This is a genomic window from Ralstonia sp. GX3-BWBA, assembly GCF_003290055.1.
Classification (GTDB): Bacteria; Pseudomonadota; Gammaproteobacteria; order Burkholderiales; family Burkholderiaceae; genus Ralstonia; species Ralstonia holmesii.
Genome location: NZ_QMKS01000004.1, coordinates 279852 through 510537 on the forward strand (window position 1 = coordinate 279852; position 230686 = coordinate 510537).

General features: G+C 63.9%; 198 protein-coding genes, 2 tRNA genes and 2 pseudogenes (1 of these 202 running past the window's edge). 113 read left to right on the forward strand and 89 right to left on the reverse strand.

Going from position 1 to position 230686, the window contains the following annotated elements:
- The 5 genes in view from DOD19_RS03100 to cobC are tightly spaced (at most 11 nt apart) and all read left to right on the forward strand, a layout consistent with a single transcriptional unit that may run on beyond the window.
- Positions 1-414, forward strand: the 3' portion of a protein-coding gene (locus DOD19_RS03100; RefSeq protein WP_112183935.1) for an ABC transporter ATP-binding protein. 426 nt of this gene lie to the left of the window's left edge; only the last 414 of its 840 coding nucleotides appear in the window; the start codon falls outside the window, past its left edge; the stop codon is at positions 412-414.
- The gene (gene cobO / locus DOD19_RS03105) at positions 404-1024 is read left to right on the forward strand and encodes a cob(I)yrinic acid a,c-diamide adenosyltransferase (RefSeq protein ID WP_112183937.1); all 621 of its coding nucleotides are present in this window, start codon (positions 404-406) and stop codon (positions 1022-1024) included. Before DOD19_RS03100 ends, cobO begins: the two co-directional genes overlap by 11 nt.
- Before the next feature lie 11 nt (positions 1025-1035).
- Complete coding sequence (gene cobT, locus DOD19_RS03110; protein WP_239497951.1) at positions 1036-2082, forward strand: nicotinate-nucleotide--dimethylbenzimidazole phosphoribosyltransferase; 1047 nt, start codon at positions 1036-1038, stop codon at positions 2080-2082.
- Between the two features lie 2 nt (positions 2083-2084).
- Positions 2085-2855, forward strand: coding sequence for an adenosylcobinamide-GDP ribazoletransferase (locus DOD19_RS03115; RefSeq protein WP_112183941.1), 771 nt, complete (start codon positions 2085-2087; stop codon positions 2853-2855).
- Positions 2840-3418, forward strand: a complete 579-nt coding sequence (gene cobC, locus DOD19_RS03120; RefSeq protein WP_024975028.1) for an alpha-ribazole phosphatase — start codon at positions 2840-2842, stop codon at positions 3416-3418. The genes DOD19_RS03115 and cobC overlap by 16 nt, the downstream gene beginning before the upstream one ends.
- Before the next feature lie 13 nt (positions 3419-3431).
- On the opposite strand, the gene DOD19_RS03125 is transcribed toward cobC, so the two are convergent.
- Genes DOD19_RS03125 through cobU form a run of 4 tightly spaced genes read right to left on the reverse strand, consistent with a single transcriptional unit; the run spans position 3432 to position 6956 of the window.
- On the reverse strand, positions 3432-4388 hold the full coding sequence (locus tag DOD19_RS03125; protein WP_112183943.1) for a cobalamin-binding protein: 957 nt from the start codon (positions 4386-4388) through the stop codon (positions 3432-3434).
- An 11-nt stretch (positions 4389-4399) separates the two neighbouring features.
- Positions 4400-5407, reverse strand: coding sequence for a threonine-phosphate decarboxylase CobD (cobD, locus tag DOD19_RS03130; RefSeq protein ID WP_112184315.1), 1008 nt, complete (start codon positions 5405-5407; stop codon positions 4400-4402).
- Positions 5404-6384: an adenosylcobinamide-phosphate synthase CbiB gene (gene cbiB, locus DOD19_RS03135; RefSeq protein ID WP_112183945.1), complete on the reverse strand. Its 981-nt coding sequence runs from the start codon at positions 6382-6384 to the stop codon at positions 5404-5406. Before cbiB ends, cobD begins: the two co-directional genes overlap by 4 nt.
- Complete coding sequence (gene cobU / locus DOD19_RS03140) at positions 6381-6956, reverse strand: bifunctional adenosylcobinamide kinase/adenosylcobinamide-phosphate guanylyltransferase (protein WP_112183947.1); 576 nt, start codon at positions 6954-6956, stop codon at positions 6381-6383. Before cobU ends, cbiB begins: the two co-directional genes overlap by 4 nt.
- A 61-nt stretch (positions 6957-7017) precedes the next feature.
- On the opposite strand from cobU, the gene DOD19_RS03145 reads away from it, so the two are divergent.
- Both DOD19_RS03145 and DOD19_RS03150 read left to right on the forward strand, forming a co-directional pair.
- Entirely contained in the window at positions 7018-8514 is a 1497-nt protein-coding gene (locus tag DOD19_RS03145) for a cobyric acid synthase (protein WP_112183949.1), read from the forward strand.
- Between the two features lie 86 nt (positions 8515-8600).
- Positions 8601-9266: a ParA family protein gene (locus DOD19_RS03150; RefSeq protein ID WP_112183951.1), complete on the forward strand. Its 666-nt coding sequence runs from the start codon at positions 8601-8603 to the stop codon at positions 9264-9266.
- Positions 9267-9314: 48 nt separating this feature from the next.
- Here the strand turns inward: DOD19_RS03150 and panC are convergent, their stop codons facing one another.
- Genes panC through DOD19_RS03165 form a run of 3 tightly spaced genes read right to left on the reverse strand, consistent with a single transcriptional unit; the run spans position 9315 to position 11314 of the window.
- Entirely contained in the window at positions 9315-10166 is an 852-nt protein-coding gene (gene panC / locus DOD19_RS03155; RefSeq protein WP_024975035.1) for a pantoate--beta-alanine ligase, read from the reverse strand.
- 38 nt (positions 10167-10204) lie between these two features.
- Positions 10205-11086, reverse strand: coding sequence for a ScpA family protein (locus tag DOD19_RS03160; protein WP_024975036.1), 882 nt, complete (start codon positions 11084-11086; stop codon positions 10205-10207).
- Between the two features lie 39 nt (positions 11087-11125).
- The gene (locus DOD19_RS03165) at positions 11126-11314 is read right to left on the reverse strand and encodes a DUF3460 family protein (RefSeq protein WP_024975037.1); all 189 of its coding nucleotides are present in this window, start codon (positions 11312-11314) and stop codon (positions 11126-11128) included.
- A 237-nt stretch (positions 11315-11551) separates the two neighbouring features.
- Here DOD19_RS03165 and DOD19_RS03170 point away from each other — a divergent pair, with 237 nt between their 5' ends.
- The 3 genes from DOD19_RS03170 (at position 11552) to DOD19_RS03180 (ending at position 17894) form a co-directional block, all read left to right on the forward strand.
- Positions 11552-13339 (forward strand): autotransporter assembly complex family protein, encoded by a 1788-nt coding sequence (locus tag DOD19_RS03170; RefSeq protein ID WP_024975038.1) that lies wholly within the window; start codon positions 11552-11554, stop codon positions 13337-13339.
- A 2-nt stretch (positions 13340-13341) separates the two neighbouring features.
- Positions 13342-17256 carry a translocation/assembly module TamB domain-containing protein gene (locus tag DOD19_RS03175; RefSeq protein WP_112183954.1) on the forward strand — a complete coding sequence of 1305 codons (3915 nt, stop codon included), beginning with the start codon at positions 13342-13344 and terminating at the stop codon, positions 17254-17256.
- 95 nt (positions 17257-17351) lie between these two features.
- Positions 17352-17894: a hypothetical protein gene (locus DOD19_RS03180; RefSeq protein ID WP_024975040.1), complete on the forward strand. Its 543-nt coding sequence runs from the start codon at positions 17352-17354 to the stop codon at positions 17892-17894.
- Positions 17895-18069: 175 nt separating this feature from the next.
- Here the strand turns inward: DOD19_RS03180 and metG are convergent, their stop codons facing one another.
- Positions 18070-20139: a methionine--tRNA ligase gene (gene metG, locus DOD19_RS03185; protein ID WP_112184317.1), complete on the reverse strand. Its 2070-nt coding sequence runs from the start codon at positions 20137-20139 to the stop codon at positions 18070-18072.
- A 304-nt stretch (positions 20140-20443) separates the two neighbouring features.
- On the reverse strand, positions 20444-21073 hold the full coding sequence (locus DOD19_RS03190) for an OmpA family protein (RefSeq protein WP_024975042.1): 630 nt from the start codon (positions 21071-21073) through the stop codon (positions 20444-20446).
- 206 nt (positions 21074-21279) lie between these two features.
- On the opposite strand from DOD19_RS03190, the gene apbC reads away from it, so the two are divergent.
- The 15 genes from apbC (at position 21280) to DOD19_RS03265 (ending at position 37187) form a co-directional block, all read left to right on the forward strand.
- Entirely contained in the window at positions 21280-22368 is a 1089-nt protein-coding gene (gene apbC, locus DOD19_RS03195) for an iron-sulfur cluster carrier protein ApbC (protein ID WP_024975043.1), read from the forward strand.
- 9 nt (positions 22369-22377) lie between these two features.
- A complete protein-coding gene (locus tag DOD19_RS03200) occupies positions 22378-22917 on the forward strand; it encodes a DUF3305 domain-containing protein (RefSeq protein ID WP_112183956.1) in 540 nt (179 codons plus the stop codon).
- An 11-nt stretch (positions 22918-22928) separates the two neighbouring features.
- Positions 22929-23489, forward strand: coding sequence for a DUF3306 domain-containing protein (locus DOD19_RS03205; RefSeq protein WP_112183958.1), 561 nt, complete (start codon positions 22929-22931; stop codon positions 23487-23489).
- An 82-nt stretch (positions 23490-23571) separates the two neighbouring features.
- Positions 23572-25731 carry a 4Fe-4S binding protein gene (locus DOD19_RS03210; RefSeq protein WP_112183960.1) on the forward strand — a complete coding sequence of 720 codons (2160 nt, stop codon included), beginning with the start codon at positions 23572-23574 and terminating at the stop codon, positions 25729-25731.
- Between the two features lie 45 nt (positions 25732-25776).
- The gene (locus DOD19_RS03215; protein WP_112184319.1) at positions 25777-26448 is read left to right on the forward strand and encodes a molecular chaperone; all 672 of its coding nucleotides are present in this window, start codon (positions 25777-25779) and stop codon (positions 26446-26448) included.
- A gap of 234 nt (positions 26449-26682) precedes the next feature.
- On the forward strand, positions 26683-26934 hold the full coding sequence (locus DOD19_RS03220) for a ubiquinol-cytochrome c reductase iron-sulfur subunit N-terminal domain-containing protein (protein ID WP_112183962.1): 252 nt from the start codon (positions 26683-26685) through the stop codon (positions 26932-26934).
- A gap of 67 nt (positions 26935-27001) precedes the next feature.
- Positions 27002-30007 (forward strand): molybdopterin-dependent oxidoreductase, encoded by a 3006-nt coding sequence (locus tag DOD19_RS03225; protein ID WP_024975049.1) that lies wholly within the window; start codon positions 27002-27004, stop codon positions 30005-30007.
- 16 nt (positions 30008-30023) lie between these two features.
- Positions 30024-30683, forward strand: coding sequence for a formate dehydrogenase FDH3 subunit beta (fdh3B, locus tag DOD19_RS03230; RefSeq protein ID WP_024975050.1), 660 nt, complete (start codon positions 30024-30026; stop codon positions 30681-30683).
- Complete coding sequence (locus DOD19_RS03235; RefSeq protein WP_024975051.1) at positions 30680-30925, forward strand: hypothetical protein; 246 nt, start codon at positions 30680-30682, stop codon at positions 30923-30925. The genes fdh3B and DOD19_RS03235 overlap by 4 nt, the downstream gene beginning before the upstream one ends.
- Positions 30926-30956: 31 nt before the next feature.
- Positions 30957-32120 carry a formate dehydrogenase subunit gamma gene (locus DOD19_RS03240; RefSeq protein WP_024975052.1) on the forward strand — a complete coding sequence of 388 codons (1164 nt, stop codon included), beginning with the start codon at positions 30957-30959 and terminating at the stop codon, positions 32118-32120.
- A 35-nt stretch (positions 32121-32155) separates the two neighbouring features.
- A complete protein-coding gene (locus DOD19_RS03245; protein WP_024975053.1) occupies positions 32156-32473 on the forward strand; it encodes a hypothetical protein in 318 nt (105 codons plus the stop codon).
- A gap of 82 nt (positions 32474-32555) precedes the next feature.
- Complete coding sequence (locus tag DOD19_RS03250) at positions 32556-33107, forward strand: superoxide dismutase family protein (RefSeq protein ID WP_024975054.1); 552 nt, start codon at positions 32556-32558, stop codon at positions 33105-33107.
- A gap of 88 nt (positions 33108-33195) precedes the next feature.
- Positions 33196-34071, forward strand: a complete 876-nt coding sequence (locus DOD19_RS03255) for a formate dehydrogenase accessory sulfurtransferase FdhD (protein WP_112183964.1) — start codon at positions 33196-33198, stop codon at positions 34069-34071.
- 196 nt (positions 34072-34267) lie between these two features.
- The gene (gene dcd, locus DOD19_RS03260) at positions 34268-34834 is read left to right on the forward strand and encodes a dCTP deaminase (RefSeq protein ID WP_012762552.1); all 567 of its coding nucleotides are present in this window, start codon (positions 34268-34270) and stop codon (positions 34832-34834) included.
- A 73-nt stretch (positions 34835-34907) separates the two neighbouring features.
- On the forward strand, positions 34908-37187 hold the full coding sequence (locus tag DOD19_RS03265) for an arginine/lysine/ornithine decarboxylase (protein ID WP_112183965.1): 2280 nt from the start codon (positions 34908-34910) through the stop codon (positions 37185-37187).
- A gap of 70 nt (positions 37188-37257) precedes the next feature.
- On the opposite strand, the gene argH is transcribed toward DOD19_RS03265, so the two are convergent.
- From argH to DOD19_RS03280, 3 genes are all read right to left on the reverse strand, one after another.
- Positions 37258-38673, reverse strand: coding sequence for an argininosuccinate lyase (argH, locus tag DOD19_RS03270; RefSeq protein WP_024975057.1), 1416 nt, complete (start codon positions 38671-38673; stop codon positions 37258-37260).
- Between the two features lie 105 nt (positions 38674-38778).
- The gene (locus DOD19_RS03275; protein ID WP_112183967.1) at positions 38779-39498 is read right to left on the reverse strand and encodes an anti-sigma factor; all 720 of its coding nucleotides are present in this window, start codon (positions 39496-39498) and stop codon (positions 38779-38781) included.
- Positions 39498-40145, reverse strand: coding sequence for a sigma-70 family RNA polymerase sigma factor (locus DOD19_RS03280; RefSeq protein ID WP_024975059.1), 648 nt, complete (start codon positions 40143-40145; stop codon positions 39498-39500). The genes DOD19_RS03275 and DOD19_RS03280 overlap by 1 nt, the downstream gene beginning before the upstream one ends.
- 204 nt (positions 40146-40349) lie before the next feature.
- Between DOD19_RS03280 and DOD19_RS03285 the strand changes: the two genes are divergently transcribed.
- Positions 40350-40955 (forward strand): ferritin-like domain-containing protein, encoded by a 606-nt coding sequence (locus DOD19_RS03285; protein ID WP_024975060.1) that lies wholly within the window; start codon positions 40350-40352, stop codon positions 40953-40955.
- A gap of 32 nt (positions 40956-40987) precedes the next feature.
- On the opposite strand, the gene DOD19_RS03290 is transcribed toward DOD19_RS03285, so the two are convergent.
- The gene (locus DOD19_RS03290; RefSeq protein ID WP_024975061.1) at positions 40988-41872 is read right to left on the reverse strand and encodes a LysR family transcriptional regulator; all 885 of its coding nucleotides are present in this window, start codon (positions 41870-41872) and stop codon (positions 40988-40990) included.
- Positions 41873-42021: 149 nt separating this feature from the next.
- Here DOD19_RS03290 and DOD19_RS03295 point away from each other — a divergent pair, with 149 nt between their 5' ends.
- The gene (locus DOD19_RS03295) at positions 42022-43425 is read left to right on the forward strand and encodes an MFS transporter (RefSeq protein WP_239497963.1); all 1404 of its coding nucleotides are present in this window, start codon (positions 42022-42024) and stop codon (positions 43423-43425) included.
- Here DOD19_RS03295 and ppc read toward each other — a convergent pair whose 3' ends face one another.
- Positions 43426-46434 (reverse strand): phosphoenolpyruvate carboxylase, encoded by a 3009-nt coding sequence (gene ppc, locus DOD19_RS03300; protein ID WP_112183971.1) that lies wholly within the window; start codon positions 46432-46434, stop codon positions 43426-43428.
- A gap of 108 nt (positions 46435-46542) precedes the next feature.
- Between ppc and hemC the strand changes: the two genes are divergently transcribed.
- From hemC to DOD19_RS03315, 3 genes are read left to right on the forward strand one after another with little or no spacing between them, the layout of a single operon-like run.
- The gene (gene hemC / locus DOD19_RS03305; protein ID WP_112183973.1) at positions 46543-47559 is read left to right on the forward strand and encodes a hydroxymethylbilane synthase; all 1017 of its coding nucleotides are present in this window, start codon (positions 46543-46545) and stop codon (positions 47557-47559) included.
- Between the two features lie 15 nt (positions 47560-47574).
- On the forward strand, positions 47575-49713 hold the full coding sequence (gene hemDX, locus DOD19_RS03310) for a fused uroporphyrinogen-III synthase HemD/membrane protein HemX (RefSeq protein ID WP_112183975.1): 2139 nt from the start codon (positions 47575-47577) through the stop codon (positions 49711-49713).
- A 2-nt stretch (positions 49714-49715) separates the two neighbouring features.
- Positions 49716-50909: a heme biosynthesis protein HemY gene (locus tag DOD19_RS03315; protein ID WP_112183977.1), complete on the forward strand. Its 1194-nt coding sequence runs from the start codon at positions 49716-49718 to the stop codon at positions 50907-50909.
- 46 nt (positions 50910-50955) lie between these two features.
- Here the strand turns inward: DOD19_RS03315 and DOD19_RS03320 are convergent, their stop codons facing one another.
- The 3 genes from DOD19_RS03320 to DOD19_RS03330 all read right to left on the reverse strand — a co-directional run bounded on the left by DOD19_RS03320 (position 50956) and on the right by DOD19_RS03330 (position 54647).
- Complete coding sequence (locus DOD19_RS03320; RefSeq protein ID WP_112183979.1) at positions 50956-52290, reverse strand: MFS transporter; 1335 nt, start codon at positions 52288-52290, stop codon at positions 50956-50958.
- A gap of 122 nt (positions 52291-52412) precedes the next feature.
- Positions 52413-53171, reverse strand: a complete 759-nt coding sequence (locus DOD19_RS03325; protein WP_024975068.1) for an SDR family oxidoreductase — start codon at positions 53169-53171, stop codon at positions 52413-52415.
- A gap of 39 nt (positions 53172-53210) precedes the next feature.
- Complete coding sequence (locus DOD19_RS03330) at positions 53211-54647, reverse strand: aldehyde dehydrogenase family protein (RefSeq protein ID WP_024975069.1); 1437 nt, start codon at positions 54645-54647, stop codon at positions 53211-53213.
- Positions 54648-54816: 169 nt separating this feature from the next.
- Here DOD19_RS03330 and ppa point away from each other — a divergent pair, with 169 nt between their 5' ends.
- Both ppa and DOD19_RS03340 read left to right on the forward strand, forming a co-directional pair.
- Complete coding sequence (gene ppa / locus DOD19_RS03335; protein WP_024975070.1) at positions 54817-55344, forward strand: inorganic diphosphatase; 528 nt, start codon at positions 54817-54819, stop codon at positions 55342-55344.
- A gap of 302 nt (positions 55345-55646) precedes the next feature.
- On the forward strand, positions 55647-55838 hold the full coding sequence (locus DOD19_RS03340; protein WP_024975071.1) for a hypothetical protein: 192 nt from the start codon (positions 55647-55649) through the stop codon (positions 55836-55838).
- 65 nt (positions 55839-55903) lie between these two features.
- Here the strand turns inward: DOD19_RS03340 and DOD19_RS03345 are convergent, their stop codons facing one another.
- The gene (locus DOD19_RS03345; RefSeq protein WP_024975072.1) at positions 55904-57136 is read right to left on the reverse strand and encodes a GNAT family N-acetyltransferase; all 1233 of its coding nucleotides are present in this window, start codon (positions 57134-57136) and stop codon (positions 55904-55906) included.
- A 55-nt stretch (positions 57137-57191) separates the two neighbouring features.
- Here DOD19_RS03345 and DOD19_RS03350 point away from each other — a divergent pair, with 55 nt between their 5' ends.
- The 3 genes from DOD19_RS03350 to DOD19_RS03360 are packed head-to-tail and all read left to right on the forward strand — an operon-like array spanning position 57192 to position 59817.
- Positions 57192-58829 carry an NAD+ synthase gene (locus tag DOD19_RS03350; protein WP_112184321.1) on the forward strand — a complete coding sequence of 546 codons (1638 nt, stop codon included), beginning with the start codon at positions 57192-57194 and terminating at the stop codon, positions 58827-58829.
- 9 nt (positions 58830-58838) lie between these two features.
- Positions 58839-59465, forward strand: a complete 627-nt coding sequence (locus DOD19_RS03355; RefSeq protein ID WP_024975074.1) for a class I SAM-dependent methyltransferase — start codon at positions 58839-58841, stop codon at positions 59463-59465.
- Between the two features lie 13 nt (positions 59466-59478).
- Positions 59479-59817 carry a P-II family nitrogen regulator gene (locus tag DOD19_RS03360; RefSeq protein WP_004631293.1) on the forward strand — a complete coding sequence of 113 codons (339 nt, stop codon included), beginning with the start codon at positions 59479-59481 and terminating at the stop codon, positions 59815-59817.
- 33 nt (positions 59818-59850) lie between these two features.
- Here the strand turns inward: DOD19_RS03360 and DOD19_RS03365 are convergent, their stop codons facing one another.
- The 3 genes from DOD19_RS03365 to trxB all read right to left on the reverse strand — a co-directional run bounded on the left by DOD19_RS03365 (position 59851) and on the right by trxB (position 62275).
- Positions 59851-60474 (reverse strand): trimeric intracellular cation channel family protein, encoded by a 624-nt coding sequence (locus DOD19_RS03365; RefSeq protein WP_024975075.1) that lies wholly within the window; start codon positions 60472-60474, stop codon positions 59851-59853.
- 47 nt (positions 60475-60521) lie between these two features.
- Positions 60522-61187, reverse strand: coding sequence for a Smr/MutS family protein (locus DOD19_RS03370; protein ID WP_112183981.1), 666 nt, complete (start codon positions 61185-61187; stop codon positions 60522-60524).
- Positions 61188-61318: 131 nt separating this feature from the next.
- A complete protein-coding gene (gene trxB, locus DOD19_RS03375) occupies positions 61319-62275 on the reverse strand; it encodes a thioredoxin-disulfide reductase (protein WP_112183983.1) in 957 nt (318 codons plus the stop codon).
- A gap of 223 nt (positions 62276-62498) precedes the next feature.
- Between trxB and DOD19_RS03380 the strand changes: the two genes are divergently transcribed.
- The 6 genes from DOD19_RS03380 (at position 62499) to DOD19_RS03405 (ending at position 69035) form a co-directional block, all read left to right on the forward strand.
- Positions 62499-64844 (forward strand): DNA translocase FtsK, encoded by a 2346-nt coding sequence (locus tag DOD19_RS03380; protein ID WP_024975078.1) that lies wholly within the window; start codon positions 62499-62501, stop codon positions 64842-64844.
- Between the two features lie 109 nt (positions 64845-64953).
- Complete coding sequence (gene lolA, locus DOD19_RS03385; protein WP_112183985.1) at positions 64954-65601, forward strand: outer membrane lipoprotein chaperone LolA; 648 nt, start codon at positions 64954-64956, stop codon at positions 65599-65601.
- 35 nt (positions 65602-65636) lie between these two features.
- Entirely contained in the window at positions 65637-66062 is a 426-nt protein-coding gene (locus tag DOD19_RS03390) for a hypothetical protein (RefSeq protein ID WP_024975080.1), read from the forward strand.
- 99 nt (positions 66063-66161) lie between these two features.
- Positions 66162-67469, forward strand: a complete 1308-nt coding sequence (locus DOD19_RS03395; protein WP_112184323.1) for a replication-associated recombination protein A — start codon at positions 66162-66164, stop codon at positions 67467-67469.
- A gap of 79 nt (positions 67470-67548) precedes the next feature.
- Positions 67549-68865 carry a serine--tRNA ligase gene (serS, locus tag DOD19_RS03400; protein WP_112183986.1) on the forward strand — a complete coding sequence of 439 codons (1317 nt, stop codon included), beginning with the start codon at positions 67549-67551 and terminating at the stop codon, positions 68863-68865.
- An 80-nt stretch (positions 68866-68945) separates the two neighbouring features.
- Positions 68946-69035: transfer RNA gene (locus DOD19_RS03405), tRNA-Ser, on the forward strand.
- Positions 69036-69126: 91 nt separating this feature from the next.
- Here DOD19_RS03405 and DOD19_RS03410 read toward each other — a convergent pair.
- The 5 genes from DOD19_RS03410 to DOD19_RS03430 form a co-directional block, all read right to left on the reverse strand.
- On the reverse strand, positions 69127-70038 hold the full coding sequence (locus tag DOD19_RS03410; RefSeq protein ID WP_112183988.1) for an acyltransferase: 912 nt from the start codon (positions 70036-70038) through the stop codon (positions 69127-69129).
- Positions 70039-70221: 183 nt separating this feature from the next.
- Positions 70222-71352 (reverse strand): porin, encoded by a 1131-nt coding sequence (locus tag DOD19_RS03415; protein ID WP_112183990.1) that lies wholly within the window; start codon positions 71350-71352, stop codon positions 70222-70224.
- A 262-nt stretch (positions 71353-71614) separates the two neighbouring features.
- A complete protein-coding gene (locus DOD19_RS03420) occupies positions 71615-72544 on the reverse strand; it encodes an MBL fold metallo-hydrolase (RefSeq protein WP_024975085.1) in 930 nt (309 codons plus the stop codon).
- Between the two features lie 40 nt (positions 72545-72584).
- Positions 72585-73535: a quinoprotein relay system zinc metallohydrolase 1 gene (locus DOD19_RS03425; RefSeq protein ID WP_024975086.1), complete on the reverse strand. Its 951-nt coding sequence runs from the start codon at positions 73533-73535 to the stop codon at positions 72585-72587.
- Positions 73532-74308, reverse strand: a complete 777-nt coding sequence (locus DOD19_RS03430) for a quinoprotein dehydrogenase-associated SoxYZ-like carrier (RefSeq protein WP_112183992.1) — start codon at positions 74306-74308, stop codon at positions 73532-73534. Before DOD19_RS03430 ends, DOD19_RS03425 begins: the two co-directional genes overlap by 4 nt.
- Positions 74309-74594: 286 nt before the next feature.
- On the opposite strand from DOD19_RS03430, the gene DOD19_RS03435 reads away from it, so the two are divergent.
- From DOD19_RS03435 to DOD19_RS03460, 6 genes are all read left to right on the forward strand, one after another.
- A complete protein-coding gene (locus DOD19_RS03435) occupies positions 74595-76115 on the forward strand; it encodes an aldehyde dehydrogenase family protein (protein ID WP_024975088.1) in 1521 nt (506 codons plus the stop codon).
- Positions 76116-76373: 258 nt separating this feature from the next.
- Positions 76374-78995 (forward strand): TonB-dependent receptor, encoded by a 2622-nt coding sequence (locus tag DOD19_RS03440; RefSeq protein WP_112183994.1) that lies wholly within the window; start codon positions 76374-76376, stop codon positions 78993-78995.
- Between the two features lie 20 nt (positions 78996-79015).
- The gene (locus DOD19_RS03445; RefSeq protein ID WP_112183996.1) at positions 79016-80089 is read left to right on the forward strand and encodes a beta-propeller fold lactonase family protein; all 1074 of its coding nucleotides are present in this window, start codon (positions 79016-79018) and stop codon (positions 80087-80089) included.
- The gene (locus tag DOD19_RS03450; protein WP_112183998.1) at positions 80076-80651 is read left to right on the forward strand and encodes a cytochrome b; all 576 of its coding nucleotides are present in this window, start codon (positions 80076-80078) and stop codon (positions 80649-80651) included. The genes DOD19_RS03445 and DOD19_RS03450 overlap by 14 nt, the downstream gene beginning before the upstream one ends.
- 212 nt (positions 80652-80863) lie before the next feature.
- Positions 80864-82618: a PQQ-dependent methanol/ethanol family dehydrogenase gene (locus DOD19_RS03455; RefSeq protein ID WP_112183999.1), complete on the forward strand. Its 1755-nt coding sequence runs from the start codon at positions 80864-80866 to the stop codon at positions 82616-82618.
- Between the two features lie 71 nt (positions 82619-82689).
- Complete coding sequence (locus DOD19_RS03460; RefSeq protein WP_024975093.1) at positions 82690-83022, forward strand: c-type cytochrome; 333 nt, start codon at positions 82690-82692, stop codon at positions 83020-83022.
- Positions 83023-83092: 70 nt separating this feature from the next.
- On the opposite strand, the gene pqqE is transcribed toward DOD19_RS03460, so the two are convergent.
- The 5 genes from pqqE to pqqA form a co-directional block, all read right to left on the reverse strand.
- Positions 83093-84295, reverse strand: a complete 1203-nt coding sequence (pqqE, locus tag DOD19_RS03465) for a pyrroloquinoline quinone biosynthesis protein PqqE (protein WP_112184001.1) — start codon at positions 84293-84295, stop codon at positions 83093-83095.
- A complete protein-coding gene (gene pqqD, locus DOD19_RS03470; protein WP_024975095.1) occupies positions 84267-84539 on the reverse strand; it encodes a pyrroloquinoline quinone biosynthesis peptide chaperone PqqD in 273 nt (90 codons plus the stop codon). Before pqqD ends, pqqE begins: the two co-directional genes overlap by 29 nt.
- Positions 84520-85230: a pyrroloquinoline-quinone synthase PqqC gene (gene pqqC / locus DOD19_RS03475; RefSeq protein ID WP_024975096.1), complete on the reverse strand. Its 711-nt coding sequence runs from the start codon at positions 85228-85230 to the stop codon at positions 84520-84522. Before pqqC ends, pqqD begins: the two co-directional genes overlap by 20 nt.
- A complete protein-coding gene (pqqB, locus tag DOD19_RS03480) occupies positions 85227-86144 on the reverse strand; it encodes a pyrroloquinoline quinone biosynthesis protein PqqB (protein WP_024975097.1) in 918 nt (305 codons plus the stop codon). Before pqqB ends, pqqC begins: the two co-directional genes overlap by 4 nt.
- 144 nt (positions 86145-86288) lie before the next feature.
- Entirely contained in the window at positions 86289-86363 is a 75-nt protein-coding gene (gene pqqA / locus DOD19_RS03485) for a pyrroloquinoline quinone precursor peptide PqqA (protein WP_009277446.1), read from the reverse strand.
- 104 nt (positions 86364-86467) lie between these two features.
- Between pqqA and DOD19_RS03490 the strand changes: the two genes are divergently transcribed.
- Positions 86468-87412 carry an alpha/beta fold hydrolase gene (locus DOD19_RS03490; RefSeq protein ID WP_112184325.1) on the forward strand — a complete coding sequence of 315 codons (945 nt, stop codon included), beginning with the start codon at positions 86468-86470 and terminating at the stop codon, positions 87410-87412.
- On the opposite strand, the gene DOD19_RS03495 is transcribed toward DOD19_RS03490, so the two are convergent.
- Positions 87398-89419, reverse strand: a complete 2022-nt coding sequence (locus tag DOD19_RS03495) for a sigma-54-dependent Fis family transcriptional regulator (RefSeq protein WP_112184003.1) — start codon at positions 89417-89419, stop codon at positions 87398-87400. The two genes, DOD19_RS03490 and DOD19_RS03495, sit on opposite strands and share 15 nt — an antisense overlap.
- Positions 89420-89684: 265 nt before the next feature.
- On the opposite strand from DOD19_RS03495, the gene pedF reads away from it, so the two are divergent.
- Positions 89685-90170 (forward strand): cytochrome c-550 PedF, encoded by a 486-nt coding sequence (gene pedF / locus DOD19_RS03500; protein ID WP_024975100.1) that lies wholly within the window; start codon positions 89685-89687, stop codon positions 90168-90170.
- A gap of 96 nt (positions 90171-90266) precedes the next feature.
- Positions 90267-91148 carry a transporter substrate-binding domain-containing protein gene (locus tag DOD19_RS03505; protein ID WP_112184005.1) on the forward strand — a complete coding sequence of 294 codons (882 nt, stop codon included), beginning with the start codon at positions 90267-90269 and terminating at the stop codon, positions 91146-91148.
- An 86-nt stretch (positions 91149-91234) separates the two neighbouring features.
- Here the strand turns inward: DOD19_RS03505 and DOD19_RS03510 are convergent, their stop codons facing one another.
- From DOD19_RS03510 to DOD19_RS03525, 4 genes are all read right to left on the reverse strand, one after another.
- Positions 91235-91675: a hypothetical protein gene (locus tag DOD19_RS03510; RefSeq protein WP_239497953.1), complete on the reverse strand. Its 441-nt coding sequence runs from the start codon at positions 91673-91675 to the stop codon at positions 91235-91237.
- 338 nt (positions 91676-92013) lie between these two features.
- A complete protein-coding gene (locus DOD19_RS03515) occupies positions 92014-92841 on the reverse strand; it encodes a MipA/OmpV family protein (protein WP_112184009.1) in 828 nt (275 codons plus the stop codon).
- Positions 92842-93058: 217 nt separating this feature from the next.
- Positions 93059-93514, reverse strand: coding sequence for a VirK family protein (locus DOD19_RS03520; protein ID WP_024975104.1), 456 nt, complete (start codon positions 93512-93514; stop codon positions 93059-93061).
- 197 nt (positions 93515-93711) lie between these two features.
- Complete coding sequence (locus tag DOD19_RS03525; RefSeq protein ID WP_112184011.1) at positions 93712-93984, reverse strand: hypothetical protein; 273 nt, start codon at positions 93982-93984, stop codon at positions 93712-93714.
- A 402-nt stretch (positions 93985-94386) separates the two neighbouring features.
- Between DOD19_RS03525 and DOD19_RS03530 the strand changes: the two genes are divergently transcribed.
- From DOD19_RS03530 to DOD19_RS03540, 3 genes are all read left to right on the forward strand, one after another.
- Positions 94387-94611 carry a hypothetical protein gene (locus DOD19_RS03530; protein ID WP_024975106.1) on the forward strand — a complete coding sequence of 75 codons (225 nt, stop codon included), beginning with the start codon at positions 94387-94389 and terminating at the stop codon, positions 94609-94611.
- 139 nt (positions 94612-94750) lie between these two features.
- Positions 94751-95308: a MerR family transcriptional regulator gene (locus tag DOD19_RS03535; RefSeq protein WP_112184013.1), complete on the forward strand. Its 558-nt coding sequence runs from the start codon at positions 94751-94753 to the stop codon at positions 95306-95308.
- Positions 95211-95681: a carboxymuconolactone decarboxylase family protein gene (locus DOD19_RS03540; protein WP_112184015.1), complete on the forward strand. Its 471-nt coding sequence runs from the start codon at positions 95211-95213 to the stop codon at positions 95679-95681. Before DOD19_RS03535 ends, DOD19_RS03540 begins: the two co-directional genes overlap by 98 nt.
- Here DOD19_RS03540 and DOD19_RS03545 read toward each other — a convergent pair.
- A complete protein-coding gene (locus DOD19_RS03545) occupies positions 95621-96937 on the reverse strand; it encodes a hemolysin family protein (RefSeq protein WP_024975109.1) in 1317 nt (438 codons plus the stop codon). The genes DOD19_RS03540 and DOD19_RS03545 overlap by 61 nt on opposite strands.
- Before the next feature lie 484 nt (positions 96938-97421).
- Here DOD19_RS03545 and DOD19_RS03550 point away from each other — a divergent pair, with 484 nt between their 5' ends.
- The 7 genes from DOD19_RS03550 to pelG all read left to right on the forward strand — a co-directional run bounded on the left by DOD19_RS03550 (position 97422) and on the right by pelG (position 110378).
- Entirely contained in the window at positions 97422-100259 is a 2838-nt protein-coding gene (locus DOD19_RS03550; protein WP_112184016.1) for a bifunctional glycoside hydrolase 114/ polysaccharide deacetylase family protein, read from the forward strand.
- Complete coding sequence (locus DOD19_RS03555; protein ID WP_112184017.1) at positions 100246-104277, forward strand: tetratricopeptide repeat protein; 4032 nt, start codon at positions 100246-100248, stop codon at positions 104275-104277. The genes DOD19_RS03550 and DOD19_RS03555 overlap by 14 nt, the downstream gene beginning before the upstream one ends.
- A gap of 69 nt (positions 104278-104346) precedes the next feature.
- On the forward strand, positions 104347-104907 hold the full coding sequence (locus DOD19_RS03560) for a penicillin-binding protein activator LpoB (protein ID WP_112184018.1): 561 nt from the start codon (positions 104347-104349) through the stop codon (positions 104905-104907).
- Positions 104907-106382 (forward strand): PelD GGDEF domain-containing protein, encoded by a 1476-nt coding sequence (locus DOD19_RS03565; protein WP_112184019.1) that lies wholly within the window; start codon positions 104907-104909, stop codon positions 106380-106382. The genes DOD19_RS03560 and DOD19_RS03565 overlap by 1 nt, the downstream gene beginning before the upstream one ends.
- Positions 106383-106411: 29 nt before the next feature.
- Entirely contained in the window at positions 106412-107398 is a 987-nt protein-coding gene (locus tag DOD19_RS03570) for a lipopolysaccharide N-acetylglucosaminyl transferase (protein ID WP_112184021.1), read from the forward strand.
- Positions 107395-109008: a GT4 family glycosyltransferase PelF gene (pelF, locus tag DOD19_RS03575; RefSeq protein WP_112184023.1), complete on the forward strand. Its 1614-nt coding sequence runs from the start codon at positions 107395-107397 to the stop codon at positions 109006-109008. Before DOD19_RS03570 ends, pelF begins: the two co-directional genes overlap by 4 nt.
- A complete protein-coding gene (gene pelG, locus DOD19_RS03580; protein ID WP_024975115.1) occupies positions 109008-110378 on the forward strand; it encodes an exopolysaccharide Pel transporter PelG in 1371 nt (456 codons plus the stop codon). Before pelF ends, pelG begins: the two co-directional genes overlap by 1 nt.
- A gap of 278 nt (positions 110379-110656) precedes the next feature.
- On the opposite strand, the gene DOD19_RS03585 is transcribed toward pelG, so the two are convergent.
- A complete protein-coding gene (locus DOD19_RS03585; protein WP_112184327.1) occupies positions 110657-111400 on the reverse strand; it encodes an SDR family oxidoreductase in 744 nt (247 codons plus the stop codon).
- A gap of 182 nt (positions 111401-111582) precedes the next feature.
- The gene (locus DOD19_RS03590) at positions 111583-112482 is read right to left on the reverse strand and encodes a LysR family transcriptional regulator (RefSeq protein WP_112184025.1); all 900 of its coding nucleotides are present in this window, start codon (positions 112480-112482) and stop codon (positions 111583-111585) included.
- 184 nt (positions 112483-112666) lie between these two features.
- On the opposite strand from DOD19_RS03590, the gene DOD19_RS03595 reads away from it, so the two are divergent.
- From DOD19_RS03595 to DOD19_RS03615, 4 genes and pseudogenes are all read left to right on the forward strand, one after another.
- Complete coding sequence (locus DOD19_RS03595; protein ID WP_112184027.1) at positions 112667-113128, forward strand: cupin domain-containing protein; 462 nt, start codon at positions 112667-112669, stop codon at positions 113126-113128.
- A 37-nt stretch (positions 113129-113165) separates the two neighbouring features.
- Positions 113166-113519: a cyclophilin-like fold protein gene (locus DOD19_RS03600; RefSeq protein WP_112184329.1), complete on the forward strand. Its 354-nt coding sequence runs from the start codon at positions 113166-113168 to the stop codon at positions 113517-113519.
- Positions 113520-114144: 625 nt separating this feature from the next.
- Positions 114145-115413 carry a D-amino acid dehydrogenase gene (locus tag DOD19_RS03610; RefSeq protein ID WP_112184029.1) on the forward strand — a complete coding sequence of 423 codons (1269 nt, stop codon included), beginning with the start codon at positions 114145-114147 and terminating at the stop codon, positions 115411-115413.
- 112 nt (positions 115414-115525) lie between these two features.
- Positions 115526-116448 (forward strand): annotated as a pseudogene (locus DOD19_RS03615) (glutamate/aspartate ABC transporter substrate-binding protein).
- Between the two features lie 71 nt (positions 116449-116519).
- On the opposite strand, the gene DOD19_RS03620 reads toward DOD19_RS03615, so the two are convergent.
- The 6 genes from DOD19_RS03620 to DOD19_RS03645 form a co-directional block, all read right to left on the reverse strand.
- Positions 116520-117269 (reverse strand): amino acid ABC transporter ATP-binding protein, encoded by a 750-nt coding sequence (locus DOD19_RS03620; protein ID WP_024975122.1) that lies wholly within the window; start codon positions 117267-117269, stop codon positions 116520-116522.
- Between the two features lie 21 nt (positions 117270-117290).
- Positions 117291-117974 carry an amino acid ABC transporter permease gene (locus tag DOD19_RS03625; RefSeq protein ID WP_037031491.1) on the reverse strand — a complete coding sequence of 228 codons (684 nt, stop codon included), beginning with the start codon at positions 117972-117974 and terminating at the stop codon, positions 117291-117293.
- 2 nt (positions 117975-117976) lie between these two features.
- Positions 117977-118672: an amino acid ABC transporter permease gene (locus DOD19_RS03630; RefSeq protein ID WP_024975123.1), complete on the reverse strand. Its 696-nt coding sequence runs from the start codon at positions 118670-118672 to the stop codon at positions 117977-117979.
- 48 nt (positions 118673-118720) lie between these two features.
- Entirely contained in the window at positions 118721-119566 is an 846-nt protein-coding gene (locus DOD19_RS03635; RefSeq protein WP_024975124.1) for an ABC transporter substrate-binding protein, read from the reverse strand.
- Positions 119567-119952: 386 nt separating this feature from the next.
- Positions 119953-120531 carry a hypothetical protein gene (locus DOD19_RS03640; RefSeq protein WP_024975125.1) on the reverse strand — a complete coding sequence of 193 codons (579 nt, stop codon included), beginning with the start codon at positions 120529-120531 and terminating at the stop codon, positions 119953-119955.
- A 90-nt stretch (positions 120532-120621) separates the two neighbouring features.
- Positions 120622-121413, reverse strand: a complete 792-nt coding sequence (locus tag DOD19_RS03645; protein ID WP_024975126.1) for an IclR family transcriptional regulator — start codon at positions 121411-121413, stop codon at positions 120622-120624.
- Between the two features lie 325 nt (positions 121414-121738).
- Between DOD19_RS03645 and DOD19_RS03650 the strand changes: the two genes are divergently transcribed.
- From DOD19_RS03650 to pcaC, 6 genes are read left to right on the forward strand one after another with little or no spacing between them, the layout of a single operon-like run.
- Positions 121739-122428, forward strand: a complete 690-nt coding sequence (locus DOD19_RS03650; protein WP_024975127.1) for a 3-oxoacid CoA-transferase subunit A — start codon at positions 121739-121741, stop codon at positions 122426-122428.
- Positions 122425-123087 (forward strand): CoA transferase subunit B, encoded by a 663-nt coding sequence (locus DOD19_RS03655; RefSeq protein ID WP_024975128.1) that lies wholly within the window; start codon positions 122425-122427, stop codon positions 123085-123087. Before DOD19_RS03650 ends, DOD19_RS03655 begins: the two co-directional genes overlap by 4 nt.
- 22 nt (positions 123088-123109) lie before the next feature.
- Complete coding sequence (gene pcaF, locus DOD19_RS03660; protein ID WP_112184031.1) at positions 123110-124312, forward strand: 3-oxoadipyl-CoA thiolase; 1203 nt, start codon at positions 123110-123112, stop codon at positions 124310-124312.
- 7 nt (positions 124313-124319) lie between these two features.
- Entirely contained in the window at positions 124320-125681 is a 1362-nt protein-coding gene (locus DOD19_RS03665; protein ID WP_112184033.1) for a 3-carboxy-cis,cis-muconate cycloisomerase, read from the forward strand.
- 22 nt (positions 125682-125703) lie between these two features.
- The gene (gene pcaD, locus DOD19_RS03670; RefSeq protein ID WP_112184035.1) at positions 125704-126516 is read left to right on the forward strand and encodes a 3-oxoadipate enol-lactonase; all 813 of its coding nucleotides are present in this window, start codon (positions 125704-125706) and stop codon (positions 126514-126516) included.
- Positions 126509-126907, forward strand: a complete 399-nt coding sequence (pcaC, locus tag DOD19_RS03675) for a 4-carboxymuconolactone decarboxylase (RefSeq protein ID WP_024975132.1) — start codon at positions 126509-126511, stop codon at positions 126905-126907. The genes pcaD and pcaC overlap by 8 nt, the downstream gene beginning before the upstream one ends.
- Before the next feature lie 114 nt (positions 126908-127021).
- Here pcaC and DOD19_RS03680 read toward each other — a convergent pair whose 3' ends face one another.
- From DOD19_RS03680 to DOD19_RS03705, 7 genes and pseudogenes are all read right to left on the reverse strand, one after another.
- Positions 127022-127690, reverse strand: coding sequence for a response regulator transcription factor (locus tag DOD19_RS03680; protein ID WP_112184038.1), 669 nt, complete (start codon positions 127688-127690; stop codon positions 127022-127024).
- A gap of 324 nt (positions 127691-128014) precedes the next feature.
- Complete coding sequence (locus DOD19_RS03685) at positions 128015-129127, reverse strand: fimbrial protein (RefSeq protein WP_112184040.1); 1113 nt, start codon at positions 129125-129127, stop codon at positions 128015-128017.
- Between the two features lie 72 nt (positions 129128-129199).
- On the reverse strand, positions 129200-131917 hold the full coding sequence (locus tag DOD19_RS03690) for a fimbria/pilus outer membrane usher protein (RefSeq protein WP_112184042.1): 2718 nt from the start codon (positions 131915-131917) through the stop codon (positions 129200-129202).
- A gap of 471 nt (positions 131918-132388) precedes the next feature.
- Complete coding sequence (locus tag DOD19_RS03695) at positions 132389-132940, reverse strand: fimbria/pilus periplasmic chaperone (RefSeq protein WP_239497954.1); 552 nt, start codon at positions 132938-132940, stop codon at positions 132389-132391.
- A gap of 7 nt (positions 132941-132947) precedes the next feature.
- Positions 132948-133133: pseudogene (locus DOD19_RS27825) on the reverse strand (fimbria/pilus periplasmic chaperone); the annotation flags it as partial.
- 51 nt (positions 133134-133184) lie between these two features.
- Positions 133185-133721, reverse strand: coding sequence for a fimbrial protein (locus DOD19_RS03700; protein ID WP_112184044.1), 537 nt, complete (start codon positions 133719-133721; stop codon positions 133185-133187).
- An 823-nt stretch (positions 133722-134544) separates the two neighbouring features.
- Positions 134545-135522 (reverse strand): LysR family transcriptional regulator, encoded by a 978-nt coding sequence (locus DOD19_RS03705; protein ID WP_112184047.1) that lies wholly within the window; start codon positions 135520-135522, stop codon positions 134545-134547.
- A gap of 117 nt (positions 135523-135639) precedes the next feature.
- On the opposite strand from DOD19_RS03705, the gene pobA reads away from it, so the two are divergent.
- A complete protein-coding gene (pobA, locus tag DOD19_RS03710; RefSeq protein ID WP_112184049.1) occupies positions 135640-136866 on the forward strand; it encodes a 4-hydroxybenzoate 3-monooxygenase in 1227 nt (408 codons plus the stop codon).
- Here the strand turns inward: pobA and DOD19_RS03715 are convergent.
- Positions 136844-137947, reverse strand: coding sequence for an endo alpha-1,4 polygalactosaminidase (locus DOD19_RS03715; protein ID WP_112184051.1), 1104 nt, complete (start codon positions 137945-137947; stop codon positions 136844-136846). The genes pobA and DOD19_RS03715 overlap by 23 nt on opposite strands.
- Positions 137948-138260: 313 nt before the next feature.
- Here DOD19_RS03715 and DOD19_RS03720 point away from each other — a divergent pair, with 313 nt between their 5' ends.
- The 3 genes from DOD19_RS03720 to DOD19_RS03730 all read left to right on the forward strand — a co-directional run bounded on the left by DOD19_RS03720 (position 138261) and on the right by DOD19_RS03730 (position 140589).
- The gene (locus DOD19_RS03720; protein ID WP_112184053.1) at positions 138261-138554 is read left to right on the forward strand and encodes a hypothetical protein; all 294 of its coding nucleotides are present in this window, start codon (positions 138261-138263) and stop codon (positions 138552-138554) included.
- A 347-nt stretch (positions 138555-138901) separates the two neighbouring features.
- On the forward strand, positions 138902-139120 hold the full coding sequence (infA, locus tag DOD19_RS03725; RefSeq protein ID WP_004631109.1) for a translation initiation factor IF-1: 219 nt from the start codon (positions 138902-138904) through the stop codon (positions 139118-139120).
- 473 nt (positions 139121-139593) lie between these two features.
- Positions 139594-140589, forward strand: coding sequence for a hypothetical protein (locus DOD19_RS03730; RefSeq protein WP_112184054.1), 996 nt, complete (start codon positions 139594-139596; stop codon positions 140587-140589).
- A gap of 130 nt (positions 140590-140719) precedes the next feature.
- On the opposite strand, the gene galU is transcribed toward DOD19_RS03730, so the two are convergent.
- Both galU and DOD19_RS03740 read right to left on the reverse strand, forming a co-directional pair.
- Entirely contained in the window at positions 140720-141592 is an 873-nt protein-coding gene (gene galU, locus DOD19_RS03735) for a UTP--glucose-1-phosphate uridylyltransferase GalU (RefSeq protein WP_037031495.1), read from the reverse strand.
- A 33-nt stretch (positions 141593-141625) separates the two neighbouring features.
- Positions 141626-144502: a valine--tRNA ligase gene (locus DOD19_RS03740; protein WP_112184056.1), complete on the reverse strand. Its 2877-nt coding sequence runs from the start codon at positions 144500-144502 to the stop codon at positions 141626-141628.
- 150 nt (positions 144503-144652) lie between these two features.
- Here DOD19_RS03740 and DOD19_RS03745 point away from each other — a divergent pair, with 150 nt between their 5' ends.
- The gene (locus DOD19_RS03745) at positions 144653-147013 is read left to right on the forward strand and encodes a UvrD-helicase domain-containing protein (protein WP_024975142.1); all 2361 of its coding nucleotides are present in this window, start codon (positions 144653-144655) and stop codon (positions 147011-147013) included.
- Positions 147014-147036: 23 nt separating this feature from the next.
- Here the strand turns inward: DOD19_RS03745 and DOD19_RS03750 are convergent, their stop codons facing one another.
- From DOD19_RS03750 to DOD19_RS03765, 4 genes are all read right to left on the reverse strand, one after another.
- Complete coding sequence (locus DOD19_RS03750; RefSeq protein ID WP_112184058.1) at positions 147037-147834, reverse strand: BPSS1780 family membrane protein; 798 nt, start codon at positions 147832-147834, stop codon at positions 147037-147039.
- Positions 147825-148829, reverse strand: a complete 1005-nt coding sequence (locus DOD19_RS03755) for a homoserine kinase (protein ID WP_112184060.1) — start codon at positions 148827-148829, stop codon at positions 147825-147827. Before DOD19_RS03755 ends, DOD19_RS03750 begins: the two co-directional genes overlap by 10 nt.
- Positions 148830-148914: 85 nt before the next feature.
- On the reverse strand, positions 148915-149343 hold the full coding sequence (locus tag DOD19_RS03760; protein WP_024975145.1) for a hypothetical protein: 429 nt from the start codon (positions 149341-149343) through the stop codon (positions 148915-148917).
- Positions 149344-149437: 94 nt separating this feature from the next.
- Positions 149438-150391 (reverse strand): TIGR00730 family Rossman fold protein, encoded by a 954-nt coding sequence (locus DOD19_RS03765; protein WP_024975146.1) that lies wholly within the window; start codon positions 150389-150391, stop codon positions 149438-149440.
- Between the two features lie 4 nt (positions 150392-150395).
- On the opposite strand from DOD19_RS03765, the gene polA reads away from it, so the two are divergent.
- From polA to DOD19_RS03785, 4 genes are all read left to right on the forward strand, one after another.
- On the forward strand, positions 150396-153209 hold the full coding sequence (polA, locus tag DOD19_RS03770; protein WP_024975147.1) for a DNA polymerase I: 2814 nt from the start codon (positions 150396-150398) through the stop codon (positions 153207-153209).
- A 207-nt stretch (positions 153210-153416) separates the two neighbouring features.
- Complete coding sequence (locus DOD19_RS03775; protein ID WP_112184062.1) at positions 153417-154751, forward strand: NAD(P)/FAD-dependent oxidoreductase; 1335 nt, start codon at positions 153417-153419, stop codon at positions 154749-154751.
- Positions 154752-154859: 108 nt separating this feature from the next.
- The gene (locus DOD19_RS03780; protein WP_112184064.1) at positions 154860-155738 is read left to right on the forward strand and encodes a dienelactone hydrolase family protein; all 879 of its coding nucleotides are present in this window, start codon (positions 154860-154862) and stop codon (positions 155736-155738) included.
- 148 nt (positions 155739-155886) lie between these two features.
- Positions 155887-156693, forward strand: coding sequence for a ZIP family metal transporter (locus tag DOD19_RS03785; RefSeq protein WP_112184066.1), 807 nt, complete (start codon positions 155887-155889; stop codon positions 156691-156693).
- Between the two features lie 70 nt (positions 156694-156763).
- Here the strand turns inward: DOD19_RS03785 and DOD19_RS03790 are convergent, their stop codons facing one another.
- From DOD19_RS03790 to DOD19_RS03800, 3 genes are all read right to left on the reverse strand, one after another.
- The gene (locus DOD19_RS03790) at positions 156764-157651 is read right to left on the reverse strand and encodes a sulfurtransferase (RefSeq protein ID WP_112184068.1); all 888 of its coding nucleotides are present in this window, start codon (positions 157649-157651) and stop codon (positions 156764-156766) included.
- Between the two features lie 21 nt (positions 157652-157672).
- Complete coding sequence (locus DOD19_RS03795) at positions 157673-158662, reverse strand: DMT family transporter (RefSeq protein WP_112184070.1); 990 nt, start codon at positions 158660-158662, stop codon at positions 157673-157675.
- 100 nt (positions 158663-158762) lie between these two features.
- Positions 158763-159860 (reverse strand): aromatic ring-hydroxylating dioxygenase subunit alpha, encoded by a 1098-nt coding sequence (locus DOD19_RS03800; RefSeq protein ID WP_024975153.1) that lies wholly within the window; start codon positions 159858-159860, stop codon positions 158763-158765.
- A 414-nt stretch (positions 159861-160274) separates the two neighbouring features.
- On the opposite strand from DOD19_RS03800, the gene DOD19_RS03805 reads away from it, so the two are divergent.
- From DOD19_RS03805 to folE2, 4 genes are all read left to right on the forward strand, one after another.
- The gene (locus tag DOD19_RS03805; protein WP_024975154.1) at positions 160275-160562 is read left to right on the forward strand and encodes an exodeoxyribonuclease VII small subunit; all 288 of its coding nucleotides are present in this window, start codon (positions 160275-160277) and stop codon (positions 160560-160562) included.
- Positions 160559-161458: a polyprenyl synthetase family protein gene (locus DOD19_RS03810; RefSeq protein WP_024975155.1), complete on the forward strand. Its 900-nt coding sequence runs from the start codon at positions 160559-160561 to the stop codon at positions 161456-161458. Before DOD19_RS03805 ends, DOD19_RS03810 begins: the two co-directional genes overlap by 4 nt.
- 56 nt (positions 161459-161514) lie before the next feature.
- Positions 161515-163425, forward strand: a complete 1911-nt coding sequence (gene dxs, locus DOD19_RS03815) for a 1-deoxy-D-xylulose-5-phosphate synthase (RefSeq protein WP_112184072.1) — start codon at positions 161515-161517, stop codon at positions 163423-163425.
- 250 nt (positions 163426-163675) lie between these two features.
- Positions 163676-164482 (forward strand): GTP cyclohydrolase FolE2, encoded by an 807-nt coding sequence (gene folE2 / locus DOD19_RS03820; protein WP_024975157.1) that lies wholly within the window; start codon positions 163676-163678, stop codon positions 164480-164482.
- 46 nt (positions 164483-164528) lie between these two features.
- Here folE2 and tsaD read toward each other — a convergent pair whose 3' ends face one another.
- Positions 164529-165572 carry a tRNA (adenosine(37)-N6)-threonylcarbamoyltransferase complex transferase subunit TsaD gene (gene tsaD, locus DOD19_RS03825; RefSeq protein ID WP_112184073.1) on the reverse strand — a complete coding sequence of 348 codons (1044 nt, stop codon included), beginning with the start codon at positions 165570-165572 and terminating at the stop codon, positions 164529-164531.
- Positions 165573-165667: 95 nt separating this feature from the next.
- Between tsaD and DOD19_RS03830 the strand changes: the two genes are divergently transcribed.
- From DOD19_RS03830 to dnaG, 3 genes are all read left to right on the forward strand, one after another.
- The gene (locus DOD19_RS03830; protein WP_112184075.1) at positions 165668-166891 is read left to right on the forward strand and encodes an NAD(P)/FAD-dependent oxidoreductase; all 1224 of its coding nucleotides are present in this window, start codon (positions 165668-165670) and stop codon (positions 166889-166891) included.
- Between the two features lie 132 nt (positions 166892-167023).
- Positions 167024-167473, forward strand: a complete 450-nt coding sequence (locus tag DOD19_RS03835) for a GatB/YqeY domain-containing protein (protein ID WP_024975160.1) — start codon at positions 167024-167026, stop codon at positions 167471-167473.
- 40 nt (positions 167474-167513) lie between these two features.
- A complete protein-coding gene (dnaG, locus tag DOD19_RS03840) occupies positions 167514-169325 on the forward strand; it encodes a DNA primase (RefSeq protein ID WP_112184077.1) in 1812 nt (603 codons plus the stop codon).
- Between the two features lie 108 nt (positions 169326-169433).
- On the opposite strand, the gene DOD19_RS27830 is transcribed toward dnaG, so the two are convergent.
- Positions 169434-169814, reverse strand: a complete 381-nt coding sequence (locus tag DOD19_RS27830; RefSeq protein ID WP_235193144.1) for a hypothetical protein — start codon at positions 169812-169814, stop codon at positions 169434-169436.
- On the opposite strand from DOD19_RS27830, the gene rpoD reads away from it, so the two are divergent.
- The 7 genes from rpoD (at position 169807) to DOD19_RS03875 (ending at position 178741) form a co-directional block, all read left to right on the forward strand.
- Positions 169807-172131, forward strand: a complete 2325-nt coding sequence (gene rpoD / locus DOD19_RS03845; RefSeq protein ID WP_239497955.1) for an RNA polymerase sigma factor RpoD — start codon at positions 169807-169809, stop codon at positions 172129-172131. The genes DOD19_RS27830 and rpoD overlap by 8 nt on opposite strands.
- Positions 172132-172239: 108 nt before the next feature.
- Positions 172240-172327, forward strand: a tRNA-Ile gene (locus DOD19_RS03850).
- A gap of 740 nt (positions 172328-173067) precedes the next feature.
- Positions 173068-174663: a DUF2957 domain-containing protein gene (locus DOD19_RS03855; protein ID WP_112184081.1), complete on the forward strand. Its 1596-nt coding sequence runs from the start codon at positions 173068-173070 to the stop codon at positions 174661-174663.
- 90 nt (positions 174664-174753) lie between these two features.
- On the forward strand, positions 174754-176013 hold the full coding sequence (locus tag DOD19_RS03860; protein ID WP_024975164.1) for a DUF2957 domain-containing protein: 1260 nt from the start codon (positions 174754-174756) through the stop codon (positions 176011-176013).
- Between the two features lie 74 nt (positions 176014-176087).
- Complete coding sequence (locus tag DOD19_RS03865; protein ID WP_024975165.1) at positions 176088-176912, forward strand: OmpW family outer membrane protein; 825 nt, start codon at positions 176088-176090, stop codon at positions 176910-176912.
- A gap of 112 nt (positions 176913-177024) precedes the next feature.
- Positions 177025-177516 carry a hypothetical protein gene (locus tag DOD19_RS03870; RefSeq protein ID WP_024975166.1) on the forward strand — a complete coding sequence of 164 codons (492 nt, stop codon included), beginning with the start codon at positions 177025-177027 and terminating at the stop codon, positions 177514-177516.
- A gap of 211 nt (positions 177517-177727) precedes the next feature.
- Positions 177728-178741: an MBL fold metallo-hydrolase gene (locus DOD19_RS03875; protein WP_112184083.1), complete on the forward strand. Its 1014-nt coding sequence runs from the start codon at positions 177728-177730 to the stop codon at positions 178739-178741.
- 15 nt (positions 178742-178756) lie between these two features.
- Here DOD19_RS03875 and DOD19_RS03880 read toward each other — a convergent pair whose 3' ends face one another.
- From DOD19_RS03880 to DOD19_RS03890, 3 genes are read right to left on the reverse strand one after another with little or no spacing between them, the layout of a single operon-like run.
- Positions 178757-180034, reverse strand: a complete 1278-nt coding sequence (locus DOD19_RS03880) for a branched-chain amino acid ABC transporter substrate-binding protein (protein ID WP_112184085.1) — start codon at positions 180032-180034, stop codon at positions 178757-178759.
- Between the two features lie 25 nt (positions 180035-180059).
- Positions 180060-183383: a carboxyl transferase domain-containing protein gene (locus DOD19_RS03885; protein ID WP_112184087.1), complete on the reverse strand. Its 3324-nt coding sequence runs from the start codon at positions 183381-183383 to the stop codon at positions 180060-180062.
- A gap of 14 nt (positions 183384-183397) precedes the next feature.
- Entirely contained in the window at positions 183398-185101 is a 1704-nt protein-coding gene (locus DOD19_RS03890; RefSeq protein WP_112184089.1) for an AMP-binding protein, read from the reverse strand.
- Positions 185102-185302: 201 nt separating this feature from the next.
- Between DOD19_RS03890 and DOD19_RS03895 the strand changes: the two genes are divergently transcribed.
- Positions 185303-186013, forward strand: a complete 711-nt coding sequence (locus DOD19_RS03895; protein ID WP_112184091.1) for a TetR/AcrR family transcriptional regulator — start codon at positions 185303-185305, stop codon at positions 186011-186013.
- Here the strand turns inward: DOD19_RS03895 and DOD19_RS03900 are convergent.
- Positions 185997-186812, reverse strand: a complete 816-nt coding sequence (locus DOD19_RS03900; protein ID WP_024975172.1) for an MBL fold metallo-hydrolase — start codon at positions 186810-186812, stop codon at positions 185997-185999. The genes DOD19_RS03895 and DOD19_RS03900 overlap by 17 nt on opposite strands.
- 236 nt (positions 186813-187048) lie before the next feature.
- Here DOD19_RS03900 and DOD19_RS03905 point away from each other — a divergent pair, with 236 nt between their 5' ends.
- The gene (locus DOD19_RS03905) at positions 187049-188545 is read left to right on the forward strand and encodes a DEAD/DEAH box helicase (RefSeq protein ID WP_112184093.1); all 1497 of its coding nucleotides are present in this window, start codon (positions 187049-187051) and stop codon (positions 188543-188545) included.
- Positions 188546-188593: 48 nt separating this feature from the next.
- On the opposite strand, the gene gluQRS is transcribed toward DOD19_RS03905, so the two are convergent.
- Complete coding sequence (gene gluQRS, locus DOD19_RS03910; protein WP_112184095.1) at positions 188594-189529, reverse strand: tRNA glutamyl-Q(34) synthetase GluQRS; 936 nt, start codon at positions 189527-189529, stop codon at positions 188594-188596.
- A gap of 62 nt (positions 189530-189591) precedes the next feature.
- Positions 189592-190494, reverse strand: a complete 903-nt coding sequence (locus DOD19_RS03915; RefSeq protein ID WP_024975175.1) for a LysR family transcriptional regulator — start codon at positions 190492-190494, stop codon at positions 189592-189594.
- A gap of 106 nt (positions 190495-190600) precedes the next feature.
- On the opposite strand from DOD19_RS03915, the gene DOD19_RS03920 reads away from it, so the two are divergent.
- Entirely contained in the window at positions 190601-191299 is a 699-nt protein-coding gene (locus DOD19_RS03920) for a pirin family protein (RefSeq protein ID WP_112184097.1), read from the forward strand.
- A 76-nt stretch (positions 191300-191375) separates the two neighbouring features.
- Positions 191376-191948, forward strand: a complete 573-nt coding sequence (locus tag DOD19_RS03925) for a flavodoxin family protein (protein ID WP_004631035.1) — start codon at positions 191376-191378, stop codon at positions 191946-191948.
- Between the two features lie 61 nt (positions 191949-192009).
- On the opposite strand, the gene DOD19_RS28135 is transcribed toward DOD19_RS03925, so the two are convergent.
- Both DOD19_RS28135 and DOD19_RS03930 read right to left on the reverse strand, forming a co-directional pair.
- Positions 192010-192135 (reverse strand): hypothetical protein, encoded by a 126-nt coding sequence (locus DOD19_RS28135; RefSeq protein ID WP_268747321.1) that lies wholly within the window; start codon positions 192133-192135, stop codon positions 192010-192012.
- Entirely contained in the window at positions 192132-192980 is an 849-nt protein-coding gene (locus DOD19_RS03930; protein WP_024975177.1) for a sulfurtransferase, read from the reverse strand. The genes DOD19_RS28135 and DOD19_RS03930 overlap by 4 nt, the downstream gene beginning before the upstream one ends.
- A 150-nt stretch (positions 192981-193130) precedes the next feature.
- On the opposite strand from DOD19_RS03930, the gene dnaE reads away from it, so the two are divergent.
- The 5 genes from dnaE (at position 193131) to DOD19_RS03955 (ending at position 200692) form a co-directional block, all read left to right on the forward strand.
- A complete protein-coding gene (gene dnaE, locus DOD19_RS03935; RefSeq protein ID WP_112184099.1) occupies positions 193131-196649 on the forward strand; it encodes a DNA polymerase III subunit alpha in 3519 nt (1172 codons plus the stop codon).
- Positions 196650-196732: 83 nt separating this feature from the next.
- Positions 196733-197800 carry a glycosyltransferase family 4 protein gene (locus DOD19_RS03940; RefSeq protein WP_024975179.1) on the forward strand — a complete coding sequence of 356 codons (1068 nt, stop codon included), beginning with the start codon at positions 196733-196735 and terminating at the stop codon, positions 197798-197800.
- 134 nt (positions 197801-197934) lie between these two features.
- Positions 197935-199077, forward strand: coding sequence for an O-antigen ligase family protein (locus DOD19_RS03945; protein WP_239497956.1), 1143 nt, complete (start codon positions 197935-197937; stop codon positions 199075-199077).
- Positions 199078-199089: 12 nt separating this feature from the next.
- Positions 199090-199863 (forward strand): glycosyltransferase family 2 protein, encoded by a 774-nt coding sequence (locus DOD19_RS03950; protein WP_112184103.1) that lies wholly within the window; start codon positions 199090-199092, stop codon positions 199861-199863.
- On the forward strand, positions 199850-200692 hold the full coding sequence (locus tag DOD19_RS03955) for a glycosyltransferase family 2 protein (protein ID WP_024975182.1): 843 nt from the start codon (positions 199850-199852) through the stop codon (positions 200690-200692). The genes DOD19_RS03950 and DOD19_RS03955 overlap by 14 nt, the downstream gene beginning before the upstream one ends.
- A gap of 15 nt (positions 200693-200707) precedes the next feature.
- Here the strand turns inward: DOD19_RS03955 and DOD19_RS03960 are convergent, their stop codons facing one another.
- Positions 200708-201490, reverse strand: coding sequence for a glycosyltransferase family 25 protein (locus tag DOD19_RS03960; protein ID WP_024975183.1), 783 nt, complete (start codon positions 201488-201490; stop codon positions 200708-200710).
- A gap of 233 nt (positions 201491-201723) precedes the next feature.
- Between DOD19_RS03960 and msbA the strand changes: the two genes are divergently transcribed.
- Entirely contained in the window at positions 201724-203448 is a 1725-nt protein-coding gene (gene msbA / locus DOD19_RS03965) for a lipid A export permease/ATP-binding protein MsbA (protein WP_024975184.1), read from the forward strand.
- A 51-nt stretch (positions 203449-203499) separates the two neighbouring features.
- Positions 203500-204096, forward strand: a complete 597-nt coding sequence (locus tag DOD19_RS03970; RefSeq protein WP_112184106.1) for a peroxidase-related enzyme — start codon at positions 203500-203502, stop codon at positions 204094-204096.
- Between the two features lie 13 nt (positions 204097-204109).
- Here the strand turns inward: DOD19_RS03970 and DOD19_RS03975 are convergent, their stop codons facing one another.
- Positions 204110-205009, reverse strand: coding sequence for a LysR family transcriptional regulator (locus tag DOD19_RS03975; RefSeq protein WP_024975186.1), 900 nt, complete (start codon positions 205007-205009; stop codon positions 204110-204112).
- Positions 205010-205102: 93 nt separating this feature from the next.
- Between DOD19_RS03975 and mdlC the strand changes: the two genes are divergently transcribed.
- The 4 genes from mdlC to DOD19_RS03995 all read left to right on the forward strand — a co-directional run bounded on the left by mdlC (position 205103) and on the right by DOD19_RS03995 (position 210630).
- Complete coding sequence (gene mdlC, locus DOD19_RS03980; protein ID WP_112184108.1) at positions 205103-206692, forward strand: benzoylformate decarboxylase; 1590 nt, start codon at positions 205103-205105, stop codon at positions 206690-206692.
- 32 nt (positions 206693-206724) lie between these two features.
- A complete protein-coding gene (locus DOD19_RS03985; RefSeq protein WP_112184331.1) occupies positions 206725-208176 on the forward strand; it encodes an aldehyde dehydrogenase in 1452 nt (483 codons plus the stop codon).
- Between the two features lie 6 nt (positions 208177-208182).
- Positions 208183-209124: a 2-dehydropantoate 2-reductase gene (locus tag DOD19_RS03990; RefSeq protein WP_112184110.1), complete on the forward strand. Its 942-nt coding sequence runs from the start codon at positions 208183-208185 to the stop codon at positions 209122-209124.
- Positions 209125-209238: 114 nt separating this feature from the next.
- Positions 209239-210630 carry an MFS transporter gene (locus DOD19_RS03995; protein ID WP_112184333.1) on the forward strand — a complete coding sequence of 464 codons (1392 nt, stop codon included), beginning with the start codon at positions 209239-209241 and terminating at the stop codon, positions 210628-210630.
- A gap of 20 nt (positions 210631-210650) precedes the next feature.
- Here DOD19_RS03995 and rng read toward each other — a convergent pair whose 3' ends face one another.
- The 8 genes from rng to DOD19_RS04035 all read right to left on the reverse strand — a co-directional run bounded on the left by rng (position 210651) and on the right by DOD19_RS04035 (position 217910).
- Positions 210651-212120, reverse strand: a complete 1470-nt coding sequence (gene rng, locus DOD19_RS04000; RefSeq protein WP_024975191.1) for a ribonuclease G — start codon at positions 212118-212120, stop codon at positions 210651-210653.
- A gap of 125 nt (positions 212121-212245) precedes the next feature.
- On the reverse strand, positions 212246-212869 hold the full coding sequence (locus DOD19_RS04005; protein WP_024975192.1) for a Maf family protein: 624 nt from the start codon (positions 212867-212869) through the stop codon (positions 212246-212248).
- The gene (gene rlmH / locus DOD19_RS04010; RefSeq protein WP_024975193.1) at positions 212866-213336 is read right to left on the reverse strand and encodes a 23S rRNA (pseudouridine(1915)-N(3))-methyltransferase RlmH; all 471 of its coding nucleotides are present in this window, start codon (positions 213334-213336) and stop codon (positions 212866-212868) included. Before rlmH ends, DOD19_RS04005 begins: the two co-directional genes overlap by 4 nt.
- A gap of 21 nt (positions 213337-213357) precedes the next feature.
- A complete protein-coding gene (gene rsfS, locus DOD19_RS04015) occupies positions 213358-213987 on the reverse strand; it encodes a ribosome silencing factor (protein WP_112184112.1) in 630 nt (209 codons plus the stop codon).
- A 74-nt stretch (positions 213988-214061) separates the two neighbouring features.
- Complete coding sequence (locus DOD19_RS04020) at positions 214062-214772, reverse strand: nicotinate-nucleotide adenylyltransferase (RefSeq protein ID WP_024975195.1); 711 nt, start codon at positions 214770-214772, stop codon at positions 214062-214064.
- Positions 214769-215677 (reverse strand): oxygen-dependent coproporphyrinogen oxidase, encoded by a 909-nt coding sequence (hemF, locus tag DOD19_RS04025; RefSeq protein WP_112184114.1) that lies wholly within the window; start codon positions 215675-215677, stop codon positions 214769-214771. Before hemF ends, DOD19_RS04020 begins: the two co-directional genes overlap by 4 nt.
- A gap of 155 nt (positions 215678-215832) precedes the next feature.
- Positions 215833-217101: a phosphoribosylamine--glycine ligase gene (purD, locus tag DOD19_RS04030; protein WP_024975197.1), complete on the reverse strand. Its 1269-nt coding sequence runs from the start codon at positions 217099-217101 to the stop codon at positions 215833-215835.
- An 83-nt stretch (positions 217102-217184) separates the two neighbouring features.
- Positions 217185-217910 (reverse strand): YebC/PmpR family DNA-binding transcriptional regulator, encoded by a 726-nt coding sequence (locus DOD19_RS04035; RefSeq protein ID WP_024975198.1) that lies wholly within the window; start codon positions 217908-217910, stop codon positions 217185-217187.
- A 173-nt stretch (positions 217911-218083) separates the two neighbouring features.
- Between DOD19_RS04035 and DOD19_RS04040 the strand changes: the two genes are divergently transcribed.
- The gene (locus DOD19_RS04040) at positions 218084-219643 is read left to right on the forward strand and encodes a helicase HerA-like C-terminal domain-containing protein (protein WP_112184116.1); all 1560 of its coding nucleotides are present in this window, start codon (positions 218084-218086) and stop codon (positions 219641-219643) included.
- A gap of 68 nt (positions 219644-219711) precedes the next feature.
- Here DOD19_RS04040 and upp read toward each other — a convergent pair whose 3' ends face one another.
- Both upp and DOD19_RS04050 read right to left on the reverse strand, forming a co-directional pair.
- Positions 219712-220362 carry a uracil phosphoribosyltransferase gene (gene upp / locus DOD19_RS04045; RefSeq protein WP_024975200.1) on the reverse strand — a complete coding sequence of 217 codons (651 nt, stop codon included), beginning with the start codon at positions 220360-220362 and terminating at the stop codon, positions 219712-219714.
- A 65-nt stretch (positions 220363-220427) separates the two neighbouring features.
- Complete coding sequence (locus tag DOD19_RS04050; RefSeq protein ID WP_112184335.1) at positions 220428-221906, reverse strand: NCS1 family nucleobase:cation symporter-1; 1479 nt, start codon at positions 221904-221906, stop codon at positions 220428-220430.
- Between the two features lie 183 nt (positions 221907-222089).
- On the opposite strand from DOD19_RS04050, the gene DOD19_RS04055 reads away from it, so the two are divergent.
- From DOD19_RS04055 to DOD19_RS04070, 4 genes are read left to right on the forward strand one after another with little or no spacing between them, the layout of a single operon-like run.
- A complete protein-coding gene (locus DOD19_RS04055) occupies positions 222090-223007 on the forward strand; it encodes a DMT family transporter (RefSeq protein ID WP_112184118.1) in 918 nt (305 codons plus the stop codon).
- Positions 223008-223049: 42 nt separating this feature from the next.
- The gene (locus DOD19_RS04060) at positions 223050-223841 is read left to right on the forward strand and encodes an SDR family oxidoreductase (protein ID WP_112184120.1); all 792 of its coding nucleotides are present in this window, start codon (positions 223050-223052) and stop codon (positions 223839-223841) included.
- A gap of 10 nt (positions 223842-223851) precedes the next feature.
- Positions 223852-224283, forward strand: coding sequence for a methylglyoxal synthase (locus tag DOD19_RS04065; protein ID WP_024975204.1), 432 nt, complete (start codon positions 223852-223854; stop codon positions 224281-224283).
- The gene (locus DOD19_RS04070; protein ID WP_112184122.1) at positions 224280-225260 is read left to right on the forward strand and encodes a quinone oxidoreductase; all 981 of its coding nucleotides are present in this window, start codon (positions 224280-224282) and stop codon (positions 225258-225260) included. The genes DOD19_RS04065 and DOD19_RS04070 overlap by 4 nt, the downstream gene beginning before the upstream one ends.
- Before the next feature lie 9 nt (positions 225261-225269).
- Here DOD19_RS04070 and DOD19_RS04075 read toward each other — a convergent pair whose 3' ends face one another.
- From DOD19_RS04075 to DOD19_RS04095, 5 genes are all read right to left on the reverse strand, one after another.
- Entirely contained in the window at positions 225270-225566 is a 297-nt protein-coding gene (locus tag DOD19_RS04075; protein WP_024975206.1) for a YkvA family protein, read from the reverse strand.
- Between the two features lie 273 nt (positions 225567-225839).
- A complete protein-coding gene (locus DOD19_RS04080) occupies positions 225840-227000 on the reverse strand; it encodes a BMP family ABC transporter substrate-binding protein (protein WP_024975207.1) in 1161 nt (386 codons plus the stop codon).
- Between the two features lie 81 nt (positions 227001-227081).
- Positions 227082-228002, reverse strand: coding sequence for an ABC transporter permease (locus DOD19_RS04085; protein ID WP_024975208.1), 921 nt, complete (start codon positions 228000-228002; stop codon positions 227082-227084).
- 13 nt (positions 228003-228015) lie between these two features.
- Positions 228016-229125: an ABC transporter permease gene (locus DOD19_RS04090; RefSeq protein WP_112184124.1), complete on the reverse strand. Its 1110-nt coding sequence runs from the start codon at positions 229123-229125 to the stop codon at positions 228016-228018.
- Positions 229118-230632, reverse strand: a complete 1515-nt coding sequence (locus DOD19_RS04095) for an ABC transporter ATP-binding protein (protein WP_112184337.1) — start codon at positions 230630-230632, stop codon at positions 229118-229120. Before DOD19_RS04095 ends, DOD19_RS04090 begins: the two co-directional genes overlap by 8 nt.
- Between the last annotated feature and the right edge of the window lie 54 nt (positions 230633-230686).

Consider the following 230686-nt stretch of genomic DNA (forward strand, 5'->3'; position numbering starts at 1 on the left):
GTGTCTGCGCTGCAGTTGCAGTCGCTGGCACAACGCGATGTGCGCACGCTTTCCGGCGGTGAACGTCAGCGCGTGGCGATGGCTGCCGTGGTGGCACAGGAGGCGCGCGTGCTGCTGCTCGATGAGCCCGTCGCGCACCTTGACCTGCATCAGCAGGTTGCCGTGCTTCGCCTGCTGCGCGAAGGCTGCCGCAAACACGGCTGGCTGGTCGTTCTGACCGTGCATGACTTGAACCTCGCACGCCGCTTTGCTACGCACGCGCTGCTGATGGACGGCGCGGGGCACACTACCTCGGGCATCGCGGCCGATGTGCTCACCGCCGAGCACTGCGCGCGCGTGCTGCGCACTCCTATTGCCGAGGTGGCCGACGGCTGCCATACGGCCTTGATTCCCGGTGATTCCGATGACGACTGAAGACAACGATGACGCGCTGAACGAACGCCACCGCTCGCGCATGCAGCGCAAGAAGGCCGTAGTGGATACCAAGATCGCCGCCGCCACCGACGTGCGCGGAGTGCTGCTCGTCAACACCGGTAACGGCAAAGGCAAATCCAGCTCCGGCTTTGGCATGGTGATCCGTGCCATGGGCCACGACATGCAGGTCGGTGTGGTGCAGTTCATCAAGGGAGCGATCCCGACGGGCGAGGAGCGTTTCCTACGCCGTTTTCCCGAGCAATGCAGCTTCCACGTGATGGGCGAGGGCTACACGTGGGAGACGCAGGACCGCACGCGCGACATTGAAAAGGCGCAAGCCGCATGGGCCTGCGCGCGCGAACTCTTGAACGATCCGACCATCGGCCTGGTGCTGCTGGATGAACTGAACATCGCGCTCAAACACAACTACCTTGACGTGCAGACCGTGCTGGCCGATTTGCGCGCGCGGCCGCCGGTGCAGCACGTGGTGATTACCGGGCGCGGCGCGCCGCCCGAATTGATCGGCGCCGCAGATACCGTCACCGACATGACGCTCGTCAAGCATGCGTTTTCCCAAGGCATCCAGGCGCAGCCGGGAGTCGAACTGTAATGAACCAAGCCATGCACATTCCACCATTTGATGATGCGTTGCGCGCGCGCCTGCAGGCCGCCGTCGACAGCAAGACCAAGCCGCTCGGCGCACTGGGCCGGCTTGAATCGCTGGCCGTGCAGATCGGCCTGGTCCAGAACACCGATACACCGCAGCTGACGCGCCCCGCAATTGTGGTGTTTGCCGCAGACCACGGCATCGCCCACGCTGGCGTGAGCGCATACCCTCAAGCGGTGACCGCGCAGATGGTGCTCAACTTCATCGCGGGTGGTGCGGCTGTCAATGTGTTCTGCCGTCAGCATGGGTTTGCATTGGAGGTGGTGAACGCCGGTGTTGCCACACCGTTGTGGACGGCGGATACGCCGGGCCTGGTCGATGCTCCTGTCGGCCCCGGCACGCGCAACTTCGCTGACGAGGGTGCTGCGCAAGCCGCCATGACCGCCGACGAGCGCGACCGCGCCATGGCCCTCGGCGCGCAGCGCGTGGCACACCATGCGGCGCTCGGCACCAACGTGATCGCACTGGGCGAAATGGGCATCGCCAACACGGCGTCTGCCGCATGCCTGATGGCGCGGTTATGCGATTTGCCGGTCGCGCAATGCGTTGGCCGCGGCACCGGGCTCGACGATGACGGCCTAGCCCACAAGCGTGCCGTGCTGGAGGCGGCGATGGCCAAGCATGCTGACGTCCGTGAGCCGCTGGACGTGCTTGCGTGCTTCGGCGGTTTTGAGGTCGCGGCGATGGTGGGTGCGGTGCTTGAAGCGGCGCAGCGGCGCATGGTCGTCCTCGTCGACGGGTTCATCGCCACGGCCGCAGTTCTGGTGGCGGCACAGGTAGCGCCCGACGTACTGGGCTATTGCGTGTTCGGGCATGTGTCGGACGAGCGCGGGCATCGTGCGCTGCTGGAGGTGCTCGATGCGCGGCCGCTGCTGTCGCTGTCATTGCGGTTGGGGGAGGGCAGTGGCGCGGTGCTGGCGTATCCGGTGGTCGTGTCAGCGGTGGCGTTCCTGCGCGAGATGGCGACCTTCGCCAGCGCAGGCGTGAGCGAGCGCGCATAGCCATGAACGCCTTGCGTGAACATTGGCAAGCGCTGTGGACAGCGGTCGGGTATTTCACCCGCATCCCTGTGCCGGTGTCGGTTGGGTTCTCGCAAGCAGGGTTGAATCGCGCGGCGCGCTACTTTCCGCTGATCGGCTGGCTGGTGGGCGCCGTAGCAGCATCGGTGTATTGGCTTGCGTCGCGCACGGTGCCCGCGTCAGGTGTGGCGGTGGCTGTGTCGATGGTGGCTACGTTGTTGCTGACCGGAGCGTTTCATGAAGACGGTCTCGCCGATTGCGCAGACGGCTTTGGCGGTGGCTACACGCCGGAAGATCGGCTGCGCATCATGCACGATTCGCGCATCGGTGCGTTCGGGGCGATTGCCGTGTGCATGGCGTTGCTGCTGAAGTGGCAATTGCTGAGCGCGATGGCGCCGCATGGCCTCGCCATCCTCGTTGCAATGGTGAGCGCGCATGCTGCAAGCCGCGCGGCGGCCGTCAGCTACCTGCTCACCCACGACTACGTGCGCGCTGAAGGCAAGGCCAAGCCAGTTGCGCAACGCATGCGATGGAGCGATGCCTTGTGGGCCGGCGTGTTCGGCATCGCGCCTCTGCTGTGGTTCGGGCCGATGTGCACGGCGCTCGTTGTCGTCGGGTTGATCGTTGCGCGCTGGCTGCTGGGTCGATATTTCGTGCGCCGCATCGGCGGCATCACGGGGGATTGTCTGGGGATGGCGCAGCAGATGTTCGAGGTGCTGATTCTGTGGGGGCTGCTGGCATGGATGTCATCCTGATCCGCCACGCGCGGCCAGCCATGACGGCGGGTCTCTGCTATGGCCGTACCGATCTGGAGCTGGCTTCGCCGATGGACCCCGAGCCTTCGGCCATCGTCGAGAAACTCGGCGCGCACACTCCACATCGCCTGTTGGCGAGTCCGTTGCAACGCAGCCGCCTGACGGCCGAAGCCCTAGCGCAAGCGGCTCAACTTCCCACGATCGAAATCGATGCGCAATTGATGGAACTCGATTTTGGCGCCTGGGAAGGCTGCCAGTGGGATGACATCCCGCGCGCGGAAATTGACCAGTGGGCGCGCGATCTCGTGCACGGCAATCCGCATGGCGGGGAATCGGCGGCAGATTTGCTGGCGCGCGTGACGACCTGGGCCGAGGCAACAAGCGAAACGCCCGCGCCTTGCGTGTGGGCGGTGACGCATGCCGGCTGCATGCGTGCGCTGGCGGCGCATTGGTTGCAACGGCCGTTGGCCGAGACGCTGCAATGGCCGCTGCAATGGGGGGCGGTCTGCGGCTTTCGCGTGCAGCCCGGCGCGTTACCGGTGCTGCTGTTCTGGAACCGTTGACCGGCGACGCGGTTCAGCGACTTAACCCGTTGGTGGTTTGTGAACCGAGGCGCCGCATGCGGGCTTGTTCCAAGTCTTCGCACAACAGCGTTGCCGCTTCCACCAGGCGTGGTCCGAACCGGTTGATCAGGTCGCCGTTGATGGTGAAGAGGTTGCCGCGCTGCACGGCCAGCAATTGCGGCCAGCGCTTCCACGCGTCGAGCGTATCGATGGGGCGGCTGCCTTGTGTGGCGCCCATGCTCGCGGTCAGCAACACTTCGGGGTTCGCTGCGATGACGGCTTCCGGCGAAACGGTCGGCACCAGCAAGGGCTCGCTGGCAAACACATTGCGGCCGCCGCACAACGTCAGCATGTCAGAGAAGATGTGCTGGCCGTTGAGCGTCATCAGCGGCTGTTCCCATACCTGGTAGAACACCGAAACCGGCGGTCGGCTAGCGTAGCGCTGGCGCAGCGTATCGGCGCGTAGGCGAAACTGCTGGGCCGCGTCGTGCGCGCTGGCACGGGTGTCGAGCAGCGTACCGAGTGCCTCGATCGAGCGCGGAATATCGCTCATGCGATGCGGCTCGGAGAAGAACAACGGAATGCCCAGCGCACGCAGCCGGTCGATCTGCTTCTGCGCGTTGCCGTGACGCCAGACCACCACCAGATCGGGCTTGAGGGCGGCGATGCGCTCCAGATCGAGCGAGCGGTTATCGCCGACGTGAGGAATGTCGCGCGCGGGTGGCGGGTAGTCGCTGTAAGCCACGGTGCCGACGATGCGTGCGCCGCCGCCGGCCGCGAACAGCAGCTCGGTCGCATGCGGCGCGAGACTGACGATGCGTTGCGCGGGGCGCTGCAGCGTAACGGTGGCACCGCTATCGTCTGTGACGGAAATGGCGGCAAGTGCCGGTGTGGCAGCGATCGTGAGCGCAATGGCGGAGAGGCCGCACGCATACAGGCGACGGGCGAGACGAGATAGACGAACGGGCATCGGGGGGCAGGTCAAGCGGAGCGCGACAGCGATGCTAGCGCATCGGCAAAGCGTTGCCATCCGGTTTCATCCGGGGGCAGGCCGAAGCGCAAGCCGCTGATGGGCGCATCGAACAGGCGGGTCCAGATGCCGAGGCGCGCTAGGCCTGCATGGAGCGCTCGCGCATGTGGGGCGTGTGCCCAGGCAAACAGCGGTGTGGCGGCATTCGGCAGGCCGTGGCGATCCAGCAACGCCGAGAGCCGCGCCCCCGCATCCCGCAGTTGCGCGCGCGTTGAAACTTGCCAGGCGGTATCGGCCAGCGCTGCACGCACCACGGCACGGGCCGGGCCGTTGACCGTCCAGTGCCCCAGCGCCTCGCGCAGCGGGCACAGCAGCTCAGGCGCCGCCAGCGCGAAGCCGATGCGGGCGCCCGCCAGCCCGTAGAACTTTCCGATCGAGCGCAGCACCACGAGCCCCGGCATTCCAGCCAGGGGCGCCAATGTGGGGCCATCGTCGAACGCTTCGATAAAGGCCTCATCCACGATCAACGTACCGCCGCGCGCATGCAGGCGCGTATGCCAATCGCGCAGGGTTTCTGCCGGCAGCACGCGCGCCGTCGGGTTGTTCGGGTTGACGACAACCAGGTGCTGCACGTCGTTTGGCAGGTCGCCGAGGAAGGCGGCTTCGGGTAGGGGCACGACGTCGTGGCCGGCGCGCGCAAAGGCGGGCGCGTATTCGCTGTAGCCGATCTGCGCGATGCCGGCACGCCCACGTGGCAGCAGGGTCGGCAGCGTGCGGATTGCTGCCTGGGAGCCCGCAACCGCCAGCACGGCGCGCGCGTCGATCACGCCGTAGTGCGCGGCGGCCTGCGCTTCGAGGCCATCGTCTTCGGGCAGGCGCAACCAAGCATCGGGTGGGATCGGCGGGATGGGGTAGCCGTGCGGGTTGATGCCTGTGGACAGGTCAAGCCAGCCGCCGGCAGGCTCTCCGTACAGCGTGCGTGCGGCCGCGAGATTGCCGCCGTGGACGATTGCGGTCACGACAGGCCCCACGCCAACGCTGCACTCAAGCCGAGTGCGCCGAGCCACAACCACAACGTACGCGACACGAGCGTCAATGCCCGCGCGATATCGGTTGCGGTCGCCGGCTGGCCGGTGCCGAGCGAAGGGCGCGCTTCTTCCACGCCTTCGTAGCGTGCGGCGCCACCGAGCTGAACGCGCAGGCTGCCCGCGCCTGCGGCCATCACGGGGCCGGCGTTCGGGCTCGACCATTGCGGGGCTTGCGTGCGCCAGCAGCGCAGCGCATCGGCCGTGTGGCCAAGCAGCGCGTAGCTGATTGCCGTGACTCGCGCGGGAATCCAGTTGAGCACGTCGTCGATGCGTGCGGCCGCCCAGCCAAAGCCGGTAAAGCGCGCATTGCGGTAGCCCCACATTGCATCAAGCGTATTGGCCAACCGATACAGCACCACGCCCGGCGCGCCCGCCACCACAAGCCAGAACAGCGGCGCGAAGACGGCATCGCTGCCGTTTTCCAACGCTGATTCCACCGCGGCGCGGGCGATGGGCTCATCCGCGGCTTGTGTGAGGTCACGCGAGACGATGCGCGAGGCGAGGGCTCGTGCGCGGGGCAGATCCGCATCGCGCAGCGCAAGCGCTATCGGCGCGATGTGGTCATGCAGACTGCGCGCGCCGATGGCGAAATAGAGTGCGATGGCATCAAGCGCCGCCACCCGCCATGGCGACACATCACGCATCATGACGACGAGCCATCCCGCCAGCAGCACGAACGGCAGCACGGCGAGCGCCCATGCAAGGAGACCGACGATGCGCGACCACGCCAACGCAGCCGGTGCGCGGTTCATGCAGCGCTCAATCGCAGTGGCGACGTGTCCAAAGCCGACCAGCGGATGCCAACGCGGCACCTCGCCGAACAGCCGGTCGAGCAGCACGCCCGCGAGCGCGGCCAGCGTCACGAGCGGCCACCCAAGATCGAATACACCGCCCGACAACACGCTCACGTTGCTGCGCCGAGTGACGGCCCTTTCACCACCATCGGGATGCCGGCCACCAGCAGATGCACGTTGTCGGCCAGCGCGGCCAGACGTTGGTTCAGCCGGCCCAGCTCATCCACGTAGAAACGTGTGACGGCGCCCATCGGCACCACACCCAGGCCGATCTCGTTGCTCACGAGGATGACCTCGCCAGGCAGCAGCGGCAGCGCGGTGAGTAGCGCATCGATCTCGGCTGTCCAGGCTTCGGGTGGCGTGACGAGGCCCGTCTCGGGGTATTCGTGGTGCTCTGAGAAGAGCAGATTGTTGAGCCACAGCGTCATGCAATCGACCAGCACGCAGCCACCGTGCTGCGCGTGCGTGTAGAGCGCTTCGGCCAGGCGCACGGGCTCTTCGACCAGCCCCCAATCGGCCGGGCGTCGCGCGCGGTGGAGGGCCACGCGCAATTGCATCTCTTCGTCGCCCTCGCCGGCGGTGGCGACGTACGTGACCGGCCCCGCGCATTGCAGCGCGAGCTGTTCGGCGTGGTGGCTCTTGCCCGAGCGGGCACCACCGAGGACGAGGGTGAGGCGGCGTGACATTCCAGCATTTTAGCGGGGGCGCGGCGGTCAAGCGCAACAAGGTGGGTGCGATAATCCGCGCATGTCGAAAGCTCCCTTTCCTGTGCCGGCGGACACGCTTCGGGGCACGCTGATGATCCAGGGCACCACGTCCGACGCTGGCAAGAGCACGCTGGTCGCCGGCCTGTGCCGCGTTGCGCGTCGCGCCGGTGTGCGCGTGGTGCCGTTCAAGCCGCAGAACATGGCGCTCAATAGCGCCGTCACCGCAGACGGTGGCGAGATCGGCCGCGCCCAGGCGTTGCAGGCGCAGGCGGCGGGCGTCGCCCCCACGGTCGACATGAACCCCGTGCTGCTCAAGCCCAACAGCGACACCGGCGCGCAGGTCATCATCCACGGTCAGCCGCGCTGTGACCTCGACGCACGCGCGTATCACGACTACAAACCCACCGCCATGGCTGCCGTGCTTGAATCGCACACGCGTCTGCGCGCGCACTACGACCTCGTGCTCGTGGAGGGCGCCGGCAGCCCGGCGGAAGTCAACCTGCGCGATCGCGATATCGCCAACATGGGTTTTGCCGAAGCCGTCGATTGCCCCGTTGTGCTCGTCGCCGACATCGATCGCGGGGGCGTGTTCGCGCACCTTGTCGGCACGCTCGCGTGCTTGTCTGACAGCGAACGCGCGCGCGTGGGCGGCTTCATCATCAACCGGTTTCGCGGCGATGTTTCTCTGCTAAGGCCCGGGCTCGACTGGCTGACCGCGCAGACGGGCAAGCCGGTGCTTGGTGTGCTGCCGTATCTGCATGGTCTGCACCTCGACGCAGAAGACGCGGTGCAGACCGTGCAGCGCGCAGCCTCGGCCGATGCACTGCGCGTCGTCATTCCGGTGTTGCCGCGTGTGTCCAACCACACCGATTTCGACGCGCTGCGCGCGCACCCGCAGGTGGATGTCCGTCTGGTCGGCCCCGGCCAGCCAATTCCGCCGGCCGACCTCATCATCCTGCCCGGCAGCAAGAGCGTGCAGGCCGATCTTGCCTGGCTGCGTGCCAATGGCTGGGAAGCGGCCATCGCGCGGCATCTGCGCTATGGCGGCAAGCTGATCGGCATCTGCGGCGGCATGCAGATGCTCGGGCGGCGCTTGCGTGATCCGCACGGGCTGGAAGGCGCAGCAGGCAGCGTCGAGGGTTTCGGCTATCTCGATTTCGAGACGACGCTGGAGGCTGCCAAGCAGTTGCGTCAGGTGCGCGGCATCCTGACGGAAAGCGGTGCGGCCATCGCCGGCTACGAAATCCACATGGGCGTGACCGAAGGCGCGGCGCTCGCGCGCCCCGCCGTGCAACTCGACGATGGTCGCGCAGATGGCGCGATCTCCGCCGACGGGCAAATCCTCGCGACTTACCTGCACGGCTTGTTTGACGCGCCCGAGGCGTGCCGAGCGTTGCTTGCCTGGGCCGGCGTGCGGGATGCGCAGGCGCAGGATTACGCCGCATTGCGTGAGGCATCGCTCGAACGTCTTGCCGACACGTGCGAAGCGCATCTGGATCTCGCCGCGCTCTTCCGAACGCTGCCACGTGCAGGCTGAGCCATAATTACCGGATGGGCAGATCCGCTGGGTGACTAACTCGGCACATGATTCGACGAGCGCACGATGTGTACAAGGAGGCAGGCATGCCGGTGGCCGTTGTAGCGAATCCGAAGGGCGGAGTGGGCAAAAGTACGCTGGCCACCAATCTGGCGGGCTACTTTGCGGCGCGGGATCACGCCGTGATGTTGGGCGACACCGATCGCCAGCAGTCCTCACGCGAGTGGCTTGCCTTGCGCCCGGAAACCGCCAAGCCCATTCGCACGTGGGAAATCAACGCTGACCACATCGCCAAGCCGCCCAAGGGTACGACCCACGTGGTGCTCGATACGCCGGCGGGCCTCCATGGCTGGCGGTTGGGGGATCTCGTCAAGATGTCTGGCTACGTGATCGTGCCGCTGCAGCCTTCCATGTTCGACATCCTTGCCACGCAGACCTTCCTGCGCAAGTTGGCCGATGAAAAACCGGTGCGCCATGGCGAGGTCAAGCTGGGCGTCGTCGGCATGCGCGTCGATATGCGCACGCGTGCTGCTGAACAGCTCCAGCGTTTCGTGCAGGGGCTGGAGGTGCCGATCCTGGGTTACCTGCGCGATACCCAGAATTACGTGCAATTGGCGGCGCACGGCTTGACACTGTGGGACGTGGCGCCCTCGCGGGTGGCCAAGGACGTGGAGCAGTGGAGCGGCATTCTCGACTGGCTGGGGGAGCCGCCTACGCAGGCGAGCGTTGCCGACACGTCGGCGGCGGCATGAAAAAAGCCCGGCATTGCCGGGCTTTTTTGTGCGATGAGGCTGCGTCGCTCAGATTTCGAGGTTGTCGATCAGGCGCGTCTTGCCGAGCTTGGCAGCGGTCAGCACGACCAGCGGCTCGCCTGCCGCGATGTTCTCGGGCGTCGGTTTCTGCAGGTCCGAACGGCGGCGCACGGCCACGTAGTCGGGTTGCCAGCCGCGGCCACGCAGATATTCCATCGCCTTGGTGGTCACCTCTTCGTGCGAGGCCTGGCCTTGCAGCACGGTTTCCAGCACGTCCTGACGCACTTGGTGCAGCGTGCGGTACAACTCGGGCGCTTCGGCGCGCTCTTCGTTGGTCAGGTAGACGTTGCGTGACGACAGCGCCAGACCGTCATCCGCGCGCACCGTTTCGGCAGGGATGATGTCCACCGGCAGCGCAAACTGATTCGCCATGCGGCGTACGATCATCAACTGCTGGTAGTCCTTCTTGCCGAACACGGCCACGCGCGGTTGCACGCAGCAGAACAGCTTCATCACCACCGTGCAGACACCCTTGAAGAAGCCGGGGCGGAATTCGCCTTCCAGCGTGTCGCCCAGGTCGTGCGGCGGGTCGACACGGTATTCCTGCGGCTCGGGATACATGTCGCGCTCGGTGGGCGCAAACAGCACGTACACGCCTTCCTTCTGCAGTTTCTCGATGTCGTCCTGCAGCGTGCGCGGGTATTTGTCGAAATCTTCGTTCGGACCGAATTGCAGCCGGTTCACAAAAATGGACGCCACCACCGGGTCGCCGTGCTGGCGCGCCAGGCGCATCAGGCTCAGGTGGCCCTCATGCAGGTTGCCCATGGTCGGCACGAAGGCGACGCGGTTCTGGCCGCGCAACTGGTCGCGCAGTTCCTGGATCGACGAGATGACTTTCATAATTGTTGTGTGATGCGGCCCGGGTCAGGTCGGACGAATTACGTCGGAGAATAGGCGAGGCGCACGTAAATGGGTGCGTATGGTTCGGCCTGCGTGATTTCGAGCAGCGATTCGCGCGAAAGCTCGAGCATGGCGACAAAGTTGACGACCACGATGGGTGCGCCCTTGCCGGACTGGATCGCTTCTTCAAACAGCTCGGTGAACTCCATGAACCGCGCGTGCTGCAGGCGGCGCAGGATCTGGCTCATGTGCTCGCGCACGGACAGCTCTTCGCGCGAGATCTTGTGGTGCTGGGTGAGCTTGGCCCGGCGCAGCACGTCGGCCCAGGCGACACGCAGGTCGTCGGAATTGACGTCGGGATAGCGCGGCGCGAGGCTCTGCTCGATATAGACCTGCGCGCGCAGGAAATCGCGGCCAAGTTGCGGCACGGTGTCGAGCTTCTGCGCGGCGAGCTTCATCTGCTCGTACTCGAGCAGGCGGCGCACCAGTTCGGCGCGCGGGTCTTCGGGCTCAGCGCCTTCGTCGCTCTTCTTGACCGGCAGCAGCATGCGCGACTTGATCTCGATGAGCATGGCCGCCATCAGCAGATATTCAGCAGCCAGCTCAAGATTGGTCGTGCGGATCTGCTCGATATACGCCAGATACTGCCGCGTGACTTGCGCCAGCGGAATGTCCAGCACATTGAAGTTCTGGCGGCGGATCAGGTACAGCAGCAAGTCCAGCGGCCCCTCAAACGCTTCGAGAAAGACCTCGAGCGCATCGGGCGGGATGTAGAGATCCTGCGGGAGCTTGAACAGGGGCTCGCCGTAGAGCCGCGCAAAGGCGAGGCCGTCGACTTGCGCGGGCGTGGAATCCTGATCGGGCGCCACGCTGGGCAGCTCGACGGGCAGTGGCAGCTTGTCCTGCGCGGAAGTGGTCATGCGGCGGTGAGCCAGGCGGGCCGAGGGCCGGTTGGCCGATCAGTCCAGCGAGTAGACGTACGGCTTTTGCGGCACGCGGGCGGACTTGGCACGGGCGCGCTCTTCCAGGTCGATCGGGTCCTTGTCCCACAGCAGGGACCGGCCTTGGCGCTGCTGCGCTTCCAGGTCGGGCTTCTGGGTCTTGAGTTCTTCCAGGAACTGGGTGATCTCGGACTTGTACAGGGCCATGGCGGTATGTGATGTTGGGTGATCTTGCCCGCACGGAAAGGTCCCGGGCGGAAAACCGGCGCATTTTACCGTATTGGCCGTCGTAACGGCCTTGGGCACGGCACGTGCGAAACCCTGTCGGCCGATCCGGGAGGCCGCATTCGTTGCATTTGCCAGGGCACCCGCCGGGCCCGGTATGGTCAAATACGCCTTTCCTTCGATTCAGCCTGCCCGTGGGGCGGCACTACGCTTGCCACGATGACCGGCTCCAATCGACCATCGCGACCGTCACGACCACCACGCTTCCGTTTCCTGGGTTTGCCCGCCGCCGCGCTGGCGGCCGGCTTTGTGCTGTCCCTCGCCTGCGCCCCGGCGCACGCTGAATACGACGTCAAGATCGATGCGCCGAAGTCCATTCGCGACTTGCTTGAGCGTCATTTGGACCTGTCGCGTTACAAAGACCGCAAGGACATCACCGACGACCAGCTCCAGTACATGGTCGAGACCATTGGCGACCAGGTCACCAAGCTGACGGCGACCGAAGGCTATTTCGTGCCGAAGGCAACCGCGAAGCTGGACGGCCCGCCAGACCACCGCGTAGTCAGCGTGAAGGTCGAGCCCGGCCCGCGTACCACCATCGACACCGTGGGGCTCGACTTTACCGGGGCCATCACGCAAGACGCCAAGCGCATCGACGAATTGAGAAAGTCGTGGAGCCTGCAGCACGGCATGGCCTTCCGCCAGTCGGGCTGGGACAAGGCCAAGGACGACAGTCTGGCGGCGCTACAGAGCAAACGTTATTACGCGGCCAAGCAGACGTCGTCGCAGGCGCGTGTCGATCCGGACGAAAGCAAGGCAGACCTGTCGGTGGGCTATGACAGCGGTCCGGCTTACACGCTGGGGCCGCTGGAGGTGCAGGGCTTGTCGCGTTATCCGCTCAGCATCATCAACCACGTCAACCCGCTGCGCGTGGGTGAGGATTACTCCGCCGATCGGCTGCAATCGCTGCAGGCTGCCATCCAGGGGCAGCCGTATTTCTCCAATGCCATCGTTGACTTGGGCGACGATCCGAAGAACCCGGTCAACGCGCCGGTGCGCGTGCGCGTGCGGGAGTACCCGCCCAACCGCATCACCAGCGGTGTGGGTTACGGCACGGATACGGGCGCCTCGGTGGAAGGGCGCTACCAATATCTGAACCTGTTCAGCAAGGCATGGGTGCTCGACACGCAAGCCCGCATCGAACAGCGCCGCCAGTATCTGTTTGCCGGCGTGACGGTGCCGCCCGACGACAAGCAATACGTCAATAGCTTCTACACCAGCATGGACCGCACCGATACTTCGGGCACCGATACCCGCAGCTACCGTTCCGGCTTCAAGCAGACGCGTGTACGCGGCATCTATGAGACGTCGTTCACCGTTGATTTCTACTACGACGATCTGCGGCCCGATGGCGCCGAGCGGCAGTTGAGCAAGGCGCTCGTCCCGGGTTTCGCGTGGACGCGCCGCGACGTGGACGACCCGCTGTTCCCGCGCCGGGGCAACATCATCACCACGCAGATTGGCGCGGCAGTGAAAGGCGTGCTGACGGACCAATCGTTCGTGCGGTCGTACAGCCGTATCCGCCAGTTCGTGCCGGTGGGGCAGCGCGACATCTTCGTTGCGCGCGGTGAGTTGGGTGCGGTCATCACGTCCGGTTCGGGCGATGGCGTGCCGGCCACGCTGCGCTTCCGCACGGGCGGCACGCAGTCGGTGCGCGGTTACGACTTCCAAAGCATCGGTAACGACGTCAACGGCAGCACGCTGCCGGCCAAGTTCCTCGTTACCGGCGGGCTGGAGTATCAACGCTGGTTTCTGCCGCAATGGGGCGCCGCTGTGTTCTGGGATACCGGTACGGCAACCGACAACTGGTCGGAGCGTCGCTGGTTCAACGGTGTGGGTGTCGGCGTGCGCTGGAAGAGCCCGGTGGGGCCGATCCAGCTCGACATGGCCTACGGCATCCAGCAGAAGCAGTTCCGGCCGAGCGTGTCGCTGGGCATCGCGTTCTGAATATGACGATGACCGATCCGCAAACGCCTGAACCCAAGCAACCCGAAGCATCACGCCCCGAGCGTCCAAAGCGCGGCTGGGGCCGCCGCATGCTGCGCTGGCTCGGCGCCTTCATCGCCCTTCTGCTGGTGATCGTGCTGGTGCTCGCCGGGTGGCTGGTTTGGGCCATCCATTCGCAATCGGGCACGGCGCAGTTGTGGTCGCTCGCTACGCGCTTTGGCAGCGCGTATGTGTCGGGCAAGCTGGAGGGCGGCACGGTGCGCGAGGGCGTGTCACTGCGCGATCTGCACGTCCGCGCGGGCAGCACGGAAGTGCGCATCGACCATGTGGAAGGCCGCTGGGCCATCACACGTGGCCCGTGGCATGCGCACTTCGCGTATCTGCGTGCCGGCAATGTCGAGGTGATCCTGCATCCGACGCCGCCCACACCGCCGAGTGGTCCGCCCAATTCGCTGGTGCTGCCGCTGGCGCTGGATGTGGATCGCCTCGCAGTCGATCGCCTCGCCATCCGGCAGGGCACGTCGACCACCGAACTGAAGTCGATTGCCGGCAGCCTGCATACCGACGGCACGCATCACAACGTGCTCCTCGACGGTATGGAGACGCCCGCCGGCAAGCTCGCGGCCACGCTGCGCATGACCGGTACGCGCCCGTATCCACTCACCGGGGCTGCCACGCTGGCCACGCAGTTCGAGGTGAACGGGCAGAAGCAGGACGCGTCGGTGTCGGCGCAACTGTCGGGCTCGCTGGAGGCGCTGCATATCGAGGCGACCGGCACCGGCGCCAAGCTGACCGCGCAGGCGCTGATTGACGCCACGCCGTTCGGCGCGTTGCCTCTGTCGCGCGCAGTCGTGTCGGCGGAGCACGTGAATCCGCGTGCGTTTGCGCCGGGCGCGCCGGAAGCATCACTGTCGATTCACGCCGATCTGCGCCCCGACGAGAAGGCCAAGACGCTGACGGTGGCCGGCCCCATCCAGATCGACAACGCGCAGCCCGGCACGCTCGACAAACAGAAGCTGCCGCTGCAATCGCTGCGTGCACAGGTGCGTCTGAACGAAAGCGATCAGCAACTCACCGGGCTGGATGTGCGTCTGCTGGGCGGCGCGGTGCTCACGGGCGGCGCAGATGTGCGGAAGGGGCATGGCGCACTGCGCGTGGATGTGCGCCAGCTCGATCTGCAGGCGCTGCACGCATCGCTGGAGAGGACGAAACTCGCTGGCCCCATCACCGTGGATTTTTCGGGAGGCACGCAGCGTGTGGCGCTCGATCTGACGGGCGGCGACATGCGCGCGCAAGCGAAAGCCGTGCTGGATGCGGCGCAGGTCGCGGTGGAGAGCGCCCAGGTGTCGCTGGGGCGCTCGCGGCTGACGCTGGCGGGTACGCTCAAGCACGACGATGCGCAGTCGTTCGCCTTCAAGGGCAATCTGGCGGAGTTCGATCCGTCGCGGCTGGCCAAGGTGGCCAAGGGCCGCATCAATGCCGAGTTCGACGCGCGCGGCACGCTGGGCGAGCCAATTGACGCCGCCGTCAAGTTTGCCGTGCGCGATAGCGATTACGCCGGCTTGCCGATGACCGGCGACGGCAACGTCCACGTGCGCGGCGAACGCCTGCTGCCCAGCGAGGCCAGGCTCGACGTGGCCGGTAACAAGGCCAGCCTGCGGGGCAGCTTTGGCGGGGCGGGTGACCGCATGCATGTCGAAGTCGATGCGCCGCAGCTCGCACGCCTGCAGCTTGGGGTGAGTGGGGCGCTCACCTTGTCCGGCGATGTCTCTGGCACGATCAAGCGCCCGCAGGTGGACGCCACGTTCCGCGCCAATCAGCTTGCCTATCAAGGAAACAAGATCGACACCGCCAACGGTCGTGCGCAGATCCGCGACGGGATCGACGGGCCATTGCTGTTCGAGCTGACCGCGCAGCGCGTGACGGGCCCGAGCCTGTCATTGCGGGAAGTGCATGCCACGCTGGACGGCACGCGACGCGCCCACCGCTTCCGCGCCGATGCCGACGGCAACGTGCGCAACCAGCCGTTCAAGTTCGCGCTGGCAGGCGACGGTGCGCTGACACCCGGCAAGGACGGCGATGGTTGGGACGGCACGATCTCCACGCTGTCGGCGCAGGGCGCGCCCAACCTGCAGCTCACGGCGCCGGTGAAGCTGTCGGTGGCACCGGGCCGCCTGATGATGGGTCGTGCAGACCTGACACTGGACCAGACCCCCATCCACATCGAGCGTGTCGAATCGACCCAGGGTCACGTGCGCAGCGCCGGCCGCGTCGATGGTTTACAGATTGCGCGGGTGCTGGAGCTTGTGCGCACCTGGACGGGCCAGGCACCGCCGGTGCGCACGGATCTCGTCGTCGATGGCCAATGGGATCTGGACCTCGGCAGCACGGCCACCGGCACGGCGCGCATCGCCCGGCGCAGCGGCGATCTGTCGATCAACGCCGGCCGTGGTTTCACGCCACTGGGCCTGACCGAAGCGACCGTGGAAGCGCGCGGCGAAGGCATGCGCCTCGGGCTGCGCGGGAATGTGCAGTCAACGCGCGTCGGCAATGTTTACCTCGATGCGGGTGTCGGGCTTGTGCGTGATCCCGGACCGGGCACCTTGGCGCTCATGGCGCCCACGTCCCCACTTTCCGGCGGTTTGACGATCAGCCTGCCGCATCTCAAGAGCATCGGTGACTTGCTTGGGCCGGATGTCGCAACGGACGGGCAGCTTGCAGCCAGCCTGACATTTGCCGGTACGGTGGGCGCGCCCAAGGTGAGCGGCTTCCTGACGGGCCAGGACGTTGACGTGGCGCTGTACGACCAGGGCATCCGCCTGACCAAGGGCGTGGTGCGCGTGGCGCTCGATCAGAACGTGGTCGACCTGCAGGAGGTGGTGTTCCATGGCGGAGACGGCACCGTGCGGGCGCAGGGCCGCGTGCAGCTTGGCGAGGCGAATCCGAACCTGGCAGGGTCCATCGTTGCCGACAAGCTGCAACTCTTTGCCGATCCGGACCGGACGCTGGTGCTGTCGGGCCAGGCGCGCATCGCCAACGACAACGACCGCGTGGCCATCACCGGCAAGTTCAAGGTCGACCGCGGCCTGTTCGATTTGCCCAAGGACGGCGCGCCGTCGCTCGGCGACGACGTGGTCATCGTCCGTCGTGCCGATGCCGCACGCAACCAGGCCGAACGCGGCGTCAAGCGGGAAGAGAAGCCGGCTGGCCGCTTCAGCCCGGTGGTGGATGTCGATGTCGATTTTGGCGACAACTTCCGCTTCAAGGGTGCGGGTGCAGACCTGTCACTTGGCGGCCAGATGCACGTGCACAGCGAACCGCTCGTGCCCCTGCGCGGCACCGGCACGATCTACGTGCGCGAGGGCAGCACGTACGAAGCGTTCGGCCGTAAGCTGGCCATCGAGCGGGGCGTGCTGAACTTCGTGGGGCCGGTCAACAACCCATCGTTCAACATCACCGCAATGCGGCGTAACCAGGAAGTCGAAGCCGGTGTGCAGGTGACCGGCACGGTGCGCCAGCCGCGCGTCAAGCTCGTCTCCGAGCCCAACGTGCCAGACGAAGACAAGCTCTCCTGGCTGATGTTCGGCTACAGCGCATCAAACGCTGGCCTGGGCCAGCAGCAGGCGATGTCCGGCGCGGCACTCGGCCTGCTGGGCAACGTGGCCGGCAAGAACGTGGCGCGGCGCTTCGGGCTCGACGAGTTTTCGATCGGGCCATCCACCGCTGGCCTGACCGATCCTCAGGTGGTGAGCCTGGGCAAGGCAATCTCTGAGCGCATCACCGTTGGCTACGAGCAGAGTCTGTCGACCGCCGATTCCATCGTCAAACTGACGTGGCAGTTTTCGCGGCGGTGGTCGGTGGTGGCGCGCGGCGGCACGATCAACGGCGCGTCGGTCCTGTTCAACAAGCGTTGGTAATCAATTGGCCCGGCTGCCAGAATGGCAGCAGGTACATGCTTCGCACGAGGAGTTCCATGCCGCATCTTCGTCAACTCGCACAAGTGGGAGTCACCATGGGCGTTCTGGCTTCATTGCTGGGGCTGTTCGGCTGTGATCAGCAGAAGGTCGATCAGGCTGTGGATCGCGTGGGCGATGCCGCCAAGCGAGCATGGCAATCAGCCAAGCCGGATAACCTGCTGTTCAAGGGCATCGTGGCGGGGCAATCGACCGAAGACGACGTCAGGGCCACCGCCGGCCAGCCCGAGATGATCTGGGAGAGCGAAGGCGGCACGCGGCAGCTTGAGTATCCGCGCGGGCCAGAAGGGACTTCAACCTGGATGGTGACGATCGGGCCTGACGGACACGTGCAGAAGATCGAGCAGGTGCTGACTGCCGAAAATTTTGGGCGCGTGCGGGTGGGACAGACCAAAGACGACATCCGCCGGATGCTGGGCAAGCCGGGGAAGGTTGAGGTGTTTAAGCTGAAACAGGAAGAGGTTTGGGGGTATCGGTGGATGGAAAGTGCTACCGAGCGGGCTTTCTTCAATGTGCACTTCGGGCCGGATGGGCGGGTTACGACGACTTCGCGGAGTGACGATCGGTTGAATGGGGCGTAGCTGATTGGTGTTTGGGCCTTCGGCCGTCGCACTGAGGATGTTCTTGTGGTGCATCCCTGGTTTCATCCCTTGCCGGGGCTGACTCACTTTCTTTGGCAAGACAAATAAAAGTGAGTCAGCCCCGGCAGGGAACGAAAGGGAAGTGGACCACCAAGGCCCATCCCCAAGCATCCAATTACCGCACCCGCATCCCCGGCACAGCCCCAGAATGCGGCTCAAGAATATAAAGCCCCGGCTGAGCCTTCTCATCAGCCGCCGAAGCCGCCAACACCATCCCTTCCGACATTCCGAACTTCATCTTGCGCGGTGCGAGGTTGGCAACCATCACGGTCAGCTTGCCCACGAGATCTTCCGGCGCATACGCCGACTGAATGCCAGAAAACACATTCCGCGTCTGCCCTTCACCGACATCCAGCGTGAGCTGCAGCAGTTTGTTCGATCCTTCCACGCGCTGGCAGGCGACGATCTTGGCCACACGCAAGTCGATCTTGGCGAAGTCGTCGATGGTGATGGTCTCGGCCATCGGCTCGATGGCGGCGGCACCGTTGGCGGCTGCCGCCGGTGCTTCTGCGGTGGCCTGCAGTGACTGACGATTCGCTTCCACCAGCGCATCCACCTGCTTCTTGTCCACGCGCGTCATCAGATGCGAGTACGGCTGGATCGGCTTGGCCGACGACAGTTGCGAATCGATCGAGCGCCACGTCAGCGGCTCAACGTTGAGGAACGCTTCGATGCGCTCAACCGTTGTCGGCAGAATCGGCTTGAGGTACACGGCCAGCAGGCGGAACGCTTCCAGCGCGACCGAGCACGCGGCATGCAGCTTTTCGCGGTTGGCTTCGTCCTTGGCGAGGTCCCACGGCTTTTCGGTGTCGACGAACGCATTGACGGCGTCGGCCAGCTCCATCACGGCACGCAGCGCCTTGCTGTACTCGCGCTTTTCATACAGATCGGCGATTTGCGGGGCGGCTTCGCGCAGTTGCACCATCAGCGGGTGGCCCAGCGCGGCGTCGCTCACGCGGCCTTCGAAGCGCTTGACCAGGAACCCCGCAGAGCGGCTGGCGATGTTGACGAACTTGCCCACCAGATCGCTGTTCACACGGGCGATGAAATCGTCCAGGTTCAGGTCCAGGTCTTCCATCGTCGCGTTCAGCTTGGCGGCGAAGTAGTAGCGCAGCCATTCCGGATTCAGGCCGGTGTCGATGTAGCTCTGAGCGGTGATGAACGTGCCGCGGGACTTGCTCATCTTGGCGCCGTCCACGGTCAGGAAGCCGTGGGCGAACACGTTGGTCGGCGTGCGGTGGCCCGAGAACTTGAGCATCGCCGGCCAGAACAGCGTGTGGAAATACAGGATGTCCTTGCCGATGAAGTGGTACTGCTCGGTCGTCGAGTGCTCGGCGATCCAGGATTCGAAATCGAGCCCGCGCTTGGCGCACAGGTTCTTGAAGCTGGCGTAGTAGCCAACCGGCGCATCCAGCCACACATAGAAGTACTTGCCCGGCGCGCCCGGAATCTCGAAGCCGAAGTACGGCGCATCACGCGAGATGTCCCAGTCCGACAGTTTGGCTTCGCCTTCGTCGCCGAGCCATTCGCGCATCTTGTTGGTGGCTTCGGGCTGGGCTAGGTCGGCCACCCATTCACGCAGGAAGTTTTCGCAGCGCGGGTCAGACAGCTTGAAAAAGTAGTGCTCCGACGACTTGCGCACCGGCGTCGCGCCCGATACCACGGAATACGGATTCTTCAGATCGGTCGGCTGGTACGTCGCACCGCACACTTCGCATGAATCGCCGTACTGATCTTTCGCGCCGCACTTGGGGCATTCGCCCTTGATGAAGCGGTCCGGAAGGAACATCTCCTTGACCGGGTCATAGAACTGCTCGACCTCGCGCACGTCGATCAGGCCGGCTTCCTTGAGCTTGAGGTAGACACTCTGGCACAGCTCCTTGTTTTCGTCGGAGTCGGTGCTGTAGTAGTTGTCGAACGAGACGAGGAAGTTGTCGAAGTCGCGTTTATGTTCCGTCCAGACGCGTTCGATGAGCTGGCGCGGGGTCAGGCCTTCCTTCTCGGCGCGCAACATGACGGGCGTGCCGTGTGTGTCGTCGGCACCCACGTAGTAGGTCTCATGCCCGCGCATGCGTTGGAAACGCACCCAGATATCGGTCTGGATGTACTCGACCAAGTGGCCGATGTGAATCGGTCCGTTTGCGTAGGGCAGGGCGGAAGTGACGAGGATGCGACGTTCGGACATGAGCGAGCCAGAAAAGTGCGGGCAGGCCGCGAACAGGGCGCGGCGCGCGGAGAAACGCATATTTTAGCGCGCCCGACGGCGTCGAGCCCGTCAGAGAGGAATCTGCGGAATCGCGGGTGTGATCGTGGGGTTGGCCCATGCGTCACGATGCCGCGCACGGTGTGACCCAAAAAAAAGCGCCGGTCAGAGCCGGCGCAGCTTTCCACAACGGAAAAGGAGGAGAAATCAGGTACCGCCCGGGAGGTCAGCCACGCATCGCGAGCCAGCAACGTGTGGCAAGCGGCACCTGTTTTCTATGACCGGGTTAGCCCTGAATTGGTTTCAAATAAATTTCCACGCGGCGATTTTGCGCGCGGCCGGCCTCGGTGGCGTTGTCGGCAACGGGCTGGTTCTGGCCGCGGCCTTCAGCCGAGAGACGGTTGCGGGCCACGCCGCGGTCAGTCAGGTAGCTCGCCACGCTCTGCGCACGCTTTTGCGACAGCGTCATGTTGTAGTTCGGGTTGCCGGTGCTGTCCGTGTGGCCGACCACATTGGCGGCCAGTTCCGGATGTTGTGTGAGCGTTTGTGCCACGCTATCCAACGGGCCGCGGAACGACGGCTTGATCACCGCGCTGTCGGTGTCGAATGAAACCTGGCTCGGAATGTTCAGCTTGAGCGAGCCGTCGGGCTGCTCTGAAATTTGCGTGCCGGTGCCGGCCGTATCGCCAGCCAGCTTGGACTTGATGGCGCCCCAGTTGTAGCCGACGGCTGCACCGGTTGCCGCGCCCAGCGCACCGCCAATGGCGGCGCCCTTGCCGTTGCCGACCAGCGCGCCGATGCCAGCGCCCACGGCCGCGCCAACGCCGGTGCCCATGGCGGTCTGGTTCTGCTGTTCGGTCGCGCAGCCGGCGGCCAGCAGGGCGACGAGCGAGACGGAAATAAGCTTGGCTTTCATGGTTTCTCCTACGGGTAACGGGATCGGTTCTTGTGAGTTTGCCGATATCCGGCGCATCAGAGGGATATTGAGGGAGGAATCGGACGAACGACGCGCCGGCAAAATACAATAGCAAAACAGTAGATAGAGTGGCCAGGGCGCCGCAAAGTTCATGCCGCGTCACCGTTGGCCCGTCCCCCATTCGCATTAGATTTGTGGAGCAAATGTTGAGCGTAACCATCGAACAGATCACCGAAGCCCTGCGCGGCGTGGTGGATCCCAATACCGAGCGCGACCTCGTGTCGTCCAAATCGGCGCGCAACATCCGGGTCGATGGCGGCGAGGTGTCGCTCGACGTGGAACTCGGCTACCCCGCCAAAAGCCAGTTCGAGCCGATCCGCAAGCTGGTGATCGGGGCGCTGCGCCAGGTGCAAGGTGTCGAAAATGTGAGCGTGCAGGTGTCGATGAAGATCGTCGCGCACGCGGTGCAGCGTGGTGTGCACCTCATGCCGAATGTGAAAAACATCATCGCCGTGGCGTCGGGCAAGGGCGGGGTGGGCAAGTCGACCACCGCCGTGAACCTGGCGCTGGCGCTGGCCGCGGAAGGCGCCAACGTCGGTATTCTCGACGCCGATATCTACGGCCCGAGCCAGCCGATGATGCTGGGCATCCAGGGCCAGCCGGAGTCGGCGGACGGCAAGACGATGGAGCCGATGGAGGGCCACGGCCTGCAGGCCAACTCCATCGGTTTCCTGATCGAGCAGGACAACCCGATGGTCTGGCGCGGCCCGATGGTGACCTCGGCGCTGGAACAATTGCTCAAGCAGACCAACTGGCGCGACCTGGATTACCTCATCGTCGACATGCCGCCGGGTACGGGCGATATCCAGCTCACGCTGTCGCAGAAGGTGCCGGTGACGGGCGCGGTGATCGTCACCACGCCGCAGGACATCGCGCTGCTCGACGCCAAGAAGGGCCTGAAGATGTTCGAGAAGGTGGGGATTCCCATCATCGGCGTGGTCGAGAACATGGCGGTCTACTGCTGCCCGAACTGCGGCCATACCGAGCACATTTTCGGCGCCGGCGGCGGCGAGAAGATGTGCGAACAGTACAACGTGCCGTTCCTTGGCAGCCTGCCGCTGAATCTGTCCATTCGCGAGCAGGCCGATTCGGGCCGTCCGACCGTGGTGGCCGATCCTGACGGCGCCATTGCCGGCGTCTACAAGCAGATCGCACGCCGCGTCGCCATTGCCGTGGCCGAGAAGGCGAAAGACATGACAAGCAAGTTCCCCTCGATCGTCGTGCAGAACACCTGAGCGCAAATCATGGATGCCAGCGAGCCGTTGTCCAACGATCGCCAGACGGGGCGCCCGTCCGTACGGGTGGCGGTGGTGCTGTGCCGCCGCCCGACGGCCAACCGCTGGCAGCCGTTCCAGTGGCGGCTGGAGGCTGTTGTGCCCGATCTGGGTGAATACGGCACCGCACCGCGCTGCCTGGATCGCGCCGACGATGAGAAGGGCGACGAGCGCTGGCTCACGCCCGGCTTCTCCGTCACGCTGTTTCGCGACGAGGCCGAAGGCTACTACCTGAACGTGACTTCCGCCGCGCCCTGCTGGTTTGTGCTGTGGCGCCTGGGTGAATCGGGCACGGCTGACGAAGGCCGGGCGATTCCGCATACGGTTTCGCTCAGCTACAACGAGGCCGGCCGCTGGCTCGACGGTGGCGAGACGGTCGAAAACGTGCCGTTGGACGCCGCGGCGCTGGAGTGGCTGCAGGCGTACGTGGCTGAAAACTACCGGCCTGAGCCGAAGAAGCGGCGCCGGCCGGAGTCGTTCCTGCCGCCGGAAGACCGCGCGAAGTTCTGAGCGAAGCTGCCGTGAGCGACGAAACTTTCCTCTCGCGCTGGTCGCGCCGCAAGGCCGCCGAGCGGCGGGGCGAACCCGAACCCGAAGCGGCCCCGCCCGCGGAGCCGGCGCCCGTCGTCGTGCCCGAAGTGTCGCCGCCCGAGCCCTCGCCCGAGGCGCCGCCCCCGCTCACGCTGGAAGACGCCGCCAAGCTGACGCCATCCGATGATTTCGCGCCCTTCGTCGCGCGCGGGGTGGACGAAGCCGTCAAGCGCGCCGCGCTCAAGAAGCTCTTCGCCGATCCGCACTTCAATGTGATGGACGGGCTCGACACCTACATCGACGATTATTCGCAGCCCGACCCGATCCCGCCTGAGATGTTGCGCGAGTTGCGCCATACGGCGGGATTGCGATTGTTCGAGCCGCTGGAAGAGGAGGCGGCTGCGCCGACAGGAGTCGAACCGATATCGGATGTTTCGCCCGCTGTGACCGGCGAGATGCCGCGTGAACCTGGCGATGCCGAATCGGCCTTCCCGGACGACCCCGCCCAGGCAACCCCGCATGGCGGTGCTAAGCCGCCGTCCGTAGAATAAAAAAAGAAGACCGCGCGGCAAGGACCGTGCGGCCATGTCCCCACAGCCCGCGCCATGCACGTGGGCGCTCACGCACAAATCCATGCCGACGCTGCTCTGCAGTTGCAATCACACCATGCCGATCGATGCCGATGCGGTGGGCGACGCCCTGCGCGAGTCCGCCGCCGCCATCGACGCGCCGGGCAAGACGCACCACCTGCTGTGCCGCCGCGAGATCGGCGCGTTCACGCAGGCGCTGAATGGCTCGGAAGACGTCATCGTCGCCTGCACGCAGGAAAAGGCGCTGTTTGCAGAAGTGGCCGCGCAGCACGAGGGCGTGACCGCGCCGATCCATTTCGTCAACGTGCGCGAAACGGGCGGGTGGTCGGCGGGGGCCAGGCGCGATGCGCGCGGTTTCCGTGCCAAGACAGCGGCGCTGCTGGCCGTGGCAGGGTTGCCGGCGCCGGACCCGGTGCCCGTGGTCGACTACCGGTCCGACGGCCACGTACTGATCGTCGGTCCTGCCGAGCGAGCGATGCCGTGGGCGGAACGGCTGGCCGACCAACTGAGCGTGACGGTGCTCGTCACCGGACGCGACCGCGCAAAGGGTCCGCTTGTCCCGTCGATGGAGCGCCGCTGGCCCGTCCACGCGGGCGAACTGCAGGAGGTGAAGGGCTGGCTTGGCACGTTCGAAGTGAAGTGGCGCAACCGCAATCCGATCGACCTGGACCGCTGCACCCGCTGCAACGCCTGCATCGATGTCTGCCCCGAAGGCGCCATCGACGCGCTTTACCAGATCGATCTGGACGCATGCCGCGACCATCGCGCGTGTGTAAAAGCGTGCGGCGATGCGATGGCCATCGATTTCAGCCGTGTGGATGCACCGCAGGCGCTATCCGGCCAATTCGACCTGATCTTCGATTTGAACGATGCGCCGGCGTTTGCGCAGCACCAGCCGCCGCAGGGGTACTTCCACGCGGGCGCAGACGCGGGCCGCCAACTGACGGCATCGCTGGCACTGCTGCAAATGGTGGGCGAGTTCGAGAAGCCCAAGTTCTTCCAATACAAGGAATCCATCTGCGCGCACGGGCGTAACGGCCAAGTGGGCTGCGACGCTTGCGTTCAGGTGTGTTCTGCGTCGGCCATTGCGTCGCAGTGGAAGGACGGCCGTGGCAGCGTGCACGTCACGCCCAATCTGTGCGTGGGCTGCGGCGCGTGTACGACCGCGTGCCCGACCGGCGCCATTACCTATGCTTATCCCAGCGCGCCTTACCAGGGGCGCAAGCTGAAGACGCTGCTGAGCACGTATGCATCGGCAGGTGGACGTGATGCCGTGGTTCTGCTGCATAACGGTGGGCGCGGCCGCACGCTGATCGAGCAACTGGGCCGGGCCGCGCGTATCGACAAGGCCCAGGGCGTGCCGGTGAATGTGCTGCCGGTCGAGGTCTTCCATGCGGCATCGACGGGATTGGACCTGTGGTTCGCAGCGTTGGCTTACGGCGCCGCGCGCATCGCCATCCTGCTGACGGAAGACGACGCACCGCAGTACCGCGCGATGCTCGCTGAGCAGGTTGCCGTGGCGCAGGCCGTGCTGCAGGGGCTGGGCGAACCGGCGGATGAGGCGGGCGTGGTGCTGATCGACGTGGCGGATGCGGCTGCGCTCGACACGCGCTTGGGCTGTGCTGACGTGTCGGGCCCGCTGCGCGGCTTGCGCCGTGACATGCCGGCCGCCACCTTTGCGGTGGCCGCTGCCAAGCGCGAGACGCTGGATTTTGCGCTCGACCATCTTGCGCGCCACGCCCAGGCCACCGATGCCGTCATCCCGCTGCCGGCCGGGGCACCGTTTGGCGCCATCACCGTGAACCGCGAAAGCTGCACGCTGTGCATGGCTTGCGTGGGCGCGTGCCCTTCGCAGGCGCTGCGCGACCAGGCCGAGCGCCCGGTGCTGGCCATGATCGAGCGCAACTGCGTCCAATGCGGCCTGTGTGAAACCACGTGCCCTGAAAGCGCCATCGCTCTTGTGCCGCGTCTGAACCTGTCGGCCGAAGCGCGCCAATCGGTCACACTCAACGAGGCCCAGCCATTCCACTGCATCCGCTGCAACAAGCCGTTCGGCACCGCGCAGATGGTCACGACGATGCTGGCCAAGCTGGGCGCGCACCCGGCGTTTTCGGGTGCCGCCGCCGAGCGCCTCAAGATGTGCAGCGACTGCCGCGTGATCGACATGATGCAGCACGGCGAACGTCCCGGCGCCCCGCACTGAAGACCGCGCACCGAACACCGTGCATTGAAGCCGATTCCTGATCCCATGACCGACGCCCAGCCCCTGCAATTCCAGCCCGCCGCCACCCCTGCCGACAGCGCCGAGGATCTCGCCCGTGCGGACCTGTACGGCCTGCTGGCCACGCTGTTCTTCCATGCGGCAGACGCCGATTTGCTGCAGCGCATTGCCGCCGCGCCGCTGGACCCGGTAGGCGACGACGATATCGCGCCGGCCGATGCGGAAGCCGCCGCCAGCAGCGCACTTACCCAGGCGTGGCGAAAGCTTGTCGCCCGCGCCGGCCAGACCACCGCAGGGCAGGCCGACGACGAATACACCGAACTGTTTATCGGCGTCGGCAAGCCCGAAGTGTTCTTGTACGGCTCGTATTACCAAGCCGGTTTCATGAACGAAAAGCCGCTCGTGGTGCTGCGCGACGACCTGCGCCGCTACGGCCTGGAGCGTGCCGAGGGCGTCACGGAAACCGAAGATCACCTTGCTACGCTGTGCGAGGTCATGCGTTACCTCATCGCCGGGGACGATGTTGCCGTAGCCCGCATCGAAGAGCAGCGCGTTTTTTTCCAGCGCCATCTGGCCCCGTGGGTCGATACGGCTTGTGATGCTGTATTGCAGCATCCGCGCGCCGCGTTTTATGCCGACGTGGCGGGATTGGCAAAAGCGTTTTTCGACGTCGAGCGGCTCGCGCTGGAATTGGCGTGACGGCGATGGTCCACGTGCCGAAAAATTAGGCGGAAGACCAAGAGCCACGCCCCGCCAGCGTCACGGCGGACCGATTCAAACTGCACTCATTGAAAAAATTCATCGGTAAATCGTCAGGAAAATCCCGGGGTGAGGGGTTTTAGGCATGGTTTTCCCATGCCGTTACTCCTAAAATGTGTTCAAAAATTCCTATTACATTCGGTCATCGGTTTGAACGAGCCGGGGAGCATCGAAATGCCAGGTCCGAACACCGTCCCTTACGCCCGCCCAGAGGCGGATTCCGCTGAATCCGCCCCCACGCGCCGCCGCTTCCTGATGGGCGCCGCCGTGGCCGCTGCCGCCGCAGGCACGGCCGCCACGGCCAGCCATCTGGTGCAAGCGCCTGCCGCCCCTGCCTCGCCACCGGCTGACGCCGCTGATGACGGTGCCACCGGCTACCGGCTGAGCGAACACATCCGCAAGTACTACAAGACGACGTGGATCTGATGCGGCTGCACGCGCCCCGCTGTCACTCCATCGTTATTGCACGCATCCCACATCCTCAGGTGACCTCATGCTTCTGACCCGCAAACCGGCGGTACAGGACACCAAAGCCGCACCGGCCCGACGTTCAAACGGCCAGAGTGCCGCATCGCTTGCCGGCAGTCTGGCCCGCAGCCTGGCCGGCGCACTGCCCACCATGGACCGCCGCACCTTCCTCAAGCGCTCCGGCATCGGAGTTGGCGCAGGGCTGGCCGCGACGCAGCTTTCGCTGGTGAAGAAATCGGTGGTGGGTGAGGCCCAGGCCGCCGAAGGCAAGGGCGACATCGTTGTGCGCCGCACGGTGTGCTCGCACTGCTCGGTCGGCTGCTCGGTGGATGCCGTGGTGCAAAACGGCGTGTGGGTGCGCCAGGAACCGGTATTCGACTCGCCGATCAACCTGGGTGCGCACTGTGCCAAAGGTGCTGCCCTGCGCGAGCATGGTCACGGTGAATACCGCCTGAAGACGCCAATGAAGCTCGTGGACGGCCGCTACCAGCGCATCAGCTGGGAACAGGCGCTCAACGAGATCGTCGCCAAGATGAACACGATCCGCCAGGAAACCGGACCGGATTCGTTCTTCTTCGTGGGTTCGTCCAAGCACAGCAATGAGCAGTCGTACCTCATGCGCAAGTGGGTGTCGTTCTTCGGCACCAACAACTGTGACCACCAGGCGCGTATCTGCCATAGCACCACCGTGGCCGGCGTAGCCAACACCTGGGGCTACGGCGCGATGACGAATTCGTACAACGACATGCAGAACGCCAAGTGCGCGTTGTACATCGGCTCGAACGCCGCCGAGGCGCATCCTGTGTCGATGCTGCATCTGCTGCATGCCAAGGAAACAGGCTGCAAGGTCATCGTGGTCGACCCGCGCTACACGCGCACGGCGGCCAAGTCCGATGAATACGTGCGGATCCGGTCGGGCACCGATATCGCCTTCCTGTTTGGCGTGCTGTATCACATCTTCAAGAACGGCTGGGAAGACAAGCAGTACATCCATGACCGTGTCTACGGCATGGACAAGGTGCGCGAAGAAGTGCTCGCCAAGTGGACGCCGGACAAGGTCGAGGAAGTGTGCGGCGTGCCTGAGGCACAGGTGCACAAGGTCGCCGAGATGATGGCGATGAATCGCCCCAGCACGCTGGTGTGGTGCATGGGCCAGACGCAGCACACCATCGGCAACGCCATCGTGCGCGCATCGTGCATCGTGCAATTGGCCCTGGGCAACATCGGCAAGTCGGGCGGTGGCGCCAATATCTTCCGCGGCCACGACAACGTGCAGGGCGCCACCGACGTCGGCCCCAATCCCGATTCGCTACCGGGCTATTACGGGCTTGCTACTGGTGCGTGGAAGCATTTCGCCTCCGTGTGGGGGCTCGATTACGACTGGATCAAAGGCCGCTTCGCCTCGCAGGCGATGATGGAAAAGTCGGGCACCACGGTTTCGCGGTGGGCCGATGCGGTGCTCGAGAAGAATGATCTGATCGATCAGGACAACAACGTGCGCGCCGTCTTTTACTGGGGCCACGCGCCGAACTCGCAAACGCGCGGGATGGATATCAAGCGTGCGCTCGACAAGATCGACCTGCTCGTGGTGATCGACCCATACCCGTCGGCCACGGCGGCCATGGCCAACATGCCCGCCGCCGACGGCACGCCGCCCAATCCAAACCGTGCCGTCTACCTGCTGCCGGCCGCCACGCAGTTCGAAACGTCGGGCTCATGCACCGCATCTAATCGCTCGCTGCAATGGCGCGAGAAGGTGATCGAGCCGCTGTTCGAATCGCAGCCGGACCACGTGATCATGCAGGCGTTTGCCGATCGGCTCGGCTTCGGCAAGGAGCTGTCAAAGAACTACAAGATCACCGAATACAAACGCGCCGGCATGACGTGGCGCGAGCCGGAGATCGAATCGATCCTGCGTGAAATCAATCGCGGCAACTGGACGATCGGCTACACCGGGCAATCGCCGGAACGCCTGAAGGCTCACATGCGCAACATGCATCTGTTTGATGTGCGCACGCTGCGCTGCAAGGGCGGCAAGGACGCCGAAACCGGCTACGACCTCACCGGCGATTACTTCGGCCTGCCTTGGCCGTGCTACGGCACGCCGGAACTCAAGCATCCCGGCTCACCCAACCTGTACGACACAAGCAAGCATGTGATGGAGGGCGGCGGCAACTTCCGCGCCAACTTTGGCGTGGAGCGCGACGGGGTCAACCTGCTGGCCGAAGATGGCTCGTTCTCGCTGGGCTCGGAGTTGACGACAGGCTACCCCGAGTTCGATCACGTCTTCCTCAAGAAACTGGGCTGGTGGGACGACCTGACCGACGCCGAGAAGAAGGCCGCTGAAGGCAAGAACTGGAAGACCGATTTGTCCGGCGGCATCCAGCGCGTGACGATGAAGCACGGTTGCCACCCGTTCGGCAACGCCAAGGCCCGAGCGATCGTGTGGAACTTCCCCGATGGCATTCCGCAGCACCGCGAGCCGCTGTATTCGACGCGGCCCGACATGGTCGCCAAGTACCCGACGCACGACGACAAGAAGGCTTTCTGGCGCTTGCCCACCCTGTACAAGACAGTGCAGCAGCGCAATATCGAGAACAAGGTCCACGAGAAATTCCCGATCATCCTCACCTCCGGCCGTCTGGTGGAGTACGAGGGCGGCGGCGAAGAGACGCGCTCCAACCCGTGGCTTGCCGAGCTGCAGCAGGAGAACTTTGTCGAGATCAACCCGAAGGCCGCGGCCGACCGCGGTATTCGTCACAACGATTTTGTCTGGGTCAAGACGCCGACCGGCGCCCAGATCAAGGTGCGCGCGCTGGTGACGGAGCGCGTGGGTGTGGACCACGCCTTCATCCCGTTCCACTTCTCGGGCTGGTGGCAGGGCAAGGACTTGCTCGATTACTACCCGGAAGGCGCCCACCCGATCGTGCGTGGCGAGGCCGTCAACACGGCCACGACCTACGGCTACGACTCGGTGACGATGATGCAGGAAACGAAAACGACGGTCTGCCAGATCGAGCGGTTCGCATAAGGACGGGGAGATCAACATGGCACGCATGAAATTCATCTGTGACAGCGAGCGCTGCATCGAATGCAACGCCTGCGCCACGGCCTGCAAGAACGAACACGAGGTGCCCTGGGGCGTGAACCGGCGCCGCGTGGTCACGATCAACGACGGCATGATCGGCGCGGAGAAGTCCATCTCCGTGGCGTGCATGCATTGCTCCGATGCCCCGTGCATGGCGGTCTGCCCGGTCGACTGCTTCTACCGCACCGAGGACGGCGTGGTGCTGCACGACAAAGACGTCTGCATCGGCTGCGGCTACTGCTCGTATGCGTGCCCGTTCGGCGCGCCGCAGTTCCCCAGCCAAGGTACGTTTGGCGTGCGCGGCAAGATGGACAAGTGCACGTTCTGCGCGGGCGGCCCCGAGAAGAACGGCAGCGAGGAAGAATTCGAGAAGTACGGTCGCAACCGCCTCGCTGAAGGCAAGCTGCCGCTGTGCGCCGAAATGTGCTCGACGAAGGCGCTGCTGGGCGGCGATGGCGATGTGATTTCCGACATCCTGCGTAACCGGGTCATGAAGCGCGGAAAGGGCGCTGAGTTGTTCGGATGGGGCACGGCTTACGGCGGTGGGCACGGCAAAGGCAGCCAGGCAGCGCCGGCTACTCCGGCCGCGCCTGCTTCAACGCCGGGAGCAAAATCATGACCCCCAGAGCACGATCGACCAGCCTGCTGATCGCCCTGGGCGCTGCGCTGTTGCTCGGTGCCTGCGGCGAACGCCCGCAAGTCGCCTTTGCCTCGCACCGCAAGGACGACGCGCCAGCCTACAAGGGCGCGGAAGACGATCCGTTCATGGCCAAGAACTGGACGCCCGGTGACCGCACGAGCTGGGAGAACCAGATCCGCGCGCGCGGCCAATACCAGAACGAGTACAACAAGACGCCATGACGCCATGACACGTACGAGCGGAGGTTCGTCCATGCGCACTTCCTGGAAACACCTTGCGATGGCCGTGTTGCTCGGCGCAGCGGCGGCGTTGGCGAGCGCTCAGCAGCCGGCCAGCGCGCCGGCCGCCAACAATGCCCCCGTCAACCCGGCTGTGCAACCGGCGCAACCGTTCTCCAATGTCGTCTCGGAGAACGTATTTGATCTACAGAAGCGCGATCTCGCCAAAGAGGCGCGAGACCAGGCCGCACGCCGTGTCACGCGACCCGGCAACAACGCACCTGTCTGGCGCGAGGTCAACTCCGATCAGGCCCATTACGCCAGCATTCCCGGGCTGGAAGCCGGCGTGCTGATCCAGCGCACCGGGCAGAAATGGCGGCTGTTCCGCAACGGCGTGATCACCGTGTGGGGTGGTTGGCTCGTGGTGCTGGTGCCACTGCTCATCCTGGGCTTTTTCCTGTGGCGCGGCACGATTCCCCTGAAGGAAGCGCCCACCGGCCGCAAGATCGAGCGCTTCACGCCCACCGAGCGCTATGTGCACTGGACGATGGCGATTTCCTTCGTCACGCTGGGCGTGTCGGGCATCGTCATGCTGTGGGGTAAGCATTTTCTGCTGCCGATCCTTGGGCACCAGTTGTTCGGCTGGCTGACGTACATATTGAAAAATCTCCACAACCTGGTGGGGCCGCTCTTCACGGTCAGCATCATCTTGGCCTTCGTGATGTGGGTGGGGGACAACCTGCCGCGCCGCGGCGACATGAAATGGCTGCTGAGCTTGGGCGGCATGTTTGCCGGCGAGCACGGCGCCGAAGTGCCGTCGCACCGCTTCAATGCCGGCGAGAAGCTCTGGTTCTGGGGCGGGCTCGTCGTGTTCGGGCTGATCCTGTCGGCCTCGGGCTGGACGCTCGATCGCATCGTCCCGGGCGTGGATTACTACCGCAGCACGATGCAACTGGCCGAGGTCATTCACGCCATTGCGGCGGTGGGCATGATCTGCATGTCGCTGGGCCACATCTACATGGGCACGGTCGGGATGGAAGGGGCTTACCGCGCAATGCGTGATGGCTATGTCGACGAGGCCTGGGCGAAGGAGCATCACGAGCTTTGGTACGACGACGTCAAGGCCGGCAAGATCCCCGCGCAGCGGACTCAACCGCCTGCGCCGCCGGCGCCGAGCGAGCAGCCCGCCAAGTCATGACGCCATCGACCGCCACCGAATCAAGGAACCTCACCATGCATGCATCCGCTCTGAGCCGCGCCGCAGGTATGGCACTTGCTGCCGCCATGCTGAGCCTGACAAGCGGACTGGCCGGCGCCAAGCTGCCGGCACCGACGGAAGAACAGAAGGCACAGGCCGTTCTGGCGAAGGCCAAGGCAGCCTGGGGTGACAAGGTGGCCGCGTTCCAGACGTGCAAGGCCCAGGACAAGGTGGCGGCGTCCTACCAGGCCGGCGGCAAGGCTGCGCATACGCAACCGGGCGCGCCGTGCGTTGACCCCGGGCCGTTTGTCGCACCCATGCCTCCAGCATCTGCACCAGCGGCCAAAGGGTGAACCGCTGTTGCCAATGTTGCGTGTTCATCATCCGGCAGTACAATCGTCCGCTCCCCGAGTGAACCCTGACTGGAGGTGACACATGAAGCAACTCGTGATTGCACTCGCCGCGATCGGCCTGATGGCTGGCTGCGCATCGAACTCAGCGTCGACGGCCAAGGCGGCTAATGCTGGTGACGGCGCCATGGCGGCCTCGGCCGTGCTGGCACCCAAGAGCGGCAGTACCGTGCAAGGCAGCGTGAAGCTCGCGCAGCAAGGCGACAATCGGGTTGCCATCGCCGTGGATATTTCTGGTTTGCCGGCCAACGGCATGTTCGGTTTCCACGTGCATGAGAAGGGCGATTGCTCGTCGGCGGATGGCAATAGCGCCGGCGGCCACTTCAACCCGACCGGCCAGCAGCACGGTGATCCGCGCCACGGCGCACACCACGCCGGCGACATTCCGATGCTGCAATCCGATGCCAACGGCAAGGCCGTCGGCTCGATCGTTCTTTCCGGCGTGACGCTGTCGCCTGGGCCCACGAGCCTGGTCGGCCATGCGCTGATCGTCCACGCAGGCAAGGACGACTACATGACCCAGCCCACCGGCAATTCCGGCGGGCGCATCGCTTGCGGCGTGATCGTGGCGAACTGATCGCCCGCACGCGGTACCTGCTCGCGCAGGTACCAGCCGCACCATGCGCACGCTTGCCGTGCGCATTTTTATTTGAACGAAGACATTGATGCCGCTGCGCCCTGAACTGACCAACGCTTCCGTTCCGCTGCTCGACGAGGTTGAAGTGCTCGACGAGCTGGGCCGCGCCCGCAATGTCTACATCCCCGGTGAACGCCCGCTCACCGTCTACCTCGACAAGCGCGAACTGGTCACGCTGATGACGCTGGGCGGCGCGCCCGAAGCGCTCGTACTCGGCTATCTGCGTAACCAGCGCCTGGTCAGCAGCATCGACGACATCGCCTCCATCCAGGTCGACTGGGAAACCGAATCCGCTGCCGTCACCACGCGCGGCGGCATTGCAGACCTGGATGAGAAGACCGCCCGCCGCACCGTGACCACCGGTTGCGGGCAGGGCACCGTGTTCGGCTCGCTGATGGACGAGATCGACGCCATCCATCTGCCGTCCGACGCGCGCATGACGCAGACCACGCTGTATCGCGTGGTCGACACCATCCGCCTGCAGCAGTCGATCTACAAGCAAGCGGGGTCGGTGCATGGCTGCGCGCTGTTCGATGTGCACGGCGGACTGCTGCACTTCATCGAAGACGTGGGCCGCCACAATGCCGTGGACGCCATCGCCGGCCTCATGTGGCTTGAGGGAATGGGCGGCGGCGACAAGATCTTCTACACCACCGGCCGCCTGACCTCCGAGATGGTCATCAAGGGCGCGCAGATGGGCATTCCGTTCCTGCTGTCGCGCTCGGGGGTCACGCAGATGGGCCACCAGATGGCGCAGCGGGTCAATCTGGCGCTGTTTGCGCGGTGCACTGGGCGGCACTTTCTGCTCTACACGGGGCGGGACCGTTTTGTGGCCGAGCCGGAGGTGGCCGGCACGGTCGGGCCGCGCGGGGAGCTGCCCCAGGCGGCGGAATCCGGCCGCTGATCTGCCCGCGTTTGTTCGGATAAGGCCCGCGCAAGCCATCAGCCGCCACGGGGTTTTCCGTCACAGGTTTGGGAGTACAATCCGCGTTCCAAACCGGCCCCAGCCGCGGGCCGGCCTGCTGGCGTGACCAAATGGGGACAGTTTTCGCACCGCGAAGCCTGCCCCCATTTGTTCATCCAAGGTATCTGGACGCTCCATGAGCATCAAATCCGACAAGTGGATCCGCCGCATGGCCGAGCAGCACGGCATGATCGAGCCGTTCGAGCCCGGTCAGGTGCGCGAATCCGAAGGGCGCCGCATTGTTTCCTACGGCACGTCGAGCTACGGCTACGACATCCGTTGCGCCGACGAATTCAAGATCTTCACCAACATCAACAGCACCATCGTCGATCCGAAGAACTTCGACGAGAAGTCGTTTGTCGACTTCAAGGGCGATGTGTGCATCATCCCGCCGAACTCGTTCGCGCTGGCCCGCACGATGGAGTATTTCCGCATCCCGCGCACGGTGCTGACCGTGTGTCTGGGCAAGAGCACGTACGCGCGCTGCGGGATCATCGTGAACGTCACGCCGTTCGAGCCCGAATGGGAAGGCTACGTGACGCTGGAGTTCTCCAACACCACGCCGCTGCCCGCCAAGATCTACGCCGGCGAAGGCTGCGCGCAGGTGCTGTTCTTCGAGAGCGACGAGGAATGCGAAACCTCGTACAAGGATCGTGGTGGCAAGTATCAAGGCCAGCACGGTGTGACGCTGCCCAAGACCTAGTTTTTGTAGTCCGTTTCCGCGCGTTCAGGCGTATCCGGAGCGGTGCCTTTAGCTTCATCCATAAGGAACCACGATGAAATTCCGCTTTCCCGTCATCATCATTGACGAGGACTTCCGCTCCGAGAACATCTCCGGGTCGGGCATTCGCGCGCTGGCCCAGGCCATCGAGCAGGAGGGGATGGAGGTTACTGGCCTCACCAGCTATGGTGACCTGACCTCGTTCGCCCAACAGTCGAGCCGTGCCTCTACCTTCATCGTCTCGATCGACGACGATGAATTCATCAACCCGGACAACGACAAGCCCGAACCGGAAGCGGTAGAAAACCTGCGCTCCTTCGTGGCCGAGGTGCGTCGCCGCAACGCCGACATTCCCATCTTCCTGTACGGCGAAACGCGCACCTCGCGCCATCTGCCGAACGACGTGCTGCGCGAGCTGCACGGCTTCATTCACATGTTCGAGGACACGCCCGAGTTCGTGGCCCGACACATCATTCGTGAAGCGCGCAACTACCTGGATTCACTGCCGCCGCCGTTCTTCAAGGCGCTGATCGACTACGCGCAGGACAGCTCGTATTCGTGGCATTGCCCGGGGCACTCGGGCGGCGTGGCGTTCCTGAAGAGCCCGGTGGGGCAAGTGTTCCACCAGTTCTTCGGCGAGAACATGCTGCGCGCCGACGTCTGCAACGCCGTGGAAGAACTCGGCCAGTTGCTTGACCACACGGGCCCGGTGGCCGCGTCTGAACGCAACGCTGCGCGCATCTTCGGTTCGGATCACATGTTCTTCGTGACCAACGGCACGTCGACGTCGAACAAGATGGTGTGGCACGCCAACGTGGCGCCCGGCGACATCGTGGTGGTGGACCGCAACTGCCACAAGTCGATCCTGCACGCGATCATGATGACGGGGGCGATCCCCGTGTTCCTGATGCCGACGCGCAACCATTTCGGCATCATCGGCCCGATCCCGAAGAGCGAGTTCGAGCCCGAAACGATTGCCAAGAAGATCGCCGATCACCCGTTCGCCAGCCAGGCCAAGAACAAGAAGCCGCGCATCCTCACCATCACGCAGGGCACGTACGACGGCGTGCTGTACAACGCCGAGATGATCAAGAACATGCTGTCGACCGAAATCGACACGCTGCACTTTGATGAAGCGTGGCTGCCGCATGCGTCGTTCCACCCGTTCTACGAGGACATGCACGCCATTGGTCACGGCCGCCCGCGCAGCAAGGACGCGCTGGTGTTTGCCACGCAGAGCACGCACAAGCTGCTGGCCGGCTTGTCGCAGGCCTCGCAGATCCTCGTGCAGGATTCCGAAACGCGCAAGCTCGATACGTACCGCTTCAATGAGGCGTATCTGATGCACACGTCGACGAGCCCGCAATATTCGATCATCGCTTCATGCGACGTGGCCGCGGCGATGATGGAGGCGCCGGGCGGTACTGCGCTGGTGGAGGAGAGCATCGCCGAAGCGCTGGACTTCCGCCGCGCCATGCGCAAGGTGGAACAGGAATACGTCGGCACGAATGGCGGCAGTGGACGTGGCGACGACTGGTGGTTCAAGGTCTGGGGCCCGAACGACCTGTCCGACGAAGGCATCGAAGACCGCGAAGCGTGGATGCTGAAGGCCAACGAGCGTTGGCACGGCTTTGGCAACCTGGCCGAAGACTTCAACCTGCTTGATCCGATCAAGGCCACCATCATCACCCCGGGCCTGGACGTGGACGGCAAGTTCAGCGACTCGGGAATCCCGGCCGCCATCGTGACGCGTTACCTGGCTGAGCACGGCATCATCGTCGAGAAGACCGGTCTCTACTCGTTCTTCATCATGTTCACCATCGGCATCACGAAGGGCCGCTGGAACTCGATGGTGACCGAGCTGCAGCAATTCAAGGACGATTACGACAACAACCAGCCGCTGTGGCGCGTGTTGCCGGAGTTCGTGCGCCAGTTCCCGCAGTACGAGCGCATCGGCCTGCGTGAGCTGTGCGACAGCATCCACAGCGTCTACCAGGCCAACGACGTGGCTCGCGTGACGACGGAGATGTACCTGTCGAACATGGAACCGGCGATGAAGCCGTCGGACGCCTGGGCCAAGATGGCTCACCGTGAAACCGAGCGCGTGGCAATCGACGACCTGGAAGGCCGCATCACCGCCATCCTGCTGACGCCGTATCCCCCGGGTATTCCGCTGCTGATTCCGGGCGAACGCTTCAACAAGACGATCGTGCAGTACCTGCAATTCGCTCGCGAGTTCAACAAGCTGTTCCCGGGCTTCGAGACCGACATTCACGGCTTGGTCGAGGAAGAGGTCGACGGCAAGATGGGGTATTTCGTCGACTGCGTGCGCTGAGTTTCAGCTGCACAAAAACAAAACGCCGCGCTGAATCAGCGCGGCGTTTTTGTTTGCAGCGTGCGGCAGATTATTCCGCCAGCGCCGCCCGAGCAAACGCAATGGCTTGCTTCACCTGCTCCGGCGCCGTTCCGCCGATGTGGTTGCGCGAGGCGACCGAGCCTTCCAGCGTCAGCACGGCGTGCACATCGTCGCTGATCAGATCGGACTTGTCGCCCAGGCCGCAGATGTCGCGCAGTTGTGCCACGGACAGGTCTGCCAAATCACAGCGCAGGTCGTCGCACGCGCGCACCGCGTGCGCCACGGCTTCGTGTGCATCGCGGAAGGGCAGGCCACGCTTGACGAGGTAGTCGGCCAGATCGGTGGCGGTGGCGTAGCCCTGCAGAGCTGCGGCGCGCATCGCGTCGGCCTTGACGGTGATGCCTGGCACCATGTCGGCAAAGATGCGCAGCGTGTCGACCACGGTATCCACGGTGTCGAACAGCGGTTCCTTGTCTTCCTGGTTGTCCTTGTTGTAGGCCAGCGGTTGGCCCTTCATCAGCGTGAGCAGGCCGATCAGGTGGCCATTGACGCGGCCGGTCTTGCCGCGCGCCAGTTCGGGCACGTCGGGGTTTTTCTTCTGCGGCATGATCGAGCTGCCGGTGCAGAAGCGGTCCGCAATGTCGATAAAGCCCACACGCGGGCTCATCCACAGCACCAGCTCTTCAGAGAAGCGCGAGACGTGGGTCATGACGAGCGCGGCGGCGGCGCAGAATTCGATGGCGAAGTCGCGGTCGGACACGGCGTCCAGCGAGTTGCGGCACACGCCGTCAAAGCCGAGTTGCTGGGCGACGAATTCACGGTTGATCGGGTAGCTCGTACCAGCCAGCGCCGCGGCGCCCAGCGGCAGGCGGTTGACGCGCTTGCGGGCGTCCAGCATGCGCTCGGTGTCGCGGGTGAACATCTCGACGTAGGCCAGCAGGTGATGGCCGAACACCACCGGTTGCGCGACCTGCAAGTGCGTGAAGCCCGGGACGATGGTGTTGGTGTGCTGTTCGGCCAAGTCCAGCAGCGCGCTGCGCAGGGCCTTGAGCAGCCCGACGATGTTGTCGATCTCGCTGCGCAGCCACAGGCGGATGTCGGTGGCAACCTGGTCGTTGCGCGAGCGGCCCGTGTGCAGGCGCTTGCCGGCGTCGCCCGCCATGGCGGTCAGACGCGCTTCGATGTTCAGGTGCACGTCTTCCAGGTCCAGCTTCCACTCGAACGTGCCGGCTTCGATCTCCTGGCGGATCTGCGCCATGCCCTTTTCGATGGCGGCGCGGTCGGCTTCAGCGATGATGCCTTGCTTGGCGAGCATGGCGGCGTGCGCGAGCGAGCCCTGGATGTCGAACAGTGCGAGGCGCTTGTCGAAGAACACCGACGCGGTATAGCGCTTGACGAGATCGGACACCGGCTCGTTAAAGCGGGCGGACCACGCTTCGGCCTTCTTGGCGAGTTGGGAGGTCATGGGCGGACTGCTGGAGGAGGCGGCTAGCAGGAGGGGCCAGCCGCAAATTCAGGAAACCGCGATTATATCGCCCGCCGGGACTTTCAGCCCCCGCGCCAGAGCCGGCTACAGCGTGCTGTCGATCAGTGCACCCTTGAATACCACGGGGCCGGTCGGTCCCTCCGGATTGGGCGAGCCGCCACGCGGTTCCACGCTGATGGCCAGTGCGGGGACCTGCCGCAACGGCTGCGCCACCGTCAGCCGCACGGCGCGCTGGTGCCCGATCACCCCAAGTGACTGAGGATGCCCGCCGGGCGGCAGCGCCCAGAGCTGCAAGGCCTGTTCAGTGTTGAGCGGCGTTGCGTCCAGCCGTTTGAGCGATAGCGTGCCGGTGCGCGCATCCCAGGTGACGAGGACGGCCGCCTGGGCCTTCGCGTCCTGCAGCACGGCCACGGCGTTGGCGACAGGCGCCTCGCGCAATTGCTGCGCCAGCCTCAGGTTCAGCCCGATCGCCACCGCCGCAACCACCGCCGCGACTGCGGTGGCGCCGCGCCAGAAGCCGGTACCTTGCCAGAGCCGCTGCCAGACCGCTTTCCGCGGCGGCGCCGGCTCGCGCCAGCCGAGTTGCACTTCAACCCGGCAGAGAATTTCCGGCAGCGGCACCGTGGCTGGCTGGAGCGCCGGCAGGTCGGCCAGATAGCGCTGCCAGCGTTCGACCGTGGCGCGCACGGCGTCGTCGTGGCGAATGATCTGCTCGAATCGGCGGCGTGCGCCGTCACGCAATGTTCCGACCGCGTATTCGGCGGCCAGCTTGTCGACGAGATCGGGGTGTCGGCGCGGGTCCATCACGGTGCTCCGAGGCATTCGCGCAGGCGGTCCAACCCGCGCCGCATCCAGGATTTGACGGTGCCCAGCGGCAGTGACAGCGCTTGTGCCAGCTCGCTGTGCGACAGGTCACGCAGATAGGCGAGCGACACGACTTCGCGCTGCTTTGGGTCCAGGCGCTTGAGGCATTCGGCCAGCGCGCGGGCTTGCTGGCCGGCGAGCGCGAGGTCCGCCGGGCCAGGGGCGTGGTCGGCCAGGACATCGGCGTAGGTGTCATCCAGCGGCACGGATTCCTGCACGCGCTCGGCACGCTGCCGGCGCAGGCAATCGAGTGCACGGTTGCGCACGATCGTGGTCATCCACGTCATGGGGGCGGCCAGATGCGGGCGGTAATCGCCGGCATGGCGCCAGATGTTGACGAAGCTTTCTTGCAAGACGTCCTCGGCCCAGTCCTTCCTGACCAAGATACGCAGCGCGAGCCCAAACAGTTTCGGTGCGCAGCGCGTATATAGCGTGCGCAGGGCGTCGCGGTCACCCAGGCCGATGCGCTGCAGCAACGCCGCCAGCTCTTCCGCGTCGGCGCTTTGGGAGCGAGCTGCCGCGGCCGCCGTCGGCGGATCGGCGTCTTGCGCGGCGTGGTCGTCGGCGGTGCGCTGGAAGGTGAGCACGGGGCAGCTTTTTGTGGACGGTCCTGCCCAGAGTGTAAGTAGAAACCGTGGTTGCCGGGGGAATTCACGTGAAAGGTGCTGAGGTATTTGCATCCAGTTGGGCGCGCGCTTCGTACAAGAGATCAGGCGCTGGACAAACGCCCGCGATTCCCATCACGCACCGCACGGATCGCGCTTTTCCCCACATATGCAAGGAGACCGACGATGGACACAACCAAAGAGATGGATCAGTTGGAGAGTGACAGCCCGCGCATCGACGCGCGCCGCCGCGTGCTGCTGCGCGCGCCGGGGCTGATGGCGCTGGGTTCGCTGGCGGCGGTGTCGCTGGGCCAGTCGATGCCTGCCTGGGCGCAGACCCAATCAGGCAGCGTGAAAGACGACATCAACATCCTGAACGTGGCGCTTGGGCTGGAGTACCAAGCCATCGCCGCATATCAGGTGGGCGCAGAAAGCGGCTTGTTGCAAAAGCCCGTGCTGGCGACGGCTGTGAAGTTCCAGGGCCACCACAAGGCACACGCGGCGGTGCTGGCGGGAACGGTGTCCAAACTGGGTGGTACGCCGGTCATGGAGAAGAAGGTGGCGGAATACAACTTCCCGGTCAGCCAGCTCAAGACGCAGGCCGACGTGCTGCGTTTTGCCGCCGGGCTGGAAAAGGGCGCCACTTCGGCCTACCTGGGCGTGATGCCGAATTTCTACACGCGCGACCTGACCAAGGCCGCCGCCAGCATCCTGGGCGACGAGGCAATGCATTGGGCGGTGCTGCTCTCGGTGCTGGGTGAAGACCCGGTGCCGGTGGCGTTCATCAGCTAAAGGGTTTGTTGGGCCGCCACACCGGCTGCTCGTTACGGTGTGGCGGTTTTTTTGTGCGCGTCGAATGCTTCGACGATGCAATCGAGCAAGGCCCGCACGCGCGCGGTCTTGTGCAGATCGGCGTGCGTGACGAGCCAGACGTCCTGCATGCTCCGACGGTTTGGCAGTACGCGCACCAGTTGTGGATACGCTTGCGCGCGGCGGCAAACCAGCTCGGTGATCCCAATGCCTGCGGCCACCGCCTCGAACAGCGCCAGCGCCGAGTTGCTCTGCAAGACGACGCGCCCGCGCGTGATCGGCTCGCCGCAGAGGTCCTCCCACATCCACGGCACTTCGTTGCGCGGGTAAAGCACCAGGTCGTGCCCCGCAAAGGCCGTCCCTTCCTCAGGCTCGCCGCGCGCGGCGACGTAGCTGCGGCTCGCATAGATACCGGTTTCCATTTGGCCGATGCGCCGCGCGATGAGGTCTGGTGAATCCGGGCGCAGCGTGCGCACGGCCACGTCGGCTTCGCGCTTGGTCAGGTTGGCAATGCTCTTGGACGCCATGCAGACGACGTCGATGCCCGGATGCTGCTGCCGCAGCTGCGCGATGGCCGGCAACACAAAGGTGGCTGCCATCGTGTCGGTCGTGGCCACTCGGATCGTGCCGGCGAGTTGGTCGTCGATGCCGGCAACGCGGCGCTCGATGGTGTGTGCCGCCTGCTCCATTGCTTCGGCCGGCCCGATCAGCGCTTCGCCGGCCGGTGTGAGCACCAGCGCGGTCGACGTCCGCAGGAAGAGCTTGGCCGATAGCTCGTCTTCCAGCGCTGCGATGCGGCGGCCCACCGTGGCCTGATCCACGCCCAGGCGCTGGGCCGCACCGCGCAGCGTACAGGTGCGCGCTACCGCCAGGAAAAAGCGTCCGTTGTCCCAGTTCACGTCGGGCTCCGAATATGCGTAGATGAGTGATGCAAATTTGCAGCGTTGCGATGCAAAAACGCTGCTTTTTTGCATGCGCTCTCCAGCCTACACTTGGCTGCATGAAATTTCCAAACGGTTCCGCCATGTCTTCATGCCACGCCAACACCATGTGCGTCACTCCCTCGGCTGACTTGCAACCCGATCTCAGCCGCTGGCGCCGCAACGCAACGCTGGGCATTCTCACGTCGGGTGTGTTCATGGCGGTGCTCGATACGACCGTGGTCAACGTGGCGCTCATCGCCATGCGCGACAGCTTGCACAGCAGCGTCGCAGAACTTGCCTGGATTGTTGACGCCTACACGCTCGCCTTTGCCGCCTTCATCCTCACGGGCGGTTTGCTGAGCGACCGCATTGGCGCGCGCACGGTGTTCATGGCGGGGATGGCGGTGTTCATCGTGGCCTCGGCCGGCTGCGGGCTGGCACCTTCAGTGGCCACGTTGATTGCCGCCCGCATCCTGCAGGGCGTCGGGGCGGCGATGTTTCTGCCGAGTTCGCTATCGCTCATTCGCAGCACGTTTGAAGACCCGCGCGAGCGCGCCTGGGCCATTGGCCTGTGGGGCGCCATCGTCGCGACCGCCGCGGCCGTGGGCCCGGCGCTGGGCGGCGTGCTGGTCGACACATATGGCTGGCGCAGTGCCTTCCTGATCAACGTGCCACTGGGCGTGGTCGGCATGCTGGGCACATGGGTCATCGTGCGTCACGTGCAGCCTGCGCGCGCCAAGCCGTTCGACTGGGCGGGGCAGGTGACGAGCGCGGTGATGCTCGCAGCGCTGTGTTTTGCCGCGATTGAATGGCCGGTGCGCGGCGCGCAATCGCCGTGGGTGTGGGGTACCGCGCTGTTGACGGTGGTGGCCGGGGTGCTGTTCGTCTTGGTCGAACGCCGGGCGCGTGCGCCACTGGTGCCGCTGGCCTGGCTGGGGCATCGCACGCTGGGCGCGGTCAACGGCGTGGGGTTTCTGCTGAACTTCGGCTATTACGGCGCGTTGTTCGTGCTGAGCCTGCATTTGCAGAATGTCGAACACCTGAGCGCACGCCAGACCGGCCTGGTCATGCTGCCAATGGCGGTGAGCCTGTCGGCGGGCAACATCTTCGCGGGCAAGCTGATGGCGCGTTTTTCTACGCCGACGATGATGCTGAGTGGCCTCGTGATCGGCGCAGCGGGTTTGCTGGCAACGTCGGCTGCACTGACCGGCCAAGTGCACATCTGGGTGGTGAGTGCAACGATGATGGCTTACGGCGGCGGCACCGCGCTGGCGATTGCGCCCATGACGTCGACCATCCTGTCTGCGGCGCCGGGCGAGTTGGCCGGCACGGCGTCGGGGTTGCTCAACGCCGCGCGGCAGACCGGGAGTTTGCTGGGCGTGGCAGCGGCGGGCGCGGTCGTCACGGTGGTGCCCGGTCTGGCGCATGCCTCGCCGCTGGTGTTCGGCCTGATGACGCTGTCGTACGCCGGCGCGATGGCGATGGCGTGGATCAGCCGTCGCCCGGCCGCCACCGCGCTGGCTGCCTGATCAGCCGCTATTGCGAAGCCCCGCGGCAATCCCGTTGATCGACAGATGGATGCCGCGCCGCACACGCGCATCGTCGCTGCCGGCCTTGCCCGAGCGGAAGCGCTTGAGCAGTTCGACCTGCAGGTGATTCAGCGGGTCGAGGTACGGGAAGCGGTTCTTGATGGAACGCGCCAGCAGCGGGTTGTCGGCCAAGCGCTCCGACTGCCCCGTGATGGCTGCCAGCATCTGCTCGGTCAACGTGAACTCCGCCGAGATGCGCGAGAACACCGCGTTACGCAGCTTGCGGTCATCACACAACTGCGCGTAGCGTGACGCCACGTTCAGATCGGCCTTGGACAGCACCATGTCCATGTTCGAGAGCAGGTTCGCAAAGAACGGCCACTGCTTGTGCATGCGCTTGAGCGTGGCCAGGCGCGCGGCGCGGGCCTTGGCGTTGCCAGCGTCATCGAGCCAGCGCTGCACCGCGCTGCCAAAGCCGAACCAGCCCGGCAGCAGCAGACGGCATTGGCCCCACGAGAAGCCCCACGGAATCGCGCGCAGGTCTTCAATGCGGCGGTGTTTCTTGTCCATCAGCTTGCGCGAGGCCGGGCGTGAACCGAGGTTCAGGTCAGCAATCTCGGTGATCGGCGTGGTGGCGAAGAAGTAGTCCTTGAAGCCCGGGGTTTCGTAGACGAGGTTGCGGTACGCGGCAAAGGCGTTGTCCGACAGCGCCTGCATGGCGGCTTCGAAATCTTCCAGGCCCTTCGGCCGGTTGCGCGTGGGCAGCAGTGTCGCTTCCAGCGTGGCCGCGACGATGGTTTCCAGGTTGCGCCGACCGATCTCAGGATTGGCGAACTTGCTGGAGATGATTTCGCCCTGCTCGGTCAGGCGGATCTGCCCATTCACCGTGCCCGGCGGCTGCGACAGGATGGCCTGGTAGGTCGGGCCGCCGCCTCGGCCGACCGTGCCGCCGCGGCCATGGAACAAGCGCAGGCGCACGCCCTTGCGCTCGAACAGATCCACCAGCGCCAGCTCGGCCTTGTACAGCTCCCAGTTGGAGGTGAGGAAACCGCCGTCCTTGTTCGAATCCGAATAGCCGAGCATCACTTCCTGCTCGTTGCCCTGCGCCGCCAGCACGGCATCGAAGCCGGGCAGGGCAAGCAGGTCGGCCATGATTTCCGGCGCGTTGCGCAAGTCTTCGATGGTTTCGAACAACGGGATCACCATTACATCCAGCGCGGCGCTGCCGCTGCCATTGGCGCCCGTGCGGAACATGCCGGCTTCCTTCTGCAGCAGCATCACTTCCAGCAGATCGGACAGCGTCTCGGTGTGCGAAATGATGTAGTTGCGCACGATGCGATTGCCGTAGCGGGCACGCACTTCGCGGGCGGCGCGGAAGATGTCGATCTCCGACGTGGTCTGCTCGCTGTATGCGTGGAACGGCAACGTCAGCACGCGCGGCTGTTGCAGCTCACGCAGCAGCAGCGTGCGTTTGTCGGCCTCGGACAGCGCCGCATAGGCGCCTTCCACACCCGCAACCTTCAGCAGCTCGGCGACGGTCGCTTCGTGCACGTCCGACACCTGCCGCAGGTCGATTGACGACAGGTGGAAGCCGAACACATCAATCGCGCGCGCCAGCGATGCCAGCCGTGCGTCGGCCAGCACCTCGCCGTGGTGCGCCGCCAAGGAATCGATGACGATCTGGATGTCGGCACGCAGTTCTTCTGCGTTGCCGTAAGCCGGAGCGGGGCCGACGGCGTGGCGGCCAGCGTCTTCGCCCGTCAGTTCGTGGCACGTGGCTGCCAGGCGCGCATAGACGCCAATCAGCGCACGGCGGTACGGCTCGTCCACGCGGTGTTCGGAATGGTCGGGTGAGCGCTCGGCCAACGCTTGCAGCTCTGCGCTGACATCCACCAGCGACGTCGACATCGACAGCTCCGCACCCAGCGCGTGGATCTCTTCCAGGTACCACGCGAGGATCACGCTCGCCTGCTTGCGTGCGGCGTCGCGCAACGTCGTCGCGGTGACGAACGGGTTGCCGTCGCGGTCGCCGCCGATCCACGAGCCCATCTGGAAGAAGGGCGGCAGCGGTGCCGGTTCGCCGCGTGCGCCGCGACGCGGGAACGCGGTCGCAATGTCTTCTTCCAGTTCGCGGTACAGCGCGGGAATTTCGCGCAGGAAGGTGGTTTTGTAGTACGACAGCGCGTTCTCGATCTCGTCGGCGACCATCAGGCGCGTGGTGCGCAGCATGCGCGTTTGCCACAGCTTTGTGACATGGGAACGCAGCAGCGCGGTGTTGCGTTCGCGCTCGCGCGTGGTGAGCGGTGCGTCGCGCTCGGCCAGCAGGCGGGCGATTTCGCGTTGTGCATCGAGCGTGCTCTTGCGCTGCACCTCGGTCGGGTGGGCGGTCAGCACCGGCACGATCAGCGCGGTTTCGAAGAATCGGCGCAGCACGTCGCCCGACAGGCCTTCATCGGCGGCCGACAGCAGCGCGCGCATCAGGCTGCCCGGCTGCGGCGGCGATCCAGCCAGCGCATGCACGCGGCGGCGGCGATTGTGGTGCTGGTCTTCAGCGATGTTCGCCAGGTGCGAGAAATAGCTGAAGGCGCGCACCACCGACGTGGTTTGGTCGCGCGAGAGCGTCTTCAGCAGCCGGTCGAGATCCTGCTCGGCCTGACGGTCGCCGTCGCGGCGGAAGCGCACGGCAGTCTGGCGGATGGTCTCGACCGTTTCGAAGACGGTGCCGCCTTCCTGGTCACGCAGCACGTCGCCCAGCAGGCGCCCGAGAAAGCGGATGTCTTCCTTCAGCGGCTGATCCTTGGCCGCGGCGCTGCCCGACGAGCGTCGGGAAGTGGGACCGAGTGATGCGCCGTTGGCTTCGTCCGCACCATTGGCCTTGGTCACCGGTTTGGAGGCGGGCTTGGCAGCCTTGATGGCCTTCGGGGCCTTGCTGGTCTTGGCGGGGGCGGCGGAAGGCTTGCGGGCTGTGGTCGCGCGCGAGGAAGCGCGGCGCGCGGCGGGCTGCGTCATGGTGTCTCCTAGGTTGGGTAGGTAAGGTGCCTGAACGGCCCTCTTTTCTGCATCACTTCAACGTGATAGCCGGACTGTCGCGAAAAAGCTGCGTGCTACCATTGCCGCATGTCTTCCAACGCCCGCCCGACTTCCCGTCAATCCCAGCTTGCAACGACTCCTGCAGCCCAGGCGCCGACCAAGCTGGTCATTGCCTCGCGCGAAAGCCGGCTTGCCCTTTGGCAAGCCGAACACGTGCGTGCTGCATTGCAAAAATACTATCCCGCGTGCGACGTGTCCATCCTTGGAATGACCACGCGCGGCGACCAGATTCTCGACCGCTCCCTCGCGAAGGTGGGGGGCAAAGGTTTGTTCGTGAAGGAACTGGAAGTCGCGCTGGCCGAGGGACGTGCCGATCTCGCCGTGCATTCGCTCAAGGATGTGCCGATGGAATTGCCCGAAGGCTTTGCGCTTTCGGCCGTCCTCGAACGCGAAGATCCGCGCGACGCCTTTGTTTCCAACGACTACGCCGATTTGGCCTCGCTGCCGGCCGGCGCCGTCGTGGGCACGTCCAGCCTGCGCCGTGAAGCTTCACTGCGGGCGCGCTTCCCGCATCTGGTCATCCAGCCGCTGCGGGGCAACCTCGATACTCGCCTCGGCAAGCTTGATCGTGGCGACTACGCCGCCATCATCCTGGCTGCTGCCGGGCTTAAACGCCTTGGCCTGGCTGATCGTATCCGCTCGACCATCGCGCCGGAAGAATCGCTGCCGGCAGCAGGGCAGGGTGCACTCGGCATCGAGATTCGCGCCGATCGTGCAGACGTACGAGCGTGTCTCGCGCCGCTGCACGATGACCCCACCGCGCTGGCCGTGACGGCTGAACGCGCCGTTTCGCGCATCCTCGGCGGTTCCTGCCAGGTGCCACTGGCTTCGTTTGCGCAGTGGTCGGATACCGGCACGCTGCGCCTGCGCGCCTTTGTCGCTTCGCAGGACGGCACCCGCAAACTTGCCGCAGACGGCGAGGCGACGCCATCCACGCAGGCCGAAGCGGACGCGCTGGGCGTGCGCGTCGCCCAGCAGATGCTGGCCGGCGGCGCACGCGACATCCTTGCCATGCTGGGCGCCGACGCCCCACCCGCTACCTAACTCCCACGGCTCGCCATGGACGACCACTTGCCACTGCGCTTGTCACCATCGTCGCCCGCATCCAGCACGCCGCCTGTTCAATCGGCAACCCCGCCCGTGGTGGTGGTCACGCGTCCGCGCGCGCAGGCGCCCATGCTGGTGGCGGCGCTTGAGCGCCACGGCCTGCGTACGCACCAGTTTCCACTGCTCGACATTGCGCCGACGCCCAATCTCGACGACTTGCGTGCCGCACTGCGCGATCCTTCACGCTACGCACTGGTCGTGTTCGTCAGCCCCAACGCCGTGCAACAGGCATTTGCCGCCATGTCGGAAGGTTTCCGCTGGCCGCAGGAGGTGCCGGTAGCGGTGGTGGGCCCCGCGAGCGCACAGGCACTTGCCACGCACGGCGTTGCTCCGCCGGCGCACCGTGTGATCAAACCCGACACGCATGCCGACGACGCACGCCAGGATTCCGAAGCGCTGTACGCGCGGCTGGATGTGCCCGCGTTGAGCGGCCGGGAGGTGCTGATCGTGCGGGGCAACGGTGGCCGCGAATGGTTGGCCGATCAACTGCGCGAAGCCGGCGCATCGGTCCGCACGGTGGAAGCCTATCGCCGCAGCGTGCCGGTGCCCGATGCCGCTGCGTGGCTCGCGTTACGTGCCGTGCTTTCGGCCCGCCATGCCTGGACGCTCACCAGCTCCGAGGCCGTCCGTAATCTCGATGAACTGGCCCGCGCCAATCTGTCGCCCGCCGATCTGGATACGCTGCACGGCGCGCCATGCTTTGCTTCGCACGCCCGCATCGTCGAACAAGCCAAATCGCTGGGCTTTCGCGACGTGACGCTCACCGGCGCCGGCGACGACCGGCTCCTCGCCAGCGTGCTCGCGTGGGCCGGGCCGGTATCGGCAGCCGAGCATGCCCCGGCAGCGGTGTCGGCTGAATCAAACCCGTCTACTTCTTCTTCCACTGTGACGCAGACTCCCGTTCCCTCGGCGGCTCCCGCTTCTGCCCCTGCTTCGACACCAGCGCCCGCATCCGCGGCAGCCAAGCCGAGCCCGGCCCCAGCGCCTGCTGCTCCGCCGGCTGCGTTTGCGCCCACCATGACGGTCAACCATGCGCCGCGCCGTGGCGGTTGGCTGATCTGGGTGGTGCTGGTTGCGGTTGTGGCAGCGGTGGCCGCGCTGCAGGTGCGCAACGAGCGCCTGGCGCGCGAGATCCGTCAGCACGCCCAGACGAACGAAGCGCTGGCGCAGGAGATGCGCGTGCTGTCGCGCGCGGATCAGGATTCGGTTTCCCAGCTGCAACAGAAATTCGGTGCGCTGGATGCCCGTACCGCTGAAACGCGCGATCGCCAAGCCGCGCTGGAGCAGGCCAACCAAGACCTTCTGCGCAATCGCGATGACTGGCAGCGCGCCGAGATCCAGCGTTCGCTGGAAGTCACCGCCGAGCAACTACAACTGACGGGCAATGTCGCCGGCGCGCTGGCTGCGCTGCAAACGGTCGACGCGCGCCTGGCCACGCTCGACAAGCCGCAGTTCAACGCCGTGCGCCGGGCGGTATCGCGCGACATGGCCAAGCTCAAGGCGATGCCGTCGTTTGATCTGGCGGGTGCGACGCTGCGGTTGGATGACGCCATCAACGCTGTAGACACGCTGCCGCTCATCTCGTCGGCCCAGCCGCTGGAGGCGGAACAGGCTGCGCAGGCGCCGCATGCGGCCGCGAAACCCACGAAGAATGCCAAGGCGCATGCTGCGGCCGCGTCGGCGCCGGTTGCATCGACGCCGTCAAACGCCGGATGGTCGGCTGGCGTGCGTGCCTGGTGGGGCCGCCTGTGGAGCGACGTGCGCGACGAACTCGGCCAGATCGTACAGGTGCGCCGCGTCGACCAGACCGAGGCATTGCTGCTGTCTTCGGACCAAGCGTGGTTCTTGCGCGAAAACCTCAAGCTGCGCCTGATGAATGCACGCCTGGCATTGCTCTCGCGCAATGACGCCGTGTTCCGCGCCGACCTGGGGCGTGCCGATACGCTGCTCGCGCGCTACTTTGATACGCAGTCTTCGCGCGTGACCACGGTGCAGAATCAACTGTCGCAGGTGCGCGCGACGGCGGGCACGCTGCAGGTGCCGACGCTGGCTGACAGCCTTGCCGCCGTGCGCGGTTCGGGCAAGGAGTGAGCATGCGCTGGGTATTCTGGGTCGCGCTCCTGTTTGCTGCCGCCGTTGGGCTGGCGCTGTTTACTGAACTCAACCTGAGCAACGTCGTGCTGTTCTACCCGCCGTACCGGGTCGAGATGTCGCTCAATTTCGTGCTGGCGGCACTGCTGGCGACGTTCGTGGTGCTGCATCTTGTGATGCGCCTTTTCCACCATGTGGCCGGCATGCCGGCGCGTGCTGCAGCGTATCGCGAGCGCAACCGCATCCTGAAGGCGTCTGCCGCGCTGCGCGAAGCGATGGAAAGCCTGTTTGCCGGGCGCTTTGGCCATGCGGAGCGCCAGGCGCGCGAAGCACAGGCTTGGGAGCCGCAGCGCGAAACGGCCGCGCTGATCGGTGCCCGTGCCGCACACCGCATGCAGGAGACCGAGCGCCGCGACGCCTGGATGGCCGAAGTGTCTTCGCCCGATCGTGAGCAGGCGAAGCTTGTGTCGATGGCCGAATTGCTGGTCGACGCACGCGATGCGGAAGGTGCGCTGGAGAAGATCGCGCAACTGCAATCGCAGGGCTCGCGGCAGATTCAGGCGCAACGCATTGCCCTGCGTGCGCATCAGCATCTGAAGAACTGGAGTGAGGTGCTGCGCCTCACGCGTGCCCTGGAAAAGCGCAACGCCATCCATTCCGTGCTGGCCGCACGACTCAAGCAGATGGCGTGTGAAACGCTGTTGGCCGAGCGCCGCCACGATGCCGATGCGCTGAACAGCTTCTGGCGCGAGCTGACCACGGAGGAGCGCCGCTCGCCTCGCATTGCCTCCCTGGCGGCACTGTATTTCGCGCAGCTTGGTCGCACCGATGATGCCAAGCGCATCGTTGAAGATGGCCTGAAGACGCATTGGGATAGCCGCCTGATCCGTCGCTACGCCGATTGCGCAGTGCCGGGCAAGGCCCTGCCGTTGATCCAGCAGGCCGAGAAATGGCTCGCCCAGCATCCGGTAGATGCCGACCTGTTCTACACGCTCGGCATGCTGTGCTTCAAGGAGCAGCTCTGGGGCAAGGCGCAGTCGAACCTGGAGTCGGCATTGAAGTACGCCGATGCCGATCACTCTGGCAACCTGCGCGCCCATGCGCATCTGGCGCTTGCACAGATGTTCGAACAGACGGAGCGCATGGAAGATGCCCAGCGCCACTATCGCCAAAGCGCATTGCTTGCCGTGAAATGAGAAAGGCCGGGATGACCCCGGCCTTTTTTCTTGCTGGTGACGGCGCCTATTTGTTCACCATCCGTGCCGGTACGGAAAGCGTGAGGATTGCACCCAGCACCATCGACGCGGCCAGCATGTACATGCCGGAATCGGTGCTCTGCGTGGCGTCTTTCAGCCAGCCGACGGCGTAGGGGCTCAGGAAGCCCGCAAGGTTGCCCAGCGAATTGATGAGCGCAATGCCGGCGGCGGCGCCGGTGCCAGCCAGGAACGCAGTCGGCAGGCTCCAGAACAGCGGCAACGTGGTCAGGATGCCCATGGTGCCGAGCGTGAGGGCGGCCATGGCCAGCGTGGTGTCGGTGTGCCACACGGCGGACAGTACGAGCCCGACCGCGCCCACCACCGCAGGAATCGCGATGTGCCAGCGGCGCTCACGCAGGCGGTCGGCGCTGCGGGCCACCAAGACCATGGCGACGACTGCCGCGCCGTACGGAATCGCCGTCAGCAAGCCCACCGAGAACGGATCTGCCACGCCGGTCTGCTTGATCAGTGTCGGCAGCCAGAAGCTCACGCCATACAGGCCCATCACGAAGGTGAAGTAGATCAGGCTCATCAGCCACACGCGCGGGCTGGCCATGACGGTGCGGATGGGCGGGTCTTCCTTCTCGGCGTCTTCGGCGGCGATGTTGCGGGCGAGCAGCGCCTTCTCTTCCTCGGTCAGCCACTTCGCGTGGCTGATGCGGTCGTCCAGATAAGCCAGCACGAAGATGCCGACGATGATCGAGGGAATGCCTTCGATCAGGAACATCCACTGCCAGCCGGCTAGGCCGTAGACGCCGCCAAACGCCTTCATCGCCCAGCCTGAGATGGGGCCGCCGATCACGCCCGACAGCGCAATCGCCGTCATGAAGAAGGTGGTGGTGCGCCCACGCCGCTGCCCCGGATACCAGTACGTGAGGTACAGGATGATGCCCGGGAAGAAGCCGGCTTCTGCCAGGCCCAGCAGAAAGCGCATTACGTAGAACATGGCCGGCGTGGTCACGAACATCATGGCCGCCGAGATGATGCCCCACGAAATCATGATCCGTGCAATCCAGATGCGCGCGCCCACGCGGTGCAGGATCACATTGCTCGGCACTTCAAAGAGGAAGTAGCCGATGAAGAAGATGCCCGCGCCCAGGCCGTAGATGGTCTCGCTGAACTTAAGGTCGTTGAGCATCTGCAGCTTGGCAAAGCCCACGTTGACGCGATCGAGATACGCGACCACGTAGCACAGCAGCAGGAACGGAACGAGGCGCCACGTCACCTTGCGGTACGTGGCTTCTTCAAGCGCGCTTGTGGACTGGGGCGGCAGCGTGCTTGCGCCGCCGACCGGTGAGGTGGGTGGGGTGGTGGTGGCCATCGGGTCTCCAGAATTGTTGTGAGTTCAGGCCGAGTGCTCCTCGTTACCTACCTCGGCCTGGAAAACCGCCACAGCATTCTGCGCTTCTCGGGCGAATGCGCCAAGACGCCCGCCGGCAGGGTTTATACGCAGCGCCCGCCGTCCACTTCCAAACACGTGCCGGTAATGAACTCCGCTTCGTCCGACGCCAGATACAGGCATGCGTTGGCCACATCCTGCGGCGTGGAGAGCCGCCCCATCGGGATCGTCGCCAGGAAGCGCGCGCGGTTCTCAGGGGTGTCGGGTACGCCCATGAACTGCTCGATGAGGCCCGTGGCGCCCATCACCGGGTTCACGCAGTTCACGCGGATCTTGTCGGGGCCAAGCTCCGCCGCCATCGCCTTGCTGGCCGTGATGACGGCCCCCTTGCTGGCGTTGTACCAGACGAGCCCCGGCCGCGGCCGGATGCCTGCGGTGGACGCCACATTGACGAACACGCCGCCACCGCGCTCCCGGAAGTGCGGGACGATGTGATGCGCCGTCCAGTAAATGCTCTTCACGTTGACGGCCATCACGCGGTCGAACTCATCTTCGGTGATCTGCAACAGGGGCTTGTTCTTGTGCGTGGTGCCGGCGTTGTTCACGACGATGTGCAGATCGCCATAGCGCCCCAGCGTGGCGCCCAGCAATTTGGCGACGGAATCGCCATTCGACACGTCAGCGTGCACGAAATGCGCATCGCCGCCGGCCACGCGAATGGCGCTGGCCACGCGTTCGCCGGCTTCCGCATTCAGGTCATTGACGACGACGCGTGCGCCTTCGCGGGCAAAGGTGTTGGCGATGCCTTCTCCAAAACCCGAACCCGCGCCCGTGACGATGGCGATTTTGCCGGCAAGCCGCATGGTGTCTCCTCGTGTTGTGGGTGGATGTTGCGTTGCGCCTTAACCGTGACGGATGGCGATGGTCTTGAGCGTGGTGAAACCGTAGAGCGCTTCAAAGCCCTTCTCGCGCCCATGGCCCGATTGGCCCATTCCGCCGAAGGGCAGTTCAACGCCGCCGCCCGCCCCGTAATTGTTGATGAAGACCTGGCCGGCCCTGAGCTTGCGTGCGAGGCGCATCTGGCGGCCACCGTCGTTCGTCCACACGCCAGCCACCAGGCCGTACGGTGTGCCGTTGGCCAGGGCCAGCGCTTCGGCTTCGGTATCGAACGGCATGGCGGCCAGCAGCGGGCCGAACACTTCCTGTTGTGCGAGCCGGTGCGTGTGCGGCACATCGCGCAGCAGCATCGGCGCCTGGTAGTAGCCGGTCTCGGGCGCCTCGGGCACCACTTGGCCCTGGGCCATCACCGGAATGTTGGCGTGCTGCGCATCCGAGACGAAATCCCATACGCGTTGCTGCTGCTTGGGGTTGATGAGCGGCCCGCAATCCAGATCCAGCGACGACGGGCCGACCTTGATGGATTCGAACACCATGGCCAGCCGGTCCAGCATCGCCTCATACACGCTGCGCTCGATCAGTACGCGGCTGCCGGCAGAGCACGTCTGCCCGGCGTTCTGGATGATGCCGTTCACCACGGCTGGAATGGCCGCTTCCAGATCGGCGTCGGCAAACACGATTTGCGGAGATTTGCCGCCAAGTTCCAGCGTCACGGGCACGTGGTTTTCTGCCGCCGCTCGCACAACGGCTTTGCCCGTTTCCGGTGATCCCGTGAACGACACATGGTTGATGCCGGGATGCGCAGCCAGTGCCGCACCCGCTTCGTGGCCATAGCCGGTCACGATGTTGAGTGCGCCGTCGGGCAGGCCTGCCTCGGCGGCCAGCTCGGCCACGCGCAGGATCGACAGGCACGCGTCTTCCGCCGGCTTGACCACGCATGCGTTGCCCGCCGCCAGTGCAGCGCCCACGCTGCGCCCGAAGATCTGCATCGGGTAGTTCCACGGGATGATGTGTGCCGTTACGCCATGCGGCTCGCGCACGGTCAGCACGGTGGTATCGGCCGGGTAGGGGATGGTTTGCCCGTGCAGCTTGTCGGCCGCACCGGCGTAGAACTCGAAGTAGCGGGCCACGGCGCGGGCGTCGGCGCGCGCTTGGCGCATGGGCTTGCCGGTGTCGCGGGCTTCCAGGCGGGCCAGTTCTTCTTCGTGATCGGCCAGGCGCAGGGCCACGCGCATGAGCACACGGCCGCGCTCGGCTGGCGGCAACTGGCCCCAGACGCCCTCGAACGCACGCCGCGCTGCGTGCACGGCCACGGTGATGTCGGTGGCGTTGCCGCGCGCAATCTCGGCAAAGGATTGGCCGTCGGACGGGTCGAACACCTTGATGCGCATCCCCGAGTCGGGCGACATCAGACGGTTGGCGATGAAGTGCTGGGCATGCATGGGGGGTTCCTGCAAAAGATCGGCAACGCACGATTTTCGCACGGGTGCAGGCCGGGTAGGGGAAGCGGCAGGGTGTCAGGGGCTATAATGCCCGCCGACAGATTTTCACGTTTCTTTCCAACCATTTGCGTCGCGTTTTTACGCAGTTCGCGCATTCCGGAGCATTTCCATGAGCTTCAACAACGTCTCGCCGGGCAAGGACATCCCCAACGATTTCAACGTCATCATCGAGATCCCGGCGCAGAGCGACCCGGTCAAGTACGAAGCCGACAAGGAAACCGGCCTGCTGTTCGTGGACCGCTTCGTGGGTACCGGCATGCGCTACCCGGCCAACTACGGTTTCATCCCGCAGACGCTCTCGGGCGACGGTGACCCGGTCGACGTGCTGGTCGTCACGCCGTTCCCGCTCATCCACGGTTGCGTGGTGCGCTGCCGTGCCCTGGGCATGCTGAAGATGACCGACGAATCCGGCGTGGACGCCAAGCTGGTTGCCGTGCCTGTCAACAAGCTGAGCCCGGCCACGGCCCACATGACCGACCTGTCGGACATCGGCCAGAACCTGCTGGATCAGATCAAGCACTTCTTCGAGCACTACAAGGCGCTGGAAGCCGGCAAGTGGGTCAAGGTCGAAGGCTGGGGCGGCATTGAAGAAGCCCACAAGGAAATCGCCGACGGCGTTGCCAACTATAAGAAGTAAGCAATTTCAGGATTTCGCCATACGGCGTGTCTGACAAATCCCGGGCTCCGGATGGAGCGCCGGGATTTTTTCTTTGCGAAGTGGCCATCAGCGCCATGCGCACGGATTTGTCGGCGTGCGTCAGAGCGCCATCTGCGGCCGGGGCTAGGTCGTTGTATGCGTTTCATGGAGTTCTCTACGAGTTTTGCATACTTACCGCCCGGTAGTTCTGCTACACAGAGATTTAAGAAACGCTCATTTGCCCACCGGAAACGGCCCCTCTAGACTCCCCGTCAAGTTTGACTCCAACCCTTGGTACTGCGATGTTGAACAAGACCGTTGTCGTTCCCGTGCTTTCCGCTGTGGCCATGGCCGCATTTACTGTGTGGGCGCTGCTGGTTGGGCCGCCGGACGCCGCCCACGCTGGCGAGCGTGCCGTTGCATCGACCGCCATGGCTGTTGATTCGAACGCCGCACACTGCGTGATCGCCCGGCAGAAGCCTGCCGCACACTAAGCTTTGCTTCCGCGTCCGCCGCTCGTGCGGACGCGGTCTTTCCCCCCCTCCGCCGTTTCCCGCCGCTAATCCGATTCTGATCGTTGCCTGAACGGCGAGCGGTCTGTCAGTTCATCCAAATACGCTTCCATGCCGGCCGTCTCGCGGTCGAGGAACCTGCCGACTGCATCGGCAAACGCCGGGTGCGCCAGCCAGTGTGCCGATAGCGTCGCCACCGGCTCGAAGCCGCGCGCCATCTTATGTTCGCCTTGCGCGCCACCTTCGAACGTGCGGATGCCGTGCGTGATGCAGTACGTCAGCGGCTGGTAATACGCCGTCTCAAAGTGCAGGCAGGGGTGATGTTCGATCGCACCCCAGTAGCGGCCGTACATGACGGACGCTTCGGGCCGTGTGTCGACCACCAGCAGCGCGCTGGCGATGTCGTTGCCGTCGCGCGAGGCGACCACCAGCAGGAGGTTTTCCGGCATCGTCTGGCCGATCTGGCGGAAGAACTCCAGGTTCAGATACGGCGACGAGTGATGTTCGCGGTAGGTGGTGCGATAGCAGCGGTGGAAGAAGCGCCAGTCGGCGTCTGTTGCCGCTGCGCCGGGCACATGGCGGAACGTAATGCCGGCGTCGTGCACGCGGCGGCGCTCGGCGCGGATATTCTTGCGCTTCTTTTGTTCCAGCGCGGCCAGAAAGTCGTCGAAGCTGGCAAAGCCCGGATTGCACCAGTGGAATTGCACCCCTTGCCGCAGCAGCATGCCGGCCGCACGCATTTGCTCGGCCTCGCCGGCGGTGGGAAAGAGCACATGCAGCGATGACAACTCGCTCTGCCGCGCAACCGCCAGCAACGTGTCGAGCAGCGCCGCGCGGGCAGCCGCATCCCGCGCCAGCAAGCGCGCGCCCTGGACTGGCGTAAACGGCACGGCGGACAGCCATTTCGGGTAGTACTCCAGCCCATGCTGCGCATACGCATTGGCCCACGCCCAGTCGAAGACGTACTCGCCATAGGAGTGGCCCTTCACATACAGCGGTACGGCCGCAGCGAGCACTTCGCCATCGGGGCCGTCTTCCCACAGCGTCAGGTATTGCGGCGACCAGCCGGTGTCGGGCGATGCGCTGCCGCTCTCATGCAGGGCGTGCAGGAAATCGAAACGCAGGAAGGGCGTTGCCTCGGGCTGCAGGGCGAGCAGGGCGTCCCACGCATCGCGGCCAATGTCACGCAGATCGGTCACAAGTCGCATGCGATAATTGGCTAATTCGTGCCGCGAACCAGCGCGCGCTTGGGGCTCGGGAAAAAGGGGGCGAGAGGTCATGCCGCCGATTCTAATTCCAGCTTCGAATGCCGCGCTTGCAATCCACATTGCCCCCATGACCGTCTCTGTCGCTCTCGCCCAGATCAACTGCACCGTCGGCGATTTCGCCGGCAATGCTGCCCGCATCGTCGCCGCCGCGCGCGAAGCGCACCAGGCTGGTGCGCGCGTTCTGCTCACGCCGGAACTGTCGCTCACGGGCTATCCGCCCGAAGACCTGCTGCTGCGCCCGGCCTTCATTGATGCCAGCGCGCGCGCGCTTGACGCGCTTATCGCCGAACTGGCGGCCTTCCCGGGTTTGCACGTGTTGATCGGGCACCCGCAACTCTCGGTGGAAGCCCCGGCCCCCGGCCTGTTGCCCAAGCCCACGAACAGCGCCACAGTGGCCGCGGACGGCCGCGTGGTCGGCCGGTACAACAAGCTGGAATTGCCCAACAACGAGGTTTTTGACGAGAAGCGCTACTTCCAGCCCGGCACCGAGCCCTTTGTGTTCGAAGTGGACGGCACGCGCTTCGGCGTCGTCATCTGTGAAGACGCCTGGTATGCCACGGCCACGGCCTATGCCAAGGCTGCCGGTGCGCAGGTTGTGCTGATCCCCAACGCCTCGCCGTATCACCTCGACAAGGAAGACCTGCGCGAGCGGATCATCGGTGACCGCGTAAAGGAATCGGGCTTGCCGCATGTGTATGCGAACCTGGTCGGCGGGCAAGATGAGCTCGTCTTCGATGGCGGCTCGTTCGTGCTCGACGCCGAAGGCAACGTCGTCGTGAGGATGGGGCAGTTTGTGGAGGGCGTCGGCTACGCGCAGTTCGGCGGCGGACGCGCGCTGCCGGGCGCGATCGTGCCGGAGCCTTCGCTGGAAGCCCAGGTGTACGAGGCGCTCAAGCTGGGCGTACGCGATTACCTCGGCAAGAACGGCTTCCCCGGCGCGATCATCGGCTTGTCGGGTGGCGTCGATTCCGCTTTGGTGCTGGCGATTGCCGTCGATGCGCTGGGCGCCGATCGTGTGCGCGCGGTGATGATGCCCTCGCGCTACACGGCCGATATCTCGTGGGTGGATGCGCGCGACATGGCGGCTCGGCTGGGCGTGCAGTACGACGAAATCGCCATCAGCCCGATGTTCGACGCATTCAAGGGCGCATTGGCGGAGGAGTTCCGCGGGCTACCCGAAGATGCGACGGAAGAGAACATCCAGGCGCGCATTCGCGGCACGCTGCTGATGGCGCTGTCCAACAAGAGCGGCAGCATCGTGCTGACGACCGGCAACAAGAGCGAAATGGCGGTCGGCTACTGCACGTTGTACGGTGACATGGCCGGTGGTTTTGCCGTCATCAAGGACATCTTCAAGACGCTGGTCTACCGGCTGTGCCGCTACCGCAATTCGTTGTCGGAAGTGATTCCTGAGCGCATCCTGACCCGCGCGCCGTCAGCCGAGCTGCGCGAGAACCAGACCGATCAGGACAGCCTGCCCGAATACGATGCGCTCGACGCCGTCGTGCAGCGCTACATGGAGCAGAACCAGCCGGTGGCCGACATCATTGCTGCGGGGTTTGCCGAGGCCGACGTGCAGAAGATCGTGCGCCTCATCAAGATCAACGAGTACAAGCGGCGTCAGGCGCCAGTGGGCATTCGCGTGACGCAGCGGGCGTTCGGGCGCGACTGGCGGTATCCGATTACGTCGCGTTTCAAAGAGTAAGCCGCCGCCATGCTCGACTACTACGCCAAGCGTGCCCCCGAATACGAACGCATCTATGCGAGGCCGGAACGGCAGGGGGATTTGGCGTGGTTGAAGGCGCGCGTGCGTGATCTGACGCGCGGTGCGCGGGTGCTGGATCTGGCGTGCGGCACCGGTTTCTGGACCGAGGCGATGACGGACGCGCGCAGCATCGTCGGCGCTGATTACAACGACACCGTACTGCGCATTGCGCGCGGCAAGGACATCCCTAGGGCGTCGTTTGTGCGCGCGGACAACGATGCGCTGCCTTTTGCGCCTGGCATGTTTGATGTGATGACGGCAGGCTGCTGGTGGTCGCATGTGCCGCTGCAGCGCTTGCGCCAGCACGTCGAAGCGTTGCACCGCGCCCTGGGGCCCGGCGTGCGTGTGCTGTGGTTCGATAACCAGTATGTGTTCGGCTCAAGCACGCCCATTGCCTACAACGACGAACATGGCAACACGTGGCAGCGTCGCCCCTTGCGCGATGGCAGCGAGCACGATGTGCTGAAGAACTTTCCGGACGATCCGACGCTGCTGCAGACGGTGGCCGGCATCGCCCGGGATGTGCGCATTAACCGGCTCCAGTATTATTGGATGCTTGAATACTTCACCAACTAGTGAGCGAGACACCATGAAACAGATCACCGCCATCATCAAGCCCTTCAAACTGGACGAAGTGCGCGAGTCGCTCGCCGACGTGGGGGTGACCGGCCTGACCGTCACCGAGGTCAAGGGTTTTGGCCGTCAGAAGGGCCACACCGAGCTGTATCGTGGTGCGGAATACGTGGTCGACTTCCTGCCGAAGATCAAGATCGAGGTGGTGGTGGCCGAGAGCCAGGTCGAGAACGTCATCGACACCATCGTCAAGGCCGCCAAGACTGGCAAGATCGGCGACGGCAAGATTTTCGTGATGCCGGTGGAGCAGGTGATTCGCATCCGCACCGGCGAGAAGGACGAAGCAGCGGTCTGAAGCCTTTTTCTGTGGCCGGCGCGCTCGCGCCGGTCAGCGCGGCAGGGTGATGTTCCAGCGCAGCGTCGCTAGCCGCCCGATCACGATCGCCAGCGTGGCGATCACCACGGACACGCTTGGCAGCAAGTCCGTGTGCGTCAGCCCGACGTAAAGGAAGCACCCGAGAAACGCGCACGTTGCGTACGGGTGATTGTCCCGCAGCAGCATGGGCACTTCATTGCAGACCACGTCGCGCAGCAGGCCTCCAAAGGCCGACGTGATCACACCCATCATCACCGACACGAAGACCGGCACGCCCGCATCGAGCGCCAGTTGCGTGCCCAGCACGCCAAAGAGCCCCATGCCGATGGCGTCGGCCACGATCAGCACGCGATCGGACACCAGTTGGCTCACCAGTCGGATCACCCAGTTGGCGAACAGGCTCATCACGAACAGCGCGAGCAGGTATTGCTCGTGCTCGATCCAGTAGAAGGGCCGTCGATCCAGAAGCAGATCGCGCAATGTGCCGCCACCGAACGCGGTCAGGAACGCAACGATGAATGCGCCCACGGCATCGAGCCGGCGCCGTTTGGCCTCCGCCAACCCAGAGATGGCAAACGAGAAGACCGCGAGGATCTCCACCCAGTGCATCACCAGTTGCAGGCGGGTCACGTGCATATGCGTGTTGTTCTTGTGATGAGCGGGGCGAATGGGAGGACTGTGCTTTAGGAGCCGTGCGGCTGGCGCAGCAGCACCAGCACCGCGCCAGCGCCCCCAGCCGTGTTGCGGGGCTCGACAAAAGCGATCACTTCTTCCTTCTGCACCAGCCACGAGCGCACCTTGCCCTTGAGCACGGGCGTTTTGTCGGGCGAGCCGAGTCCCTTGCCGTGGACCACGCGCACGCAGCGGATGCCACGCTGTACGGCACGGCGCAGGAAGGCTGCGAGCGCCTCGCGGGCTTCTTCGCGGCGCATGCCGTGCAGGTCGATCTGGTCTTGCGTGGCCCACTCGCCGCGGCGCAGTTTCTTGAGCACGTCGTCGCCAATGCCAGGGCGACGGTAGGAAAGCGTGTCGTCGGTTTCCAGGAGGTTGTCCACGTCGAATTCATCCGACAGCGAATCGCGCAGCACGGTTTGCTCTTCGGCACGCGAATGCACGGGGTCGGGCGCGGGCGGATTGCGCGGATGCTCGACGCGCTTGTTCTGGCGTAGCGCGCTCACCTCGCCGATGCTGGCACGGAACACGTTGGCTTCTTCTGCGGCCTTGCGTGCGGCGGCTTCGGCGCGCTGGCGTGCGGCTTCGCGTGCTTCCGTCTCGTGCTTGAGCTGGTCACGCAGACCGGCCAGGTCGGTCAGGCTGAGCTTGTTGGCGGGGGAGGGGGCGCGTTTCATGGTGAAGGGCAGGCGAGCACATCGGGGGTGGAGCGTGTGTCGATTATACGAAGGTGCCGCACATGGCAAAACGGCCGATGGTCACCCATCGGCCGTTTTGTTTGCGCCCGGAAGCCCCGGCGCGATGACGCTTATTCCAGGCTTTCCAGGTAGCGCTGGGCGTCCAGTGCGGCCATGCAACCCGTGCCGGCGCTGGTGATGGCCTGGCGGTAGATATGGTCCTGGACGTCGCCCGCGGCGAACACGCCCGGGATGTTGGTGGCGGTGGCCATGCCATCCAGGCCGCTCTTCGTGCGGATGTAGCCCGTGTCGTTCATGTCGAGCTGGCCGCGGAAGATGTCGGTGTTCGGCTTGTGGCCGATGGCGATGAACACGCCCGCCACCTTGAGCTCTTCGGTCTTGCCTTCGTTCTCGTTCGTGCCTTTCAGGCGGGCGCCCGTTACGCCGGAGTCATCGCCCAGGATCTCGTCGAGAACCATGTTCGTCTTGATCTCGATCTTGCCTTTCTTCTCCTGCTCATGCAGGCGGTCGATCAGGATCGGCTCGGCGCGGAACTTGTCGCGGCGGTGGATGAGCGTGACCTTGCTGGCGATGTTGGCCAGGTACAGCGCTTCTTCCACGGCGGTGTTGCCGCCACCCACCACGGCCACTTCCTGGCCCTTGTAGAAGAAGCCGTCGCACGTTGCGCAGGCAGACACGCCGCGGCCCGCGAAGGCTTCTTCCGACGGCAAGCCCAGATATTGGGCCGAAGCGCCGGTGGAGACGATCAGCGCATCGCAGGTGTATTCGCCCGAATCGCCCACCAGGCGGATCGGCTTCTCATTCAGATGCGCGGTGTGGATGTGGTCGAACAGCACGTCGGTCTTGAAGCGCTCGGCGTGTTCCAGAAAGCGCTGCATCAACTCGGGGCCTTGCAGGTGCTCCTTGTCAGCCGGCCAGTTTTCCACGTCGGTGGTGGTCATGAGCTGGCCGCCCTGTGCCAGACCGGTGACCAGCACGGGGTTCAGGTTGGCCCGGGCAGCGTAAATCGCGGCCGTGTAGCCGGCGGGGCCGGAGCCAAGGATCAGCACTTTTGCGTGTTTTGCCATGATGCGTTCTGTGTGTGCGCGGCACGAGGGGTGGAGCGCCGCCGTGCAGGCTAGGTGAGGGTGATGGGCGCCATTATAAAGTGGCACCCCCTCGTCTGCCCGGTTGTAAATTCCAATGGCGGTGATAGGGCCGCGTTACAATCCTCGGCATCGCATTTGTGCTGTCCTTTTGTGCTGTCACCAAGCCGCGCGGCCTTGCCCAAGCGGCGCACCCGTCTCCCGCATGGCTCGAGCTTCCACCACTCCGACAACCCGCACCGATCCCTCCGCACTGCCGTCCCGCATTGGACGGCTGCTGGGGGAGGTCCGCTGGTTCCTGTTGCTGGCGGTGACCATCGCCTTCCTGATCATCCTTCTGTCATACAACCGGGCCGACCCCGGTTTCACCCACGCCAGCCAGGTCGACGAAATCCGCAACCTGGGCGGCCGCGTGGGCGCGTGGCTGGCCGATCTGCTGCTGTTTGTCTTTGGCGCGTCCGCCTACTGGTGGGCGGTGCTGCTGGTGCGCAAGGTCTGGCGCGGCTGGCGCGAGCTGATGTCGGACGAGCGCCTGCCGCGCACCTCCATGCCGCGCGTTGACGCCAGTGTCACGTGGATCGGCTTTGCGCTCATCCTGGCTTCCAGCATGGGTCTGGAAGCCATCCGCATGTACTCGCTGCACATGAAGCTGCCGCGTGCGCCGGGCGGCGTGCTGGGCGATGTGATCGGCGGGGCGATGCAGCATTCGCTGGGCTTTACTGGCGGCACGCTGGCGCTGCTGTTCACGTTCCTGGTCGGGCTGTCGCTGTTCTTCCATTTTTCGTGGCTGAACCTGGCCGAGCAGATCGGCGCAGGCGTCGAGATGCTGTTCGTCGGCTTCAAGACGCGCCGCGAGAGCAAGCAGGACCGGGCCATTGGCGAGGCAGCCAAGGTCGAGCGCGAGGAGGTGGTCGAAACCCGCCGCGTGCGCATTGAAGAATCGCCGCCGGTGCAGATCGTGCGCCCGACCGCCGTGGTCAAGAGCGAACGCGTGGAGCGTGAAAAGCAGCAGCCGCTCTTTGTCGACATTCACGATTCGGACCTGCCGCCGCTCGCGCTGCTCGATCCGATCCCGCCGGTTGTGGAAACCGTGAGCGCCGAGACACTGGAATTCACCTCTCGCCTGATCGAGAAGAAACTCAAGGATTTCGGCGTGGATGTGCAGGTGGTGGCGGCCTATCCTGGCCCGGTCATCACGCGTTACGAAATCGAGCCCGCCACGGGCGTGAAGGGCAGCCAGATCGTCAACCTCGCCAAGGACCTGGCGCGTTCGCTGTCGCTGGTGTCGATCCGCGTGGTGGAGACGATTCCGGGCAAGAACTACATGGGTCTGGAGCTGCCGAACCCGAAGCGCCAGGCGGTGCGCCTGTCGGAGATTCTCGGCTCGCAGGTCTACAACGAGAGCGTATCGCAGCTCACGCTGGCGCTGGGCAAGGACATCGCCGGCAAGCCGGTGGTGGCCGACTTGGCCAAGATGCCGCACTGCATGGTGGCCGGTACCACGGGCTCCGGTAAGTCGGTCGGGATCAACGCGATGATCCTGTCGCTGCTGTACAAGGCCAAGGCCGACGCGGTGCGCCTGATCCTGATCGACCCGAAGATGCTGGAACTGAGCATCTACGAAGGCATTCCGCACCTGTTGTGCCCGGTCGTGACCGACATGCGGCAGGCTGGCCACGCGCTGAACTGGGCCGTGGGCGAGATGGAACGCCGTTACAAGCTCATGAGCAAGATGGGCGTGCGGAACCTGGCGGGCTTCAACAAGAAGATCGAAGAAGCCGCGGCGCGTGAAGAGAAGATTCCCAACCCGTTCAGCCTGACGCCGGACGCGCCGGAGCCGCTCGACAAGCTGCCGATGATCGTCATCGTGATCGACGAACTGGCCGACCTGATGATGGTGGTCGGCAAGAAGGTCGAAGAGCTGATCGCGCGGATCGCACAGAAGGCGCGTGCCGCCGGTATCCATCTGGTGCTGGCGACGCAGCGTCCGTCGGTGGACGTGATTACGGGCCTGATCAAGGCCAACGTGCCGACGCGGATCGCGTTCCAGGTCAGCAGCAAGATCGACTCGCGCACGATTCTTGACCAGCAGGGCGCCGAAGCGCTGCTGGGCATGGGCGACATGCTGTATCTGGCGCCCGGCACCGGTTTGCCGGTGCGCGTGCACGGTGCGTTCGTGTCGGACGAGGAAGTCCACCGCATCGTCGATAACCTCAAATCGCAAGGCGAGCCGAACTACATCGAAGGCATTCTCGAAGGCGGTGTGGCCGACGGCGAGGGCGGCGGCGATGGCTTTGGCGGCGGCGCGGGTCTTGTCGGCGCCGGTGGCGGCGAGGCTGACCCACTCTACGACCAAGCCGTCGACGTGGTGCTCAAGAACCGCCGTGCCTCGATCTCGCTGGTGCAGCGTCACCTGCGTATCGGCTACAACCGCGCCGCACGCCTGCTCGAAGACATGGAAAAGGCGGGCCTTGTTTCTGCCATGTCCGGCAACGGCAACCGCGAAATTCTGGCGCCCAACCGCAACGGCAACGTCGTCGAAGAGGAATGACGCTGTCCGCATGTTGCGCGCACTTGCCGTTACATCGCGTTACCGCGTCTGCGGAATGTTCGGGCGCGGCCGGCCACTAAGAATAAGATCAACTGAAACCGGGATTCCTATGTTTGTGTTGAAAGCACGTCACCTGATGGCCGTCGGGCTGGTTTCGCTGGCGGCATGGTCGGCCGGCGCCTATGCGGGCGCAGTCGAACAGCTCAATGCGTTCGTGAGCAACGTCAGCACCGCGCGCGGAGAGTTCGTCCAGCGACAAGTGAAGGGCGGCACCAACGGCAGCCCGTTGCGCGTGGCCGGTACCTCCAGCGGCGATTTCGTTTTCTCGCGCCCGGGCCGCTTCGTCTGGCGCTATGTGAAGCCATACGAGCAGCAACTCTCGGCCGACGGCCAGATGCTTTACATCTTCGACAAGGACCTGAACCAGATCACGGAGCGCAAGCTCGATGCGTCGCTGGGCTCCAGCCCCGCCGCCATCCTGTTCGGCAGCAACGATCTGGCCAAGAACTTCACGCTCAAGGAAGGCGGTACCAAAGACGGCATCGACTGGGCCGAACTCACCCCCAAGGCAAAGGACACCCAGTTCGAGCGCATCGCCATCGGCTTTCGCAGCGGCGAGCTGCAGGGGATGGAGCTGCGCGACGCCTTCGGGAACACCACCTTGCTGACGTTCTCGAACATCCAGAAGAATCCGCAACTGCCGGCCAACGTGTTCCGCTTTACGCCGCCCAAAGGGGCCGACGTAATCAAGCAATGACGCGTGCAGGCCGGTTTTCGACAAGGAGACCGACCATGCCTTTGCCGTTCACCACCCCGCTGCACCGAGCGGCCGCTCTTGCTGTCGCAGCGTCAGCGGCAGCCGTCTTTACCGGATGCGCCTCCACCGGTGCGTCCCGTTTTGATGTCGATTCCTTCCTCGCCGCGCCCGACACCGTGCTGGCCGAAGCCTTGGTCAACAAGGATTTCCTGCACGCGACCGAGCTGCCTGGCGCCGAGTGCAGCGCATTGGTGAAGGGGCACGCAGGGCAAGTTGTGCCGATCCAGACGCCGGCTGATCCGCGCCTGCCCGAGGCTTCCGCGCGTCAGCCGTTCGTGATTCAGCCGCCGGCCAGCGAGAGCGTCTGGCTCCTCCTGCGCTCGCCCAGCGGTGCGCAGTCATGTCATGGGCCGCTGCCGGCCAAGGCGTTCATGGGGCTCGTGCAGCGCGCGTCAAACTGACCGCGCGTCGCGCGAAGGGGCGCCGGGGTTACGCCCGGTTTCTGCGACAATCCCCGGATGAACGCTTCCGCATCCCTCTTTCCGGACGCGCCCGCCCACATGCCGCTGGCCGAGCGCCTTCGCCCGCATTCTGTCGACGAAGTGATCGGCCAGCAGCATCTGCTGGGGCCGGGCAAGCCGCTGCGCGTGGCCTTCGCTTCTGGCGAGCCGCATTCGATGATCCTGTGGGGCCCGCCCGGCGTTGGAAAAACCACGCTGGCCCGCTTGATGGCCGACGCGTTCGATGCGGAATTCATCGCGCTGTCGGCCGTGCTCTCTGGCGTGAAAGACATCCGCGAGGCCGTCGAGCGCGCTGAGCAATTCCGCGCCAATGGCCGCCGCACGCTCGTGTTCGTCGATGAGGTGCACCGCTTCAACAAAAGCCAGCAAGACGCATTTCTGCCGCACGTGGAAAGCGGGCTGTTCACCTTCATCGGCGCGACCACGGAAAACCCCTCGTTCGAGGTGAACGGTGCATTGCTCTCGCGTGCCGCGGTGTATGTCCTCAAAAGCCTGTCTGACGACGAGCTGAAGCAGTTGGCCGAACGAGCGCGCCAGGAGCTGGGCGGGCTGGAGTGGGCCCCCGCCGCAGTCGACGCCATCGTCGCCTCTGCCGATGGCGATGGCCGCAAGTTGCTCAACAACATTGAAATCGTCACCCGCGCCGCGCGTTCGCAGGCTGAGGGCGATACCGTTCCGGTGGTCGACGAGGCGCTGCTGGCATCGGCGTTGTCGGAAAACCTGCGCCGCTTCGACAAGGGCGGCGACGCGTTCTACGACCAGATCAGTGCACTGCATAAATCCGTGCGCGGCTCCGACCCGGACGGCGCGCTGTACTGGTTCTGCCGCATGCTCGACGGGGGCGCCGACCCGCGCTATCTCGCGCGCCGCATCGTGCGTATGGCATGGGAAGACATTGGGCTGGCCGACCCGCGTGCCGGACGCATCACGCTGGATGCCGCGGAAACGTACGAGCGTCTGGGCTCGCCGGAAGGCGAGCTGGCGTTGGCCCAGGCCGTGATCTACCTGGCCATCGCGCCCAAGTCGAATGCCGGCTACAACGCGTACAACGCAGCACGCGCCTTCGTCAGCCAGGACAAGTCGCGCAACGTGCCCGTGCATCTGCGCAATGCGCCGACCAAGCTGATGAAAGAACTTGGCTACGGCCACGCCTACCGCTACGCGCATGACGAGCCCGAGGCCTACGCCGCTGGCGAAACCTACTTTCCCGACGACCTGCCCGCGCAGAACTGGTACGTGCCGACGCCGCGCGGCCTGGAAGGCAAGATCGGCGAGAAGCTGCGGCACCTGCGCGAGCTGGATGCACAGTGGCATGCCCAGCAGGACAAATCCTCTCGCAACAAATAATCCCCACGGGCCGGTACGATAAAATCGGCCTTTTCGATCATTCAGATCGCTCGCAATCTTCGGTTTCCCTTTTTCCACCATGCTTGATATCCAACTGCTGCGCAAAGACATCGACGCCGTCGCTGCGCGCCTCAAAGATCGCGGCTACGTGCTCGACGTGGCCGGCTTTGCCGCGCTTGAAGCGGAACGCAAGGCCATCCAGACCCGCACAGAAGAGCTGCAGGCACGCCGGAACAGCCTCTCCAAGCAAATTGGCATGCTCAAGGGCAAGGGCGAGGATGCATCGGGCGTGATGGCTGAGGTGTCGGGCATCGGTGACGAGCTGAAGGCGTCTGCCGCGCAACTCGACGTGGTGCAGGCCAAGGTGCAGGAATTGATGCTGTCGATCCCGAACCTGCCGCACGAAAGCGTGCCGGCCGGTCGCGACGAAACGCAGAACGTGGAAGTGCGCCGCGAAGGCACGCCGCGCACCTTCGACTTCCCGGTCAAGGACCACGTAGACCTGGGCGCCGCGCTGGGGCTGGATTTTGACGCGGGCGCCAAGCTGTCGGGCGCGCGATTCACTGTACTCAAGGGGCAGGTGGCGCGTCTGCATCGCGCACTCGCGCAGTTCATGCTCGACACCCACACGCTGGAGCACGGCTACACCGAGGCTTACGTGCCGTACATCGTCAACGCCGCGTCGATGCGTGGCACCGGCCAGTTGCCGAAGTTCGAGGAAGACCTGTTCCGCGTGCCGCGCAAGATGGGGCACAGTGCAGAAGAGGAAGACGGTGAACGCGTCGAGAACTTCTACCTGATCCCGACCGCCGAAGTGCCGCTCACAAACCTCGTGCGCGATGAGATTGTTGCCGCGGACGCGCTGCCGATGATGTTCGCGGCGCATTCGCCGTGCTTCCGTTCCGAAGCCGGGTCGTACGGTAAGGACACGCGCGGCATGATCCGCCAGCACCAGTTCGACAAGGTTGAGATGGTGCAGATCGTGCAGCCAGAAACCTCGGCCGCGGCGCTGGACGCCATGACCAACTGCGCGGAGAACATCTTGCGCAAGCTCGAACTGCCGTTCCGCACCGTCGTGCTTTGCACCGGCGACATGGGCTTCGGCAGCACCAAGACGTACGACATCGAGGTGTGGATTCCGGCGCAGAACACGTACCGCGAGATCAGTTCCTGCTCGAACATGGGCGACTTCCAGGCGCGCCGCATGCAGGCGCGCTTCCGCAACGCGCAGGGCAAGCCGGAGCTGGTGCATACGCTCAACGGTTCGGGCCTCGCCGTGGGCCGTACGCTGGTGGCCGTGCTGGAGAACTACCAGAATGCGGATGGCTCGGTCACGGTGCCGGCGGTGCTGCGCCCGTATCTGGGCGGCCAGGAAGTGCTGAAGCCGGCAGTTTGATCGAGTGGCGCCGACCCTCTTGATCTGGCCGGAAAAATTCTGTTATAGTCGCGGTTTCGCGATTCAGCGACCCAGTTACCGGAGAGGTGGCAGAGTGGTCGAATGTACCTGACTCGAAATCAGGCGTACCGGCGACGGTACCGTGGGTTCGAATCCCACCCTCTCCGCCAGCAGTAGCAAAAGCCCCTTGGTTTTACGACCAAGGGGCTTTTTGTTTGGCGCTTAGATTTCGTCTGGCGAAGAATGCGTCGATACCGGCGGTCACGCTGCGCGGTTTGCCGCCCGCGCCAGCATGTTTTCAATCTGCTGGTCCTTCTCTTCCCAGAGCTGGGCGAGCCAGCGGTGGAAATCGCTACGGAAGGCGGCGTCGGTGCTGTAGTCGTGCGTGCAGAAATCCGGCGGGATCGGCAGCTCGCGGATATGCACCATCACCCGGCCGGCTTGGCCGCTGGCCAGTTGCCAGAAGCTTGGTGTGCCGTCCGGGTAGGCAATGCTGATATCGAGCAGCGACTGGAACCGCCCACCCATGGCATTGAGCGTCAAGGCCAGCGCGCCAGCCTTCGGCTTGAGCAGATGGCGATAGGGCGACGATTGCGTCCGGTGCTTTGAGGGGGTGTATCGCGTGCCTTCGGCAAAGTTCATGACGCTGGTCGGCACGTGGGCGAACTTGGCGCAGGCGCGACGCGTGGTTTCGCGGTCTTGATTGCGCAGCTCGGGGTGCTTGCGCAGCGCCGCTTTGGAGTGCCGACGCATGAACGGGAAATCCAGCGCCCACCAGGCCAGGCCGATGACCGGCACGTAGATCAACTGCTGCTTGAGGAAGAATTTCAGCAGCGGGATGCGCCGGTTCAACACCCGCTGCAGCACAAAGATGTCCACCCACGACCGATGGTTGCAATTGACCAAGTACCAGCCCGCATAGCGCAGGTTGTCGGCGCCTTCCACGCTCCACGGCTCGCGTTGCAGCACGCCGATCCAGGCATTGTTGCAACCGATCCAGCACGTGGCGACCCAGTTGAGCACGGGGTCGATCCGGCGGCGGACCGCCGCTGCCGGCACCAGCAGCTTGAACGCCGAGAGCATGAATAGCGGTGCGCTCCAGAACAGCGTGTTCAACGCCAGCAGGATCGAGCTAAGCGTGCCCAGTACAAAGGCAGGCAGGACGCGAATCAAGGCACCTCCAATGAGCGCCCGCCGGGTGACAGCGGCAGGCAGGAATCGTGATGTTAAGGATACGTGAGCGTAACGCGGATCACCCGCCCAGACCATGCGCTGCGTCAGGATTCATGCTTCGCGTCTGAGGGGCGAAAAAAAACCCTTGGTGTTGGCCAAGGGTTTTTTCTGCTCAGGTACGGCTCAGAACGAATGCTTCAGCCCCACACCCGCCAGCACCGTCTTCGCGCCCGGCGCCGTACCGCCCGCCACGATCGACGTCTTGAGACTTTCCAGCGGATCGGCCGTGCCCACCGCGCCCGCATTCACGTACACGAGCTGCGCATACAGCGTGGTGCGTTTGGAGAATGCGTAGTCGTTGCTTAGCACGATCGACTTGGTGGAACTGTCGTGCGCGCCGCTTTCGTACTTGCTGTAGTAGCCGGCCAGCGTGGCGGTATTGGCGGGGCTCCACTTGTAGTCGAGCCCGGCGCCGATCGATTTGACGTCCGATACGCGTTGGCCGGTCGGCGCGTTGTTGGTGACGCCGATGTAGTTCAGCCGGCCCGTGAAGGCATCGAAAGGCACGGCCACACCTGCGCTCCACAAGCGGCTGAGGGTCTCGCCCGTGCCACTGTCCGCCGTTGACTGATAGCCCAGGCCGACTGTGACCGGGCCCGTGTACGTGGCACCCAGCGAGAGTTCATTGCCGCGTTTGAAGCTGCCGGCGGTCTCGCCAAATGAATACGCAACGCCCAGCCACACGGGGCCGAAGTTGTTGGAGTACTGCAGTGCGTTGCCAATGAACACGCCCACATCGTTGCCGGGGTTGGTGCCGGCGCCCATCGCGTTGCCCGGTGCGGGCAGTTGGTTGTAGGCCCAGCCGTACAGGTTCGAGAACTGCTCCTTGAAGCCGCGCACTTCCGTGCCGATCGTACCGATGAGCGCCGGACTGTACTGGCGCCCAAGCGTGATCGCTCCCCAGTTGCCGCTGAGGCCAACGTTCGCTTGCCGGCGGAACAGCTCGGAGCTGAAGCCGGGGCCGGTGGTGAGCGTGCCGGTGTCGCTGCTGAAATGCCCTTCGAGGTTGAAGTTGGCCTTCAACCCACTGCCCAGGTCTTCCGACCCCTTGAGGCCCCAGATGCTCGGGCTGATGCCGCCCGAATGCACTTCGGTGATGCTGCCGCCGGCCGCACTGCGGTTTTGATACTGGAGTCCGGCATCGACTGTGCCGTAGATCGTGACCGACGATTGTGCGATGGCGCCGCTCGCTGCGCAGCCGAGGGCGGCAGCAATGGCGGTCAGGACGCAGGGTCGAAGGCGTGTGTTCTGCATGTTGTCTCCGTATTGTCGTTGTGTGATGCGTCCATTGAATTGGCTCGGACGCATGCGGTGTTGGCGCCAAACACGCGGGGCGCGCGCTCAACGTCGGCGGGACTTTGCAATATGCGTACCACGACGTTCGCCGCGCATTGCACGGAGTTGCAGTCCGTTGCTTAACGTTTGCGGATGCCCGCGGCTGTGCGTGCGATGTGGCGTGGCGGGACAGTTGGTGCAACACATGTCCGCTCTCTGTTGCGCAGTGGAGCAGCCGCAGTCAGACCCTTGGCGCGCTTTGCATCCAGCGATCTTCGAGCTCGCGCCATGCACGTCCGACGTTCAGCGCATGGCGGGGGTCGAAGTTTCGCCAGTCGCGATAGGCGTCGCCCGGGACGTACGCGAGCGCGCGTGCTGCATCGCCCCCGGCTTCAATGGCCTGCGTGATCGCGCTATCGAGCATGTCGAGATAGGCGAGTGTTGGTTGCAGCATCTGCGCCGGTGTGCCGATGGCGGTGCCGACGACGATGGTGGCGGGCAATTGAACAAGCGCATGCAATGCTTGCCGCCAACCGACCAGCGAGCCGTCCTGCAGGTCGGGAATGCGCTGCCGATATGCCAGGCCACCCGTGCACAGCACGCCGCGCTGCGGCGCGTACAGCACCGTGTCGGAAGCGCTGTGCGCAGCTGTGCAGACGTGAACTTGCCAGGCTGTCTTGCCGGTGTGCAGCCAATCGCCATCGCGCAATGCGGGTTCGGGATAGACGATCTGCGTTTCGTGCATGACGCGCGCACCGAGCAGGGCGGTCAGCCGCGCCAGACAGGTCTGGCAACGCTGGCGCATCAGGTCGGTGGTGGCGGCCGATGCCAGGAAGGCGGGGCGCGGCTGCAGTTGCGCGAACGCCGCGTTGGCGAGCACGTGCTCCGGGTGCGCGTGCGTGTTGACCACCCAGCGGATCGGTTCAGCCGTGATGTGCCGGATGGCCGCGATCAGATGGTGTCCCCATCGCGCGTGCGGGCCCGGGTCCACCACAAGCACGCCGTTGCCGGTCGTGTGCACCAGCGTGGGCACGACTTCTCCGGCATTCCCGCGCGAGGCTTCTGCGTTGACAGCGCGCGCAGCGTACAGGCCATCCTGCAGACGCAACAGCGTAACGCGGGCGGGTGCCGCAGACGCCGTCGGCGCCGGATTGATCAGGGTCGCGAGCATGATGCGCATCCAGCGTCGCCGCGCGGGGTCTGGCGCCATGTCAGGGCGCCAGCGCGGCGTTCTCGTAGCGTGGGTAGAAGCGGGTCACGTTGCGCACGTACTCCGCGGGCATTCCGCCCCATTGCGCGTAGGGCGCGTCTACCGGCATGGCAATCACCTCTGCAAGGTCGCGTCCTTCTGCGGCCGCGCGGCGCATGCGTGCATCGAGCCACTGCAGGTACTGACGTGTCTGTGCAATGGCATCTGCCTTGCCGAGCGCGGGCCCGTGGCTGGGGATCAACATGCGCGCGCCGCTGTCGGCAACGATCTTCTGCAACCGATCGAGGCTGGCCAGCCAATGCGCAATGTTGGCGTGCGGCGTGGTGGGAATCCGGTCTCGAAAGGCAATGCCGCCGGCGAAGACGACACCGCTGGTCCGGTCCACCAAGACGAGATCATCATCGGTATGCCCATCGAGGCGGATGAGGTCGATGCGGTGGCTGCCCATGGTGCGTGTGCCGGGCGTCAATGGCACGCCCGGCGGTGTGGATACCGTGTTCTGCATCCACGCGCCGCAGATGCGGTAGAGATTGTCGGCATAGGCCGCGCCTTCGCGTTGCGCACCGGCAATGGTGCCGGGCAGCGCCTGGGCGCCGATATCCGCATAGGCCTGGTTGCCGAAGAAATAGTCGGGATGCAGGTTGAGGTTGAACACCCAGCGCACCGGCGCCGAGGTGACTGTGCGGATGGCCTGGCGCTGCTGTTCGCCGTACAGCAGCGACGGCCCGGTGTTGATGACGAGCACGCCGTCGCCCGTATCAATAAAGCCGGTGTTGATGATGTTGCAGCCGTTGCGCGCCGAAAAATCTGCGTTGGCGCCTTCCAGCACCCAGACGCCGGGCGCAACCGGGTGCGGTACGAGGTGGTAATCGGGGCTCTCTGCGCGCGCGCTGGCAGTCAACATCGCCAGGCACAGCAGCAGGAGCCCCAACCGTTGGTGCCGTCGGTTCATCGTGTCACCTGTGCGCGGATGCGGTTGCCGTTGTTGTCGACGCCGGCCACGCTGATGCCGCGTTCAACGGGGCCATCCAGATCGAACGAGAAGATCGGGTTCTCGGCCACGGGCTCGTACAGCGCCAGTTCAAGCATGGGCTGCCGCCGGGCATCGAGCAGGTTGAGCTGCTCGATATGGAAGGATGGAATGCCTGCCAGCAAGCCCGTGTCCATCGGATGCATCACGCGCAGGCGGATGCGGCTGCCTGCGCCGTTGAAGCCCGGAAACACGCGCGACTCCACCTGGTTCAGCGTGGTGCTCCACGTGGAGTTCTGGCGGGTGGCCCCGGGCAGCGTGCAGCCGCCGCCGGTGGCGTCCACCTGCAAGGTGCCGACATGCCACACACCGTCCTGCGTACGCGCCGCAACGCGCACCGCAGAGGCCTCCTGCAGCTTGAACCGGAACGACAGCGCCGGGCGCACGTGCATCGGCGCGAATTCCAGCACCTTGCGGATCGGGTTGCGGTCGACCACGACGACGATGCGCTCCACCTTGCCGAGCGCCGACGCGTCAAACGCAATCGGCACCTGCATCGGGTCTTCCGCAAATGCCGGCCCGGTGATCCTGATGCGGCTGTCGAACGTTGTTCGCGCCGCGCCAAACACCTCCTGCTGAATCGTCGGCCAGAGCGGGGAGCCCGCCGGGTCGATATTCGTCTCGGCGCGGGCCGGCCAGGACAGGCACGCAGCGGCCAGCGCGGCAGCGGCAGCATGGAGTGAAGCCGTTCTCATCGTGTGCCTTGGCAGGTTCAGGTGAAAGGCCCATGTTGCGAAAGTCATGCCATGCAAGCGGTGTGTCCGCACGCGCGTCCATCGGGTGTTCAGGTGATGGGGCGTTGAGCTTTGCAACACCTGTTGTTCCATTCTGGAGCACTCTCGCAGGCCAATTGGCGTGAACAAGCGATTGGGAGTGGATGCAGCATCCGCCGCAGGGGATGGCCCGGGTTTTGCAGATGACGACCGGACACAGCGCAGACAACGACGCTGCGGTCATCACTCAAACATCAGGAGACAACCCATGCGTTACGCTCATCCCGGCACTCCCGGCGCCATCGTTTCGTTCAAGCCGCGCTATGGCAATTTCATCGGTGGCGAATTCGTGTCGCCGGTCAAGGGCCAGTACTTCACCAACACCACGCCGGTGACGGGCGAGGTGATCGGCGAGTTCCCGCGCTCGACCGCTGAAGACATCGACCGCGCGCTCGACGCCGCGCATGCTGCCGCTGACGCCTGGGGGCGCACTTCGGTGCAGGACCGCTCGCTGATCCTGCTGAAGATCGCCGACCGCATCGAGCAGAACCTCGAACTGCTGGCCGTGACTGAAACGTGGGACAACGGCAAGCCCGTGCGTGAAACGCTGAACGCCGACATTCCGCTGGCCGTGGACCACTTCCGCTACTTCGCCGGCTGCATTCGTGCGCAAGAGGGTTCCGCTGCCGAAATCAACGAGCACACCGTGGCGTATCACATCCACGAGCCGCTGGGCGTGGTCGGCCAGATCATCCCGTGGAATTTCCCGCTGCTGATGGCGGCATGGAAGCTGGCGCCTGCACTGGCTGCTGGCAACTGCGTGGTGCTCAAGCCGGCCGAGCAGACGCCGCTGGGTATCTGCGTGCTGATGGAACTGATTGGCGATTTGCTGCCGGCAGGTGTGCTCAACGTCGTGCACGGCTACGGCAAGGAAGCCGGCGAGGCATTGGCCACCAGCAAACGCATTGCGAAGATCGCCTTCACGGGCTCGACGCCGGTGGGCTCGCACATCATGAAGTGCGCGGCCGAAAACATCATCCCGTCGACGGTGGAGCTGGGCGGCAAGTCGCCCAACATCTACTTCGAAGACATCATGCAGGCCGAGCCGAGCTTCATCGAGAAGGCCGCCGAAGGCCTGGTGCTGGGCTTCTTCAACCAGGGCGAGGTATGCACGTGCCCGTCGCGCGCGCTGGTGCAGGAATCCATCTACAGCCGCTTCATGGATGCGGTGATGACCAAGGTGGCCGCCATCAAGCGCGGTGACCCGCTCGACACCGAGACCATGGTTGGCGCGCAGGCTTCGGAGCAGCAGTTCTACAAGATCCGCAGTTACCTAGAGATCGCGCAGGAGGAAGGTGCCGAATGCCTGGTCGGTGGCGACGTGGAAGTGCTGCCCGGCAATCTGTCGAAGGGCTACTACATCAAGCCGACGCTGCTCAAGGGCGACAACAGCATGCGTGTGTTCCAGGAAGAGATCTTCGGCCCGGTGATTGCCGTGACGACGTTCAAGGACGAGGCACAGGCCCTGCAGATCGCCAACGACACCGACTTTGGCCTGGGCGCCGGTCTGTGGACGCGCGACATCAACCGCGCGTACCGAGTGGGTCGCGCCATCAAGGCGGGACGCGTGTGGACGAACTGCTACCACCTGTATCCGGCGCACGCGGCGTTTGGTGGCTACAAGAAGTCGGGCGTGGGCCGCGAGACCCACAAGATGATGCTCGACCACTATCAGCAGACCAAGAACCTGCTGGTGAGCTACGACACCAACCCGCTGGGCTTCTTCTGATGGTGTAGCGGGACGGCTGGCGCATGGTCATCGACACCCGTGCGCCAGCCGCTGACCTGCGAGGCAAAGACCTCGCCGGCGAGAAAAGAAGAGGAGACATGGCCATGCGCCCACCACATGCACTGCCGCAACGCGCGCAGGTGTCACCCCCATCGCCGCTGATTCCCAGCGGGGAATAGTCCTCGCCACGCTTCGACTTCCGGACATGCCGTTGGCGCACCGGGGCTCGGCGAGCGAGAAACACCAGGGAGACACTCCGTGCATTCGAATACCAGCCGTTCGGGGAAGGACGCCAGCCGTCTGCGTAACGCCGGGCCGCGTCTGGCCGGCGGGGTGGCGGCGCTCGCTGCCGCGGGCCTGTACTCGCCGGCCTTTGCCGAAGACCAGATCATTGCGGTGGCGTTGCCCACCGCCCAGGTCGTCGGCTCAACCCCGATCGACAGCATTGGCGTTCCGCTGTCGCAGTTCCCTGCCAATGCGCAGCGCATTAGCGCAAAGGATGCGCGCGAGCAACGCAGCTCGAATCTGGCGGACCTGCTGAACGATAACCTCGGCCAGGTCAGCATCAGCAATGGGTCGGGCAATCCGTACCAGAACGACATCAACTACCGCGGGTTTCAGGTGTCTTCGCTGCTGGGCGTGCCCATTGGCGTGTCGGTCTACTTTGATGGCGTGCGGATGAACGAGCCCTTCGGCTCCATCGTCAACTGGGATCTCATTCCCATGAACGCGATGTCCAGCGTCAACATCCTGCCGGGCTCCAATCCGATGTTCGGCCTCAACACCCTGGGCGGCGCGCTTGTCGTCAACACCAAGAACGGAAAGGACAACGCGGGCACGTCGATCGAGGCGCTGGGCGGGTCGTTTGGCCGCCGGGCGCTGAGCTTCGAGACCGGCGGTGCTGACAAGGCGCACGGCACCGATTACTTCGTCGCCGGCAACTTCGACCGGCAGGACGGCTTTCGTGACCACTCAGGTTCCGAGGTCAAGCAACTGTATGGAAAGGCGCGGTGGCACGGCAACGACGGCGCTACCCAACTGGAACTGTCAGCTGCACTGGCAGATACCTCGCTGAGCGGCACGCAGTCGCTGCCGATGGACATGATGGCCAACCGCAGCGCAGCCTATACGTGGCCCGACACCATCTCAAACCGGATGGCGATGCTGAACCTGAAGGGCAGCCATTGGTTGAACGACACCAATCAACTGGCCGGTAGCGTCTACTACCGCAAGGCCAACCTGCACAACGTCAACAGCAACGCGCAGCTGGACGACGGCTGCTTCAATGACGACGGCTCGCTGGCGACGACCACCGTAGGTGGCATCACCGGCTACCAATGCGCGAACAGGGCGCCGAACGGCACGGCAGTGAATGCCGTGACCGGCGCCAATGCGCTGGCGCTGGGCTACGGCCGCTGGACGAACGCCATCAACACGAGCGTCGTCGATTCCGCCACGCATGAGGACACGGTGGGCTCCTCCCTGCAGTGGTCGAACTTCAGCCAACTGGCGGGACGCAACAATACGTTCACGTTCGGTGGTGCGTTCGACCATTCGCGCATCACGTACGATCAGACCACTTACCTGGCTCGGTTGATCAACTATCAGGCCGTGGTGATTCCCAATCAGGAGTACGGATTCACCACTAATGGATCGGCACCGTCGACATCGAACCCGGCTTTGTTCACAGGCAGCAACGTGATCGGCGCGGTCAACCTGTCGTCCAACGTCAACAACTTCAGCGCGTATTTCACCGATACGTTGAGCGTGACGGAAAAGCTGAGCGTGACGGCATCCGGAAGCTTCAACTACACCACCCTCAACCAGGGTGGCGCCAACAACAAATACCTGAACGGTGACGGCGGTTACGCCTGGACGGATGACGTATCGGGCGTGTCGTACTACAACCCCGGCTATGCGAACGCCTATCGGTATTCGAACGCTGGATCGGGTGTGGCATCCACCCCGAACGGAGTTCCGGCAGGGGCGGTGGCGGGGCCGGAAACCAACAGTCTGGCCGGCTCGCACCATTACCACCGGTTCAACCCGGCATTGGGATTCAACTACGACCTTGGGGCGGGGCAGGGCATCTTCGGCAGCTATAGCGAATCGATGCGCGCGCCGACATCGATCGAGTTGTCTTGCGCCGATCCAAACAGCCCGTGCTCGCTGCCGACCGGGTTCAACGGTGATCCGGACCTCAAGCCCGTGGTGGCCAAGACCATCGAGTTCGGCGGCCGCGGAAAGCTCGGCAAGTCCACCTACTGGAGCGCGTCTGTCTATGACTCGCGCCTCAGCAATGACATCCAGTTCATCGCCACGTCAAACACCTACGGCTACTTCGCCAACGTCGGCAAGACCGAGCGGCGCGGCTTTGAACTGGGCGCGAGCACGAAGATCGACAAGTGGTCGTTGTCGGCCAACTTTGGTTATGTCGATGCAATCTACAAGTCGGCATTCACCACGGCCAGCGGGCAGAACGTGGTCAGCGGCAACAAGATCCCGGGCATCCCCGCGAAGACGCTCAAGCTTGGCGCGTCGTACGCCTTCAGCCCGAACCTGTCGATGGGCGGGAACGTGATCCTGGTCAGCAAGCAGATCGCGCACGGCAACGAAAGCAATGCCGACCCGAACGGCCAGGTGGCCGGCTACGGCCTCGTCAATCTGAACCTGCACTACAAGCCGACAAGCAACCTCGAAATCTCGGCGTACATCAGCAACCTGTTCAACAAGCGCTATTCCACGTACGGCCTCTCGGGCACCCGGAGCATCTACACGCTGGCGACGCAGCAGTTCATGACGCCGGCGTCACCACGCGCAATCTGGATTGGCCTGACGTATTCATTTGGAGGCAAGGCCTCCGGTGCCGACAAGGACTGAGCCCCTTCGAAGAGACGATCATGAATGCATTGACCTATTACATCCGGATTGCCACGTTGATCAGCGTGGGTTTGGTATCGACGCTGCAGGCGGTTGCCGAGGTGCCGGACCCCATCGCGTATGTCACGAATCAGGGGGGCGGTGTGACCGTGCTGAATGCACGCACGCTCAAACAGGTTGACGAGGTTGCCGTGGGCAAGGACCCGCGCGGCCTTGCAGTCACCCCCGATGGCCGCTGGCTGCTGACGGCCAACCAGGGCAGCGCCGATGTGTCGGTGGTCGATACGGGCACGCGTAAGGAGGTCAAGCGCATCGCGGTCGGCAGGAATGTCGAATTCATGCGCATCTCGCCGGATGGCCGCCGGGCGTTCGTCACCTACGAGCCTTCGTCGGAAGGTGGGCCGCCGGCCAAGAACGACCGTGCCGGGAAAGGCGAGGAGGCCGAGAAGGATGAAGCCCCCGCTGAAGTCGCAATCATCGATCTCAGCCAGTGGGCCGTGGTTGGCCGCATCAAGGCCGCCCGCGAGACCGAAGCCATCGAATTTTCACCGGGGGGCAGGTTGCTGCTGGTGGCGAACGAGGGTGACAACACGGTCGGCGTCTATGAGTTGTCCACGCTCAAGCAGATCCGGCGGGTGGATGTTGCGCCGTTCGGCAATCGGCCGCGCGGCATCAAGATCGCGCCGGATGGAAAGACCTATGTGGTGACGCTGGAAAACTCGAACAACCTGTTGTTGCTCGACGCCGCTTTCAAGCCGATCAAGACAGTGCCTACTGGGCAGGGGCCGTACGGTATCGCGTTTGACCGAGAGGGCCGATACCTCTGGGTGGCCGCCAGCCGAGCGGATCAGCTGCAGGTGTTCGATGCCCGTACCTTCGCACCGGTGGCCACCATTCCGGTGGGCAAGCGTTGCTGGCATTTCAGCTTCACGCCCGGCGAGCAGAAGCTGCTGCTTGCCTGCGGCCGGTCGAACAGTGTGCAGGTGATCGACGCGCAGAAGCGCGAGGTCGTCGATACGCTCCCGGGTTACAAGCTGCCCTGGGGCGTGGTGACCTATCCAACCTCGGTGGGCACGCTTGATGCGCCGCGCTGATCGACCCACCCCCGCAATGGCGCCTGCCTACGCGGGCCTGCCGATCGCTTTGCATTGGGTGAGCGCATTGCTGCTATGCGGGCTGTTTGCGCTGGGCTACTACATGACCGGGTTGGCCAAGGGCGCGCCCGGCAAGGCTGCCTGGGTGAATCTGCATAAATCGCTCGGCCTGACGGCGGCGCTGGTAATCGCGTGGCGCGTGGCCGTGCGCCTGCGCCGTGCTGCGCCGCCTTCGATTCCGGGGCTGCACTGCTGGGAGGCGGAGCTTGCGCGCATCACCCACCGCCTGCTCTACATGTGCATGGTCGTCATGCCGCTGTCGGGCTACTTCGGGTCTTCGTTCAATCAATATGGAACGCGCTTCTGGGGCGTGCCGCTGCCGCGCTGGGGTTGGGTCGACAGCGCACTGCAGCACATGTTCTACACGGTACACAGCACGACGGCCGATCTGCTGCTCTGCCTGGTTGCCTTCCACGTTGCCGGAGTGATCAAGCACCAATGGCTCGATGCACAGCGGTGTATGCAGCGCATGTTGCCTGGCCGGCGCTCCCGCGCGCTGTAGGCCGCGGTCTTCGCGGGCTGCGTTCATTGCGTTGCTCCATTTCGCAACAGAACACGCGATGTGTTGCGGTATGGCACGCAACACCGCACTGCAAGTCGGTTGAAACCGTGATTTCACGGCGTTTTTTGATGGCACGGGATTTGCCCTGAGTCCGACCGGTGTGACATCACACTGCCGGACCTGGACCATAAATAGAGGTAGAGGAGACAAGAATGAGGACACTACGAGTGATTGCACTTGCGGCTGCGATGGCGGCAGCAAGTGTTGCCGTGCACGCGGCAACGCCCCCCGTTACCGATGCCATGATCGAGAACGACGCGAAATCGTCGAACGACGTGCTGACCTGGGGTATGGGTACGCAAGGGCAGCGCTTCTCGACGCTCACCAAGATCAACACGAAGAATGTCAGCCAGCTCGTGCCGGCATGGTCGTTCTCGTTTGGCGGTGAGAAGCAGCGCGGGCAGGAAGCCCAGCCGCTGATCTACAACGGCAAGATGTTCGTCACCGCGTCGTACTCGCGCATCTATGCGATCGACCTGAAGACCGGCAAGAAGCTGTGGAAGTACGAGCAGCGTCTGCCAGAAGGCATCATGCCTTGCTGCGACGTCGTCAACCGTGGCGCCGCGCTGTACGACAACCTCGTCATCTTCTCCACGCTGGATGCGCAACTGATCGCGCTCAATCAGGACACCGGCAAGATCGTCTGGAAAGAGAAGATCGAAGACTACGCCGCCGGCTACTCGACGACCGCCGCACCGCTGATCGTGAAGGGCATGGTACTGACGGGCGTGTCGGGTGGCGAGTTTGGCGTGGTGGGCCGTGTGGAAGCGCGCGATGCCAAGACCGGTCAGTTGATCTGGTCCCGTCCGACGGTCGAAGGCCACATGGGCTACAAGTACGACAAGGACGGCAACAAGACCGAGAACGGCATGACGGGCACGCTCAACGCGAGCTGGCCCGGCGAGACGTGGAAGACCGGTGGCGCATCGACGTGGCTGGGCGGCACGTATGACCCGCAGACCAACCTGGTCTACTTTGGTACCGGCAACCCGGGGCCGTGGAACAGCCACCTGCGCAAGGGCGACAACCTGTATTCGTCGTCGACGCTGGCAATCAACCCGGACACCGGCAAGATCGTCTGGCACTACCAGAACACACCGAACGACGGCTGGGATTTCGACGGCGTGAACGAGTTCGTGACGTTCGACATGGACGGCAAGCGCGTCGGCGGCAAGGCTGACCGTAACGGCTTCTTCTACGTGAACGACGCGAAGAGCGGCAAGCTGCTCAACGCGTTCCCGTTCGTGAAGGTCAACTGGGCCACCAGCATCGACCTCAAGACCGGCCGCCCGAACTATGCACCGGACCACCGGCCAGGCGATCCGGCGCAAGCCACGGGTGAAGACAAAAAGGGCAAGTCGGTGTTTGCCGAGCCCGGCTTTCTGGGCGGCAAGAACCAGATGCCGATGGCTTACAGCCCGCAAACCGGTCTGTTTTACGTGCCCGCCAACGAGTGGGGCATGGAGATCTGGAACGAGCCCGTCAGCTACAAGAAGGGCGCGGCCTACCTGGGCGCCGGCTTCACCATCAAGCCTCTCAATGAGGATTACATCGGCGCACTGCGCGCGATCAACCCCAAGACCGGCAAGATCGAATGGCAGATCAAGAACAACGCCCCGCTGTGGGGTGGTGTGATGACGACTGCCGGCGGCCTGGTGTTCTGGGGCACGCCCGAGGGCTATCTGAAGGCGGCCGATGCCAAGACCGGCAAGGAGCTTTGGGAATTCCAGACCGGCAGCGGCATCGTTGCGCCGCCCGTCACCTGGGAAGACAACGGCGAGCAGTTCGTGGCCGTGGTGTCGGGCTGGGGTGGTGCAGTGCCGCTGTGGGGCGGTGAAGTGGCCAAGCGCGTGAACTTCCTGGAGCAGGGCGGTTCGGTTTGGGTGTTCAAGTTGCACAAGAACTGACGTGCTGAGTTGAGCGCTGCGCGTCCTTTGCGGCGCGCAGCCTCTCGCACAGCTTCATGGAGTTTCAGATCGTGATCATGCGTAATGGAGTGTTTTCGTTGCTGGCGGTAGCGTGCGCAGCAATTGGCGCGGCACCCGCCCATGCCGCCCCCGACATGCAGGCCCTGGCCGACAAGAGCGGCTGCTTCTCGTGCCACAGCATGCATGCCAAGATCGTCGGCCCAGCCTTTGCCGACGTGGCTGCCAAGTACAAGGGCGATGCTGATGCGCCGACCAGGCTGGCGCAGAAAGTACGCGAAGGCGGCAAGGGCACATGGGGCCGTATCCCAATGCCCGCGCATCCCGACCTCAAGGAAGACGAGGCGAAGCAACTCGTGGCCTGGGTGTTAAGTTCAGGCTCCTGAGCGTCTACGTCGCTCGCAAGGGAAGAGGGCCGGCATTGTCCGGCCCTTTCTTTTCTTCCATGACCGCGCTTTATCGCTGTGTCAGCCGGCGCGAATTTGCATCCGTCCGGAACACGATCGGCACTTCACCGGTACGGGTGTCCCGCATCTGCCCGAACCCGTTTATTGCAGCCATCCGGCCTTGCAGCACCACCTGCTGCAGCGCGCCATGATCTGCCGACTTTCCGCACACCGGGTCGGTGCGTGTCGCATCGCCCGTCAACAGGTACGCCTGACAGCGGCAGCCGCCCGCATCTTCCTCGCGCGATTCACATGACTGACACGGCTCCGGCATCCAGTGCGTGCCGCGAAAGCGCTGAAAGGCGTCGCTGCTTCGCCAGATGTCGCGCAGCGGCTGGCTGAGCACGTTGGGCAGCTCCAGCTCCGGCAGCATGCGCGCGGAGTGACAGGGCAGCGCAACGCCATCCGGCGCGATGCCGAGGAATGTTGTGCCCCAGCCGTTCATGCACTTCTTCGGGCGCTGCTCGAAGTAGTCCGGCACGACGTAAAGCAATTGGCATCGGCTGCCAATGCGGGTCCGGTAGTCGTTCACGACGGCCTCGGCGTCGCGCAGTTGCTCCAGCGTTGGCATCAGCGCCAGCCGGTTCTCCCATGCCCAGCCGTAGTACTGCGTGTTGGCAAGCTCCAGGTATTCGGCGCCGATCTCCAGCGCCATGTCGATGATGGCACCCACGTGCGGCAGGTTGTGCCTGTGCATCACGCAGTTCATCACCATCGGATAACCGTGGGCCTTGATCAGATCCGCCACGCGGCGCTTCAGATCGAAGGTGCGCGTGCTCGACAGAAAGTCGTTCATCTCACGCGTGGAGTCCTGGAACGACAACTGGATATGGTCGAGCCCCGCAGCGCGCAACGCCCCAAGCCGCGCATCGGTCAGGCCCACCCCGGACGTCACGAGGTTCACGTAGAACCCGAGCCCATGCGCATGCGCGACCAGCGTTTCGAGATCCTTGCGCAATAGCGGCTCGCCGCCCGACAGCCCGAGCTGCACCGCGCCCAGCGCCCGCGCCTGGGTGAACACATCGCACCACTGCTCGGTGGTGAGTTCCCGATCGTGCTGTGTGTAGTCGACCGGGTTGGAGCAGAAGGCGCAATGCAGCGGGCAGCGGTAGGTCAGCTCGGCCAGCAGCCAGAGCGGTGGACCGGGCATCGGCGCAGCTGCCGGCGCCTGCAGCGATTCGGCCTCAAACGAGCCAGCCGCGTTCGAATGCATGTTTGACAAAGGCGTGGACCTCCGGAGCGATGCCCTGCACGCCAAAGGCGGATTGCAGGTCATCGATCAGCATGTCGAGGGTATGGGCACCGTCGCAGCGCTGCAGGATCGCAGCGGCGCTGTCATTGAGGGTGACCATGCCCTCGGGGTACAGCAGTACCCAGCTCTGCTGCATGTCTTCCCATTGCAGCCGGAAGGTCCGGTGCAGCATGGGGTGGGCCGGATCAGACAAGGGAGGGCTCATGGGCGTGGGCCTGTTGGATGGCATCGAGCATCGACCAGAGGATGTCGAGCTTGAACTGCAGAATGTCCAGCGCACGCTGTTGCTGCTCGGGCGTGCGGAAGTAGTCGAGTGTCACGCGCAGGCCGTGCTCGACGTCGCGCGAGGCCAGCGGAATGCGCGAGCGGAAGTACGCAAGCCCCTCTGGCTGCACCCACGGGTATTGATCGGGCCAGCCGGCCAGCCGTTCCTTGTGGATGTCCGGCGCGAACATCTCCGTGAGCGACGAGCACACCGCCTCCTGCCACGGCGCTCGGCGCGCAAAGTTCACATACGCATCCACCGCAAAGCGCACGCCGGGCAGCAGATGCCGGTGAGACCACAGTGCATCGCGCGTCAGGCCCACGGCAACGCCTAAGCGCACCCAGCTCTCGATGCCGCCCGGCTGTGACTCGTCGCCGTCGTGGTCATGAATGCGGACGATCCACTCGCGCCGCGTTGCCCGGTCAGGGCAGTTGGACAGGATGGCCGCATCCTTGAGCGGGATGTTGACCTGGTAGTAGAAGCGGTTCGCAACCCACGTGCGGATTTCCTCCGGCGTGCATTCGCCAGCGCGCATGCGCAGGTTGAACGGATGATGGATGTGATAGCCCGCCTGCTTCGCGCGCAGTCGCGCCTCGAAGTCTTCGGCAGTCCAGGCAACAGGGTGTGTCATAGCGAGATTTCCATGCCGTCGTAAGCCACCTCGATGCCGTGCGCCTCCAACTCGCGCCGTTGCGGCGAGTCTTCATCGAGGATCGGGTTGGTGTTGTTGATGTGGATGAGCACCTTGCGCGTTGCCGGCAACTGGTCGAGCACATCGATCATGCCGCCCGGGCCGGATTGCGCGAGGTGGCCCATGTCGGCTGCCGTCTTGGTTGAAAAACCAAGGGCGAGCATCTCGTCGTCTTGCCAGCAGGTGCCGTCCACCAGCACTACGTCGGCCGCGCCCATTTCGTCGAACACATGTGGTTCGACGCGGGCAAGGCCGGGCGCGTAGAACGCCCGCCGGCCGCTCTTTCTGTCGACAATGCGCAAGCCGATGTTGTCGCCCACGCGGCGCGCGTTGCGGCTGGGCGAGTAGGGCGGAGCCTTGCTCTCCAGCGGGATCGCCGTCAACGCCACGTCGTCGAGCGGAGGCACCGAGAACGCCGTGCCGTCCAGCGCCAGCGCGCGCGTGTCGAGCCCGCAGTAGTGCGACAGCATGCGCGTGAGCGGGAAGGCGGTGGACAGATCGCTGATGACGGCCGCGCTGGCATAGACGGGCAGCGCTTGGCGATGCTCGCGCAGCATCAGCAAGCCGGTCACGTGGTCGATCTGCGCATCGATCAGCACGACGCCCACGATGCCCGTATCACGCGGCGCGCGCGCGGGTTGCAGCGCCGGTGAGCTGCGCAGTTGCGCGAGGATGTCCGGCGAGGCATTCACCACGATCCAGTTGTGTTGGTCGTCGCCGAGTGCGATGGACGACTGCGTGCGGGGGGTGGCACGCACGGTGCCGCGCCGCACGCCGTCGCAGTTGCGACAGTTGCAGTTCCACTGTGGGAAACCGCCGCCGGCGGCCGAGCCGAGAACCCTGAGTATTGTCATGATGCAATTCCAACGTGTCGGGCGGATTGAGCAAGAAGTCGGCCAGGGGATGGCGAAAAGGCATGCGAGCCGCGAGTCGAAAAAAAAAGCCCGCCGTGAAGAACCGGCGGGCCTGTGGAGCCTTGCGTGCTCAGCCGCGCAGCATCAGCGGTTGGCGATGTACATGGTGATCTCGAACCCGAGTCGCAGTTCGGTATAGGCGGGCGTTGTCCAGTTCATGTCTCCTCCTTGAGGGTTGGCATAGTTAGTGAGTGCACTGCGTTGTTCAGCGGCTGACGCAGGCGTTTGCCGAACACAGCCGCATCGTCATCAAGGCAACATCCATGCCCACTTCCGACTGGCCAACCACGTCTGCTCGCATCAATCTGCGCACACCGGACGGCCATTGCCTGCATGTGCGCCAATGCGGCCGCGACAGCGGTGAGCCGTGGCTGGTGCTGCACGGCGGCCCGGGCAGCGGTTGCGCGCCCTCGATGGCCGCGTGGTTCGATCCACTGCTGCATCGCGCCGTGCTGCCGGACCAGCGCGGCGCGGGTCGGTCACGACCGGCCGGCACACTACGGCGCAATACGGTGACGGCGCTGCTGGCCGATCTTGAGCAACTGCGCGTCGCACTTGGCATTGAGCGCTGGGGCGTGGTTGGCGGCTCGTGGGGCGCAGCGCTGGCACTGGCCTACGCCGATCGCTTTCCCGATGCCGTATCGGCACTGGTACTGCGCGGCGCTTTCCTGACCGGTTTCGACGATGTGCAGGCGCTGTTTAACGCGCGCGGCGCCGGCCGTGATCTCTTGCAAAGCATCGACGGGCGAGGCGAGGGTTTTCCCGCGGCCCGTGGTCGCCTTTACGTTGCAACAGACATGTTGCAGCTTGGGACAACTGTTCAGAAATTGAACATCGCCAGGGCGTGGCAGCGCGCGGAACATCGTTTGTTGGGTCTGCAGCCGCAGGCACGTCGCCAAACCTGGCAACAGCGCATGGCCCTGGTGCGCAAGTACCGGTTGCAGGCGCATTACCTGTATCGGCGGGCGGGGCTCGGGAAATCGGCGTTGCTGCGGGCGGCTGCGCGTATCGGCGCGAGGGGATTGCCGGTGACGCTGCTGCATGGGCGGGAAGACAACGTTTGCCGCCCCCGGAATGCGCTGCGGTTGTCTGCAGCGATACCGCATGCGCGGTTGGTGTGGGTGCCGGGCGGGCACCTGGCGGTGGGGGAGATGGCGAAAGCGCTGGGCGCCGCCATCCGTGCGTCGGCGTGGTCAGTCGGTGTCTGAGGGCAAGCCGCCGGCCTCGTCAATCCTGCGGTAGATCGTGTTGCGTGAAATGCCGAGCGCCTTCGCAGCGGCCGAGATATTGCCGTTGTGCGCCTTCACGGCCGCCATGATGGTCATGCATTCCACATCGGCAAGCCGCTTGGGCTGCGGGCCGCCAACGGCTTGATGCGTGACCGGCGGCACGGCTGCTGCCGGCGCCGGCGCATTGTCCGCAGCCGGCTGGTCGCCATGGCGCGCCTGCCAGTCTTCAAGAAAATCGTCGGGCAGATGGTCTTCGGTGATTTCCGGCGCGCCTTCGGCCATCAGCCGGGCGGTGCGCAGCAGGTTGCCGAGCTGGCGGATGTTGCCGGGCCAGTGGTAGCTGCGGAACATCTGCATCACGGCTTCGCTGATAGGGGGCGCGTCGGCCTGTTCAAGCTTCAGCAGCTTGTCGGCCACCACGTCCAGGTCGGTGCGCTCGCGCAATGCCGGCAGGCGCACGACCAGACCGTTCAGGCGGTAGTAGAGGTCTTCGCGGAACTGCCCGCTGGCGACCATCTCGCGCATATTGCGGTGGGTCGCGCATACGACCGCCACGTCCACCTGGATGAGCTTGTTGCTACCCAGCGGCGAGACCGCGCGCTCCTGCAGGGCGCGCAGCAGCCGGGCCTGCAGGTGCAGCGGCATGTCGCCGATCTCGTCGAGGAAGAGCGTGCCGCCGTTGGCCAGCACCATCTTGCCGATGCCGCCCTTCTTGCGCGCGCCGGTAAAGGCACCTTCTTCGTAGCCGAACAGTTCTGATTCAATGAGCGCTTCCGGAATCGACGCGCAATTCACGGCGATGAAGGGACCGGCATGGCGCGGGCTGTCGGCGTGGATGGCGCGCGCGAGCAGTTCCTTGCCGGTGCCGGTTTCGCCCAGGACCATGACAGGGATGTCCTTGCCGATGACCTTGCGCAGCTTGCCGATCACGGTCTGGATCTGCGCGTCGCCGGTATCCAGCGCCTCCAGGCTTGCCGGCTGCCGGGATGGCTCGATGTAGGTCCGGCGCGGTGCCGTGTCGCGGTCGATCGAGAGATCGGCGCCAATTGGGCCGCCCACCATGCGGTTGGCCGGCCGCTTCCATTCGACGCGCGCAAACACCTTCACACCGCTGGGCAGTTGCAGCTGCATGACGCCTGCCGCTGCGCTGCGTTCCCGGTCGATCAACTGCGACATCGACAGCCCGAACAGCGACGAAAAGGTATGTGCATGCAGCGCGCGGATCGACAGGCCAAGCTGGAATTCGCCGCTGCGGTTGGCTGACAGGAAACGCCCCGCCGGCGTAAAGGCCGCAATGCCCTCGACCAGCGTGCCGATGAATTCCGGGCGCGAGTGGAAGTGGATGCACACCACGTCCTGGAACGTGTTGGCGAACAACTGGTTCTCGATCATCTGCGCCGACATGCGCACCAGCGCCATGGTGTGCTTGTGGAAGCCGCGATGGTCACCCGTCACGTCGAGCGCACCCACGGTGGCGCCATACGGATCGAAGATCGGCGCACACGAGCAGGTGAGGAACTGGTTGGCTTGCAAGTAGTGCTCGGAGCCGTGGACCAGCGTGGGTTTGCCATCGGCCAGCGCCGTGCCGATGGCGTTGGTGCCACGGCTCGCCTCCGACCACAGCGCGCCCGGCTGCAGGGCCACCTTGCTGGCCTGGGCCAGGAAATCGTCGTCCCCCATCGAATGCAGGATCAGGCCCGAGGTGTCCGTCAGGATCACCATGCTTTGCGTGTTGACGATCTGGCTGTAGAGCGTCTCCATCACGGGCAGCGCGTGCGTGAACAGCGACTGGCTGCGCTCGATCTCGGTCTTCAGCTCGTTGTGCAGCACCGGGCAGAAATCGGGCGATTCATAGGGCCGCAGGCCGTAGGACTTGGATCGCTCGTGCGACTGCGCGATCAGTTCGGGCTGATCGTTCGGGGCGTCGCCGAGCGTGGCCGGGGCGTTCTCGGAAGCGCGCGGGTCGGCTGCCGCGTGAGGGGTCATGGTGTGTCTCCTAAAACCTCGCCCGCAATCTATGTGCGGGTCGCCCGGATCGCCTCATTTAACCAGGGTGCGAACCGGAAGTGTTGCGCCATGAAGCAAGACCCTTGCCAGGGTGTTGCATTCCTGAGCACCTGTGCCAACCGATGCATCCGATATCCGGAGCGTTTGGCGCATGTTGGCCGTGTCTCCCGGCAGATTTTCGACTTGGTATGGCTCTTGCAGAAATGCCTCCAAAAATCGTTTCAACGACAACAAGGAGACACTCTTGAAAACGCCTCGCAACTCGCTCGCGCTGCTTTCTGCCTGCGCACTTCTGGCCGGGGGATTGCCCGCAGCCGCATCCGCTCACGGCGATGTCACGCCGCAAGCCGTAGACACACACACCTTACCGCAACTCGGCGCCGATTGGCGTCAGGACAATCCATACAGGACGGGGCCCGCACATGACGAAGCGCTGCGGATCGGCTCCTCCGGGTTCAACCAGAACTGCGCGCGCTGCCATGGGCTGGAGGCCATCTCCGGCGGGATCGCGCCCGACCTGCGCAAGCTCGACACCGACTGCATGTCGCTGGCCGACGCCAAGAAGAAGGAGGCTTGCTACGGAGAGGTGTCGCAATACTTCACAGCCACCGTCCGCCACGGCCGCACGCGCGACGGCCGTGTCTACATGCCGCCGTTCGAAGGCGTGCTGACCCAGGAAGCGGTCTGGTCGATCAAGACGTATCTGGAATCGCGCCGCGTACAGGAGTAGTAGGTCGGCCAGCCACAGCTGGCAGCTTTGCGAGCCGGCGCTGTTCCTGCCTTCGTGTGCGTCGGCTCGCTCATTTTTTCCGCCTGGAGATGTCTCATGAACGCCCGTTCTCGGTTGGCCGCGGCCGGAGTTTTTCGCCGCCTTGCCAGCCTCCTGCTTGCCGCGGCAGCCATGGTGGTGAGCGCCGCGCCGGCGCACGCCGATATGGCGAAGATCCGCCAGAGCGGCGCCCTGAAGGTCGCCCTGTACAAGGGTCTACCGCCGTTCTCCGATAACGTCGGGGGGCAATTCAGCGGCATCGACGTGGCGCTTGCCAATGCGCTCGGCAAGCAGATGGGGCTGTCCGCGTCGTTGCTTCCCTTTGATGCGGATGACGACGGCATGTCGGGCGACCTGCGCAACATGGTCTGGAAGGGGCATTACCTGGGGTACGGCCCAGCCGATGTGATGCTGCATGTGCCGGTCGACCCGAATTTCATACGCCAGAATGGCCAGGTGCTGATCTTCGCGCCGTACCTTCGCGAAGGCTACGTGCTGGTGTACGACAGCGAGCGCGTCCACAGGGTCAGCCGTTTCGAAGACCTCGCCGGCCAGGCGACTGGCGCCGAGCAGGGATCGGGCGGTGCGAGCGCGCTGCTTTCCAGCGCCAACGGCGCCCTGCGCGACAAGGTGAAGATCTATCCGGAGGCCAACGAGGTCCTGCATGCGCTGTTCTCCGGCCAGATTGCCGCGGCAATGGTGACGCGGGCGCAATATGAAAGCGCGCTGAAGACGCAGAATCAATCTGCCACACGCTTTGTGGCGACCGAGCTGCAGTCGCCGCTGCTGCCCGCACGCGGCTGGGCAATCGGCATGGCCGTCAAGGCGGATCAGCGCGAACTGGCGCAGGCGCTGGAGAGCGCGCTCAATGCACTGCGCGCCAGCGGCGAGCTGCAGCGTATCTTTGCGCAATACGGCGTCTCGATGGTGGCACCGTAGGCGCCACCGCCTGCACACGGAGCCGAACGTGTCGACGTACCTGACGCACTGGCCGTGCGGGCTGGCCGCCCCGGCCAGTTCACGCGCTACGCTTTCTCCGCCGCGGCGTGCTTGGAGGGCAGGGCACTCACGTTGTCGTCGAATTGCGAATCCACTGGGATCTTCGAGAAGTGGTGGATCTTCGGCGCGTGCGAGTCGTCGACCTGTGCGTCGTGCGGGTCGATGAAGGACATTGCGGTGCGGCGCTTGAGCATGTGCGAGTCGCGCGATTGCGATTCGCGCCACAGCTCGGCCGTGAACTTGAGACCGGCGCGCAATGCGTGGGCGCTTTCCTGCTTGCCCTTGCGCTGGTCGGAGACGCGCTCGATGCCCTTCTTGACGACGTCTTCCAGGAATGTGAGACGGGCGCGGTAATAGTCCGCGTGCATTTGTGCATCCATCACGCGCTGCTCTGCCTGGTACAGCTCCATGCGCAATTCGCTTAGCGCGCGTTCGGCCTGCTTCTCGGGAGAGGGTGCGTGGCTCAAGGCCCAGTTTGCAATCCACCGCAACATGGTCAAGCCCTCCTGTCTTGCGGTGTCCGCCGCCGGTGGGAAGACACCGTTTACTGCCCGCGCATTGATCGGAAGTGATCGCCGCTTGCCAAACAGACTAGCAAAAAAAGCGGGGCGATTGCGCTAGTCCACGTGCATGCCTGTTGTGAAAAGGAAGCATGGTCCGTTTGGCTGAGAGGCGCGCGGGCCAAGTTCTGGTCTCATAGGCAGATTGCCTCGCGTGCACAGGTTTGCGAGGAAAACGTCACCTGCCTGCGCAAGCGATTGCGCACATCGCGGCGCCCGGTCGGCGCCCGATCTTGGGTGCGATGTCAGCGGAACCGGTACGTAAGCGAGGCCATGGCCGTGGTCTGTTGGCGACGCTGCGTGATCGGGCTGTCGGCGGCATCTCCGTGCAACCGCGCAACCGTGAGCGAGCCATTGGCCGTCCACCGGTCATCGAGCTTGCAGGTGACGATGGCGTTGAAGTGGATGTCGCGCAGCCCCGCATGCGTGGCAAATACCGGCAGGCCCGAACGGGCGCTTTGCCCATCGTCCACGCCAAAGAACGTACGCATGTACTGACCGTTCGTCCACGACACGCCGGTGCCAAGGCTGAACAGCCATCGGCCGACCGGCGCGCTTGCGTAGACATCGGCATTGGCGATCAACCCTTGGCGGTTACCGAGGATGTCCTGCTCCGCATCGGTGGACAGGGTGAGGAACGACACCGTGTACTGCGCGAACGCCTTTGCGCGCACCGTGGCATTGACGTTGCCCAGACCATTCAGGCGCGCGTCGTCATGCGCATGGCGCCACGTCGGGTCGAACTGAAAGTTGCCGCCCACCTGCCACGTGTCGTTGTTGGCGAGGTACACGCCGGCAAAGTCCATCCCCTTGGAAAAGAACCGGCGCTTGTACTCGATCTCCTGATCGATCCACGGAAACACGAAGCTCGATTTCGCGCCCGGATACTTGGGCGACACGTAGATCGCCGGGCCCACAGCAATGCTCCAGTCGCCGGCTTCGGCGCTGTTCTTTGCGCTGCTTTCCGTGCTGGCGGCGGGTACGGTCTGGGCCTGGGCGGTGCTGCTCAATGCCCCGATGGTCATCAGAAGGAAGAACGCAAAGCCGGGCAGGGCGCGCGGAGACAGCGGCATGAGAGAGCAGAAATTCGAAAGGAGTGTGAGCGAAGGAAACGGCGGGCACGCCATTCTAGTGGAACCGCCGGAATGCCGGATGACGCTGCAAGGGGGCACTCGGCGGGGCGGATGGCCACCCTGCCAGCGTTATCCGCTTGGTAGGGTGGCGTGACCCGACGCTAGGCGGGCGCTGACTACTTTGCGTCCAACGATGACGGTTTCGATTGCCGCACGCTCAGAACCGCACAAACAGCTTGACGCCGTCTCCCAGCTTGCACGTGTACGAGACCTGGCTTTGCAGCGTGTAGGCGGGCATGGCGAAGATGTACGAGGCAAAGCGCGCGGTGCCATCGGCCGTGATGGTGTAGCGCAGGAATTGTGTGATGGGCGCACCATCACGGCCGACGGTGAAATGGGTGTCGGCGAAGCTGAGGGTGTGGTCCGGCTGGATCCGGTACGCATTGACCGTGAGACCGCCGCGCGTCTGTCCAGCAGGCGTGGTGTTGGTGTCGCCCTTGCAGCGCGTCAGATCGATGGTTGCTGTCATGGGCTTGCCGGCGCTTAGCGCCTGTTCGGCTGCCAGCACGTCGGGCAAGGGAATGGTTTGAGCGCCGGCGAACAGCGGCAGGGTTGCAAGGGTTGCTAGCGCGGCGAAGGGCAGCGTGATCGGTTTCTTGGTCTTTGGGAGCATGCGTGAGATGAGTCGCAGGGGGCGATAGACAAATAACCCTGCCCCGCCATGCAAGCCGGACCGGGCGGGGAGACACGCGTGGATCGTAGAAGAGATCATGCTCACCCACAACGCGAGATCGCGCCCCGATGCTCAACTTTGCTCATCCAAATAAAAAAACGCCGGGAGTGCCCGGCGTTTTTCATGGCGCGGCTGCCTTATTGCTTGGTGGGCGCAGCGGCCTTCGGTGCCGAAGCAGCGTCGGTCTTGGCTTCCGACTTGGCTGCAGCCTTGTGGGCCTTCTTGTGGGTGCGCTTCTTCTCGTGCTTGGCTTCAGCCTTCGGTGCCGAAGCGGCATCGGTGGTCGTCGCTGCAGCGGTCGCAGCCGGTGCAGGTGCCGCGGCCGGTGCGGACGCGGTGCCAGCTGCGAACACGGGGGCTGCGAAGGCACCAGCAACGATCAGAGCGGCCAGGGATTGAGCGACTTTCATGTGAGACTCCTTAAACAGATACAAGCGGGATATTGGGACTCCAGATACATGGATCTCGTCCCATTTACGATCCATGCCTCCAAAAACGTCTCACAGTGAGAGCGGGCCGACCGCCGTTTGTAAGCGTTCTGCCGACGGTGTAAGCGCGCGTAACAAGGTAGGTTCGCTGCGTCCAATGTCTGTTGCGATGGGTTGAGACACATCAAGGCCAGGCCCTGCGCATCGGCGTACCGTCAGGCGTCGGGTGGACAACCGCTGACGCGTACACCACACTGCGTGGTGATGCGTGGGCCATTTCGATGTCAGGCCGCGCATTGCATCGCGGGCGTGGGAGCGCATTGGGTCACGCTCCATCCGATACCGGTAGCGCCACAAACCAGTCTCTTCTATAAGGACAACACGATGAACAAGCTTCTGGCCGCCCTCGTGGCTACAGTCTTCAGCGCCGGCGCGTTTGCGCAGGCATCCGCACCTGCAGCAGCTCCGGCACCTGCCACGGCCGCGCCGGCACCCGCCGCGTCGGCACCTGCCGCAGGCGAAAAGGCAACGCAACTTCAGAAGAAGAAAAAGAAACGCGACCATCGTCCGAAGCATCAGGACAAGAGCGCGTACGGCGTGGGCGGCTGATCTGCTGTAGCCCGTCGATTTTCTGCACACCAAAGCGCCGGCCTCCGAGAAGGGGCCGGCGCTTTGTTTTGTGCGAGCCGAAAAGATTCACGTTAAAGTCGCTTGACTTAGAGTGCGCTCTAACTTCTAAGCTCCGTTCATGACCACATTCCTGACCATCGCCCAAGTTGCAGAAGCCAGCGGCCTGTCGACGCATACGCTGCGCTATTACGAGCGCATCGGCCTGCTCGACAGCGTGCAGCGACGCGATAACGGCCATCGTGTCTTCCGCACCGAAGACATGAGGTGGCTTGAGTTCCTGCTGCGCCTGCGCGATACCGGCATGCCGATCGCGCAGATGCAGGAGTACGCTGCGCTGCGGCGGCAGGGCGACAGTCTGGAGAGTGTGTCGGCGCGCCAACGCCTGCTGGAATCGCATGCCGCGGCGCTGGAAGCGGAGCTGCGCGCACGGGCCGAAACGCTGGCCGTGCTGCGCGTCAAACTCGTCGTCTATGACGGCATCCGGGCTCGGATTGAAGCCGTGGAAAACGCGTCAGGCTCCGCTCCCTCATCTTCCAAATCGAAACACCAGCCGAAACGCCAACCGAACGAGGACGCGCATGACACCGAACACGCACACAGCACAAGCCGCAAACCACGCCAACCTGCAGGACGACCGTTACGCACGCGGCTGGCAAAAGCTGAAGGAAGTCGATGATGTGGCTGGCGAACGCGTGGTCGAGGCCATGGCCGACGTCTCGCCCGACCTCGGCCGCTACATCGTCGAATTCGGGTTTGGGGATGTTTACTGCCGCCCGGGCCTGACGCTGCGCGAGCGCGAGATCGCCACCATTGCCGCGCTCACGGCGCTGGGCCACGCGGCACCGCAGTTGAAGGTGCACATTGCGGCGGGGCTCAACGTCGGGCTCACGCGCACGGAGATCACCGAGACGATCCTGCAGATGGCGCTATACGCGGGCTTTCCGGCGGCGCTCAACGGCATGTTTGCCGCCAAGGAAGTCTTTGCCGCTCACGACGCCGAGGGCGCGGCCCCTGCCGGCGGATCGATGCGCCGCGAAACCAGCAACTGATCGATCCGGTGGTTGTCGATATCGAGCACTTCAATATGCAGTGGCCCGATGTCGACGGTTTCGCTCTTCTTGGGAATGCGCTTGAGCGCGTAGATGACTAGCCCGGCGAGGGTTTCGACGTGGTGTTCGCCGGGCAGGTCGTCGAGGTCGAAGGCGCGTTTGACGTCGCCCAGCGGCGTGACACCGTCGATCAGGCATGAGCCGTCATCGCGACGCACGATCTGCTCGTCTTCGCCCAGGTACAGGATGTCGCCCATCACCGCGCCGACAATGTCGTCGAGTGTCACCACACCCACCACCAGCCCGTATTCGTTGACCACCGCGCCAAAGCGCTCGTGCATCTCGCGAAAGCGCGTGAGCGCCTGCGACAGGTTGAGCGTGTCCGGCAGCACCAGCAGATTCTTGTCGTAATGTTTGCTGATGTTGCGGATCACGGCGGAGGACTCTTCCGACAGGATCTGCTGCAGGATGTCCTTGGACGCGATGAAGCCGAGCACCGAGTCGATGTCTTCGCGGCAGACGAGGTATTCCGCGTGCGGCTGCGCAATGATCTTCATCTTGATCGACTCCACCGGTTCGTCCACCGTGAAGTAGATCACCTCGTCGCGCACGGTCATCACTGAGGTGATCGTGCGTGATTCCAGCTCGAACACGTTTTCGATCATGGCCAGTTCGTGCTTGCGCAGCACGCCGGCTTGCGCACCTGCGCCCACCATGGCGGCGATGTCTTCGGTGGTGATCTGGTCGACACGGTGCGTCGGCACACCAAACAGCTTGAGGAACATGTCGGCTGCCCCATTGAACAGCCACACCACCGGCCTCAGCGCGCGCAGGCACGAGTGCATCGGGCCGATGATCGACATCGCGCAGCGCTCGGGGTAAAGCACGGCCAGGCGCTTGGGCAGCAGGTCGGCAAAAAGAATGAACAGCCCCGTCACGATGATGAAGCCAACGATGCTGCCGATCCGTTCAGCGCGGGCGGCCGGCAGCCAGTCACTCAACCACGCGGCCAACGGCCCCGAAATCTGGCTGTCGCCGATGACACCGGCCAGGATGGCCACCGCATTCACCCCGATCTGCACCACGGTGAAGAAGTTGCCGGGCATGTCCTTGAGTTGCAGCACGCGCAAGGCGCGGGTGTCCCCGTCGTCTGCCAGGGTTTGCAGGCGCGTGCGCCGCGAGGCCGTGAGGGCGATTTCGGAAGCAGAAAAAAAGGCGCTGATCAGGATCAGCAGGGCAAGGATGAGGGCGGACATGGTGGCGGGGGCCGTCGCGGCAAGTCGCGTCGTTGCGCAGCGACAACTGCACGGTCGCGTGGAATGTGGCTTCGAATGATCATGGTGCAGCCCCGATCGCTTTGTCAAACCACGGCGTGCGCGGGTGATCTCAAACAATTGTTTATGTCCGAGGAGGATAGACGGCCATCCAAAATGTGGTTTGCCGTGTACCCACGCCATCGGCGATACTTCACCTTCGGACACATTGTCTCGGTATGCCTTGCGGGGCCTGCGTTTGCGGGCGGCAGCCGTGAAGAAAAACAGCGGTTCCGGACGGCGTCATCACAGGCGCCGATCTTCAGTGCCGGCGCAGATCGGCCTAATTGATGCACATAGTTGCATAGCGGAGTGCCAGTTCATGTGGGTTCTCAGCCGTTTACAGCGGCGCACCGGGGGGAAACGGGGGAATACGGCGGGGACGATCGCACGGTTGGCTGGGCTTCTTGTCGCAGCCGCCGTATCGATGCCTTGTGTGACGCTTGCTCAACAAGCGCCTGCCACCACCGGCTCCGGTGCGTCAGGGGTAACAGCTTCAGTTCCGGTTAACGCGCCGAACATCGCGTGGTTCTACGGCGACAAGCCGCCCGTGGCGCAGTTGCGCGCCTTCGACGCGATCGTTGTGGAGCCAGACCACGGGTTCGATCCATCGCAGTTCAAGACGCCCAAGACGCAGTGGTACGCCTACGTGAGCGTTGGCGAGGTCACGCCCCAGCGCAGCTGGTACAAGGACTTGCCCAAGGCCTGGCTGTTGGGCCGCAATGCGGCGTGGGCCTCGCGCGTGGTGGATCAGGCCCAGCCCGAGTGGCCGGCGTTTTATGTCGATCACGTCATCAAGCCGCTGTGGGAGAAGGGCTACCGTGGCTTCTTTCTCGATACGCTCGACTCGTATCAGTTGGTGGCCAAGGACGACGCCTCGCGCGCGGCGCAGGAAGCCGGCATGGTGCGTGTGATTCGCGCGATCAAGGCGCGCTATCCGGACGCCAAGCTGATCTTCAACCGCGGGTTTGAGATCCTGCCGCAGGTGCACGACCAGGCGTATGCGGTGGCGTTTGAATCGCTGTATCGCGGCTGGGACCAGGGCAGCAAGCAGTACAAGGAAGTGAGCGACGCGGACCGCGAATGGCTGATGGGCCATGTACGCAAGATTCGCGACGATTACCACCTGCCCGTCATCGCCATCGATTACTGCCCGCCCACCGACCGTGCCTGCGCACGCGAAACGGCCAAACGTATCAAGGCGCAGGGCGTGGTGCCCTACGTGACCGATCCAGACCTGTCGACCATTGGCGTGGGGCGCATCGAGGTGTTGCCGCGCAAGGTATTGATCCTGCAGGACCGCGACCCGCGTACCACCATTGACACCAGCGAGGGCGTGCGCTTCGTGGCCACGCCACTCAACTTTCTCGGCTACGACGTCGAGTACGCCGACATCAACAAGCCGCTGCCCGCTTCAGTGCCACCCGACCGCTACGCCGGCGTGGTGGTGTGGGTGAACACCAGTCCGGTCAAGCAGGTGGCGGCGCTGTCGTCGTGGGTGCGGCAACGTATTCATGACGGCGTGCACATCGCCTTCCTGAACCAGTTTGGCCTGCCGGTGGATGGGAGCATGGCCGACATGTTCAAGCTGCACCTTGTGCGTGGGCGTGCCAGCGGGCCGCTGTCGGTGGTGTCGCAAGACAAGATGATGGGTTTTGAGATGGCGCCGCAACCGGAGCGCCGCGAAGCCCAGCCGATTCAGGTGAGCGCGAACGGGCAGTCGCTGCTGCGGCTGAAATCGGGCAACTTTGAGTTTGATGCCGCTGCCATTACCGATTGGGGCGGCTACGCACTGAATCCGTACGCGGTGTTCTCCATGGACACCGTTGAGCAGGCGCGTTGGGTTGTCCAGCCGATCGAGTTCCTGCGCCGCGCACTGGCGCTGCCAGACATGCCGATCCCCGACGTGACCTCTGAAAACGGCCGCCGACTCATGCTCGTGCATGTGGATGGCGACGGCTTTGCCTCGCGCGCCGAGTTTCCCGGCCCCGAATATTCCGGCGAGGTGCTGCTGCAGGACGTGTGGGAGAAGTACCGCATCCCGACAACGCTGTCGGTCATCGAGGGCGAGGTGGGCGCAAGCGGCCTTTACCCCAAGCTGACGCCGCGCCTGGAAACGATTGCGCGCCAGATGTTCGCGCTGCCGTACGTCGAACTGGGCACGCATACCTATTCGCACCCGTTCGATTGGAGCCGCACCGTGCCCGGCGCGGCCGCTGATCGGGCCAAGGAAGGCCCGGGTGCGGACAAGGGCGGTGGCGACACCGCATTCACGCTGTCCATTCCGGGCTACAAGTTCAGCCTCGACCGCGAGATAGCGGGCTCCATCAACTACATCAACGAGCGCCTGGCCCCGCCCGGCAAGCGCGTGAAGCTCCTGCAGTGGTCGGGCGACTGCCAGCCGCCCGAGATTGCCGTGCGCATGGCCTGGGACGCGGGCGTTCTTAATCTGAACGGCGGCGATACCACCATCACACGCAGCTCGCCATCGTGGACGGAGATTGCACCGCTGGGCATCGACAAGGGCCCAGGGGCTTACCAAGTGTTTGCGCCAAACCAGAACGAGAACGTCTATACAAACGATTGGACCGGGCCGTTCTATGGTTTCGATCGCCTGATTGAAACGCTGCAGTTGACGGACACTCCGTATCGCTTCAAACCGATCAACATCTACTACCACATGTATTCGGGCACCAAGCTTGCGTCACTCAAGGCCTTGAAGAAGGTCTATGACTACGCGTTGTCGCAGCCCGTGTTCCCGATCTATTCGACCGAATATGTGGTCAAGGTGCTGGACTTCCGCAACATGGCCATCGCCCGAGAAGTCGGTGACGGCAACACCTGGGTGGTGCGCGGTGATGGCGATCTGCGCGAACTGCGCTGGATGGCGCGCGGTACGCCGCGCCTGGCGGATGCGCAGGGGGTGGTTGGGTATGACAAGGCGGCCGGCGGTATCTATATCCATCTTGATGACGGCGCCGCACGCTTTACGCTCGCACCTGAGGCGGAGTCGGCCAAGCCAGCGTACATTGCAGAAGCCGCTGCCTTTGTACGCAATTTCGCACGAAACGGTAATGAGTTGAGTTTCGAGGCGGGCGGCTATTACAAGCCGTTTGTTCGTCTGGCCAACGCAGGTGCTTGCCGCGTGAAGGTCAACGGCAACCCAGCGCGCACGGCCCGCGCACAAGACAACACCGTGCGCGTTGATCTGACAGGAGCTGCTGCGCAAACCGTGACCTACCAACGTATCGATGTGGTCTGCTGACCTGACTCCGCGTGAACGGCTGCTGCCAGCCTGGCTGATCGGTACCCTGGGTGCGCTGATCGGGCTGGCGCTCGCCTTGATGTTTCCCCGCGAACGTTTGGAGGCTCGCCTGCTGGAGGGCGGTAAGGTCGATGCGCTGTCGGTGGCCTACCTGGAAGCCTGGCTGCGCGTGCGCCCGAACGACGGCGAGTTCTTGAGCGTGCTGGCTGCCCAGTACGTGCGCACGGGCCGCTTGGCAGAAGCCGAAGCCATGGTCGCTCGCATGCGCGCGCTGCGCGACAAGACGCTCGACCGTGAAGCGCTGCTGCTTGATATCGCCATCCGAGAGCAACGCGCCTACGCGCTGCAACCGAAGGATCCGCAGCGCGCCGCCATGCTGGTCGACCTGCGTGGTCTGCTCAAGCAGGCGCTGGACTATCGCTGGACTGCGGCCGAGCTGGAGGTTCTCGCCGCCAAGTCGCGTGCCTTGGATCAGGGCGCGATTGCCATCCAGTTCTATCAACGCCTGGCTAAACAGGACGTGGCGCGCGCCGCGCAATGGCAGGCGCGTACTGCTGAGATTGCGCTGGGCGTGGGCGAATACCGCGCCGCTGCCGCCGCCAACTTTGCCGCGCAGGCCACCGCCAAGTCGCTCGACGAACAGCGCCGCTACTTCATCGCCGGGTTGAAGGCCCTGCAGGCTGGCAACCTGCTCGACGACGCCATGACAGAAGCGCAACGCCGTGTTGGCCCGCTGATCGACGATACCGAAACGCTGCGCTTTCTCACGCGCCTGGCGATGGCATGTAACCGGCCGGATCTGGCAGACCAATACGCGCGGCGCCTGCTGCGGCTGTCGTGGCATCAGGCGGGCGAGGGCATTGCCTTGGCCTCCGGTGTCGCCCGGCATGACTGGGCATTCGCCGGCCGGCCGGAACCGCTGCCAAGCCCTGCAGACCTGGTGTTCATGGATGGCCCAGAAGGCCTGGCGCGTCGGCAGCGCCACACTGCGCGCATTCGCCCGGTGGCGGATAAGCAGAGCAAGGCTGACGATGCGGCTTCGTCCTCACAACCGTCGGGCGCACAGGCCATCGCACGCGGGATCGCCCCGTTCAATGCGGAAGACTACGATCTCGCATTCCAGGTTTTCATGGGCAGCGGCAATCTGAACGACGCCATGCGCGTAACCGAGGCCGCCGTGCGTCAACGCCCCGATCTGAAAATCTGGACCGAACGTGCCGCGCAGGTGGCCGAGTGGAACCGCCAACCGATGGCGGCGTTGAACTACTGGCTCGCGTACGCGCAATCCACTGGGGATGATGCGGCCTGGCAGCATGTGCTGCGTCTGGCGCCCGCGCTCCACGAAGACCACGCCTATCTGGCCGGGCTGCGCTACCAGGCAAGCCGCACCCCGGGCGACATGAAGTTGCTCGACCAGGTCATCGCGGCGTACGAGCGTCTGGGCGAACCCGTGGAAGGGCTGGCGTATCTGAACAGCATCGCGCACGGGGCGCATCGTCAGGTGGTGCTGGAGCGCTATGCCAATCTGGCCGAGCGCGCCGGCAAAGACGATCAGGCTTACGACACCTACGTGCGTCTGCAAAAGGAGTTCGGCCCCAACGCGCAGTACGCGCTCAAGCTGGCGAACATCCTGTACGTGCGCGGGCAGTTTGCGCAGGCGCTTGCCGCCATGCAGGCTGCAGACAAGGCGGCCTTGCCAACCGATGACCTGTATTGGCGGACCTTCGCCCAGCTCGCGCGCCTGAACCAGCGTGATGATCTGTCGCGTGAGGCGTATCGACAGTTGCTGATCGGCGGCAAGGCTGAGCCAGACGATCTGACAACGATGATCGATTTCTACGACGCCAGCCCCATCGATGCTGGCCGTCTGGCCGAACTCGCTTTCCGCAAAGATGGCACGATGGTTCACCTGCAGCAGGCCATCTACTACTACACGCGTGCGCGCGCCTTCCGCCGCATCGACGGGTTGCTGGCCTCGCTCACACCAGAACAGCGCAAAGCGGCCGAGCAATCCGCCGGCGTGCTGGGCGCGCGGGCCGAGTATTTCCGCCAGAGCGGCCAGTGGGATGCCGCCATGCGTGACCTGCGGCGCGCAGTCTCGCTGCCGGATGCGGGCAGCGATGTGAAGGCGGCCTTCCTGTGGGGCCTGCTGGATTCCGGACAGAACGCCGAGCTCAAGCGCGCATTGGCGCTTTGGCGTAGCGAGGCCGAAAACGATTCCGCTTACTGGGGTGCCTACGCTGCCGCCGGCCTGCAGTTGTTTGACGCCAACCTGGCGCTGCGCTTCCTGGGCCGCCAGGGCAAGTCGATGCAGACCGATCCGCTCTGGTTGCTGGCCTATGCCGATGCACGCGAAATGGCCGGTCAGGCCGATGCTGCCTGGGCGCTGCGCCGCGAGGCGTGGTGGTTGCTGTGGCGCGCTGAAGATACGCCAGGCAGCGACAAGACCAAGCTGCCAATTGGCCGCCGTGTAGGCGCGCGCGTCACGGTGGGGGATGGCGATGCGGCGCCGCTGGAAGAAGATGCGCGCACCGAATTGCGTGCCCGGCGCGTCTCACTGGCTCAAACATTCGGGTCTGGCGACTTGGCGCAGCGTCTGTTGATCGAGCTGCTGCGCGATGATCGCCGCGCGACGAAGCAGGCCCGCGAAGGTGGCCGCTCGGCGATGGCTAAGTCCGAGCTGGGCGATATCGACACGTTGCCGCCGGAGCCGCCGCAGACCCCCACCGACAAACGCAAGCAGGCCCGCGTGAGCGATCAGCTCGTTTCCGCCGTGACCAAGGAAGCGGCGCTGGGCTGGGCGCTCTCGCAGGAGGCGAATGATCTGGCGCGCGCGTGGTTGCTGCAGCAATACACGCGCCGCATGACGCGCCCGGCCTATGCCGAGATCTCCATTGCCCTGGCTGAGCGCGATCTGCAGACGCTCAACCGCCTGCTGGACGACACGCCTGACCGCATTCCGCTCTACAACCGCATCGATGCCAACGTGATGACGGACCGCCTCGGTGAGGCGCAGCGTCTGTCGTTTGAAGGGCTGACCACCGCACCCGATGACGAGCAACTGCACGAACGTGTGCAGGAGACGCTGCTGACCAATGCACAGGCGCTGGAGCCGCGCGAGACGTGGTTCAAGCAGGCGCCGCTGACGTATTTCGAGAGCAGCGCCGCCGCCGGCATCCGCCTGACCGATCACTACAGCATGCTCGTGCGTGCCACCCAGCGGAACCAGCGCTCGACCGACGATACGCAGTTGACCGGCGTGCCCGCGCAGGATCGGCAGGTGGATTGGATCTCGCAGTACCAGACGCAGAACACGCAGTGGAAGGGCACGGTGGGTTGGCGCCAGGGGCTGGGCTCGCTTTACGCCTTCCGGCTGGACGGCCTGCTGGGGCAGGTCGGGCCGGTGGGCACGGAGCTTTCGATCGGTCGCAACCAGCCGGCCAATGAAACGCCGCAACTGCGTGTGGGCGGCGTGAAGGATCTGTTCTCGATTGGCAACAACTGGCGCCTGACGCAAAACGAGTACGTGCGCGCCCGCGTGGAAGGCGACCGCTTCTACGGGCAGGACCGCTCGTTCCTGGGCAGCGGCATGGTGTTCGATGGCGAAATCGGGCACCGCTTCCGGGTGGAATATCCGGACTACACGATCCGCGTGGTTGGTACCGTCGCACGCTACAACGCGACGGGCACGGTCAGCCCATTGATGGCTCGCCTGCTTCCTTCGGGTGCCGCGCCGGACGTTGACCAGATCATGCCGCGCTCGTTCAACCAGTTCGGCATGCTGTTTGGTTTCGGCACGGATTATCTGGACCGCTACACGCGCGCCTGGCGGCCCTTTATGGATGCGGGCATGCTGCATGACAACCGCGAAGGGTGGGGCGTGCAGGCCCAGCTTGGCGTGGCAGGCAGCGTGTTTGGCAACGACCATCTGGCGCTGTACATCGAGCACCAGTCGATTACGCGCGCGGGGACATCGCCGCTGACAGAGATCGGCCTGCGCTACCGCTGGCTCTACTGACAAGCAAGAACAAAGCAACGGGGAAAGAACGAGATGAAGCACACAACGGAAGACTCCAGGGAGAACGCGATGACACCCTTGATCAACAAGATGCATGCCGGCCGCCGGCGCTGGCTGGCCGTGGCAGCGGGCGTTGGTGCGGCGCTTGTGTTGTCCGCCTGCGCGGTGGTCGACAGCGCGCGTGCGCCGGCAACCAGCGCGTCTGATGCGTGGGTGGTCCTGCCCATCGCCAACTACACCGAAACGCCGCAGGCCGGCCTGCGTGCGGAGACGATTGCGGCCAGCATCCTCAAGGCGCGCGGCTTCTCCAACCTCAAGCAGTATCCAGCCAACCTGAACAGCGAGTCGCTGTTCGAGCCCGCCGAGCGCGAGGCCGTGGCGCGCGCACTGGATTGGGCACGTGGCGAGAAGGCCCGCTATGCCCTGACCGGCGCCGTGGATGAATGGCGCTACAAGGTCGGTGTGGATGGCGAGCCCGCGGTCGGCATCACGCTGCAAGTGATTGACGTGCAGACCGGCAACGTGATCTGGAGCGCGGCCGGTAGCCGCACCGGCTGGAGCCGCGATGCCGTGTCGGCGGTGGCGCAGAAGCTGCTGCGCGAGCTGCTCTCGCCGCTGGGCCGGGGCTGATGAAGACCGAGTCGGCAGGTTCCGCTCAATCGGCCGGCCGCGCCGCCGGCGATGGGCGCGGCCAGGGTGGACGAACTGAGCGCCGGCGCAACGCGCAGGGGATTGGCGCGTCGACCTGGTATGGGCGCATGATTGCGCCCGCCGTGTCCAGCCCGAGCGCTGTGCTCGAAACGCTGGGTACGGTGGTGGTGGCCATTGGCGTCGTCTGGCTGTTCGCGCCGGACAACCCCCTGCTGCTCGGCTACGGCTTTCCGTGGATCTGGCTGGTGCCGCTCATCCTGGCGCTGCGCTACGGCACGCTGCTCGGCGCGCTTGCCGCGCTGGTGGTGCTGGGCGCCTGGGCCGTGTTCTACGGACAGGCGGCCCAGGCCGGCAGCTTCCCGCGCATGTACTTCCTGGGCGGGCTGATGCTTGTGTTGGTCGGCGGGCAGTACGGCGATATCTGGGGCGCGCGGTTGTCGCGTGCCCGCACCGTCAACGGTTACCTGAACGACCGGCTGGCGGCGCTCACCAAAAACCACTTCCTGCTGCGCCTCTCGCACGAGCGCCTGGAAAACGACCTGCTGGCCAAGCCGACCACGCTGCGCGACACGCTCACGCAGTTGCGCAACATCGCGCTGGCCGCACGTGAACATGGCCTGGGTGACAACCAACCTGACGTGGCGCAACTGCCCGGCGCCGAGCCCTTCCTGCAATGGACGGCGCAGGCCTGCCAACTGGAAGTGGCGGCCATGGTGCGCGTGACGGGCAACCGCGTCGATACCGAACCGGTGGCCCGCGTGGGCACGCCGTTCGACATCGTTGCCGATGATCCGTTGATCCGCCATTGCATCGACACCCACACGCTGGGCCACCCGCAGGCGCCCGAGCTGCGGAATGTGAACAACCCCGAAGACGGCTCGCGCTACGTGGCGTGCGCGCCGGTGCTCTCGGGGGCGGATGAGCTGATCGGCCTGGTGGTCGTACATCAGATGCCGTTCCTCTCGCTGTCGTACGAGAACCTGCAGTTCCTGCTCGTGCTGCTTGGCTACTACGCCGACGGCGTGCGCCATCTCACCGTCAGCTCCGAGATTCTGGATCTCGTGCCCGACGCGCCGTACGAGTTCGCGCTCGATCTCGGCCGGCTGGCACGCCTGCATCGCGATACCGGTATCGATTCGTCGGTGGTGGCGCTCATCTTCGATCAGGACGAGACCAGCGATGCGCTGTTCGAGAGCGTGGTGCGCAGCCGCCGTGCGCTCGACGTTGTCTGGCAGTCAAGCGGCAAGAGCCGCCGCGCCATCATCACGCTGATGCCGCTGTCGGGCGCGGGTGCCGTGTCGGCCTATCTGGTGCGCATTGAAGACAGCCTGCGCGCGCAGTTTGGCGTGGATTTCGAGGGCGGGCACATCAGCGTGCAGACGTTGCATGTGACCGGCGAGCATCCGGGCGAAGCGCTGCAGCGCTTCCTCGCGCGCTGCCATCTCGATGCATAGGGGCGGCCAGGCCATGCTGCGGATTGACCATGTTTAAGCTCACGCTCGGCGGCATCTCGGCGCAGATCGCGGCAGTGGTGATGGCACTGCATGCCGGCAACAGCCTTGCGCTGCTGCTGTCGTGCCTGATGCTGCAGGGCACCGCCGCCGCACTGATCGGCCTGGCTGCGTGGCGCTTGCTGCCGCGCCGTTATCGCGTGCCGTTCGTGTGGACGTATGGCTACCTGGCGGCGCTGTGCTTTTTTGTGCCGGTGGCCGGCGTCCTGCTGGTGCTGGGCAGCCTGCTGCTCGCCAAGCTGTTTCCCAAGCCCGAAGACGACAAGGACATCGCCGATGTAGGGCTGCCGGTGTTCGTGGCGCATTTGATCTCACGCGTGACGCATGGCGGCGGAGCGCGGCTGCGTGCGCAACTCAGCAACGAGCGCGCGCCGGTGCAAAGCCGCATGACCGCGCTGGTGGCCATGCAGTCGATGCCCACGCGCACTGCCAGCCCCGTGCTGCGCGACCTGCTAGCCGATCCGGTGGACGATATCCGCCTGCTGGCCTACGGCATGCTCGACAACGCCGAGAAGGTGCTCACGCAAAAGATTCTGGCCGAGCTGCCGCGCCTGGAAGAAGCCACCACGCCCGAGGCGCGCTACGACATCAACAAGCGCCTGGCCGATCTGTATTGGGAACTGATCTACCAGAACCTCGTGCAGGGCGACGTGTACCGCTACACCGCCGAGCAGGTCGAGCGCTACGCCAGCGCCGCGCTCGACATCCAGCCCGACAACGCCGCGCTGTGGTACATGCGCGGCCGCCTTGCCCTGTCGCGCCGCGAGCCCGATGTGGCCGAGTCCCATCTGCGCCGCGCTGAATCCCTCGGTTTCCCGCGTGACCGCCTGCTGCCCCCGCTGGCCGAAGCCTGCTACCTGCGCCGCGACTATGCCGGCGCGCGTGCGGCGCTGGCGCAGTTCTCCAGCCGTTCTCCGCTGCCGTTGCTGCGCCCGCTGTTGCGCTACTGGACATCATGAGCAACGACCACTTTCCGCGCGCCCAGTCCGCCGACGTTGCGCTGCTGCTCGAAGGGACCTTTCCCTACGTGAGCGGCGGGGTGTCGAGCTGGGTCAACCAGATGATCCGGGCGTTTCCGGACATCCGCTTTGCCATCGTCTTCATCGGCAGCCGCCGTGAGGATTACGGCAAGCCCGTCTACGCCATTCCCGACAACGTGGTGCACCTGGAGTGCCACTACCTGTACGACTTTCCGCCGCCGCCGCTGGTGCAGGCCAGCGGCGGCGATGCCGCAGCGTTCGAGCGCTCGCGCAAGCTGCACGATGCGCTGCGCAATCCGGCAAACAAGGAAGAGACGGCCGAGTTGATCCGCGCCTCGATTGCCGACCTGCGCGACGATGGCCCGCTGGCCGAGGAACAGTTCCTCTACAGCCACCGCGCGTGGGACATGATGACGGACTACTACCGGCGCTACTGCACCGACCCGTCGTTCACGGACTACTTCTGGACCGTGCGCATCATGCACAAGCCGCTGTGGCAGCTCGTGCGCATTGCCGAAAACCTCATCCCGGTGAAGGTGTTCCACACCATCTCGACCGGCTATGCAGGCTTCCTGGGCGCGCTGCTGCGCTACAGGCGAGGGCGTCCGCTGCTGGTGTCCGAGCACGGTATCTACACCAAGGAACGGAAGATCGACCTGTTCCAGAGCCAGTGGATTCGTGACAACCGCAGCATCTTCGAGAAGGACATCGCGCAGATCAGCTACTTCCGCGATCTGTGGGTGCGCTTTTTCGAAACCATGGGCCGGGTCTGCTATGACGCGGCTGAAGACATCGTCGCGCTGTATGAAGGTAATCGGCAGCGCCAGGTCATTGACGGCGCGCCGGCCGAGAAGACGCGCAGCATCCCCAACGGCATCAACCTGCCGCGCCTGGCCGCGTTGCGCGAGAAGCGGCAGGCCAGCGTACCGCGCGTGATGTGCCTGATCGGCCGGGTGGTGCCGATCAAAGACGTGAAGACGTTCATTCGCGCCATGCTGACCATCACGCGCGAGATGCCCGATGCGGAAGGCTGGATTGCCGGCCCGGAAGACGAAGATCCGGAATACGCGCAGGAATGCCACAGCCTGGCTGAAAGCCTGGGCCTGGGCGACCGCATCAAGTTCCTGGGCTTCCAGAAGATCGACGACATCCTGCCAAAGGTGGGCGTGTTGGTGCTGAGTTCCATCAGCGAGGCGCTGCCGCTGGTGGTGCTGGAAGGGTTTGCCGCGGGCGTGCCGTCAGTCACGACGGATGTGGGTTCGTGCCGGCAACTGCTGTTCGGCCTGGAGGGCGAAGACGCGGCACTGGGCGCGGCTGGCGCCGTGGTGCGCATTGCCGACCCGGCTGCCCTGGCTGCCGAAGTGCTCACGCTGCTGCGCGATGAAACGCGCTGGCATGCGGCCCAGGCTGCTGGCATTGCCCGCGTCGAGCGCTATTACACGCAAGAGATGATGGTCGGCAGCTACCGCGAGCTGTATACGCGCCTGAAGACGTTGCCCGATCTGAGTATCGAGCACGGTGCGAAGGCCGCCGCCGCGGCCTGCCCGCACCACGCCCAGCAGAACAAGCCACATGAGGGAGCCCGCTGATGGCCGGCATTGGTTTTGAGCTGCGCAAGATGCTCAAGCGCGACAGCCTGCTCGGGCTGATGCGCGCCTACACCTACGCGGGCATCATCAGCTCCGGGCCGTGGATTCTCTCTATCGTCGGGATTCTGCTGATCGGTATCCTGAGCCTGCCGTTCGTGATTCCCGGCTCGCTCATCACGCAGTTCCAGGTGTCGGTCACCTACCTGATTGCGGTCAGCCTGATCCTGACGGGGCCGCTGCAGCTTGCCTTCACGCGCTTTACGTCCGACCGCCTGTTCGAGAAGCGCGATGACCTGATCCTGCCCAACTACCACGCCGTGTCGCTCGTGATGACGCTGGTCGCGGGTGGGCTTGGGCTGCTCGTCATCGTGTTTGCGTTTCCGCAGCAGTCAGCCATCTACCGGCTGCTGATGCTGGCCGGTTTCGTGGTCATGGCCAACATCTGGATCGCAGTGATCTTCTTGTCGGGCATGAAGCAGTACAAGGCGATTGTCTGGATCTTCCTGGTCGGCTACACGCTCACCGTGCTGCTGGCGCTGCTGTTTAACCGGTTCGGGTTGGAAGGGCTGCTGCTGGGGTTCGTGACGGGGCAGCTCTTCTTGCTGATCGGCATGGCCGCGCTCATCTACCGCAACTTCAGCGGTCGGCGCTTCCTGTCGTTCGAGGTGTTCGACAAGCGGTTTGCGTATCCGTCGCTCATGTTGATCGGGCTGCTCTACAACCTCGGCATCTGGCTCGACAAGTTCATGTTCTGGTACGCACCGGGCACGGGGCAGCAGGTGATCGGGCCGCTGCACGCCTCGGTCATCTACGACATTCCGGTGTTCCTGGCGTACCTCGGCATCATCCCCGGCATGGCGGTGTTCCTGGTTCGCATCGAGACGGACTTTGTCGAGTACTACGACGCCTTCTATGACGCCGTGCGTGGCGGGGCATCGCTTGAGCACATCGAAGACATGCGCAACACGATGGTGCAGACCATTCGCGCCGGCCTGTACGAGATCGTGAAGATTCAGGCGATGGCCGCGCTGGTCCTGTTTGCCGTGGGCGCTGCGGTGCTGCGGGCGTTGCAGATTTCCGAGCTGTATCTGCCGCTGCTGTATGTCGACACCATTGCCGCCAGCTTGCAGGTGGTATTTCTGGGCGTGGTGAACATCTTCTTCTACCTGGACCGGCGCCGCGTGGTGCTGGCGTTGACGGCCGCGTTCGTTGCGCTCAACGGCGTGTTGACGTGGATTACGTTGCAGCTCGGGCCGGCCTGGTACGGATACGGATTTGCCGTGTCACTGCTCTTGGTCGTGATGGCGAGCCTGGTGATCCTGGACCGGAAGCTGGATCGGCTGGAGTACGAGACGTTTATGTTGCAGTAAGGTCTGCCGACAGCCTCTGCTGGCATCCGGAGCCTCACGAGCGACACATCAACCTCCGGTGGTGGACCTTCAAGCCTTGCGCACGGCGCTCCAAGCGCCAGCCGCAAGGCTTTTTGCTTTGCGGTTGCTGCTTTTTGCAGCGACCCCATGATGCTTTTTGCTCGGCCATTGGGACTTGAAGTGCTGAGCGCCGGGCTCTTCGCTCCATGGTTGGGGCTTCGAACTCGGCAACCGGCGCTTTTTGGTCGAAAGTTTGGAGCTCAGAACGCTGTTTCGTCTTACCAGGGTTGCGTGGTGGGCCCCACAGTGAACTCGCTCACCGTCGTGTCCGCCGGCTGCTCGATCGCGAACGCCACCACGCTGGCGATACGATCTGGAGAAATGCCGTGAGTCTCGTACAGCGCGTGCATGCCGGTCGAAGTGGCCTTGTCGCTGATCGTATTCAGCAGTTCGGTGTGGATTGCGGCAGGGTAGATGGTGGCGGTACGGATGTGCGTGCCCTCCATGGCCGACTCGATGCGCAGCACCTCCATGAAGTCGCGCACGAACCACTTCGTGCCGCCGTACACAGCGCTGCCTGGGTAAGCCTTGAGCCCCGCGACCGACGACGTGGCGATCACTTGCCCCGCTTTCTGGGCGGTAAAGGTGGGCAGTACCGCCGCCACGCCATTGAGCACGCCCTTGATGTTGATATCGACCATCTCGTGCCAGTCGTCTGTTTTCAGCGCCGACAGGGGTGAACTCGGCATGATCCCCGCGTTCAGGAAGATCACGTCGACCTTTCCGAAGGTTTCCTTAGCCAGTTTGACGATGGCATCGTTGTCGGCCTGTTTCGTGACGTCGAGCACTTGGTAGGCGGCCTCGCCACCAGCGGCGCGGATTTCGTCGGCCAGCGCCTCGAGCTTGTCCTGCCGCCGTGCGCCCAGCACGACCTTCGCTCCCCTGGACGCCAGGAGCTTGGCGGTGGCCGCGCCGATGCCCGACGAGGCGCCCGTGATGATGATGACTTTGCCTTCCACGATTCCTTGCTCCTGATGTGAGACCTCGGGCTCCATCCCAAGGCTAACCAGCAGGTTACGGCCGCAGGGCACTCAGGACTAGACGCCGCAGATCGCATGGCCTTATCGAGGTGGCCCATGAATCATGCGCAATCATTGTTGCGCGACGATCAATGGCCGAACGCTGCGCGGCGCGTGGCGCCGAATCAGCCCGGCACCGCCGGACTGCGCAGGGCTTCGATTACCAGCTTGAGTGCGCGAGATGACTCGCGTCGGCTCGGGTAGTAGACATGCCAACCCGGCCAGGTCGGCCAGTGGTCCTCCATCACCCATGCCAAGCGCCCGGCGTCGACGTGGGGCTTGAGCACATCCTCGGGCACGAACACCAGGCCGCAGCCGTCGATGGCGGCCCGAATCATCTGGTAGGCCCCGCTGAAGGTGGCCTGTCCGTCCACCTTGACGGCCAAGTCCTTGCCGTCGTCTATCAACTCCCAGGCGTAGACGGCGCCGTTGCTCAGCCGCAGCGTGATGCACTGGTGTCGGGCCAGGTCGTCGATGGTTCGTGGCGTTCCATGCTTGGCCAGGTACGCCGGTGAAGCCGCGATCGCCGCGCGCATGTTCGGGCTGATGCGTACAGCGACCATGTCCTTTGCCACCTGGTCGCCCATGCGCACGCCGACGTCGAAGCGCTCAGTGACGACGTCCACCAATCGGTAGTCGGTAGCGATCTCGATTCTCAGGTCGGGATAGCTCTCGAGCAACGGCCGCAGCCGGGGCCACAGGTATAAGTCGGCCGCGATGTCGATCGCGGTGATGCGGATGGTGCCGGCAGGCTTGTCGCGGTATTCGCGCACGGCCGCGAGGTCGGCGGCGATCTCCTCGAGCTTGGGCCTCACGCTCTGCAGCAACTGTTCACCGGCTTCGGTCGGCGCCACGCTTCGCGTCGTGCGCGTCAGCAGCCGCACGCCCAGCCGTGTTTCCAGTCCTCTGACGGTATGGCTCAGGGTGGACTGCGACAGCCCAAGCTTGGCAGCGGCTTTGGTGAAGCTGCGCTCCTGCGCAACAGCGAGGAATGCGTACAGGTCGTTGAGGTTCTCGCTGTCCATTGATCGAAACGAGCCATAAGTCCATGCCGATTGTGCAGTCTAGTGCTGAATGGGCATGGCCGCTACAGTCGTTCCAAGGCCCGGAAGGGCGAAACAACGACCCGTAATCGCGGGCGGTATTGACGCGGGTGAACCGGCCGTGCGCCCCTGCCTTCGTCAGACCTCATGCCCGAGGAGTATCGATATGCACGACCCAATCACCACAAATGCTGGCTCGCCGGCCTCGGACGGGCAGACCCGTCAGCCAACCATTCAGGTCACCCCCGTCGGCGCGCGACCCTCGGCCCTCGGCGCGGCTGAACTCTTCACCGGCACCGTCGTGGTGGACGGGATGTTCGGGCCGAACTCACACTCACCGGGGTCTGGCGCTTTGGTCACCTTCACACCCGGCGCCCGCACAGCCTGGCATGCGCACCCCGTGGGTCAGATCCTGATCGTCACCGCCGGCCAGGGTTGGATCCAGGCTTGGGGCGAGGACCGGCGCGCCCTCCAACCTGGCGACGTTGCATGGGTTCCGCCGGGTGTGAAGCATTGGCATGGCGCCTCGGCCACTCATGCCATGGCGCACATCGCCATCCAAGAAGTGCGTGACGGATCGGCTGCCCAGTGGATGGAGCAGGTCGACGACCACCAGTACGCGGCGTGATATGGCCGGGCCTGCAATGCAGTCTGGAATGGCGCCCATGAAGATCCGCTTTCGGTTTTCTGCTGACGCGTTCACCGTCACCCTGATCGACCAGCCAGCGGCGTACGAGTTGGTATCCATGCTGCCGCTGCAACTGGAGGTGAGCGACTTCGGCTCGGCAGAAAAGATCGCCTACTTGCCCCACGAACTCACTGTGGATAGCGCGCCGGCGGGTACAGACGCCGATGCGGGCGACTTGGCTTACTACGCCCCGTGGGGCAACCTGGCCCTGTTCTACAAGACGGCGCCCTATGCGCGGGGACTGGTTCGCCTCGGGAGCATCGACAGCGCGATCGGCAAACTTGGCCAGCAGCGTGAAGGCGTCGTGACCATCGAGCTGATCGACGAGTGACCCATTCCGACGGGTGAATTTGGCCGCAGCGGCATGGTCCGGACCATGCGCGAGGCGCGCCATTGCTTGTATGCGTTTGCGACCGTCAGCTTTCGGTACGGCGATATCTGGACAGCGCGTGCCCCTTGAATGGCGGACGCGGCCTTTGGTGGAAAGGGTGCCTGCCTGCCGATATTGGTAGCCGCAACTGACATTGAGGGCGAAAGCCGCAACTCTTCCTTCGGCGTGCCGATCCGCTTCGCATCCCGCTTAAGCTGACTTGCGCACGGACCGCGGCCCACTGCCGGTTTGTCCGTTCCTGCCCTGGATGGCGCCTCTTGAATCTTTGTGTCAGCCGGCGGAAACAAGAAGGAGGCTGTCTGAGCGCAGCGAGTTTGTCTCCTTCCCCGCACGGTTACAGAAATTCAAGGGGAAGTCGCCATCTCGGGCGCGCTTTTCTTTGCTTACTTTCTTTGGCAAGACAAAGAAAGTGAGTCAGCCCCGGCAGGGGATGAAACAAGGGATGGACCACCAAGTCCAAAAAAAACCATAGCCCCACAACATCCCCCGCAACAACTCCGCATTTGCCCAACCACCGCTGGGCTCCTTAAGCTGCCCCTGACATTTCAAATCTCGCAGCTTCTTCATGCAAATAGCAGTAGTCGGCGCCGGCATCATCGGCATCAGCACGGCCTATGCGCTGGCTCAGGAAGGCCATCAGGTCACCCTGGTCGAGCGGCATTCGGGCCCGGGCGAGGGCACCAGTTATGCCAACGGTGGTCAGTTGAGCTACAGCTATGTGGCGCCGCTGGCGGGCCCCGGTGTGCTTTCCCATGTGCCAGGCTGGCTGCTGCGCCGCGATTCGCCGCTGCGGCTGAAACCGTCGCTGGACCCGGCATTGCTGCGCTGGGGGCTGCGCTTTATCGCGGCCTGCAATCGTGATCGTGCCGATCGCACCACGCGTGAGTTGCTCGCACTGTCGTTCTACAGCCGCGCCCGCATGGAAGCGCTGCGGGAGGCGCTGCCGGATCTGGCATTCAGCTTTGCCCGGCGCGGCAAGCTGGTGGTGCATCGCGATGCTGCGGCGTTTGAATCTGCCCGCGCGCAGGTCGGCTATCAGGCCACGCTTGGGTGTGAGCAGCATGCGTTGTCTGCCGATGAGGCGGTCGCCCACGAGCCCGCGCTTGCCGGCGTGCGCGACCAGATTGTCGGCGCCATCTACACGCCAGACGAAGACGTGGCCGATTGCCACCAACTCTGCGTCGGCTTGTTCAACCGGCTGCGCGCGATGCCGAACGTGACGCTGCGCTTCAATACCGGTGTGGAAGCGTTGTGGACCGAAGGGCGCCGTGTGCGCGGCCTCAAACTGGACGATGGCGAGCAAGTTGCCGCCGATGCGGTGGTGATGGCTGCGGGCGTGACCAGCGCCAGCCTGCTCAGCCCATTGCGCATCGACCCGGGCCTGTATCCGCTGAAGGGTTACAGCATCAGCCTGCCGCTGGGCGAGGGCGATGTTGCCCCGGTGATCAGCGTGACGGATGCCGCGCGCAAGATCGTCTATGCACGCATCGGGCAGACCCTGCGTGTGGCGGGCATGGCTGATCTGGTGGGTTGGTCAACGGCGCTGGACACGCGCCGCGCGCAGACGCTGTATGACGAAACGCGCGCGCTGTTTCCGGGCGCCATGCGGGCGAATGATGCGGGTGCCGATGCCGCACCCTGGGCTGGCATGCGCCCTGCGACGCCAACGGGCGTGCCCGTGGTGGGCGCATCGCCGGTGGAAGGGTTGTGGTTGAACGTGGGCCACGGCGCACTCGGCTTTACGCTGGCGCTGGGCAGCGCAGGCTTGCTGACCGATCTGATTGCCGGCCGCAAGCCCGCGATTTCCCCAGTGCCGTATGCGCTGGCCGCGTGACACGAGAACGAGATTCAAAAGACCGAGCGCGCAGGCCCGATGATGCGTATCTGGCCCGCGCCAATTGGTAACCCAAGTAGTCTGGAGCGAACACACCCATAGGAGGGGAAGCATGAAGACCTTGCATTCGACCAAACGTATTCTGTCCGGCCTGACGCTGGCTGCGGCCGGCGCGCTGGTAGTGCTGTCGACCGGCGCGCAGGCGCAGTCGAACGACACGCTGGCCAAGATCAAGCAAACGGGCGTGATCTCGGTGGGCTATCGTGAGTCGTCGATTCCGTTCTCGTATCAGGCTGACGCGAATACCATCACCGGCTATTCGCAAGAGATCTCCAACATGATCATCGCGGGTGTGGAAAAGACGGTGGGCAAGAAGCTGCAGGTGAAGCTCACGCCGATCACGTCGCAGAACCGCATTTCGCTGCTGCAGAACGGCACGATCGACTTCGAGTGCGGCTCGACCACCAACAACCTTGAGCGCCAGAAGCAGGTGGCGTTCTCGAACAACATCTTCATCTACGGCATGCTGATGCTGGTGAAGAAGGACTCGGGCATCAAGGACTTTCCCGACCTGAAGGGCAAGACCGTGGTGACCACCGCGGGCACGACCGAAGACCGCATCCTGCAGAAGATGAACGGTGAAGCCAAGGATGCCGACAAGATGAACCTGATCCTCGCGAAGGATCACGGCCAGGCGTTCCTGACGCTGGAATCGGCCGCGCTGTGGCCTTCGTGATGGATGAGCCGCTGCTGTATGGGGAGCGCACCAAGGCCAAGAACCAGGCTGACTGGGTTGTCACGGGCAAGCCGCTGCAGACCGAAACCTACGCTTGCATGATGCGCAAGGACGATCCGGCGTTCAAGAAAGTGGCCGACGACGTGATTGCCGACCTGATGAAGTCGGGCAAGGCGAACGATCTGTACAAGAAGTGGTTCCTGTCGCCGATTCCGCCGAAGGGCCTGAACCTGAACTACCCGATGACGGCCGGCATGAAGGAGCTGTACGCGCACCCGAACGACAAGGCTATTCAATAAGCCGCGTCGTCGCGCATGCAAAGCAAACGGGGGACTTGGGTCCCCCGTTTTCATTTGCCCGCTGCGTGGCTTCAGGCGGGTTCGCTCCAGGGCGAGCGGATGTCGGCCAGGAAGCGTTGCGCGCGCGGGTGTTGCGGGCGCTGGAAGAAGTCTTCCGGCGTGGCGCGCTCCAGCACCTGGCCTTGGTCCATGAACAGGACGCGGTCTGCCACCTCGCGTGCGAAACCCATCTCGTGCGTGACGCAGACCATGGTCATGCCATCGCGGGCGAGGTCCTTCATCACCAGCAGCACCTCGTTCACCATTTCCGGGTCCAGCGCGGAGGTCGGCTCGTCGAACAGCATGACGGGCGGCTTCATGGCCAGGGCACGCGCGATGGCCACGCGCTGCTGCTGGCCGCCCGACAGCTCGCCGGGGTAGGCGCCGGCCTTGTGCGGCAGCCCCACGCGTTCGAGCAGACGCATCGCAAAGTCCTTTGCTTCCTGCGGCGCCATGCGCTTGAGTTGCACAGGCGCCAGCGTGCAGTTCTGCATGACGGTCAAGTGCGGAAACAGGTTGAACTGCTGGAACACGAAGCCGATGCCGCTGCGCAGTACGTTGACGTCCACGCCTGGCGCATGGACTTCGTGCCCGTTCACGACGATCCGGCCTTTCTGAATGGCTTCGAGCCGGTTCAACGTTCGGATGAGCGTCGACTTGCCAGAGCCCGACGGCCCGCAAACCACCACCACCTCACCCTTGGCAACGGTTTCGTTGATGTCGACCAGCGCGTGGTAGTCGCCGTACCACTTGTCGACGTGTTCGATCGTGATCATGTTCATGGTTTTGTGTTCCATCAGACCCTAACGCGTGCGCGCAGCAAGGCGGCGCTCCAGATAGAACGCCACGCGTGTCAGGCTGAAGCACATGATGAAGTAGCTGATGCCGAGCAGGCCGTACACCTCGGCGGACTTGACCATCACGGCGGTGCTGATCTGCCCCGCCACGAACGACACCTCGGGCAGGCTGATGATGTAGCCGAGCGAGGTTTCCTTGATGGTCGAGACAAGCTGGTTGACGAGCGACGGCAGCATGTTGCGCAGCGCCTGCGGCAGGATCACCCGCCGCATTGCCTGCATGTACGACAGACCGAGCGATCGGGCACTCTCCATTTGCCCGCGCGGCAACGCCTGGATGCCCGCGCGCACGATCTCCGCCAGATACGCACCGTCGAAAATCACCAGCGCGGTCAGCATGGTGCTGAACTGATCCGTGCGCTGGCCGGTGACGGAGGGCAGCAGGAAATACGCCCAGAAGATCACCATCAGCAGCGGCGTACCGCGCACGATATAGACCAGTGCGGTGGCAGGCCAGCGCAGCGCGGCGATCGGGCTCACGCGGCACAGGCCCAGGATGATGCCCATCGGCAGTGCCAGCACGAGGCCGGCGGACGCCAGCAGGAACGTCAGCGCCAGCCCGCCCAGCGGCCCGTTCGGGTACTGGCCGATCAGGTAATAGATACCGTAGGTTTGAATGAGATCGAGCATGGCTACAGCGTCCGCACGGGGTAGCGATGCTGATACCAGGCAGAGAACACCGTGATCGCAATCGAGATGGTCAGATAGGCGGCGGTGGCAAACGCAAACGCTTCAAAGCCGCGGAAGGTCGCAGACTCCACCTGCTGTGCCTGGTACATCAGCTCGGCCACGCCGATGACCATGGCGATGCTCGAGTTCTTCCACAGGTTCAACGTTTGGCTGACCAGCGGTGGAACCGTCACACGCAGCGATTGCGGCAGCACCACCAGGCGCATGGCCTGCAGGAATGAGAGCCCGAGCGCGCGGCTGGCCTCAAGCTGTTCCTTCGGGATCGAGCGGATGCCGCTGCGGATGTCCTCCGCCATGTAAGCGGCTGTGTAGAGCACGAGCGCAATGACGGCGCTCGCGGCCTCGTAGTTCATGCTGTAGAGCCAGTCCCGGATGAACTCTGGCAGCATCTGCGGCGCGCCGAAATACCAGAACAGCATGTGGGCGAGCAGCGGCACGTTGCGGATGGCTTCGACGAAAGTCTGGCCGATGCCGCGTAGCGGTGCGGCGGGCGCCAGGCGTAGCAGCGCCACCACGATGGCAAGCGGCAGCGCCAGCACGAAGGCCAGTACAGAGAGCTTGATCGACAGGAAGAAACCGCTGACGAGCCATTGGTGATACTGCCCAGAGAGCAGCATCGACAAATCAAAATGGGGCATGGAGATTCACCGCCCAGAACGGCGTCTGGGCGGCCCGACCTTTAACGATTAATCGATCTTGTCGGTGGAAATCTTGAAGGTGCGCTGCGGGAAGGCCATCTTTGTGTTCGGGCCGAACCACTTGTCGAACAGCTTCTGCGCCTCGCCGCTCTTTTCCATGCCGAGCAGCACGTCGTCGACCTGCTTCTTGAAGGCGGGCTCGCCCTTGCGGATGCCCAGTGCGAGGTGTTCGGTCGACAGGTTTTGCGGCAGGAGCGCGTAGTCCTTCGCTGCCGGACCCATCTTGGCCATGTTGCCGATCAGCGTGGTTTCGTCGTTCACGTAGGCGACGCCCTTGCCTTGCTGCAGGGCCAGCAGCGCCTGCGGGCTGTTGTCGAACGAGACAACGTCGGCGTTCTTGATGGTCTTGGCAATGTTGGCTTCCATGGTCGAACCCTTGACTGTCAGGAGCTTCTTGCCATCAAGCTGGGCGAGCGACGTGATGCCGCTGCTCTTCTTCACCATCGCCTTCTGGCCGGTGATGAAGGTCGACACCGAGAAGTCGATCTGCGCTTCGCGTTCCTTGTTGTGCGTGAGCGAGGCGGCCAGCAGATCGACGCGGCCTTGCTGCAGTTCAGGCAGGCGCGCGGCCACAGCCAATTGCTTGAGCACGGGCTTAACGCCCAGGCTCTTGGCGATGGCGTCGCACATGTCGACGTCATAGCCGACGATCTCGCGGCTCATCGGGTCTTTCAGGAAGCTGAATGGCTCGTCGGTGCCGAGCACGCCGCAGACAAGCTCGCCTTTCTTCTTGATGTCGGAAATTTGATCAGCGTGCGCGGTGGTGGCGACCAGGGTTGCCGCGGCCAGGATGGCGGCACCCGCAAATTGCGTCAGATGTCGGTTTGTTTTCATCGGATTTCCTCCTTGACGACTTGGGTGGTGAACAGCGTGCGAATCGGAATCGGGATCGCCCGCGAGCATACCGGCGTATGCGCGGTTTGCATGCGCGGACTTCGGATAACCATATGACGGCGAGCGGAATGCCCGCCCCAGGCTTGCGTGGAACGCCCAACTATAGTCCTTGCCGAAGTGGCACAGACCAGTTGTGGCAAGCAGGGCGGGGGTGCAGTGCACAGGCGGGACGTTGGGGATGCCGGGTTGCGCGCGTGCAGCCCGGTAAGGCTGGCACAGCAAGGCAGGGGGCCGGCAGACGTTGGATCAAATGAGACTTTGTCTGCCATTAATGACATGGCAGCCGACTGCGCTCCATCAGGGGATTCCCGGGGCAGAGCGTGGGCTTAGAGCGTGCCGCAGATCGATTCGTTGATGGGCACGTCGCCCACGGTCTCGTGATCGTTGCCGCGATAGCGGTAGACCAGGCTCAGGCCGAGGCGCGTGAGGATGCGCACGTCGCCGTTGTTGCAGATGTTCTTCTGCAGGATCGGCACGAAATTCAGCCGAAAGCCCTGCGATGCGGCCGAGTGCGCTGCGTAGTTGGTCAGCGTGATGACGAAGACGAGGTTTTTCTTCTGCGCCAGCGAGCATTGCGCCAGCGAGGTCTCGCGGTCGAGCGGGACCGGGGTGAAGCGGTTGATTTCGGCGCAGGCCTGGGCAAGGGCACGGTCTGCATTGCGGGCGGGCCCAGTGAGGGCCGGCACGCCGGCGGCGGCCGTGCTGCGACCCGTGGCGGCGCCCACCAGCATGCGGGCCAGCGGCGTCAATTCCTGCATGGCCGTCGCCAGCGTGGTCGATTGGGCCCACACAGGGCTGGACAGCAACGGCAGGGCAAGCGCCAGGATGCACGAAGCACGCGCCCGGCGTTGGCGGCCTTTCACATCCAGACCGGTGTGAATGGCGGTGTGTTGAGTCACAGACATCCTCTTTGCCCACGGAGCCACAATTTTATTGAAAAAACTGTCGGGATGCGAGGCGCGCAGCGCACTGGGCGCTGCCGCTTTTAACTCAGGTCAGGTCCGTACCCGCACCATGGCAGAAATGCGCTCGGCCGCCTGCTGCAGCGGACCAAGAAACTGCTTCGTCATCTGTTTGCCGGAAGTCCGGTTGGCCTGTCCGCTGATATTCATCGCGGCGATGATATCGCCTGCCCGATTGCGGATCGGCGCCGACAGCGAAATCAGCCCTTCCTCAAGCTCCTGGTCGACCAGCGCCCAACCCTGTTGGCGCACGCCGGTAATGATCTCCTTCAGTGCATCGACGTCTGTAATGGTGCGCTGCGTGCGTGCCCGCCGGTCCGACTCGCGCAGTGCAATGTCGAGCTGATCCTCGGGCAGGCCCGACAGCAGCACGCGGCCCATCGACGTACAGAACGCCGGCAGGCGGCTACCGACCGACAGGTTCAGCGCGATGATCTTCTGCGTCGGCACGCGCAGCACGTAGACGATTTCCGTCCCATCCAATACCGAGGCAGAGCAACTTTCGTGCACTGTCTGCACGAGTTCCTCCATCACCGGCTCGGCCAGGTTCCAGAACGGCATCGAGGTGAGGTAGGCGAACCCGAGATCCAGGATCTTGGGCGTGAGGCGGAAGAGGCGGCCTTCAAAGCTGACATAACCCAGGCTGACCAGCGTGAGCAGGATGCGGCGGGCGCCCGCGCGGGTCAGGCCAGTGGCCTCGGCGACTTCGGAGAGCGTTTGCTCGGGGCGTTCGGCATTGAACGCGCGAATGACCGACAGCCCCCGTGCAAAGGACTGGACGTAGGAATCGCTGGGTTTTTCGGTGGGCAGTTCGGTAGCAGACATGCAAAGAAAGGCGAAAGCGGCGCAGTGGCCTCAAGACTACTGGCATTGCCCCGGTTTCGCTACTCGAACGGCTGATCGGTATGCGTACGCCTTGACACGCTCGGGAATGGAGGCGTAGATTAGTTCTTGGATCGAACGTGAGTTCGTATAGCGAACAAATGCGGGTAAGCCAACGTGGGCCGGACAGCAAAGGCCTGTGTCGATCCAATCGCCAAACAGGAGACTCGCAGGCCGCCCGGTTGCGGCTCGGCCATGTCCGGCCCCAGCGATGCTCCGAACCGCGCCAGCCATCGAGAATGTGCGGCGCCCTTGCCGGAGAATGCACGTGATCAACAAGCTTTGTCCGTCTGTGGAGGCCGCCCTGGCCGATATCCCGGACGGTGCCACCATCATGATTGGCGGGTTCGGTACCGCCGGCATGCCATCGGAACTCATCGACGGGCTCATCGCGCATGGCGCGCGTGAACTGACCATCATCAACAACAACGCCGGCAATGGCGAGACGGGCCTGGCGGCGCTGCTCAAGGCGCGCCGCGTGCGCAAGATCGTCTGCTCGTTCCCGCGCCAAGCCGATTCGTATGTGTTCGATGCGCTCTACCGCGCCGGCGAAATCGAACTGGAGCTCGTGCCGCAAGGCAACCTGGCCGAGCGCATCCGCGCCGCGGGCGCCGGCATCGGCGGTTTTTTCTGCCCGACCGCCTATGGCACGCAATTGGCCGAAGGCAAGGAAACGCGCATCATCGACGGCAAGCCGTACGTGTTCGAGCTGCCGCTGACCGCTGACTACGCCCTCATCAAGGCCCTGCGCGCAGACCGCTGGGGCAACCTCGTTTATCGTAAGACGGCACGCAACTTCGGGCCGGTGATGGCGATGGCGGCCAAGTGCACCATTGCGCAGGTCAGCGAGACGGTGGAGCTTGGCGAGCTGGACCCGGAGCACATCGTCACGCCGGGCATTTTTGTGAAGCGCGTCGTGCAACTCGGCAACGCTGCGCAAGCGAAGGAGGCCGCATGAGCGCCGAAACTACCGCCAAGGTTCAGCGCTGGACGCGCGACCAGATCGCTACACGTGTGGCGCGTGATATTCCCGATGGCTCGGTCGTCAACCTGGGCATCGGCTTGCCGACGCTGGTGGCCAATCAGTTGCCGGCCGACCGCGAAATCATCCTGCACACTGAAAACGGCCTGTTGGGCATGGGCCCCGCGCCCGCGCCCGGGCAAGAAGACGAAGACCTCATCAACGCCGGCAAGCAGCCGGTCACCATCAAGCCCGGTGCATCGTTCTTCCATCACGCCGATTCGTTTGCCATGATGCGGGGCGGCCATCTCGACTATTGCGTGCTCGGCGCCTTCCAGGTGTCAGCCACGGGCGACCTGGCCAATTGGCACACCGGCGCACCCGATGCAATTCCTGCCGTGGGCGGAGCGATGGATCTGGCCATTGGTGCCAAGCGCGTCTTCGTCATGATGGAGCACCAGACCAAGCAGGGCGAAAGCAAGATCGTTCCGTCGTGCACGTATCCGCTGACGGGCATCGGCTGTGTCGATACCATCTACACCGACCTCGCGGTGATCGACATCACGCCCGAGGGGCTGGTGGTGCGGGAGATGGCCGACGGCCTCGATTTCGATACGCTGCAGACGATGACGGCGGCGCCGTTGCGTCGTGCCTAGAACTATTGGAGACAGAACAATCATGACCGAAGCCTTTATCTGCGACGCCATCCGGACTCCCATCGGCCGCTACGGCGGCAGCCTGTCTGCCGTGCGTGCGGATGATCTTGGCGCGGTGCCGCTCAAGGCGCTGATGGCGCGCAACCCGCAGGTCGACTGGTCGGCCATCGACGATGTGATTTTCGGCTGCGCCAACCAGGCGGGCGAAGACAACCGCAACGTGGCGCGCATGTCTTCGTTGCTGGCCGGGTTGCCGGACAGCGTGCCGGGTTCGACCATCAACCGCCTGTGCGGCTCGGGCATGGACGCGACCGGCACCGCTGCGCGCGCCATCCGCTCGGGTGAGACCTCGCTGATGATCGCGGGCGGCGTGGAGAGCATGAGCCGCGCGCCGTTCGTGATGGGCAAGGCCGCGAGCGCCTTCTCGCGCGATGCCGCCATCTACGACACCACCATCGGCTGGCGTTTCGTCAACCCGTTGATGAAGGCGCAATATGGTGTCGACTCGATGCCCGAAACCGCCGAGAACGTCGCCACCGACTACAAGGTCAACCGCGAAGACCAAGACCGCTTCGCGCTGCGCAGCCAGGCCAGCGCCGCGCGTGCGCAGGAAGACGGCACGCTCGCGCAGGAAATTACGCCTGTGACGATCCCGCAGAAGAAGGGCGACGCCATCGTGGTGGACCGGGATGAGCATCCTCGCGCGACGAGCATGGAAGCGCTCGCCAAGCTCAAGGGTGTGGTGCGTCCGGACGGCACCGTGACCGCTGGCAACGCTTCGGGCGTCAACGATGGCGCCTGTGCGCTGCTCCTCGCCAATGAAGACGCCGCCAAGCGCTTTGGCCTGACCCCGCGTGCGCGCATCGTCGGCATGGCGACCGCTGGTGTGCCACCGCGCGTGATGGGCATTGGCCCGGCACCGGCGTCGCAGAAGCTGCTCAAGCAGTTGGGCCTGACGATTGATCAGATGGACGTGATCGAACTGAACGAAGCCTTTGCTGCGCAGGGTTTGGCAGTGACGCGTCAACTGGGTCTGCGTGATGACGACCCGCGCGTCAACCCGAATGGCGGCGCCATCGCATTGGGCCACCCGCTCGGCATGAGCGGCGCACGCCTGGTGACGACGGCGATGTATCAGCTGCAACGCACGGGCGGACGCTATGCGCTGTGCACGATGTGCATCGGCGTGGGCCAGGGCATTGCGCTGGTGATCGAACGCGTTTGATACGACGATGACCAGCGGACTGCTCGATCGCGCATTCTCCACACCGGCCATGTTGGCGGTGTGGTCCGATGCGGCCACGGTGCGCGCGATGCTCGATGTGGAGGCCGCGCTCGCGCAGGCCGAGGGCGCGGTTGGCGTGATTCCGGCGCAAGCCGTTGCGCCGATTCGCGCGGTGTGCGCCAACGTCACGTTGGACTTGGACGCGCTGGGCACCGCCGCTGCCAGCGCTGGCAACCTGGCGATCCCACTGGTCAAGCAACTGACCGCCGCTGTCGCGCAGCACGATGAACACGCCGCGCGCTACGTGCATTGGGGCGCGACCAGCCAGGACATCATCGATACCGGTCTGATGCTGCAGTGGCGGCAATCGGCGGAGTTGATCGAAGCGGATTTGCAGAAGCTGGCGGACGCGCTGGCCGCGCTGGCGCAACGTCATCGCAATACACCGATGGTGGCGCGCACGTGGTTGCAGCAAGCCCTGCCGACCACGTTCGGGCGCAAGGTTGCGGGCTGGCTGGACGCGGTGCATCGCGCGCAGGATCGCTTTGCCGTGCTGCGCGCGCATGTGCCCGCGCTGCAGTTTGGTGGGGCGGCAGGCACGCTTGCCAGCCTGGGCGAGCATGCACGTGCGGTCGCTCAAACGCTGGCGCACGAGCTTGATCTGCCGCTGCCTGCTCTGTCGTGGCACGGCGAGCAAGATCGAATCGCCGATATTGGCGCGACGCTTGCGCTGCTGACCGGCACGCTGGGTCACTGCGCGCGCGACCTGTCGCTAATGACGCAGACGGAGGTCGGCGAGGTTGCCGAGCCGTCCGGTGCGGGCAAGGGCGGATCTTCCACCATGCCGCATAAACGTAACCCGGTCGGTTGCGCGACGGTGCTTGCTGCGGCCACGCGCATGCCGGGGTTGGCGAGCACGCTGCTGTCTGCGTTGCCGCAGGAGCACGAACGCGCGCTCGGCGGTTGGCAGGCGCAATGGGCGACGTTGCGTGAGATGGCCTGCCTCGCGGCCGGCGCGCTCGATCGCATGCGCGAGATTGTTGAAGGTTTGCATGTTGACGCCGCTCGCATGCGCGCGAATCTCGACCTCACGCACGGCCTGATCCTCGGTGAAGCCGTGATGCTGGCGCTCGGCGCAGATCTTGGTCGCCTGCAAGCACACCATGTGGTCGAAGCTGCCAGTCGCAAAGCCTTACAAGAGAGCAAAACGCTGTATGACGTGCTGGCCCAGGACGCCAACGTCCTGCGCATCTGGGGCACGGCCACGCCGCAACGGCTGAGCGCGCTGCTCGATCCCAATCATTACCTTGGCGATGCGGGCGCCGCAGTCGACCGCGTGCTTGCCGAACACGCTCGCCGCCACCCCTGAACACACATTCCACGGAGACACCATGCCCTGGCTTGAACACGACAATGTCCGCCTGTATCACGAATTCGATGATGGGCCCGCCACGGGTAAGCCGGTGCTGGTGCTGTCGAACTCCCTGGGCACGAACCTGGGCATGTGGGAGCCGCAGCTCGAAGCGCTGCGTCAGCACTTCCGCCTGTTGCGCTATGACCAGCGTGGCCACGGCCAGTCGAGCGTGCCCGACGCGCCGTTTGGCGTCGCACAGCTCGGCGGGGATGTGCTTGCACTGCTCGATCACTACAACATTGAGCTTGCGCTGTTCTGCGGCCTGTCGATGGGCGGCCTGACTGGCCTGTGGCTGGCCGCGTATCACGGCGAGCGCTTCCCGCGCATGGTGGTGACGAACACCGCCGCGCTGATCGGCACGCAGCAGAGCTGGAACACGCGCATCGCGCAGGTCGAAGAGGGCGGTATGGCCAGCATTACGGAAACGGTGCTGGAGCGCTGGTTCACGCAGGGCTACCGCGATGCCAACGCAAGCCGCGTCGACATCGTCAAGGCGATGTTGCTGTCCACGCCGGACGCTGGCTACAACGGCAACTGCGGCGCGATTCGCGATGCGGATCTGCGTGCGCAACTGCCGAGCATCCGTGTGCCGATGCTCGTAATTGGCGGCACGCACGATATCTCCACGCCCGCCGCGCAGACCAAGCTCATTGCAGACGGCGTGCCGGGTGCGCAATACATCGAACTCTCCGCCGGCCACCTCTCCAACTGGGAGCAGGCTGACGGCTACACCGAAGCGCTGGTCAGCTTCTTGACGACGGGCGTTGCGCGCGAGGTCGCGCATGGATGATCGTGAACGCTACGCTGCGGGCATGGAAGTGCGGCGCGCTGTGCTTGGCGATGCGCACGTCGACCGTGCCAACGCCGCACAAACCGAGTTGACCGCGCCGTTCCAGGATCTCATCACGCGCTATGCCTGGGGCGAAATCTGGACGCGCCCTGGTTTGCCGCGCCACACGCGCAGTCTGCTGACGATTGCCATGATGGTCGCCCTCGGCCGCGACGGTGAGCTGCGTCTGCATCTGCGTGCCGCTGCCAACAACGGCGTCACGCGCGACGAGATTCAGGAAACGCTGCTGCAGACCGCCATCTACTGTGGCGTGCCGGCAGCCAACCATGCGTTCCATCTGGCGCAGACGGTGTTTGCGGAGATGGATGCCGAGGGCGCTGCCAGCAATTGATGCCGGTCGCCTTGGTGCGCGCTATGTAGTCCATCCAGAATCGCATCGCCGACGGCGCGCTTGACGATTGTCGGAGTGCGTCCGTCTGTGGGGCCCAGCGCGTGCAGGCGTGTCTTAGTTTGTCGCTGGAGGCTCGGCGTTGACGAACGGCCCGAGGGAATCCGCGTATTTGATCAAGTCGGCGTCACGCGTGATGCCGAGCTTGCGCATTGCCGCCAGTTTCTGTGCACTGATGGTCTTCTTGCTTCGATGCAGTTTCTCAGCGATTTCCGTCACCTTATAACCCTCGCGGAAGAGCCGGACGATCTCCGACTCCCGTTTCGACAGCGCGCTGCCGGAGCCAATATCCGCTTGGGTGACGAGTGAAGCGATCGCTGGCGACAGATAGCTGCCGTTAGCGTAAGCCGCGTGCACGGCGGCGACCATGTGTGAAATCGAGTCGGATTTGCTTGCGATGCAGTGCACGCCAAGCAGCTGCAGCGCGCGAAACACCGGGGGAGAACTGAGCATCGTGACCGTTACGATCCGCAATTGCGGGTAGCGTCGCCTGAGGAAAGCGATCAATGCTTGGCCGTCGCCGTACTGCCCCGCGGCGGCGGGCATCACGTAGTCGAGCACCAGCACGTCGCAAGGTGTGGTGTCCAGCTGGTCGACCAGCGCTTTGGCGTCCGACACCACCGCAACGACATCGATCGTGGGCATGCGGCTCAAACCATGCGCTATACCGTGCCCCGTCACTGGGTGATCGTCCGCGACGATCACACGAACCGAAAATTCATCCATCGCATCCTCGCCCCATCCAAGCTGGCACCAAGGGACGCCGTCTTGCGTCTGATGCGTACGGATTGTATCTCAATATATTTTCTATTCCGGAGGTTGCAGCCGTTTTAGGCGAGGTTCCAATCTAAAAATTTCGCTAATTGTTTCAAAACACGTAGCGCCTACAACTCGCATCGGGACGGGGCACTCAGCGTCATAGAAGGCGGTCCGTTTGCGCGGTGTGGCCCCGGATTTCGATGTGTATGTCTTCGGTCTCCAGTAATAGCCGGTCTGCTGTCGGAATCAGGCAATATCAATCAGGAAAAGATATATCCTCGATTTTCAGTGTTACTGATACGTCATTGTAAATTGCAAGAAGGTATTGGCCGGTCCCGGCGTAACGACGCTGCCAGTCTGATAATAGGCGGCGAGCAGAGGAATGGAAAAATTACCGCCACTTGAACTGTAGCTGGTGAAGGGAATTGGTTGACTCAGCTGAAGCCGCGTGCCATAGCTGTTCATCAACTGTAGTCCGACGCCGGTGGCGGTGGATGGCACCAATGCCACCACCGAATTGGCTGAATCCAAAATCGGAGTTACGGGGTCGATCTGGTACGAAACAGTTTTGATTCCGCTAGGGCAGTTGAGCAACGAGATGTTGAAGAGCTTTAGTGCCGCTTTACTTCCAATGCCAGTAAATAGCTTGGTCTGAACCGTACCCATGGCGACAGTGACATTCGGTGTTGAGCACGTTTGTGGGACGATCAGCGTACTGCCGTTCTGATAATAATTTGGCGACCAAGTTCCGCCCAATTGACTTTGATGGTGCTGCGGAACCATATTCACTATTCTCTCTGACGTAATGTATCCGCCAGCTTGAATGGAGTCGTTCAGCTTAACGTAGGCAAAGGCAATCTGGCCACCATCGGGTTGGGTATTTCCATTGCAGGAATATGATGCAATATATGGGTAGATTTGACTATCAGCGCCAATAAATTTCGACCATGAAGTCCAGCCGCAGTTATTGGCGTAGAGGCGAACGGATACGGCTAAACCGATTCCTTGTACGTTCGTTGTATAAACTCTGGCGCTTCCTGGCGTGCCTCCCGGGTCGGCTATCCGCATTCCCGTGTCGGTTCCCGAGCCGATGTACAGGACCCCTGCTCCCGATGAGTTGATGTTCGTCGTATTGCATTTGAAGGCGGATGATTGCGACGGGCCCAATATCCAGCCGGTCAAGTTGGTGCCCGCTACAGCATCACGTGGGACTGAAATTGTGGCGGGCATACTTAACGTACTGGTGACGCCACCACCGCTGCATGTTGCCGCCGCCTGAGCGTTCATGCTCCAGAAGGCGGTGGTCATCCCAATGGCAAAATAGATGGCTTTTGCCAAGTTGAATGGGTTGGCATAAATTTTATGCAGATACGAATTGCGTGATAGTTGCGCGGTCATTTTCATTGAATTCCACTTTGTCCAATCGATGCGATGTCGGCGGTGCGAGCGTATTCGGGTCGCGTTGGCATTGATTGCTTATCTTCTGGTTTTAGCGCCCGATTTCAGCGCCGTTGCTGCAATCGTCGGCAACTCGCATTTGACGCTCAGGCGCAAAGGGAGACTGTCCGGAAGTGGCGAGGCGGGGACGGCATAACCAAAGCTGCAGCGCTGGTCGGATCGCTCGCCCCATTTGGCTGTGAGCGTGCCGGAGTCGGCGGGCACGCGCGCATAGATCTGACCGCCCTGGCCGACTGCACCAACGCTGCTGCCCGAGGGGGCAATCACGTCAGCACCAAATGGCAGCGGCTTGCCGTCAGGCAGGGTCGCATGCGCGAGCAAGGTACGTCCCCTGACGGTTTGATAGTGCAGCATGACGACGGACCCGAGATGTGGCGCCACCTTCTGCGACGTTTCCTTGATTTCGACGTCCGCTGGCGATCCCTTCGGATCGATTTCGACAGTGTTTAGGCTGTATGGCGTCAGGTACGGGACGATTGCATAGCCATGCCGGTCAACGCGTACACCCGGCGCATTCGTTAACGAGGCGCCTTTGGCACCCCGCGCCTCAACGATGGCGATCGTGTCGCCCAGCGACTGGCCCAACGTAATGCCGCCGGGGTGCGCCACGATAGAGCCCATCGCGCCGACGGACATTTGCCGGAAGTGCGAGCCTGTGCTGGCGCCGGCGCGCAGCTCCGTGAAGGGAGCGCGATATTGCAGGTTCGCGCCGCCACCAACGGCGGTGCCGGTGTTCGCACTATTGTTGGCGTCAAGGTGAAGGTTGTAGCTCAGCTGATTGAGATCGCCTGCCGTCCCGTTAAAGCTGGTTTGGGCTTGTGTGTTGCCCCGCGTATCGTGCGTCAAGTTGGTCGATACCGTGGCGATGGTGCGGCTGACACGGCCGAGGGGAATTGTGACGCCGACATAGAACTGGGAATACTGTCGACCGTCGTTGCCGCTGCGCATGCGCGACACGCTAAGGTTGTACGAGATGCTGCGCCAGCTGTTGGTATAGCCAATCTGAAACTGGACGTCGCTGCTGGGTCGGTTCCAGTAGTTCTGCGCTGAAGCGGAGACATACAGGTTGCCGCGACGGTCTCCAAGCGGCTGGTTGGCGGACACCAGGAAGCGGCTGCGCGCTTGCCAAACCGCGCTCGTGTCTTCGCCGGCGCGCGCGTAACTGCGCAGGCGCGCGGCGTCCTGCAAGCTTAGGTATCCGCTGGTCGAGTAGCGGTAGGCGGCCACTGTCAGGTTCGTGCTGGTCTGCTCGAGCAGCTTGCTATAACCGACACGATAGCTTTGCCCGCGCATCGATGATGCGCCCGGTACGGAGGTCTGGGCCGCAGTCGCATCTACCGAGATCGCGCCCGCCTTCGTGTTGATGGCGATGCCTGCCTGCGTTGCACCGTAGCCCTGCGCACCGAGCAGCCCGCCGTACAGTGTTATCTGGTCGGTGATGCCCCGCTGCATGATGCCCTGCGCAAAGTAGGGGGCCTTGCCACGCAGGCTCGAGTCACGCAACTGGCCGACCGTCAACGCGTAGCGGGTGACTCCCGGACGCAGTAGCTGAGAAACGGATGCGTACGGCACACTGAAGGTATTCCGGCGGCCATCGGCTTCCTGGACGGTGACATCAAGGTTGCCGCCATATCCTGTGGCGTACAGGTCATCAAGGACAAATGGCCCGGGCGCAACGGTCGTCACATAGATGATGTTGCCGTTCTGGCGCACCGTTACCTTCGCGTTGGTCTGTGCCACTCCACGCACAATAGGTGCATAGCCGCGCTTTGATTCCGGCAGCATGCGGTCATCGCTGGCAATCTGCACGCCACGGAAACCCACGCTGTCGAACAACTCACCACTAGTAAAGCTCTCGCCGAGCGTGATGCGTGATCGCAGGCGTTTCAAGTCCCGCTGGACGTAAGTCGCTACGTTTTGCCACTGCATGCGGCTGCCGCCGCTGCCGGAATCCTGCCAGCTCAGCGACGAATTGGAGCGCAGTTGCCAGCCGGCCACATTGACGCCGGTGTTCAATCCCAGGAAGCCCTGAGTCTGCGCGGTACCGTAAGAGTCGGTGCTGTAGAGGTTCGCGTTGTAATCGATAAAGCCGGCATTCACACCACGATCCCAATATTTGGGATCGACATACCCGCGTGGCGTGCGGCGCATGTCAGCCTGCGGTACGGTGATGATCAAGCGGAGGTCCGCCGCATCGAAGCTGGCGGTTGCATTTGGCAAGAGCGCTTCCAGACGTTCGCACGCATTTGCCGCGGCGAGCGGTTTGAGCGCGTCCGGAGAGAGGCTTGCCACGTTCGCCCCATAACGTTCCAGCATCGCCGGCGTAAAGCACGGCTGCGCCTGTTCGCCGGCACGTGCCCGCAGCGTGATGTCCTCGCTGGTTACCCAATTTCCATTGACGTACACGTCGGCGCGGTAGACGCCGGGCATCGTTTGGCCGCCACGCTCGAACCGGGATAGATCGACGGCGTTGTCACGCCGACCTTTAAGGAACGTAGGATTGAAGATCACATCCCCGTCTGTCGGGGCGTTCGATTCCTGCGCGGCGCCGTCAAGCTGGGCGGGTGCTTTGCCTTCCCCGTAGTCTGTTGGAGTGCTCGCTGTCCGTAGCTCCCTTGCATTCGACGCAGCCGCAAAACCGCCCATCAGTAGCGCCGCGATAAGCGCGCTTGCTGGGCGGACAGGTACCCCGTGTGCGGAAGCCGGCCGATGACGGTTGGTACGAGTTGCGGACATGGGAAATCTCTTTGTAAAGATTTATAAAGATGGCGTGTGTCGATAAAATCTATTCACGCGCTCATCACCGATGGGGATTGAATTTAAATTGACGAATTCGAATAAATTCGGCGATGTTATGTTGAAAATGTTTTTATTTTTGGATAGTATTTTTCTTAAAACTCAGCGTGCCTATATGCGATTATTTGCGCAGGCTGCGTCGGCGAATCCCGTCGGGGTTCAAGCGAATTGGTAGAAAAATTCGTATGTGGAATACCAGACGTCAGGACGAGCAGTGTGTCGTCAGTCAGCGGTACATTTTTGAGAACGGCTCCCACTTCCCGGATGTTTCGAGGGGATGCGGTTTGGCATTGGCATTGGCAGAGGCGATTCGATGCGTTCCGATCGCGTATCGATATCGCCTGCTCCTCAGCAGGGGGCCTGACTACGGGCGATATGGCGTGGCAGGCCTCCCATATCTTCGCCAGCCCTTTAAGGCATGATCTGCGTTTGATGCGGTACGCCGGCACCGTAATCGTTCATCGACGTGTAATGCAGTTCCAGCGGGCCTGTGGGCAACGTTGCCAAGCTCTTCAAGGCGAAACGAAAAGTGGCGTTAGGCGCAACCATTCCCACACCGCCTTCCTCTGTCCGTCCGCCGTGCTGCAATCGGACTTCAGTCAGCGACACATGGTATGGGCTGGTGTTCTGGCATTCGAGCGTATAGGCGCCGGAACTCTCGCGTATCAGCTTCCATGCGAGCTGTTCAGCGGCGCTATCCGGATCGCCGGGTAGACCGCTGGGCCGGAAAAAAATCTTGATGCGCGTGCGGAACGCGACTTGCAATTGATTGTGCTCGTCACTAGGGCGTGCACTGGGCGGAATATCCAGGACATTCAAATAGAACACGGATTCGCGGTCAACTGGCAGGGGCTCCTTCAGATAAACCAGACGGAGCGTCTGGCCCTTGCCCGGTTCGACGCGCGCGAGCGGGGGGGGGCAGCATGAACGGCGCAGCGCTCTCTTCGGGCGATTCGTTGGCATTGCCGCTATCGATCCAAGCCTGCATCAGAGCGGGGCGATCTCCCTCGTTGGTGAGTTTGACGCTCACTTCACGCTGTTCGGCCGGGTAGATGACTCGCGTCCCGGAAATGACGACGTTGGCGTGGGCGCTTGCCGAAAGCAATGCACCGAGTAAATAAAGGGCCGCAAGACACTGGCGCGTTAAAAATTTCATGGTTTGAAATCGGTGCTTAAATGGCCGCGCAATAGCGCGGCCATCTGACGCTTAGTTGTAGTTCATCGAGAACGTGACCTGCGACGTCACTTGGCCCGCGTTAGCGGCTGCCTTGGCCGCTAGGTATTGCGCGTAGTACTGCATCGTTGCGGCACCATCCGTGATCGTTACCGTTTGCGAATTGGCATTGGTGGTGATGTTGATCGGCTGGTATTTGTCGTTCAGCAACTGAACTTGTGCATTGGAGCCACCGGCGGTCTGGTTGACCAGTGCGCCGGTAGCCGAATCGACCGTCGAACCGATCTCGAAGTGCGTTTGCGCAGATGCTCCCGAGCATGAGGTCAGGTTCAGTTGGAACGGCGTAACACCGGCGGTCGAGCCGACCGCGCGCAGTGCGGTGACCGACAGCGTCGGCAGCGTGACGTTGACGTTGGTTTGCGTGCCGCTGTCGTTGCCGTTGATCTTGCAGGTGGACCCGACCAGCTGGCCGGTGAACGAGATGGTGCCGTCAGTGGCGGAGGCTTGGGCCGAGGTGAGCGCCATGCCGAGAACAGCAGCGATGGAGAGTGAGAGTTTTGCCATTTTCATCTTGATTTTCCTTTGTAAAGAGTATCTCGCTTTAAAGCGAGAAATGTGAGTATTGATGGGTGCCGTAGAGATGAATATTCGAATGAATATATTCCCTATTTTTTATATTCTATGATTGCCCTCCAGACGAAATGCTGATTTGTTTTCCCCGTAGTCGTCGATGACGTCGCTGGGGCTCCATCGGCATAAGCGAAAAACATTGCGCCTAACGGCATTGCCTCAAATTTTTGAGCGAGAAAATGCGCACTAGACGCCTAAATCGGGCGGCCAGATAAACAATCGGTTTAAATGGTGCTGAGCGGGTTATGTTAGGAATAACTTGCGGCTCGCGATATAGGACGAGCACCTGACCTGGGGTTTCTTCCATAGGACGAATGCCTGACTGGTAGTTTTCCGCATGGGTCGAACGCTGGATCTATGGCTTGTTCAACGGCGCTGATCCGGCGTGAGATGTTGTTGCAGGAGACCGGCCGGTGGCCAATGAGGCTGGCGCGAGATGGCCAACGGATCAATGCGTTGAAAGACGTGGTTCAAATGCGAAGGCCATGGGGGCCTTCGGATTGCGTCCAGCAGTTGCGATGAACGGCTGGCAACGGGCCGCAGATGTGCCTGGGCGTGTACTGCGAGATGGGACCGAGCCTCCGTGGGTGGACGAGGGCCGCGCACCATGGCGTGATCCGGTGCACAAAGAGGCTGGCCGCCTGGCCCATCAGGACAGGGTGCCGGACTTCATGCACCGCGGTCTACGACGAGGGCGCTCCCAGGCCTTAAAACGCATCGAGTGATCGTGTTGTGAACAACTGCGCAGATAACACTTCCTTGTCTATCTGGTGTGCTTGCGCTTGGCTGGAGCATGGCCGGGTTCGCGCCATTCGTCCGCTTCGTCGTTGAACAGCGACGTCACGAGGGCCCGGAGCCACTGACTGCGCGCGTCGTTATGAAACTTCCGGTGCCAGTGCTGCTTGAGATCGAAGCTGGGCAGTTCCAGGGGCGGCTCCATCACGCGGATGTTGGCGTGCGATTGCATGAACGACAGGCCCACCGCGTGCGGCACCGTCGCAATCAAGTCCGTGCGCGCCAGGATGAACGGAATGCTCATGAAATGCGGTGTAAGCAGCGCCGGCTTACGTCGGATGCGCTTGCGTTCCAGAAACCGCTCGTACAGTTCCTGACTGCGCCCCTCGGCGCGCACCACGGCGTGCCCGTATTCCAGGAACTGCGCCATCGACAGCTTCGTATTGGCGCCGCGCGTGACAGGATGATCGGCGCGCACGATGCATGTGAAGTAGTGGGTAAACAGCCGCTGCTGGAAGAAGTTGTTCTTCTTCAAGTCGGGGAAGTAACCCACAGCCAGGTCGAGCGAACCGGTCTCAAGTGCGCGTTCGATCTGCGCCGGCGGTAGAGATACGGATTGCACCGACGCCCGCGGCGCCTGCCGCGCCATCGCCTCGACAATGCGCGGCAAAAACACCATCTCGCCCACGTCCGACAACGAGATCGAGAACGTGTGCGTGGTCGTGGCCGGATCGAACGCGCCGGTTTCCAGAATGCCCTGCTGCACACGCGCCAGCACATCGCGTGCTGCAGGAATGAGCGCCAGCGCTCGCGGCGTCGGCTCCATGCCGCGCGAGGTGCGTACGAACAGCGGGTCGTCAAACGCAGCACGCAGCTTTCCCAGCGCGGTGCTCACGCCAGGCTGGCTCATACCAAGCTGTTGCGCGGCCATGCTCACGCTGCGCGCGTCGTGTAGCGCCAGCAGGATCGGCAACAGGTTCAGGTCAAAGTCGGGCAGGGTAGACATGGCAGACGCACTATATGAATTGGCGATAAAGTTTATCGCCAATATTGCATTGTGCGATATCAAGGTGAGCACCAACAATGGTTGCCAGAACGATTCCAAATCCATCCGGAGACAACCATGCGCACCCAGGTCGCCATCATTGGCGCGGGCCCGGCAGGCCTTCTGCTCGGGCAGCTTCTGCACCGCAACGGCATCGACGCCGTCATCCTCGAAACCAAGAGCCGCGCCTACGTTGAAGAGCGCATCCGCGCCGGCGTGCTGGAGCAAGGCACGGTCGACGTGCTCAACGAAGCGGGTGCGGGCATGCGGATGCGCCGCGAAGGACTGGTGCACCATGGCATCGATCTGCTGTTTGGTGGCAAGCGCCATCGCATCGACCTGACCGCTATGTCGGGCGGCCGCTCGATCACCGTGTATGGGCAGCACGAGGTGGTAAAGGATCTGATTGCAGCGCGCGTGGAGCAGGGCGCACCGCTGCTGTTCGATGTGAGCGATGTGTCGGTGCACGACATCGAGTCGGCCACGCCTTCGGTACAGTTCGTCCACGATGGCGTGCCGCAGACACTGCAATGTGATTACATCGCCGGATGCGATGGCTTTCACGGCATCTGCCGGCAAGCGATTCCGGCGCAGCGGCAAGCGGTGTTCGAGCGCGTGTATCCGTTTGCCTGGCTTGGCATCCTGGCGGAAGCCGAGCCCGCCGCGGAAGAGCTGATCTACGCGAGCCACGATCGCGGCTTTGCGCTGTTCAGCATGCGCTCACCCAAGATCACGCGGCTTTACCTGCAATGCAAGCCCGATGAAAACCTGGCCGAATGGTCCGATGCGCGCATCTGGGATGAACTCCACACGCGTCTGGAGAACAACGACGGCTGGCGCCTGAAGGAAGGTCCGATCCTGCAGAAGAGCGTCACGCCGATGCGTAGCTTTGTCTGCGAGACGATGCAGTACGGCCGCCTGTTCCTGGCGGGTGACGCCGCGCACATCGTGCCGCCCACCGGCGCGAAAGGCATGAACCTGGCTGTGGCTGACGTTCGCGTGCTGGCCCAGGCGCTCACCGCGCGCTACAAGCAGGACGACACCGCCCAGCTTGCAAGCTACTCCGAACGCTGCTTGCAACGCGTCTGGCGCGCCGAGCATTTCTCGTGGTGGATGACGTCGATGCTGCATCGCTTTGACGACCACACGCCGTTCATGCAAAGGCTGCAGCGCGCCGAGCTGGACTACGTGACCAGCTCGCCTGCCGGCGCCCGCGTGCTGGCCGAAAACTACGTCGGCCTGCCGTTTGCCGATACGGCTGCCGGTGCGTCGTTGAGCGTGGTCAGTAGTTCCAGGGCGGCGTAGTCGTCGGCTTGGACAGTGCGATGCGGGAGACCAGCGGGTGGAAGCCCAGCCCGCGCGAGGCCGTGTAGACCTTCTGCGCGTTGGCGGTCTTCAACGCGTAGTCGATCGTAAAGACGGGCACGTTCCCGGCACAGTATTTCTGCAGTTGGTCGATCGTCCATTGCGTGTCATCTGCACTGGGGGCCTTGTCGCCGCCGGAGGCGCTACCCCAAGCGGCGCCCGAACTGCCGCCGAACCACGTGTCTTCCTGCGAGATACCATCGATCGTTGCCAGCAGCGTTGATCCACCGCCGTCGTCAATCAATGAGGGTGCGTTTTGCTGGATCACCGCGAACTGTGGATTGATGGCGCGGCCCGCTGCACGGATCTTGGCGATGAAATCGATCATGGCCTGCGCGGGGTCGATGCCAGCCGCTTGGGCCGCGTCTGCCACAGAAGGCTCGGCGTACGCCTCGACCCAATCCAGATAGACGCCGTCGAACCCTTCGCGCGCCAGTTGCGCGACGGCGCCGTTTGGCCCGAGCCAGAGCGCTTGCCAGCGCGGGTCCCAGAACGCAACGGGGTAGTCACCGGCCCAGCCATCGGGGTCGGCCTTGATGATGAAGTCGGGCGTGCCGGGGCCGTCAGCTGTCGGTGCCTTCCAACTCGACGCCCAATAGGTGCGGAAGTCTTCGGCCTCGCCAATGTCGATGTAGGCGAGCACCTTGCGCGCGGAGCCGTCGGGCTTGCTGCGCAGGCGCGCCACCATGTCGACGGTGTTGAAGTTTTCCAGCCCCTTGATGGTGTTGTTGGCCTCGATCACCAGCATGTCGTACGGCTGCGCGTCCAGCGCGTCAATCTGCGCGCTGGTGGTCATGCCCTGCAACTGATACATCCACGTCTGCACTCCTGCCAGCGGCGAGGTGCCGTTGACTCCGCAAACGCGTGTGGTTGTTGCGGCGGCAATCGTTTTCGACTGGGCGTTCGCCGCATTGGAAGCTGCGCTGGCTTGCGGGCTCAATGACGAACCACCATCGCCGCCACCACAGGCAGACAGCGTCAGCCCGGCACACGCCAGGGCAATCGGAGAGATCAGGCGCATTGTCACTCTTGAAAGGATTGGGAGGCGGTGCCGTGCTCCGAGCGTGCGTATCCGTTTGAATGCCGCGGCAGGCACCAATCAATCCAAGCTAGCACAATCGGATCGCGCCGCACGGTGCGGGGGGGCGTGACGTTCTGAAACTTCTTTAGACCAGCGTTCGTCGTCGCTTCGGACCTCTTTGCCATGGCAGATGATTGGTCTGCGCATGCTGTGCCGTGCCCGAAGTCAAACGTTGCCGTCGCTTTCATCGCCATGCAAAACGCACGGGTGTATAGTCGGACAGCACTCGACGTTCAAGAAGGGGGCATTTCAGATGGACACTTCGCCGGCGGGCCAATACAAAGGCTTCGACATTTATCCGTTGGCTTTCCAACATGAACGCACGGCACGCTGGCCCGAGGCCAGGGAAGATCGCAGCTACAACGCAGCCGTGATGATCTGTCGGGCGGGGGAGTCGCCCGAACCCGGGCAGACCCAGGTCTTCCGCCTCTCGGGGGAGCGGCAATTCAGCAATGTGGGCGCTGCGCGCATCGCAGCGCTGCGCTTTGCTGAGAGCATCATCGATGGTGACGTGCCTGAACTGTCGCTTCCCGCCGACGGCGCCTGAACCCGCAGAACCTGCCCGTGGTAGAATAGCAGGCGAATCCGGCTCGCCGCCGGGCCAATCATGGTCGGTGGCGGCTGAGTCCAGCACCGGGGAATACCCCGCGCCGAGTCGGGCGGCGCGCATCTGCGACCGCCACCCATCCTCGCTCTCGCTTGCACGAAACGGCGCGCGCCATTGGCGGGCGCGATTTGTGTTTCGTGCAGCTCGGTACCCCCCAAGCCCGCTGTCCGGGCAGATGATCGCGGCGTACCGCTGCATGCTCCTCAAGGCGTGTGGCGTGGTTCGGGTGGGTCATCACATCATTGCAACCATCGGCGCAGCCGCGTGCTGCATACAAAGGAACGAGTTTGGCCAAGGAAGAACTGATTGAATTTGAAGGGGTGGTGTCTGAAGCGCTACCCGACAATCGTTTTCGCGTGCAGTTGGAAAACGGCGTGGAAATCTGGGCTTATGCATCGGGCAAGATGCAGAAGCACCGCATCCGCATTCTCGCGGGCGACCGCGTGAAGCTGGAAATGTCGCCGTACGACCTCACGAAGGGTCGCATCAACTACCGGCACAAGTAAAAAACGGCTGTGCCGCCAAGACGTCCATCCCGTGGGCGTTTCGAAGAAACCGCGTGTCTGCCCGACTCGCGGTTTTTTTATTATTGCTGCGTAAGCAGTGTTAAATTTCGTTGATCTGCCGACAACATCCGGTATCATGCCGCTTGGCTGCCAACGGGGGGAACACAGTTGGCGGTCAACTGAAGTGCAGGGCTTGTCATATTTTTCAAGCCGCGTGCTGCCCTCGGGTGAGCTCGCGCCAGCTGTACCAGTCCACTCATAAGCGCACGGCCGTTGATCGATTCATCGACTCAGCAGGACCTCTAATCGCGCATCCATTCGCCGACCGGGGCGTCATCTGACGCTCGCACCCGTTCGGTGTTCAGTGTGTCAAAGGAGTCACACCACATCGGGATACCGCACAGGTAGGACGGCGCTTGTCCATCGCAGTACTGGGCGTAACGTTTTTGCGTCCGAGGGAATAGAAAATCACAATGTTGGAAACCAAGAAAGCAGCACAGAGGGCGGCGCGCATGAGCCTGCGCGCTTTGGTGGGTCTGGCGGCGGCAACAACGCTGACAGGCCTGGGAATACAAAATGCCTCGGCGCAGGCCACGCGCCCGAAGGCCCCCATCTATGGCGTCACGCTTGACGACGTCAGCAGCATCAACGCGATCGTGGCCTCGCTCACGCACCTGCCGTACAAGCCGACCGTGCGCGTGGTCTTTGACCCGGGTACATCGGCAGCCGACTATTACGCACCGCTGGTCAAGCTTCATCAAGTTGCCTACGTGATGGGCGAAGTGATGGATTCGTACTATTTCCCGGTCGACCCGACGACCTACAGCGCACGCACCAACGAGTTGGTGAGCACGCTGAAGGATGTCGTGGACGTGTGGGAAATCGCCAATGAAATCAACGGCGAATGGTTGCGTGCCAATCCGAGCGGTCCGACGGCGACGGCAACGTCGCAGGAGCAGCAGATCGGTCAGATGGTCGGTAATGCCTACGACATCGTGAAGGGCGCCGGTGGCCTGGTGTCGGTGACGATGTACTACAACGACGATGGCAAGGGCACCAACTGCTACGAACTGTCGATGGACTCATGGCGTACCTGGGCGACCAACTTCCTGCCCTCCCGTGTGCTGCAAGGCGCGGACTACGCATTGTTCAGCTACTACCCGTACCAGGACTGCCCAGGTTTGAATCCGTCGTGGGCAAACGATTTCAAGTTGCTTGAAAGCATCTTCCCGGTCGCGAAGGTGGGGTTTGGTGAGATCGGTACGTCCAGTACGTCGGCGCCGCTGTCGGTGCAGCAGAATCTGATCAAGTCGTACTACCCCATGGGTACGACCTCGATGGCAGCGGATCCGCGCTTCATCGGTGGCTACTTCTGGTGGAACTACGTTGAGCAGATGCTGCCGTACAGCACCAGTTCGTACTGGAGCTTGCTGAACAGCACCATCAAACCGCTGACGGCACCGCAATAAGAAGAGGCTGCAGCCTCTCCTCGCAAAAGGGTGGGACTCCGCGCCGGACGGACGGGACACGATCCGGCAACAAAAAACCCGCGTCAGCTCATGCTGCGCGGGTTTTTTCTATGGCGACGCGCGTATTAGCTCAGCCGCGTGCAGCCAGATAGGCGCGGAAGTCGTCAGCGACTTCCTTGTGCTTGAGTGCGAGTTCCACCGTTGCCTTCAGGTAGCCCAGCTTGCTGCCGCAGTCGTAGCGCACGCCTTTGTAGCGATAGGCTAGCACCTGCTCTGCGGACAGCAGCGACTGGATGGCGTCCGTCAGTTGCAGTTCACCGCCCGCGCCAGGCTTGAGGTTGCGGATGTGTTCGAAAATGCGCGGCGTGAGGATGTAGCGGCCGACCACGCCGAGGTTGGACGGTGCGTTCTCGGGTGCCGGCTTTTCGATGATGCCCGACATCTTGATGACGCTGCCGTCTTCTTCCCACGGGCGCCCATCGACCACACCGTACGAGCGGCTCTGCTCCCGGTCGATCTCTTCCACGCCGATCACCGAGCAGTTGTAGTGTTCGTACAGGTCGACCATCTGCTTCATGACGGGCGGGTCGCCGTCCAGCAGGTCGTCAGCCAGGATGACTGCGAAGGGCGCGTCGCCGACGAGCTTCTCAGCACATTGCACGGCATGGCCCAAGCCCAGCGCTTCAGGCTGGCGCACGTAGAAGCAATCCACATGCGACGGCTTGATGGAGCGCACGACCTCGAGCAGCGCGGTCTTGTGCTTGGCTTCAAGTTCTGCTTCCAGCTCGTAAGCCTTGTCAAAGTGATCTTCGATGGCGCGCTTGCTGCGGCCCGTGACGAAGATCATCTCGGTGATGCCGGCGGCCATGGCTTCTTCCACGGCGTACTGGATCAGGGGCTTGTCCACGACCGGCAGCATTTCCTTCGGGCTGGCCTTGGTGGCTGGCAGAAAGCGGGTTCCGAGCCCCGCGACGGGGAAAACGGCTTTGGTGACGCGTTGCATCGTGGTTTCCTTGATATCGATTGTTCTGGGCGCTCAGGCAGTCTGTACCGGCAGCCGTGCAATCTGGGCTTCCAGCTTGGCCAGCGTGGCTTTGAAATCCGTCACACGCTTTTGTTCCTGTTCCACCACGGCGGCCGGCGCGCGGGCAACGAACGATTCGTTGCCGAGCTTGGCTTCGCACTTGGTGATCTCGCCGCGCAGGCGGTCGATTTCCTTCGACAGACGCGCATGCTCGGCGGCCACGTCGATCTCGATCTTCAGCAGCAGCTTGTTTTCGCCGACGATGGCGACCGGTGCGCCGGCGCCGTCCTGCTCCATGGCAGCGGCATCCGTGTAGACCTTCACTTCAGAAAGCTTGCCCAGCGCTTGCACGTACGGCGCCGCCACCTGCAGGAACTCGGCTTCGCCATTGGCGTAGAGCGGCACGCGTTGCGCGGGGGAGATGTTCATCTCGCCGCGAAGATTGCGGCAGGCGTCCACCAGTGCCTTCAACTGCTGAACCCATTGCTCGGCCTGCTCGTCGATCTTGGACAGCACGGCGCGCGGGTATTCCTGCAGCGCGAGGCTTTCGGTGCCATCGCCCTTGGCGCGGCCGGCCATCGGCGCAACCTTCTGCCAGAGTTCTTCGGTAATGAACGGAATAATCGGATGGGCGAGGCGCAGCACCGTTTCCAGCACACGCAGCAGCGTGCGGCGCGTGGCGCGCTGCTGAGCCGGCGTGCCGGTCTGGATCTGCACCTTGGCGAGTTCCAGGTACCAGTCGCAGTATTCGTCCCAGACGAACTTGTAGATGGCGTTGGCGATGTTGTCGAAGCGGTAGTCGGCAAAGCCTTTTTCCACTTCGGTTTCCACGCGCTGCAGCAGCGAGACGATCCAGCGGTCGGCCTGCGAGAAGTGCAGCGTGCCTTCGGGGCCGCAATCACCGACGCATTCCTGCATGCCGCAGTCCTGGCCTTCAGTGTTCATCAGCACGAAGCGCGTGGCGTTCCAGAGTTTGTTGCAGAAGTTGCGATAGCCCTCGCAGCGGCCCGGGTCAAAGTTGATGCTGCGGCCAAGCGTGGCGAGCGAGGCGAACGTGAAGCGCAGCGCGTCGGCACCGAATGCGGGAATGCCTTCGGGGAATTCCTTGCGTGTGCGCTTCTCGACCTTGGGGGCGTCCTTCGGGCGGCGCAGGCCGGTCGTGCGCTTGGCCAGCAGCGGCTCCAGCGCAATACCGTCGATCAGATCCACCGGGTCGAGCGTGTTGCCCTCGGACTTACTCATCTTCTTGCCTTCCGAGTCGCGCACGAGGCCGTGCACGTAGACGGTGTGGAAGGGCACTTCGCCGGTGAAGTGCAGGGTCATCATGACCATGCGCGCCACCCAGAAGAAGATGATGTCGTAGCCCGTGACCAGAACGGTGGACGGCAGGAAGTGCTTCAGTTCCGGCGTGTCAGCCGGCCAGCCCAGCGATGAGAACGGCACCAGCGCGGACGAGAACCATGTGTCCAGCACGTCGTCGTCACGCGTGAGCGTGCCGGTGTAGCCCTTGGTCGCCGCTTGGGCTTTGGCTTCCTCTTCCGTGCGGCCGACGTATACGTTGCCGGCTTCGTCGTACCACGCCGGAATTTGGTGACCCCACCACAGTTGACGCGAGATGCACCAGTCCTGGATGTTAGTCAGCCACTGGTTGTACGTATTGACCCACTGCTCGGGCACGAGCTTGATCTTCCCGCTCTGTACGGCATCGAGCGCCACTTCGGCGATGGAGCGGCCCGGGAAGCGCGTGCCCTCCGGCGCCGGTTTGCTCATGGCAACGAACCACTGATCCGTCAGCATCGGTTCGATGACGACACCGGTACGGTCGCCACGCGGCACCATCAGCGTGTGCTTCTTGACTTCAGCCAGCAGGCCCTGCGCTTCGAGATCCTCGACCATCTTCTTGCGCGCGTCGAAGCGGTCCATGCCGGCATAGGCAGCCGGCGCATCGGCAACGATCTTCGCGTCGAGCGTCAGGATCGACAGCTGTGGCAGCTTGTGGCGCAGGCCCACGGCGTAGTCGTTGAAGTCGTGGCCCGGGGTGACCTTGACCACGCCGGTGCCGAACGCGCGGTCGACGTATTCGTCTGCAATCACCGGGATCTTGCGGTCGGTCAGCGGCAGGTGAACGAACTTGCCGATGAGGTGGGCGTAGCGCTCATCCTCGGGGTGCACCATCACGGCCGTGTCGCCGAGCATTGTCTCGGGGCGGGTGGTGGCAACCGTCAGGTGGGTCAAGCCGCGCACGGCGTCCGGTTCGGCCAGCGGATAGCGGATGTGCCACAGCGAGCCTTCTTCCTCTTCGCTCACCACTTCCAGGTCGGATACGGCGGTGCCGAGCACCGGGTCCCAGTTGACGAGGCGCTTGCCGCGGTAAATCAGGCCCTGCTCATACAGACGCACGAAGACGTCGCTGACCGCGCGCGACATCTTCGGGTCCATCGTGAAGTATTCGCGCTCCCAGTCGATCGAGGCACCCATGCGGCGCACCTGGCGCGTGATGGTCGAGCCCGATTGCTCCTTCCATTCCCAGACCTTCTCGACGAACTTCTCGCGGCCCATGTCGTGGCGCGACACGCCTTGGGCATCCAGCTGGCGCTCAACGACGATCTGCGTGGCGATGCCGGCGTGGTCGGTGCCCGGTACCCACAGCGTATTGGCGCCGGCCATGCGCGCGTGGCGCGTCAGGCCGTCCATGATGGTCTGGTTGAACGCGTGGCCCATGTGCAGTGTGCCCGTCACGTTCGGCGGCGGGAGCTGGATACAGAAGTCGGGCTTGCCGGCTTCGAGCGTCGCGCGGGAGACGCCCATCGCTTCCCAAGCCGCGCTCCACTTCTGCTCGATGGTGGCGGGTTCGAAACTCTTGGCGAGGGACTGATTTTGATCGGTCATGCTGACGGGGCGCTATGGGCGCAAAAAGACGTTTGGCCCAGGAAAATGGCGGGCGAAAGCTTGGAATTATACGGCGTGTCGATGTGCGGCACGGGTGAAGCGGCGAATGCGGCCGGTATAATTTCAGGATTCTGCCGAGGCTCCTCCCGCATGTCCGACCTGCTCGCCAATCTGAACCCCGAACAACGCGCTGCCATCACGCTTCCCGATGAATCGGCGCTGATCCTGGCGGGGGCGGGCAGCGGCAAGACGCGTGTGTTGACCACCCGCATCGCGTGGCTGATCCAGAGCGCGCGGGTGTCGCCGGCAGGTGTGCTGGCCGTCACGTTTACGAACAAGGCGGCCAAGGAAATGACGGCCCGCCTGCAGGCCATGCTGCCGATCAACACGCGCGCCATGTGGATCGGCACGTTCCACGGTCTGTGCAACCGGTTGCTGCGCGCGCATTACCGTGATGCCGGCTTGCCGCAGACGTTCCAGATTCTGGATACGCAAGACCAGCTCTCCGCCGTCAAGCGTCTGCTCAAGTCGCTCAATATCGACGACGAGAAATTCCCGCCAAAGAACGTCCAGTACTTCATCAACGGCTCCAAGGAGCAGGGCTTGCGCGCGGGCGATCTGGAAATCGCCAACGAGTACGACCGCCGCATGGCCGACCTCTACGCCGCTTACGACGCGCAATGCCAGCGCGAAGGCGTGGTCGATTTTGCCGAACTGCTCCTGCGCTGCTACGAACTGCTGCGCTACAACGACGCTATCCGCGCGCACTACCAACGGCGCTTCAAGCACATCCTGGTTGACGAGTTCCAGGATACGAACAAGCTGCAATACGCCTGGCTGAAGATTCTGGCCGGCCTCGGCGAGCCTGGCGTCACGCCCAACGCCATCTTTGCCGTGGGCGACGATGACCAGAGCATCTACGCGTTTCGTGGTGCCAACGTTGGCAATATGGTCGACTTTGAACGCGAATTCCGCGTCGAGCACCGGATCAAGCTGGAGCAGAACTATCGCTCGCACGGCCACATCCTCGATACCGCCAACCACCTGATCTCGCACAACACGCGTCGGTTGGGAAAGAACCTGCGTACCGATGCCGGCCATGGTGAGCCGGTGCGTGTCTACCAGGCCGCGACGGACGGGCAGGAGGCCGGTTGGATCGTCGAAGAAATCCGCGACCGTATTGCCAGCGGCGCGGCGCGTTCGGAAATCGCCATCCTGTATCGCAGCAACGCGCAGTCACGGGTGATCGAGCACGCGCTGTTCTCGGCCGGCATCGCGTACAAGGTGTACGGCGGTCTGCGCTTCTTCGAGCGTGCGGAAATCAAGCACGCGTTGGCGTATATCCAGTTGCTGGAAAACTCGGACAACGACGCTGCGTTCGGCCGTGTGGTGAACTTTCCGGCGCGCGGCGTTGGGGCGCGCTCCCTGGAGCAGTTGCAGGATGCGGCGCGGCTGTATGGCATCTCGCTCGCAGCGGCGGTGCCGTATCTCACGGGGGCGGCGGGCACCAAGTTGTCGGCGTTTGTGCGTCTGATCGAACAGATGCGTGCCGACACGCGCCAGATGACGCTGCCCGAAATTGTCCAGCATGTCATTCACGCCAGCGGCCTGATCACGCATTACCAGGGTGAGAAGGAGGGCCAGGACCGCATCGAGAACTTGCAGGAGTTGATAACCGCGGCGCAAGCCTTCGTTGCCGAAGAAGGTTACGGCGTCGACGCGATTGCAACCGCGCTGCCGGTGCGCCACGACGCCATGCTGCGCATCGAAGGCGGCGAGATCGATACCGCCTCTGAACTCGTGACCGACGAGACGCCCGCTGAGATGACGCCGCTGGTTGCGTTTCTCACGCACGCCTCGCTTGAAGCGGGCGACAACCAAGCCCAGGCCGGCCAGGATGCCGTGCAGATGATGACCGTGCATGCGGCCAAGGGGCTGGAATTCCACGTCGTCTTCATCACCGGGCTGGAAGAGGGCTTGTTCCCGCACGAAAACAGCCAGATGGAGAAAGACGGCCTGGAGGAAGAGCGCCGCCTGATGTATGTGGCGATCACCCGTGCGCGCGAGCGGTTGTATCTGTCATTCGCGCAAAGCCGCGTGCTGCATGGTCAAATCCGCTACCACATCCGCTCACGCTTCTTTGACGAACTACCCGAAGACACGCTGAAGTGGCTGACGCCGCAGCACTCGGGCTACCAGGCGACGCGCCGTGTGCAAGGCGATTCCGCCTGGGGGAAGGATTGGTTCAAGCGCCCCGAGCGCGGTGATGACGACGCTTACACCGGCCGCCCGACTGGCGGCATGGACACCGGCAAGAACTACGCCGATGCCAAGCGCGCAGAGGCCACGGGCTTCCGCGTCGGCCAGTCGGTGTTCCACAACAAGTTCGGGGAAGGCGTCATCACGACGCTGGAAGGCGAGGGCGCAGAGGCGCGTGCCCAGATCAAATTCAACCGCCACGGGGTGAAGACGCTGGCGCTGGGCATCGCCAAGCTGGACCCGATCAACTGAGCGTTGATCGGGCCATCGGCCGGTCAGGCCGCCGTGTCAGTCGTCTGGCCGGCGGCTTGCGTCACGTTGAAGCAGCCGCGGTACGTGGCGTAGAACGAGCAGTACAGCACCGCCATCACCAGAATCCGGTACGGCGTGGCGATGATCGGGGCGATGTTGTTGGCGCCGCTCGACGCGAACAGCGCATCGATGAACAGCGGCACGGCGATCAGCAAAATTGCGACCAGCACGCCGTACACGATGAAGGCTGCCCGGTTGCGCCACACGGACATCCAGCTGAAGAACAGCGCCTTGCCCACCGGAATGCCGTGCCATGCGACCAGCAACGGCGCAAACCAGAACAGCACCGCCACCGGGATGTACAGCACCGAGCCCATCACCATGGCAAGGTAGAACTCTCGAATGGCCTCGGTCGTGAGCGGTTTGTCGCTGACCACGGTCATGAGCGTGTCAACGTCCACCATCGTCATCAGCACGCCGCTGACTACAAGTACCAATACGCCATAGATGCCGCCAAGCTTGAGCAGGCTGCGCATTGCATCCTTGCCGTATGCGCGAAAGCCCGCGATGAGCGATGCCGGCCCGACGCGCTTGCCGGCTACCGTATCGCGGCAGGCCGACATGAAGCCCACGAAGATGGCCGGATTCACCAGCAGGATGGCAAAAACACCAATCGGCGGCACCAGCAGCATCAGCAGGTTGACCGCAAACAGGTAGATGAATAGCAGCAGCAAAAACCCGATCGGGTTCTTGCGAAACAGCCACGCACCCTGGCGCAGCCAGACGTAGCCTTGCTTGGCCGGTACTTCAATCAGTTGCATGGTTGGGGAAGATCCAGAGTCAGGGCGCTCGCGCCAACCCGTTCACGCAGTACGCGCTCGAAGTGGGTGGGGTCATGCGGCTTGAGCAGTTCGGCATCGCGCGGGAGATAGAAGTCCCACAGGCGCGAAACCCAGAAGCGGTACGCCGCTGCGCGCAGCATGTCTTGCCAGTGCCGTGCTTCGGCGTCGGTGAATGGGCGCACAGCGTGGTATGCGCGCAGCATCGCACGTGCCCGCTCGCCATCCAGCACGCCCGTGGCCAGGTCGATGCACCAGTCGTTCACGGTGACGGCCACGTCGAAAAGCCACTTGTCGACACCGGCAAAGTAAAAGTCGAAGAAGCCGCCCAGGCGTTCCGGCTGCCCATGGGCGGCCGGCTCGAACAGCACGTTGTCGCGGAAGAGGTCGCAATGGCACGGGCCTTCGGGCAGCGCGGCGTAGTCGGCGCTGGCGAAGAAGCGTTGCTGGTGCGCGAGTTCGCTTTCCAGCAGTGCGCGTGTGTCGCCGTGCACGAAGGGCACGACGTCTGGCACGACTTCGTTCCACCATGGCAGGCTGCGCAGGTTCGGCTGATGGCGTGGATAGTCGCGCCCGGCCAGATGCATGCGCGCGAGCATGTCGCCGACGATGCCGCATTCCGACACCGTGGGCGCCAGGTTCGAGCGGCCCGCCAGACGCGTCACGATGGTCGCCGGCTTGCCGTTGAGCGTGCGCAGGATCTCGCCGTCGCGCCCCGGAATCGGCGCCGGCACGCTGATGTCGTGCTGCGCCAGATGCTGCATCAGATACAGGTAGAACGGCAGTTGCTCGAACGTCAGCCGCTCGAACAGCGTGACGACGTATTCGTGCGTCTGCCCATCCTTTTCCGTAGTCAGGAAGAAGTTGGAGTTTTCGATCCCGGACGGGATGCCGCGAAATGCGCGCACGGCGCCCACATCGTATTGATCCAGCCAGAGAGCGATCTCTGCGTCGGAGACCGGGGTGAAAACAGCCATGCTTCAGGAACGGGAAACGGGTGGAGGGAAAGCGGGCCAGCCCACCGAGGGGCCGGCCTGCAGGCGCCGCGGTTGCGGCACAGGCTTAGAACTTCAGGACGTTGACCGAGGGAACACGGTCGATATCGCCACGCTCGCGGATACGCGGCGAGCTGTCTTCCGGCTTGCTCAGGTTGTAGGACGTGCCCATGCCCGACTTGACATGGATATCCGGCGCCTGGCCCTTCTGGAAGCGGTATTCCTCCACCTGCGTACCGTCGTTGTCGCGGTAGTCGAAGCTGGGCTTGACGCGCTCGTTATGGATCGCGCCGTGGGTCGGCTTGGAAATCGGCTGATTGTTGATCGCCTTGACGTCGGGCAGGTCCAGTCCGGCGCTGTCGGATGTCACTTCGGCGTGCGCGGGCAGGGCGAGGCAGAAAACGGCGCCTGCCAGCAGCCCAGCGTGGCGCATCAGGCGCGCGGCATTGGCAAAACCGGAGTGGACGGGGGCGGACGGGTGAAGCAGCGAATCCATCATGGACTCCGGCGGGTGATCTGGGACCCTACATTCTAGCAGTCCAGCCTCCCGCCATCGTCCGTTCGCGTGGCGCCAAATGCCACACCCGAGATTACAGATAGAACATTTCTTCCTTGGGCGGAATCGGCGAGGTGCCTTCGCGCTTTTCGTAGAACTCGTAGACGGCATCGAGCGCGTCCTTGGGTTCGTCGACGATGCGCATGATGTCCAGGTCGTGCTCGGCAATCAGGCCCATCGGCAGCAGCGTAAAGCGGAACCAATCCAGCAGGCCCTTCCAGAAATGGCTGCCGAACATGACCACCGGCACACTGCGCGACTTGCCCGTCTGGACGAGCGTGAGCACTTCAGCCAGTTCATCGAGCGTGCCGAAACCGCCGGGCATGACGATGAACGCATCCGAGTTCTTCACGAAGGTGACCTTGCGCGTGAAGAAATGGCGGAAGCGCATCGAGATGTCCTGGTATCGATTGCCTTGCTGTTCGTGCGGCAGTTCGATGTTCAGGCCGACGCTGGCCGACTTGCCGGCGTGCGCGCCCTTGTTGGCCGCTTCCATGATGCCGGGGCCCCCGCCGGAGATGACGGCGAAGCCCGCATCCGAGAACAACCGGGCGATTTCGATGGTGCGTTCGTAGTATGGCGAATCCTCGCGCAGGCGCGCGCTGCCGTAGATCGAGACGGCCGGACGGATCTCCGAAAGGTACTCGGTCGCCTCGATGAACTCTGCCATAATCGTGAACATCTGCCAGGAGGCGCGCGCTTTCTTTGCGGTGGCGCGTTCTTCGTCGGCGAGTGCCCGCAGGCTGGGGATCATCTTGCGATCGGTACGGCCGTGTGACACGTCAGCTTGGGGCTCGTGTTCAACGCCCACTGTCACGTTGACGTCCATGTCGGCCGTGGTGGCCTGGCGCGAGGGGCTCACACCGGTCAGTTCAGCCGCCGAAACCTCCGTCGCGGAAGCACCAGCAACCTGCTTTGCCACGCCGCCTTCAGCAGAAGCGCCATTATCGGAAACGCCTTTTGGCGTTCCAGTCACTTTAGAGTCCATGGGAATGTCGGAAAGTCAAGAAACGCTGTTGCTCGTCGATGGCTCGAGTTATCTATACCGTGCCTATCACGCACTGCCCGACTTGCGAAACGGAGAAGGGTTTCCTACGGGGGCCATCTACGGCATCGTGAACATGCTGCGCAAACTGCGCAACGACTACCCGGCCAAGTATAGCGCTTGCATTTTCGACGCCAAAGGCAAGACCTTTCGCGACGACCTCTATCCGGCCTACAAGGAGCATCGCGCGCCCATGCCCGATGATCTGCGCGCGCAGATCGAACCGATCCACGAAGCCGTACGGGCATTGGGTTGGCCCATCCTGGTGGTGGAGGGCGTCGAGGCCGACGATGTGATCGGTACCCTGGCCGAACGGGCGGCTCGCGAAGGCGTCCGGACCATCGTCTCAACGGGTGATAAGGACCTCGCCCAACTGGTGAATGACCACGTCACGCTGGTCAACACCATGACCAACGAAACGCTTGATCCGGCTGGCGTGCAAGCCAAGTTCGGCGTGCCGCCCGAACGCATCGTCGACTATCTTTCGCTGATTGGCGACACCGTGGACAACGTGCCGGGCGTGCCCAAGGTTGGCCCGAAAACCGCGGTGAAATGGTTGTCGGAATTCGGCACGCTCGACAACGTCATGGCGCGCGCGGGCGAGATCAAGGGCGTGGTGGGCGACAACCTGCGCAACACGCTCGAGTGGCTGCCCAAGGGCCGCGAGTTGCTGACAGTGAAGCTCGACTGTGACCTCAGCAAAGAAGTGCCGACATTCGATGCACTGATCGACGGCGGCGAAGACAAGTCCAAGCTCGTCGATTTCTTCTCCCGATACGGCTTCAAGACGTGGCTGCGCGAGGCCTCCGGAGAAGCGCTGCCCGATACGCGCAGCGTGGGTGCCGCGCGCAAGGCCGCGACGCCAGTGAAGAACTACGCCGGCGAGGCTGCGCAACTGCAAGCCCAGGCCAACCTGTTCGACGTGGAAGCGCCGCCCGATGAGGTCAAGTATGAGACGGTGACGACTGAAGCGCAGCTCGAATCATGGATGCAGCGCCTGGATGAAGTGGACCTCGTCTGCATCGATACCGAGACGACGTCGATTGATCCGATGCTTGCGCAATTGGTTGGCATTTCGCTGTCGGTCAAGCCGGGCGAGGCTTGCTACATTCCGGTGGCGCATCGCGGCCCTGATGTGGCAGGGTTTGATGCTGCGGCGCAGCTCTCAAGAGACACCGTGCTCGCGCGCATGAAGTTGTGGATTGAAGATGAATCGCGCAAGAAGGTCGGCCAGCATCTGAAGTACGACGCGCATGTGTTTGCCAACCACGGCATCGCGCTGCGCGGTATCGAGCACGACACGATGCTCGAATCGTACGTGCTCGAATCCCACCGCAATCACGGCATGGACGCACTCGCCGAACGCGTGCTGCACTTGAAGACGATCACCTACGAAGCTGTGTGCGGCAAGGGTGCCTCGCAGATCGGCTTTGACGAGGTGCCCCTCGATCGCGCGACCGAATACGCGGCGGAGGACGCCGATATCACGCTGCGTCTGCATCGCACGCTGTTCCCCAAGGTGGCCGAAGACGACAAGCTGCGCTACGTCTACGAGCAGATCGAAATGCCGACCTCCATCGTGCTGCAGAAGATGGAACGCAATGGCGTGCTGATCGATGCCGACCGCCTGGCCAAGCAGAGCAACGAGCTGGGCTTGCGCCTGATTGATCTGGAGGCCGAGGCGCACAAGCTTGCGGGGCAACCGTTCAACCTCGGCTCGCCCAAGCAGATTGGCGATATCTTCTTCAACCAGATGAAGCTGCCGATCATCAAGAAGACGGCGAGCGGCGCGCCCTCGACCGACGAAGAGGTGCTGCAGAAGCTGGCCGAAGACTACCCGTTGCCGAAGCTGCTGCTCGATTACCGGGGCCTGGCCAAGCTCAAGTCCACCTACACCGACAAGCTGCCGAAGATGGTCAACCCGCGCACTGGCCGGGTCCACACCACCTACGGTCAGGCGACGGCAGTGACGGGGCGCCTGGCCTCGACCGATCCGAACCTGCAGAACATTCCGGTGCGTACGGAAGAAGGGCGGCGCATCCGCGAGGCGTTCATCGCGCCGGAGGGCAGCGTGATCGTGTCGGCCGACTACTCGCAGATCGAACTGCGCATCATGGCGCATCTGTCGCAGGATGAAGGCCTGATGCGTGCGTTCCGTGAGGGCCAGGACGTGCACCGCGCAACGGCCGCCGAAGTGTTCAACGTGACGCCGCTGGAGGTTTCACCCGACCAGCGCCGTGTGGCGAAGGTCATCAACTTCGGCCTGATCTACGGCATGAGCGCGTTTGGGTTGGCCAGCAATCTGGGCATTGGGCGGGACGCCGCCAAGCTCTATATCGACCGCTACTTCGCCCGCTACCCCGGCGCCGCAAGCTACATGGAAGAAACCCGCCAGAGCGCGCGCGAGCAAGGCTACGTGGAGACTGTTTTCGGACGTCGCCTGTGGCTGCCGGACATCAACGGCGGCAACGGCCCACGGCGTCAGGCTGCCGAGCGCGCCGCCATTAACGCGCCGATGCAAGGTACGGCGGCTGACCTGATCAAGCTGTCGATGCTGGCAGTGCAAGGCTGGCTCGAAGCCGAGGCAATGCGCTCGCGCCTGGTCATGCAGGTGCACGATGAACTGGTGCTGGAAGTTCCGCAGGACGAACTGGCCGTGGTGCGCGAGCGCCTGCCCGAGCTGATGTGCAGCGTCGCAACGTTGCGCGTGCCTTTGGTAGCCGAAGTTGGCGTGGGTACCAACTGGGAAGAGGCGCACTGACGCAATCGCTTGCCGCGTGAGCGCTACCCCGTGAAACAAGGCGTGGCGCGAGTTTGCCTGCCGAGGCAGCCTGCGGAAGGCCTTGGCATGCGGTTGTCATGATTCGCCATATCCGTGCGTGCGGGGTTGCGGTGAATTTTGCGTTGCAGCAGACTGCACCTGACAGATCACGTGATCGACAAGATTCAACGGCTCCAGGAGAGGCACATGGCAGGGCAGACGGATGGCGCAGGCGGGGCGAACGGGCCGCGCATTGTGGTGGTCGGCGGGGGCGCTGGCGGGTTGGAACTCGCAACGCGGCTGGGCGACAAGCTCGGCAAGCGCGGCGCAGCCCAGGTGATTCTGGTCGACCGTAACCCCACACACATCTGGAAACCGCTGCTGCATGAAGTCGCCGCCGGCAGCATGGATCCGAACACCCATCAGCTCGAATACGCTGCACAGGCGCGCTGGCACGGCTTCGAATTCCAGCAGGGCGAGCTGAAGGGCCTCGATCGCGTCGCCAAATCCATCATTGTGTCCGGATGCGTTGACGCTGACGGCACCGAGGTGCTGCCCGAGCGCGCCATTTCGTACGACACGCTGGTGCTGTCCATCGGTAGCGTGACGCATTTCTTCGGCGTGCCGGGCACGGCCGAGCACGCCATCGCCCTCGACACCGCATGGCAGGCCGAGCGCTTCCGCCGCAGGCTCATCGCAGCGTGCATGCGCGCACAGAACAGCATGGGCGATGCTCGGCCGCAGGTGGACATCGCCATCGTCGGTGCGGGTGCCACGGGCGTGGAACTGTCGGCAGAGTTGCGCAATACCGCCCACGTGTTGGCCGCTTATGGGCTGCACAAGTTGGACCCGCGCCACGACATCCGCATCCATTTGATCGAGGGCGGCCCGCGCATTTTGCCGGTGCTCAAGGAGCGTATTTCGGCTGCGACCACCAAGCTGCTGCACAAGCTCGACGTGGATGTCATCACCAGCGAACGTGTGACGGAAGTCACCGCCAGCGCCGTCAACACGGCCAGCGGCAAGTCCATTCCGGCGGATCTGACCGTGTGGGCTGCTGGCATCCGTGCACCGTCAGTGCTGGGCGAGTTGGGGCTGCCGGTGAACAAGCTGGGTCAGATTGTCGTCTCGCGCACGCTGCAGGTGGAAGGCGACGACTCGATCTACGCCTTTGGCGATTGCGCAAGCTGCCCGTGGCCCGAGGCGTCGACCAGCGTGCCGCCGCGTGCGCAGGCCGCGCATCAGCAGGCCACCTATCTGTTCGACGCGCTGCGCAAGCGCATGGATGGCAAGCCGGTCCAGCCGTTCGCGTTCAAGGATCTTGGTTCGCTGGTGTCGCTCGGCCATTTCAGCGCGGTCGGTAGCCTGATGGGCGGGCTGATCGGCGGATCGATGTTCATCGAAGGTCTGATGGCGCGGCTGATGTACACGTCGCTATATCGCATGCACGTTCTGGCACTGCACGGTTGGGTGCGCATGTCGGTGGATACGGTCATGCACTGGCTGCGCAGCAAGACGAATCCGCGGGTCAAGCTGCACTAGGCGGTTCCTTGTGCTCGCACCGGATGCCTGGCTCGGCAGCAATGCATCTGCTTCGGTAGACTAGCCGCTTCGTTCACCGTAGCCGCCCGTGGGCGCGAGGAGAGTGCGATGCAGCTTGATGCAGAAGTGGAGAGCCTGGTACCCGGCCGCAGCTTTGACCGTCGCGGCTTCATGAAGACAGCACTGGGCTCGGCCTTTGCGGCGGCGGTGCTACCGGTGTCGGCGCAGACTATCCATACCGATTTCAATGGGCTGACGGCGGGCGAGGTGATCGTGCCCGTGGGCGATTTCAAGATGCCGGTCTATCGCGCTCAGCCAGAGGGCAAGACGAAGCTGCCGGTAGTCATCGTCGTCAGCGAAATCTTTGGCGTACACGAATACATTGCCGATATCTGCCGGCGCCTTGCAAAGGTGGGTTATCTGGCGATCGCGCCTGAGTTGTTTGTGCGCCAGGGCGACCCGCGTGCCTATGGCACGGTCCAGGAAACCGTCGCCAACGTGGTCTCCAAGGTGCCGGATTCCCAGGTGGCGGGCGATATCGACGCGACGATCGCCTGGGCCAAGGAGAACGGTGGCGACGCAGCGCGTATCGGCATCACCGGTTTCTGCTGGGGCGGGCGTCAGGTCTGGTTTGCCGCGGAGCGCAATCCCAGCATCAAGGCTGCAGTGGTGTGGTACGGGCCGCTGAAGGGCAATCCGAATCCGCTGCAACCGGTTTCGCCAATCGACAACGTCGACGAGTTGAAGGCGCCCGTGCTGGGCCTCTACGGCGCGAAGGACACCGTGATCACGGAAGATGTGCGCGACACGATGAAAACCGCGTTGGAAAAATCCAAGAACCCTAAGGCACACGCGTCGCGCATCATCGTGTACCCGAATTCCGGCCATGCGTTTCACGCCGATTACCGTCCGAGCTATGTGAAAGCCGACGCGGAAGATGGCTGGAAGAAGTGCCTCGCCTGGCTCAGGGATCACGGCGTGGTTTAGCACCTCAACGCGTCGAACACGAAAGGCCCCCAGTAGCTACCTCGGGCTTTTTCTTTTGGCTGCGCTGGCAAAGGTCGATAAAGCGGCATACAATTCGCCCTTCTTGCAACTCTGTTGCGTTTATTGGCTCCCGCTGCGTCGCCTCTGCATGACCTTCGATACCACCCTGTTAGGCATTCTCTTGGCCACCGCGCTGTCTGGCATCGGCAGCATGGCAGGCGCCGCCGTGCTGTCATTGACGGTGCTGTCGCGCATGGTCGATCGGATGGTCAGTTTTTCGGTGGGCGTGCTGCTGGCCACGTCGCTGCTGCATTCGTTGCCGGAGGCGTTCGAAGTGCATCGAGGCATCGAGCCCAACACGCATGCATTGTTCGCCACGTTGCTGGCCGGGCTGCTGGGTTTCTTCCTGCTGGAAAAGATCTCGCTGATCCGCCATTCACACCACCACGAGGGCGATGGTCACGGCCATCATCACGGCCATGACCGGCAGGAAGCGGGCCGCAGCGGCCTGATGATCCTGGTTGGCGATGGCTTGCATAACTTTTCGGACGGCATCGTCATTGCCGCGGCGTTCCTGGCGGACACCAAGGTTGGCGTCGTCACCGCGCTGGCGATTGCCGCACACGAGATTCCGCAAGAGATTGGCGATTTCATGGTGCTGCTCAACGCCGGATTTTCCAAGACGCGCGCCTTTGTCTACAACCTGCTCTGCAGTGTTTGCGCGCTGGTGGGCGCGGTGCTCGGCTATTACCTGCTGGACCGCCTGACGTCGTGGATTCCATACGTGCTGGTGGTGGCGTCGAGCAGCTTCATTTACATCGCCGTGTGCGATCTGATGCCGCAGATGAAGCGCCGGCCGCGCTGGCAGGAATCGGCGGTGCAGGTCGCTTTGATTGCGGCGGGCATCGCAATGATCTTTCTGCTGACCGAAGGTCTGCACGGTCACGCGCACTGAGGTGCCGCATTCGCTTCAAGAAAAAAGCCCGGTCGATGCCGGGCTTTTTGCTGTGCACCAGATTTGCAGATTACGGATTCGGCCCGGTTACCACGGGGCGCGATGGGTCGCTGCACCACTCGCTCCATGAGCCGGCGTAGAGCGCCGCGCCCGTCAGGCCGGCAATCTCCATGGCCAATGCGTTGTGGCAGGCCGTCACGCCGGAGCCACATTGCAGCGTCGCATCTTGCGGCCGGGCACCGGCCAGCACGCCGGTAAAGTCGGCGCGCAATTGTTCCGCAGGCTTGAAAGTGCCATCGGGCTGCAGGTTGTCGCGGAAGAAACGGTTGCGTGCACCCGGGATGTGCCCGCCAACGGGATCCAGCGTTTCGTTCTCGCCACGGTAGCGGTCGGGGGCGCGGGCATCGACGACGGGCTTGTCGGCGTGGCCCAGGTATTTCTGCACGATATCCGCAGTCACCATCTGCACGAGCGAGGGCTTGCGCGTGATGTTGCCGGGGGTGGCGTTGAGCTGCGGCTCTTCGGGCACGATCTGGTCGACCGGGAAGTGCGCGGCTTCCCAGGCCTGCAGGCCACCATCTAGCACGGCCGCATCGGCATGGCCGACCCAGCGCAGCAGCCACCACAGGCGCGCGGCGTACATGCTGCCCTGGCGGTCATACGCGACGACTTGTGTGTCGTCGTTGACGCCGAGCGCCTGCAGGCGCGCAACCAGCGCTTCTGCATCGGGCAGCGGGTGGCGGCCGTTGGTGCCGGTTTTCGGGCCCGACAGTTCGTTGTCGAGGTGCATGTAGAACGCGCCGGGCACATGGCTGGCGTGGTATGCATCACGCCCAGCGGCAGGGTCGGCGAGGTCAAAACTGCAGTCAATGACGACCACCGCTTCGGGCGCGCTCTGCTGCAGTGCGGCCAGTTGCGGTGCGGTGATGAGGGTGGCGTAGTGAGCGCGTTCGCTCATGGCGGCAATCTCCAGGGTCGATCAAACTTCCGGGTGAATCTCGGCTTCCGGGCCGGACACGGCTGTCTGCGGCGTCGGATGCTCGGTGCCCGACTGACGGGCGCGCATGACGGTCGTCACGATGCCGCTGCCGATGATGAGTGCCATGCCCGCCCACGACAGCGCGTTCAAGTGGTCATTCCACAGCAACATACCCCACCCGCTCGCAAAGACGATGCCGGTGTATTGCAGGTTAGCAGTCAGCAGCGTGTTACCGCGCTTGTAGGCGCGGGTCATGGACGTCTGGCCGAGGGTCGCCAAGAGACCCACAGCCAGTAAGAGGCCCGCGCCAGACCATGTGTGAGGCTGTGCACCGCCGATGAGCATCCACACACCGCCGGCAATTGCGCTCAGCAACGAAAAATAGAACACGATGCGTGCTTCGTTCTCACCCAGGTCGCCCAGTTGACGGACCTCCACATAGGCGAGGGCCGTGAACACGCCGGAGACGAGCCCGATCATGCAGCCGGCCAGCGCAAGCTGCGATCCGCCCACGCTCGGTTGCAGCAGGCAGATCACCCCCACGAACGACATGACGATGGCCACCACCATGCGCCGGTCAGCACCACCGGGCTTGCCCGCCAGCGCTGCACCTGCGCCAATGATGAGCGCAATCCACACCGGCGACATGTAGTTCAACGTCATCGCGGTCGCCAGCGGCAGCAGGCTGATGGATGTGAACCACAGCAGCAGCGAAGTCACCCCGAACACGCTGCGCTTGATATGCGACAGGAAGTACGGCGTGCGTACGCCTTGTCCCGAGCGTTGGAGGATCGTGCCCATCAGCACGACGCCGATGATGCTGCGGTAGAAGACGATCTCGCCGGTGCTGTAATGCGCCGAGGCCAGTTTTACGCACACGCCCATCGCCGAGAAGGCGAATGCGGCGAGGATCATCCACAGCGATTGGCGAGAGGAGCTCTCGGCCGTCTGGGCGGCAGTCTGAGCAGCGGTTGCAGTGTCGGCAGGCATGGTGAGAGGGCGAGGGCGAAAAAAAACGGTGCGGCCTGTGAGGGCTGCACCGTTCCTATTGTGACGCGGAAGGCGGCGGATGCCTACCTTCAGTCGTCGCCTAGTAGTCCATTACGCGCCGATACCACTCGTGGAAATGCTGCATGCCGTCTTCCATGGGCGACTGGTACGGGCCCACCTCGCTGGTGCCGCGCTTGAGCAGCGCCAGGCGCCCGGCGTCCATGCGCTCGGCAATCTCGTCGTCCTCGATGCACGTTTCCATGTAGGCGGCGCGCTCGGCTTCAACGAATTCGCGCTCAAACAGCACGATTTCTTCCGGATAGTAGAACTCGACCACGTTGCGCGTCTTGGTCGGGCCCATCGGATGCAGTGTCGAGACTACCAGCACGTTCGGATACCACTCGACCATCACGTTCGGGTAGTACGTGAGCCACACTGCGCCGTACTTCGGCATCTCGCCGTTGTTGAAGCGGAGCACGGCGTCATGCCACTTCTGGTAAGCCGGCGTGCCGGGTTTGCGCAAATTGGCGTGAATGCCGACCGTCTGCACGCTGTGCCACTCACCAAACTCCCATTCCAGGTCGTCGCACGAGACGAATTGGCCCAGGCCTGGGTGGAAGGGCACGACGTGGTAGTCCTCGAGGTACACCTCGATGAAGGTCTTCCAGTTGTAGTTGCAGTCGTGCACCTCGACGTGGTCGAGCATGTAGCCGGAAAAATCGAGATCACGCGCCACGCCCAGGCGCGCAAGGTCTTCGCGCACGTCGCGCTTACCCTCGAACAGCAGACCGTTCCAGTTCTGCAGCGGCGAGCGCGACAGATGCACGCATGGTTGCTTCTCGAAGTGCGGTGCGCCCAGCAGGTCGCCCTGCAGGTCGTATGTCCAGCGATGCAGCGGGCAGACGATGTTCTGGGCATTGCCGCGCCCATTGAGCATGATTGCCTGCCGATGCCGGCACACATTGGAGAGCAGTTCGACGCCGTTCGGATTGCGCACCAGCACGCGGCCTTCGGCCTCGGCGGCAAGCGTGTGATAGTCGCCAACTTCCGGGACCATCAGCTCATGGCCGACGTAACCGGGGCCATGTTTGAACAGACGTTCGATTTCAGTTTGATACAGCGCCTCGTCGAAGTAAGCAGAGACGGGCAGCTGGGTTTCAGACGGCACTAGATTCAGTGCGGCGCTGAGATTGGACATTATCCCCACTCCCAATAACGGTGAAAGCAGTGAACAACCCAACCATCGACAAGATCGATTTGGGAAAGGACGCCATCGGCAGGTGGCCTAGGGTCTGTTGAGGTAGGAAACGAGCGCTTGCTGGCCCCCGCTTGGGCCAACGACCATACGTTCAATGGGCCAACAGACCCAAACCATCGTGCGGAGCGGCGTACACCGGCCCGGCCTTTGGAGGAAAGGGGGGGATTGTACCCCAGGGAAATTGATAAGTCCCTGATTTTCGAACCCTTTCCGCTTCCAGCCGCCCGACCGTCAGGCTGGCGATGCCCCGCCTTGCCAGCGCAGACCGCTGCCCCGTGCCTTGCGGGATGTGCGCGGAACGCACGCGGAATTGCCGTAAAATGCCAGATTGTCCTTTTCTGATTCGCAATCGGCATGCCCCGTGCCTCAAACGACGCCTCCAGCAGCGCGTCCGCCACTCCCTCCGCTACGCCGGCTTCCTATGAAGCGGCCATGGCGGAACTCGAAACCCTCGTCGCCAGCATGGAATCCGGTGAATTGCCGCTGGAAGCCTCGCTTGCGGCGTATCGACGCGGGGCGGAGCTGGTCAAGTACTGCCAGCAGGTGCTGGAGCGCGTCGAGCAGCAGGTACGTGTGCTTGATGGCGATGCCCTGAAGCCGTTAGCCGACGACAGCAGCGCGAACGAGCAGGGCGATGCATGAGTGATTTCGCCCAATGGATGGCGTCCGTCGTTGCGCGGACGGAAGGCGCGCTTGAGCGCGCGCTGCCGGCCGAAACCGTCTCGCCGCAACGTCTGCATGCCGCCATGCGTTACGCCACGCTGGGTGCAGGCAAGCGTGTACGCCCATTGCTGGCGCACGCCGCTGGTGCGCTGGGTGACGCCTCGGCTGAGGCACTCGACGGAGTGAGCTGCGCGGTGGAGATGATCCACGCCTATTCGCTCGTTCACGACGATATGCCGTGCATGGACGACGACGACCTGCGCCGCGGCCGCCCCACCGTGCATCGCGCCTATGATGAAGCGACGGCCCTGCTGGTGGGTGATGCCTTGCAGACACAGGCGTTCATTGTGCTGGCTGAGTTGGGCGCGGTGAGCCCGGCGACGCGGGCAGTGCTGGTGGCTGAATTGGCACGCGCTTCCGGTTCGCTCGGCATGGCGGGCGGTCAGGCGATCGATCTGCAAAGCGTCGGCATAGCGCTGTCGCAGGATGAATTGGAGGCAATGCACCGCATGAAGACCGGTGCGTTGCTGCGGGCGAGTCTGCGGATGGGCGCGCTCTGTGCTGGCGTGAATGCCGCTGCGTTGGAGCAGGTTGATGCCTATGCGGGCGCGGTCGGTCTTGCGTTCCAGGTGGTCGACGACATCCTCGATGTGACCGCCGATACCGCCACGCTGGGCAAAACCGCCGGCAAGGACGAGGCCAACGACAAGCCGACCTACGTGTCCATCCTCGGGCTGGACAAGGCCAGGGCGCTGGCCGACGAGCTGCATGCCGCAGCGGGTGCGGCGGTCAAGCAACTTGCCCGCGAACTGGGCAAAGCCCGTACTGATCGATTGGTCGAAATGGCCGACCTGATCGTGCGGCGTGGCCACTGAACAACATTGCATAGACGGTAGAAGTCTTTGCCAAAACGCCTGAGCGGCGGTCCCACATGACGTACGAACTTCTGAACACCATCGACGATCCGGCCGACCTGCGCCGACTGGACCGCCGCCAACTCGGGCCGCTGGCCAACGAGCTGCGCGCCTTCGTGCTCGATTCCGTCTCTCAAACGGGCGGGCACCTGTCGTCGAATCTGGGCACGGTCGAACTGACCATCGCGCTGCACTACGTCTTCAACACGCCGGAAGACCGCATCGTGTGGGACGTCGGTCACCAGAGCTATCCGCACAAGATTCTGACTGGCCGCCGTGACCAGATGGGCTCGCTGCGCCAGTTGGACGGCATCTCAGGCTTCCCGCGCCGCAGCGAGAGCCCGTATGACACCTTCGGCACCGCGCACTCGTCCACGTCGATTTCGGCTGCGCTGGGCATGGCCCTGGGCGCCAAGACCAAGGGCGAAGACCGCGTCGCCATTGCCGTGATTGGCGACGGAGCGATGAGCGCCGGCATGGCCTTCGAGGCGATGAACAACGCGGGCGTCTATAAAGACCTGCCGCTGGTGGTCGTGCTGAACGACAACGACATGTCGATCTCGCCGCCAGTGGGGGCGTTGAACCGCTATCTGGCGCGCCTCATGAGCGGGCAGTTCTACGCGGCCACCAAGAAAGGCGTTGAGAAGCTGCTGTCGGTGGCGCCGCCGGTGCTCGAGTTTGCCAAGCGCTTCGAGGAACACACCAAAGGCATGTTCGTGCCGGCCACGATGTTCGAGGAGTTCGGCTTCAACTACATCGGCCCGATCGACGGACATGATCTCGAATCGCTCGTGCCGACGCTGCAGAACATCCGCCAGCGCGCGCGCGAAGGCGGTGGCCCGCAGTTCCTCCACGTCGTTACCAAGAAGGGCCAGGGCTACAAGCTGGCCGAGGCTGATCCGATCCTTTATCACGGCCCGGGCAAGTTCAATCCGCAAGAGGGCATCAAACCTTCCGGGCGCCCGGCAAAGGTGACTTACACACAAGTGTTCGGCCAATGGCTGTGCGATATGGCGGCGGCCGACAAGCGGCTGGTGGGTATCACGCCGGCCATGCGCGAAGGCTCTGGGATGGTGGAGTTCGAGCAGCGCTTTCCGGATCGCTATTACGACGTCGGCATCGCCGAGCAGCACGCCGTCACCTTTGCAGGCGGCTTGGCGTGCGAGGGGTTGAAGCCTGTTGTTGCCATCTATTCGACGTTCCTGCAGCGCGGCTATGACCAGTTGATCCACGACGTCGCACTGCAGAACCTGCCGGTGGTGTTTGCGCTGGACCGCGCCGGTCTGGTCGGTGCAGACGGCGCCACGCACGCAGGGGCTTATGACATTGCCTACCTGCGTTGTATCCCCAACATGATGGTGATGACGCCGGCCGACGAGAACGAATGCCGCCAGCTGTTGAGCACCGCGTTCGCGCAGGACTGCCCGACAGCAGTGCGCTATCCGCGTGGTGCCGGCACGGGCGTGGCGGTGCAGCCGACGCTGGAGCCGCTGCCGTTGGGCAAGGCTGAAGTGCGTCGCGCTTCCACGGCTCCGGCAGGCCAGCGCGTGGCGATTCTGGCGTTTGGTTCAATGGTTGCCCCGGCTTCGGCAGCGGCTGAGCGTTTGGACGCGACCGTCGTCAACATGCGCTTCGTCAAGCCGCTCGATGTGGCCTGCGTGCTGGAAATGGCCCGCACGCACGATTACGTGGTCACCGTGGAGGAAGGCTGCGTGATGGGCGGTGCAGGCAGCGCCTGCCTGGAAGCGCTGGCTGCCGCAGGTGTCGCTACGCCGGTAATGCAGCTCGGCCTGCCCGACCGCTTTGTCGACCACGGCGATCACGCTGCGCTACTGGCGCAATGCGGGCTGGATGCCAACGGCATCCTCGCCTCCATCCGCGAGCGTTTTGCCGTACAACCGCGCGCTGCAGCCCCGCGCGTCGCCTGAGTCACCTTTGGCTTCTAGCCATAGGCAGAATCAATCACCCGTATTGCATCCACGGGTATGAGTAGTTGACTGCAGAGGTAGGAAATTTCTTTTACACTCCGCCAGTCTTATTTGTGAATTGTGTGCGCAGTCGCGGGATTGGCCGATTCGATCACTTGAGGGGTGGTCACCGTCAGCCAGGTTCCGCGGTTTCACACTCGTTGCGTGCCGGCCGACTGCGATGGCCGGGCGACCGTAAAGGAAACCGATCATGAACGATATGAACCCAGCTTTCGCGATGCCGGACGTGCAGTCCAGCCACGATACCCGCCAGATCCCCATTCAGCGCGTTGGCGTGCGCGGCGTGCGTTACCCGATGTCGCTGCAGACCCCCTCGGGCGTGCAGAACACCGTCGGCACGTACAACCTCGATGTGCATCTTCCGGCCGACCAGAAGGGCACGCACATGTCGCGCTTCGTCGCGCTGCTCGAAGAAGAGCGCGAGCCGCTGAATCTGGCGCAGTTCCAGTTGCTGCTGGAAAAGATGCTGGAGAAGCTCGAAGCCGACGCCGGCCGCATCGAAGTCCACTTCCCGTATTTCGTCAGCAAGACCGCCCCGGTGTCGGGCGTGCAGTCGCTGATGGACTATGAAGTGACGATGATTGGCGAAGTGCGCGACGGCCACACCAAGGTCCGCGTCAAGGCGCTGGTGCCCGTGACGAGTCTGTGCCCGTGCTCGAAGAAGATCTCGCAGTACGGCGCGCACAACCAGCGCTCGCACATCACGATCGACGCCGAGCTGGCCGCCGATACGCCGGTCGAATCGCTCATTCGCATGGCCGAAGAAGAAGCATCGTGCGAACTGTGGGGCCTGCTCAAGCGCCCGGACGAGAAGTTCGTGACCGAGCGTGCATACGAAAACCCCAAGTTCGTGGAAGACCTTGTGCGCGATATCGCCATGCGCCTGAACCAGGACGACCGCATCGTCGCCTACACGCTGGAAGCCGAGAATTTCGAGTCGATCCACAACCACAGCGCCTATGCGCTGATCGAGCGCGACAAGCGCACCGATAAGTGATCGACGCTGCGTCCAAAGAAAAAGCCGCTCCACCGAGCGGCTTTTTTCATGCTTGCTGGATACGGATGTCTTCGAGGTCCCAGCGTGGTGTAACGCCGTAGCCGTAGCCGTCCTGCACCTGGGTGGGGTCAGCCTGCAGCCGCATTGCGCCGGCAAAAGCGATCATCGCGCCGTTGTCGGTGCAGAACTGCAGGTCGGGGTAATAGACGCGCAGGCCGCGCTTTTTGCCCTCGGCGTTCAGGCCATCGCGCAACTGGCGGTTGGCGCCCACGCCACCCGCCACGACAATGCGCTTGAGGCCATGTTCGCGTGCCGCGCGCAGCGTCTTCTTGACGAGCACTTCGACGATGGCGTCGACAAACGCGCGGGCAAGGTCGGCGCGCGGCTGGTAGCAGGTCTCGCTGTCGGTCAGGTTGAGCTTGCGCACTTGCGTGAGCACCGCGGTCTTGAGGCCCGCGAACGAGAAATCGAAGTTGCCCGAATGGAGCATCGGCCGAGGCAGGTCAAATACGCCCGGGTTGCCGAATTCGGCCAGGCGCGACACGGCCGGGCCGCCCGGATAGCCGAGGCCGAGCAGCTTGGCGGTCTTGTCGAAGGCTTCGCCCGCGGCGTCGTCGAGCGTCTCTCCAAGCAGCGTGTACTGGCCGACGGCATCAACGCGCATCAGCTGCGTATGCCCGCCCGAGACGAGCAGCGCCAGGAACGGAAACTCAGGCCGGTCTGCCTCCAGCAGGGGCGAAAGCAGATGCCCCTCCAGGTGATGTACGCCCACCAGCGGTTTGCTGAGCGCAAACGCCAGCGCATTCGCCACCGAGGCGCCCACCAGCAGCGCGCCGGCCAGCCCCGGGCCTTTTGTATAGGCAATGGCGTCAATGTCCGCGCGCGTGGCGCCGGCCTTGCCGAGCACCTCTTCCAGCAGCGGAATCACGCGGCGGATGTGATCGCGCGAGGCCAGCTCGGGCACCACACCGCCATATTCGCGGTGCATGGCGATCTGCGAATACAGCGCATGCGCGCGCAGGCCAGCCGCCGTGTCGTACAGGGCGACGCCGGTTTCGTCACAGGAGGATTCGATGCCGAGGACCAGCATGGCAAGCGGGAGTGAGGAATTGCAATGGGAAGGCCGCCGAAGATAGCACAAGTTAAAATGCGCGGTTTCTTCAAGAATAGGGCGGCGCAGCCATCATGATGCGGTGCGATGTAGCGGTGATCGGCGCGGGCGCGGCCGGAATGATGTGCGCGGCGGTGGCCGGGCAGCGCGGCGCCCGCGTTGTGCTGATCGATCACGCGACGAAACTGGCCGAAAAGATTCGCATCTCCGGCGGTGGGCGCTGCAACTTCACGAACGTCAACGCAGGGCCGGCCAACTACCTGTCGAACAACCCGCATTTCAGCCGCTCGGCGCTGGCGCGGTATACGGCCCAGGACTTCATCAGCCTCGTTTCCAGCTACCGCATCCCGTATCACGAGAAGCACAAGGGCCAGCTCTTCTGCGACGACAGCGCCGAAGACATCATCCGTATGCTCGAAACGGAATGCGAGCGGGGCAATGTGACCTGGCGAACCGGTTGCTCCATCGCTGAAATCGGCAAGGACGGCGAGGCCTATCGCCTGTCGACCAGCGCGGGCGAGATCGTCGCCAATAAGGTGGTGATCGCCACGGGCGGCCTGTCCATCCCCAAGATCGGCGCGACGGATTTTGGGTATCGCATTGCACGGCAGTTTGGGTTGAAGATCGTGGAGACGCATCCGGCGCTGGTGCCGCTCACCTTCAATGCCGAGCATTGGGCGCCGTTCTCGGTGTTGTCCGGTGTGTCGATGGAGGTGGACGTGTCCGTTGCGCAGCCTGCGGGCAAGGGCGGTCGCAAGGGCAGCGCCACGACGTTCCGCGAAGACTTGCTGCTTACCCATCGCGGGTTGTCCGGCCCAGCCGTGCTGCAGATCTCCAGCTTCTGGAATGCAGGTCAGCCGCTTGTCATCGATCTGCTGCCGGACGCTGACGCCGCGCAATGGCTGTGCGATGAGAAGTTGGGCTCACGCAAGCAGCTCGGGACGGTGCTGGCGCAGCGCTTGCCGGAACGCGTCGCGCAGGCGTGGTGCGCCACGCACGGAGCCAACCCGCAGGCGCCGATTGCCGAGTTGCCGGACAAGGTGCTGCGCGTGCTGGGCGGCGCGCTCAACCGCTGGGAGCTGACGCCTTCCGGCAGTGAGGGCTATCGCAAGGCCGAAGTGACGCGCGGTGGGGTCGATACGCGGGCGCTGTCCTCCGCCACCATGGAGGCGCAATCCGTACCCGGCCTGTACTTCATCGGCGAGGTGGTCGACGTGACGGGCTGGCTTGGCGGCTATAACTTCCAGTGGGCGTGGGCCTCGGCCGTGGCGGCGGGGGAGGCAGCCTCCGCCCGCTGATCCCCCACGGATCGGTCCTGGAACTGTTTGGGTTCTGTGCTACGATCAGTGATCCATTTTTCAAAGTTTGCAACCCGCTGGACCAGCCGTCCGAGCGGGTTTTGCCGTTTATCGGAGTTCGGAATGTCGCAGTTGTCCCTCAAGGCACAGATCACGGAAGACATGAAGGCCGCCATGCGCGCCAAGGAAACAGATCGTCTGGGCACGATCCGTCTGTTGCAGGCTGCCATCAAGCAGCGCGAGGTGGACGAACGCATCGAACTGGATGACGCCGCCGTGCTGGCTGTGATCGACAAGATGCTCAAGCAGCGCAAGGATTCCATCACCGCATTCGAGCAAGCCGGGCGTGACGATCTCGTCGCCAAGGAAACGGCGGAGGTGGCCGTGCTGCAGGTCTATATGCCCGCGCAACTGTCGGAAGCCGAAGTTGACGCCGCGGTGCGTGACGCCGTGGCCAAGGCTGGTGCAACTGGCCCGCAAGACATGGGCAAGGTGATGGGCATCCTGAAGCCGGCCCTGGCCGGCCGCGCCGACATGACGCAAGTCTCGGCACGCGTGAAGGCCGCCCTGGCCGGCGCCTGAATCCCCTCCACATTCGCAGCATCCAAGGGGCGCACCCCGCGTGATCCCGCAGCCGTTCATTGACGACCTGCTCAACCGCGTCGATATCGTCGACGTGGTGGGCCGTTACGTGCAGTTGAAGAAGGGCGGCGCCAACTTCATGGGGTTGTGCCCCTTCCATAACGAGAAGTCGCCGTCGTTCTCGGTGTCGCCCACCAAGCAGTTCTATCACTGCTTCGGCTGCGGCGCGCACGGCTCGGCCATCGGTTTCCTGATGGAGTTTTCTGGGCAGTCGTACGTCGAGGCCATCAAGGACCTCGCGCAGTCCGTCGGCATGGTGGTACCTGAAGAGCGCGGTGGCTTGCCGCCCGCCGCCCGCGCCGAGCAGCAAGCCAAGACCGTCGCGCTGGGTGACGTCATGGCCCGCGCCTGCGAGCACTACCGCAAGCAATTGCGCAGCGCACCCAACGCCATCCAATACCTCAAAGGCCGCGGCCTGACCGGCGAGATTGCTGCGCACTTCGGCCTCGGCTATGCGCCCGACGATTGGCAATCGCTCGAAGCCGTGTTCGGTCCGTATCGCGAAGACGCCACCGCAGCACCGCTCATCGAAGCCGGGCTCGTCATCGAAAGCGAAAAGACCAGCGCCGATGGCTCGCACCGCCGGTACGACCGCTTTCGCGATCGCATCATGTTCCCCATCCGCAATACCAAGGGCGTGGTGATCGGCTTCGGTGGCCGGGTACTAGGGCAGGGCGAGCCGAAATATCTCAACTCCCCCGAAACGCCGCTGTTCAGCAAGGGAACCGAGCTGTACGGCCTGTTCGAGGCGCGCAACGCCATCCGCGAGTTCGACTATGTGCTGGTCGTGGAGGGCTATATGGACGTCGTCGCGCTGGCGCAGCTCGGGTTTGCCAATGCGGTGGCGACGCTGGGCACGGCCTGTACACCGATCCACGTGCAGAAGCTGCTGCGGCAGGTCGATACCGTCATCTTTTCGTTTGACGGGGACAGTGCGGGGCGCCGGGCTGCACGCCGTGCGCTCGAAGCCTGCCTGCCGCACGCCACCGACAACAAGACCATCAAGTTCCTCTTTTTGCCCTCCGAGCACGATCCGGACAGTTTCGTGCGCGAAGAGGGCACCGAAGCCTTTGCCCGTGAAGTGCACAACGCCATGCCGCTGTCGCGCTTTCTGCTGCAGGCCGTGACCGAGGATCTCGACCTCCGTCAACCCGAGGGACGTGCCCGCGCGCAATACGAAGCCAAGCCGCTGCTGAGTGCCATGCCCGCCGGCGGCCTGCGCCTGCAGATCGTGCGCGGCCTGGCCGACATGACCGGTACCACGCCTGCCGACATCGAAGCGCTGTGTGGCCTTCGCAGCGACCCGGCCCAAGCGGGACGCATGACGCAGAAGCGGCCCCGCGTGGCGCGCACTGCACCCACCGCGCTGGAGCAGAAGGTGCTGCGCTTGCTGATGCGCTATCCCGCGCTGGCGGCACGGCTCGACACCGATGCCCGCACCCAGTTGACTGCGCCCCAATTGCCCCAAAGTGAGATCTTGGCAGGGTTGCTGGCCGAATGCGATGCCGTGGGTCCAGAGGTGCACTTTGGGGCCTTTGTCGAGCGTCTGGGCCAGACTCCCTATGCCGAAGCCTTTGCCGGGCTGCGTACCGCCGTGCTTCAGGACGACATCGAACTGGAGCCGGCTATTTCTGAATTTGATACCGCCGTACAAAAGATGCTCGCCGAGCCACTTAAGCGCGAGCTGGAGCTGTTACAGCGCAAGATGGAAGCCGGCCATGCTGGCGACGAAGACAAGGAGCGCATGCGCTGGTTGGTGGGCGAAATCAGCCGCCGTCGGCAGCTCGTGTAGCGCATAAGCCGCAGAGCCAAGCTCCAAGCGGGGCGGGCAATTGCGGGTAGCCCCTTGATTTTTCAGGCGAAAACCCGATTTTCGTTTAGACCGGCTTGGTCTGGCGTGCTAGAATAGCCGGTTTGGATTGCAAGTCCTTTTTCCCATTTTTGGGGGAGTGAGCGTGCCCATGGTGAAGGTGAAGACCTCCGCGAAGGCCGGTTCCAAGGCCAGTCCTGCTTCTGTTTCTGCCAAGCGATCCTCATCGGCGCGCGGCTCCGGAGGAGGAAAGACACCAGCGGGAACGGCGAAAGTCGCGAATGGTCGGACCCATATGGGGCAGGCAGCATCGACAGGGGTGAAGGCCACTGCGCCGGCAGAGACGGGGAAAACCCAGCCGCGCCAGACCGCCGATATCGCCGTCGCAGCCAAGACTGTCAAACCGACAGCGCGCACAAAGGGCGCGATCCAATCTTCAACCTCAGGCAAGGTCTCGACGTCGATGAGCACGAGCGCCAGACCTGGCGGCACAGCCGCTTCCGTCGCACTCAAGGGCAAGACAACCACCGTGGCGAAATCGAAAGTTACCGAAGTCGAGAGCAAGCAGACCACTGCCAGCGCAAGCGCAACCAAGACGGGTACCGCTCGTACCAGCACCGCAGCCAAGCCAGCTAAGGCAACCGCGGAAGACACCAAGCGCACCGCCCAGGCAGAGGCCACCCCCACAACTCCTCCTGCGCCCCGCGCCGAGGCAGCAGCCGAGCCCAAGAAGCGCGGCCGCAAGCCCAAGGCAGAGACGCAGGCAGACGACGACAGCAGCACGGACGTGACTGAAGAATTTGACACCCCCGCCGCTCCGGCACCGAAAACCGAAAAGCTGAAGGCCCGTGACCGCAAGGCCAAGGAAAAAGCCCTGCTCAAGGAATTCGCTGCCTCGCAGCAAGGCGGTTCGGAAGAAGAGCTCGAGGCCCGCCGCCAGAAGCTCAAGGCGCTGATCAAGCTGGGCAAATCGCGCGGCTACCTGACCTACGCTGAAATCAACGACCACCTCCCCGACGACATGGTCGACGTGGAGTCGCTGGAAACGTTGGTTGCCACGCTCAACGACATCGGCGTTGCCGTGTATGAGCAGGCGCCGGACGCTGAAACGCTGCTCCTGAACGACAACGCACCTTCCGTGACCACGGAAGAAGAGGCTGAAGAAGAAGCTGAAGCCGCGCTGTCGACGGTTGACTCCGAATTCGGCCGCACGACCGACCCGGTGCGCATGTACATGCGCGAAATGGGCACGGTCGAGCTGCTGACGCGCGAAGGCGAAATTGTGATCGCCAAGCGCATCGAAGCCGGCCTGAAGGACATGGTCATGGCGATCTCGGCGTGCCCGGTGACCATCTCCGAAATCCTCGCCATGGGCGAGCGCGTTGCCAACGACGAAGCCAAGATCGACGAGTACATCGATGGCTTGATCGACCCGAACGCTGAAGCCGATGCAGCCGCTGCTGCTGAGGAAGAAGAGGAATTCGAAGAAGAGGAAGCCGCAGAAGAGGGCGACGAAGAGGAAGTCGAGGACGATGAAGGTGCTGGCGCTGCCGCAGCCTCGGCCCGTCAACTCGAAGAGCTCAAGCAGGCCGCGCTGGTCAAGTTTGGTGTGATCGGCGAGCAGTTCGACAAGATGCGTCGTGCTTTCGAGAAGGAAGGCTACAAGTCCAAGCCTTACGTGAAGGCACAGGAAGCCATCCAGGCCGAGCTGATGACGATCCGCTTCACGGCACGCAACGTCGAGCGCCTGTGCGACACGCTGCGCGGCCAGGTGGACGAAGTGCGCAAGCTCGAGCGCGCCATCCTGAACATCGTGGTCGACAAGTGTGGCATGCCGCGCGGCGATTTCGTTGCGCGCTTCCCGGGCAACGAGACCAACCTGAAGTGGATCGAGACCGTGGTGGCTGACGGTAAGCCGTACAGCACCATCGTCGAGCGTAATGTGCCGGCCGTGCACGAACTGCAGCAAAAGTTGATCGACCTGCAGGCGCGCGTGGTGCTGCCGCTGACCGAACTGAAGGACGTCAACCGCAAGATGTCGGAAGGCGAGCGCCGCGCCCGTGAGGCCAAGCGTGAAATGACCGAGGCCAACCTGCGTCTGGTGATCTCGATCGCCAAGAAGTACACGAACCGCGGTCTGCAGTTCCTCGACCTGATCCAGGAAGGCAACATCGGCCTGATGAAGGCAGTGGACAAGTTCGAATACCGTCGCGGCTACAAGTTCTCGACGTACGCCACGTGGTGGATCCGTCAGGCCATCACGCGTTCGATCGCCGACCAGGCACGCACCATCCGTATTCCGGTGCACATGATCGAGACGATCAACAAGATGAACCGCATCTCGCGTCAGATCCTGCAGGAAACCGGCAACGAGCCGGATCCGGCAACGCTGGCCGAGAAGATGGAGATGCCGGAAGACAAGATCCGCAAGATCATGAAGATCGCGAAGGAGCCGATCTCCATGGAAACGCCGATCGGTGACGACGACGACTCCCATCTGGGCGATTTCATCGAGGACACGAACACGCTCGCCCCGGCCGAAGCGGCGCTGCATGGCTCCATGCGCGGCGTGGTGAAGGACGTGCTCGATTCGCTGACGCCGCGCGAAGCCAAGGTGCTGCGCATGCGCTTCGGTATCGAAATGAGCACCGACCACACGCTGGAAGAAGTCGGCAAGCAGTTCGACGTGACCCGCGAGCGTATCCGTCAGATCGAGGCGAAGGCACTGCGCAAGCTGCGCCATCCGAGCCGTTCCGACAAGCTGAAGAGCTTCCTCGAGGGCAGCTGATTCTGTAGCGAAGCAGGCGATTTTCCGAGTGGGCTCGCGCCCACTTTCAGGTAAAATCCCGCATCAGGCCCGGCCTAAGCGCCGGGTCTCTTTTTTTCCCGTTTCACAGGGCCGGACGCCGTGCTGGTTGCAGGCAGCGGACTCATAATCCGCCTCCGAAAGGACACCGTGGGTTCGAATCCCACCCGGCCCACCATCTTTTCCTCTCCCGCCTTTTTCCCTTCATCCGCGTTTGCATGCCGATTTTATCTGGCGGCTTTCTCTCGCCTTGCTTGCGTTATTGTCGCGGGATCGTATTTTGCTACCCCAGTGAGTCTTGGCGAAATATATTCATTTCGAAATAATTGAATAACACCGCATTGCGTTGGCATTCCCCCCGACCGGAGGGGGGAGTTTAAAACGCTTCAAACGAAACGGTTTCATTCCCTCGTTTGAAAAGCTGTCAAACCGCGCCGCGCCTGCTTGCGCGGGGGATTGCAGCCGCTGTTTTGAATGAAATCTCTATTTACTTCATACCCTGGGCAGACCATAGTTTCGGCCATAACGATAAGTAAATAGCCAGTAGCGTATCCTTCGGAGACACAGGATGTTACGCATTCAAAACGGGCCCTTCCGACATTCCGCTTCTGCGCGTGCCCCCGCGCGTCATCGCCATCGTCGTCACTGCAGCAGCGGTGGCGAGGCTCGTCCACGCTAGCAGCATTACCTCGATTGTTCTTGGGATCGGCACCCAGCCGATCTGCGTGATACCCGGCAAACCATCGGGTAACGCGGCCAAAGCTCGTCCGTCGTTTTTGTAGTTTGCAGGTCGATCTGCCGACGGGGCAGGTCGTGCGCTGTCGGCTGTCGTTTGCCGGCAGGCGGGGGTATTGACCGGCTGTTGCACACATTCGCCGGCCCAAAACACAACAAGTTCCAAAACGTGAGGAGACAACCATGGGTAGTCGACGTCATCTTTTTGTTGTCATGGCAACCAGTTGCATAGTGGCCATGCCGTTTATCGGCGGGTGCGGTGGGGCGGATGACCCCGGCTCGTCGGATGTTGCACAGTGTTCGGGCAGCTCTTGCCCGCCTAGCGGAGCGAACACCACGCCCAGCACGCCGACCAGTCTGTGCCCGGCCGCGCTGGACTATACGACCACGTATACCGGCGGCTCGGGCAGCGGCGAGTACATCAAGGTCAAGTTCGACACGAGTAAGAACACGTACCAGATGCAGTTCCTGGAGTCGTCTGTGCCGACTTCGGCGGGCCAGGTCAACACGACCCGCAAGGGGTTGACCATCGATGGCACGTTCGTTCATCCGACCAACTTGCCGACCCCCGAGCAGAACCGCTGCGCTTTCGTGCTGCAGTCTGGCAAGACGGCGGACAGTAGCTACGCCATCACCGTCAATCCGCAGGACCCGCCGATGCTGTTTGTCGGCCAGGGCATCGTGGGGGGCGGCATTCCGGGAGCGACGATCCAATTTGCTGGCATCCAGCCGATTCCGGGCGTCGTGATTGGCGCAGTACCGTCGCGCACGTTCGATTTCTATCCTTTCCTGGGCTTCTCCGAGACGGTGACGGATTTCTCGCAGGTCGCGGGACGCTACAACCAGGTCGGCGTGCACGTCACGCCCACAGGATCGGGCAGCCAGACCTCGGCACCGCAAGGCTGGCAGCCTGACGCTGTCAACTGGACGCAAACGTTGAATGCCGACGGCACGTGTACCGCGGAAGGCATCGACTATTCGTGCCACACGACGGGTACGCCCTGGACGCTGCGTCAGAACACCGATGGCTCGCAGGACAATGTGTTCGTCAGCAACCCGACCAGCAGCAGCGTGCCGTATCCGTATGTCGGACAGGTCTCGCCGCTGGTGCTGCTGGCGCCAAGCCAGGCCAAGGGCATCCTCATCGCCGGCAAGCTCAACGGGCAAGTGGTGCCGGTGGTGATCCGTGTCGGCTACTCGCATAGCGATGCGACGAACTTGCTGGCTTCGGTGGCGGACGACCAGATCGGTATCTCGATCCTGTCACCGGCGACGGCGATCCCGGCCAACGCGCTCAAGGGTGGCTATGTTGGGGCGACCAGCGGCTCGGCTTGCGGCGTGGTCACCAACAACGGTCCGAGCGGCGCGCCTGCCAGTGGCAACGGCTTGAACGCGACGATCGATCACCCGGAACTGTCGGGCTCCTTTAGCGGTGGCTTCTTCCACGCCAATGCCGGCAACTGCAGCGACGGCACGGGCGTATCGACGCTGGCCGCCAACTACACCTCCACGCTGTTCCAGAACGGCACCGCGGCCTTCATCAACCCGCTCACCTCGCGTGTGACGGCGCAGTTCGGCCTGGACTACACGCAAAGCGCCCCGGGCAAGTTGATCGTGACCGCGCAGAACGACTTCAACGCGCAAGGCGCCAGCGGCAATGTTGCGCTGTTCAAGGCGGGCGACACCGGCGTGGCGGTCAAGGTGGGCAACGTGTACGCGATGCTCATGAACAACAACAAGTACAACCCGTTCTTCACGGTCGGCGCATTCGTCCAGTGAAGCGCGCAACAACGAAACCACATGCGGCGGCGTGCGTGACCTGTGCACGCAGCGCTGCCGCGGCTGAACAACAACATGGAGGAGACGCAAATGCAATGGCGTAAATGGTTGGTCGTGCTCGCGTGCGCGCCGATGGTGACAGCTTGCGGAGGTGGCGGAGATGACTCGCCGGCTCCGGTGATCCAGCGCCTGTGTCCGCAGGCCATCGACTTCAACACCGTGTTCACCGGTGGGTCGGGCTCGGGTGAACTGGTGAAGGTGCAGCTCGACACAACGAAGATGACGTACCAGATCACGTATCTGGCCTCGCCGATTCCGGTCAAGACGGGCACCGTTGCGCCCACGCGCGATACGGCCCCTAACAATGTGCAGACCGGCACGCTCACGCAGGAAACGGCGCTGCCGACCGAGAAGCTGAACCAGTGCGCATTCCGCCTGAATAACGCAAGCCTTGATCCGAGCCGGCCTGCGCGGTTTTTCCTCGGTCAGGGCGTGCTGGGCGGCACGATTCCAGGGGCGACGATCCAGTTCGACGGCATTGTTGGCGTGGGCAAGATTCCGCAGACCACGTTCCCGTACTACCCGTTCATCAGCTTCTCGAACACCGAGACCGATCTGAACAAGATTGCGGGCAACTACAACCAGCTCGGCTACCACCAGGTGCCGTCGCAGAACTTCTCGCAGCAGGCGGTCGATGCGCGTTTCACCATCAACGCGGACGGCACCTACACCGAGTGCGACAACCTGGGCGTGAAGAACGGCGGGGCCTGCCTGACGTCAAGCGCAACAGTCAACCAGAAGCTGACGCTGCGCAGCGATGCGCCGGCCTTCACCACGCTGAACTATCAGCCGCAGGTGCCGGCAACGGTGTCGTCGCTGGATCCGTCCAAGGCGGGCAAGGGCGTGATGATCGTGGGCAAGCTGTATGGCCAGCTTGTGCCGATCTTCATTCGCGTGGGCGCGGCCAACTCCGATCTGACGGCTGGCCCCCCGGTCGCGGATGACGAGTCCGGCATTTCGATGATGGCGCCGGTCGGCAACATCGCGCAGGGCTCGCAAGACGGCGAATACACGGGTGTGGACAGCACGTTCAACTACCGCGCCACGGCGCTGGTGGGTGCGCAGGCCACGATGCTCGATCCGTTCAATGCGTCGCAGGCAGCGCTGGCGCGACCGCTGAACCTCGACTTCACGCAGACCGTCCCGGGTGTGATCCGCACCACGCAGACCAGCGCCCCGGCTGGCTCGGCCCCCACGGGCAAGCTGATCTTCACCGGCAAGACCTTCGGCTTCCTGGACATGAGCGATACGAAGAACCCGTACTTCACGGTGGGCGCCTTCGTGCAGTGACGTTTCCGGAATAACACGCCACGGGGCGCGGCACAGACAACCGCGCTCCGCTCAGAACAACAGGAGGAAGCATCATGAAACAACTGACTGTCGCATTGGTGGCGGCCTGCGCATCCGCAGGTGCCATGGCGCAGCAGGCCGGTGACAACGTGGCGACGGTGGGCTGGTTCCACATCATGCCGCAGGACTCGAGCAACAACCTGACCACCAGCGTGATCAATGCGCCGATCAATGATCCGCTGCGCTTGCCGGGCAGCTTTACGTCGCCCAACAGCGGGCTGCGCGTGAGCAACGCCAACACGCTCGGCCTGACGCTCACGCACTTCTTTACCGACAACATTGCGCTGACCACGATTGCCGGCGTGCCACCCGAGTTCAAGTTGACTGGGCATGGCGTGATCCGCGCGCCCGGGCCCGCAGGTGCACTCGGACACGTTGATCTGGACGATCCGTCCAATCAGCCGGCTGTGCGCAAGGCGCGCCAATGGAGCCCCGGGGTCATCCTGCAGTGGTACTTCGGGCATGCGCAATCGACGTTCCGTCCGTTCGTGGGTGTGGGCGTGGTCTACAGCTTCTTCACCAACATCGAGCTGAATCCGTACTTTGCGGCGGCGGTGAATCGCGAGCTGGGCAGCGTGCTGGCAGCGGGGGCGGGTAAGCCGGGGCCGACCTATGTCGAAGGGAAATCGTCCGCCTCGTGGGCGCCGATCTTCAACCTCGGGGCGAGCTACGCGATCAACAAGCAATGGGCCTTGACGGCAACGGTGTCGTACCTGCCGCTCAAGACCGAGGCGGCAACCGTCATCAAGGCGGCGGACGGTACCACGCTGGCTACCACCAAGACCACGCTCAAGGCCAATCCGATCATCACGTTCGTCGGGGTGTCGTACAAGTTTTAGCTGGGTGTCGGCTGTCTGCGCCTGGCTAATTGGCGCGGCGTGAATCGAGCGGGAACCGGTTTGCGCCGCATTCTTAAGGCGGTTTCTACCGTCAGTTCTAGTGAGGCAATAAATGAGCACACGTAAAGTCGTATCTCTTGCAGTTGCACTCGCACTTGCCACCGTAGCAGCCACACCCGCACTTGCCGTCACCGTTTCGCGTGTCGATGGTCAAGCCATGAACCCGAACGGCGAGCCGTTCTCGGTCACCGGTGCGACCACGTTGTCCAAGGGCTCCATCAGCGCCAATTGCACGGCGACCTTCACGGGGACGATCACGCCTACGGGCATCGTCAACATCACGTCCACATCGTTTACCGGCGGCGGGACGTGCGGCCTCATCTCGGGAACGACCCCGTGGACCGGCCAGGCCGACAGCGCCACCCAGCTGTCGATCAACAACGCAGGGGTCAGCGTGTTCCTGCTGGGTAACTGTGGCCCGAGCAAGGTCGTGACCACTTGGAACGATCCGAACTCGTCGCTCACGTTCACCAATGCACTGCTCACGCCGGACTGCACGGTGAGCGGCACGGTGGTATCGACGCCGAAGTTCCACGTGCAGTAAGCACGTTCCCGATTGACGGGCGGTTGCGCAGCCGCCGTCGATTGGTCTGAAGCATGGGCCCGGCATGTCGGGCCTTGTTTCTTTCCGCGGGCCGCTTTTCTGTCTGAGCAATACCCCTGTCGCCAATGGCGGCAACGTAATGTGCTGGGCGGTGGCATGATCCGGCTTTCGCCGCTGCACCGGGGCAGCGGTCTTTCCCAGGAGCCAAAACATGCGTTTGCTCACCTCTGCCGCCGTGGCCGCTGCGATGGCGGTGTCCGTCGGATTTGCCCACGCCCAAACCGCAGCATCAGCTGCAGCTGCCCCAGCGGTCAGCACCGCCGCTACGCAACAACGCACCCAGGTGCCCGGCTACTACCGCATGGCGCTGGGCGACGACGTTGTGACTGCCCTCTACGACGGCTACACCGATCTGCCCGCCAAAACTTTGCTTGGCCTGAATGCGCAATCGGTGCAGAGCCTGCTGGCGCGGATGTTCGTATCGAACACGCCGGGCATGCAGACAGCGGTGAACGGCTTCCTGATCGACACTGGAGCCAAGCGCATCCTCGTCGATACGGGTTCGGGCACCTGCTTTGGCCCGACGATGGGCGGCCTGGCTGGCAACGTTCGTGCGTCCGGTTACCAGCCCGAGCAGATTGACGCCGTGCTGCTGACGCACCTGCATCCGGACCACGCATGCGGCCTGTTGACGCCGCAAGGCCAACCGGCCTTTCCGAATGCGCAGGTGTATGTGGCCGCGCCAGAAGCCGGTTTTTGGTTGAGCGAAACGATTGCCGCTTCCAAACCGAGTGACATGCAGCCGTTCTTCAAAATGGCGCGCGACTCGGTCGCGCCGTATGCGGCCACGGGCAAGCTCAAGCAATTCAAGCCGGGCGACGAGGTGGTGCCGGGCGTGCGCTCGGTGGTCGCCAACGGGCATACGCCGGGGCACAGCGGTTACCTGTTTGCATCGAAGGGACACAGCCTGCTGGTGTGGGGCGATATCGTGCACAGCCACGCGGTGCAGTTCCAGCACCCCGAGGTCGCGTTCGAATACGACGTCGACAAGAAGGCCGCCGTTGCCTCGCGACGCAAGCTGTTTGTGGAAGCCGCGCGGGACAAGCTCTGGGTGGCCGGCGCACATCTGCCGTTCCCGGGCCTGGGGCATGTGCGCCGCGACGGCAACGCCTTCGCCTGGGTGCCGATCGAGTACGGCCCGCTGCGCACGGACCGCGCTGATTGATCCCCGATTGGTCCGTCAAGCGCCTGCCGGTCGCTTCATCTTGCAAGTGGTCGGCAGATCCAGGTCTTTGGCCGGGGTCGTGCTCTCGGTCTTGTGACCCCATTGGGTGCCGTCGTAGCCGACCTTGACGGTCTTTCCGTCTACCGGTGCGATTGTCGATACCACTTGCGGCAGCAGCAACTGGTGGTCGACCTTGCGCATCGTGACGTCGCCCAGGAAGCTCTGTTTCTGCATGCCTTCCAGTGCCAGCGCAATCTTCAGTGGATCGGTGGAATTGGCTTTGCGGATGGCGTCCGTCACGAGTTCGACCGACAACACGGCGCGCGGCGCGAAGTGCTCGCCGGCGGGCGTCTGGCGCACGCGGGCATCCATCTGCATCAGTTGCGCGTTGCCATTGCCGGGCGTCCATTCCGATACCCAGGTCACCTTGCCGATCTTGGCCTGCGACACGGCCAGCACGGTGCCCGGGGCGCCTGCGCCGCTGTGGTTCAGATAGCGCACGTCGTAGCTCATGTCGCCCGCAGCCTTGATGAGCAGGTTCAGGTCTTGCCCCCAGTTGCCGGTGAGCAGCGTGTCAGCACCCGTCGCCTTGGCCTTCGAGACGTAAGGTGCGAAGTCCTTCACCTTGCCAATCGGGTGCAGCGTCTCTCCGGTGAACTGCACGTCGGGTCGCGCGGCCGAGATCATCTGCTTGCCCAATGACGCCCACAGCCGGCCGTGTGCGTAGTCCTGGTTCAGCGAGTAGACCTTGCGGATATCGGGCTGCGTTTTTACAAAATTGGCCAGCGCGCGCATCTTCATCGCGGTGTTGGCCTCGGTGGCGAAATGCCAGAAGCTGCAATGCGCGCCGGTCAGGTCGGGATCGATCGACGCGTAGTTGATGATCAGCACGCGCTTGGTCGGATTGCGCTCGTTGTGCTTGGTGGCCGCATCCACCATGGCGGCCACCACGGACGAGCCCGAGCCGCCGGTGAAGACGATCTTCGCCCCAGCATCGATGGCGCTTTGCAGGGCCGACAGACTGTCTTGTGCCGACAGCTTATTGTCATAGGTCGACAGCTCGTAGCGGGCACCGTTTAGCACGCCCTGCGGTTGTGCGTTGGCGTCGTCGATGCCGAGTTTCAGATTCGCCAGAAACTGCTCGCCCACATTCGAGAGCGGCCCGCTCAACTGATCAATGAACGCCACCTTGATCGGCGCGGAGTCTGCGGCGTGCGCCAGCGGCGCGAACAACAACGCTCCGGCACAAGCCAATGCGGACAAGGGACGGGCAAAGCGAATCACTGCGGGCATGTCTCCTCCTTGTGTGTGTTCTCGTCTACCACGTGTCGATGAAACGGCGCGTGGCTGGGTCGCGCGCGTGCCGCGGCTGCGCAGGCGGCGTTGATTGCAGCCCCCGCAACAACCAGCGGCGCGTATCGGCTGGGTCGATCACGGCGTCGATCTCGAGATAGCTGGCGATGTTGAGCGCGCGGCCTTCCTCGTAGGCGGCATCGACCATCTTGCGGAACAGCGCCTCGCGCTCGGCAAGGTCTTCCACCGCTTCCAGCTCTTTGCGATAACCCAGGCGGATGGCGCCTTCGATGCCCATGCCGCCAAACTCGCCGCTCGGCCACGATGCGGTGAAGAACGGCGCGTGGAAACCGCCCGCGGCCATGGCCATCGCCCCGAGGCCGTAGCCTTTGCGCAGCACGACGGTGAAGAAGGGCACGCGCAAGTTGCCCGCCGTCACGAACATGCGGCTGACGTGGCGCACGGTGGCGGTTTTCTCCGCTTCTGGCCCGACCATGAAACCCGGTGTGTCGCACAGCGAGACGATGGGCAGATCGAACGCGTTGCACAACTGCATGAAGCGTGACGCCTTATCCGCGGCCGCCGCATCGATGGCGCCGCCCAGGTGGCGCGGGTTGTTGGCGATGCAGCCGAAGGCGCGCCCTTCAATGCGGATCAGCGCGATGATGATGCCCACGCCAAAGGCCTGTCGCAGCTCCAGCACGGAACCTGTATCGGCCAGCGCATCGATCACGGCGCGCATGTCATAGCTACGCATGCGGTTTTCGGGAATCGCGTGGCGCAGGTGGCGCACGTCGCCGGCTTCCCACTTGGTGAGCGGACCCTGGAAATAGCTCAGATAGCGGCGCGCGACATCCACGGCTTCGGTCTCGTCGTCGACCAGGACATCGATCACGCCATTGGGCGCCTGCACGCTCACGGGGCCGACCTCTTCGGGCGCGTATACGCCAAGGCCGCCGCCTTCAATCATGGCCGGGCCGCCCATACCGATGGTCGCGTCGCGTGTGGCGATGATCACGTCAGCGCAGCCCAGCAGCGCGGCATTGCCCGCAAAGCAGCGGCCTGACACGATGCCAACGGTCGGCACCAGCCCAGAGAGGCGCGCGAAGTGAATGAAGGTCGGGCAGTCCAGGCCGCTGACGCCGCGCTTTTCAGTGTCGCCCGGCCGGCCGCCGCCGCCTTCGGCGAACAGCACAACGGGCAGCTTCCATTGCTGCGCCAACTCCAGCGCGCGGTCGGTCTTCTTGTGGTTGAAGGTGCCCTGCGTGCCGGCCAGCACGGTGTAGTCGTACGCGAGCACCATGCAGCGCGCATCCTGATCTGGGAAGTGCGTGCCGTTGACGGTGCCAATGCCGGTGATGATGCCGTCAGCCGGTGTCGAGCGAATCAAGTCATCGAGCGCGCGCCGTTGGCGTTGCGCCGCAATGGCCAGCGCGCCGTACTCGATGAATGAGCCAGCGTCGCACAGGTGGTCGATGTTCTCGCGCGCGGTGCGCTGGCCGGTCTTGCGGCGGCGGGCAATGGCTTCCGGGCGGTTTGCATCGAGGCCGAATGCATGGCGGTCGATGACGGCCTGCAGGTCGGGGCGAATATGGTCGAGGGCGATCTCGGTGTCGGCGGTTGCGTGGTCGTGTTGCGCGTCGCTGGGCTGCAGCACGGCCAGCGGCTGGCCCTCGCGCACCGTTGCGCCTGACTGAGCGCAGACCTGCAGCACGCGTCCGGCCGCGGGCGCGATGACGACGTGCTCCATCTTCATCGCTTCAATCACAGCGAGCACCTCGCCGCGTACGACCGTGGCACCGGCTTCTGCGTGGATCTGAATGAGCGCGCCATCCATTGGCGCGGTGAGGACTTCAGCGTCGTCAGGAAGCTCGTCGACGAATGCTGTTGCAGGCGTGACGTCAGTGGCTGCGATCGACGTGGCGTGCAGCGCGGGATGGGCTTCGCCATTGCCAGCGGCCAGCTCGGCGAGCTTCGCATCGAGGAACTGCGTGTGCACGGCGTTGGCTTGCACGTCGGCATTGTGCAGCAGGTCTTGCAGCAGCCGCTTGTTGGTGGCCAGTCCTTCGATGCGGAACTCACACAGCGCGCGGTACGTCTGTGCCAGCGTCTGCGCATACGTGCCGTGCGGCGCGTGGACGATCAATTTGGCCAGCAGCGAATCAAAGCGCGGGTTCGGACGGTAGCCCGCATAACCGCAGGTGTCGACGCGCACGCCGGGGCCGTTGGGTGGTTCGAATGCGGTGAGCGTGCCGGTGGATGGATGCGGTTGTCCGGATGCATCGATGGTCTCGGCATTGATGCGCACTTGCACGGCATGGCCGCGCGGTGCGATTGGCCGAGCAAGCCCCAGGTCGGTGAGCGAGGCACCTTGCGCCAGGGCCAGTTGCGTCATCACCAAGTCAACGCCCGTCACCATTTCCGTGACGGTGTGCTCGACTTGCACGCGCGGGTTGGCTTCCATGAAGTAGAACGTGGCGTGCGGCGTGCCCGCGCCTTCCACGAGGAACTCGAACGTGCCGATGCCGCTGTAGCCCGCCGCTTTGGCGAGTGTGACGGCAGCGTCAGCGATGCGCGTGCGCAGGGCGTCGTCCAACGCGGGGCTGGGCGCGATCTCGATCAGTTTCTGGTGACGGCGCTGCAGGCTGCATTCACGCTCGCCGAGATGCATCACGTGGCCATGTGTGTCTGAAACGATCTGGATTTCGATATGGCGCGGCGCAGGCACCAGCGCTTCCACATAGACGTCTCCGCTGCCCGGTTGGCCGCCACCGGCGGTGGTGGCTTCAGAGACGCAACGCGCATACGCGTCGGCAATCGCCTGCGCATCGTGCACCGCGCGCATACCGCGTCCGCCGCCGCCGGCCACGGCCTTGATCATCATGCCGTGCGAGGGCGGCAGCGCGGCGAAGAAGGCGCGCGCATCTTCAAGCGCGGTCGCGCCTTGCGTCCCGCTGACGATGGGAATGCCGGCCTCGTGCGCAAGCGCCCGCGCACGTGCCTTGTCGCCGAAGAGGTCGAGCACGCGCGGTGACGGTCCGATGAACTGCACTCCTGCCTGTGCGCACTGGCGGGCGAAGGCGGCGTTCTCGCTCAGGAAGCCATAGCCGGGATGAACGGCATCGGCGCCGACGGCGCGTGCAGCCGCGAGGATGGCTGCACCGTCGAGATAGGCGCGCGGGCCGGTGCCAGGCAAGGGCACGGCTTCATCGGCGCGTAGTGGGTGCAGCGCGTCGCAATCGTCTTCGGAATAGACGGCGACCGAGGGCAAGCCCATCGTGGCGGCCGCGCGGGCAATGCGGATGGCGATCTCGCCGCGATTGGCGATCAGCAGTTTGCGAAACGTCATGGAGCAGGCGTGGGTTAGAGCTGTTCAGCGAGTGGTGCGAGATCCTGCTTGCGCACCTTGCCGGTTGCCGTGAGCGGCAGCGTGTCGACGATGCGCACGACGGGCACCTTGTAGATAGCCATGTTCTCGCGACACCAACTGGTAAGGGCGGCGTCATCCAATGTGCCGACGGCCTCGGGCCGCAGCATCACGAAGGCGACGGGAAGCTGGCCGCGTTGTTCGTCGGCGCGGCCCACGACGGCAGAACCGAGGATGGCCGGATGCTTGCCGAGCATGGCTTCGATCTCCGCCGGGAAGACGCTCATGCCGTTGACCTTGAGCATCTCCTTGCGGCGGCCGAGATAGTGGACGTAACCCTGTTCGTCGATGCAGCCGATGTCGCCGGTGTGGAACCAGCCGTTGCGCAGGGTTTGCGCCGTGGCGTCGGGCTTGTTCCAGTAGCCTTTGAGCAGCGTCGGTGTGCGCACGCAGAGTTCGCCTTCGGCGCCGATCGGCATCAGTTCGTGCGTGTCGAAATCGCAGATCTTGAAATCGGTGCCCGGCACCGGCAACCCGACGAAAATCGGTTGCGATCGCAGGTCGAAATCGTCGTCCTGCATGCCGACCGTGAAGCTGTTGCAGGTCTGCGTTTCTGTCATGCCCCAGGCGCTCTCGGCCATCATCGAGCCGGTCAGTTCGCGCCATGCACGGCGGTACTCGGGGTTCAGCTTTTTCACGAACGACGACACGCCCGTATGCCGCAGCGAACGTAAGTCGTACGCATGCACACGAGGATGCGCCATCACCTCGGCCGCGCTGTCGACAAGCATCGAGCCGTTGGTCACGCAGTAGCGCTGCACGCCAGCCATGAAGGCCTCCGCATCCCAGCGAGCGAGCAGCACAAGCGGCACGCCAAGGAAGGCTGGGAAGATCAGGCCGGTGTTTTCGCCGGCAATCCAGAACTGCGGATAGAAGCTGAGCATGACGGTGTCGGCATCCGCGCGCAGCGATACGGCCGAGAACGCGGCAGCCATGTCCACCATGTCGCCCTGCGTGTGGATGCAGCCCTTAGGCAGCCCCGTCGTGCCGCCGGTGTAGTTGAGCGCAGCAACCGCATCAAGCGAACCAGGCGGAAGAGGGATCGGCGTGGTCTGAGCCAATGCGGGCAACAAGTCGATTGCATCGCCGCAGGCCAGCGGCGGCTCGGTCAGCATTGCCGGGAGCGGCAGCGTCGGCTGTGCGGGGAGCACGTCTGCGTAACGGGTGACGAAGACGTGCTCGATCGATGTTTCGGCGCGCACGTCACGCACCAGCGGCATAAGGCGATCCAGCGTGACGATGGCCCGCGGTGTGGCGTCGCTCAGCGCATGCATCAACTCTGCGCGTTGGGACAGAGGGCTGATCGGCACATACACGGCGCCCAGCTTGAGAATGCCGAAGAACACCGCATTGAATTGCGGGCAGTTGGACAGGAACACCGCAACGCGGTCGCCCGCGCCAATGCCGTGTTGCGTGAGCAGCGCGGCGAAGCGGTCGGAGAGATCGTCAAGCTGGGCGAACGTCGTGTCGTGCCCGTAAAAGTGGATGGCCGGCTTGTCTGGCGTGGTGCGCGCCCAGTGCCGCAGATAGTCTGTGAGGGCAGCGCGCCCGATCGGGTAATGCGGCTCGCGGGGGGTATCGACCGGCCATGCGCGCGCCCAGAGCGCGCGAACGCGGCCGAGATACTCGGACTCGTCCATCGACAAAGCTTGTCTCCGTTGGATTGTGCAGTGCGTGCGCACGGCGGCGCCGCACTATCTATACTGGAAAGTAATTTTTTATACCAACGGGTAAGAATATAGAAAGCGTTCTTTGATGCGTCAAGCATTTGAGCACGATGATGTCGCCAAGATGCGCGTATGCCACGGCGCATACGCGGGCGACATGCGAAAATATGCGCCATGTCCACCGTCCGCAAATCCGCCGTTTCCGACGTGCAACCGTCTGCTGAAACCGAGGTGCCCGAAGCCCCCGGCGTCGCACCGCCGGCCACGCGCCCGCACATCGCCGAGCGGCAGGAGGCCCGCCGCCGGCAGATTCTCGACACAGCCGCGCAGCTCTTCTTCACCAAAGGCTATGCCGGCATGACGATGAGCGACCTGTGCAACGCGCTGGGCGTGACCAAACCGGCGGTGTACTACTACTTCACCGACAAGTACGAGATTTTCGACATTCTGTGCCGCGAGGCCGCGCAGGACTGTCTGTCGGCGATCCGGGAAACGGCCGATCAGGCCCTACCCGTGCGGGAGCGCCTGCAGGCGTGTCTGCTGGAAATGGCTCGCCGTTGCATCGACTGCCACTATGCCGCAGCACTGACGTATCGCGATCGGCAATACCTGCGCCCCGAAACGGTGGAATGGCTGCACGGCATGTCGCGGGCGTATTACCGCGATCTCTATGCGCTGCTCGATGAGGGCAAGCGCGCCGGCGTGTTCGACTTTGGCGATGCGCGCGTCGCCGCGCATTCGATGGGCGGTGTGATGGGCTTCATGTACACGTGGCACGATCCATCGCGCATTGACGCCGGCGTGCTGGCGCACGAGTTGTCGAGCGCCATGATGAAGATCATTCTGCCGGCCGCCCCAGGCCCAGCAACTAAACCCGCGTCCTGAGCGCCGCGCTAGCAGTTGCGCTCGGCAAGACGGGGAGGCGGAAGATCTCCGGCGTCATCAGGTCGATGCCGCAATCGAGCGTTTCCACCCAATCGATGAACCGCTTGACCATGGCTGGCCCGCGAAACGGCTGGCCGTGCTGCGGCACGATCCATTCGATGTCCAGCCCGCGCACCATCTGCGCCCATAGCCGGCACACTCGGTTGCCGCTCATGTAGCGGCGGTGGAAGGGCGCCATCAGCGGCAGGTGCGCGTCAAAATCTTCCACGGGCTTGGCGGCCACGTTGGCGTGCACCATCGACGCCCCCAGATCGCCCGAGAACAGGATGCGCGATACCGGATCGTAGAACTGGAAGTTGCCCTCGGAATGCAGGAAATGCGCCGGCACCGCCAGCAGATGTGATTGCCCCAGCGGAATCGCCATGCCCGTATCCGGGATCGGCACGATGCGGCCCTCGGTTTTGCCGACCGTGCAGAAATGCGGCAGAAAACGCTCCCACACGCGCGAGATCAGGATGTCGCAGCTCGAGCTCGTCAGCCACCGTCCCGCCGAGGCGACGATATCTGGGTCTGCATGCGAGGCCAGCACGTAGTCGAGCTGCTTGGGCGAAAAGTACCGGTTCATCGCCAAAAACAGCGCGTTGTAGGTCATCTGACCCCCTGGGTCGATCAGCGCGCCGTGGCCGTGATCGACGATCAGGAATTGGTTTGTCTGCACCGGCAGGTCGTCGTGATCGTCGACCAGGTCGGAAAACATCAGGCAGACATGCTCGGGCGTTTCATAGAGCGTCGTGACCATGGGAGAGGGCGGGCGCGGTTGGAATGCTCCGATGGTCGCGCAGGGCGTGGCCGCCACACTTGATCCGTGTCAAGGCCGGTGTGACGCCGGCATTGGCCTGGGTGGCCGATCATCCGGCCCCGGCTGGGTCTCACGTGATAAACTCTTGATCTTTAACGCTTTGCGCGAGCCGCACGCGGGTTTTCCGCTTGGGTCTGGCGCGCCGCCATGCCAACCGGCATGCCGCATCTCCCCCTATGAATACTGCAACGATGTCTGAAGCGTCAGAAGCGCCGGCCAATGAATCGGTGACATTCGACAGCTTCGGCCTGCATCCGGACGTCCTCCGCGCGCTGACCGAAAGCGGTTACACCAAGCCCACGCCCATCCAGGCTGCCGCCATCCCGGTGGTGACTGCCGGCTGCGACGTCATGGGCGCCGCACAAACCGGCACCGGCAAGACCGCCGGTTTCTCGCTGCCGATCATCCACAACCTGCTGCCCGACGCCAACACGAGCGCATCGCCTGCGCGCCACCCGGTGCGAGCGCTGATCCTCACGCCCACGCGCGAGCTGGCCGACCAGGTGTACGACAACGTTGCCAAGTACGCGAAGTACACGGCGCTGCGCAGCGCGGTCGTTTTCGGCGGTGTCGACATGAACCCGCAGACGGAGCAACTGCGCCGCGGCGTGGAAATCCTCGTTGCCACGCCGGGCCGTCTGCTCGATCACGTGCAGCAGCGCAGCGTGAACCTGTCGCAGGTGCGCATGCTGGTGCTGGACGAAGCCGACCGCATGCTCGACATGGGCTTCCTGCCCGACCTGCAGCGCATCATCAATCTGCTGCCGGCGCACCGCCAGACGCTGCTGTTCTCGGCCACGTTCTCGCCCGAGATCAAGAAGCTGGCCGCCAGCTACCTGCGTCATCCGCAAACCATTGAAGTGGCGCGCAGCAACGCCACTGCAGAAAACGTCCGCCAGGTCATCTACACCGTGCCGGACAACCACAAGCAGGCCGCGCTCGTGCACCTGCTGCGTCAGCGCGCAGAGCAAGGCCTGCCACGCCAGTGCATCGTGTTCTCCAACAGCAAGATCGGCTGCTCGCGCCTGGCGCGAGCCCTGGAGCGCGAAGGCATCAACGCCAACGCCATCCACGGCGACAAGACGCAGACCGAGCGCATGCAAACGCTCGAAGCGTTCAAGCAAGGTACCGTGGATGTGCTGGTCGCCACCGACGTGGCGGCGCGCGGTCTCGACATCTCGCAGATGCCGTGCGTGATCAACTTCGACCTGCCGTTCAACGCAGAAGACTACGTGCACCGTATCGGCCGCACGGGTCGTGCAGGCGCCTCCGGTGACGCTCTGTCGCTGTTCGCCCCGGGCGATGAGCGTTTCCTGGCCGACATCGAAAAGCTGATTAAGCGCAATTTGCCGCGCGAACAACTAGCCGATTTCGATCCGACCGGTGAACAGGCTCGTGACCGTGAACGCCGCGAGCGCGACGAAAAGCGTGCCCGCAGCGAAGTCCGCCGCTCCCGCGAGCGTGAAGACCGCAACGGTGCCCGCGTGTTGGATCACACGATCGTGCGCCCGCCTTTCCGCCCATCGGACGACCCGTTCTTCAATCGCCCGTACGAATCGTCTCTGCCAGCGGAATCGGCAGAAACTGCCAAGCCAGCGCAAGCGACCGGGCATCCGCGTACCGCCAAGCGCCCGATCGCGGCGCTGCTCGGTGGCGTGCCGCGCAAGCGTTAAGTCAGTCGACTGAAAACGGCGGCGCTCCTGCCGCCAGGGTCAATTGCCTCAGGCCGTTTGTGCCAGGCGATTGGCCCATGCCGGGACGGCGTCTCGGTAAAACCCCTCTACATCCCCCGCACGAATCTCCAGCCCCAGGTGCTGCGCCGCTTCTGTTAGCGCGGCCAGCGGTTGACTGCGGTTGATGGCGCGCGCGCCCGTCTGCTTGCTGAGTTTCTCGCCGTCGGCGTTCACCACCACGGGCACGTGCAGGTAGCGCAACGCCGGCAGCCCGAGCAAGCGCTGCAGGTAGATCTGGCGCGGCGTCGAGTCGAGCAGGTCGGCGCCGCGCACGACGTCCGTGATGCCTTGGGTGGCATCGTCCACCACCACCGCAATCTGGTACGCCCACATGCCGTCGGCGCGCTTGAGCACGAAGTCGCCTACGGCTTCAGCCAGGTTCTGGCATTGCGTGCCTTGCCAGCGGTCGTTGAAGCAGATGGTAGCGGCGTCGGCATCCGGCACCCGCACGCGCCAAGCGCGCGGCGGGCGGCCGTGGAGCCCGTTGCGGCACGTGCCGGGATAGATCAGGGTCTGGTGACGCACGTGCCCATTGGCGTCAATGCTGGTGACGGAATCCGCAATCTCGCGGCGCGTGCAGCCGCACGGGTAGAGGCTCCCGATTGCTTGCAGTTGCTCGAGCGCCTGTTCAAAGCGTGACAGGTGCGCGCTTTGCCACTGTGGGACCTCGTCGGGAATGAGCCCGAGTGTATCCAGTGTGGCGAGGATGTCGCGGTCGGCGCCGGGCACGTTGCGCTGAAAATCGATGTCTTCAATGCGCACGAGCCACGTGCCGCCGTGTACGCGTGCATCCAGCCAGCTTGCCAGCGCGGTGACCAGCGAGCCGATATGCAACGGCCCCGTGGGCGATGGCGCAAAGCGGCCGCGGTATTGGTCGCGCGACGACGTGGTGGATTCCGGAAAATCGAGATTGGCTTGGGACAACGCAACGCTCCAGGCGCAGAAGTCGATGGCGCTATTGTGCGCGATTTGTCCGCACGAGGCGCCTACTGCATCATCAGGGCCTGCCCCAGGCGCGGGTCTTCCAGCTTGTCGACCCACCATTGCAGCGCCTTGCCGCGCATGTTGTTGCGCCAAGCAACCTGAAACGTGCCGGCACGCTTGTCTTCGGTGGTTTCCTTGGCGATCAGCACGCCGGAATCCAGATACGGTTGCGCCAGCGGCACCGGCAACCAGCCGCAGCCCAGGCCACGAATCTGCGCCTGCACCTTGTCAGCCATGGACGGCACCACCAGCGTGTCCTGTCCGGCCATCACGCCGATGGTGCGTGCGGGCAGATTGCGTGACGTATCTCCGACGGCAACGATGCGATGCCGCGTGATGGCGGTTGCAGGCAAAGGCTCCTCCATGTGCGCCAGCGGATGATGTGCCGCCACCGCAAACACAAAGGGAATGTTGCCCACCGTGCGTGTCTGAATGCCCTGTACCTGCATCACCTGCGCCGGCCCGATCAGCAGATCCGCGCGGCCTGAGAGCAGTGCGTCCCACGTGCCGGCCAGAACCTCACGGCTGAAGCGCAGTCGCGTGGCGGTGTTCTCCGCGTAAAAATCCTGGATGACTGGCATAAGTGCGCGAAAGTGCACGAGATCGTCGACTACGATGGTCAATGTGGCTTCCCACCCGGTGGCGAGGCGTTTGACGCGGCGTGCGAGTTCGTCGGCGGCCTGCAGCAGGTGACGGCCTTCGTCGAGCAATGCGCGGCCAGCGGGCGTGAGTTCCGCCCGATGGCGGCGGCGGTCAAACAGCAGGACATCGAGATCGTCTTCCAGCTTGCGCACCACATATGTGAGCGCCGACGGCACTTTGCCCAGTTCGTGCGCGGCGGCGGCAAAGCTGCCCTTGCGTTCGATCGCGTCCAGCACTTCCAGAGATTCCAGCGATAGCGCCATGTTCAGAATTTTTGATGTATTGAGTCAAAGCCATACCGCGAAACTATAGCCAATCTGCGTACCATTCACACATCGACGCAGTAATTTGGATAGGAGATTCATCAAAATGATTGAAATCCGCCCCTCTCAAGATCGCGGTTACGCAGATCACGGCTGGCTCAAGTCGTATCACAGCTTCTCGTTTGCCGATTACATGGACCCGGAACACGTTCAGTTCGGGCCGTTGCGTGTCATCAATGAAGACCGCGTCGCCGCCGGTATGGGCTTTGGCACCCACGGCCACCGCGACATGGAAATCATCAGCTACGTGCTGGATGGTGAACTGGCGCACAAGGACAGCATGGGCAACGGCAGCGTGCTGCGCCCGGGCGACGTGCAACGCATGACGGCTGGGACAGGCGTGCGTCACTCCGAGTTCAACCACGCGCAGGATCAGACCACGCATTTCCTGCAGATCTGGGTGCTTCCCGCGCAGTTGAACCTCACGCCGGGCTACGAAGAACGCCATTTCGACGAGGCTGCCAAGCGCGGCAAGCTCGCCCTGATCGCGAGCACCGATGGTCGTGACGGTTCGGTGAAGGTGCATCAGGACGTGATGCTCTACGCCGGCAAGTTTGATGGCGCAGAAACTGCGTCCTTGCCCATTGCCGAAGGCCGCCGTGCTTACGTGCACGTGGTTCGCGGCAAGGTGAGCATCAACGGTCGCACGCTGGTTGGCGGCGACGCAGCCAAGCTGACGCAAGAAGAGGCCGTGACGCTCTCTGGCGGCGAAGACAGCGAAGTGCTGGTGTTCGATCTGCCGTAATGTTCGTGGCGCACGCTGTGTGCGCCATTTTTCTTTTCCGTTGTCCCCCGCGATACCCAACCCCAAGAGGATTCCCATGGCACGAGTTGCAGTCGTTTATCACAGCGGTTATGGCCACACCAAGAAGCAGGCAGAGGCCGTGTTTGCAGGCGTGCAAGGCGCCGGCGCCGAAGCGCACCTGATTTCGGTCACAGACGTCAACGACGACACGTGGGCGCTGCTGGCCGGCGTCGATACGATCGTCTTTGGCGCGCCGACCTACATGGGCGGCGTTTCGGGCGACTTCAAGAAGTTTGCCGATGCATCGTCCAAGGCATGGTTCACGGGCGCGTGGAAGGACAAGATCGCCGCGGGGTTCACGAATTCCGCATCGATGAATGGAGACAAGTACGCGTCGATCCAGTACCTGTGGACGCTGTCGCAGCAGCACGGAATGATCTGGGTCGGCACGGGCATGATGCCGGCCAACAGCAAGGCCGCCACGCGCAACGACGTGAATTACCTGGCGGGCTTTGGCGGCGCGCTGGCGCAATCGCCGTCTGATGCGAGCCCTGAAGAGGGTCCGTTGCCGGGCGACCTGGAAACCGCCAAGCTGTTCGGTGAGCGCATTGTTGCCATCACCAATCAGTTCGTGCGCGGCCGTCAGTAAAGCGGATCGCTCAAAGAAAAAACGCCGGCATGTCCGGCGTTTTTTTGTGCGCTGTTAAGGGTCAGAAGCGCGTGCCAGCGCCGCAGAACACGCCGCGGTTGGAGCCACCCTCGCAGCTCGTTGCGCAGCCGGCCAATGCTGCCAGGCACACCGTGCTGATGAAGAGGAGGGCGGCGAAGCGCTTCATGCAGCGGCCCGCGTTTGGCTGCCCGCGCAATGCGGGCAGCGCTGGCCGGGGATGTAGTCGGCGGATTGCTGTTCTTCCGGCGTCACCACGGCGCGGCAGGCGAAGCATTGTTTCGGCCCTGCTGGCAGCAGCTCAGCATTGAGAGCCGTGCGGTGGTCGAACACGAAGCAGTCGCCGTCGTAATGGGCGCCGCCCACTTCCTCGAAATACTTGAGGATGCCGCCTTCGAGCTGATACACGCGCTCGACGCCGATCTCCTGCATGTGGATTGCCGCCTTTTCGCACCGGATGCCGCCGGTGCAGAAGGACACGACCGTCTTGCCGGCAAAGTCGTCTTTGTGCGCGGCAATGGCGGGCGGGAATTCGGTGAATTTCTTGAGGTTGTATTCGACGACGTTCTTGAATGTGCCGACGGCAACTTCATAGTCATTGCGCGTGTCGAGCATCACCACTGGGCGGCCCTCGTCGTCGTGGCCCTGGTCGAGCCAGCGCTTGAGATCGGGCGGCGCAACCGACGGCGCACGGCCGTCTTCCGGGCGGATCAGCGGGTGGCGCATGGTGATGATTTCTTTCTTCATGCGCACCAGCAAGCGGCGGAACGGCTGGTGGTCAGACAGGCTTTCCTTCGGTGCCAGGTCAGCAAAACGGGCGTCGGCGCGCAGCCAGCCGACGATGCCGTCAATGGCTTCACGCGAGCCGGCCAGAAAGATGTTGATGCCCTCGGGCGCCAGTAGAACGGTGCCCCTCAGCTCGCGCGCCTGGCATTCGGCCAGCAGGGCGGCGCGCAAGGTCTCGCGGTCATCGAGGGTGACGAATTTGTAAGCGGAAATATTGACGATCTGCATGTGCTGCCGCGCCATTTTTTGGCGCTTTGGGTAACCCGTTGATTCGTAAGCCGAAATTATAGCCGCCCGAGCAGCCGCGCGGGGTTGTCGATGATCAACCGGACACGCCCCGAATGCTTTACGGAAGATGTCACCCGGTACAATACGCGGATGAATTCGCCGCGCTTCGTCCACCTCCGCCTCCACTCCGAATACTCCGTCGTCGATGGCAACGTCCGTCTGGACGATGCCGTCAAGGCCGCAGCCAAAGACGGCATGGGCGCCTTGGCGCTGACCGATCTCGCCAACGCCTTCGGGCTGGTGCGCTTCTACAAGGAGGCGCGCGGCAAGGGCGTCAAGCCTATCGTCGGCGCCGACGTGTGGATCACCAATCACGATGAGCGCGACAAACCGGCACGCCTTCTGTTGTTGGTCCGTGACAAGCAGGGTTACCTGAACCTGTGCCAGTTGCTGGCCCGTGCTTGGCTCTCCAACCAACATCGCGGCCGCGCGGAAATCGCCCCCGAATGGTTCGACGAGCCGGGCGTGGAAAATGCCCCATTGGCCACGGGCCTGCTGGCGCTCTCAGGCGCCATGGGCGGCGATATTGGCATGGCGCTGGCCAACGGAAACGAGGCGCTGGCGCGCAAGCTGGCGACGAACTGGTCGCGCGTGTTTCCGGGCGCCTTCTACATCGAACTGCAACGCGCCGGGCAGACTGGTACCGAGGCCTACATCCAGCAAGCCGTGAAGCTCGCATCGGCCATGCAGTTGCCAGTGGTTGCCACGCATCCGGTGCAGTTCATGACCCCGGACGATTTCACGGCCCACGAAGCGCGCACCTGTATTGCGGAGGGCGAACTGCTCGCCAATCCACGCCGTGCCCGTCGTTTCACGACCGAACAGTATTTCAAGACGCAGGACGAGATGTGCGCGCTGTTTGCCGACATCCCGTCCGCGCTGGCCAACGCAGTGCAGATCGCGCAGCGCTGCAACCTCAAGCTGGAACTGGGCAAGCCCAAGCTGCCGCTGTTCCCGACGCCCGATGGCATGTCGCTGGATGACTATCTCGTCCAGCTTGCCAAGGAAGGGCTGGAAAAGCGCATGGAAGTGCTGTTCCCCGACGAGGCCGTGCGCGAATCCAAACGCGCCGAGTATTACGCTCGCCTGGAATTCGAGACCGGCACCATCATCAAGATGGGCTTCCCGGGCTATTTCCTGATCGTTGCGGACTTCATCAACTGGGCCAAGAACAATGGCGTGCCGGTGGGGCCGGGCCGGGGTTCCGGTGCCGGTTCGCTGGTGGCATACGCGCTGGGCATTACCGATCTGGATCCGCTCAAATACAACCTGCTGTTCGAGCGTTTCCTGAACCCGGAACGTGTGTCGATGCCCGACTTCGACATCGACTTCTGCCAGCACGGCCGCGACCGCGTCATCCAGTACGTGAAGGAAAAATACGGCAAGGACGCCGTCTCGCAGATCGCCACCTTTGGCACCATGGCCGCCAAGGCCGCGGTGCGTGACGTGGGCCGCGTGCTCGATCTCGGCTACAACTTCGTTGACGGCGTGGCCAAGCTGATCCCGTTCAAGCCGGGCAAGCTCGTCACACTGGAAGAAGCCAAGAAGGAAGAGCCGCTGCTGGCCGAGCGCGAAGCCAACGAAGAAGAGGTCAAGCAGCTCCTGGAACTCGCACAGCGCGTGGAAGGCATGACGCGTAACGTCGGCATGCACGCGGGCGGTGTGCTGATCGCCCCGGGCAAGCTGACCGACTTCTGCCCGCTCTACACGCAAGGCGGCGAAGATGCGGGCGTCGTCAGTCAGTACGACAAGGACGACGTGGAAGCCGTCGGCCTGGTCAAGTTCGACTTCTTGGGCTTGACCACGCTCACGATCCTCGACTGGGCCGAGCGCTACATCCGCATGCTCGATCCGTCCAAGACAGATTGGAACTGCAGCCACATTCCGCTGACGGACAAGAAGGCGTTCGACATCCTGAAGTCGGCCAACACGGTGGCTGTGTTCCAGCTGGAAAGCCGCGGCATGCAGGGCATGCTGAAGGACGCCAAACCTGACCGCTTTGAGGACATCATCGCCCTGGTGGCGTTGTATCGCCCAGGCCCGATGGACCTGATTCCGAGCTTCTGCGCGCGTAAGCACGGCCGCGAGAAGGTCGAGTACCCCGACCCGCGCGTTGAGCCGGTGCTCAAGGAGACCTACGGCATCATGGTCTACCAGGAGCAGGTGATGCAGATGGCGCAGATCGTGGGCGGTTACTCGCTCGGCGGCGCTGACTTGCTGCGCCGAGCGATGGGTAAGAAGAAGGCCGAAGAAATGGCCGAGCACCGCGCGCTGTTCCGCGCGGGGGCGGCCAAGGACGGGCTCTCCACCGAAAAGGCCGATGAAATCTTCGACCTGATGGAGAAGTTCGCGGGCTACGGCTTCAACAAGTCGCACGCGGCTGCCTATGCGCTGCTGGCGTACTACACGGCTTGGCTCAAGGCGCATCACCCGGCCGAATTCATGGCAGCCAACATGTCGCTCGCCATGGACGACACCGACAAGGTGAAGATCCTCTACGACGATGCCCGAGGCAAGAACGGACTGACCGTGCTGCCGCCGGATATCAACGCGAGCCAGTATCGCTTTGCGCCGACCGACGCCAAGACCATCCGCTACGGCTTGGGCGGCGTGAAGGGCAGCGGTCAGGGTGCGATCGAAGACATCCTGCGGGCACGCGAAGATGGCCCGTTCAAGGACTTGTTCGACTTCTGCGAGCGTGTTGACCGGCGCCAGGTCAATCGCCGCACGATCGAAGCGCTGGTGCGTGCCGGCGCCTTCGACAGCCTCCACGATAACCGCGCACAGCTGCTCGCCTCGATCGGCCTGGCCATGGAAGCCGCCGAGCAGAAGGCAGCGGCCGCCAACCAGGTGTCGCTGTTCGATCTGATGAGCGGCGACGACGCCGAGCAGCATCGCCCCGAACTGGTCGACGAGCCGGCCTGGTCGACCAAGCGCAAGCTGCAGGAAGAAAAGCAGGCGCTGGGTTTCTATCTTTCCGGCCACCTGTTCGATGAATGCCGTGACGAGGTGCGCCGCTTTGCGCGTACGACGCTGGCCGATCTGGCCCGCGAAGTGACCGACAAGGGCAATGGCGGCGGCTACGGCAACCGCGATGCGCGTAACAAGACGGTGGCGGGCGTGATCGTCGGCCAGCGCACACAGATGACGCAGCGCGGCAAGATGCTGATCGTCATGCTCGACGACGGCTCTGCCAGCGAAGCCACCGAAGTGACGGTCTTCAACGAAGTGTTTGAAGCCAATCGCGCGCTGTTCAAGGAAGACGAAGTGCTGATCGTGCAGGGCAGTGCCCGGCACGACATGTTCACTGGCGGCGTGCGCGTGACAGCCGAATCTGTCATGGACATGACCCAGGCGCGTGCCAAGTTTGCGCGGGCGATTCGTTTGTCGATGAATGGCGATTCAACTGCGGCCAAGCTGCGCGACATGCTCTCGCCGCATGTCGCGGCGGATGGCAATGGCGTCTCGGTGCGCATCAGCTACGTCTGCGAACAGGCCCGCTGCGAAGCGGTGCTCGGCGACGCTTGGCGCATCGTGCCGAGCGAAGCGGCAATCGCCGCACTGCGTCAGGCGCTGGACGCCGAGAACGTGGCAACGGTGTACGAGTAGTTCGAAGATGGCGCGGGGGGCGTCATCGCCGGGCGCTGGCTCGGCACGACTGCAGTCTCAATACGATTATTACTAGAGCATCCATGAACGTCGGAATCTCGTGCAACGCGCTGGGCTACAGCGGCGGCAGCGAGCGCTACGCGATGGACCTGGTGCGCGGCTTGCATGAGCGCGACATCCGTCCCGTGTTCTTCGCCAAGATGGTGGACAAGGCGCTTCCCGAATATCGCCAGGTCAAGGCCGTTGCATTGCCCACACGCAAGCTGCCAGGCAAATTGAACGACCACGCGTTCGGCTGGCTGGTGCGCTATCTGGCCAAGCGTGAGCACATCGATCTGATGATCGGCTGCAACCGTACAGGGGCATCGGATATCGCCATTTGCGGTGGCACGCACGTCGGCTATCTCAAGAGCTTTTCCAAAGAGGCTGCCTTCTGGGACCGCCAGCAGATCGCGCTGGAACGCCGGGACTACGTACGCTCGCATGTTGTCGTTGCACACTCGAGGTTGATGGCGCAGGAGGTGCTCGACTATTACGACATTCCGGCGGCCAAGGTGAAGACGGTGTACCCGCCGGTGAGCGAGACGAAGTTCTCGCCGGTGGACGAGACCGAGCGTCAGCGCCTGCGCGATGAGCTGGGCTTTGCGAAGGATCGCATCACGTTTGTGTTCCCGTCGTCGAGTCACAAGCGCAAGGGCTATCCGCTGCTTGAGGCGTTCTTCTCCAAGACGGATTTGCCGGTGCAACTGGCGGTGATCGGGCGGCCGGTGTCTTCGTCCTCGCCCAACATCCGCTACCTGGGATACCGCAAGGACATCGAGAATGTCTACCGTGCAGCGGACTACACGATCCTGGCTTCGCACTACGAGCCGTTCGGGCTGATCGGGGTGGAGTCCGTGCTGTGCGGCACGCCTGCCGTCCTGGCAGCCAATATCGCCTGCACCGAGGTGATCTCGGAAGAAGGTGCGCCCACCTTCGATCTGAACGATCCAGCCACGCTGGCGCGCACGATCGAGGCGGCTGTTGCCCGTGCGCAGGCTGGCCAGGCGCGCCTGGCGAATCCGCGTGAACACCTGCGCTATGACCCGAGCATCGCTGCGCACATCGATGCGCTCCTGGCGCTTGCCCCTGGCGCGGGGACATTGCGATGAGCGGTTTGATGCAACGTGGCCGGACGCTGATATCCAGTGCGCCGGTGGCTCTGGCCGTGTTTGGAATCGCCATCCTCCCGGCCTTCATGCTGTCGGTGCGCGGCGCAGCGTTCCTATCGTTCTTGCTGCTACTTGTGGCCGCGTTCTGGTCGATGCTGGCCGCGCCTGCGGAGGTTATGAACCGATTGCGAGCGATGTGGCGCGAATATCGCTGGCTGATTCTGGCAATGGCCGCCATGCCGACTGCGATGCTGATCAGTGCGCAGCTGAACCCTGCGGCGATGCGCGGTGTGCCGTTTGCCTATGGCCGGCTCTGGCTGTTCGGTTTGACGCTATTTGCGCTGCTGCGATTGCGTCCTAAACAGTTGGAAAGTGTGCAATGGGGTTGTGTTGCGGGCGCGCTGGCCTCGGTTGTGTGGGCTTATCTCGAATTGCGTATCGGACGACCGGACAAGGTTGGCGCGTTTGCCAATACCATCCCCTTCGGCAATCTATCGCTGCTGATGGGCTTGTTTTCGCTGATTTCCATCGGTTGGGCCAAGCGTGACGGCTGGCCGCTTATCATCTTGCGCGTGTTTGGAGGTGGCGCTGGGCTCTATGCGTCGTATCTGTCGCAGTCGCGGGGCGGCTGGATTGCAATCCCCATACTGCTGCTGATCGCCGTGGCGACGCTACGGCATGTGAGCTGGAAGAAGCGAGCGACTGCCTTGCTTGTGTTCTTCGCGCTGTTGGTGACCGTATGCGTGTCGTCGAGTATGGTGCGAACCCGCTTTGATCAGGCGATGGGAGACATTCATGCCTATCAGGCTGGTCAGACCAACACCTCGGTCGGCATCCGCTTCCAACTCTGGAAAGCGGCTGCGTTGATGTTGACGCGCCACCCATTAGCCGGTGTGGGAAGAGGTCAATTCGAGCCCGCTCTCAAAGCCATTCACGCGGAAGGCCTGATCACACAGGAGGCGATGGCCTACGAGCATGCCCACAACGAGTTTCTATACAATGGCGCCACGCTTGGCGTGCTGGGCATCGGCGCATTGCTGGCGCTGTATCTGGTGCCTGCCGCGTACTTCCTGCGCGCCGCCTTGTGCGACGATCGCATCCTACGCACCACGGGGGCGATGGGCCTCACGTTATGTGTCGGCTTCGTACTGTTCGGGCTGACCGAAGTGATGCTGATCATCGCGCAGACGGTTGTGTTCTACAGCGTGATGGTGGCCGTATTCACCGCGCATATTCATCGGCGCCGGCAGCAGCTTGGCGCCGCTCCTGTTCTCTGAGATCGCTTTCGCATGTCCGTATCCAATCGAGCCACGCTCGCCGTCATCATCGTCGCCAAGAACGAAGCCGCTGATATCGGCGACTGCATCCGTTCGGTGCGCGACTGGGCGGACGATGTCATCGTCTTCGACTCGGGTAGCACGGACGGCACGCAGGATATCTGCCGCCAACTTGGTGCGCGCGTGTTCGAGACCGACTGGCCCGGCTACGGCGAACAATCCAACCGTGCTCTGCGCGAAGCCCGTACCGAATGGGTGCTCTCGCTGGATGCCGACGAGCGCATCAGCCCCGAATTGCGCGCCGAGATGATCGCCGTACTCGAATCGGGCAGTTCGCACACTGTCTACTCGATGCCGCGCAGCTCCAGCTTTTGCGGCCGCTTCATGAAACACTCGGGCTGGTGGCCGGACCGCATTCGTCGCTTTTTCAAACGCGAGCAGGTGACATTCTTCGATGCACCGGTGCACTCGCACCTGGTCTTTGAGGGGACGGTGGGCGACTTCCGCGCGCCGATCATTCACTACTCGATTCCCGACCTGAAGGCTGCGCTCGACAAGGCCAACGATTATTCGACCGCCGGTGCGGCCGCAGCCTATGCCAAGGGCAAACGCGCCTCGCTGGGCAGCGCGATCGGCCACGGGCTGTGGGCGTTCATCCGCACGTACATCATCCAGCGGGGCTTCCTTGATGGCGCGGAGGGCTTCATGCTCGCCGTGTCGAACGCCGAAGGCACGTATTACCGCTACATCAAACTGATGATGTTGCATCGTCATGGCAAGCGCTGAGCCGCCGCGTCGCATCGCCCTCATCGTTACGACGTATAACCGCCCGGACGCGCTCGCCCGCGTACTGGCTGGGTGTGGCGCACAGACCGACCACGCATTCGACGTCATCGTCGCCGACGACGGTTCGCGCGATGACACACGCGTAGCGGTCGAAATGGCAGCCAAGACCGCACCGTATCCGTTGCGCCATGTCTGGCACCCAGACGATGGCTTTCGTGCTGGTGAGATACGCAACCGCGGCGTGCTGGCGACGGATGCCGACTACCTTGTTTTTCTCGATGGCGATTGCGTGCCGCGTCCGGATTTTGTGGCCCGGCACCGCGCGTTGGCCGAGCAGGGGCGCCTGCTGTCTGGCAGCCGCATCCTGCTGAATGAAGCGATGACGCGTGAGGTCGTCGCCCAGCAGATCGATATCCACCTGAAGGACTGCGCGTATTGGTTTGCCGCCTGGCGCGCGGGCCGCATCAACAAATTCCTGCCGCTCATGGTGCCGGGTTTGCCGTTGCCGCGCACGTTCAAGGGCACCAGCCTGCGAGGCATCAAAAGCTGCAACCTCGGCGTGTGGCGCAGCGATTTCGAGTGTGTGAACGGCTTCGATCAGAGCTTCGTCGGGTGGGGTCATGAAGACGCCGATCTGGTTGTGCGCCTGTACAACGCCGGGGTGCGGCGCAAGCGCGGCTTCTGCGCGACCGAAGTCTTCCACCTATGGCATCGCGAACAATCGCGCGCGCAGGAGAGCCCCAACTATCAACGCATGATGGCCCGCCGGAATACCGACATCATCCGCGCTGAAGTCGGGCTTGCGGAACTGCGAGAGCAAGGCGCCTGAGCGGCGCCGTCATGCTCACCAAGTCTTCTTCTGCTTGGCGATGCCGAGGAATGGCCGCACGAAGATCTGATAGAGGAACTTGCGCACGAAGATCTGGTGCAGATGATGGCCGACACCGAGCCGGTTGTCGGCTTCACGGCTTTTGATGGCGCGATCGGCTTCCAGGTTGGAACCGCTATCGAAGTTCTGCACGCCAATCACATAAGGCACGACCGCACGCATCTGCACGATGCCTTCACGCTCGAACTTGTACCAATAGTCCGCTGCCAGCCACACGGGATAGAGCTGCTCGACCATGCGCTTGGCCGCAGCGCGCGTGACGAAATAGCCATGCGCGAGCCACTGGTAGTTGGCGAGTTTGACCGTGCGGTGGTCAGCTGTGAGCGATTCGGCGCCGCCCTTGTAGTAACGGTCGATGTGCGTGAGCAGGATGACGACCGGTTCGTCCGGTGGCACGCTCTGAGCCAGCGCATCGAGCACGGCGGGCACATCGGGCCCGAGTTTGGCGTCGTCTTCGAGGATGAGCGCGTAGGGCAGGTTTTGTTCGATGATTGCCCGGTAGACGCCAAGGTGGCTTAGTGCGCAGCCGACTTCGCCGACGGTCAATTCTCGGCTCTGGCCAATAGCGCGCGCATGGTCATAGTGGCGCGCAAGTTCGTCGGCGGGAAGTGTCTTGCCGTACACACCCGGGAAGCGGCTATGCGGCAGGCCAAGCGCATCGAGCTGGCGTTCCAGCGCCTCGCGGCGACCGGCGTCGTGGTCGAGATTGATGAAAAACGTGGGAACGCGCGAACTCATTGCGGAAGCGTCAGATGATGCGTCGGTCCGTCTTGACCGGGGATTGCGCAGCAGGATGGGCCGGGTGGTGGATTGCCGCTAAAATGCCGGGTCGCCCGTCTGTCGGATGACAGCCGCTGCAACGCACTTGATGTCGGCAGAGCCGATCGCCATGCGACGCAAGCTGCCCACCCTCATTTGAAAACGCCGTGAGTATACAAGCAAAGTTTGATCACCCAGCGCCCGCCAAGCCGATGCTCAAGCGGCTGTGGGGCTACCTGCGCCCCGAATTGACCGCTTTCATCCTGGCAATGGTTGCCATGGGCGTGGTGGCAGCCACGGAGGGGATCATCCCGAAAGTCGTGAAGGATTTGCTGGATCAGGGCTTCGGCGGTGAATACGTCGGCAGGCTGTGGCAGGTGCCGGCCATGTTGGTGGGCATTGCCGTGGTGCGTGGGATCGCGCAATTTGCATCGACGTATCTGTTGAGCCTGGTGTCGAACAAGGTGCTGCTGAATCTGCGGATGAAGATGTTCGAGCGCCTGCTGCAGGCGCCGGCTTCGTACTATCAGCGCAATACGGCGGCGTCGATCATCAACGCGGTCATCTTTGAAGTGAACCAGGTGCTGCAGGTGCTGACCGGCGTGTTCATCACGCTGGTACGCGATTCAATGACGGTGCTGGCGCTGTTGATCTTCCTCTTCTACACCAACTGGCGCCTGACGCTGGTGGTGGCGGTGATCCTGCCGATCATCGGGCTGCTGATGTCGCGTATCAACCGCCGCCTGCGCTCGCTCAACCGCGAGAGCCAAAACCTGACCAACCAGGCCGCCTATGTGGTGGAAGAGGCCGTGGGCGGTTACAAGGTCGTCAAGTTGCACGGCGGCGAAGCGTACGAATCGCTGCGCTTCAATGCCATGACGAATCGTCTGCGTGGTTACGCCATGCGCGTGGCCGTGGCCGGTGGCCTGAACCAGCCGGTGACGCAGTTCCTGGCGGCGCTGGCGCTGTCGATCATCCTGGCCATTGCCATGATGCAGGCACAGGCCAACCAGACTACGGTCGGCGGCTTTACCGGCTTTGTGATGGCGATGCTGTTGCTGATCTCGCCGCTCAAGCACCTGACCGATGTGAATCAGCCGCTGCAGCGCGGCCTGACCGCCGCTGAGTTCATCTTCGGCCTCATCGACACGCCAATCGAACCGCAAGAAGGCGGCAAGAAGATCGATCGTGCCCGCGGCGATGTCCGCTTCGACAACGTCACCTTCCGCTATGGTGAAGATGGTCGGGCGGCGCTCGACAACGTGAATCTGCACGTCAAGCCGGGCGAGGTCGTCGCGCTGGTCGGACCGTCGGGCAGCGGCAAGACCACGTTGGTGAATCTGCTCCCGCGCTTCTTCGATCCGACCTCTGGCACGATTTCGCTCGATGGCGATGCGCTGGCGGATCTGGCGCTGTATGACCTGCGCCGCCAGATCGCTTTCGTGAGCCAAGATGTGGTGCTGTTCAACGACACCATCGCTGCCAACGTCGCCTATGGCGCGCGCGACGCCTCCGAGATCGACATGGCCCGCGTGCGCCGTGCGCTGGAAGCGGCTTACCTGACCGATGTGGTCGACAACCTGCCCGAGGGCATCGATACCAATGTCGGCGACAACGGTTCGAAGCTGTCCGGTGGCCAGCGCCAGCGCCTGGCGATTGCCCGTGCGATCTACAAAGACGCGCCGATCCTGATCCTGGATGAAGCGACTTCCGCACTGGATTCCGAGTCTGAGCGCCAGGTGCAGGCCGCGCTCGAACGGCTGATGGAAGGCCGCACGACGCTGGTGATCGCGCACCGGCTGTCGACCATCGAAAATGCCGACCGCATCATCGTGCTGGAGCACGGCAAGATTGCCGAAGCCGGAACGCACCGCGAACTCATCGAGCGCGATGGGTTGTATGCTGGACTCCATCGCATCCAGTTCGCTACCCAGTAAGTCTTGCCTTCAGGGCGGCGTGCTCAGGATGCTCAAATCAAAGGAGACATCGTGACGACCACCACGCCGCCCATCAGCCGGTTCCCCGTTCCTGAGCTGGCCGACATTCCCGAAGATATCCGTGCGCGCATCCTGGAGGTGCAGGAGAAGAGCGGCTTTGTGCCGAACGTCTTCCTGGCGCTGTCACATCGGCCGGACGAGTGCCGTGCGTTCTTTGCGTACCACGACGCCCTGATGCTGCGCGAAGGCAGTAGCCTCACCAAGGGCGAGCGCGAGATGATCGTGGTCGCCACGTCCGCCGCCAACCAATGCCTGTATTGCGTGGTCGCGCACGGCGCCATTCTGCGCATCTACGAGAAGAAGCCGTTGGTGGCCGACCAGGTTGCCGTCAATTACCGCAAGGCCGACATCACGCCGCGCCAGCGCGCCATGCTCGACTTCGCGATGAAGGTCTGCACCGCTTCGCACACCGTCAATGACGCCGACTATGACGCGTTGCGCGCGCACGGTTTCGATGACGAGGACATCTGGGACATCACCGGCATCACCGCGTTCTTTGGCCTGTCCAACCGCATGGCGAATGTGATTTCGATGCGGCCCAATGACGAATTCTTCCTGCTCGGCCGCTTGCCGCGCGAGAAGAAATAGGGCGCCAGGGTGCCTACGCCGTCAGCTCGCGCAGCGCTTCGAGCAGCTTGACGGCGGGGCTCGGCAGAATGCCGTGGCGGCGCCGGAACGCTGTGAGCGTGCGGCGCGCGACCAGGCCGGGAATCGGCAGCGGCTCGATCACGCCGGCACGGCGCTCCGCATCGATCATCGGTTCTGCCATCCAGCTCAGGAAACCGGAGCGCGCCACGAGGCTCTTGAGTGCCGTCACCGAGCGCGTTTCCACCACGATGTTCGGCAAGCCATGTCCGGCTGCTTCGAATACCTGGCGCATGTGCTCGTACGGGCCGGTACCGCGCGGTGGAACGGCCCAGAATGCATCCAGCGTATCGGCCAATGTCAGGCCAGGGCGATGGCGTAGCGAATGCTCCGGTGACGCGACCACGAAACTCGCATCCTCCCAGCGGCAATCCGCGATGGCGATGATCTCGTCGGTATCCGGCATCGCCATCGACAGCGCGAGATCGATCTCGTGCTTGACCAACCCTTCGGCCAGCCGGTCCCATACGCCTTCCAGTATCTCCACGCGCAGGTTCGGCCAGCGGGCTACCACAGTGCCCACGGCCAACGGCAAGACATAGCTTGCGATGCTGCCGACTGCGCCCACGCGGATCGTGCCCTTGGCAAGCCCGCGCATCGCATCGATCTCTTCCTGTGCGTAATCGGCCTCGCGCTGAAGCAGCGAGGCGTGTGGCAGGAGTGCCTGCCCGATCGCGGTGAGCTGCATTCCCTTGGAGTGCCGCTCGAACAGCGGCGCGCCCACCTCGTCTTCCAATCGCTTGACGATGCGGCTGAGCGCCGGCTGCGTGACGTGCAGGACCTCCGCCGCACGCCCAAGGCTGCCGGCGGAGACGATAGTGGTGAAGGCGCGTAGCTGGCGTAGATCGAAAGTCATGCCAAAAGGTAATGACTTTGACGAAATAATTCAATATCGCGTTAATCGCTACGGATTCCATACTGGCAGCCTGTTTCAAGGAGGACTGCCTGTATGACCCGCACTTCGCTCGCGCTGATCACCGTGCGCGACGCCACGATCGACCTGCTGCGCCGGCTCGGCATGACCCACGTGTTCGGCAATCCGGGCTCCACCGAGCTGCCGATGTTTCGCGATTTTCCGGAGGATTTCCGCTACATCCTGGGCTTGCAGGAAGCCGTGGTGGTCGGCATGGCGGACGGCTTTGCGCAGGCAACGGGCAATGCCGCGCTGGTGAACCTGCATTCGGCGGCCGGTGTCGGCAATGCCATGGGCAACATCTTCACGGCCTTCAAGAACCGCACGCCGCTCGTGATTACCGCCGGGCAGCAGGCACGATCCATTCTGCCGTTCGATCCGTTCCTCGCTTCCAACCAGGCGACGGAGTTGCCCAAGCCGTATGTGAAGTGGAGCATCGAGCCCGCGCGTGCGCAAGATGTGCCGCTGGCGCTGGCCCGCGCGTATCACATCGCCATGCAGGAGCCCCGGGGCCCCGTCCTGGTGTCGATTCCGGTGGATGACTGGGACCAGACGACAGAGCCCGTTGCCGTGCATGAAGTGGCCACCGCGGTGCGGCCCGATCCGGTCACGCTGGCGCGCATCGGCGACCTGCTCGACGCGGCGCAGCGGCCGGTGTTCGTGGTTGGGGCCGCGGTCGATCGCGCTGGCGCGTGGGATACCGTCGTGCAACTCGCCGAGGCGCACAACGCGCGCGTGTTCACCGCACCAATGGCTGGGCGTGGCGCGTTTCCGGAAGACCATCGGCTGTTTGCGGGTTTCCTGCCCGCCATGCGTAAAAAGATCGTCAGCCTGCTGCAGGGGCACGACGTGGTGTTCGCGCTCGGCGCACCGGCGTTTACGTACCACGTGGAAGGCCATGGGCCGCATGTGCCGGTCGGGGCGAGGCTCGTGCAGTTGATCGACGATCCAGCGACCGCTGCCTGGACCCCGGAGGGCATTTCCGCCGTTGGCAACATCCGCCTGGGCGTGCTGGATCTGCTCGCCCGCCCCGCGCCACCGGCACGGCCGCTGCCCGCGCCACGCGTCAAATCGCCGCGAGCTGAGCCGGGTTCGCCCATGTCGGTTGCGTTTGCGTTGCAGACGCTCGATGCCGTGCGCGGCCCGGCAGACATCGTCGTCGAAGAGGCTCCGAGTGCACGCTCGACCATGCAGGCCTACTTGCCGATGCGCCGCTCCGGCGCCTTCTACACCATGGACAGCGGCGGCTTGGGCTACGGCATGCCGGCGGCAGTCGGCGTGGCACTCGCCAAACCGGGCACACGCGTGATTGGTCTGATTGGCGACGGATCGAGCATGTATTCGATCCAGGCGCTGTGGAGCGCTGCGCTCCTCGAGTTGCCCATGACGTTCGTGATCCTGAACAACCGCCGCTATGCTGCCCTGCAGGATTTCGCGCCGGTGTTCGGCTTTGCCCCAACCGACGCAGTGCAGGGCACGGATCTGCACGGCATCGATTTTGTCGGCCTGGCCAGTGCGATGGGCTGCACAGGCCAGCGCGTGAGCGACCCGCATGCGCTGGAAGCCGTACTGCGTACAGCGCTGCAATCCGCCGGACCAACCTTGATTGAAGTGGAGATCGCCTGATGACGAATACGAACATTGCCCCGCCGGACGCGGTGCAGACCATCTCGATGCTCATCAACGGCGAGCGCGTGCAAGCTGCCAAGGGTGCGGTGTTCGAGCGGCGGAATCCGCTTGACGGCACCGTGGCCACGAGGGCACCAGCCGCTACCGTGGACGATGCGCGTCGCGCTGTTGATGCTGCAGCGGCAGCATTCCCCGCCTGGGCCGCCATCGGCCCGAGCGAGCGCCGCGCGTTGTTGATGCGCGCTGCACAGGCGTTGGAAGCCAAGGGCGAGGCTTTTGCCGTCGCGATGGCCGCAGAGACCGGCGCCTCCGCGCTGTGGGCGGGCTTCAACGTGCATCTCGCTGCGAGCGGTTTGCAGGAAGCCGCCGCCATGGTCACGCAGATTGCGGGCGAGATCATTCCATCTGACGTGCCGGGCAGCCTCGCCATGGGCGTGCGCCAGCCGGCAGGCGTGGTGCTGGGTATTGCGCCGTGGAATGCACCGGTCATCCTGGCGGTGCGCGCGATTGCGTTGCCACTGGCGTGCGGCAACACCGTCGTGTTGAAAGGCTCCGAGATTTCGCCGGCGACGCACGGGTTCATCATCGAAGCCTTGCAGGAGGCGGGCTTGCCAAATGGCGTCGTCAATTTCGTGACGAATGCTCCGGCCGATGCGGGCGCGGTGGTGGAGGCGATGATTGCGCACCCAGCGGTGCGTCGCGTCAACTTTACGGGCTCCACGCGCGTGGGCCGCATCATCGCGCAGACTTGCGCGACGTATCTGAAACCCGTCGTGCTGGAGCTGGGCGGCAAGGCGCCGCTGCTGGTGCTGGCGGATGCGGATATCGACGCCGCCGTCGATGGTGCGGCCTTCGGCGCGTTCGCCAATTCTGGCCAGATCTGCATGTCCACCGAGCGCATCATCGTCGACGAATCTATCGCCGACGCGTTTGTCGGCAAGCTGGCTGCCAAGGCTGCAGCGCTGCCGCTGGGCGATCCGCGCAAGGGGCCGGCGGTGCTCGGCTCAGTGGTCGACATGAGCACAGTCGAACGCTGCAATCACCTCATCGACGACGCCCTCGCCAAAGGCGCGAAGCTGCTGTGCGGCGGCAAGGCCGACAGCACGCTGATGCCTGCCACGCTGCTCGACCACGTCACGCCCGATATGCTGATCTACTCGGAAGAATCGTTCGGCCCGGTCAAGGGCATCGTGCGTGTGAGCGGCGACGATGCCGCCGTCGCCTGTGCGAATGACAACGCATACGGTTTGTCGTCCGCCGTGTTCAGTCGCGATGTAGCGCGCGCGATGAACGTCGCGCGCCGCATCGAATCGGGCATCTGCCATATCAATGGCCCCACGGTGCACGACGAGGCGCAAATGCCGTTTGGCGGCGTCAAGGCAAGCGGTTTTGGGCGCTTCGGCGGTCGCGCTGGTGTGGCGGAGTTCACCGAGCTGCGCTGGATGACGGTACAGACCACGCCGCGCCATTACCCGTTCTGAGCCGAGATGCCGACGAAGATCTCAATCCTCGGCGCGGGCGCGATGGGGTCGTTGTTCGGCGGGCTGCTCGCCGAAGCCAACCAGCATGTCACGCTGCTCGACATCAACGATGCGCATCTGCATGCGATTGCCGCGCACGGTTTGCGGCTGGAAACCGACACTGGCGATCGCCACGTCCGCAACCTGCAGGCCCTGCGCCCGGGCGACGCGACGGACGTACCCGACTTGCTGATCGTCTTCACCAAGGCGATGCATACGCGTGCGGCACTCGCGAGCGTGCGTCACCTGCTTGGCCCGGCAACGCATGTGCTGACGCTGCAGAACGGGCTGGGCAACGTGGAGGCGCTGGCTTCGATGGTGCCGCCGGAACGTATCTTCGTTGGCGTGACCACGTGGCCGGCGGACCTTGCTGGCCCAGGCCACGTGCGCTCACATGGCGCAGGTGCGATCCGCCTGATGAGCGCAGACGGCGAGCGGCTCCCGATGCTGGCACGTGTGGTGGACGTGCTGTCCGCCGCCGGCCTGAACTGCCAGGCGGATGCGAACGTATGGGGCGCCGTGTGGGAGAAGGTCGCCTTCAATGCCGCGCTCAATCCGCTGTGCACAGTGCTGAAGCAGTCCGTCGACGCGCTGGGCGCGGTGGAAGACGGCCCGACGCTGGCGCTGAACATCGTGGACGAAGTGCTGGCCGTGGCGCGCGCCAGCGGCATTTCAGTTGATGCCGCAAAGGTGAACGACAACGTGCGGCACGCCATCGTCGCGCATCAGGGGCACAAGCCGTCGATGCTGCAGGACGTGCTGGCCGGGCGCCCCACCGAGATCGAATCCATCAACGGCGCCGTGGTGGCAGCGGCGCGCCGGCATGGCGTGCCTGTGCCTCACACCGAGACGTTGATGCAATTGGTGCGATTGATGCAGGCGAGCACCGTGCACCAGCAGGCGCCTTAGCAGGCCGGGATACGCAGGGTTTCATTCGATGGCGCGCAGACGCCACCTCAACGGAGACAACCACATGAAGTGCAATTGCAGATTGCCGAGCGCGGCGTCCAAACGGGGGCCGGTATGAACGGAAACCAGACCACGATCGATATCGGCACGGTCCTCGACGATGGGCCGTTTTCCCTCGCGCAGAAGTTGGCGGTGCTGCTTGCGGCCTTCGCCATCGTCATGGACGGCTTTGACGGTCAGTTGATCGGCTTTGCCATTCCCGTGCTCATCAAGGAGTGGGGTATCACGCGCAACGCGTTCGCCCCGGCGGTGGCCGCCGGCCTGGTCGGTATGGGGCTGGGCAGCGCGTTGGCGGGCCTGTTTGCCGATCGCTTCGGGCGACGCTGGGCGTTGATCGGGAGCGTGTTCGTGTTTGGCGTAGCGACATGCTCGATCGGTTTTGCACCCAATGTGGCGACGATTGCCGCGCTGCGATTTATCGCCGGCCTGGGCATTGGTGGCGCGCTGCCGAGCTCCACGACGATGACGGCGGAGTTCACGCCTGCGCGTCGCCGCACGTTGGCGGTGACGGCCACCATCGTATGCGTGCCTCTGGGCGGGATGCTGGCAGGCTTGTTTGCCGGCCACGTGCTGCCGCTTTATGGCTGGCGCGGGCTGTTCTGGATTGGCGGTGCGCTGCCGCTCGTGCTCGGATTTGTGCTGGTGGTCGCGCTGCCTGAATCGCCGCGCTTCCTGGCGCGTCGCCAATCGCACTGGCCGCAGCTTGCACATTTGCTGTCGAGGATGGGGCGCGATGTGTCCGCCAATACGGCGTTTGCCGATGTGGCTGGTCAGAAGGTCATTCAGCACGCCAGTTTCCGCTCGCTCTTCGCGCCGGGGCAGGCACGGGATACGGTCGCGCTGTGGGCGGCGTTCTTCATGTGCCTGCTGGCCGTGTACGCGGCGTTCAGCTGGTTGCCGACGATGCTGGCTTCAGAAGGTTTGAGCGTGGCCGTGGCCGGTTCGGGTCTGACGGCGTACAACCTGGGCGGCGTGATCGGCGCCTTGGTTTGCGCGGTCACCATCGCGCGATGGGGTTCACGTTGGCCAATGGCGATGTGTTGCGTGGGCGCGGCCGCGAGTGCCTTTGCGTTGCAGGGTGTCGACGCCAAGCTGAACACGAACCTGCTGATCGTCGGCCTTGGGCTGCATGGGCTATTCGTCAACGCCGTGCAATCGACGATGTATGCGCTGTGCGCCTACGTTTATCCGACGGCGGTGCGCGCGACAGGCACGGCATCGGCGGTGGCGTTCGGACGGCTGGGCGCGATCCTCAGCGCATTTGCAGGCGCGATGGTTATCACCGCCGGTGGGTCGGTGGCCTATCTGGCAATGCTCGGGATTGTGATGCTGGTGGTGCTGGCCGCGCTGCTGGCGATGCGTGAGCAAATTCCCCGCCTAACGGAGCGCGCGCAAGCATCCATGGCAGCGGCGCCGGTTCCGCACGGCAGCCCGGTCAAACCGTAGCTGCCGCGCTGGGAGCCGTGCTACATCAGGATGATGTCGTACTGCTCCTGGCTGGCGGCCGACGATTCCACTTGCAGCGAAATCGGCTTGCCGATGAAATCGCCCAGCATCGCAAGGTGCTGGCTTTCTTCTTCCAGGAACAGATCAATCACCGCTTGCGAAGCAAGGATGCGAAATTCGCGCGGATTGAACTGCCGCGACTCACGCATGATTTCGCGCAGGATGTCGTAGCACACCGTGCGTGGCGTCTTCACCTGACCCTTGCCCTGGCACACCGGGCACTGCTCGCAGAGCACGTGCGCGAGCGATTCCCGCGTGCGCTTGCGCGTCATCTCCACCAGCCCAAGCTGCGAGAAGCTGTTGACGGTGATGCGCGTGCGGTCGCGTGACAGCGCCTTGCGCAGTTCCGCCAACACCGCGTCGCGATGCTCGGCCGACTCCATATCGATGAAGTCGATGATGATGATGCCGCCCAGGTTGCGCAGCCGCAGTTGCCGCGCGATGGTGTGGGCCGCTTCCAGGTTGGTCTTGAAGATCGTGTCGTCGAAGTTGCGTGCGCCCACGTAACCGCCGGTGTTGACGTCGATGGTCGTCATCGCCTCGGTCTGGTCGATCATCAGGTAGCCACCCGATTTCAGGTCGACCCGGCGCGACAGCGCGCGCTCAACCTCCGCCTCGATGTTGTACAGATCGAAGATTGGCCGTTCGCCGGTGTAATGCGTCAGGCGCTCGACTACGGCCGGTGTGTACTCTTGCGCAAACTCGACAAGCTTCTGATGGTTCTCGCGCGAATCGACCTGGATGCTGCGCGTTTCGTCCGTCACGAAATCGCGCAGCACGCGCTGGGCGAGGTTCAGGTCCTGATACAGGATCGACGGGGCGGGCAGGGTGGTCGCGTTGTGACGGATGGTCGCCCAGATCTTGCGCAGGTAAGCAACGTCGTTGGCAAGTTCTTCGTCGGTCGACTCTTCGGCGATGGTACGCACGATGAAGCCACCGCGTTCCTCAGTGGGCACCATGGCGGTCACGCGCGTGCGCAGCGCCTCACGCTCGGCCTCGTTACCGATCTTCTGCGAGATCCCGATGTGCGGGTCTTGGGGTAGATACACCAGCGTGCGGCCGGCAATGCTGACCTGCGTGGACAGCCGCGCTCCCTTGGTCCCGATCGGGTCTTTGATGACCTGCACCATCAGCGCCTGGCCCTCGAAGAGCGTCTTCTCGATGGCGACCTGGGGGGCGGGTGGCGCGTCCTTGGCGTCACGCGGGTGCCAGATGTCGGCCACATGCAAAAACGCCGCGCGCTCGAGCCCGATGTCGATGAAGGCCGATTGCATGCCGGGCAGGACGCGCACCACCTTGCCAAGGTAAATGTTGCCGACCAGGCCGCGCGTTAGCGTGCGCTCGATGTGAAGTTCTTGAACGGCGGCTTGCTGGACGATGGCCACGCGCGTTTCTTGCGGCGTGATATTGACGAGGATGTCTTCGGACATGGGGGTACCTGGAGAGCGGGTTTCAGCACCCGCCTCCGGGCTTGATCGTATGCGCCCGAAGCGTGTCTTGAAACCGGCCCTCGCACGCTGTCCGGTGCGTGCTTCAGCGGCCGGTCAGGGGCGAGTTACAGCGTGATGCTCGCCTGTGCGAGTAGTGCGGCGGTCTCGAACAAGGGTAGGCCCATGATACCCGAATAGCTTCCCGAAATATGGGCGACAAAGGCGGCTGCGCGACCCTGGATGCCGTACGCGCCCGCCTTGCCGAAGGGCTCGCCGCTGGCGATGTAGCGGGCGATGTCGTTGTCCGTCAGCACGGCAAAGCGCACATCGGAAACAGACAGCGCGTGCATTGGCGTGCCGCTGGCGGTGACGACCGTCACGGCGGTCAGCACGCGATGTTCGCGGCCGGACATGGCGCGCAGCATGCGATGCGCATCGGCGGCGTCGGTCGGCTTGCCGAGGATCTCGCCGCCCAAGCATACCGTGGTGTCGGACGTGAGGATCGGCCGGGCGGGGAGGTCGCGTGCAATGCGGCGGCGCACCGCGGCTTGTGCCTTCAATGCGCAGACACGTTGGACGTAGTCATCGGGCGTCTCGCCGGGGAGCACGGCTTCCAGCGCTTCGGCGTCTTCATCTTCGCCGGCCAGCAGCAGCTCGAAACGCGCGCCGATCTGGCGCAACAGTTCCTGCCGGCGCGGGCTCTGCGAGGCGAGATAGAGGTGCGGCGCGCCGGGTGCATCCATGGTCATACGCGATGATATGGGTGGTTCTGCGTGATGCTCCACGCGCGGTAGAGCTGCTCGGCCAGAAGCACGCGCACCATGCCGTGCGGCAGCGTCAGGCTCGATAGGCGGATCAGCATGCGAGCCTTGGCCTTGAGCGCCGGGTCCAGCCCATCCGCGCCGCCGATCACGAAGGCGATGTCGCCGCCTTCCTGTTGCCATCCGGCGAGGGATTCAGCCAGTGCGACGGTGGTGAGGTCTTTGCCGCGCTCATCCAGCGCGATCATGCGGCAGCCCTTGGGCAGCGCGGCTTCAATGCGCGCCGCTTCAAGCTGCATGACGGTGGCAGCGGTGCGACTGCCGGAGCGCTGCTCAGGCTTGATTTCGCGCAGTTCGATGCGCAGTTCGGGCGGCATGCGCTTGGCGTATTCAGAGAAGCCGTCCTCGATCCAGGACGGCATCTTGTGCCCCACGGCAACGATCAGCAACTGCATGGCGAGACTGCGCGCTCGACGTTACGCTGCGCGCTTCTTGGCCGGAGCGCGCTTGGCTGCCGTCTTGGCTGCCGTCTTGGTTGCCGTTTTTGCGGCGGTCTTGGTGGCGGTCTTGCCAGCACCGGTAGCCCGCTTGGTGGCGGGCTTCTTGGCGGGAGCCTTCTTGGCCGGTGTTGCGGCCTTGGTCGGGCGTTCACCTGCCAGCTTCGGCTTGGTGGTGCGACGCTTGGCCGGCGTGACCTCTTCGGCCTCGTCTTCCTCGTCGTCGTAACCTTCGCTGGCCTTGGGCAAGCCACGCTTGCCGGTGCCGCCCAGTTCGATGCGCACCGGCTTGTCACCCCAGATCTCTTCGAGGTTGTAGTACTGGCGCAGCTGCGGCTGCATGATGTGGACCACGGCGTCGCCGCAGTCGACCAGCACCCATTCGCCTACGTCTTCGCCTTCCACGGCGATGACGTGGCCGCCGGCTTCCTTGACGGCGTCACGCACCGATGCGGCCAGAGCTTTGGTTTGGCGGTTAGACGTGCCGCTGGCGATGACCGTGCGGTCGAACAGTTCGGTCAGGTGGGTCGTATTGAAGACCTTGATGTCTTGCGCCTTGACGTCTTCGAGCGCGTCGACGATCACGCGTTGTAGTTTGCGAATATCCATACTGAGTGAGAAGAACGTTTAAAAGGCGAGAAAAAAGGTCGAAAAGAAGCGCGTGAATGCGGTCAATCACGCGGTCAAGCACTGACCGTGCCATTGGCACGGCGGTACAGCGAATGCGATTGGATCAAGTCGGCCACGCCGGCGGGCAGGTCGATGTCGCAGCGCGCGCCGGTGGCAAGCTGCCGGCGCAGGCGGGTGGATGACAGGTCGACAGCCAGGGTCTGGTCGATCCACATATGGCCTGCGGGTGCGCATTGTATCAATGCCGTGCCGGCCCGGCGCACATCGAGTTCGCGCTGCACCGGCGCATGTAGCGCCTGAAGGTCGAAACCGGGGCGTGTGGCGACGCACAAGTGAACGTATTCGAACAGGTCCTGCCAGCCGTGCCAAGTGTCCAGGCCGACGAGCTGGTCGGCGCCCATGAGCCATGCCATGGAGGTGTCCGGGCCGTAGACACCCCGCAATTCACGCACGGTGTCGATAGTGTAGCTGGGCCCGTGGCGGTCGACTTCCATGCTGCTCGCGTGGACTCGGGCGCGGCCGCCGCGCACCGCTTTGGCGGCCAGTTCGGTCATGGCAAAGCGCAGCGGCGCGGGCGTGATGTCGGCGGCTTTCTGCCAGGACACGCCGGTCGGGATCCACAGCAGCTCATCCAGGTCGAGGCGGGCAATGCACAGCTCGGCCAGGGCGATGTGGCCGACATGCGGCGGATCGAACGTGCCACCCAGCAAGCCAAGCCGATAAGGGCGATCGAGATCGGGGCGCACGAACGTGGGAAGCGTCATACCCAATCGCGCGCCGGCAGGAAATCGGTGTACAGCGCCGCTTCCGGCGAACCCGGTTCCGGCTGCCAGTCGTAGCGCCAGTTGGCCACCGGCGGCATCGACATCAGGATCGATTCGGCGCGGCCGCCGCTTTGCAGGCCGAACAGCGTGCCGCGGTCGAATACGAGGTTGAACTCGACATAGCGGCCACGACGATAGGCCTGGAAGGCGCGCTCGCGCTCACCGTAGGGCGTGGCGTGGCGTTGTTCGGCGATGGGCAGCCAAGCGGGCAGGAAGGCGTCGCCAACCGAGCGCATCATCTCGAAGCTGCGCTCGAAGCCCAGCTCCGCAAAGTCGTCGAAGAATATGCCGCCGACGCCGCGCGCTTCCTTGCGGTGCTTCAGATAGAAATAATCGTCGCACCATTGCTTGAAGCGCGGGTACAGCTCGTCGCCGTAGGGCGCCAGGGCGCCCTGGCAGGTGCGGTGGAAGTGTGCGGCGTCTTCGGTGAAGCCGTAATAGGGCGTGAGATCCATGCCGCCACCGAACCACCAGACGGGCTCGGCGTCGGGGCGCACGGCGACGAAGCAGCGCACATTCATATGCACCGTCGGCACGTAGGGATTGCGTGGGTGGAAGACCAGCGACACGCCCATTGCCTCGAAACCGCGCCCCGCCAATTCTGGCCGGTTGGCGGTGGCCGACGGGGGCAGGGTGTCGCCCATCACGTGCGAAAAACCGACGCCCCCGCGCTCAAGCAGCGCGCCGCCTTCCAGAATGCGGGTGCGACCGCTGCCGCGCAGGCGCTCGGTGGGCGGCTTCTCCCACGCGTCGGTGACGAACGTGCCGCCGTCCAGCGCGCTGGCGGCAGTGGCGATGCGGTCCTGCAGGTCCAGCAGGTAGGCGCGGACGGCTTGGGTATCCATGCGATCAGAAGGGGCCGCTCGTAGGGGCGAGTCAGGCCGAGTCATACGGTTGTCACCATTGTAGCGGGCGGGCAGCCGGGGCAAGTCGGGGATCACCCGGGGTGACGGATGCCGCGCCTGCCCCATGGTGGGGCATCAGCGCGGCTGGCTATTGCTCAATGGCGGATGGCGCGATGGCCGATATCGGTCCGGTACTGGGCGCCGTCAAAGTGGATCTGCTCGATGGCGTTGTACGCCGCGCGCTGGGCCGCTTTGACGGTATCGGCCAGGCCAACCACGCACAGCACTCGGCCGCCGTTGGTGGTCAACACGCCGTCCTTGAGCGTGGTGCCAGCGTGGAAGGTGACGCTGTCTTCGGTTTCCTTCGGGATGCCGGTGATGACGTCGCCCTTGCGCGGCGTGTCCGGGTAATTGTGTGCGGCCATGACCACGCCCAGCGCGGTGCGGCGGTCCCAGTCCAGCTCCATGCCGTCGAGCTTGCCGTCGATGGCGCGGTCGAGCACGTCGTACAGATCGGTCTTCATGCGCGCCATGATGGGCTGCGTTTCCGGATCGCCCATGCGGCAGTTGAATTCGAGCGTCTTGGGGTTGCCTTCTGCGTCGATCATCAGGCCGGCATACAGGAAACCGGTGTAAGGAATGCCATCCTTCTCCATGCCTCGGATCGTCGGCATGATGATCTCGCGCAGCGCGCGGGCGTGCAGCGTGGGCGTGACCACCGGCGCGGGCGAGTAGGCGCCCATGCCGCCCGTGTTGGGGCCGGCGTCGCCGTCGAGCAGACGCTTGTGGTCCTGGCTGGTGGCCAGCGCCACGACGTTTTTGCCGTCGCACACGACGATGAAGCTGGCTTCTTCGCCAGCGAGGAATTCTTCGATCACCACGCGCGCACCGGCGTCACCGAGGCGGTTGTCAGCCAGCATCATGTCGATGGCGCTGTGCGCTTCTTCGGCCGTCATTGCCACGACCACGCCCTTGCCGGCGGCCAGTCCATCGGCCTTGATGACGATCGGGGCGCCTTCCTGGTCAATGTACGCGTGTGCCTGCGCAGCATCGCCAAAGGTCTGATACTTGGCGGTCGGAATGCCGTGGCGGTGCATGAACGCCTTGGCGAAATCCTTCGACGATTCGAGCTGCGCGGCGGCCTTGGTTGGCCCGAAGATGCGCAGGCCCTTGGCGCGGAACAGGTCGACGATGCCGGCGGCCAGCGGCGCCTCCGGCCCGACCACCGTGAAGTGGATGCCCTCGCGCTCGGCAAAGGCGGCCAGCACTTCCGGATCCGTGATCGGGAGGTTCTGCAGGCGCTTGTCGAGCGCCGTGCCGCCGTTGCCGGGGGCCACGTATACCACCTGCACCTTGGGCGAGCGTGCCAGCTTCCATGCCAGGGCGTGCTCTCGACCGCCCGAACCGACCACCATCACTTTCATGCTGTACCTACTCAAAAAATCGAAATCTGGAAAACAAAAACGGCGATCGTGAGGTCGATCGCCGTTATGCGCGTGTCCGGGACTTACTCCCCGATGACCGCGTTGGTGAAGACTTCCTGCACGTCGTCCAGGTTTTCCAGGACGTCGAGCAGCTTCTGCATCTTGACCGCGTCTTCGCCGGTGAACTCGACTTCGGTCTGCGGCTTCATGATGACTTCGGCCAGTTCCGCCTTGAAGCCGGCGGCTTCCAGCGCGGTCTTGACCTTGGTGAAATCGTTGGGCGGGCAGATGACTTCGAGCGAGCCGTCTTCATGGGTGACGACATCGTCGGCGCCGGCTTCGAGCGCTGCGTCCATCAGCTTGTCTTCGGGCGTGCCCGGCGCGTAGATGAACTGACCGATGTGGTCGAACAGGAACGCGACGGAGCCCGATGTGCCCATGTTGCCGCCGTACTTGTCGAAACCGTGGCGGACTTCGGCCACGGTGCGCGTGCGGTTATCGGTCAGGCAGTCGACGATCACGGCTGCGCCGTTGATGCCGTAGCCTTCGTAGCGGATTTCCTCGTAGTTCGCGCCTTCCAGGCCACCCACACCGCGCTGGATGGCGCGGTTGATGTTGTCCTTGGGCATGTTCGCGTCGGTGGCCTTGTCCATGGCCAGTCGCAGGCGCGGATTGGAGTCGGCATCGCCGCCGCCCAGACGGGCCGCCACGGTGATTTCCTTGATCAGGCGCGTCCAAACTTTGCCGCGCTTGGCGTCGGCAGCGGCTTTCTTATGCTTGATATTGGCCCATTTGGAATGACCGGCCATGAAACTCTCCGAGCGGAATGCAGTGGAATCTGGCGCTCAGATGGCGGTTTGACGCCACCTGCACGCTCTATAATCGGTCGCGGATTTTAGCATGCTGCACACGCCCGCCGCCCCGTCCATCCGGTCGACTTGCTGGTGTGTCGTCCCCCCAGATTGATCCTCGTCCAAACGCCATGACCGATCCCATCCTGATTGCCAAGAACGCCAAAGCGGAGTTGGTGCTGTTGCCCCAGCTCGCCAACCGGCATGGCTTGATCACCGGCGCCACCGGCACCGGCAAGACCGTCACCCTGCAAACGATCGCCCAGGGCCTGTCGAAGATCGGCGTACCGGTTTTCCTGGCCGACGTAAAAGGTGATCTGACCGGCATTTCGCAAGCTGGCCAGTCCAACGACAAGCTCAAGGCCCGCCTGCAGGAGCGTGGTCTGGAAGAGCCGCAATGGGCCAGCTGCCCGGTCACGTTGTGGGATGTGTACGGCGAGCGTGGCCACCCCGTGCGCGCCACCGTGTCCGACATGGGCCCGCTGATGCTCTCGCGCATGCTGGAGCTGAATGACATCCAGACCGGCGTGCTCAATCTCGTCTTCAAGATTGCTGATGACTCGGGCCTCGCGCTGCTCGACATGAAAGACCTGCGCGCGATGCTCCAGCACGTTGGCGAGCACTCGTCGGACTACACGAACAAGTACGGGAACATCTCGTCGGCCAGCATCGGGGCCATCCAGCGCAACCTGATCGCGCTGGAAGAGCAGGGCGCCGACCAGTTCTTCGGCGAGCCGATGCTGGATATCAACGACCTGATGCAGACCGTGCGTGGCCAGGGCGTGATCAACATCCTGGCGGCCGACAAGCTGCTCAATGCGCCCAAGTTGTACGCGACGTTCCTGCTGTGGATGCTCTCTGAATTGTTCGAGCATTTGCCGGAGGTGGGCGATGTGGACAAGCCCAAGCTCGCCTTCTTTTTTGACGAGGCGCACCTGCTGTTCAATGACGCGCCGCCGTCGCTGCTGCAGAAGGTGGAGCAGGTGGTGCGGCTGATCCGCTCCAAGGGTGTGGGCGTGTACTTTGTGACGCAGAACCCCGCCGACGTGCCGGACACGGTGCTTGGCCAGCTCGGCAACCGCGTGCAGCACGCGCTGCGGGCCTTCACGCCGCGCGATCAGAAGGCCGTCAAGGCGGCAGCGACAACGATGCGCGCAAATCCGGAATTCAGCATCGAAGAGGCCATTGGCGAATTGGCCGTGGGCGAGGCGCTGATCTCCATGCTGGACGAGGGCGGCCGCCCCGAGGTTACGCAGCGTGCGTTTGTCGTCCCGCCCGCATCGCGCATCGGCCCGATCTCGGACGACGAGCGCCGCGAGCTGATGACCAATTCGCTGGTGGCCGGCCGCTATGAGGCGGCAATCGACCGTGAATCGGCGTACGAAATCCTGAGCGGCCGCGTGGTAAACGGCGGGCCGGCATCTGCGCCGGCACCCGGTTCCATCGGTACGGATTTCGGTGCATCGACAGGTTCAGTGCCCGCACCGGCGCCTGCGCCCGCGCAACCGGAGAGCGGCCGGCTTGGCGATGTCGGCGCAATCCTGACGAAGGGTACGGGCCGCAGCGGCCGGGGCGATTCGATTGTCGAAACATTGGCCAAGTCGACGATGCGCACCATCGGTTCGACCGTCGGGCGCGAAATCGTGCGCGGCGTGCTGGGCAGCATTCTGGGCGGATCGAAGAAGCGCTGAGCGCCCCGACGTACCAAAGACAACAGCCGGCATTGCCGGCTGTTTTTGTTCGCGCTGGGAGCGTGCGATCAGTTTTTCGTGCCGAAAAGGCGGTCGCCCGCATCGCCCAGGCCCGGGATGATGTAGGCGTTTTCATCCAGGTGCGAATCGAGCGACGCCACGAACAGCTTCACGCCCGGATGCGCCTGCTGGAATACCTCCACGCCTTCGGGCGCCGCCACGAGCGCCAGGAACAGGATGCTCTCGTCGGGCACGCCGCGCTTCTTCATCACGTCGACGGCGTGTACGGCGGAGTAGCCGGTGGCGACCATCGGATCGCACAGGATAAAGGTGCGGTCCTCCAGATCAGGCAGGCGCACGAGGTATTCCACCGGGCGGTGTTGCTCGTCGCGGTACACGCCGATGTGGCCGATGCGTGCCGACGGAATCAGTTCCACCAGACCGTCGCTCATACCCACGCCTGCGCGCAGCACCGGCACCACAGCCAGCTTGCGGCCCGCAATGACGGGCGCTTCCATCGGGCCCATCGGCGTGTCGATGTGGCGGCTGGTCAGCGGCAGGTTGCGCGTGATCTCGTAGCCCATCAGCAAGGTGATCTCGCGCAGCAGCTCGCGGAACGTGCGCGTCGATGTGTCCTTGTCGCGCATGTGCGTGAGCTTGTGCTGGATCAGCGGGTGATTGAGGATGAACAGGTTCGGAAAGCGCGGATCTTGTTTCATGGCGGCAAGGAATTCTCAGATGGGGCGCATTGTACCGGCGCGCCCCGTGCCGATTGTGGAGGTGCTCAGCGGCGCCCGCGCATCAGGATCACATACACCACGGCCGAAATCGCGAGTCCCACGAACCATGCATACGTGTATAGCGCTTCGAACACGCCCGGCACGCTGGTGACGAACCCGGCCTGCTTGAAGAAGCCCGGCAGATTGGGCAGAACACCGATGACGAGCGCGACGATGGCACGGCCGTTCCAGCCGTTGCCGTAACCGTAAGGGCCGTCCATGCGGAACAGTTCGCTGGTCTTGAGCACTGTGCGACGCACCAGGAAATAGTCGACCATCATGATCCCCGCCACCGGACCCAGCAGCGCGCCGTAACCGACCAGCCACGTGAAGATGTAGCCCTTGGTGGTTTCCAGAATTTTCCACGGCATCATCGCCAGGCCGATGCCCGCCGTGATGTAGCCGCCGATGCGAAACGAGATCCGATGCGGCGCCAGGTTCGAGAAGTCATACGCCGGCGAAACCACGTTGGCGGCGATGTTCGTCATCAGCGTGGCGGTGATCAGCGCCAGCAAGGCCACGATGACCGACGGGCCCGTCATCTTGCCGGCCAGGGTGACCGGATCCCAGATGGCCTGACCGTAGATGACCACCGTGGACGACGTGACGAGCACGGCCACGAGTGCCAGCAGCCCCATCGGCAGCGGCAGGCCGATTGCCTGCCCGACAAGCTGATCGCGCTGGCTGCGCGCGAAGCGGGTGAAGTCGGGAATGTTCAGCGCCAACGTGGCCCAGTAGCCCACCATGGCAGTCAGCGACGGCCAGAAGAAGCCCCAGAACTCGCCGGCGCGCTTGCCGCCCGCCGAAAACGCCGATGGCGCCGACAGCATCGGGCCAAAGCCGCCCGCGTTGATATACGCCCACCAGACCAAGCCAAGTGCTGCCAGAATCAGCAGCGGGGTGGCCAGCGCCTGGAAGCGCTTGATCGATTCGAGCCCCTTGGTGATCAGCCAGATGTGCAGCGCCCAGAACAGCAGGAAGCAGAAGCCCTGGCCCGGGTTGATGCCCAGCCCCGGAATGTTGCCGCCCACCAGCATGTTGTCGGTGACGACGTTGAGGATCGTGTAGATCGCCTGGCTGCCCAGCCACGTCTGGATGCCGAACCAGCCGCACGCCACGATGGCTCGCAGAATGGCCGGCAACTGTGCGCCGCGCACGCCGAACGATGCGCGCACCAGCACAGGGAAAGGGATGCCGTACTTGGTGCCGGCATGACCTACCAGCACCATCGGCACCAGCACGATCAGGTTGCCCAGGAACACCGTCAACACGGCCTGCCACCAGTTCATGCCCTCGCTCATCAGGCCGGAAGCCAGCATGTAGGCCGGCACCGACACCACCATCGACACCCACAGCGCGGCGTAGTTGGTCGCCGTCCAGGTGCGGGCAGCCTGCGGGGTCGGGTTGAGGTCTTCGTTCCAGAGCGTCGGGTCGGGTGCCCCGGCAGCGTCCGCAGAGAACGCGGGGGAGGTGGTTTGGCTCATGTCGATGAGGAATCCGTTGTCGTTGTTGATATTCGGAATGCTGGCGCGATTGTACGGCGGTCCCGTGTGCCCCAAAGCGAAACCTGTGCCACGTGCGGTGCACCCCGCGCCGGAACGTTTTGTTGAATTCCAATACAATCGACGACGCTATCCAACGCCGCCCGCATCTCTCCGCGCCCCGCTGTGACCACCGCGTCTTCTGCGTCTTCCACTCCCGCAAGAACCACCGATACCGGCGGCCTGCTGCTCGCCTCCGTGGGCGCCGTCCTGTTTTCCGCCAAGGCCATCGTCGCCAAGCTGATGTATCGCTATCAGGTGGACGCCGTCATGGTCATCACCCTGCGCATGCTGCTGGCGGCGCCGCTGTTCATGGCGATGGGGTGGTGGCAGTCGCGCCGTGCGGAGCCGCTGACCGTGCCAGACCGCTGGCGCATCGTCGGCTTGGGGCTCATCGGCTATTACCTGTCCAGCTTTCTCGATTTCCTCGGCCTGCAGTACATCACGGCCGGGCTGGAGCGGCTGATCCTGTTTCTAACGCCGTCATTCGTGCTGCTGATTACATCCACGGTATTCAAGCGGCGCATTACCGGCTTGCAGTGGGTGTCGCTGGCGCTGGCCTATGCCGGCATCGTGCTGGTGTTCGCGCACGACCTCAACCTGGGCGGCAACAACGTGTGGCTGGGCGGCGGATTGGTGCTGGCCAGCGCCATCAGCTACGGTATCTATCTGCTGGCCAGCGGTGAGTTGGTCAAGCGCGTTGGGTCGATGCGGCTGGTTGCCTATGCGATGTGCGTGTCGACCGCAGCCTGTATCGTCCAGTTTCTGGTGCTGCGCCCGGTGTCGGCCCTCGTGTTGCCCTGGCAGGTGTATGGGCTGTCGGCCATCAACTCGGTGTTCTGCACGGTGGCGCCGGTCACGATGACGATGATGGCGGTGGCGCGCGTGGGTGCGCCAGTGGCGTCGCAGGCGGGCATGATCGGGCCGGTGTCAACGCTGCTGCTGGGCTGGTGGCTGCTGGGCGAGCCGATCACGATTTGGCAGATTGCCGGCAGTGCGCTGGTGCTTGCCGGGATGGCGCTGCTGTCACGCCGTCGCGGCTGACAGGCGGCCAATCTAGATAACAATCACAAGGAGTCAGACAGGATGGACTTGGGGCTGAAAGGCAAGCGTGCGCTGGTGTGCGGCGCAAGCAAGGGATTGGGCTTTGCGTGCGCCGACGCGCTGGCCGCCGAAGGCGTGGACGTGGTGATTGTCGCGCGCGGTGCCGAGGCGCTGTCGGCAGCCGCTGACCGCATCCGCACGGCGCACGGCGTGCGCGTGGAAGCCGTCGCCACCGACATCACCACGCCGGAAGGCCGCGCCGAGGCGCTGCTCGCATGCGAGCGACTGGGCGGCTCGCCCGACATTCTCGTCAACAACGCAGGTGGCCCACCGCCGGGCAACTTTCGCGACTGGGACCGCGACGCGTGGAATGCCGCGCTTAACGCCAACATGCTCACGCCCATCGACCTCATCAAAGCCACCGTCGACAAGATGATCGAGCGCCGCTGGGGCCGCATCGTCAATATCACCAGCGGTGCCGTGAAGGCGCCGATCGACGTGCTGGGTTTGTCCAACGGCGCGCGCTCCGGCCTGACGGGCTTCGTGGCGGGCCTGGCGCGTGAAGTCGCCAAGCATGGCGTGACCATCAACAATCTGCTGCCGGGCCAGTTTGAGACCGACCGCCTGACCAAGACGCTGGAAGCTGGCGCCAAGGCTGCCGGCATCAGCGCAGAAGAAAATTTCGACCGCAAGCGGCAGGGCAATCCGGCCCGACGCTTCGGCCAACCGGCCGAGTTTGGCGCCGTGTGTGCTTTCTTGTGCAGCCAGCACGCTGGCTACCTGAATGCGCAAAACATCCTGATGGATGGCGGCAGCTTCCCTGGCACCTTCTAAGCCAATAACGATGACCACCCTTACGCCCGAAAGCGCAGCCCGCAAACGCCGCGTCGCCCTGATCGCACACGATCACAAGAAAGACGACATGATCGCTTTCGCACAAACGCACCGAGCCTTCCTGTCGCAATGCGATCTGCTGGCGACCGGCACCACCGGTGGCCGCTTGGAGAAGGAGGTCGGCCTGACCGTGCAGCGCATGCTGTCCGGCCCGTGGGGCGGCGACTTGCAGATTGGCGCACAGTTAGCCGAAGGCCGTGTCGACGCCGTCATCTTCCTGCGCGATCCGATGACGCCGCAGCCGCACGAACCCGACATCAACGCGCTGGTCCGTGCCTGCGACGTCCACAACATTCCCTGCGCCACCAACCTGGCCACCGCCGACCTGGTGATGTCTGCCCTGCAACGGGTGGCGCCCGATCCGAAGGAGATCCACGCATGACACAAGCGAAAGCCATCCGCATCTTTGAGACCGGCGGTCCGGAAGTGATGCAGTACGTCGATGTCGACGTGCCCGCGCCCGGCCCCGGCGAGGTGACGGTCAAGCAGCACGCCATCGGCCTGAACTATATCGACGTGTATTTCCGCACGGGGCTGTATCCCCAGCCGCTGCCGGGCGGTATCGGCATGGAAGCGTCGGGTGTGGTGGAAGCCGTGGGCCTGGGCGTGACGCACGTCAAGCCCGGCGACCGCGTGGCCTATGCCGGCCGCCCGACCGGGGCCTATGCGGCGGTGCGAACCATGCCGGCCGACATTCTGGTGCGCCTGCCAGATGCGATCGACTTTGAAACTGGCGCAGCGATGATGCTGCAGGGCATGACCGCGCAATACCTCCTCCGCGACAGCTATCGCGTTCAGCCCGGTGATACGGTGTTGTTCCACGCAGCCGCTGGCGGTGTGGGTTTGATTGCGTGCCAGTGGCTCAAGGCGCTGGGCGCAATCGTGATCGGCACCGTCGGCAGCGATGCCAAGGCTGAACTCGCCCGCGCGCACGGCTGCGATCACATCATCGTCTACACGCGCGAGAACTTTACCGAGCGCGTGCGCGAAATCACCGGCGGCAAGGGTGTGCCGGTGGTCTACGACGGCATTGGCAAAGATACGTTTACGGGTTCGCTGGACTGCCTCGCGCCGCGCGGGATGATGGTCACCTACGGCAACGCATCGGGCCCCGTGCCGCCGGTTGACCTCGGTGTGCTGAGCGCAAAGGGATCGCTCAAGATCACGCGCCCGACGCTGATGACCTACACGGCGCGGCGCGAGCTACTGGAACCGATGGCGGGAGAGTTGTTTGATGTGGTGAGCAGCGGCAAGGTGAAAATCGAAATTCACCAACGCTACGAACTGCAGAACGCGGCGCAGGCGCACCGCGATCTGGAAGCGCGCAAGACGACCGGCTCGACGATCCTCTTGCCGTAAGGCGGAAAGTTACCGCCCGGTGGGCTTCACACGCCGGGCGGCGGCAAAGCGCGCATCCTCGCGCACGCGGTCGGGCAGGCCGCGCAGCAGTATGTGCAGCGCGAACGGCACCAGCACGATGTCGTCCACCCAGCCGATCACCGGGATGACATCCGGAATCAGGTCGACTGGCGATACGACGTAGCCCACCAGCAGCAGCGCCGCCGGCGCGAGCCACCAGGGCTTGTCCGGATGGCGCAGGGCAAACCACAGCAGGCGCGCATCGTTGCGCACCACGCTCCACAAGCGGAAGAGTCGTCCGAACATCGTGGGCTCCTTGATGAAAAGCCGGCGTCACATGAGAGCGTTTGACCGGCAAACCATCGTATCAGCTTGGGGAAACTGCCCGGTTTTCAAGATCAGGCGCCATCGCCCATGAAAAAAGCCGGCCCTCTCGCGAGGTGCCGGCTTTTTGCCGCAACGAACCTGTTCATGGTCCGTAGCGAGCGCTCCGAAGTTGGCTTGAGAAGCGCAGCCGTACATGAGTACGGCGAGCATCACGGAGCCAGGATCGGACCGCGCAGTAGGACCGTGGGCAGGTTAGCCCGGAATCTTGCCTTCCACGCCGTCGACGTAGAACTTGATGCCGTGCAGGAAGCCATCGTCGGCGACCTTGTCGGCGGGCAGGACTTCCTTGCCGGTGTTGTCCTTGAGAGGACCCTTCCAGATCGGTGCCGAGCCGTCGATGATGCCCTTCTTGCGGGTCTCGACCAGGGTCTTCACGTCTTCCGGCACCACCGCGTTGTACGCGCCCAGATCGATCGCGCCTTCCTTCAGGCCCCACCACACGGTTTCCGGCTTCCACTTGTTTTCAAGCACGTCGCCGACGACCTTGGTGTAGTACACGCCCCATTTGTTGATCGAAGCGGCCAGGTGGGCCTTCTCGCCAAACTTGGTCATGTCGCTGTCCCAGCCGATCGCGTAGACGCCTTTCTCTTGCGCGGTCTGCACGACTGCTGCGGAGTCGGTGTTCTGCATCAGCACGTCGACCCCTTGGCCGATGAGGGTGGTGGCAGCCTCACGCTCCTTGCCCGGATCGAACCATTTGTTGACCCAAACCACGCGGGTGGTGGCCTTCGGGTTGACGCTGCGTGCGCCCAGCGTGAACGAGTCGATGTTGCGGATCACCTCGGGGATGGGCACCGAACCCACCACGCCAAGCTTGCCCGACTTGCTCATCTTGCCGGCCACCACGCCCGCCAGGTACGCGCCTTCATACGTGCGCACGTCGTATTGGCCGAGGTTGTCAGCGGTCTTGAAACCGGTGGCGTGCTCGAACTTCACGTCCGGGAATTCCTTGGCGACCTTGAGCATCGATTCCATGAAACCGAAGCTCGTGCCGAAGATGACCTTGTTGCCCTGGGTGGCCAGGTCGCGGAACACGCGCTCGGCGTCTGCAGCGCTTTCGGGCACGTTTTCGACAAAGCTCGTCTTCACCTTGTCGCCGAACTTGGCTTCGACTTCCTTGCGGCCGGCGTCGTGAGCGTATGTCCAGCCCGCATCGCCCACCGGGCCGACGTAGACGAACGCGACCTTCAGCGGCTCATTGGCCGGTGCCGGCGCGGCAGCGGCGGGGGCCGAGGAAGCGGCCGGCGCGGCGGTCTTGTCGCCTGCGGCTTCGTTGGATTTGCCGCAACCCCAGAGGGTCAGGGCAGCACCGGCGGCCAGGGCGGCCAGCGTGATCCTGCGGGTAACGTTCATCGATTTCTCCTGTTGTGTGGCTCGTTGACTGTGTTGAAGCTTGAAGCAAAGGACGGGAATGCAGAAGCCGTAGGCAGCAGTTTAGGCAGCCCCTGGGCGGAACGGCTTGCCGAGCGATGCAGGCATGTTCAGGCGGATCCAATCCGGATTGCGCGAGATGATGGCCAGCACGACGATGGTGGCGGCAAACGGTGCCATCGACAGAATTTGCGATGGCACCGATACGCCCATCCCCTGCAGGTAGAACTGCAGGATCGTCACACCGCCAAACAGCAGCGCGCCGAACAGGATGCGCATTGGGCGCCAGGTGGCAAAGGTGGTCAGCGCGAGGGCAATCCAGCCGCGGCCGGCAACCATGTTTTCGACCCACATTGGCGTGTAGACCAGCGACAGGTATGCGCCGGCCAGCCCGCAGCATGCGCCGCCAAACAGCAGCGCGCCAAAGCGGATGGTGCGCACCGGGTAGCCGAGCGCGTGAGCCGACTCCGGCGATTCACCGATCGCGCGCAGCGTGAGCCCCGCGCGCGTCTTGAACAGGAACCAGGCAATCGCGCCGCACAGCAGCAGGCTGAAATAGACCATCCAGTGGTGTGCGAACAGGGCAGGGCCGACGAACGGAATCGACTCCAGCCCCGGGATGCCGTGCGCCTGCGCTGGCAGTGACATGCCGACAAAGCGCTGCCCCATGAAGGCAGACAGCCCGGTGCCGAAGATCGACAAGGCGAGGCCCGTCGCGACTTGGTTGGTAACGAGCACCAGCGCCAGCCACGCGAAGAGGGCCGCCATCACCATGCCGGCAATCGCGCCGGCAGCAAAACCCAGCAGCGGAATCTGCGTCTGGTAACCGACCATGAACCCGACCACGGCAGCCACCAGCATCATGCCTTCCGCGCCGAGGTTGAGCACGCCGGAGCGCTCGTTCATCAAGAGGCCCAGGGCGGCCAGCAACAGCGGGGTGCCGGCGTTGATCGACGCGGCGATCAGGGGAGCGAGACTTTCCATGTGTGAGGCCTGATCAGTGATGCGCGCGCCAGCGCAGGCGGTATTCGATGAGCGTGTCGCAGGCGAGCAGGAAAAACAACAGCATGCCCTGGAACACTCCGGTAATGGCCGACGGCAGGCCCAGGCGCGATTGCGCAAGCTCGCCGCCGATATAGAACAGCGACATCACAATCGCGCCCAGCACCGTGCCGACCGGATTCAGGCGCCCGACGAATGCCACCACGATGGCGGCAAAGCCGTAGCCTGGAGAAATGGATGGCAGCAGCTGCCCGATTGGGCCCGTGACCTCGAAGGCGCCGGCAATGCCCGCCAGGCCGCCCGACATCAGCAGCGCCGTCCACAGCGCCGCACGCGACGAGAAACCCGCGTAACGGGCCGCTTGCGGCGCCAGCCCGCCCACTTGCAGGCGATAGCCCGCAAAGCTGCGGAAGACGAACAACGTCATCGCCGCCGTCATCACGAGCATGAACAGGAAGCCGACGTGCAGACGCGTGCCGGCCACGAGCGTAGGTAGAACAAATGCGCTGTCGAACACGATCGACTGCGGGAAATTCATGCCGTTCGGGTCCTTCAACGGCCCGTTGACCACGTACAGCAGCAGCAACTGCGCGATGTACGTGAGCATGAGCGAGACGAGGATCTCGTTGGCGTGGAAACGATCGCGCAGCAGCGCGGTAATGGCGGCCCACAGCGCCCCGCCGATCAGGCCGGCGACGACGGCCAGCACCAACGCAAAGCCGCCGGGGATGGCGGGCGTGGGCGTATCGAAGTAAATGATCGTGGCCGCCGCGAAGATGCCGCCGACGATGAGCTGCCCCTCCGCGCCGATGTTCCAGACGTTGGCGCGATAGCACACGGACAAGCCCAGTGCGCACAGCACCAGCGGCACGGTCTTGAGCAGCACTTCACCAATCGCGCGTTTGCTGGCCAGCGGCTCGACCAGAAACACGCGCATGCCCGCCACCGGGTCTTTGCCCAGCAGCGCGAACAGCAGCAGGCCAAACACCATCGTCAGCACCAGCGCGATCAGCGGCGAGGCATAGGCCATGGTGCGCGACGGGATTGCGCGCAGCTCCAGCGAGATCGGCAGCGCCAGGCGGCCGCCATGCATGACGTCAGCCATGGGCTACCTCCGAGGTTGCTGCCGGCGAAGCCGCCGCTTTGTCCCACATGCCGCTCATCCACAGGCCGATCTGTTCGCGGTCGGTGGCGTGCGTGGGGGTTGAAGGGGAGAGGCGCCCGTTGGCGATCACGTGTAGGCGATCGCACAGCGCAAAGAGTTCGTCGAGTTCTTCTGACACGATCAGGATGGCGCAGCCCCCGGCCTTGAGCGCGAGGATTTCGTTGTGGATCTGGGCCGCCGCGCCCACGTCCACGCCCCAGGTCGGTTGCGCGACGATGAGCACGCGCGGCGCGCATTCAATTTCGCGGCCGACGATGAATTTCTGCAGGTTGCCGCCCGACAGACTCTTGGCCAATGCATCCGGGCCGCCGGCCTTCACGCCAAATCGATTGATGATGCCGGTGGCCAGCTTGCCTGCCGCCTTCTTGTCGATGAGCCCGCCACGCACCTGCGGCGCACGCTGACGCGTCAGCAGCGTATTGGCGGCCAGCGACAGCGATGGCACAGCGCCGCGCCCGAGGCGCTCTTCCGGCACGAACGACAGTCCGCGCTTGCGGCGTGCACGCGGGTCGAGCTTGGCGACCGGCTCGTTGCCGATGCTGATGGTTTGTGCCGGGGCGCGGGTGTCTTCGCCAGACAGGGCCGCCAGGAGTTCCTGCTGCCCGTTGCCTGACACGCCCGCAATGCCGACGATCTCGCCGCTGCGCAATTGCAGTGCGATGTCACGCAACTCCGTCGCAAAGGCGTGTGCCTTGGGCAGCGACAGACCGGCCACTTCCATGCGCACTTCGCCCGGTGTGGTCTGCGGGCGCAATTCACGCGGAGGCTCGCCGCCGATCATCATGCGCGATAGCGACGCCGCCGTTTCCTGGCGCGGGTCGCACACGCCCGTGACCTTGCCCATGCGCATCACCGTGGCGGCGTGGCACAGGGCCTGAATCTCGTCGAGCTTGTGGCTGATGTAGAGGATGCTTGTGCCCTCCGCCGCCAACTGGCGCAGCGTCACGAAGAGCTTCTCGACGGCCTGCGGTGTCAGCACCGAGGTCGGTTCGTCAAGAATCAGCAGGCGCGGCTTGGTGAGCAATGCGCGCACGATTTCCACGCGCTGGCGCTCGCCGACGGACAGCGTGTGCACATGGCGATGCGGCTCCAGCGGGAGGCCGTATTTCTCGCCCGTGCTGCGCACCTGATCGGCCACGTCGCGCAGGTCGGTACCCGCGGGCAGGCCGAGCAGAATGTTCTCTGCCACCGTAAGCGTGTCGAACAACGAGAAGTGCTGGAACACCATGGCGATGCCCAGCGCGCGGGCCTGGTGCGGATTGGCGATCTCGACGCGCTGGCCGTCGAGCAGCATCTCGCCGGCGTCAGGCTGCACGGCGCCGAAGATGATCTTCATCAGCGTCGACTTGCCCGCGCCGTTTTCGCCCAGCACGGCATGGATCTCGCCCGGCGCGACTGTCAGGCTGACGCCGTCGTTGGCGACCACGCTCGGGTAGCGCTTGGTCATGCCCGTCAGCGACAGGCGTGGTGGGAGTGGTGTCACAACAGTTGGCTCGTGGTT

Excerpts from the sequence above, each read along its gene's own strand:
- cobO (WP_112183937.1), top strand. The coding sequence starts at position 404 with ATGACGACTGAAGACAACGATGACGCGCTGAACGAACGCCACCGCTCG.
- cobT (WP_239497951.1), top strand. The coding sequence starts at position 1,036 with ATGCACATTCCACCATTTGATGATGCGTTGCGCGCGCGCCTGCAGGCC.
- DOD19_RS03115 (WP_112183941.1), top strand. The coding sequence starts at position 2,085 with ATGAACGCCTTGCGTGAACATTGGCAAGCGCTGTGGACAGCGGTCGGG.
- cobC (WP_024975028.1), top strand. The coding sequence starts at position 2,840 with ATGGATGTCATCCTGATCCGCCACGCGCGGCCAGCCATGACGGCGGGT.
- DOD19_RS03125 (WP_112183943.1), bottom strand. The coding sequence starts at position 4,388 with ATGCCCGTTCGTCTATCTCGTCTCGCCCGTCGCCTGTATGCGTGCGGC.
- cobU (WP_112183947.1), bottom strand. The coding sequence starts at position 6,956 with ATGTCACGCCGCCTCACCCTCGTCCTCGGTGGTGCCCGCTCGGGCAAG.
- DOD19_RS03145 (WP_112183949.1), top strand. The coding sequence starts at position 7,018 with ATGTCGAAAGCTCCCTTTCCTGTGCCGGCGGACACGCTTCGGGGCACG.
- DOD19_RS03150 (WP_112183951.1), top strand. The coding sequence starts at position 8,601 with ATGCCGGTGGCCGTTGTAGCGAATCCGAAGGGCGGAGTGGGCAAAAGT.
- panC (WP_024975035.1), bottom strand. The coding sequence starts at position 10,166 with ATGAAAGTCATCTCGTCGATCCAGGAACTGCGCGACCAGTTGCGCGGC.
- DOD19_RS03160 (WP_024975036.1), bottom strand. The coding sequence starts at position 11,086 with ATGACCACTTCCGCGCAGGACAAGCTGCCACTGCCCGTCGAGCTGCCC.
- DOD19_RS03165 (WP_024975037.1), bottom strand. The coding sequence starts at position 11,314 with ATGGCCCTGTACAAGTCCGAGATCACCCAGTTCCTGGAAGAACTCAAG.
- DOD19_RS03170 (WP_024975038.1), top strand. The coding sequence starts at position 11,552 with ATGACCGGCTCCAATCGACCATCGCGACCGTCACGACCACCACGCTTC.
- DOD19_RS03175 (WP_112183954.1), top strand. The coding sequence starts at position 13,342 with ATGACGATGACCGATCCGCAAACGCCTGAACCCAAGCAACCCGAAGCA.
- DOD19_RS03180 (WP_024975040.1), top strand. The coding sequence starts at position 17,352 with ATGGGCGTTCTGGCTTCATTGCTGGGGCTGTTCGGCTGTGATCAGCAG.
- metG (WP_112184317.1), bottom strand. The coding sequence starts at position 20,139 with ATGTCCGAACGTCGCATCCTCGTCACTTCCGCCCTGCCCTACGCAAAC.
- DOD19_RS03190 (WP_024975042.1), bottom strand. The coding sequence starts at position 21,073 with ATGAAAGCCAAGCTTATTTCCGTCTCGCTCGTCGCCCTGCTGGCCGCC.
- DOD19_RS03200 (WP_112183956.1), top strand. The coding sequence starts at position 22,378 with ATGGATGCCAGCGAGCCGTTGTCCAACGATCGCCAGACGGGGCGCCCG.
- DOD19_RS03210 (WP_112183960.1), top strand. The coding sequence starts at position 23,572 with ATGCCGACGCTGCTCTGCAGTTGCAATCACACCATGCCGATCGATGCC.
- DOD19_RS03215 (WP_112184319.1), top strand. The coding sequence starts at position 25,777 with ATGACCGACGCCCAGCCCCTGCAATTCCAGCCCGCCGCCACCCCTGCC.
- DOD19_RS03220 (WP_112183962.1), top strand. The coding sequence starts at position 26,683 with ATGCCAGGTCCGAACACCGTCCCTTACGCCCGCCCAGAGGCGGATTCC.
- DOD19_RS03225 (WP_024975049.1), top strand. The coding sequence starts at position 27,002 with ATGCTTCTGACCCGCAAACCGGCGGTACAGGACACCAAAGCCGCACCG.
- fdh3B (WP_024975050.1), top strand. The coding sequence starts at position 30,024 with ATGGCACGCATGAAATTCATCTGTGACAGCGAGCGCTGCATCGAATGC.
- DOD19_RS03235 (WP_024975051.1), top strand. The coding sequence starts at position 30,680 with ATGACCCCCAGAGCACGATCGACCAGCCTGCTGATCGCCCTGGGCGCT.
- DOD19_RS03240 (WP_024975052.1), top strand. The coding sequence starts at position 30,957 with ATGCGCACTTCCTGGAAACACCTTGCGATGGCCGTGTTGCTCGGCGCA.
- DOD19_RS03245 (WP_024975053.1), top strand. The coding sequence starts at position 32,156 with ATGCATGCATCCGCTCTGAGCCGCGCCGCAGGTATGGCACTTGCTGCC.
- DOD19_RS03250 (WP_024975054.1), top strand. The coding sequence starts at position 32,556 with ATGAAGCAACTCGTGATTGCACTCGCCGCGATCGGCCTGATGGCTGGC.
- DOD19_RS03255 (WP_112183964.1), top strand. The coding sequence starts at position 33,196 with ATGCCGCTGCGCCCTGAACTGACCAACGCTTCCGTTCCGCTGCTCGAC.
- dcd (WP_012762552.1), top strand. The coding sequence starts at position 34,268 with ATGAGCATCAAATCCGACAAGTGGATCCGCCGCATGGCCGAGCAGCAC.
- DOD19_RS03265 (WP_112183965.1), top strand. The coding sequence starts at position 34,908 with ATGAAATTCCGCTTTCCCGTCATCATCATTGACGAGGACTTCCGCTCC.
- argH (WP_024975057.1), bottom strand. The coding sequence starts at position 38,673 with ATGACCTCCCAACTCGCCAAGAAGGCCGAAGCGTGGTCCGCCCGCTTT.
- DOD19_RS03275 (WP_112183967.1), bottom strand. The coding sequence starts at position 39,498 with ATGGACCCGCGCCGACACCCCGATCTCGTCGACAAGCTGGCCGCCGAA.
- DOD19_RS03285 (WP_024975060.1), top strand. The coding sequence starts at position 40,350 with ATGGACACAACCAAAGAGATGGATCAGTTGGAGAGTGACAGCCCGCGC.
- DOD19_RS03295 (WP_239497963.1), top strand. The coding sequence starts at position 42,022 with ATGTGCGTCACTCCCTCGGCTGACTTGCAACCCGATCTCAGCCGCTGG.
- ppc (WP_112183971.1), bottom strand. The coding sequence starts at position 46,434 with ATGACGCAGCCCGCCGCGCGCCGCGCTTCCTCGCGCGCGACCACAGCC.
- hemC (WP_112183973.1), top strand. The coding sequence starts at position 46,543 with ATGTCTTCCAACGCCCGCCCGACTTCCCGTCAATCCCAGCTTGCAACG.
- hemDX (WP_112183975.1), top strand. The coding sequence starts at position 47,575 with ATGGACGACCACTTGCCACTGCGCTTGTCACCATCGTCGCCCGCATCC.
- DOD19_RS03315 (WP_112183977.1), top strand. The coding sequence starts at position 49,716 with ATGCGCTGGGTATTCTGGGTCGCGCTCCTGTTTGCTGCCGCCGTTGGG.
- DOD19_RS03320 (WP_112183979.1), bottom strand. The coding sequence starts at position 52,290 with ATGGCCACCACCACCCCACCCACCTCACCGGTCGGCGGCGCAAGCACG.
- DOD19_RS03325 (WP_024975068.1), bottom strand. The coding sequence starts at position 53,171 with ATGCGGCTTGCCGGCAAAATCGCCATCGTCACGGGCGCGGGTTCGGGT.
- DOD19_RS03330 (WP_024975069.1), bottom strand. The coding sequence starts at position 54,647 with ATGCATGCCCAGCACTTCATCGCCAACCGTCTGATGTCGCCCGACTCG.
- ppa (WP_024975070.1), top strand. The coding sequence starts at position 54,817 with ATGAGCTTCAACAACGTCTCGCCGGGCAAGGACATCCCCAACGATTTC.
- DOD19_RS03340 (WP_024975071.1), top strand. The coding sequence starts at position 55,647 with ATGTTGAACAAGACCGTTGTCGTTCCCGTGCTTTCCGCTGTGGCCATG.
- DOD19_RS03345 (WP_024975072.1), bottom strand. The coding sequence starts at position 57,136 with ATGACCTCTCGCCCCCTTTTTCCCGAGCCCCAAGCGCGCGCTGGTTCG.
- DOD19_RS03350 (WP_112184321.1), top strand. The coding sequence starts at position 57,192 with ATGACCGTCTCTGTCGCTCTCGCCCAGATCAACTGCACCGTCGGCGAT.
- DOD19_RS03355 (WP_024975074.1), top strand. The coding sequence starts at position 58,839 with ATGCTCGACTACTACGCCAAGCGTGCCCCCGAATACGAACGCATCTAT.
- DOD19_RS03360 (WP_004631293.1), top strand. The coding sequence starts at position 59,479 with ATGAAACAGATCACCGCCATCATCAAGCCCTTCAAACTGGACGAAGTG.
- DOD19_RS03365 (WP_024975075.1), bottom strand. The coding sequence starts at position 60,474 with ATGCACGTGACCCGCCTGCAACTGGTGATGCACTGGGTGGAGATCCTC.
- DOD19_RS03370 (WP_112183981.1), bottom strand. The coding sequence starts at position 61,187 with ATGAAACGCGCCCCCTCCCCCGCCAACAAGCTCAGCCTGACCGACCTG.
- trxB (WP_112183983.1), bottom strand. The coding sequence starts at position 62,275 with ATGGCAAAACACGCAAAAGTGCTGATCCTTGGCTCCGGCCCCGCCGGC.
- DOD19_RS03380 (WP_024975078.1), top strand. The coding sequence starts at position 62,499 with ATGGCTCGAGCTTCCACCACTCCGACAACCCGCACCGATCCCTCCGCA.
- lolA (WP_112183985.1), top strand. The coding sequence starts at position 64,954 with ATGTTTGTGTTGAAAGCACGTCACCTGATGGCCGTCGGGCTGGTTTCG.
- DOD19_RS03390 (WP_024975080.1), top strand. The coding sequence starts at position 65,637 with ATGCCTTTGCCGTTCACCACCCCGCTGCACCGAGCGGCCGCTCTTGCT.
- DOD19_RS03395 (WP_112184323.1), top strand. The coding sequence starts at position 66,162 with ATGCCGCTGGCCGAGCGCCTTCGCCCGCATTCTGTCGACGAAGTGATC.
- serS (WP_112183986.1), top strand. The coding sequence starts at position 67,549 with ATGCTTGATATCCAACTGCTGCGCAAAGACATCGACGCCGTCGCTGCG.
- DOD19_RS03415 (WP_112183990.1), bottom strand. The coding sequence starts at position 71,352 with ATGCAGAACACACGCCTTCGACCCTGCGTCCTGACCGCCATTGCTGCC.
- DOD19_RS03420 (WP_024975085.1), bottom strand. The coding sequence starts at position 72,544 with ATGCTCGCGACCCTGATCAATCCGGCGCCGACGGCGTCTGCGGCACCC.
- DOD19_RS03425 (WP_024975086.1), bottom strand. The coding sequence starts at position 73,535 with ATGAACCGACGGCACCAACGGTTGGGGCTCCTGCTGCTGTGCCTGGCG.
- DOD19_RS03430 (WP_112183992.1), bottom strand. The coding sequence starts at position 74,308 with ATGAGAACGGCTTCACTCCATGCTGCCGCTGCCGCGCTGGCCGCTGCG.
- DOD19_RS03435 (WP_024975088.1), top strand. The coding sequence starts at position 74,595 with ATGCGTTACGCTCATCCCGGCACTCCCGGCGCCATCGTTTCGTTCAAG.
- DOD19_RS03445 (WP_112183996.1), top strand. The coding sequence starts at position 79,016 with ATGAATGCATTGACCTATTACATCCGGATTGCCACGTTGATCAGCGTG.
- DOD19_RS03450 (WP_112183998.1), top strand. The coding sequence starts at position 80,076 with ATGCGCCGCGCTGATCGACCCACCCCCGCAATGGCGCCTGCCTACGCG.
- DOD19_RS03455 (WP_112183999.1), top strand. The coding sequence starts at position 80,864 with ATGAGGACACTACGAGTGATTGCACTTGCGGCTGCGATGGCGGCAGCA.
- pqqE (WP_112184001.1), bottom strand. The coding sequence starts at position 84,295 with ATGCATTCGAACGCGGCTGGCTCGTTTGAGGCCGAATCGCTGCAGGCG.
- pqqD (WP_024975095.1), bottom strand. The coding sequence starts at position 84,539 with ATGAGCCCTCCCTTGTCTGATCCGGCCCACCCCATGCTGCACCGGACC.
- pqqC (WP_024975096.1), bottom strand. The coding sequence starts at position 85,230 with ATGACACACCCTGTTGCCTGGACTGCCGAAGACTTCGAGGCGCGACTG.
- pqqB (WP_024975097.1), bottom strand. The coding sequence starts at position 86,144 with ATGACAATACTCAGGGTTCTCGGCTCGGCCGCCGGCGGCGGTTTCCCA.
- DOD19_RS03490 (WP_112184325.1), top strand. The coding sequence starts at position 86,468 with ATGCCCACTTCCGACTGGCCAACCACGTCTGCTCGCATCAATCTGCGC.
- DOD19_RS03495 (WP_112184003.1), bottom strand. The coding sequence starts at position 89,419 with ATGACCCCTCACGCGGCAGCCGACCCGCGCGCTTCCGAGAACGCCCCG.
- DOD19_RS03505 (WP_112184005.1), top strand. The coding sequence starts at position 90,267 with ATGAACGCCCGTTCTCGGTTGGCCGCGGCCGGAGTTTTTCGCCGCCTT.
- DOD19_RS03515 (WP_112184009.1), bottom strand. The coding sequence starts at position 92,841 with ATGCCGCTGTCTCCGCGCGCCCTGCCCGGCTTTGCGTTCTTCCTTCTG.
- DOD19_RS03520 (WP_024975104.1), bottom strand. The coding sequence starts at position 93,514 with ATGCTCCCAAAGACCAAGAAACCGATCACGCTGCCCTTCGCCGCGCTA.
- DOD19_RS03525 (WP_112184011.1), bottom strand. The coding sequence starts at position 93,984 with ATGAAAGTCGCTCAATCCCTGGCCGCTCTGATCGTTGCTGGTGCCTTC.
- DOD19_RS03530 (WP_024975106.1), top strand. The coding sequence starts at position 94,387 with ATGAACAAGCTTCTGGCCGCCCTCGTGGCTACAGTCTTCAGCGCCGGC.
- DOD19_RS03535 (WP_112184013.1), top strand. The coding sequence starts at position 94,751 with ATGACCACATTCCTGACCATCGCCCAAGTTGCAGAAGCCAGCGGCCTG.
- DOD19_RS03540 (WP_112184015.1), top strand. The coding sequence starts at position 95,211 with ATGACACCGAACACGCACACAGCACAAGCCGCAAACCACGCCAACCTG.
- DOD19_RS03545 (WP_024975109.1), bottom strand. The coding sequence starts at position 96,937 with ATGTCCGCCCTCATCCTTGCCCTGCTGATCCTGATCAGCGCCTTTTTT.
- DOD19_RS03550 (WP_112184016.1), top strand. The coding sequence starts at position 97,422 with ATGCCTTGTGTGACGCTTGCTCAACAAGCGCCTGCCACCACCGGCTCC.
- DOD19_RS03555 (WP_112184017.1), top strand. The coding sequence starts at position 100,246 with ATGTGGTCTGCTGACCTGACTCCGCGTGAACGGCTGCTGCCAGCCTGG.
- DOD19_RS03560 (WP_112184018.1), top strand. The coding sequence starts at position 104,347 with ATGACACCCTTGATCAACAAGATGCATGCCGGCCGCCGGCGCTGGCTG.
- DOD19_RS03565 (WP_112184019.1), top strand. The coding sequence starts at position 104,907 with ATGAAGACCGAGTCGGCAGGTTCCGCTCAATCGGCCGGCCGCGCCGCC.
- DOD19_RS03570 (WP_112184021.1), top strand. The coding sequence starts at position 106,412 with ATGTTTAAGCTCACGCTCGGCGGCATCTCGGCGCAGATCGCGGCAGTG.
- pelF (WP_112184023.1), top strand. The coding sequence starts at position 107,395 with ATGAGCAACGACCACTTTCCGCGCGCCCAGTCCGCCGACGTTGCGCTG.
- pelG (WP_024975115.1), top strand. The coding sequence starts at position 109,008 with ATGGCCGGCATTGGTTTTGAGCTGCGCAAGATGCTCAAGCGCGACAGC.
- DOD19_RS03590 (WP_112184025.1), bottom strand. The coding sequence starts at position 112,482 with ATGGACAGCGAGAACCTCAACGACCTGTACGCATTCCTCGCTGTTGCG.
- DOD19_RS03595 (WP_112184027.1), top strand. The coding sequence starts at position 112,667 with ATGCACGACCCAATCACCACAAATGCTGGCTCGCCGGCCTCGGACGGG.
- DOD19_RS03600 (WP_112184329.1), top strand. The coding sequence starts at position 113,166 with ATGAAGATCCGCTTTCGGTTTTCTGCTGACGCGTTCACCGTCACCCTG.
- DOD19_RS03610 (WP_112184029.1), top strand. The coding sequence starts at position 114,145 with ATGCAAATAGCAGTAGTCGGCGCCGGCATCATCGGCATCAGCACGGCC.
- DOD19_RS03620 (WP_024975122.1), bottom strand. The coding sequence starts at position 117,269 with ATGAACATGATCACGATCGAACACGTCGACAAGTGGTACGGCGACTAC.
- DOD19_RS03625 (WP_037031491.1), bottom strand. The coding sequence starts at position 117,974 with ATGCTCGATCTCATTCAAACCTACGGTATCTATTACCTGATCGGCCAG.
- DOD19_RS03630 (WP_024975123.1), bottom strand. The coding sequence starts at position 118,672 with ATGCCCCATTTTGATTTGTCGATGCTGCTCTCTGGGCAGTATCACCAA.
- DOD19_RS03635 (WP_024975124.1), bottom strand. The coding sequence starts at position 119,566 with ATGAAAACAAACCGACATCTGACGCAATTTGCGGGTGCCGCCATCCTG.
- DOD19_RS03640 (WP_024975125.1), bottom strand. The coding sequence starts at position 120,531 with ATGTCTGTGACTCAACACACCGCCATTCACACCGGTCTGGATGTGAAA.
- DOD19_RS03645 (WP_024975126.1), bottom strand. The coding sequence starts at position 121,413 with ATGTCTGCTACCGAACTGCCCACCGAAAAACCCAGCGATTCCTACGTC.
- DOD19_RS03655 (WP_024975128.1), top strand. The coding sequence starts at position 122,425 with ATGAGCGCCGAAACTACCGCCAAGGTTCAGCGCTGGACGCGCGACCAG.
- pcaF (WP_112184031.1), top strand. The coding sequence starts at position 123,110 with ATGACCGAAGCCTTTATCTGCGACGCCATCCGGACTCCCATCGGCCGC.
- DOD19_RS03665 (WP_112184033.1), top strand. The coding sequence starts at position 124,320 with ATGACCAGCGGACTGCTCGATCGCGCATTCTCCACACCGGCCATGTTG.
- pcaD (WP_112184035.1), top strand. The coding sequence starts at position 125,704 with ATGCCCTGGCTTGAACACGACAATGTCCGCCTGTATCACGAATTCGAT.
- pcaC (WP_024975132.1), top strand. The coding sequence starts at position 126,509 with ATGGATGATCGTGAACGCTACGCTGCGGGCATGGAAGTGCGGCGCGCT.
- DOD19_RS03680 (WP_112184038.1), bottom strand. The coding sequence starts at position 127,690 with ATGGATGAATTTTCGGTTCGTGTGATCGTCGCGGACGATCACCCAGTG.
- DOD19_RS03685 (WP_112184040.1), bottom strand. The coding sequence starts at position 129,127 with ATGAAAATGACCGCGCAACTATCACGCAATTCGTATCTGCATAAAATT.
- DOD19_RS03690 (WP_112184042.1), bottom strand. The coding sequence starts at position 131,917 with ATGTCCGCAACTCGTACCAACCGTCATCGGCCGGCTTCCGCACACGGG.
- DOD19_RS03695 (WP_239497954.1), bottom strand. The coding sequence starts at position 132,940 with ATGCCAACGAATCGCCCGAAGAGAGCGCTGCGCCGTTCATGCTGCCCC.
- DOD19_RS03700 (WP_112184044.1), bottom strand. The coding sequence starts at position 133,721 with ATGAAAATGGCAAAACTCTCACTCTCCATCGCTGCTGTTCTCGGCATG.
- DOD19_RS03705 (WP_112184047.1), bottom strand. The coding sequence starts at position 135,522 with ATGTCTACCCTGCCCGACTTTGACCTGAACCTGTTGCCGATCCTGCTG.
- pobA (WP_112184049.1), top strand. The coding sequence starts at position 135,640 with ATGCGCACCCAGGTCGCCATCATTGGCGCGGGCCCGGCAGGCCTTCTG.
- DOD19_RS03715 (WP_112184051.1), bottom strand. The coding sequence starts at position 137,947 with ATGCGCCTGATCTCTCCGATTGCCCTGGCGTGTGCCGGGCTGACGCTG.
- DOD19_RS03720 (WP_112184053.1), top strand. The coding sequence starts at position 138,261 with ATGGACACTTCGCCGGCGGGCCAATACAAAGGCTTCGACATTTATCCG.
- DOD19_RS03730 (WP_112184054.1), top strand. The coding sequence starts at position 139,594 with ATGTTGGAAACCAAGAAAGCAGCACAGAGGGCGGCGCGCATGAGCCTG.
- galU (WP_037031495.1), bottom strand. The coding sequence starts at position 141,592 with ATGCAACGCGTCACCAAAGCCGTTTTCCCCGTCGCGGGGCTCGGAACC.
- DOD19_RS03740 (WP_112184056.1), bottom strand. The coding sequence starts at position 144,502 with ATGACCGATCAAAATCAGTCCCTCGCCAAGAGTTTCGAACCCGCCACC.
- DOD19_RS03745 (WP_024975142.1), top strand. The coding sequence starts at position 144,653 with ATGTCCGACCTGCTCGCCAATCTGAACCCCGAACAACGCGCTGCCATC.
- DOD19_RS03750 (WP_112184058.1), bottom strand. The coding sequence starts at position 147,834 with ATGCAACTGATTGAAGTACCGGCCAAGCAAGGCTACGTCTGGCTGCGC.
- DOD19_RS03755 (WP_112184060.1), bottom strand. The coding sequence starts at position 148,829 with ATGGCTGTTTTCACCCCGGTCTCCGACGCAGAGATCGCTCTCTGGCTG.
- DOD19_RS03760 (WP_024975145.1), bottom strand. The coding sequence starts at position 149,343 with ATGGATTCGCTGCTTCACCCGTCCGCCCCCGTCCACTCCGGTTTTGCC.
- DOD19_RS03765 (WP_024975146.1), bottom strand. The coding sequence starts at position 150,391 with ATGGACTCTAAAGTGACTGGAACGCCAAAAGGCGTTTCCGATAATGGC.
- polA (WP_024975147.1), top strand. The coding sequence starts at position 150,396 with ATGTCGGAAAGTCAAGAAACGCTGTTGCTCGTCGATGGCTCGAGTTAT.
- DOD19_RS03775 (WP_112184062.1), top strand. The coding sequence starts at position 153,417 with ATGGCAGGGCAGACGGATGGCGCAGGCGGGGCGAACGGGCCGCGCATT.
- DOD19_RS03780 (WP_112184064.1), top strand. The coding sequence starts at position 154,860 with ATGCAGCTTGATGCAGAAGTGGAGAGCCTGGTACCCGGCCGCAGCTTT.
- DOD19_RS03785 (WP_112184066.1), top strand. The coding sequence starts at position 155,887 with ATGACCTTCGATACCACCCTGTTAGGCATTCTCTTGGCCACCGCGCTG.
- DOD19_RS03790 (WP_112184068.1), bottom strand. The coding sequence starts at position 157,651 with ATGAGCGAACGCGCTCACTACGCCACCCTCATCACCGCACCGCAACTG.
- DOD19_RS03795 (WP_112184070.1), bottom strand. The coding sequence starts at position 158,662 with ATGCCTGCCGACACTGCAACCGCTGCTCAGACTGCCGCCCAGACGGCC.
- DOD19_RS03800 (WP_024975153.1), bottom strand. The coding sequence starts at position 159,860 with ATGTCCAATCTCAGCGCCGCACTGAATCTAGTGCCGTCTGAAACCCAG.
- DOD19_RS03805 (WP_024975154.1), top strand. The coding sequence starts at position 160,275 with ATGCCCCGTGCCTCAAACGACGCCTCCAGCAGCGCGTCCGCCACTCCC.
- DOD19_RS03810 (WP_024975155.1), top strand. The coding sequence starts at position 160,559 with ATGAGTGATTTCGCCCAATGGATGGCGTCCGTCGTTGCGCGGACGGAA.
- dxs (WP_112184072.1), top strand. The coding sequence starts at position 161,515 with ATGACGTACGAACTTCTGAACACCATCGACGATCCGGCCGACCTGCGC.
- folE2 (WP_024975157.1), top strand. The coding sequence starts at position 163,676 with ATGAACGATATGAACCCAGCTTTCGCGATGCCGGACGTGCAGTCCAGC.
- tsaD (WP_112184073.1), bottom strand. The coding sequence starts at position 165,572 with ATGCTGGTCCTCGGCATCGAATCCTCCTGTGACGAAACCGGCGTCGCC.
- DOD19_RS03830 (WP_112184075.1), top strand. The coding sequence starts at position 165,668 with ATGATGCGGTGCGATGTAGCGGTGATCGGCGCGGGCGCGGCCGGAATG.
- rpoD (WP_239497955.1), top strand. The coding sequence starts at position 169,807 with ATGAGCACGAGCGCCAGACCTGGCGGCACAGCCGCTTCCGTCGCACTC.
- DOD19_RS03855 (WP_112184081.1), top strand. The coding sequence starts at position 173,068 with ATGGGTAGTCGACGTCATCTTTTTGTTGTCATGGCAACCAGTTGCATA.
- DOD19_RS03860 (WP_024975164.1), top strand. The coding sequence starts at position 174,754 with ATGCAATGGCGTAAATGGTTGGTCGTGCTCGCGTGCGCGCCGATGGTG.
- DOD19_RS03865 (WP_024975165.1), top strand. The coding sequence starts at position 176,088 with ATGAAACAACTGACTGTCGCATTGGTGGCGGCCTGCGCATCCGCAGGT.
- DOD19_RS03870 (WP_024975166.1), top strand. The coding sequence starts at position 177,025 with ATGAGCACACGTAAAGTCGTATCTCTTGCAGTTGCACTCGCACTTGCC.
- DOD19_RS03875 (WP_112184083.1), top strand. The coding sequence starts at position 177,728 with ATGCGTTTGCTCACCTCTGCCGCCGTGGCCGCTGCGATGGCGGTGTCC.
- DOD19_RS03880 (WP_112184085.1), bottom strand. The coding sequence starts at position 180,034 with ATGCCCGCAGTGATTCGCTTTGCCCGTCCCTTGTCCGCATTGGCTTGT.
- DOD19_RS03885 (WP_112184087.1), bottom strand. The coding sequence starts at position 183,383 with ATGACGTTTCGCAAACTGCTGATCGCCAATCGCGGCGAGATCGCCATC.
- DOD19_RS03890 (WP_112184089.1), bottom strand. The coding sequence starts at position 185,101 with ATGGACGAGTCCGAGTATCTCGGCCGCGTTCGCGCGCTCTGGGCGCGC.
- DOD19_RS03895 (WP_112184091.1), top strand. The coding sequence starts at position 185,303 with ATGTCCACCGTCCGCAAATCCGCCGTTTCCGACGTGCAACCGTCTGCT.
- DOD19_RS03900 (WP_024975172.1), bottom strand. The coding sequence starts at position 186,812 with ATGGTCACGACGCTCTATGAAACGCCCGAGCATGTCTGCCTGATGTTT.
- DOD19_RS03905 (WP_112184093.1), top strand. The coding sequence starts at position 187,049 with ATGAATACTGCAACGATGTCTGAAGCGTCAGAAGCGCCGGCCAATGAA.
- DOD19_RS03915 (WP_024975175.1), bottom strand. The coding sequence starts at position 190,494 with ATGGCGCTATCGCTGGAATCTCTGGAAGTGCTGGACGCGATCGAACGC.
- DOD19_RS03920 (WP_112184097.1), top strand. The coding sequence starts at position 190,601 with ATGATTGAAATCCGCCCCTCTCAAGATCGCGGTTACGCAGATCACGGC.
- DOD19_RS03925 (WP_004631035.1), top strand. The coding sequence starts at position 191,376 with ATGGCACGAGTTGCAGTCGTTTATCACAGCGGTTATGGCCACACCAAG.
- DOD19_RS28135 (WP_268747321.1), bottom strand. The coding sequence starts at position 192,135 with ATGAAGCGCTTCGCCGCCCTCCTCTTCATCAGCACGGTGTGCCTGGCA.
- DOD19_RS03930 (WP_024975177.1), bottom strand. The coding sequence starts at position 192,980 with ATGCAGATCGTCAATATTTCCGCTTACAAATTCGTCACCCTCGATGAC.
- dnaE (WP_112184099.1), top strand. The coding sequence starts at position 193,131 with ATGAATTCGCCGCGCTTCGTCCACCTCCGCCTCCACTCCGAATACTCC.
- DOD19_RS03940 (WP_024975179.1), top strand. The coding sequence starts at position 196,733 with ATGAACGTCGGAATCTCGTGCAACGCGCTGGGCTACAGCGGCGGCAGC.
- DOD19_RS03950 (WP_112184103.1), top strand. The coding sequence starts at position 199,090 with ATGTCCGTATCCAATCGAGCCACGCTCGCCGTCATCATCGTCGCCAAG.
- DOD19_RS03955 (WP_024975182.1), top strand. The coding sequence starts at position 199,850 with ATGGCAAGCGCTGAGCCGCCGCGTCGCATCGCCCTCATCGTTACGACG.
- DOD19_RS03960 (WP_024975183.1), bottom strand. The coding sequence starts at position 201,490 with ATGAGTTCGCGCGTTCCCACGTTTTTCATCAATCTCGACCACGACGCC.
- msbA (WP_024975184.1), top strand. The coding sequence starts at position 201,724 with ATGCTCAAGCGGCTGTGGGGCTACCTGCGCCCCGAATTGACCGCTTTC.
- DOD19_RS03975 (WP_024975186.1), bottom strand. The coding sequence starts at position 205,009 with ATGACTTTCGATCTACGCCAGCTACGCGCCTTCACCACTATCGTCTCC.
- mdlC (WP_112184108.1), top strand. The coding sequence starts at position 205,103 with ATGACCCGCACTTCGCTCGCGCTGATCACCGTGCGCGACGCCACGATC.
- DOD19_RS03990 (WP_112184110.1), top strand. The coding sequence starts at position 208,183 with ATGCCGACGAAGATCTCAATCCTCGGCGCGGGCGCGATGGGGTCGTTG.
- DOD19_RS03995 (WP_112184333.1), top strand. The coding sequence starts at position 209,239 with ATGAACGGAAACCAGACCACGATCGATATCGGCACGGTCCTCGACGAT.
- rng (WP_024975191.1), bottom strand. The coding sequence starts at position 212,120 with ATGTCCGAAGACATCCTCGTCAATATCACGCCGCAAGAAACGCGCGTG.
- DOD19_RS04005 (WP_024975192.1), bottom strand. The coding sequence starts at position 212,869 with ATGACCATGGATGCACCCGGCGCGCCGCACCTCTATCTCGCCTCGCAG.
- rlmH (WP_024975193.1), bottom strand. The coding sequence starts at position 213,336 with ATGCAGTTGCTGATCGTTGCCGTGGGGCACAAGATGCCGTCCTGGATC.
- rsfS (WP_112184112.1), bottom strand. The coding sequence starts at position 213,987 with ATGGATATTCGCAAACTACAACGCGTGATCGTCGACGCGCTCGAAGAC.
- DOD19_RS04020 (WP_024975195.1), bottom strand. The coding sequence starts at position 214,772 with ATGACGCTTCCCACGTTCGTGCGCCCCGATCTCGATCGCCCTTATCGG.
- hemF (WP_112184114.1), bottom strand. The coding sequence starts at position 215,677 with ATGGATACCCAAGCCGTCCGCGCCTACCTGCTGGACCTGCAGGACCGC.
- purD (WP_024975197.1), bottom strand. The coding sequence starts at position 217,101 with ATGAAAGTGATGGTGGTCGGTTCGGGCGGTCGAGAGCACGCCCTGGCA.
- DOD19_RS04035 (WP_024975198.1), bottom strand. The coding sequence starts at position 217,910 with ATGGCCGGTCATTCCAAATGGGCCAATATCAAGCATAAGAAAGCCGCT.
- DOD19_RS04040 (WP_112184116.1), top strand. The coding sequence starts at position 218,084 with ATGACCGATCCCATCCTGATTGCCAAGAACGCCAAAGCGGAGTTGGTG.
- upp (WP_024975200.1), bottom strand. The coding sequence starts at position 220,362 with ATGAAACAAGATCCGCGCTTTCCGAACCTGTTCATCCTCAATCACCCG.
- DOD19_RS04050 (WP_112184335.1), bottom strand. The coding sequence starts at position 221,906 with ATGAGCCAAACCACCTCCCCCGCGTTCTCTGCGGACGCTGCCGGGGCA.
- DOD19_RS04060 (WP_112184120.1), top strand. The coding sequence starts at position 223,050 with ATGGACTTGGGGCTGAAAGGCAAGCGTGCGCTGGTGTGCGGCGCAAGC.
- DOD19_RS04065 (WP_024975204.1), top strand. The coding sequence starts at position 223,852 with ATGACCACCCTTACGCCCGAAAGCGCAGCCCGCAAACGCCGCGTCGCC.
- DOD19_RS04070 (WP_112184122.1), top strand. The coding sequence starts at position 224,280 with ATGACACAAGCGAAAGCCATCCGCATCTTTGAGACCGGCGGTCCGGAA.
- DOD19_RS04075 (WP_024975206.1), bottom strand. The coding sequence starts at position 225,566 with ATGTTCGGACGACTCTTCCGCTTGTGGAGCGTGGTGCGCAACGATGCG.
- DOD19_RS04080 (WP_024975207.1), bottom strand. The coding sequence starts at position 227,000 with ATGAACGTTACCCGCAGGATCACGCTGGCCGCCCTGGCCGCCGGTGCT.
- DOD19_RS04085 (WP_024975208.1), bottom strand. The coding sequence starts at position 228,002 with ATGGAAAGTCTCGCTCCCCTGATCGCCGCGTCGATCAACGCCGGCACC.
- DOD19_RS04090 (WP_112184124.1), bottom strand. The coding sequence starts at position 229,125 with ATGGCTGACGTCATGCATGGCGGCCGCCTGGCGCTGCCGATCTCGCTG.
- DOD19_RS04095 (WP_112184337.1), bottom strand. The coding sequence starts at position 230,632 with ATGACCAAGCGCTACCCGAGCGTGGTCGCCAACGACGGCGTCAGCCTG.